162 protein-coding genes, 1 tRNA gene and 1 pseudogene (2 of these 164 cut by a window edge) are annotated in these 230,686 nt (G+C 71.3%); 90 read left to right on the plus strand and 74 right to left on the minus strand.

The genetic code is table 11. The features are described 5' to 3' along the window. From WMF45_RS02385 to WMF45_RS02405, 5 genes are all read left to right on the plus strand, one after another. A protein-coding gene (locus tag WMF45_RS02385) for a DUF1015 domain-containing protein (protein ID WP_437715347.1) crosses the window boundary here: on the plus strand, positions 1-527 show its end. 697 nt of this gene lie to the left of the window's left edge; only the last 527 of its 1,224 coding nucleotides appear in the window; the start codon falls outside the window, past its left edge; it ends in the stop codon at positions 525-527. A gap of 33 nt (positions 528-560) precedes the next feature. Next, a complete protein-coding gene (locus WMF45_RS02390; protein WP_437715348.1) occupies positions 561-998 on the plus strand; it encodes a rhodanese-like domain-containing protein in 438 nt (145 codons plus the stop codon). 95 nt (positions 999-1,093) lie between these two features. Then, positions 1,094-1,804: a glycosyltransferase family 2 protein gene (locus tag WMF45_RS02395; protein ID WP_437715349.1), complete on the plus strand. Its 711-nt coding sequence runs from the start codon at positions 1,094-1,096 to the stop codon at positions 1,802-1,804. 286 nt (positions 1,805-2,090) lie between these two features. Beyond that, positions 2,091-4,235, plus strand: a complete 2,145-nt coding sequence (locus WMF45_RS02400; RefSeq protein WP_437715350.1) for a HAMP domain-containing sensor histidine kinase — start codon at positions 2,091-2,093, stop codon at positions 4,233-4,235. Next, a complete protein-coding gene (locus WMF45_RS02405) occupies positions 4,232-4,600 on the plus strand; it encodes a response regulator (RefSeq protein ID WP_437549138.1) in 369 nt (122 codons plus the stop codon). The genes WMF45_RS02400 and WMF45_RS02405 overlap by 4 nt, the downstream gene beginning before the upstream one ends. Here WMF45_RS02405 and WMF45_RS02410 read toward each other — a convergent pair. Next, entirely contained in the window at positions 4,588-5,589 is a 1,002-nt protein-coding gene (locus WMF45_RS02410) for a squalene/phytoene synthase family protein (protein WP_437715351.1), read from the minus strand. The two genes, WMF45_RS02405 and WMF45_RS02410, sit on opposite strands and share 13 nt — an antisense overlap. A gap of 1,233 nt (positions 5,590-6,822) precedes the next feature. Continuing rightward, the gene (locus WMF45_RS02415) at positions 6,823-10,794 is read right to left on the minus strand and encodes a serine/threonine-protein kinase (RefSeq protein WP_437715352.1); all 3,972 of its coding nucleotides are present in this window, start codon (positions 10,792-10,794) and stop codon (positions 6,823-6,825) included. A 719-nt stretch (positions 10,795-11,513) separates the two neighbouring features. Between WMF45_RS02415 and WMF45_RS02420 the strand changes: the two genes are divergently transcribed. The 4 genes from WMF45_RS02420 to WMF45_RS02435 all read left to right on the plus strand — a co-directional run bounded on the left by WMF45_RS02420 (position 11,514) and on the right by WMF45_RS02435 (position 15,045). After that, positions 11,514-12,038, plus strand: coding sequence for a hypothetical protein (locus tag WMF45_RS02420; RefSeq protein ID WP_437715353.1), 525 nt, complete (start codon positions 11,514-11,516; stop codon positions 12,036-12,038). Between the two features lie 327 nt (positions 12,039-12,365). Next, positions 12,366-13,538, plus strand: a complete 1,173-nt coding sequence (locus WMF45_RS02425; protein WP_437715354.1) for a hypothetical protein — start codon at positions 12,366-12,368, stop codon at positions 13,536-13,538. 475 nt (positions 13,539-14,013) lie between these two features. After that, entirely contained in the window at positions 14,014-14,214 is a 201-nt protein-coding gene (locus WMF45_RS02430; protein ID WP_437715355.1) for a hypothetical protein, read from the plus strand. A gap of 30 nt (positions 14,215-14,244) precedes the next feature. Continuing rightward, positions 14,245-15,045 (plus strand): ADYC domain-containing protein, encoded by an 801-nt coding sequence (locus WMF45_RS02435; protein WP_437715356.1) that lies wholly within the window; start codon positions 14,245-14,247, stop codon positions 15,043-15,045. A 70-nt stretch (positions 15,046-15,115) separates the two neighbouring features. Here the strand turns inward: WMF45_RS02435 and WMF45_RS02440 are convergent, their stop codons facing one another. The 3 genes from WMF45_RS02440 to WMF45_RS02450 are packed head-to-tail and all read right to left on the minus strand — an operon-like array spanning position 15,116 to position 18,330. Then, positions 15,116-16,630 (minus strand): AMP-binding protein, encoded by a 1,515-nt coding sequence (locus tag WMF45_RS02440; protein WP_437715357.1) that lies wholly within the window; start codon positions 16,628-16,630, stop codon positions 15,116-15,118. Between the two features lie 10 nt (positions 16,631-16,640). Next, positions 16,641-16,910: an acyl carrier protein gene (locus WMF45_RS02445; protein ID WP_012233072.1), complete on the minus strand. Its 270-nt coding sequence runs from the start codon at positions 16,908-16,910 to the stop codon at positions 16,641-16,643. 34 nt (positions 16,911-16,944) lie between these two features. Then, a complete protein-coding gene (locus WMF45_RS02450; RefSeq protein ID WP_437715358.1) occupies positions 16,945-18,330 on the minus strand; it encodes a cystathionine beta-synthase in 1,386 nt (461 codons plus the stop codon). Positions 18,331-18,717: 387 nt separating this feature from the next. Here WMF45_RS02450 and WMF45_RS02455 point away from each other — a divergent pair, with 387 nt between their 5' ends. Continuing rightward, positions 18,718-20,085, plus strand: coding sequence for a sigma 54-interacting transcriptional regulator (locus WMF45_RS02455; protein WP_437715359.1), 1,368 nt, complete (start codon positions 18,718-18,720; stop codon positions 20,083-20,085). Between the two features lie 130 nt (positions 20,086-20,215). Here WMF45_RS02455 and WMF45_RS02460 read toward each other — a convergent pair whose 3' ends face one another. Continuing rightward, a complete protein-coding gene (locus tag WMF45_RS02460) occupies positions 20,216-20,515 on the minus strand; it encodes a CsbD family protein (RefSeq protein WP_437549159.1) in 300 nt (99 codons plus the stop codon). Positions 20,516-20,948: 433 nt separating this feature from the next. Here WMF45_RS02460 and WMF45_RS02465 point away from each other — a divergent pair, with 433 nt between their 5' ends. Next, complete coding sequence (locus tag WMF45_RS02465; RefSeq protein ID WP_437549160.1) at positions 20,949-21,206, plus strand: GlsB/YeaQ/YmgE family stress response membrane protein; 258 nt, start codon at positions 20,949-20,951, stop codon at positions 21,204-21,206. A gap of 394 nt (positions 21,207-21,600) precedes the next feature. Next, the gene (locus WMF45_RS02470; RefSeq protein ID WP_437715360.1) at positions 21,601-22,815 is read left to right on the plus strand and encodes a pyridoxal-phosphate-dependent aminotransferase family protein; all 1,215 of its coding nucleotides are present in this window, start codon (positions 21,601-21,603) and stop codon (positions 22,813-22,815) included. On the opposite strand, the gene WMF45_RS02475 is transcribed toward WMF45_RS02470, so the two are convergent. Together WMF45_RS02475 and WMF45_RS02480 are read right to left on the minus strand one after the other, a co-directional pair. Beyond that, positions 22,812-24,641, minus strand: coding sequence for a chloride channel protein (locus WMF45_RS02475; RefSeq protein WP_437719481.1), 1,830 nt, complete (start codon positions 24,639-24,641; stop codon positions 22,812-22,814). The two genes, WMF45_RS02470 and WMF45_RS02475, sit on opposite strands and share 4 nt — an antisense overlap. Positions 24,642-24,702: 61 nt before the next feature. After that, positions 24,703-25,269 (minus strand): MarR family winged helix-turn-helix transcriptional regulator, encoded by a 567-nt coding sequence (locus WMF45_RS02480; protein ID WP_437715361.1) that lies wholly within the window; start codon positions 25,267-25,269, stop codon positions 24,703-24,705. A gap of 268 nt (positions 25,270-25,537) precedes the next feature. Here WMF45_RS02480 and glyQ point away from each other — a divergent pair, with 268 nt between their 5' ends. Next, positions 25,538-26,485 carry a glycine--tRNA ligase subunit alpha gene (gene glyQ, locus WMF45_RS02485; protein ID WP_012233080.1) on the plus strand — a complete coding sequence of 316 codons (948 nt, stop codon included), beginning with the start codon at positions 25,538-25,540 and terminating at the stop codon, positions 26,483-26,485. Between the two features lie 87 nt (positions 26,486-26,572). Here the strand turns inward: glyQ and pyrE are convergent, their stop codons facing one another. Genes pyrE through WMF45_RS02505 form a run of 4 tightly spaced genes read right to left on the minus strand, consistent with a single transcriptional unit; the run spans position 26,573 to position 28,638 of the window. Next, the gene (gene pyrE, locus WMF45_RS02490; protein WP_437715362.1) at positions 26,573-27,151 is read right to left on the minus strand and encodes an orotate phosphoribosyltransferase; all 579 of its coding nucleotides are present in this window, start codon (positions 27,149-27,151) and stop codon (positions 26,573-26,575) included. Beyond that, positions 27,148-27,837, minus strand: a complete 690-nt coding sequence (locus WMF45_RS02495; protein ID WP_437715363.1) for a bactofilin family protein — start codon at positions 27,835-27,837, stop codon at positions 27,148-27,150. Before WMF45_RS02495 ends, pyrE begins: the two co-directional genes overlap by 4 nt. A 3-nt stretch (positions 27,838-27,840) precedes the next feature. After that, positions 27,841-28,155, minus strand: a complete 315-nt coding sequence (locus tag WMF45_RS02500) for a bactofilin family protein (RefSeq protein ID WP_012233083.1) — start codon at positions 28,153-28,155, stop codon at positions 27,841-27,843. 54 nt (positions 28,156-28,209) lie between these two features. Next, the gene (locus WMF45_RS02505) at positions 28,210-28,638 is read right to left on the minus strand and encodes a bactofilin family protein (RefSeq protein ID WP_437715364.1); all 429 of its coding nucleotides are present in this window, start codon (positions 28,636-28,638) and stop codon (positions 28,210-28,212) included. A gap of 411 nt (positions 28,639-29,049) precedes the next feature. On the opposite strand from WMF45_RS02505, the gene WMF45_RS02510 reads away from it, so the two are divergent. The 4 genes and pseudogenes from WMF45_RS02510 (at position 29,050) to WMF45_RS02525 (ending at position 31,407) form a co-directional block, all read left to right on the plus strand. Next, positions 29,050-30,444, plus strand: a complete 1,395-nt coding sequence (locus WMF45_RS02510) for a styrene monooxygenase/indole monooxygenase family protein (RefSeq protein WP_437715365.1) — start codon at positions 29,050-29,052, stop codon at positions 30,442-30,444. Between the two features lie 222 nt (positions 30,445-30,666). Then, positions 30,667-30,861: pseudogene (locus tag WMF45_RS02515) on the plus strand (element excision factor XisH family protein); the annotation flags it as partial. Positions 30,862-30,910: 49 nt separating this feature from the next. Beyond that, positions 30,911-31,102 (plus strand): element excision factor XisH family protein, encoded by a 192-nt coding sequence (locus tag WMF45_RS02520; protein WP_437715366.1) that lies wholly within the window; start codon positions 30,911-30,913, stop codon positions 31,100-31,102. After that, complete coding sequence (locus tag WMF45_RS02525) at positions 31,072-31,407, plus strand: XisI protein (protein WP_437715367.1); 336 nt, start codon at positions 31,072-31,074, stop codon at positions 31,405-31,407. The genes WMF45_RS02520 and WMF45_RS02525 overlap by 31 nt, the downstream gene beginning before the upstream one ends. A 200-nt stretch (positions 31,408-31,607) precedes the next feature. Here the strand turns inward: WMF45_RS02525 and WMF45_RS02530 are convergent, their stop codons facing one another. Beyond that, positions 31,608-32,234 carry a JAB domain-containing protein gene (locus WMF45_RS02530; protein ID WP_437715368.1) on the minus strand — a complete coding sequence of 209 codons (627 nt, stop codon included), beginning with the start codon at positions 32,232-32,234 and terminating at the stop codon, positions 31,608-31,610. Further along, on the minus strand, positions 32,231-32,884 hold the full coding sequence (locus WMF45_RS02535; RefSeq protein WP_437715369.1) for a sigma-70 family RNA polymerase sigma factor: 654 nt from the start codon (positions 32,882-32,884) through the stop codon (positions 32,231-32,233). Before WMF45_RS02535 ends, WMF45_RS02530 begins: the two co-directional genes overlap by 4 nt. 168 nt (positions 32,885-33,052) lie before the next feature. Here WMF45_RS02535 and WMF45_RS02540 point away from each other — a divergent pair, with 168 nt between their 5' ends. Further along, positions 33,053-33,331 (plus strand): helix-turn-helix domain-containing protein, encoded by a 279-nt coding sequence (locus WMF45_RS02540; RefSeq protein ID WP_012233090.1) that lies wholly within the window; start codon positions 33,053-33,055, stop codon positions 33,329-33,331. 372 nt (positions 33,332-33,703) lie between these two features. Here WMF45_RS02540 and WMF45_RS02545 read toward each other — a convergent pair whose 3' ends face one another. Beyond that, on the minus strand, positions 33,704-34,654 hold the full coding sequence (locus WMF45_RS02545) for an integron integrase (protein ID WP_437719482.1): 951 nt from the start codon (positions 34,652-34,654) through the stop codon (positions 33,704-33,706). A gap of 1,035 nt (positions 34,655-35,689) precedes the next feature. Here WMF45_RS02545 and WMF45_RS02550 point away from each other — a divergent pair. The 4 genes from WMF45_RS02550 to WMF45_RS02565 all read left to right on the plus strand — a co-directional run bounded on the left by WMF45_RS02550 (position 35,690) and on the right by WMF45_RS02565 (position 40,223). Continuing rightward, positions 35,690-36,817, plus strand: a complete 1,128-nt coding sequence (locus tag WMF45_RS02550; RefSeq protein WP_437715370.1) for an RNA-directed DNA polymerase — start codon at positions 35,690-35,692, stop codon at positions 36,815-36,817. Positions 36,818-36,917: 100 nt separating this feature from the next. Then, complete coding sequence (locus tag WMF45_RS02555; protein WP_437715371.1) at positions 36,918-38,066, plus strand: helix-turn-helix domain-containing protein; 1,149 nt, start codon at positions 36,918-36,920, stop codon at positions 38,064-38,066. Between the two features lie 272 nt (positions 38,067-38,338). After that, positions 38,339-38,653: a hypothetical protein gene (locus tag WMF45_RS02560; protein WP_437715372.1), complete on the plus strand. Its 315-nt coding sequence runs from the start codon at positions 38,339-38,341 to the stop codon at positions 38,651-38,653. A gap of 202 nt (positions 38,654-38,855) precedes the next feature. Continuing rightward, the gene (locus tag WMF45_RS02565; protein WP_437715373.1) at positions 38,856-40,223 is read left to right on the plus strand and encodes a phosphorylase family protein; all 1,368 of its coding nucleotides are present in this window, start codon (positions 38,856-38,858) and stop codon (positions 40,221-40,223) included. Positions 40,224-40,315: 92 nt separating this feature from the next. On the opposite strand, the gene WMF45_RS02570 is transcribed toward WMF45_RS02565, so the two are convergent. Both WMF45_RS02570 and WMF45_RS02575 read right to left on the minus strand, forming a co-directional pair. Continuing rightward, complete coding sequence (locus tag WMF45_RS02570) at positions 40,316-40,594, minus strand: hypothetical protein (protein ID WP_437715374.1); 279 nt, start codon at positions 40,592-40,594, stop codon at positions 40,316-40,318. Between the two features lie 117 nt (positions 40,595-40,711). Then, positions 40,712-40,855 (minus strand): hypothetical protein, encoded by a 144-nt coding sequence (locus tag WMF45_RS02575; RefSeq protein ID WP_437715375.1) that lies wholly within the window; start codon positions 40,853-40,855, stop codon positions 40,712-40,714. Between the two features lie 291 nt (positions 40,856-41,146). Between WMF45_RS02575 and WMF45_RS02580 the strand changes: the two genes are divergently transcribed. The 3 genes from WMF45_RS02580 (at position 41,147) to WMF45_RS02590 (ending at position 45,012) form a co-directional block, all read left to right on the plus strand. After that, complete coding sequence (locus tag WMF45_RS02580) at positions 41,147-42,241, plus strand: hypothetical protein (protein ID WP_437715376.1); 1,095 nt, start codon at positions 41,147-41,149, stop codon at positions 42,239-42,241. A 1,392-nt stretch (positions 42,242-43,633) separates the two neighbouring features. After that, the gene (locus WMF45_RS02585) at positions 43,634-44,131 is read left to right on the plus strand and encodes a hypothetical protein (RefSeq protein WP_437715377.1); all 498 of its coding nucleotides are present in this window, start codon (positions 43,634-43,636) and stop codon (positions 44,129-44,131) included. Positions 44,132-44,139: 8 nt separating this feature from the next. After that, a complete protein-coding gene (locus WMF45_RS02590; RefSeq protein ID WP_437715378.1) occupies positions 44,140-45,012 on the plus strand; it encodes a hypothetical protein in 873 nt (290 codons plus the stop codon). A gap of 10 nt (positions 45,013-45,022) precedes the next feature. On the opposite strand, the gene WMF45_RS02595 is transcribed toward WMF45_RS02590, so the two are convergent. The 4 genes from WMF45_RS02595 to WMF45_RS02610 all read right to left on the minus strand — a co-directional run bounded on the left by WMF45_RS02595 (position 45,023) and on the right by WMF45_RS02610 (position 49,475). Beyond that, positions 45,023-45,670, minus strand: coding sequence for a hypothetical protein (locus WMF45_RS02595; RefSeq protein WP_437715379.1), 648 nt, complete (start codon positions 45,668-45,670; stop codon positions 45,023-45,025). Positions 45,671-45,681: 11 nt separating this feature from the next. Then, a complete protein-coding gene (locus WMF45_RS02600; protein ID WP_437715380.1) occupies positions 45,682-46,047 on the minus strand; it encodes a hypothetical protein in 366 nt (121 codons plus the stop codon). Then, positions 46,038-46,184, minus strand: a complete 147-nt coding sequence (locus WMF45_RS02605; protein WP_437715381.1) for a hypothetical protein — start codon at positions 46,182-46,184, stop codon at positions 46,038-46,040. The genes WMF45_RS02600 and WMF45_RS02605 overlap by 10 nt, the downstream gene beginning before the upstream one ends. Positions 46,185-46,367: 183 nt before the next feature. Continuing rightward, positions 46,368-49,475 (minus strand): VWA domain-containing protein, encoded by a 3,108-nt coding sequence (locus tag WMF45_RS02610; protein WP_437715382.1) that lies wholly within the window; start codon positions 49,473-49,475, stop codon positions 46,368-46,370. Positions 49,476-49,860: 385 nt separating this feature from the next. Here WMF45_RS02610 and WMF45_RS02615 point away from each other — a divergent pair, with 385 nt between their 5' ends. The 4 genes from WMF45_RS02615 to WMF45_RS02630 all read left to right on the plus strand — a co-directional run bounded on the left by WMF45_RS02615 (position 49,861) and on the right by WMF45_RS02630 (position 53,784). Further along, a complete protein-coding gene (locus tag WMF45_RS02615) occupies positions 49,861-51,009 on the plus strand; it encodes a serine/threonine-protein kinase (RefSeq protein WP_437715383.1) in 1,149 nt (382 codons plus the stop codon). A gap of 128 nt (positions 51,010-51,137) precedes the next feature. Further along, complete coding sequence (locus WMF45_RS02620) at positions 51,138-52,511, plus strand: AAA family ATPase (RefSeq protein WP_437715384.1); 1,374 nt, start codon at positions 51,138-51,140, stop codon at positions 52,509-52,511. Position 52,512: 1 nt separating this feature from the next. Next, positions 52,513-53,052, plus strand: a complete 540-nt coding sequence (locus tag WMF45_RS02625) for a hypothetical protein (RefSeq protein WP_437715385.1) — start codon at positions 52,513-52,515, stop codon at positions 53,050-53,052. Between the two features lie 132 nt (positions 53,053-53,184). Next, entirely contained in the window at positions 53,185-53,784 is a 600-nt protein-coding gene (locus WMF45_RS02630) for a Uma2 family endonuclease (protein ID WP_437715386.1), read from the plus strand. 125 nt (positions 53,785-53,909) lie between these two features. Here WMF45_RS02630 and WMF45_RS02635 read toward each other — a convergent pair whose 3' ends face one another. Genes WMF45_RS02635 through WMF45_RS02645 form a run of 3 tightly spaced genes read right to left on the minus strand, consistent with a single transcriptional unit; the run spans position 53,910 to position 59,166 of the window. Further along, positions 53,910-56,501, minus strand: a complete 2,592-nt coding sequence (locus WMF45_RS02635; RefSeq protein ID WP_437715387.1) for a P-loop NTPase fold protein — start codon at positions 56,499-56,501, stop codon at positions 53,910-53,912. Beyond that, positions 56,489-57,805, minus strand: coding sequence for a trypsin-like peptidase domain-containing protein (locus WMF45_RS02640; RefSeq protein ID WP_437715388.1), 1,317 nt, complete (start codon positions 57,803-57,805; stop codon positions 56,489-56,491). The genes WMF45_RS02635 and WMF45_RS02640 overlap by 13 nt, the downstream gene beginning before the upstream one ends. Then, on the minus strand, positions 57,802-59,166 hold the full coding sequence (locus WMF45_RS02645) for a metallophosphoesterase (RefSeq protein WP_437715389.1): 1,365 nt from the start codon (positions 59,164-59,166) through the stop codon (positions 57,802-57,804). Before WMF45_RS02645 ends, WMF45_RS02640 begins: the two co-directional genes overlap by 4 nt. A 420-nt stretch (positions 59,167-59,586) precedes the next feature. Here WMF45_RS02645 and WMF45_RS02650 point away from each other — a divergent pair, with 420 nt between their 5' ends. Then, entirely contained in the window at positions 59,587-60,102 is a 516-nt protein-coding gene (locus tag WMF45_RS02650) for a hypothetical protein (RefSeq protein WP_437715390.1), read from the plus strand. Between the two features lie 84 nt (positions 60,103-60,186). After that, the gene (locus WMF45_RS02655; RefSeq protein WP_437715391.1) at positions 60,187-60,831 is read left to right on the plus strand and encodes a hypothetical protein; all 645 of its coding nucleotides are present in this window, start codon (positions 60,187-60,189) and stop codon (positions 60,829-60,831) included. A gap of 51 nt (positions 60,832-60,882) precedes the next feature. Here the strand turns inward: WMF45_RS02655 and WMF45_RS02660 are convergent, their stop codons facing one another. Continuing rightward, positions 60,883-62,151, minus strand: coding sequence for a glycosyltransferase (locus WMF45_RS02660; protein WP_437719483.1), 1,269 nt, complete (start codon positions 62,149-62,151; stop codon positions 60,883-60,885). Positions 62,152-62,481: 330 nt separating this feature from the next. Here WMF45_RS02660 and WMF45_RS02665 point away from each other — a divergent pair, with 330 nt between their 5' ends. Next, complete coding sequence (locus WMF45_RS02665) at positions 62,482-63,282, plus strand: GNAT family N-acetyltransferase (RefSeq protein WP_437715392.1); 801 nt, start codon at positions 62,482-62,484, stop codon at positions 63,280-63,282. Between the two features lie 128 nt (positions 63,283-63,410). On the opposite strand, the gene WMF45_RS02670 is transcribed toward WMF45_RS02665, so the two are convergent. The 13 genes from WMF45_RS02670 to WMF45_RS02730 all read right to left on the minus strand — a co-directional run bounded on the left by WMF45_RS02670 (position 63,411) and on the right by WMF45_RS02730 (position 97,804). Then, the gene (locus tag WMF45_RS02670) at positions 63,411-64,250 is read right to left on the minus strand and encodes an aspartyl/asparaginyl beta-hydroxylase domain-containing protein (RefSeq protein WP_437715393.1); all 840 of its coding nucleotides are present in this window, start codon (positions 64,248-64,250) and stop codon (positions 63,411-63,413) included. Positions 64,251-64,326: 76 nt separating this feature from the next. Beyond that, complete coding sequence (locus WMF45_RS02675; RefSeq protein ID WP_437715394.1) at positions 64,327-65,916, minus strand: MBL fold metallo-hydrolase; 1,590 nt, start codon at positions 65,914-65,916, stop codon at positions 64,327-64,329. A 72-nt stretch (positions 65,917-65,988) separates the two neighbouring features. After that, positions 65,989-67,386, minus strand: a complete 1,398-nt coding sequence (locus tag WMF45_RS02680; protein WP_437715395.1) for a hypothetical protein — start codon at positions 67,384-67,386, stop codon at positions 65,989-65,991. A gap of 45 nt (positions 67,387-67,431) precedes the next feature. After that, positions 67,432-68,676: a 50S ribosomal protein L11 methyltransferase gene (locus WMF45_RS02685; protein WP_437715396.1), complete on the minus strand. Its 1,245-nt coding sequence runs from the start codon at positions 68,674-68,676 to the stop codon at positions 67,432-67,434. Positions 68,677-68,779: 103 nt separating this feature from the next. Next, entirely contained in the window at positions 68,780-70,006 is a 1,227-nt protein-coding gene (locus tag WMF45_RS02690; RefSeq protein ID WP_437715397.1) for an MFS transporter, read from the minus strand. Between the two features lie 13 nt (positions 70,007-70,019). After that, the gene (locus tag WMF45_RS02695; RefSeq protein ID WP_437715398.1) at positions 70,020-70,229 is read right to left on the minus strand and encodes an MbtH family protein; all 210 of its coding nucleotides are present in this window, start codon (positions 70,227-70,229) and stop codon (positions 70,020-70,022) included. Positions 70,230-70,310: 81 nt separating this feature from the next. Continuing rightward, positions 70,311-71,726: an MBL fold metallo-hydrolase gene (locus WMF45_RS02700; protein WP_437715399.1), complete on the minus strand. Its 1,416-nt coding sequence runs from the start codon at positions 71,724-71,726 to the stop codon at positions 70,311-70,313. 53 nt (positions 71,727-71,779) lie between these two features. Then, on the minus strand, positions 71,780-72,700 hold the full coding sequence (locus tag WMF45_RS02705) for a cupin-like domain-containing protein (protein ID WP_437715400.1): 921 nt from the start codon (positions 72,698-72,700) through the stop codon (positions 71,780-71,782). 141 nt (positions 72,701-72,841) lie between these two features. Next, positions 72,842-80,404: an amino acid adenylation domain-containing protein gene (locus tag WMF45_RS02710; RefSeq protein WP_437715401.1), complete on the minus strand. Its 7,563-nt coding sequence runs from the start codon at positions 80,402-80,404 to the stop codon at positions 72,842-72,844. Continuing rightward, on the minus strand, positions 80,404-92,184 hold the full coding sequence (locus WMF45_RS02715; protein ID WP_437715402.1) for an amino acid adenylation domain-containing protein: 11,781 nt from the start codon (positions 92,182-92,184) through the stop codon (positions 80,404-80,406). Before WMF45_RS02715 ends, WMF45_RS02710 begins: the two co-directional genes overlap by 1 nt. A gap of 398 nt (positions 92,185-92,582) precedes the next feature. Continuing rightward, a complete protein-coding gene (locus WMF45_RS02720; RefSeq protein ID WP_437715403.1) occupies positions 92,583-94,421 on the minus strand; it encodes an FG-GAP repeat domain-containing protein in 1,839 nt (612 codons plus the stop codon). A 268-nt stretch (positions 94,422-94,689) separates the two neighbouring features. Beyond that, positions 94,690-96,732, minus strand: coding sequence for a vWA domain-containing protein (locus WMF45_RS02725; protein WP_437715404.1), 2,043 nt, complete (start codon positions 96,730-96,732; stop codon positions 94,690-94,692). A gap of 1 nt (position 96,733) precedes the next feature. Then, positions 96,734-97,804 carry a DUF58 domain-containing protein gene (locus WMF45_RS02730; RefSeq protein WP_437715405.1) on the minus strand — a complete coding sequence of 357 codons (1,071 nt, stop codon included), beginning with the start codon at positions 97,802-97,804 and terminating at the stop codon, positions 96,734-96,736. Between the two features lie 180 nt (positions 97,805-97,984). Between WMF45_RS02730 and WMF45_RS02735 the strand changes: the two genes are divergently transcribed. The 5 genes from WMF45_RS02735 (at position 97,985) to WMF45_RS02755 (ending at position 104,683) form a co-directional block, all read left to right on the plus strand. After that, a complete protein-coding gene (locus WMF45_RS02735; RefSeq protein ID WP_437715406.1) occupies positions 97,985-99,142 on the plus strand; it encodes a zinc-dependent alcohol dehydrogenase in 1,158 nt (385 codons plus the stop codon). A gap of 397 nt (positions 99,143-99,539) precedes the next feature. Beyond that, positions 99,540-101,060, plus strand: coding sequence for a hypothetical protein (locus WMF45_RS02740; RefSeq protein ID WP_437715407.1), 1,521 nt, complete (start codon positions 99,540-99,542; stop codon positions 101,058-101,060). An 11-nt stretch (positions 101,061-101,071) separates the two neighbouring features. Beyond that, entirely contained in the window at positions 101,072-102,637 is a 1,566-nt protein-coding gene (locus tag WMF45_RS02745) for a vWA domain-containing protein (RefSeq protein WP_437715408.1), read from the plus strand. Between the two features lie 274 nt (positions 102,638-102,911). After that, positions 102,912-103,769, plus strand: a complete 858-nt coding sequence (locus WMF45_RS02750) for a hypothetical protein (protein WP_437715409.1) — start codon at positions 102,912-102,914, stop codon at positions 103,767-103,769. A 14-nt stretch (positions 103,770-103,783) separates the two neighbouring features. Further along, positions 103,784-104,683: a hypothetical protein gene (locus tag WMF45_RS02755; protein WP_437715410.1), complete on the plus strand. Its 900-nt coding sequence runs from the start codon at positions 103,784-103,786 to the stop codon at positions 104,681-104,683. A 95-nt stretch (positions 104,684-104,778) separates the two neighbouring features. Here the strand turns inward: WMF45_RS02755 and WMF45_RS02760 are convergent, their stop codons facing one another. Next, the gene (locus tag WMF45_RS02760) at positions 104,779-106,332 is read right to left on the minus strand and encodes a WD40/YVTN/BNR-like repeat-containing protein (RefSeq protein WP_437715411.1); all 1,554 of its coding nucleotides are present in this window, start codon (positions 106,330-106,332) and stop codon (positions 104,779-104,781) included. Positions 106,333-106,406: 74 nt separating this feature from the next. On the opposite strand from WMF45_RS02760, the gene WMF45_RS02765 reads away from it, so the two are divergent. Together WMF45_RS02765 and WMF45_RS02770 are read left to right on the plus strand one after the other, a co-directional pair. Continuing rightward, positions 106,407-109,037, plus strand: a complete 2,631-nt coding sequence (locus WMF45_RS02765) for a hypothetical protein (protein WP_437715412.1) — start codon at positions 106,407-106,409, stop codon at positions 109,035-109,037. A 43-nt stretch (positions 109,038-109,080) separates the two neighbouring features. Next, positions 109,081-109,911, plus strand: a complete 831-nt coding sequence (locus WMF45_RS02770; protein ID WP_437715413.1) for a hypothetical protein — start codon at positions 109,081-109,083, stop codon at positions 109,909-109,911. 46 nt (positions 109,912-109,957) lie between these two features. Here WMF45_RS02770 and WMF45_RS02775 read toward each other — a convergent pair whose 3' ends face one another. Next, the gene (locus WMF45_RS02775; RefSeq protein ID WP_437715414.1) at positions 109,958-110,926 is read right to left on the minus strand and encodes a hypothetical protein; all 969 of its coding nucleotides are present in this window, start codon (positions 110,924-110,926) and stop codon (positions 109,958-109,960) included. Between the two features lie 386 nt (positions 110,927-111,312). Between WMF45_RS02775 and WMF45_RS02780 the strand changes: the two genes are divergently transcribed. Next, on the plus strand, positions 111,313-112,686 hold the full coding sequence (locus WMF45_RS02780) for a hypothetical protein (RefSeq protein ID WP_437715415.1): 1,374 nt from the start codon (positions 111,313-111,315) through the stop codon (positions 112,684-112,686). An 18-nt stretch (positions 112,687-112,704) separates the two neighbouring features. Here WMF45_RS02780 and WMF45_RS02785 read toward each other — a convergent pair whose 3' ends face one another. After that, entirely contained in the window at positions 112,705-113,679 is a 975-nt protein-coding gene (locus WMF45_RS02785; RefSeq protein WP_437715416.1) for a tetratricopeptide repeat protein, read from the minus strand. A 467-nt stretch (positions 113,680-114,146) separates the two neighbouring features. Here WMF45_RS02785 and WMF45_RS02790 point away from each other — a divergent pair, with 467 nt between their 5' ends. Together WMF45_RS02790 and WMF45_RS02795 are read left to right on the plus strand one after the other, a co-directional pair. Then, entirely contained in the window at positions 114,147-115,856 is a 1,710-nt protein-coding gene (locus tag WMF45_RS02790) for a serine/threonine protein kinase (protein ID WP_437715417.1), read from the plus strand. 99 nt (positions 115,857-115,955) lie between these two features. Beyond that, entirely contained in the window at positions 115,956-118,145 is a 2,190-nt protein-coding gene (locus tag WMF45_RS02795) for a bifunctional alpha,alpha-trehalose-phosphate synthase (UDP-forming)/trehalose-phosphatase (protein WP_437715418.1), read from the plus strand. 16 nt (positions 118,146-118,161) lie between these two features. Here the strand turns inward: WMF45_RS02795 and WMF45_RS02800 are convergent, their stop codons facing one another. After that, complete coding sequence (locus WMF45_RS02800; RefSeq protein WP_437715419.1) at positions 118,162-119,874, minus strand: right-handed parallel beta-helix repeat-containing protein; 1,713 nt, start codon at positions 119,872-119,874, stop codon at positions 118,162-118,164. Positions 119,875-120,214: 340 nt separating this feature from the next. Between WMF45_RS02800 and WMF45_RS02805 the strand changes: the two genes are divergently transcribed. After that, positions 120,215-120,832, plus strand: a complete 618-nt coding sequence (locus WMF45_RS02805) for a Maf family protein (RefSeq protein WP_437715420.1) — start codon at positions 120,215-120,217, stop codon at positions 120,830-120,832. A gap of 372 nt (positions 120,833-121,204) precedes the next feature. Further along, complete coding sequence (gene mgtE, locus WMF45_RS02810; RefSeq protein WP_437715421.1) at positions 121,205-122,539, plus strand: magnesium transporter; 1,335 nt, start codon at positions 121,205-121,207, stop codon at positions 122,537-122,539. 78 nt (positions 122,540-122,617) lie between these two features. On the opposite strand, the gene WMF45_RS02815 is transcribed toward mgtE, so the two are convergent. Then, positions 122,618-123,223: a hypothetical protein gene (locus WMF45_RS02815; protein WP_437715422.1), complete on the minus strand. Its 606-nt coding sequence runs from the start codon at positions 123,221-123,223 to the stop codon at positions 122,618-122,620. 350 nt (positions 123,224-123,573) lie between these two features. Between WMF45_RS02815 and WMF45_RS02820 the strand changes: the two genes are divergently transcribed. The 3 genes from WMF45_RS02820 (at position 123,574) to purU (ending at position 125,738) form a co-directional block, all read left to right on the plus strand. Beyond that, positions 123,574-123,879 carry a hypothetical protein gene (locus WMF45_RS02820; RefSeq protein ID WP_437715423.1) on the plus strand — a complete coding sequence of 102 codons (306 nt, stop codon included), beginning with the start codon at positions 123,574-123,576 and terminating at the stop codon, positions 123,877-123,879. Positions 123,880-124,001: 122 nt separating this feature from the next. Further along, entirely contained in the window at positions 124,002-124,739 is a 738-nt protein-coding gene (locus WMF45_RS02825) for a histidine phosphatase family protein (RefSeq protein WP_012233128.1), read from the plus strand. Positions 124,740-124,844: 105 nt separating this feature from the next. Continuing rightward, positions 124,845-125,738: a formyltetrahydrofolate deformylase gene (gene purU, locus WMF45_RS02830; protein ID WP_437719484.1), complete on the plus strand. Its 894-nt coding sequence runs from the start codon at positions 124,845-124,847 to the stop codon at positions 125,736-125,738. Positions 125,739-126,048: 310 nt separating this feature from the next. On the opposite strand, the gene WMF45_RS02835 is transcribed toward purU, so the two are convergent. From WMF45_RS02835 to WMF45_RS02845, 3 genes are all read right to left on the minus strand, one after another. After that, the gene (locus WMF45_RS02835; RefSeq protein ID WP_437715424.1) at positions 126,049-126,723 is read right to left on the minus strand and encodes a hypothetical protein; all 675 of its coding nucleotides are present in this window, start codon (positions 126,721-126,723) and stop codon (positions 126,049-126,051) included. Between the two features lie 491 nt (positions 126,724-127,214). Beyond that, positions 127,215-127,907 carry a glutathione S-transferase N-terminal domain-containing protein gene (locus tag WMF45_RS02840; RefSeq protein WP_437715425.1) on the minus strand — a complete coding sequence of 231 codons (693 nt, stop codon included), beginning with the start codon at positions 127,905-127,907 and terminating at the stop codon, positions 127,215-127,217. Between the two features lie 163 nt (positions 127,908-128,070). Next, positions 128,071-129,000, minus strand: a complete 930-nt coding sequence (locus WMF45_RS02845; protein WP_437715426.1) for a homocysteine S-methyltransferase family protein — start codon at positions 128,998-129,000, stop codon at positions 128,071-128,073. Positions 129,001-129,359: 359 nt separating this feature from the next. Between WMF45_RS02845 and WMF45_RS02850 the strand changes: the two genes are divergently transcribed. The 8 genes from WMF45_RS02850 to WMF45_RS02885 all read left to right on the plus strand — a co-directional run bounded on the left by WMF45_RS02850 (position 129,360) and on the right by WMF45_RS02885 (position 138,481). Further along, the gene (locus WMF45_RS02850) at positions 129,360-129,980 is read left to right on the plus strand and encodes a hypothetical protein (RefSeq protein WP_437715427.1); all 621 of its coding nucleotides are present in this window, start codon (positions 129,360-129,362) and stop codon (positions 129,978-129,980) included. 119 nt (positions 129,981-130,099) lie between these two features. After that, positions 130,100-131,632, plus strand: coding sequence for a S53 family peptidase (locus WMF45_RS02855; RefSeq protein ID WP_437715428.1), 1,533 nt, complete (start codon positions 130,100-130,102; stop codon positions 131,630-131,632). A 23-nt stretch (positions 131,633-131,655) separates the two neighbouring features. Next, the gene (locus tag WMF45_RS02860) at positions 131,656-132,558 is read left to right on the plus strand and encodes a hypothetical protein (protein WP_437715429.1); all 903 of its coding nucleotides are present in this window, start codon (positions 131,656-131,658) and stop codon (positions 132,556-132,558) included. Positions 132,559-132,701: 143 nt separating this feature from the next. After that, positions 132,702-134,267 (plus strand): L,D-transpeptidase, encoded by a 1,566-nt coding sequence (locus WMF45_RS02865; RefSeq protein WP_437715430.1) that lies wholly within the window; start codon positions 132,702-132,704, stop codon positions 134,265-134,267. Between the two features lie 207 nt (positions 134,268-134,474). Further along, positions 134,475-134,822, plus strand: a complete 348-nt coding sequence (locus tag WMF45_RS02870) for a hypothetical protein (RefSeq protein ID WP_437715431.1) — start codon at positions 134,475-134,477, stop codon at positions 134,820-134,822. Continuing rightward, positions 134,812-136,293, plus strand: a complete 1,482-nt coding sequence (locus tag WMF45_RS02875) for a TolC family protein (RefSeq protein WP_437715432.1) — start codon at positions 134,812-134,814, stop codon at positions 136,291-136,293. Before WMF45_RS02870 ends, WMF45_RS02875 begins: the two co-directional genes overlap by 11 nt. A 1-nt stretch (position 136,294) precedes the next feature. Then, positions 136,295-137,629: a multicopper oxidase family protein gene (locus tag WMF45_RS02880; RefSeq protein WP_437715433.1), complete on the plus strand. Its 1,335-nt coding sequence runs from the start codon at positions 136,295-136,297 to the stop codon at positions 137,627-137,629. 240 nt (positions 137,630-137,869) lie between these two features. Further along, positions 137,870-138,481 (plus strand): DUF2914 domain-containing protein, encoded by a 612-nt coding sequence (locus tag WMF45_RS02885; RefSeq protein ID WP_437715434.1) that lies wholly within the window; start codon positions 137,870-137,872, stop codon positions 138,479-138,481. A 2-nt stretch (positions 138,482-138,483) separates the two neighbouring features. Here WMF45_RS02885 and WMF45_RS02890 read toward each other — a convergent pair whose 3' ends face one another. From WMF45_RS02890 to WMF45_RS02925, 8 genes are all read right to left on the minus strand, one after another. Further along, positions 138,484-139,089: a Uma2 family endonuclease gene (locus WMF45_RS02890; RefSeq protein ID WP_437715435.1), complete on the minus strand. Its 606-nt coding sequence runs from the start codon at positions 139,087-139,089 to the stop codon at positions 138,484-138,486. Between the two features lie 83 nt (positions 139,090-139,172). Next, positions 139,173-140,516, minus strand: coding sequence for a metallophosphoesterase (locus WMF45_RS02895; protein ID WP_437715436.1), 1,344 nt, complete (start codon positions 140,514-140,516; stop codon positions 139,173-139,175). Between the two features lie 58 nt (positions 140,517-140,574). Beyond that, entirely contained in the window at positions 140,575-142,719 is a 2,145-nt protein-coding gene (locus WMF45_RS02900; RefSeq protein ID WP_437715437.1) for an alpha/beta hydrolase, read from the minus strand. A gap of 42 nt (positions 142,720-142,761) precedes the next feature. Next, positions 142,762-143,808, minus strand: coding sequence for a hypothetical protein (locus tag WMF45_RS02905; protein ID WP_437715438.1), 1,047 nt, complete (start codon positions 143,806-143,808; stop codon positions 142,762-142,764). Next, a complete protein-coding gene (tyrS, locus tag WMF45_RS02910) occupies positions 143,801-145,030 on the minus strand; it encodes a tyrosine--tRNA ligase (protein ID WP_437715439.1) in 1,230 nt (409 codons plus the stop codon). Before tyrS ends, WMF45_RS02905 begins: the two co-directional genes overlap by 8 nt. Before the next feature lie 157 nt (positions 145,031-145,187). Next, entirely contained in the window at positions 145,188-145,532 is a 345-nt protein-coding gene (locus WMF45_RS02915) for an HU family DNA-binding protein (protein WP_437297590.1), read from the minus strand. Positions 145,533-145,666: 134 nt separating this feature from the next. Beyond that, complete coding sequence (locus WMF45_RS02920) at positions 145,667-148,039, minus strand: hypothetical protein (RefSeq protein ID WP_437715440.1); 2,373 nt, start codon at positions 148,037-148,039, stop codon at positions 145,667-145,669. 1 nt (position 148,040) lies between these two features. After that, positions 148,041-150,377 carry a hypothetical protein gene (locus WMF45_RS02925; protein WP_437715441.1) on the minus strand — a complete coding sequence of 779 codons (2,337 nt, stop codon included), beginning with the start codon at positions 150,375-150,377 and terminating at the stop codon, positions 148,041-148,043. 522 nt (positions 150,378-150,899) lie between these two features. Here WMF45_RS02925 and WMF45_RS02930 point away from each other — a divergent pair. From WMF45_RS02930 to WMF45_RS03015, 18 genes are all read left to right on the plus strand, one after another. Continuing rightward, positions 150,900-153,320: a thioredoxin domain-containing protein gene (locus tag WMF45_RS02930; protein ID WP_437715442.1), complete on the plus strand. Its 2,421-nt coding sequence runs from the start codon at positions 150,900-150,902 to the stop codon at positions 153,318-153,320. 482 nt (positions 153,321-153,802) lie between these two features. Next, positions 153,803-155,755, plus strand: coding sequence for a GAF domain-containing protein (locus WMF45_RS02935; protein ID WP_437715443.1), 1,953 nt, complete (start codon positions 153,803-153,805; stop codon positions 155,753-155,755). Between the two features lie 12 nt (positions 155,756-155,767). Then, positions 155,768-157,459 carry a sensor histidine kinase gene (locus WMF45_RS02940; protein WP_437715444.1) on the plus strand — a complete coding sequence of 564 codons (1,692 nt, stop codon included), beginning with the start codon at positions 155,768-155,770 and terminating at the stop codon, positions 157,457-157,459. After that, positions 157,456-158,418, plus strand: a complete 963-nt coding sequence (locus WMF45_RS02945) for a TIGR02757 family protein (protein WP_437715445.1) — start codon at positions 157,456-157,458, stop codon at positions 158,416-158,418. Before WMF45_RS02940 ends, WMF45_RS02945 begins: the two co-directional genes overlap by 4 nt. Before the next feature lie 818 nt (positions 158,419-159,236). Beyond that, entirely contained in the window at positions 159,237-160,436 is a 1,200-nt protein-coding gene (locus WMF45_RS02950) for an alpha/beta fold hydrolase (protein ID WP_437715446.1), read from the plus strand. 134 nt (positions 160,437-160,570) lie between these two features. After that, positions 160,571-163,456, plus strand: a complete 2,886-nt coding sequence (locus WMF45_RS02955; RefSeq protein ID WP_437715447.1) for an MXAN_6577-like cysteine-rich protein — start codon at positions 160,571-160,573, stop codon at positions 163,454-163,456. A gap of 252 nt (positions 163,457-163,708) precedes the next feature. After that, complete coding sequence (locus tag WMF45_RS02960; protein WP_437715448.1) at positions 163,709-166,246, plus strand: MXAN_6577-like cysteine-rich protein; 2,538 nt, start codon at positions 163,709-163,711, stop codon at positions 166,244-166,246. 338 nt (positions 166,247-166,584) lie between these two features. Further along, positions 166,585-167,706, plus strand: coding sequence for a hypothetical protein (locus WMF45_RS02965; protein WP_012233156.1), 1,122 nt, complete (start codon positions 166,585-166,587; stop codon positions 167,704-167,706). 249 nt (positions 167,707-167,955) lie between these two features. Then, positions 167,956-168,312 carry an NADH-quinone oxidoreductase subunit A gene (locus WMF45_RS02970; protein ID WP_437715449.1) on the plus strand — a complete coding sequence of 119 codons (357 nt, stop codon included), beginning with the start codon at positions 167,956-167,958 and terminating at the stop codon, positions 168,310-168,312. 26 nt (positions 168,313-168,338) lie between these two features. Further along, the gene (locus WMF45_RS02975; protein WP_437301525.1) at positions 168,339-168,884 is read left to right on the plus strand and encodes an NADH-quinone oxidoreductase subunit B; all 546 of its coding nucleotides are present in this window, start codon (positions 168,339-168,341) and stop codon (positions 168,882-168,884) included. Continuing rightward, positions 168,881-169,534, plus strand: a complete 654-nt coding sequence (locus WMF45_RS02980; RefSeq protein ID WP_012233159.1) for an NADH-quinone oxidoreductase subunit C — start codon at positions 168,881-168,883, stop codon at positions 169,532-169,534. The genes WMF45_RS02975 and WMF45_RS02980 overlap by 4 nt, the downstream gene beginning before the upstream one ends. A gap of 3 nt (positions 169,535-169,537) precedes the next feature. After that, entirely contained in the window at positions 169,538-170,752 is a 1,215-nt protein-coding gene (locus WMF45_RS02985) for an NADH-quinone oxidoreductase subunit D (protein ID WP_437715450.1), read from the plus strand. A 79-nt stretch (positions 170,753-170,831) separates the two neighbouring features. After that, positions 170,832-172,520 (plus strand): 2Fe-2S iron-sulfur cluster-binding protein, encoded by a 1,689-nt coding sequence (locus WMF45_RS02990; protein WP_437715451.1) that lies wholly within the window; start codon positions 170,832-170,834, stop codon positions 172,518-172,520. Continuing rightward, positions 172,517-174,283, plus strand: coding sequence for a complex I subunit 1/NuoH family protein (locus WMF45_RS02995; protein WP_437715452.1), 1,767 nt, complete (start codon positions 172,517-172,519; stop codon positions 174,281-174,283). Before WMF45_RS02990 ends, WMF45_RS02995 begins: the two co-directional genes overlap by 4 nt. 11 nt (positions 174,284-174,294) lie before the next feature. After that, positions 174,295-174,969 (plus strand): NuoI/complex I 23 kDa subunit family protein, encoded by a 675-nt coding sequence (locus WMF45_RS03000; protein WP_437715453.1) that lies wholly within the window; start codon positions 174,295-174,297, stop codon positions 174,967-174,969. Positions 174,970-175,074: 105 nt separating this feature from the next. After that, entirely contained in the window at positions 175,075-176,532 is a 1,458-nt protein-coding gene (gene gatB, locus WMF45_RS03005; RefSeq protein ID WP_437715454.1) for an Asp-tRNA(Asn)/Glu-tRNA(Gln) amidotransferase subunit GatB, read from the plus strand. A gap of 141 nt (positions 176,533-176,673) precedes the next feature. After that, on the plus strand, positions 176,674-177,519 hold the full coding sequence (locus tag WMF45_RS03010) for a lysophospholipid acyltransferase family protein (RefSeq protein ID WP_437715455.1): 846 nt from the start codon (positions 176,674-176,676) through the stop codon (positions 177,517-177,519). Between the two features lie 105 nt (positions 177,520-177,624). After that, positions 177,625-181,026, plus strand: a complete 3,402-nt coding sequence (locus WMF45_RS03015; protein WP_437715456.1) for a GAF domain-containing protein — start codon at positions 177,625-177,627, stop codon at positions 181,024-181,026. 436 nt (positions 181,027-181,462) lie between these two features. Here the strand turns inward: WMF45_RS03015 and WMF45_RS03020 are convergent, their stop codons facing one another. From WMF45_RS03020 to WMF45_RS03050, 7 genes are all read right to left on the minus strand, one after another. Then, the gene (locus WMF45_RS03020; protein ID WP_437715457.1) at positions 181,463-182,191 is read right to left on the minus strand and encodes a DUF5131 family protein; all 729 of its coding nucleotides are present in this window, start codon (positions 182,189-182,191) and stop codon (positions 181,463-181,465) included. A gap of 1 nt (position 182,192) precedes the next feature. Next, on the minus strand, positions 182,193-183,158 hold the full coding sequence (locus tag WMF45_RS03025) for a three-Cys-motif partner protein TcmP (protein ID WP_437715458.1): 966 nt from the start codon (positions 183,156-183,158) through the stop codon (positions 182,193-182,195). A 670-nt stretch (positions 183,159-183,828) separates the two neighbouring features. Further along, positions 183,829-184,923 (minus strand): hypothetical protein, encoded by a 1,095-nt coding sequence (locus WMF45_RS03030; RefSeq protein ID WP_437715459.1) that lies wholly within the window; start codon positions 184,921-184,923, stop codon positions 183,829-183,831. Further along, entirely contained in the window at positions 184,920-187,316 is a 2,397-nt protein-coding gene (locus WMF45_RS03035) for a DEAD/DEAH box helicase (RefSeq protein WP_437715460.1), read from the minus strand. The genes WMF45_RS03030 and WMF45_RS03035 overlap by 4 nt, the downstream gene beginning before the upstream one ends. A 114-nt stretch (positions 187,317-187,430) precedes the next feature. After that, positions 187,431-188,612: a hypothetical protein gene (locus tag WMF45_RS03040; protein ID WP_437715461.1), complete on the minus strand. Its 1,182-nt coding sequence runs from the start codon at positions 188,610-188,612 to the stop codon at positions 187,431-187,433. A gap of 201 nt (positions 188,613-188,813) precedes the next feature. Next, positions 188,814-189,410: an RNA polymerase sigma factor gene (locus tag WMF45_RS03045; RefSeq protein WP_437715462.1), complete on the minus strand. Its 597-nt coding sequence runs from the start codon at positions 189,408-189,410 to the stop codon at positions 188,814-188,816. 237 nt (positions 189,411-189,647) lie between these two features. Next, the gene (locus tag WMF45_RS03050; protein ID WP_437715463.1) at positions 189,648-190,817 is read right to left on the minus strand and encodes an RNA polymerase sigma factor; all 1,170 of its coding nucleotides are present in this window, start codon (positions 190,815-190,817) and stop codon (positions 189,648-189,650) included. Positions 190,818-191,416: 599 nt separating this feature from the next. Here WMF45_RS03050 and WMF45_RS03055 point away from each other — a divergent pair. From WMF45_RS03055 to WMF45_RS03065, 3 genes are read left to right on the plus strand one after another with little or no spacing between them, the layout of a single operon-like run. Further along, the gene (locus tag WMF45_RS03055; protein WP_437715464.1) at positions 191,417-192,394 is read left to right on the plus strand and encodes a hypothetical protein; all 978 of its coding nucleotides are present in this window, start codon (positions 191,417-191,419) and stop codon (positions 192,392-192,394) included. 35 nt (positions 192,395-192,429) lie between these two features. Further along, positions 192,430-193,533, plus strand: coding sequence for a hypothetical protein (locus WMF45_RS03060; protein WP_437715465.1), 1,104 nt, complete (start codon positions 192,430-192,432; stop codon positions 193,531-193,533). Continuing rightward, positions 193,533-194,582: a hypothetical protein gene (locus tag WMF45_RS03065; RefSeq protein ID WP_437715466.1), complete on the plus strand. Its 1,050-nt coding sequence runs from the start codon at positions 193,533-193,535 to the stop codon at positions 194,580-194,582. The genes WMF45_RS03060 and WMF45_RS03065 overlap by 1 nt, the downstream gene beginning before the upstream one ends. 120 nt (positions 194,583-194,702) lie before the next feature. On the opposite strand, the gene WMF45_RS03070 is transcribed toward WMF45_RS03065, so the two are convergent. Both WMF45_RS03070 and WMF45_RS03075 read right to left on the minus strand, forming a co-directional pair. Further along, a complete protein-coding gene (locus WMF45_RS03070) occupies positions 194,703-195,725 on the minus strand; it encodes a hypothetical protein (RefSeq protein ID WP_437715467.1) in 1,023 nt (340 codons plus the stop codon). Between the two features lie 549 nt (positions 195,726-196,274). Then, on the minus strand, positions 196,275-196,844 hold the full coding sequence (locus WMF45_RS03075; protein ID WP_437715468.1) for a hypothetical protein: 570 nt from the start codon (positions 196,842-196,844) through the stop codon (positions 196,275-196,277). Positions 196,845-197,284: 440 nt separating this feature from the next. On the opposite strand from WMF45_RS03075, the gene WMF45_RS03080 reads away from it, so the two are divergent. The 5 genes from WMF45_RS03080 to WMF45_RS03100 are packed head-to-tail and all read left to right on the plus strand — an operon-like array spanning position 197,285 to position 199,578. Further along, positions 197,285-197,473 carry a hypothetical protein gene (locus WMF45_RS03080; RefSeq protein ID WP_437715469.1) on the plus strand — a complete coding sequence of 63 codons (189 nt, stop codon included), beginning with the start codon at positions 197,285-197,287 and terminating at the stop codon, positions 197,471-197,473. After that, positions 197,474-197,686 (plus strand): phage tail protein, encoded by a 213-nt coding sequence (locus WMF45_RS03085; RefSeq protein WP_437715470.1) that lies wholly within the window; start codon positions 197,474-197,476, stop codon positions 197,684-197,686. It abuts the gene before it with no gap. 31 nt (positions 197,687-197,717) lie between these two features. Continuing rightward, the gene (locus WMF45_RS03090; protein ID WP_437297622.1) at positions 197,718-197,990 is read left to right on the plus strand and encodes a metal/formaldehyde-sensitive transcriptional repressor; all 273 of its coding nucleotides are present in this window, start codon (positions 197,718-197,720) and stop codon (positions 197,988-197,990) included. Between the two features lie 11 nt (positions 197,991-198,001). Further along, positions 198,002-199,012 carry a CDF family Co(II)/Ni(II) efflux transporter DmeF gene (dmeF, locus tag WMF45_RS03095; RefSeq protein ID WP_437715471.1) on the plus strand — a complete coding sequence of 337 codons (1,011 nt, stop codon included), beginning with the start codon at positions 198,002-198,004 and terminating at the stop codon, positions 199,010-199,012. After that, the gene (locus WMF45_RS03100; protein WP_437715472.1) at positions 199,009-199,578 is read left to right on the plus strand and encodes a manganese efflux pump MntP; all 570 of its coding nucleotides are present in this window, start codon (positions 199,009-199,011) and stop codon (positions 199,576-199,578) included. The genes dmeF and WMF45_RS03100 overlap by 4 nt, the downstream gene beginning before the upstream one ends. 79 nt (positions 199,579-199,657) lie before the next feature. On the opposite strand, the gene WMF45_RS03105 is transcribed toward WMF45_RS03100, so the two are convergent. Both WMF45_RS03105 and WMF45_RS03110 read right to left on the minus strand, forming a co-directional pair. Beyond that, the gene (locus WMF45_RS03105) at positions 199,658-201,010 is read right to left on the minus strand and encodes a glycosyltransferase (RefSeq protein WP_437715473.1); all 1,353 of its coding nucleotides are present in this window, start codon (positions 201,008-201,010) and stop codon (positions 199,658-199,660) included. A gap of 604 nt (positions 201,011-201,614) precedes the next feature. After that, positions 201,615-204,080: a membrane dipeptidase gene (locus tag WMF45_RS03110; RefSeq protein WP_437715474.1), complete on the minus strand. Its 2,466-nt coding sequence runs from the start codon at positions 204,078-204,080 to the stop codon at positions 201,615-201,617. Between the two features lie 297 nt (positions 204,081-204,377). On the opposite strand from WMF45_RS03110, the gene WMF45_RS03115 reads away from it, so the two are divergent. Both WMF45_RS03115 and WMF45_RS03120 read left to right on the plus strand, forming a co-directional pair. Further along, a complete protein-coding gene (locus WMF45_RS03115; RefSeq protein ID WP_437715475.1) occupies positions 204,378-210,035 on the plus strand; it encodes a DNRLRE domain-containing protein in 5,658 nt (1,885 codons plus the stop codon). A 91-nt stretch (positions 210,036-210,126) separates the two neighbouring features. Beyond that, a complete protein-coding gene (locus WMF45_RS03120; protein ID WP_437715476.1) occupies positions 210,127-211,791 on the plus strand; it encodes a VWA domain-containing protein in 1,665 nt (554 codons plus the stop codon). A gap of 73 nt (positions 211,792-211,864) precedes the next feature. On the opposite strand, the gene WMF45_RS03125 is transcribed toward WMF45_RS03120, so the two are convergent. The 6 genes from WMF45_RS03125 to WMF45_RS03150 all read right to left on the minus strand — a co-directional run bounded on the left by WMF45_RS03125 (position 211,865) and on the right by WMF45_RS03150 (position 218,301). Continuing rightward, positions 211,865-212,863, minus strand: coding sequence for an AraC family transcriptional regulator ligand-binding domain-containing protein (locus tag WMF45_RS03125; protein WP_437715477.1), 999 nt, complete (start codon positions 212,861-212,863; stop codon positions 211,865-211,867). Between the two features lie 141 nt (positions 212,864-213,004). Continuing rightward, positions 213,005-214,396 carry a DUF1552 domain-containing protein gene (locus WMF45_RS03130; protein ID WP_437715478.1) on the minus strand — a complete coding sequence of 464 codons (1,392 nt, stop codon included), beginning with the start codon at positions 214,394-214,396 and terminating at the stop codon, positions 213,005-213,007. Then, positions 214,393-216,144, minus strand: a complete 1,752-nt coding sequence (locus WMF45_RS03135; RefSeq protein WP_437715479.1) for a DUF1592 domain-containing protein — start codon at positions 216,142-216,144, stop codon at positions 214,393-214,395. The genes WMF45_RS03130 and WMF45_RS03135 overlap by 4 nt, the downstream gene beginning before the upstream one ends. 161 nt (positions 216,145-216,305) lie before the next feature. Beyond that, positions 216,306-217,013 carry a hypothetical protein gene (locus WMF45_RS03140; RefSeq protein WP_437715480.1) on the minus strand — a complete coding sequence of 236 codons (708 nt, stop codon included), beginning with the start codon at positions 217,011-217,013 and terminating at the stop codon, positions 216,306-216,308. After that, complete coding sequence (locus WMF45_RS03145; RefSeq protein ID WP_437715481.1) at positions 217,010-217,759, minus strand: tetratricopeptide repeat protein; 750 nt, start codon at positions 217,757-217,759, stop codon at positions 217,010-217,012. The genes WMF45_RS03140 and WMF45_RS03145 overlap by 4 nt, the downstream gene beginning before the upstream one ends. Continuing rightward, complete coding sequence (locus tag WMF45_RS03150; RefSeq protein WP_437715482.1) at positions 217,756-218,301, minus strand: RNA polymerase sigma factor; 546 nt, start codon at positions 218,299-218,301, stop codon at positions 217,756-217,758. The genes WMF45_RS03145 and WMF45_RS03150 overlap by 4 nt, the downstream gene beginning before the upstream one ends. 216 nt (positions 218,302-218,517) lie before the next feature. Here WMF45_RS03150 and WMF45_RS03155 point away from each other — a divergent pair, with 216 nt between their 5' ends. After that, complete coding sequence (locus WMF45_RS03155) at positions 218,518-219,642, plus strand: hypothetical protein (RefSeq protein ID WP_437715483.1); 1,125 nt, start codon at positions 218,518-218,520, stop codon at positions 219,640-219,642. 6 nt (positions 219,643-219,648) lie between these two features. Here the strand turns inward: WMF45_RS03155 and WMF45_RS03160 are convergent, their stop codons facing one another. Further along, positions 219,649-219,912 (minus strand): hypothetical protein, encoded by a 264-nt coding sequence (locus WMF45_RS03160; RefSeq protein WP_437715484.1) that lies wholly within the window; start codon positions 219,910-219,912, stop codon positions 219,649-219,651. Positions 219,913-220,061: 149 nt separating this feature from the next. On the opposite strand from WMF45_RS03160, the gene WMF45_RS03165 reads away from it, so the two are divergent. Next, on the plus strand, positions 220,062-220,526 hold the full coding sequence (locus WMF45_RS03165; RefSeq protein WP_437715485.1) for a hypothetical protein: 465 nt from the start codon (positions 220,062-220,064) through the stop codon (positions 220,524-220,526). A 57-nt stretch (positions 220,527-220,583) separates the two neighbouring features. Then, positions 220,584-221,723 (plus strand): D-alanine--D-alanine ligase family protein, encoded by a 1,140-nt coding sequence (locus WMF45_RS03170; RefSeq protein ID WP_437715486.1) that lies wholly within the window; start codon positions 220,584-220,586, stop codon positions 221,721-221,723. A 36-nt stretch (positions 221,724-221,759) separates the two neighbouring features. Here WMF45_RS03170 and WMF45_RS03175 read toward each other — a convergent pair whose 3' ends face one another. Together WMF45_RS03175 and WMF45_RS03180 are read right to left on the minus strand one after the other, a co-directional pair. Continuing rightward, positions 221,760-222,773, minus strand: a complete 1,014-nt coding sequence (locus WMF45_RS03175; protein WP_437715487.1) for a GHMP family kinase ATP-binding protein — start codon at positions 222,771-222,773, stop codon at positions 221,760-221,762. A gap of 231 nt (positions 222,774-223,004) precedes the next feature. After that, the gene (locus tag WMF45_RS03180) at positions 223,005-223,508 is read right to left on the minus strand and encodes a hypothetical protein (RefSeq protein WP_437715488.1); all 504 of its coding nucleotides are present in this window, start codon (positions 223,506-223,508) and stop codon (positions 223,005-223,007) included. 348 nt (positions 223,509-223,856) lie between these two features. On the opposite strand from WMF45_RS03180, the gene WMF45_RS03185 reads away from it, so the two are divergent. The 4 genes from WMF45_RS03185 to WMF45_RS03200 all read left to right on the plus strand — a co-directional run. Beyond that, positions 223,857-226,199, plus strand: a complete 2,343-nt coding sequence (locus WMF45_RS03185; RefSeq protein ID WP_437715489.1) for an ATP-binding domain-containing protein — start codon at positions 223,857-223,859, stop codon at positions 226,197-226,199. A gap of 160 nt (positions 226,200-226,359) precedes the next feature. After that, positions 226,360-226,436: transfer RNA gene (locus WMF45_RS03190), tRNA-Met, on the plus strand. Positions 226,437-227,209: 773 nt separating this feature from the next. After that, positions 227,210-229,186, plus strand: a complete 1,977-nt coding sequence (locus WMF45_RS03195; protein ID WP_437715490.1) for a globin family protein — start codon at positions 227,210-227,212, stop codon at positions 229,184-229,186. Positions 229,187-229,283: 97 nt separating this feature from the next. Next, positions 229,284-230,686: the 5' portion of a protein kinase domain-containing protein gene (locus WMF45_RS03200; protein WP_437715491.1), read on the plus strand. Its footprint extends 478 nt past the window's final position; 1,403 of the gene's 1,881 nt are visible here — the first part of the coding sequence; the start codon lies at positions 229,284-229,286; its stop codon lies beyond the right edge, outside the window.

Here is a 230,686-nt window from a genome sequence, read left to right on the forward strand (position 1 = left end):
TCCTGGCCGTGGTCTTCCCGCACGACCAGATGAACATCATGCCGTACAACCGCGTCGTGCGGGACCTCGCCGGCCGCAGCGCGGAGGCGCTGCTCGCGGCCCTCGGCGAGCGGCTCGACGTCGCGCCGGCGACGGACGGCGCGGCCGCCACCCCGGCCGAGCCGCGGACCTTCGGGCTCTACCTCGGCGGCCGCTGGTACACCGCCAGGGTCCGCCCGGGGTCGTTCGACGCGAAGGACCCGGTGGCCTCGCTCGACTGCTCCATCTGCCAGGACCAGATCCTCGGCCCGATCTTCGGCGTCAGCGATCCTCGCCGCGACAAGCACGTCGATTTCGTCGGCGGCATCCGCGGCGTCGCCGAGCTCGAGCGACGCGTCGACTCGGGCGCGTTCACGATGGCGATCCACCTCCATCCCACGCAGATCGACGAGCTCTTCGCGGTGAGCGACGCAGGGCTGCTCATGCCGCCCAAGAGCACGTGGTTCGAGCCGAAGCTCCGCAGCGGGCTCTTCATTCATACGTTCTGACGAGCGCGCCGCGCCGGGGGTAGACTGCGCCCCATGGCGGACATCAAGCGTGTATCCCCCCAGCAGGCCAAGAAGCTCATCGACGAGGAGGGGTATCTCTACCTCGACGTCCGGAGCGAGCCCGAATATGCGGCCGGGCACCCGAGCGGCGCGCACAACGTGCCGCTCATGCACGCCGGCGCCGGCGGCATGAAGCAGAACCCCGACTTCCTCGATGTGGTCCGCGCCCTGTATCCCACGGACGCGAAGATCATCGTGGGCTGCAAGTCCGGACAGCGCTCGATGCGCGCGGCCGAGGCCATGGTGTCGGCCGGCTACACGGCCGTCATCGAGCAACGCGCCGGCTTCGAGGGGCCGCGCGACGCGTTCGGAGCGATCACCGAGCCGGGGTGGGGGCCGGCCGGACTGCCCGTCGAGACGGCCACGTCAGGCGGCTCCTACGCCGAGCTCCGCAAGAGCGCTGGCAGGTAATACGTCCGGCGCGCACGGCTCGCGGCGCGGCGCCGAGCGTGCCGTCGCGGCCTCGATCGCGTTGCCGGAGGCCGCTCGCTCCGCTAGGAATCCGCGTGCTCCACGGTGCGCGCGTCGCAGTGGTCATCCCCGCGCGGGACGAGGCGCGATGGATCTCCGAGGCGGCGGCGTCGGTCCCCGCCTTTGTCGACCACGTGATCGTCGTGGACGATGCCAGTCGAGACGGCACGGCCGAGATGGCGCGCGCGGTCGGGGACGAGCGCCTCGAGGTGCTCGTCCACCCGGAGTGCCGCGGCGTCGGCGCGGCGATCGTCGCTGGCTACCGGCGCGCTCGCGCGCTCGGCGCCTCCGCCGTCGCGGTCATGGCCGGCGACGGGCAGATGGATCCGCGCGATCTCCCGCGCGTCGTCGCCCCGATCGCCTCGGGCGAAGCCGATTACGTGAAGGGCGATCGGCTGCGCCACCCCGACGTGTGGCGCGTCATGCCTCTCCAGCGGCTCGCCGCGACGGCGGCGCTCGCCGCGCTCACCCGCCGTGCGGCGGGGCTCGACGCCCTCTCCGACAGCCAGTGCGGGTACACCGCCATCTCGGCCCGCGCGATCGACGCGCTCGACCTCGACGGCCTCTGGCCCCGTTACGGCTATCCGAACGACTTGCTCGCCGCCCTCGCGGCTCGCCGGCTCCGCGTCCGCGAGGTCAGCGTGCGTCCCGTCTACCGCGGTGAGGCGAGCGGCCTGCGCGCGCGCCACGTGTTCACCATCCTTTTCCTGATCGCCAGGAACGCCATAAGGCAGTCCCTGAGCTGATCAGGAAAATCGCAGAACTCCCGCGCGCGGACGGAACGTGTGAGTGGGAGTCGATCGAATCGACACGAGCCGCTGCGCAAAACGGTCGACAACTCGCTCATTGGTTTTCATAGCAAAGCTGCCTGGCGACCTGACTCATCAACTTGGCGCGTAGGGGCTCCAGAGGCGCGAACCCCGCAGCCATGCTTCAACAAGGGGGGTGACGGACGTGGCCATCAGCCGAGCCGCCTGGGCTAGAATATGGAATCCGGGGAGGTCGCGGACTCTGTCGTTCACGCCTCGGGTCGTGGCCTATGCGTTCGGCATCGAGCTGCCGTACAGCCTGCTTGTCCCGGTCGCTCACCTGCGCCTCCTCGGCGTCGTGGACTCGGCGGTCCAGGCGCGGCTGCTCGGGCTGATCGGGCTCATGTACCTCGTCAAGACGGGGGGGCTTGTCGCGCTGCTCGTCCACATGCTGCGCCCGATCGAGCGCCTGCGGCAGTACGCCGTGGCCCATCGCCTCCAGAGCGGCGCGGGCGTCGAGGACACGAGCAGCGGCGGCGCGGCGCCCCCGGAGGAGGTCGTGCTCGCCGCGGCGAACGCCGCCTACGACACCCCGCTCGCGTTCGCGACGGTCTGGGCCGTGTCGTGGGGGCTCCTGTACCTGCCGGTCACGATGGCGCTCTACTTCATCGCGCCGGACCAGAGCCCGCTCGGCGTCCAGCGCGGCGTCGCGCTGGCCCTGTTCGCGCTGGCCCTGTTCGCGGCCGCGCTGCCGCTCGCCTACAGCATCCTCGGCCGCCTGCTCGCCCCCGCCGCCGGCGTGATCTCGCTCATCGCGCGCGAGCGCGGCCTCTCCATGCCCGGCAAGGGGTACTCGCTCGCCGTCCGCCTCGTGATCCTCGGCGCCTGCCTCGCCATCGCGCCGACGAGCTGGATGGCGGCGATGGTGCTCGGCGAGACGGCGGGGCCGGCCAAGCCCGGCCTGAAGCTCACCCTGGCGATCTTCTCGATGGTCGCGGTCACCTGGGCGCCCGTCTGCGCGGGCTTCCTCGCCGGCGCCCTCGCGGGCCCGCTCCAGCAGGTCGCCGCGGTCATCCAGAAGATCGTCCAGCGCGGCGAGGTCGACCGGCTGGAGCGGATCCCGGTCTATTTCAAGGACGAGATCGGCGCGCTGGCGGGCGGCGTCAACGCGATGGTCGATCGCCTGGAGGAGTCGTCCCGGCGCACGCGGAGCTACCTGGCGGAGCGCGAGCGCCTGCTGCAGGACGCGGCGCAGCGCGCGGCGCAGCTCGGGGCCGTGCTGGACAACCTCGTCGAGGGGGTGTTCGCGTGCGACCGCCAGGGCCGGCTGACGATGATCAACGCCTCGGGGCTCAGGCTGCTCGGCCTCTCGGGCCGCTCGGAGCAGGCCGGCCGGATGATCGAGGAGGTGATGGACCTCGGCCGGGTGCGCCACAGCGACGGCCGCGCCTTCACGCGCGACGAGCTGCCCATGGTGCGGGCGCTCGCCGGCGAGACCATCGTGCAGGAAGAGCAGGTGCTCGCGGACGGCCGCGCGGGGCGCGACGTCTTCCTGCGGACCAGCGCGGCGCCGATCCGCAGCGAGGGCGGGGCGGTCCTCGGCGCGGTCGCGGTCGCCCGCGACGTGACGGAGCTCATGGAGCTCGATCTCGTCAAAGATCAGTTCATCCGGGTCGGCGCGCACGAGCTCAAGACGCCGGTCGCGATCATGAAGGGATACGCGCTCGCGCTCCTGCGCAACACGAACGATCTGCCGGCGCCGCGCCGCAAGATGCTGGAGGCCATCGACCGCGGCGCGGACAGGATCAACCGCATCGTCGACGATCTCCTGGCCATCTCGCAGGTCACGCTCGACGTGCTCCAGGTCTCCGAGGAGGACGTCGACCTGAAGGAGCTCGTGCAGGAGTCGGTCGATCGCGTCGCGAAGTCGGCGAGCCGCCACCGGGTGCGGCTGTCGCTCGACGCCGAGCGGCCGCCCGTCGTGCGCGCCGATCCGGAGCGGCTGCGCCAGGTGCTCGCGAGCCTCCTCGACAACGCGGTGAAGTACTCGCCCGACGGCGGCGACGTCGACGTGCGCGTCGCCGTCGCCGAGCGCGCGCCGGCGTCGTCGCCGCCGTCCTCCTGCGACGCAGCGCTCTTCTCGCAGCGGCACGGCGCGGCGCCGCGCTTCGAGGCGGTCGTGTCCGTGCGCGACCAGGGCGTCGGCATCCCCGCCCACAGGCAGGAGCGCATCTTCGAGCGCTTCTTCCGCGCGCACACGGACACCCGACACGACTACGGAGGCATGGGGATAGGGCTGTTCCTTGCGAAGGACATGATCACCCGTCATGGCGGCCGTATCTGGTTCGAGAGCGAGGAGGACAGCGGCAGCACGTTTTATTTCACCCTTCCACTCAGCAGCGAGGCCCCCGCGGCCGATCGACGATGAGCGACAGACACGCAAAGACGGTGCTCCTCGTGGAGGACGACGCGGATCTCGTGGCGCTCGTCTCCCTCGTGCTCCAGGAGGACGGCTACCGGGTCAAGATCGCGTGCAACGGTCGCGAGGCGCTGGCCAAGCTGGAGCACGACCTGCCGGATCTCATCCTGCTCGACATGAAGATGCCGGTGATGAACGGCCCGGAGTTCGCGCGCGAGCTCGAGGTCCGGCACGGGCGTCAGGCGCCCATCGTCGTGCTCACCGCCGCGGCGGACGCGCACCGGCGGGCGGCCGAGGTCGGCGCGGACGCGTGGCTCGGCAAGCCGTTCGATCCGGACGCGCTCCTCTCGACGGTGAGGCGTTACACGGGGTGAGCGCGGAGGAGCTGCCGCCGCTCGGCGAGGTCGCGCCGCACCTCGGCCCAGTACCGCGCGGGGAACCGGCGGTGATCGAAGCCGGTCGCGCGGAACACGCGTGTGATGCGGGCATAACGGCGCAGGCTCCACTCCCTCATGATCTGGAGCGAGGGGTGGAGGCCGCGCGCCTCGATGAACGGCGCCGCCCGCGCGTAGAGCGATGGCATGACCTCGTCGAGCCAGTACCGCATCAGCGCCTGGTATCCGGGCGTGTCGACGCACCGTCCGGAGATCACCTGAGCGCGCGTGACCCCGTGGCGCGCGAGCTCCTCCTCGGGCAGGTAGCAGATGCCGCGATCGACGTCCTCCTGCATGTCCCTGAGGTTGTTGAAGAACTGATCGAGCCGGCCGAACTCCCCGGCGGCGTCCCAGTGCTCCTTCGTCAGGAACGGAACCAGCTGAAAGATATGGCCTGACAGCCGCACCAGCATCGTGTCGTGCTCCTTCAGGGTGCGGATGAGCAGGCTGGGAGCGTGGTAGTCGGCGAGGGCGAGCAAGTAGGCGTCCCAGGCGGCGAGCGAGCGCGGTTGCATCTCGTCCAGGTCGGGACGATCGAGCGCGGGGCGGCGGAGCCACAGCGCGTGGATGGCGGTGAGCTCGCGCGCGAAGGGGCAGCACGGATCGACGAAGCCGCAGGAACGGACGCGCCTCCACGCCACCATGAAGCGGCGGAACCGCCGCGCGTGGGGCTCGATGCGCTCGTTCTCGGCGAGGCGATCGACGATCCGGATCCAGCGGATGCGATCGAGCCACGCCCGCTTCACGTCGGGCGCGAGGCCGAGCACCCACGCGGCGTTGTCCTCGTCTTTCAGCGCGTCGTCCGACAGGGCGCGGTAGTGCGATGAGCCGACGATCGCCGAGATCGGCTGGTAGGGAGTCCGCTCCGGTGCCGGCGCGGCAGCGGGCAGATAGGGCGGTCGAGAGGAGATGTTTTGAGTAGGTTTCACGATGTCGAGTGCCGCACGTTGAACGTGCTTGTCGCCGGTGTGTCGCCCTGGCTTCGCGCGGTCACTGGCGATTATGGACGTTGCCCACCCTGTTTGCTTGGGGCGCCTGCGTCGGTGATGGATGGTGGCTCTCTACCGTGTAGAACTTTCCGATCCTCCGAGAGATGCGCGGTGACGCCTGTTCGCCTTCCTTTATGAGGCCTTATCGTCCCCCAGTCGACGCGGAAATTCGTCGTCCAGGGCACGGGCGCCGGAGATAATGCATGGATTCCCTGTGTGTTTTGCCGGTGTGTTGGGAACATGCCGTCAATGATCGTCGGTGTATACCCTGGGTAGGTACATTGTCCAACGGATAACGTCAGTGATGGCCTGACGTCTCGGCCCTCTCTCGCTCCGTCTCGGCGGTAGAACACGTGTTCTAGGCACATGGATTATTCCGGAGTTCCTGGCGGATGGCCTCTGCGCCCCACGTGAGGGCGGGTGAGCGCCGGGGGCGAGCCCCTCTCTGCTGCTCGGTCTGCCTCGGTGAGCGGCGCGACGGGAACGCTCCGATTCGCGATCGGACGCGATGCTAGACGCGCTCGTGGGAGGGGGGATTCAGCGGTTGTCATCGCGCCGTGCGTGCTGCGGTGAATGGCCCAGATCTGTGGTTGTGACCACGGTCCAAAGCCGTCATCCGCGCACGGCGCGCCCGAGCGGCGTCCGCTCCAGACAGAGGAGATGGACCCCAGGAGAGGCCCTGGGGAGCCGCGCCGTCGCAGGAGGACGTGGACGATCGAGCGGCGCTCCCCGAAGCGGGCCCCTCACGCGGTGATGCGGCTCACCGCCGCCGTTGCGCCGCCGGCGCACGGGTGAGGTGCTCCGGGCGGATCTCACCCGCCGCCACGGTGACCCGAGCGCTCCCTGTAGCGCGGACCTCACCGATCATGCGACGGGCGCTCACACCGGAGGACGCGTGAGGTCTATCCGCACCCGGACATCGCATCTCTCCTCTCCGAGCTTCGCCAGCTCGAGCCGCGTGCCCGCGCATTCGCGGTGTTCAGACCTGCAATCGAGAATCTCAGGTTCGAAAGACGTCAGGAGCATCCTTAGGGTCAACTCCATGAATCGAGCAAGGTCGGGCCCTGGCCCGTGTCCTGCTAAGGCTGAAGGGCAGAGCGCCCGTGACGGCTTCCCCCCCCGCCGTCGAATGGGCGCTCTTTTTTTTGTGTTCTTCGTCCGGGGCGCGAGGTCCTAGCGCTCGCGCAGCCGGACCACCCGGTCGCGCCAGTGCTGGAGATCGAGCGCGGAGAAGACCGCTGCGGCGCGCGCGATCTGGCGATCGCGCTCCGGATCGCGGCGCGGGAGGTGCCGCGCGAGCTCGAAGCGGGCGCGCGCCTCCTCGACGGGCAGGCCGCGCTGCAGGGCGTCGTCGATCGCAGCGGCCCAGAGCCGCCTCGCGCGCGCGTGGCCGCCGGCGAGCCACGCGGCGAGGCCGCGCAGGCGGAGCGAGGTCGAGCGGCCGAGGGGGAAGATGCGCGCGTACCGGCCGAGCGCGCGGCACGCCTCCGCAGAGAGGTGTGAGAGCTCGCGCCGCTCCGCCGGGCCAGGGGCGTCCTCGAGCAGCGCGAGCAGCACCTCGCACGTCGCGGCGTACCCGTACAGGCAGTGGTAGCCCGCCGGCTGTCCCTCGCGGAGCATGGGGAGCGTCCGCTCGGCGGCCGCGCGAGCCTCGCCTTGCGCGCCGCGGAGCAGGTGCCCCAGCGCGACCTGGCCGTGCGTGATCTGCTGCGTGCGGTCGCCGAGCCGCTGCACCTCGGCCGACAGCGCGTCGAAGATGGCGATCGCGCCCTCGCCGTCGCCGAGCAGCAGCCGGCACTGCGCGCGGCCGCTCTCCGCCCAGATGTGGCCCTGCGCGTTGTCGCTCTCGCGCGACGCGACCACCAGCGCGCCGTACAGGTCGAGCGCCTCCCTCCAGCGGCCCTCGGAGTACGCCGCGCCGGCGAGCAGCGTGATGCACTCCTCCTTGCGGCGGCGGTCGTGCAGCGCCTCGGCCAGCCGCTCGGCCTGGGTGAGCAGCGCCCGCGCGTCGCGGCACCGGCCCTCGCCGAGCGCCGTCAGCCCGCGCAGGCACGAGACGAACGCGACGCCTTGCGGGTCGTCGAGCGCCGCGGCGACCGCCGTCGCGCGCGCGGCGTACGCGTCGACGACGGCCTTCCACGGGACGTACCCGAACGCGACGCTCAGGGTCGCGTACCCGCGCGCGAGCGCGAGCGACGGGCCGAGCCGCGCCGCGGCGTTGGTCGCCGCCAGCGCGGCCAGGAAGGCGAGCGTCGGCTCGTTGCGGAACAGGTAGGTCTCCGACAGCTTCTCCGCCGCGAGCGACGCCTCGGCGAGGCGCTCGCGCTCGGCCGCGTCGCGCGCGACCGGGGCCGGCAGGCCAGCGACGTGCGCGAGCTGCAGGCCGAGCTGCTTCAGCGAGGCCATCGCCCGGCGCAGGCGCTCCCCGAGGCCCGCGCGGCCGCTCGCCGCGCGCTCCCCCGCGCGGAGCCACGCGGCCTCGTCCCGGGAGAGCAGCTCCAGCGCCGCCGCGCAGTGCCGCTCCGCGCCGAGCAGATCGCCGAGGTTGTAGTGGGCCTGGCCGAGCCGCCGCTCCCAGCGCGCGCGCCGGATCGGCGGCGCGCGCTCCTCCGGCGGGTGTGCGCCGTCGAGGTCGAGCGCCCTCTTGTAGAAATCCACCGCGTCGCCGGAGGCGCCCGTCGCGAGGGCCTGGGCGCCCGCCTTGTCGAGGTACTCCAGCGTCTCCTGGACGGCGCCGGCGATTCCATAGTGGTGGGCGAGGAGCGGGTACGACAGCGCGAGGCCCGGCGCGTCGCGGTGGCGCTGCTCGATCGCGCGCGCGGCGGCGGCGTGCAGGGCCCGCCGCTCCAGCTCGGGGATGCCCGCGTAGACGATCTCCCGCAGCTTGTCGTGCACGAAGCCGAGCCGCCCCGGCTCCGTCTCCTCGAGCACGTGGCGGCGGGCGAGCTCCGCGAGCGCGTCCATGGCGTCGACCTCGGCGAGGCCCGCGGCGCCGAGCAGCAGGCGCTCCTCGAGCTCGCGGCCCAGCACCGAGGCGAGCCGCGCGAGCGCGAGCGCCTCGCGGCTCAGCCCCGACAGCCGGCGCGCCACGAGCTCGCGCAGCGAGCCCGGCAGCGGCAGCGGCGCGGGCGGCTGGCTCCCGCGCGCGGCGCGGGCGAGCCGCTCTGCGGCGGCGCCCTCGGCGCCCGCGCGGATCCGCCACGCGTAGGCCTCGTCCCGGTAGATCACCCGCTCCTGGATCGCGGCCCGGAGGTACTCGGCGATGAAGAACGGGTTCCCCTCCGACTGCTCGAAGAGGTACTGCACGAACGCCTCCGGCGGCTCGTCCAGGGCGAGCATGTCGCGCACCATCCGCCCGACCGAGCCGCGGTCGAGCCGCCCGAGCTCGAGCCGCGAGGCCCACGGGGCGCCGAGGAGCGAGGAGAGCGCGGGCGACGTCTCCTCGGTCCGGTACGCGCACAGGAGGACGACGGGGTGGGCCGCGAAGTAGTCGGCGTCGAGGTGCTCGAGGACGGCGCGCGAGTTCTCGTCGGCCCACTGGAGGTCGTCGAGCACGAGCAGGACGGGCCGCGCCGCGGCGAACGTGGCGAGCGTGTCGGCGAGCGCGGTCCGCAGCCGGTAGCGGGCCGCGTCCGGCGGCAGCTCGGGCGGCTCGGGGTAGCGGTCGTGGCCGTGGAGCTGCGCGAGCGACGGCTCGTGCGGCGCGAGGACCCTGCCGCGCGGACCGAGCAGCGCGTCGTAGCCCGCGGGGCCGAGCTCGTTGCACCTGTCGGCCACCGCGAGCAGCAGCGGGCGGAACGGGTGCAGCGGCGCGGCCTTGACCGCGCCCTCGCGCTCGACCTCGGCGGACACGGCCGCGCACGCGCCCGTGACCACGGCCATGCGGTTGAGCGCCGCCTGGTGCGCCGCCTCGACGGCGAGGCGCGTCTTGCCCACGCCGCTCTCGCCGCCGACGACGACGAGGCTGCCCTGGCGCCGCTCGTGGGCGCGCTCGAGCGCCGCGGTGATCTGCTGCAGCGCCTCCTCGCGCCCGGCGAGGCGCGGCCGGTACAGGTATGGCTGCGCGTTCGGCACGCGCACGCGCACGCGCCCGCGCGCGCCCGCCGCGCCGCTCCAGTCGTGCGGCGGCGTGTCGGCCGCGCCGAGCTCGGCGAGGGCGGTCGCGACCTCGTCGGCGTAGCCGAGCCGGTCCTCGGGGCGCTTCTTCAGGAGCCGCGCGATGAGGGCGTCGAGCGCGGGAGGCACGTCGGCGACGAGCTCGGAGGCCGGGAGCGGCTCGGCGTAGAGGTGCATGGACAGCACGACGGAGCTCGAGTCGCCGAGGAACGGGACGCCCCCGGTCACGGCCTCGTAGATCATGCAGCCGAGCGCGTAGAGGTCCGCGCGCGCGTCGACGAGGTCGCCGCGGATCTGCTCGGGGGACATGTAGTCGGGGCTGCCCATCAGCCTGCCGCCCGCCTGGAGCACGTCGCGCCCGGTGTGCCCCTCGAACTGGAAAGCGAGGCCGAAGTCGAAGAGCACCGGCGTGCCGTCCGGGCGGATGAACACGTTGTCCGGCTTGAGATCGCGGTGGACGAGGCCCCGGCCGTGGACGTACGCGAGCGGCCGGCAGATCGCGCGGAGGAGCGTCAGCGCCTGGCGGAGCGCGCCGCCCGCCGCGCGGTGGAACGGGCGCGGCGCGAAGGGCTGGCACGAGCGCGGGAGGATCGACGCGGGCGCGATCTCCGCCGTCGCGGTGCTGGCCTGCGCGTTCATGGCCGTGGAGACGCTCACGGTCGGCTCGGTGCTCACGCTCCCGCGGGCGCGCCAGCGCTCCTGGTTGTGATCGCGGAGCGTGCGCCCCTCGATCAGCTCCATCGCGTACCACGGGATCCCGCCCTGGACCCCCTCGTCGAGCACCCGCACGACGCCCGGGTGCTCGACGCCGCGGAGCGCGTGGATCTCGCGACGGATGCTGGAGACGAGGCTCTCGTCGCCCACGCTGACGGTCTTCAGCGCGGCGAGCGCGCCCGTGACGCTGTGCTGAGCGCGGTAGACGACCCCCATCCCGCCGCGGCCGAGCGGCGCGAGCACCCGCCACGGCCCGATGGACACCGGGACATCCGGAGGGTGCCTGGCCTGTTGCGAGCTCGGCGTCGTGATCATCGAGGGACCGACGCAGCCTTGGCCCGGGCCTGGATTCGCCCCAGGTGGTAGGTCAAAAGCGGTTTCCCGACATCCACGCTGGAGCTGAGTACATCCACCCGACGGCGCGCGATGATGTCACGGCGCGGCCGACCGTACAACAGGTCTGTGTGCCGGCCAGCTCATCGCACGAACGCCGCGCGGCGGGGCTGCCGCACCGACAGGCGACTACACATGAGGCAGCGGAGCGTGGCTATCGAGGCTCGCGCCGGGGCGGAGGCGCGGCGCGTCTCGAGTCGTTGCGCCGCCGTCGCGCCGCCGTCGCGCTGCGCCGTGCCGTCGCCGCGCCCCGCGGCCGCGCGGCGCGTGCACGGAGGGAGCGCCGGCGCGCGGGCCCTCTGGACGCCAGCGCCGCGCGAGACACGGTGAACCCGGGACTCTGCGGAGGCGCGCTCTGCCGCCGCGGTCGTCGCCGCACGTCGAGAGGCGATGTCGAGGCGCGCCCCGCCGCGCGGCGCTCGCGCGGGGACGTCTCGGTCTCTCGCGGCGAGCGGACCGCCGGGGATCGCCTGCTTTCCCCGCTTGGTGGATTCGACATCTCCGATGTCGTTGTCCTGTTTCATCGAGCTTCGATCGCGCCGTGCGATCCCATCGTGCACAGCTGAGCTCGCGGTACACGGTTTGCTCCCGGTGCGCTCACGGCCCGCGCAGGCGGCCGCACTTAGAAAGGGAACCAACGAATGAAGCATTCGACTCATCTCGGGGCCTTGTTGACCGTCCTGTTCCTCGCCGCGTGCGGCGGCGAAGGTGCAGATTCCGCCCCGACGGACAGCGCCGTGAGCTCCAAGCAGCTCAGGGATCTGACGGCCGATGACGTCCAATCCGCCTGCGATTCGCTCGCGGCGAGGGTGAAGCTCTCCAAGGAAGATGCCTGTGAGTACCTGGGCCTCGTCGCGTCTCCCGCCGTCGGGCAGCCGTGCGGCACGGTGAAGGACGAGTGCCTCTCCACGGCCGACGAGGCGGCCGCGGAGCAGGACGACCACGCAGCGGATTGCATGCCTCCGACCGAGCACCGCGCAGGCTGCTCCGCCACGGTGGCCGAGTACGAGGTCTGCTTGCTCGCCCAGACGCAGCGGGTCCGGGCGCTCACGTGCGACTCGGCGCTGAGCTCGCTCGAGACGGCTCCTCCGGAGTGTGATGCGGTGGCGCGCAAGTGCCCGCAGATCCTGGACGCGGGCGGAGACCAGGGCGCCGAGAGCCCCTGAACACGGCGTCGGGGCGCGGGCGGCCACCGATCATGGGCGATCGATCATCGATGATCGCGCTCGACGTGGACGCACGGCTCGCTGCCTGAACGAATCGACGGTAGGCACGACACGGCCGCTTGGCGGCCGTGAGTGCCATTGTCCTACCTCTGTTTCCCTGGATCTTTTGATTCCTACCGATATTCGTGCTCGTCCGCGCCTTCCACGGCATCTCGGCGTATGATGGGCTCCGCAGCCGGCGCGCCCGGGGAGGTTCAAGCCTCGGCGTCTCGGCTCAAGCGAAGTCGCGGCTCGCGCCGAGGGTTCGCTGGCACAGAGGAGGATTTCATGAAGATCACCAAGGTTTCCGGAGTGCTCGCCCTGCTGCTGATCGCCGCCGCGGCTGCTTGCGGCAAGAGCGAGCAGCCGGCTGAGGCGAACGCGACGGTCGAGGTGACCGCCACCGCCACCACCGAGTCGGCGATCGGCGAAGGCGCTTACGTCGAGGAGCACGAGAGCGGCAAGGCCGCCTTCAACGTCGCTGCCGACGGGAACGTCAAGGCCGCGGTCACGGGTCCGGACGGCAAGCCGATCCGCGAGGACGTCAGCGGTACGCTGGTGTGGAAGGACGCTTCCGGGGAGAAGACCGTGCCGCTCACGCTCGACGCGAAGACCGGCCTCCTGGTCGCCGCCGGCCCCAAGCTGGAGGCGGATCTCACCGAGATCGGCTACACGCTCAGCGTCGCCGGCAAGCCGTGGAACGGGACGCTGCACGTGCCCGCAGGCGGCACCGCCGAGCTCTTCGCCAACGCCAAGGCGTCGGCGGCGCTCGGGCTGCCGGAGGGCAAGCTCGGCCCGCATGGCGGGCGCATCGAGATCGTGGGCGACGACCGCCTCGAGCTCCTGGTCGACGAGGTGACCGGCGAGGTCCGCGTCTATGTGCTCGACGCCGACCTGAAGCCCATCGACATCGGCGAGCGCAAGATCACGCTCGGCGTGGTGGCCGAGGCGCCGCAGGTGGTCGTCCTCGCTCCGGCGGTCGCGACCGCGGACGTGGCCGCGACCGCGGCGGCGGGGGTGGCCGCGGGGGCGTACCTGACCGGCAAGCTCGCGCTCGCCGCCGATCCGCTGAAGCTGACCATCGCGGTGCGGAACGCGGGTCGCTCGGCGGTGGCCCTGTGCGGCTACCGTGCCGGGGCGGCGTTCGCCGTCCACGCGCGCGCCCCGCGGGTGAAGGTGCGTGTGAAGACCGACTGGGATGCACACGTGCACGCGCTCGCGAACGCCGACCTGAAGGCGAAGGCCGACATCGACCCGAAGGTCCACGTCCACGCGGGGGCCGGCGCCGCTGCCAAGGCCAACGCGAAGGCCAACGTCCACGTCAAGGCGCCGAGCATCCGCGTGACGCCGCCCAGCGTGAACGTGCAGATCAAGGCGCCGAAGATCTCGATCCCCAAGCCGAGCTTCAAGGCGTCGGCGTCGGCCCGCGCGAGCGCGGGCGCCAAGATCGGGGCGCATTGATGCGACGCGCGGCGGTGACGGGCGCGCCTGTCACCGCCGCCATCCCAGCGACGCGGCGTGCTCCGCGGCGCGATGGGGGCGAGGGGGGCCAAGGCGGGCCGTGCCAGGTTTCCGCGGTGAGACCCCCTGAGCTCAGGTGCGCGGCGCCGTTCGAGGGAACCGCAAAGGGATGCGGGACAGCGCCTCGCGCCGAGCCTGGTATTGACCAATGATCGCTGGAGCGTGCACGATGGTCGACCGCGGCTGGCGTGCACCCGGGTCCGCACGAGAGGCGCTCGTGGGGTACCGGGATGCGTGGCCCGGAGGACCCTTGGCGTGTCAGGCAGGCTCGTCGCCTGCCGTCAATGGCACCGCCACGGAGAGCGATCTCGAAGGAAATGGCCCTCGGGGAGAACGTCCACGACGGCATGGCGATTGCTCACTCCTCCGCGGCCGCGCATCAGCGCGGCCAGACCGTGAACGGTCGGAGGTTATCATGAAGAAGCTCGTGTCTTTCGGTCTCGTTGGCGTGGCCCTCGTCCTCGGCGCCGGGGCGGCGTCCGCGGGCGTGAAGCTCAATGGCGTGAGGCTCAACGGCGCTGCGTGGAACGGCGGCGAGTGGAACGGCACCTCGGTGACCACCGGAATGAAGGTCGCCGGCGTGAAGCTGGTCGACGGTCGTCTCATCCGCCGCTGACCCGCCGCTCACCGGAGAGGTAGGACGACCATGGTCTCCACGCTCGAGCCGCGCAACGCGCGCAAAACCAACGTGCTCGCTGCCGTCGCGCTGGCCGCTGCGGCGCTCATGGCAGGGTGCGAAGGCTCGTCCTCCGGATCGCCGATCGGCGCCGGGGATGTGCTCGAAGCGCGCGACGAGCGTGGAGCCCCGGTCACGCTGCGGATCGACGCTGTCGAGAACGACGCGAAGGACGCGGACGGCGATCTCTTCCTCTATACCGTCTCGTACCGCGATCCTCAGGGAGGCGACTGGAAGCCCTATTGTCGGCCAGATCGCGACGGGAGGATGGTCGCCATACCGCTGCAAGGCTACTGGAAGGCCTCCGGCGATTACGTGGCAGCGGAGGACGTGATCACGTTCGGATGCACGAGCGGCGTCGTCGGAAAGTGCGCGCGCTGGGGCTACAAGCCATGGAAGACGGTGGGCGGCGTGTCCCTTCGGAATCACCACCTCGCGTGCGTGCGGATGGCGCGCGCCGACTACTGCGGCGATGGACGGTCCCATACGCGCGAGGGCACGCGCATCCAGATCTACGATCGGCTGGGGATCCAGAAGCGCGAGGAGGAGGCGGGCATGGTCTTCGAGGCCGCCTGGGGGCCCGAAGGGGCCGTGTACGTCGGGAAGGCCCGCTACGCCGAGCCGCTCGAATCGCTCGTGGGTCAGTGCGAAGGCCGTCTCCGCGGGCGTACGCGCCTCGATACCGAGAGCCTCGACGCGCGCTCCGTCGCGGAGCGCTACCCAGAGGCCCTCCTGTTCAACGAATCGCAGGTCGTCGCCGAGTCACCCTGAGCAGGCGCCGCCTCGACCATCGATGAGGCGGCGCGACATGCGTCGTGGGATCGCGGTTCGTCGAGCGCGCTCAGCCGGACAGCGCGCGATAATCGATCTTCCCCGTCGAGGTCCGCGGCAGCTCGTCCATCGCGACGATCGTGTCCGGGACCATGTACGGGGGCAGCCGCTCCGCAAGATACAGCCTGAGCGAGCGATCGTCCGCGTCGCCCGCGAGGGCGACGAAGCCGCGCAGCGTCTTGCCGAGGCGCGCGTCCTCCACGGCGATCACCGCGGCCTGGCGCACGGCGGGGTGCGACGCCAGCGCTGCCTCGACCTCGCCCGGCTCGACCCGGTAACCCCGGATCTTCACCATCCGGTCGATGCGGCCCCGGAAGTAGAAGAGCCCGTCGGCCTTGCGCTCCACCCGGTCGCGGGTCCGGTACGGGCCGCCGTTCACGGTCGTCGGCCCCGAGACCACGAGCTCGCCCGTCCCGGGGCCCTCGATGACCTGGCCGCTCTCGCCGCCCGCGTCCAGCGCGAGCAGCGCGCAGTCGGCGTAGGGGCACGCGACGCCGATCGGGACCTCGTTCGCCCCGTCGAGCGCCGCGCGATCGACCCGGTGGAACGTGCACACGTTCGTCTCGGTCGGGCCGTAGAGGTTGTAGAGCGCCGCGCCGGGCGCCCGTGCCGCCAGGGCCGCGAGCTCGCGCGGCGGGAAGACCTCGCCGGCGAAGAGGATGGCGCGCACGGGCGAGAGCGCGAAAGCCGGCGCCGGCGCGCCCGCGTCCGCCGCGGGGAGCGCCGCGACGAGCTTCATGAACATCGACGGCACGCCGTAAATGACCGTCGGCGCGAGCGCGCTCACCGCGTCGCGGAGCGCGCGGCCCGAGGCGAGGTCGCGCCGCGCCATCGTGGCGAGCGTCGCGCCCGCGCGGAACGTCGCGAGGTGGTCGAACCAGGCGAGATCGAAGACGAGCTCGGCCACGCGGAGGACCCGATCCGCCGGCGTGAGCCCGACGAGGTCGATGCAGAACGCCGTGAACGCGTCGAGCCCCGCCCACGTGATGGGGACCGGCTTCGGCTCGCCCGTGCTGCCCGACGTGTGCAGGATGCACGCGACGTCCACCGCGACCGCGCCGCCGTCGCCGCTCGCCCCGCCGCCGACGCCCGCGTCAGCGCGCGCGGCCCCGCGCAGCGCGCGCCCCTCGGCGTCGAGCTCCACGCGCGGCAGGCCGCCGCCGAGCTCGGCGTCGATGCCGTCCGCGAGGCCCGCGGCCGCGGCGTCGAGCACGAGCGCCCGGCACCCCCGGGCCCGCGCGATCCGCCCTAGCCGCGCCGGCGGCGCTGTCGCGTCGAGCGGGACCGCCACGGCGCCGGCCGTGAGCACCCCGGCGAGCGCCACCGGCTCGTCGTGCGCCCGGCCCAGCGAGAGCAGCGCCACCCGGTCGCCCGGGCGCACGCCCGCCCCGGCGAGCGCCGCGCCCACGGCCGCCGCGCGCGCCGCGAGCTCGGCGTAGGTCACCGCGGCGCCGCGCGACGCGAGCGCGACGGCGTCGCCGCGCGAGGCCAGGTCCTCGGCGCGCAGGCGGAACGTGCCGGCCACTCGCTCCCCGCTAGCCCTGCGCGGCCGCGATGCGGCCGGCAACGAAGCGCGCCATGCTGTCCACGGTCGACACCGCGTCGAGGTCCACCTCCTCGTCCGGGATCTTCACGCCGAAGCGCTGCTCGATGAACACGAGCACCCGCGTCAGCGACATCGAGTCGAAGCCGGACCCGCCCGCGAAGAGATCCTCGTCCAGGGCGAGCGGCGCCTTGCGCAGCAGGATCTCCTTCGCGATATGGTCGTGCAGCGCGCGCCGCACCGTGTCGAGATCGTAGGTCACCGCGATCGTCCCTTTCCAGCCGAAGCCCGGGCGCTCAGCCGATGGCCGGCGTCGCCTTGCGGGCAAGATAGTCGATGAGGTCGATCTTGGACACGACGCCGAGCACCGTCTCCTTGTCGACGACGAGCGCGATCTTCGCGTCGCTCAGGACGCCCTTCAGGAGCTCGACCTTCGTCGCGGGCGTCACGGTCGCATAGTCGCTCTCGACGAGCCCGCCGATGCTCGAGTCGAGCGTGCCGCTCCCCGTCACGAGGTGCCGGAGCAGGTCGATCTCGTGGACCATCCCGCGCAGCTTGCCGTCCTGGGTCACCGGGAGCTGGCTTATCCCGTGCGATTTCATCATGTCGATGACCTCGCGGACCCGGGCGTTCGCGTCGGCGGTGACCACCGCGCCGCTGGGCTTGACGGCGAGCAGGTCGCGCACCGTCCCGAGGCCCTTGTCCTCCTCGAGGAAGCCGTTCTCTCGCATCCAGTCGTCATTGAAGATCTTCGAGATGTACTTGGACGCGCCGTCGGGCAAAAGGACGAGGATGTTCTCCTTCTTCCCGCTCTGCCGCGCGTACTTGATCGCGCCGGCCACCGCCGCGCCCCCGGAGCCGCCCACGAAGAGGCCCTCGAGCCGCACGAGGTCCCGCGTCATGAGGAAGCACTCCTTGTCGTCGACCCGGATGATCTCGTCGATGATCTTGAGGTTCATCGTGCTCGGGAAGAAATCCTCGCCGATCCCCTCGACCTTGTAGGCAAACGGCTTCGTGATCCGCTGGGTCTTCACGTAATCGTAATAGAGCGAGCCGACCGGGTCGACGCCGACCATCTTGATCTCCGGCTTCCTCTCCTTGAGGAACTTGCCAATGCCGCTCAGGGTGCCCCCTGTCCCCATGCCGGCGACGAAGACGTCGAGCTCGTCGCCGCACTGCGCCCAGATCTCGGGGCCGGTGGACTGGACGTGGGCCTCGGGGTTCGACGGGTTGTGGTACTGGTTCGCGTAGAAGCAGTTCGGCGTCTCGTCGGCGATGCGCTTCGCCACCTGGTAGTAGCTGCGCGGGTCGTCGGGCTCGACGGCGGTGGGACAGACCACGACGCGGGCGCCATAGGCGCGCAGCGTCGCGATCTTCTCCTGCGACATCTTGTCCGGCATGACGAAGACGCACTTGTATCCCCGGATGGCCGCGACCATGGCGAGCGCGGCGCCCGTGTTGCCGCTGGTCGCCTCGACGATCGTCCCGCCGGGCTTGAGCCCGTTCGCCTCGGCGTCGCGGATCATGTTCAGCGCGACCCGATCCTTGTGGCTGCCGCCCGGGTTCAGGTACTCGCACTTCACATAGATGTCGCTCTCGAGCCCCTCCGTGACCCGGTTCAGCTTGACGATCGGCGTGTCGCCGACGGCCTTCGTGATATCGCTGCGCGCGCCTCGCATCATGGGGAGACCTCTTAGCCGCCGCCCGCCGCAGCGACAAGGGGAGTCCGCGAGCGCGGCGGCGCCGCGAGAGGCGGGCTCGCCACAGCGCTGGCGAGCGCGCGCCCGCCGTGACTGCCGGGCCCGGCCGTCGGCCATCCTTCCTATCCTCCCTAGAAGAGACAGTAAAAGAAGTTGTGTTTACGATGGGGGCCACTCTGCCCCTATCCGGCACGTCATCGTCATGGGTTCAAAGGCCCTGACGGTGGCGAGCAAGCGCTCTTCCGGCGCGAGCCGCCGGGGCGCGGCGCTGACGCGCTGACGTCAACGCCACGCGGCGCTGCTGCGCGCGCCGGGGCCAGCGGACCGGCGGGCGATCTCGCGCCGCGCTCCCTGTGGTAGACTGGCGAAATGGCGTCCGAGCCGAAGATCCACCCGAGCGCCGAGACGGCGCTCCTCAAGGTCCGCTCCAAGGAGATCGCGTTCAGCCGCTTCCGCGTGCAGGTGACCGCCGGCCCGGACGCCGGGGCGTCCCAGACGTCGGACGCGACGGAGTTCGTGATCGGCACGGCGCCCGGCAACCAGCTCATCCTGAGCGACCGGGCGGTGTCCCGGCACCATTGCGTGATCTCGGTCACCCCCCGCGGGTTCTTGCTCCGCGATCTCGGCAGCAAGAACGGCACGACCCTCTCCGGCTTCCGCGTCGAGGCGGCCTATCTCCTGCCGGGCGCCTTGCTCGGGGTCGGGCAGTCCACGCTCCGCTTCGAGCCGCTGGCCGAGGAGATCCGCGAGCCGCTCGGCGACGAGGAGCGGTACGGCCGGGTGCTCGGGCAGAGCGCCGCGATGCGCCGCATCTTCGGGGCGCTGCCGCGGATCGCCGCGTCGGACTCGACGGTGCTGATCGAGGGCGAGACGGGCACGGGCAAGGGCCTGCTCGCCGAGGCGATCCACGAGAGCAGCCCGCGCGCTGGGGGGCCGTTCGTCGTGATCGACTGCGGATCCATCCCGCCGACGCTCATCGAGGCCGAGCTCTTCGGGCACGCCAAGGGGGCGTTCACGGGCGCGCAGGCGGCGCGCGCAGGCGCCTTCGAGGCGGCGCGGGGCGGCACCGTGCTGCTCGACGAGATGGGCGAGCTCCCGCTCGACATGCAGCCGAAGCTCCTGCGCGTGCTCGAGGAGCGGCAGATCCGGCGCATCGGCACGATCGAGCCGACCAAGCTCGATATCCGGGTCATCGCGACGACCAACCGCGATCTCCGCCAGGAGGTGAACCGCGGAAACTTCCGGTCGGATCTCTACTACCGGCTCAACATCGTCCGCCTCCGCGTCCCCGCGCTGCGCGAGCGCCCCGACGACATCGCGCTGCTCACCGCGCATTTCTACCGGCAGCTCGCCCAGGGGCAGGACCAGAGCCCCCCCGGCGAGCTGCTGGAGGCCTTCATGCGGCAGGACTGGCCGGGCAACGTCCGCGAGCTCCGCGGCGCGGTGGAGCGCGCGGTGCTGATGATCGATCCCGCGCTGTTCCGCGAGGCCGTGATGGGCTCCGAGGGGGCGGACAGCGGCGCTCCGGCGCTCCCGGCGCCCCGGGACGACGAGCTCAGCCTGTCGTTCCGCGAGGCGAAGGAGCGCGCCGTGGCGCGCTGGGAGCGCACGTTCCTCACGGCGCTCGTGCGCACGAACGGCGGCAATCTCTCGCGCGCGGCCCGCGCGGCGCGGATGGACCGCAGCCACCTGCGCGAGCTCCTCCAGCGGCACGGCGTCTCCGCGACGGAGGCGTGACGGCCGGGCCCGCGGGCCAGCGCCGGAGACGGCCGCGCGCGGCTGGTGAGTGGTGAGCGGCGAGGGCGGCGCCGGGGCGGCCCGCCCCGCCGGACCTCCGGCGGGCGGCGCCAGGGCGCCCTCTCGCTGGTTACTGATTGGCCTTCTGCCGGTTCTCTCCCTTGAGCTCCTTGGCCTTCCCTTCGGCGGCCATCTGCTCGTCGTCGACGAGCTTGCCGACTCGGTTCTTGATCGCGCCGGCGGCCTCCTCGAGCGCGCCCTTCGCGCGCTCCTCCGCCTTGGCGTCCTCCTTCTGTACCTTTCCCCGGAGCTCCTTGGCGCGGCCCTCCGCTTCCATCTGCTCGTCGCCCAGCAGCTGGCCGAGGCCCTTCTTGATCTTGCCTCCCAGCTCCTCGGCGGCCCCTTCATTGCGATCGCTTGCGTTGCTCATTGCATCCTCCTTGTGGCGTGGCCGCCGCAGAGCCTCTCTGCGGTGCGCCGCCGCCGTTGACCTCGCATTGGCAACCTCCGGATGTAGCAACCGGTGCGCCATCCCATCGCAATCGGTCTTTTCGAGGACGCGGAAGGGCGAATGGGGCAGGCTACCTCGCCTGCGCTCTGCCTCTGGGCTCGCCTGAGGCAATACGCCACGCGGCGGCCAAGCAAGCAGTCCCACGATCCGACCGGACGGCCCCCGCTCTCCTGGAGGCGCACCGCGCTGCGGTCGGATTTCGCGGTGAATCCGGCGATGCGGGGGCTCTGTCCGCGGCGTTCAGCTCGGCTGGGCGTCTGTGGAGAGCCGGGACTCCAGGGCATGGCGCGGCGTTTGCTGAACAGCCTGCATAGCAACGAGGAGCACTTCGCTCCTTTCTGGGAGGTTCACCATGTCGTTCATTCTCTTTCTCCTGTTTGGCCTCGTCGTCGGTGCTCTGGCGCGCCTCATCGTCCCCGGACGTGAGCCGGGCGGGTGGGTCGTCTCGATGATCATCGGCGTTGTCGGCTCGTTCATAGGCGGGCTGCTCGGCCGCATGCTGTTCATGTACCGTGAGGGTGAGCCGGCCGGCTTCTTCATGTCGCTCATCGGCGCCATCGTCCTGACCGCCGGCTATCAGGCGATCGCGCGGCGCCGTACGGTGGTATGAGCGGGCGGAGCGATCCTCTCTTGAGGCGCCACGCCCCCTACCGGGCGACGGCGCTGCATGAAGGAGCTCTCGATCCGCCGCCCCGATCTGTAACGTCCGGGAGCACCTCGGGCCGAGAGCAGGAGGCGCGGAGGAGGCGCCGCGGTCCGTGAGCGCCGCTCAGGCGGCGCGGCGCGCTCTCCTCCTGCTCGGCAGGCCGGAGGGGCCCTGCTCGTCGCACGGCCCATCCCCCAGGGTCGTACGACGAGCAGGGCCTTCGGCGGCCTGTGACACGCGGTCCAGCGCTGGCTCCGCATTTCCGCCGGCGCCGCGTCCGCTCGCCGGGTAACGCTTGACGCCGCAGGACGCTTTGGGCTTGCTAGCGGGCTCCGCGCTTTTGCCGAAGGTCCTGGCCATGTCGTTCTCGATCCTGCCCCCGCCGATCACGCCCCTCGCCGCGATCCTGCCGTCCGAGCCGCTGCTGCTCATGGGCGCCGGCCCGGTGCCCATCCCGCAGGCGGTGGCCCAGGCGAACGGGGTCATCATCAATCACCTCGGCCCCACCATGGACCGCGTCATCCAGAACGTGAAGTACATGGCGGCCTATGCGTTCCAGACGCGCAGCGACAAGATCCTCGGCATCGCCGGGCCCGCGTCCGCGGCGATGGAGATGGCCGTGGCGAACCTGTGCTGGCCCGGGCGCAAGGTCCTTTGCCTGAAGGTGGGGACGTTCAGCGGGCGCCTCGGCGAGATGGCGCTCGGCGTGGGCGCCGATGTCACCTTCCTCGAGGGGCCGCCCGGGCGGCCCGTGTCGCTCGCCGACGTGCGGGAGGCGATGAAGAAGCAGCGCTACGACGTCGTCACGATGGCGCACGGCGAGACGTCCTGCGGCGTCCGCATGGTCGAGATGCCGGAGATCTGCAAGCTCGCGAAGACGCAGGGCGCCCTCACGATCGTCGACGCGGTGGTCACGCTCACGGCCATGCCGGTGCACATGGACGAGTGGGGCATCGACGTCGGCATCGTCGGCGGGCAGAAGGCGCTGTCGTCGATCCCGGGCGTCTCGGCCTGCGCGTTCTCGCAGGACGCGTGGAAGGTCGTCGAGGAGCGCCCGCTGCCGCGCCCGCACTGGTGCTACGACGCGACGCGCGCGCAGCGGTTCTGGGGCTACCAGCAGTACCACTACACGGCGCCGGTGCCCGGCGTGCTCGCGCTGCACGAGGCGCTGCGCCTCGTCTGCGAGGAGACGCTCGAGCGGCGGTTCCGTCGCCACGAGATGAGCTCTCTGGCCATGCAGGCGGGCCTCGAGGCCATGGGGCTCGAGCTGTTCGCGTCGAAGGACGTGCGCCTCAACAGCGTGCTCGCCATCAAGCTGCCGTCCGGCGTCGATAGCGCGAGGATCCGCGAGTACATGACCAAGGCCTTCCGGGTCGAGATCTCGGGCGCCTTCGGCCTCAACGTCGTGCGCGTGGGCCAGATGGGCGAGCAGTGCCGCTCGCACAACCTGTTCAAGACGCTCTACGCGATGGGCATGAGCTTCCAGCGAGAGGGCGTGAAGCTCGACGTCGCCAAGGGAATGGCCGCGCTAGAGCAGGGTCTGGCGGGCGATCGCGATTACTTCGTGGACTAGCTCTGCCCCACGGTGGCCCGGTCCGGGATGGCCGGACCTCCGCGCCGCCTCGCGGCGGCAAGGGCTTGCTCGCGGCGCTTGCCGGCGTCGATCCGGCTCCGATGCGCGTCGAGCAGGTCGCTGCGCGTCAGGATCCCGAGGACCTTGCGGGGGGCCTGCCTGGACACGACAGGGAGCCTCCCCACCCCCTCGGTGACCATGTGATCGGCGGCTTCGCGCAAGGAGCTGTCCTCGAACACCACGGCGGGCGGCCGCCGGACCAGGTGGCGGATCGAGATGGTACCGGCCTGCTCGGTGAGCACATCGCGCTGGGTGACCACGCCGACGAGCTCCCCCCGATCGTCCACGACCGGGAAGCCCTGATGGCGAGAGCCCGCCGCCTGCGACAGCAGGAAGGCGCGGGCCGCCTCGACCGTATCGTCCGCGGCGAGCGTCACGACGGGGCGCGAGGCGGCCTCGCCGGCGGTGATCTGCGCCAGGTGATCGGCCGCGTATTCGCCCGGCACGCGCGCGCCGCGGCGGGCGATCTTCTCCGTCATGATGGAGTGCCGCATCAGCAGGCTGGAGACGAGGAAGGCCGCGCTGCAGCCGCCGAGCAGCGGCAAGAGCCCCATCGGCTGCCGCGTCGTCTCGAAGGCGAAGACGACGGACGCGAGGAGCGCCCGGGACGCGCCCGCGAAGATCGCCGCCATCCCGACGAGCCCGGCGACGCGAGGGTCCACGCCGAGCCCGGGGAGGAGCGCGGTCGCGGCCAGGCCGAGGATCGCGCCGAGACCGCCGCCGACGGTGAAGAGCGGCGCGAGCGTCCCGCCCGAGGTGCCGCTGCCGAGCGCGATCGACCAGGAGATGAACTTGAACAGCGAGAGCGACACGAGCGCGGCGAGCGCCAGGCGGCCGCTCAGGATGTCATCGATGTTGCTGTACCCGACCCCCAGCGTCCGCGGCGCGAAGTAACCGACGACGCCGATCGCGACGGCGCCGATCGCGGGCCACCACATCCAGTGGAGCGGCAGCCGCTCGAACGCCTCCTCGATCGCGTAGATCGCGCGGGTGGCGCCCATCGCCGCGAGGCCGAGGACCGCGCCGAGCACGATGTAGAACGCGAGCGCGGGGCCGGTCGAGGGCGCCACGGCCGCCATCTCGAACGCGGGCCCGGTGTGACCAGCGCAGAGGCGCGCCGCCGTCGCCGTGGTCGCGGCGAGGGCGACGGGGATCACGGAGCGCGGGCGGTACTCGAAGAGGAGGAGCTCGATCGCGAGCAGCACGGCTGCCACCGGGCTGCCGAAGGTCGCCGACATGCCCGCCGCCGCGCCCGCGGCGAGCAGCGTCTTGCGCTCGTCCGCGGTGATCCGGAGCAGCTGCCCGAGCAGCGATCCGAGCGCACCGCCGGTCGCGATGATGGGGCCCTCCGCGCCGAACGGACCGCCGGTGCCGATGGCGATCGCCGCGGAGAGCGGCTTGAGCAGCGTCATCCGCGGCGGGATGCGGCTCTGGTTGAACAGCACCTGCTCCATCGCCTCCGGGATGCCGTGGCCGCGGATCGCCTGGGAGCCGTAGCGCGCCATCACGCCGACGACGAGCGCGCCGAGGATCGGCACCACGAGCACGAAGAGGCCCAGGTGGTGCTCGGCGGGCGACGCGGGGGCGGCGGACAGCCGGCCGAAGAACGCGAGGTTCGTGATGACGGCGATGAGCGTTGTGAGCAGCTCCGCCGCGAGGAAGGCCACGCCGCCGAGCGCGATCGCGAGGCCGCTGACGAGGACGACCCGCCGGTCGACGGCGGCGCTGGGCGCGGGGACGCGGAGGTCCTCGAGGGTCGGGCCCATCGAGGGCGCGACCGGGATGCTCTCGGTGACTGTTGGAGGGGGGGCGTTCGATCTGGACAATTCAGCTCTCCTCGCGCTCTGTCGCTTCGGGTCCGGCTCCGGCGGGGGTCTCCTCGCCTTCGAAGAACAGCGGGGGGGCCTCGTCGCCGGCGCCGAGCGCCCGGGCGAGGGTGGCGAGGCTCTGCGCGAGCGCGCCGCGCTCGTCGGCGGGCAGGCGGTCGACGGCGGCGACGAGCTCGGCCTGCGCGGTGCGGGGCGCGCGGCGGAGCAGCGCGCGGCCGGCCGTGGTGAGCGAGATCTCGGTCCGGCGCGCGTCCTCGAGCGAGGCGCGCCGCGTGACCATCCCTCGCTCGGCCAGGCGCGTCACGACGACCGACACCGAGCTCTGGTGCGTCAGCGTGCGCTGCGCGAGCTCGGCGATCGAGGACGCGGCGGCCTGATCGAGCTGCTGCAGCACGAACAGCTGCGCGCTGCTCAGGCCGAGCTGCCGCTCGCACGCGCGCGACGAGACGCGCAGGCGCTGTACGATCGCGCGGATCGCATCCATGACCCGCTGCGCGTCGGGTCCGCCGGGGGCCTGCCGCGCGGGGCTCTTCCGGCGCGCCGTCGAGGAACCATGGGCTCCCATATAATTGCGCGGGAACCTACGCCGCTCGCCGGTCAACCGCAAGCAGTCTGCGGACCTCCGAGGGGCACGGGCGGATCGAGGCGGGCCGTCCTCGACGGGGTTGGTCGCGGGCGGCGGTGGATGGCGGCGGGCGCCGGTGCGGCGTGCGGCGTGCGGCGTCAGAAGCGCGGCGCGCGGGCCCGGAGGCAGCGCGCCGGGCGGACCGTGCGGGCGACGCTACGCGGGGCGTCGCCTGCGCGGGCGATCCAGGCTAAGAACCGGCCCTCCCATGACCTTCCAAGACCTCATTCTCACCCTGCAGAAGTTCTGGGCCGATCGCGGCTGCCTCATCGTGCAGCCGTACAACTCGGAGGTCGGCGCCGGCACCTTCAACCCGGCGACGTTCCTGCGCGCGCTCGGCCCCGAGCCCTGGAATGTGGCCTTCGTCGAGCCTTCCCGGCGGCCCGCGGACGGTCGTTACGGGGAGAACCCGAACCGTATGCAGCAGTTTCACCAGTTCCAGGTGATCCTCAAGCCGAGCCCGATCGACATCCAGGACCTCTACCTGGAGTCGCTGCGGGCGATCGGCACGAACCCGCTCGATCACGACGTCCGGTTCCTCGAGGACGACTGGGAGTCGCCGACGCTCGGGGCGTGGGGGCTCGGCTGGCAGGTGTGGATCGACGGGCTCGAGATCTCGCAGTTCACCTACTTCCAGCAGATCGGCGGGATCGACTGCCGCCCCGTGTCCGGCGAGCTCACCTACGGGCTCGAGCGGATCGCGATGTACCTGCAGGACAAGGACAGCATCTACGACGTGGTCTACTCGGACCGCGGCGGGAAGATCGTGCGCTACGGGGACATCTACCAGCGCGCCGAGTGGGAGTGGTCGACCTACAACTTCGAGGAGGCCGACATCGCCGAGCACTTCGCGGCGTTCGACGTCTGCGAGGCCGAGGTGAAGCGGCTCCTGTACCGGGGCGCGGATCCGGCGGCGAAGGGGGCGGCGATCGATCCGAAGAAGGCGCTGGTGCTCCCGGCCTACGATTTCGTCGTGAAGGCGGCCCACCGCTTCAACGTCCTCGACGCGCGGGGCGCGATCAGCGTCACCGAGCGGCAGCGCTTCATCGGCCGTGTCCGCGCGCTCGCGCGGGCGGTCGCCGAGACGTACGTCGCGCAGCGCGAGGCGCTCGGCTACCCGCTCCTCGGCGAGCAGCAGGCGAAGGCGGCGGAGTAGCGCGCAGCCGAGGCGGCGGGCAGCGCGCCGTCGCCTCGGCCGGGCCGCGCGTCGCGCAGCCTCAGCCGGGCCGCGCGTCGCGCAGCCTCAGCCGGGCGGGGTGTCCGGGATGAAGTCGCGGCGGGTGCAGATCGCGACGACGGGCAGCCCCGCGGCGCGGATCGCCTCCGCGCCGCCCTCGAGGCGGTCGACCAGGGCGATCACGCCGACCACGGAGGCGCCCGCGGTGCGGAGCTTTTCGACCGCCTTCAGCGTCGAGCCGCCCGTCGTGATCACGTCCTCGAGGATCGCGACGGGCATCCCGGGCACGAGGCCGCGATCGCCCTCCACGAGGCGCCGCGAGCCGTGGTCCTTGACCTCCTTGCGCACGTAGAGGGCGGGGAGGGGGCGGCCGCGCAGGAAGCTCGTGAGCGACACAGCGCTCGCGAGGGGGCAGCCCCCGAGCTCGACGCCGGCGACGGCCTCGCACGGCGGGAGCGCGCCGAGCGCCTCGAACATGAGTGAGCCGACGAGGGCGTGGCCCTCTGCGGTCAGCACCGACTGCTTGCAGTCGATGAAGAAGTCGCTCTCCCGGCCGGACGCGAGGACGACGCGCTTCTGCTCGAACGAGCGCTCGCGCAGCAGCGCGACGAGCCGCTCCCGCTCCGAGGCGCCGACGGCGCTCACCGGCCGCCCCGCTTGCGCAGCGAGGCCTTCGCGGCCCCCTTCCTGAGCGCGGGGACGACAGGCGGCGGCGGCCCGCCGGCGCTCTCGGCCGCCTCGGACTCTTCACCCTCGCCGGCGCCCGAGGCCGATAGATCGGCCTCCTCGTCGTCGTGAACGGCCGCGAGGCGCGGCTCCGGCGCAGGGGCGGGCCTCGCCTCGACGACCGGGGCGGGGCGCGCCGCCGGCGCGGGGCGCGCGGGGGCAGGCGCGGCGCGCGGCGCAGGCCGGGCGGGCGGCGCAGGCGCGCGCGCCGGCCGCGCGGCCGCGGCGCGCGGCGCAGGTACAGCGGCGGCGGCCCGCGCCGGGGCGGGGGCGGCCGCCGCGGCGAGCGGCGCGCCGGTGGTGACGTTGCCGCGCACCAGGGCGCCCGCGTGGATGCCGATCTGCGGCGCGCCGAGGTCGCCGACCACGCGCGCGCCGGGCTCGAGGATCACGGCCTCGTCGCCGGAGATGTTCCCGGCGACGGCGCCGCGGACGACGACGCGCCGCCCGCGGACGTCGCTCTGGATGAGCGCGCCCTCGCCGATGGTGACGTCGCCGGTCATGACGACGCTCCCCTCGACGCGGCCGAGGATCTCGAGATCCCCGTCGCCCTGCACGTTGCCGCGGATGGCCGTCGTCGGCCCGATCGAGGACTGGGCGGTCATCGGCTACACGTCCATGTCGACGTTGCCCTTGAACGAGGCTCCGTCCGCGATGGTCAGCCGCGACGCCTTCACGTCGCCGACGAGGCGACCGCCGGCGAGGAGATCGACGCGATCGGCCGCCGTGACGTTGCCGGTGACGTTGCCGCCCACCTGGAGCGACGCCGCCCCGATGTCCGCTTCGATCAGCGCCCCTGCGTCGATGGTGAGAGGCCCCTCGACGGTGAGCTTTCCGCGCACCGTCCCGGCGACGATCACCTCCTCGTCGGAGGTGATCTCGCCCTCGATCGTGAGCCCGTTTCCGATGATCGTACCCGCCACGTTCGTGCTCCTCGCCGCGCCCTCGCGGCGCGATTCTTCGTCCGTCAACGCGCGCTACCGCCCTGCCGGTTCACGCCGGGGGGCGTGCCCGCGCCCGGCGGTCGCCCGCTCCGAGAGCTCGGCCGGGAGGTCGAACTCCGCCTCGATGCGGCCGGCGAACGCCGCGCCTTCCTCGAGGATCACCTCGCTGCCGCCCACGTTTCCGGCGTACTGCGCGGTCGCCCGGATCGTGACGGGGCCGCGCGAGACAACGTCCCCCGTGAGCTGGCCGGAGACGACGAGCGAGCTCGCCTCGACGTCCCCGGTGACCGTCGCTCCGTCCTCGATCTCGAGGTCGCCAGCCAGCTGGATGTTCCCCTCGACGCTCCCCTCGACCCGGAGCGAGCCGTCGCCATGGACGCGCCCGCGGATGCGGGCGCCCCGTCCGATGAGCGATTCGGCAGCGTCCGATTCGCTGCGCGTCGTTGTCGAGCCTCGGGCCATTCTCGTCTCCTGTGCGCGGAGGGAGCCGCGCGAGCCGGGGCGCGCACCAGACGCCCGGCTCGTCCGCTGGAGCTGGGCGAACTGGATCGCTCCGCCCCGCGGCGGCGCGGACGCTACTCCAAGCGGCTGCGCCTCGCAACCGGCGGGCGGCCTCGGTGGCGGGCGCTCGATGGACTGACTGCAGGGGAGCCCTCGGGGGGAGGGGGACGGGTATCGAGGCGCGGGACCGGAGCACGCGGGCGCGCGTGGTGGGCGCTTCCTGCGGGGCTGGCTCGGGTGATACGGTCTCTCTTGACTGGGCTTTCCTTGCTCGCGACGCCTGCTGTGGTCCTGACGGCGAACCGACTCGGATGGCTCGGCGCGCGTCGCCCGTGTGGCGAGCGCATACCAACCCAACCCGGGGGGTTTCTCATGCGGAAGATAGCTATCGTGGGGTCTGGACAGGCCGGCTTGCTCGCGGCGCACGCCCTGGTGAAGGCCGGCTACCAGGTGACCCTCTACTCGGATCGCACGCCCGAGCAGTGGCTCAACGAGTCGAAGCCGACCGGCACCGCCGCGCGGTTCGATGTGGCGCTCGCGTTCGAGCGCGAGCTCGGCCTGGCCTTCTGGGAGGACGCCGCGCCCCGGGGCCACGGCGCCCAGCTGACCGCGTGCGCCGCCCCGGGCAACCGCCTCCTGACGCTGGCGGGCCGCCTGGAGCAGCACTTCTTCGCGATCGATCTCCGGCTCCAGAGCCACCGGTGGATGCTCGAGCTCGAGCGGCGGGGCGGCAAGATCGTGATCGAGCCCGTCACGATCGCGCGGCTCGACGCGATCGCCGCCGAGAACGATCTCACCGTCGTCGCTGCTGGACGGGGCGATCTGTGCAACCTGTTCGAGCGAGACGCCGCGCGCAGCGTCCACTCGGAGGCGCAGCGCAACGTCGTCATGATGTGCGTGACCGGCCCGAAGCTCGGGTTCGACGGCATCCCGATGCTCCCGGTCAAGTTCAACCTGTTCGCGGGCATCGGGGAGGCGTTCTGGGTGCCCTACCACCACAAGGACGTGGGACCGAGCTGGAACTGCCTCGTCGAGGCGGTGCCCGGAGGGCCGCTCGACAGGTTCCAGGGCGCGAAGTCAGGCGAGGAGATCATCGCGATCGCGAAGGGGCTGGTGAAGGAGCTCATCCCCTGGGACTACGAGTGGTTCAGGAGCGCCGAGCTGTCGGACAAACACGGGTGGCAGAACGGGCGGGTCGTCCCCGCGGTGCGCAAGCCCGTCGGACGGCTGCCCTCCGGCCGGATCGTGACGGCGCTGGGCGACACGGCGATGTCGATCGATCCGATCGGCGGCCAGGGCGCCAACAGCGGCAACAAGATGGCGCGCAACCTGGTCGAGTGCATCGTGCAGCACGGCGAGCGCCCGTTCGACGCCGAATGGATGACGCGCACCTTCGATCGCTTCTATGCGCGGCACGGCGGGCCCACCGACCGGTTCAACAACATCCTGCTCGCCGGGGTGACGCCATCGATGGCTCACCTCCTCATGGCGCAGTACGGCAGCGACGGGCGGGCGGACAACACGAGCGGGCAGCAGGCGCTCGCCAACGCCTTCGTGAACAACTTCAACGATCCGGCGCGGCTGACGGCGGTCCTCGAGGACGTCGGGCGGGTGCGCGCCTTCATCCGGCAGACGACCGGGAGGCCCTGGCCCCTCGCGCTCGCCGCAGGGGGCGTCGGCGTCGGCATCGCGCAGGTGCGGCAGCGCATCGGGCTCCCGCCGGGACACCCGGGCGCGCAGGTGCAGGCCGGGGGAGCGATCGCTTAGCCCCGCGCTGGGCGCCCGGTCTCGCCTCGTCGTCAGGCCCGGGGAGCCGTACCGGCCGGTGCCAGCAGGCGTCCAGGAGCCGCTGGTACCGCACCGGGGGCGACATTTCCTACCGTCGAGGGCGACGAGGCTGGCACCGCGCCCTGTCGCCGGGATCGGACGCTCGCGGACACAGGCCGGACAGGGCCGGCGGCGCGGGCTCATGGTAGCCTCCGGCGCGAGATGCCGGCCCGCGATCCCCTGCGTGAGCACGTCCGCAAGGCGCTGGCCAGCGACGGCTGGACGATCACGCATGATCCGCTCCGCCTGCGCTGGCCAAGGAAGGACGTTTACGTCGACCTCGGCGCGGAGCGCTTCATCGGGGCGGAGAAGGGGCGGACGCGCATCGCGGTCGAGGTCACGAGCTTCACCGGCCCATCACCGATCGACGCGCTCGAGAAGGCCCTCGGGCAGTTCACGCTGTACCATGACATCCTCAGAGCGCGTGGAGCCCGATCGCGAGCTCTACCTCGCCGTGAGCGACACGGCATACGGCGACATCTTCGAGGACGCGCTGGGGGAGATCCTCCTCGACAACAGAAGGATGAAGCTGCTCGTGTTCAACGCCGAGACGGAGGCCATTGAACGATGGACACCCGAACCGCCGACCGCGAAGTGATCGAGAAGGCGCTCTCCGAGTACGCCGCCATCCCGTACGCCCACGGGGACGTGGCGACACAAACGGTGTTCGATCGGGAGTCGGACCACTACCTGCTCATGATCGTCGGCCGCGAGAAGCGCCGCCGCGTCCATGGCTGCCTCGTCCACATCGATCGGATCGGCGACGAGATCTGGATTCAGGCGGACGGCACCGAGCGCGGAATGGCGCCGGCGCTGGTCCGCGGCGGCATCCCGGCGGAGCGGATCCTGCTCGCGTTCTCCTCGGACGGACCCTATCGGTATTCCGACATCCTCGCTGCGTGAGCGCGGCAAGCGCTGCCTGGGAGACGCCGCGAGGACGAACTGTTGATGCCGCATCCATTTCGCGACAGCCGAGTCGCCATGTCACAGACGATCGCGGCGGCGCGCCAGGATCTTCTCCACGGCGGTGAGCGGCGGTCCCTCCGGCATCGCTCCTTGGGTCCCGGCTTGGTGCGCTCCCCCCGCGGTACGGTAGCGGACGGCTACTCCAGGACGGCGGCGTAGCGCCCGCTGGGCGTGACGATGACGTGGGCCTGGAGCGGGACGTTCAGCGCGTAGGAGAGATCGCGCAGCTCCTCGGTCATCGCGTGGTCCTCCGCGGTCGGCGTCGGATCGCCGCTCGGGTGGTTGTGGGCCAGGACGAAGCCGACGGCCGCCATGTCCAGCGCCGCGCGCAGGATGGTCGAGCGGCCTGCGTGGAGGGCGTCGTCGACGCCGCGGGCGAGCATGCGCGTCTCGCGCACGCGGCCGTGGCTGTCGAGCGCCGCGATCCACAGCTCCTCGTGGACGAGGGGCGCGAGCCTCGGCCCGAAGTACCGCGCCACGCGCGCGGCGTCGGTGAGGCGCGCACCTCGGCGAGCCCGCGCGGCGTGGGCGCGGCGGCCGAGCTCGAAGGCCGCCGCGAGCCGCGTCGCGTCGAGCAGCGCGATCTGGGTTCGTTCGGCGATGGCCGCCGGAGAGAGGCGACCGAGGGACGGCAGGGCGGCCGCGCCAAGGATGCGCGCCCCTACGGCCGGGATGCCGAGCACCATCTCGATCAGGCCGGCCTCGGTCGCGGTCGGGATCTCGGGCGCCGTCTCGGCGGGGGCGTCGACGGGTGCGCCGCTCATCGGGGCCACCTCCGAGCGCGGGTGAGCGAGCGGGCGAAGAGGCGGCGAGCGAGGCGGAGCCGCGTGGCCACCGTCGGCCGCGGGATCGCGAGCGCCGCCGCGATCTCGCGCGTCGTCAGGCCGGCGGCGGTGAGCGCCAGGACCTCGCGGAGCTCTGCGCGGAGACGGAGGAAGGCACGGAGCAGCCCGCGCGCGACGATGCGCTCCTCCGGCGAGGGAGCTGCGAGGGGAGCGAGCCGATCGGGATCGACCGCGGGCACCTCGTGCCGGCGGTACGCCTTGTCGCGGTGGTGCGACGCCTGCGGCAGGGCGACCGCGGCCAGCCAGGCGCGCAACGCGTCGCCCGGCGGCTGATCAGGGGACGGCCGGAAGCGCCCAGTGCGCATGCTGCGAAAGGCGCCGAGCACGGTCTCCTGCGTGACGTCGTCGAGATCCGCGGCGCGGACGCCGCGGGCGCGCAGCGCGCTGCGGATGAGCGGGCGCTGTTCGAGGAGCGCGGTGGGGTCGAGGTAGACGGCGGGGTGAGGGGGCTGGTGACGGAGGGGTTTGGTCGGGCGGGCGAGCCGGCTGAGAGCAGCGGGACGGGGACGGCGACGGGAGGACGGATCGATCTCTTGGCCCTGGTCAGAGCGTAGACGTACGGTTTCCATGTCGGACCTCGTGGAAGCGGGGTTCGGCCACGCCGCCCGGGGTGTTAGCAGCACCCGCGGGCGGCACTTTTGTGGTCTCGCCACGTTACGAACTGACAGCCGGCAGGTCAATAAAATCCGATCTGCTGGATCGTTATTCTGAAGCCGGCGCGGGAGTACGCGAAGGGCGTGCGAACGCTCACGCTCGATACCCTCCTGCTCTACATCGCGGCGAACCTGCGGCGGCTACGCCAGCAGCGCGGCATCACGCAGGAGCAGCTCGCGGAAGCGGCCGGGATCGAGCTGCGGACGATGCAGGCGATCGAGGTTGGGCGGCAGAGCATGAGCCTCGGCACGCTCGTCAGGCTCGCGAACGCGCTCGATGTGTCCCCTGGGGTTCTTCTCCGCAGCGCCGCGATGCCCGAGATCAAGCGAGGTCGGCCGCGCAAACGTCCCGCCGGCACCTGACAGTCAATCCCCAGTGTCCGCACCTCGACAGCCCGCGGCCATCCGCGCCCTTCTCCACCTGGCGCATCGCCGGCGCGTGCGTTGTTGCGGCTTCGGACGCCGTCCCGCGTGGTGGAGAACTCGGCGAACTGCGGCAACCTGAACAGCCCCGTCGCTGACCGGCCGGGAGGTTGCAGGGGCACTCCTTCGCTTCGGAGGGGTGGGGCAGTAAGGACCCGCTCGCGCCTTCGTCCGGTGTAGAGACCGCACGGTCCTGCGCTGGCCTCCTTGACAGGATGGGGCAGCCGTCGGCTACGCTACCTTTCCACGATGCGTGGGGACGGCACGTGGGGGTGGGATCGGAGTTCAAGGCGCTCCACGCGGAAGCGGCGGTCAGCGGTCGAGAGGACTGATCACGCCGAGAGGACCGCAGTCGACGATGTGGGTGTAGATCATCGTGGTCCGTACATCCTTGTAGCCGAGCAATGTTTGGATCGTCCGGATGTCGGTGCCCGCCTCGAGCAGGTGGGTCGCGAAGCTGTGGCGGAGGATGTGGCATGTCGCGCGCTTGGTGAGCCCCGCCGCCCGTCCGGCATCGTGCACGGCCCTTTGCACCGCCGATTCGTGCAGGTGGTAGAGGACCTGTCGACCCGTCGCAGGATCGGTGCAAGGGCGAGAGGCGGGGAAGAGGTACTGCCAGGCGAGGCTCGTGGCTGCTCCTGGCATCTTCGCCCGCAGCGCGTGGGGCAGGTCGACCTCGCCGCGGCCAACCGCGAGCTCCTTCTTGTGCCGTTGCGCCACGGCGTCGAGCTGGGCCTGCAGCTCGTCGCGCGCCCGAGCGGGGAGCAAGGCCGGCCGGTCGTGCTGTCCTTTCCCGCGGCGCACCATGATTTGCCGTCGATCGAGGTCGACGTCTTTGACGCGACTCGAAAGCGCTTCGAGGAGGCGGAGGCCGCTTTCGTAGAGGAGCTCGCCGATGAGTCGAAAAGGTGGGATCGGGTGCTCGAGCAAGGTGAGCGCGTCCTGTCGCGAGAGGACCGTGGGCAGGTGCGCCGGCCGGCGGGCACGCTCGAGCGCTTCGAGCCGGGGTATCTGCAGGTCGAGGAAACGTCTGTAAAGGAAGAGCAGCGCGCACAGCGCTTGGTTCTGCGTGGACGCCGCGGTGCGGCGCGCGACCGCAAGATCGTTGAGGAAGGCCGTGACCTCTTCCGCGCCCATCTGCCGTGGGTGCTTGCCGTGATGGAAGCGGATGAACTGCCGGATCCAGTGGACATACGCCTCTTCGGTACGCGGAGAGTAATGCAGGCGTCGTATGGTGGCGCGTACGGCTTCGACGAGGGTCATGGGGATGGTTCCGAGTGGTCGGGGCCGGTTCGTCGGACCCGCATTGACCCTTATCGGCGCAGGGCGGGCGCGAGTTGTGGCGGCCAGCAGACATTTGGGATGCACATCAGTCGCCCGAGGCAATCAATCACGGGCACGTATCTTGCTCCGCGACACACCGTCGCCGTCCGAAGCCCCTCAACGGCAATATGTAGTTGTGCTGCGGCGGCCTATCTCCGGAGATGCGCAGATAGCCCGCGGAAGATCGCGACCTATCCGCGGGAATATCTAGATATGCTGCGGGGTGCCGCGACTCATCCGCGAGAACACGGTGATCGGGCACCAGGGTTCGCAGCCTACATGCAAAAACGCGAAGATGTGTCGCGCGGCACAGATGATTGCGACGTTGGGCGGGCGGTCACTGGCGCCAAGGCGGAGCAGAGACGGCGCCTACGGCCACGGGCAGCGGCGCCTGCAGGCCGCGGCCGCGACCGGCGGACGCCAAGCTGGACCGTCAGCTTCGAGGACGCGGAGGCCATTCAACGTGGCTCTTCCATCTGGGGACCGGGCGCGCTATCGTAAGGCGATCGGTATTGCTGTGCCAGTGATGCGAACGCAGGAGCGCGCACCCTATTTCGAGCCTTTACGATGACAACCACGACCGATCTTCTCGCCCGCGGGTACCTGCCGAAAGAGTTGCCTCCCCCGTTCACCTCAGCCTCCTTGGCGGCGCACTTCCGGACACTTCCCGCAAGTTTGGCTCGGGACTCGTACGCCCTTCGCTACTCGTACTCAAAATACGCGTCAGTGCGCCGCGCACTCTCCATCCCCAATCCCGTCCACTTTGTCGCCCTGGCAGATGCCATTAGCTCCAACTGGGCTGCGCTTTATGGACATTGTCAGACGTCGCCCCTTTCTTGGACGAAGCCTAAAGCGGACTCGGTTCGCGCGATCACGTGGGAGACGCCGCTAGAACATATCCCCCAACTCCGCGCGGAGTATCGTGTCGGAGCCCGATACGTTCTTCAGGGAGATGTGTCGGCCTGCTACGCTAGTATGTATACACACGCTATTCCGTGGGCACTTCACACAAAGGCGATCGCTAAGTCAGATCGTAGCACGAAGAAATCCGCAACCGGTGGGCCTCCTCTCCTCGGGAACGTACTCGACGAGGCGAGCCGAAACATTCAATCAGGACAAACCGTCGGCATCCCGATCGGCCCCGACACGTCACTCCCGCTTGGTGAGGCGATTCTCACCGAAGTAGACAAGATCGTGGTCGGAAGGCTCGGCTCGTCCGTGCTCGGGTTTCGATTCGTCGATGACTATGAGTTTGTCTTCGATACATTCGCCGAGGCTGAGCAGGCGCGGAATGTTCTACAAGATTCTCTGGCCGAGTATGAGCTGCAACTCAACCCACGAAAAACTCGGATCATTGAGCTACCCGGCACGCTTGACACTCCGTGGGCTCAAGATTTGGCTGCCTTTTCACTCGGCTCAAAGAGTCAGAGCGTACTCCAGTCTCAGCTCATCAGGTATTTTAGCAGGACGTTTGACCTTGCCAACGCATTCCCTGGGGATCCGGTGCTGAAGTATGCGGTAAGGCGCCTCTCCGATGTCGACACAAAATCCGCATCGTCGGTTCTTCAGCAACTGCTTTTCCAAGCAGCTGTGGCGGATCCGGGCACGCTTCAGACGGCTCTCTACATCGCCTACCAGCATAAGCGCGCGGGGCTTCCTGTTGCTACGTCATCGCTGACTCGTGCTCTCAGCGCGATCCTTGGCAGGCATTCCGCGCTGCAGCATGGCGGTGACATTGCCTGGGCACTCTGGGGCGCAATTGTCTTTGGGGTCCGACTCGGGGAGCCAGTTGTTGCGGCGTTGGAGAAGGTCACCGACCCCATCGGCGTACTCATGACGCTATTTGCCGAGAGCAAATCTGTGTTCTCGCGCCCACTTCAGAAGGCTCTATGGGCTCCTATGGCCCATGCGAGCGAGCTCTTTGAACCTCGTTGGCTCGTGGCGTACGAAGCTTTCGGACATGGGTGGCTTCCCGCTGTGACAGTCGATCCGGCCGCATCAGATCCGTTCTTCGCAAGTGCCCGGAGCAAGGGAGTACGCTTCGTCGATCCAGCAACCCCACTCGAGATTCCTGAACCTTCGCCCGGAGGGAAGTATGACTAGCGGCCGCTCGTTCGCTATTGTGCACCACGAGCCGCCCAACGGAACATGCCGTCGAGGTAAGATCCGAACGCACCATTTTGCGAGCCTGTGAGCGTTCCTTATGCCGCTAGATCTCCCCTCCTTCGCTGACAAGCTTCGTCGGCTTCGCGACATGTTTGGCGAGACGAGCGCCGAGTTGGCACGCACAACTGGAGTCTCTGAGGCACGAATCGGCGCCCTTGAAGCTGCAGCGGCGATGCCAACGGGGGATGAGATCCTCATTCTTGCCGATCATTATAAACTTGAGGATTACCGATTTCTGATTTCGAACGAACAGCAGACGGCCCTGGAGCGAACTGAGAAGCTCTTTCGCGCATATGCCTCAGAGCTGTCGACAAGTGATCGTTGGGCGATTCAAGAATTCCTGTTTCTTTGCGAGAATGAGTCGTTCTTGCTCCACGAACTCGGACGGCCACCGCGAGTTCGGTTTGCCTTCGTACCCAAAGGAACCTATTTCAAGGCGCATGGCGATGAGGCAGCTGAACGCCTGCGGCGCGCGCTGGGCCATAACGCAAACGAAGTCCCCGACGTGTTTCACGACTTGCGGGCGCTCGGGTTCCACGTCTTCCGACGGCGCTTGGACAACGAGAATATCTCGGGGATATTTATTGATCATCCAACAGCGGGCCCCAGCGTCCTCGTAAACTACTCCGAGGATGTATACCGACAGCGGTTTACGGCAGCGCACGAAGCGGCTCATGCGATTTTTGATCGCGACCAAGAATATGTCGTTTCCTTCGTGCCGTCATCGTCACGCTGGTCACACGACCGTCTTCGCGAAGTGCGCGCTGACACCTTTGCTGCGGCGTTTCTCGTGTCGCCGACACTCCTCCGACGAGTTGACGGCGAGACCCTGACGGAGGATATATTTTTGGATCTTGCTGACCGATTGAAGGTCAACGTCGAGCCACTTCGCCGTGCCCTGGTGCGGGACGGGCGTCTGACCGACGCTGCAGCCATGAAATTTAAAGGCCTTCGTATCCCGCGAAATGCGAAGAATGACCCCGAGTTGCCGTCGTCGCTTACGCCGAAGCAGCGAACTCGCAAAGTGCGATTGCTACAGCAAGGGCTTTCCTCATATTATGTCGATCTTTGCTTCGAGGCATGTCAGCGGGGAGTCGTTACCAGATCCCGTGCGGCCGAAATGATGATGCTTAACGAGGCTGAGATGAGTGATCTGCAGCAGCTATTTCAAGGTGTCGGCCAATGATTGAGCGCCGACCTGACCAAGTTGTCGCGCACGTAGTTGTAGATACGTGCGCAGTCTGGAACCTGCTGTCCTCGCAGAGGCTTTACGGTGTGTGCAAGGCGGTTGGGTTTCACTTCGCTCTGGCGGGATACTGTGTCTACGAGTGCCTTCACAAGCCGCGCAAGAACCCGACGATTGGTGATGCGGAACTTTGTGCACGTTTGGCGGATGCGCGTGGACGCGGTCAGTTCGGGGATCACCCCCTTGCCGTCGAAGATCTACAAGAGATTGACGTGCTTCGCGAGCGGAAGCGACTCGGAAAGGGCGAGCTTGCTACCATCGCCCTCGCAAAGCGGCTTAACATTGGCGCGCAAACGGATGACGACCGCGGCGAGAAGTTGGCGGTGGAGGTACTCTCGCTCGCGCGCGTTCAGACGACCCCTCACGTACTCGGGTGGCTCTTTTTTCATGGGCATCTGCGGGACCATGAGCTGAACACAATTGTCGAAGAGCACGAGAACGTCGGTAGGAACATGGGCAGAAGGTTTCGAAGCGCTTACGAGCGCGCTCTTTACGCCCGGTTGCTAGCGGCGGGGAGGTCGACCTGATCGCGCCCAGCCGCCCAACTCAGCGATGGATCCGACGCCGTCCAAGGTGGGCCGCAGGCCCACCTTGGACGGCGCGGCTCATCGCCAGTCGTTGGGCAGAGAAGCAGCCATCAAGATCCGGAGCGCTGGTACTCGACGGCGATCGATACGCAAGCGAACACCTGATCCCTGGTCGATGCAGAATATTTGTGATGGAGCGAACATGAACAGCGAAGCGCGTGCTGACGTCCTGCTTGTGACTGCGACCAAAGTGGAGACCAGAGCGGTTCTGGACGCCTTCGGGGTGACCGGCCAGGAGGCCAATCCTCAAAGCATCAACGGTCGCGTCTACTTCGACCTTGGGACCATCAACGGGGCCAGCATCCGGCTGACGCAATGCGAGATGGGTCCCAGCGGTCTGGGCGGCGCACAGCAGACTATCGGGAAGGGCATTGATGCGCTCTTGCCTGCGGCCGTGATCATGGTCGGAATTGCATTTGGCGTCGACGAGCGTAAACAGGCTTACGGAGATATCCTGATCACCGAGCAGTTGCGCCCATACGACCTCCAGCGCGTGGGCACGGATGGCGACGGGTCGATCAAGATCATCCTCCGCGACGACAAGCCCCACGCTTCGCCGTGGCTGCTGAATCTGTTCAGAAGTGCAGAGGTCACTTGGGAGGGCGCTCGCCTGCGCTTCGGCACCGTTCTCACGGGCGCCAAGCTGATCGACAACATCGACTTCCGCGATCAATTGGCCAAATTTGAGCCTGAGGCGATCGGCGGAGAAATGGAAGGGGGCGGGCTGTATGTTGCTTGTCATGATAAGAAGATTGATTGGATTTTGGTGAAGTCGATTTGCGATTTTGCCGATGGGCAGAAAGCGAAAGACAAGGACGAACGCCAAGCGATGGCCGCGAAGAATGCGGCATCCTTCGTTCGCCACGCCCTCGCATTTGCCAAGGTTGACTGGCAATCTCACGCGCCGCGCGCGCCGCTTCCGGCCGGGTTCGTGATGAAGCCTGCGGAGGCGCGACCCGATGCCTCGGCCATCATTGCGCGCATTCACTCTGGCCAGGTGCCCCTGTCTGCGTGCATCGCCGATGTTCTTGTCTTCGCGATCGCTGCTGGCGACACGGAGTTGAAGACTCTCTGCGAGCGCGAATTGATCGGCTACCGAGGTGCGGGAACCCCACCTGACCGAGGCAGGGTCAGCATCGTGCCCCGCTCTGAGGATGTGGAGCACCGGGCTATCGAGTTCTTCGTGTCGCTCGGGGCTGAGGTCAACATCGACTTCTTCGGCTCCGGGCAGCGCGCCATCGCTTGGATGAGGAGTCAGCCGGAGGACTTCCCGGTCTGCAAGTTCGTCTATCCTGAGCCGATCGCAACCATCGAACAGAGCGCGAAGGAGGCCTCCGCTAAGGCTCTGATCTCCCTCCGGATGCTCGCGTCTACGCTTTTCCCCAAGGCGAAGCTTCCTGATGCTGTTCTGATGTGCTATGCGCAGGGCGACGCGTACGAGCAGGTTCTTTCGCGAACTCGCACGTTGATCACCAAGAAACTCCTTCGCCATGTTCAAACGAAGGCTTGACTTGCGAGTACCGCCCAACAAGGCAATGCGGGCGACGGTGCGCGGAGCCTCGCTCCGCTCGGCACCGCGCCCCGCGGCTGATTGCCAAGCCGTTAGGCGCCCCTCTGTCGCAACCGACGAGCCCCATGCGCCAGAAGCAGAACTGACATCCCAAGAAACCCCCAGCCAAGCACAGGGGCCAGGCGATTGTCTCTCCGCCAAGCCTGGTCCACATCCTGATGGCTGCGCACGAGTTCGTCGCCGACGCGGATCTCGTATACCGGAAAGAACTTCTCCTTCGAGAAGACCGGTCCGACGGTATTTGACGCGTCGTACAGAATCGTGACCACCCTTTGATGGGCTTCGCCGATGGCCTTCTCGACGGCGCCCACCGCTTTCGCTTTGCCGAGGTACGTGAACCGTCTTCCATCCTGCAACGTGAAATGGACGTCGTGGTGGACCGTCTCGTGGGAAGTAACCAGTCCGCTCGCAGAGGTGAGGCGGTCGCGTTACGGAATGCCCTTTTCCGGATCGATCTTGGTAAGCATGAAGAACGACAGCGCCAGCCCCATGATGGCCGTCAGGAACACACTCGCCAGGCCCGGTTGTCGTCGCACCGCGCCAATGTACTCATGAACGTTCGAGCCGGCCACCTAACGAGCCGCTGAACCTGACACCGGGCCGCGCCGGGGTTGTTTCGACCGACGTGCCTTCGGCACATCAGTCTGCTGGCGTCAGTCCTCCGCAAGCGGGTCGTGGCATCCTTGGGACCCGGTGCAGGTTAGCGCCGGTGTTCGGCGCCAGAGCGTGTAGCCGACGGTTGTTGTCGCCCAACACCTGATGCGGGGCGGGAACGCCGCGGGGCAAAGCGACGTCGTCGCCGATGTCACCGCGCCGCGCCACGGAGTCGCCGGCCGGCGACGGTCGTGGTAGCGCTGCTCCTGATGGCGAAGGGCAACCGCACGGCGACGACGCGCGAGGTTCGATCCTCGCAGCGACAGCGGCGCGTTCGCGTCTACACCGCCTGGCACCCGGTGCTCGTCGCGCTCCTGGAGCACGTGCTCCCCGAGGGCTGGTACCAGTGCATCTCGGAGTTCCAGCTCGCCCGCGAGCCGCTCCGCGTCGACATCGTCATCCTCCGTCGCAGCCGTCGCGGAGCCCCACCCAGGCCGCACCTGCTCACGAGCGTGGTGGGCGAGCTGGCCGAGCACACGCTCGTGCACTTCAAGGGGCCGACCGACGAGCTCGAGCGCGACGACGCGCGCATGCTCCTCGCGTACGCGCTCCAGTACCTCGTGGTCGCCGAGATCGAAGCTCCCGCCGCGGTCGCCCTCCGCGTGCTCGCGCCCCGCCTGACCCCGCGCTTCACCGAGGCGCTGATGTCGCTCGGCTGCACGCTCACACCGACCGGGCCGGGCACGCACGAGGGGCGGCTCGGTGTCTTCCCGCTGCGGGTGGTGGAGACGGTGCCCGCCAACGCTCGCGAGGGCGAGCATCTGCTGTACACTGTGACCCCTGGGATGGTCGCTGACCCCGGCGGCATCCCGGCGCTCTCCCCGGCGGAGGTCGCGGTGTTCTGGGCGCTCCTGGAGCATGTCGAGCAAGTTCGACACCCCCTCCCGGGGCAGAGGAAGCGGCACATGAAGGACGAAAAGCGGGTCGTCGAGAGCTTCGAGCAGGCGCTGGCACGCCTCGTTGCGCGGCTGCCGCCCGAGCAGCGCCTCGCGGGGCTCGCCCCGGAGCAGGTGCTGCAGGCGTACGCGCCCGAGCAGCGCCTCGCGGGGCTCGCCCCGGAGCAGGTGCTGCAGGCGTACGCGCCCGAGCAGCGCCTCGCGGGGCTCGCCCCCGAGCAGCGCCTCGCCGGGCTCACCGAGGCGCAGGCGGTGCTCGCGTTGCCGGACGCGATGCTCCGTGCGTTGTCGGAGGAGTACCTCGCGACGCTGCCCCGCCAAACGCAAGCGGCGATTCAGAAGCGCCTCGGGGCGGCATCGGGGCGGCAGCCCGCGCGCCGACGAAAGACGCGCAGCCCTTCGAGATGACGACGGGAGAACGCAAGCCGCGGTGGTGGTCGCGTGATTCGTTCTTCCTGACCGGGCGCCGAACAAGCCAATACGGCTGCCGGTTCGGGCAACCGCGCTTCGCGCGGCAGCCCGCCCCGCAGCAGATTGGCGAGGCGTTCGGCCCGCGCTTGACCTCGGGCATGTCCCAGCAGGCGTTGATGCCAGCGGCGCGCGCCTCGTTCCCGAGCTGCGTGGCGTAGGTCACGATGGAGTTGCGGAGCACCATCGCCATCTCCCGGTTGCGCAACCCGCGGATGCCGAGCAGGTGGCGCCCGCTCACCTCGTCGAGCAGCGCGCTGCCTTCGCGCAGGATGTCCTCGGTGAGGCCGACGAGCGAAAGACGGGTCTGGTGCTGCTGGGCGAGCCGGAGCAGCATGGCGAGATCGCTGGTCTCCTCGGTGAGCGTGCCGCTCGTGTTCACGTCGGCGAACTGCTCGGCGACGTCCGGCTCGAACGCGAACGCCTGGTCGGCGAACGCCTTGAGGCGCGCGCGCCAGGGCCGGCTCGCCTTGATCACCTGGCCGATGGGCCGCACCTGATAGGCGCCGGTGCGCTTGCCCTCGCCGAACCGGAGGTTCGCCGTGTCGAGGAGCTGGATGGCGCCGCGGAGCAGCGCGCGACGCTCGGGGCCATAGGCGTTGCTCGCGAGGTGCGCCTCGTGCTGGACGACGGCCAGATAGCGGTCCCGGAGCTCCGTGAGGGGGGTCGAGACGGGTTGGCTCGGCTCCATGACCTCGCGGACGATGCGGTCCATCTCGGGACGCGCGGTGTCGAGGAGGGCCTGGAACTCAACGGGGGTACCGACCGCGCGGGTCCCCTTCTCGTTGCCGCGGGCGACGGCGACGGGGCGCGGCTCGAAGTGGTAATGCGCCGGCAGAGCCTGCAGCGTGGGGGGGAACCGGATCGCGTCGCCGTGACGCTCGACGACGGCGCTCTTGAAGCTGTCCGGGCGGGGGCGGCGAAGAGTCCCCATCGGGTGCAGCAAAGCGAACAATGCAGGATTCTGTCTGGACGAAATCCTTGGGCGAGCGGCTGTGGTGCCCGGCCTCCGTCGGCGCTCCACAGACCGCAAGGGGTAGGCCGTCACTGCCGAGCGCATGGCGGCTGACACGGCGGCGCGCGACGACGCGAGCTCGTCCCGAAATGTGCCTCGGCCTCGGCCGCGACGGCGATGTCGTTGAGGAGCGCGACGACACCCGCCGCAAACGTTGCGGCGACGGCGCCAGTCGTTTATGTCTGGAAGGGGGCCTTCCTCGGGTGGCCGGTGCTTGTCGGACGCGTTGAGAGGCCCTTCGCGACGCACGCCAAGGTCCGGAGTGTCGTCCCCCGCGAGGAGATTTTCTCATGAGGCGCCATGAATTGGGGAACTGGATGGCTGCCTGGATCACCCGGACGGCGGTTCGAACGGCACCCATGGTCATCGCCGCTGCTGGCGCGGCGCTCGCTCTCGCGGGCTGCACGTTCGGCGATGACCCGCAGAAAGCTCAGCCCGTCGTCGGGAACTGGTTCGATCAGAACTGCATCCCCGTGGAGTGCTTGTTCGAATGTTGTCAGGGGTGGAATTATGATAAAGATCCGATCCTCCACGGAGGAAATTGGTATGGCCCTCGGTGCGAGGAAATCCGGATAAAAAATGCTGCCTATTCGGAATACGCTTATCTAATGTTGCTGGAGCAGAATTGGTGCACTGAGGATTTTACCTTCTTCGAGTCGGGGTACTGCGCGGTCGTTAATCCCCCCGACGTCATCAAAGAGTTCGGGCCCGATGGACAGCCCGTGTATGCGGGGTTGAGCTTCTTGGTCTGCCCGCCGCGGGGACAGCCAGCGGCGCAGCCCATGGAGGACGTGGAGCTCATCCCCGAGGAGTGAGGGGGGTCGTGGTGGTCCTGCCTGCGCGCATCCTCGCGATCGCCATCATCGTCGCCTCCGCCTTTATCCGACCCTCGAAGGTGTTCGCTCACGCGGGCCCCTGCGCGGCCCCCGAGCCCTTCAACGGGTTCTGGGGCGTTGGGCAGCTCCAAGTGAGACAACGCGTGGCGGGAGTTCCGATCCTCGCCACGACGCGCTTTTCGTACAGGCAGATACGATACTCTCCCTGCGCCGGCGGGGTGCCCGTGTTCCCTCTCGGGATCGGCGAAGCGAGCATGAGCGTGGGGGTACCTCTCTTCGACAACCGGCGCGGCGGGTGGCTGCTGCAAATGGCCGCCAAGGGGCAGGGCTCGCAGAGGCCGAGCGAACCCCTGAGCGGTGTCATCACCGGCGCACCCGCCACCGCGGGTCACATCAACCTTTGGGGGACCGCGCTGCCGTTGATCCAGCTCACGGGGGCGGCGTCGGCGGCCATCATGCCGCAGTCCTCAGACGTTCCCCTGTCGATTGCGTATCTCGGCGGTGTGCGGTTCTATGCTATTCATGGCAAGCACGCGCAAGCGAATCTGGGGATCATGGTCGGCGGCAAGAATGCTGTCGCCAACGCCGTCCCCTCGCTCGCGGTCCGGGGCAGCGACCTGGCGATATGGGGTCATAAAGTCGCGATCGGATTGGAGCTCCGCTCACCCATCGAGTTCTCCGGGGGCCCGATACCCGTTCGGTGGCGCCTCTGGGGCGCCTTGACCTTCGCGCTCGACAAGCTGGACGATGGGAGGAGCGACCACGCGCGCGACACGCAAACGCCCTGGTCTTCCTTCGACCTGGTCCGTTCGCCCATCGAAGCCCCACCCACCCAGACGGTCTGGGAGATGACGTTATGAACGCGTTCGTTCATTCGGAAGACAGTCCGAATCTTTTGCGGCACCTGCGGAGTGTCTCTTGTGCATTGCGTGTCAAGTCGTCCTTTGTCCTTAATGCGCGGTTTTGCTGTGACTGCGAGATGATGAATTTGTCTTCTTGTGTCAGCTCGTCTTCGCCCAAGTGCGCTGGAAAGTCATCGAAGCTTGTGCATTTTTCGAGGCTGTTGACGAGAAACTCTCCAACCCTCGCCTCGTCCACGCACGGTGCGCTGTATGCCAGGACGAACAGCAGGTTGCTGTGATCTCTGATTCTGCCGCAAACGTAGGCATTGGCCAAGGTCTCTCGTGCTATGCATTCTTCCACCTCTTTTTGCAGTGCCTCGACCTTGGCGGCGGCTTTCTCCACCCCGGCGTCGTCCGTTTCTCCCGGAGGAGACGTCGCCGGGGCTGGCGGGATGGCTGTGGCTTTCGCGCGCGCGTTCACTGCGCGTCGGCACGCAGCGAGCTCCCGCTCCACTTCCGCATCAGGGATGGACGCCGCGCTCTTTCCCATGGCCGGAGGTCTTCGCTCCCGCGTCGCCCAGCCGACCAGCACGCCACCACCAAAGACGAGGCCGAGCACGGCCACCGCGATGAGGAGATGAACCATGAGGCCGGCGCTCTCGGGGCGTTTGCTCATGTGTCAACCTCCTACGGCTTCGGTGCCTGCTTCATCATCGGTGGGAGTTTCGGGGGCGTCTCCGTGCACGTCCAGACGAACTCCTTCAGGCTGCGGAGCAGCTCTTCTTCCGTGAGCGTCTCACGCACCCGGATCGCTTCCGCGACCAGGCTCGACTCTTCCTTCGTGAGGTCGCCCGAGCGAAAATCCGCGGGAATGTCCGAGAGCGCCGCGCAGCTGTCGAAGTTCTGCTCGATGAGATCGGCAGCCCTGGACTTCGGCCCGCAGTTCAACCCATCCTTCGGCAAAGCCATCAGCGCGCTGAACTGACGAGCCGCGGCGCTGCAAACCTCGGCGTTGACCAGGATTTCGCTCTTCCTGCACCGCTTCAGCTCCACCTCGAGCTCATCGACGGTGGCTGCTCTTTCGGGAGCGTCTTGTCGCCCATCCCCCGGAGGAGCCTCGGCTGCCGGAGCCGTCGCTCGCGGCTCCGGCCGAGCTGCCAGCTGTTCTCGACATGCAGCCAGCTCTCCACGCTCAATCCGAATCCACGGATCCGAAGCCGGCTCCGCGCTCTTCTCCTTCGACGGCGACCTTCGGTCCAGGAGCGATCTGCCGACGAGCACGCCAGAGCCAAAGGCAGGGACGAGCAAGACCATCGCTGCCAGAACACGAACGGCGTGCCCGGTCTTCGTGGCGTTCTCCGTCATGAGTCGCGTCACCTCCGCCCGCGACGCCGCGCTAAGATCTTCTCCGCCGCCGTGAGCGGTCGTCCCTCCGGCGCCGCGCCGCCCGCGCCCGTTGCGTGTCCGCCCCTCGGGGACGCGGGTTGAGGCCCCACAGCCGACCCAGGTTGAGGCCCCGCCGCCGACCCAGGTCGAGGCCACGAACCAGGTTGAGGCCACGACGTCGCCGACCCAGGTTGAGGTCCCGGCGTCCCCGCCGGCGGCGCTGTCCTCTCTGGCATCGTCCCCGCCTGCGCGCCCTCGCCGCGCTCACCGGCGCGCGGCGCCGGGCTTGCCTCCGCGCCCTCGCGCCGCTCGCGCCCCCGCTCCCTGGCCGACAGCAGCGCCCCCACGGTCGCACCCGCGGCGGCCGGCTCCGCGGTGGCTCCCCACCGCGCCGCGCGGAGCCGCTCTCCCGCCCGCGCGAGCCACGCCGCCGCAGCTTCCGGCAGCGCGAGCCGCCGCGCCGCCACCGCGAGCAGCAGCGCGAGCGCGGCGAAGAACACCAGGCTCGGCGTCGCGTCCCGGTACGCGAACCGCTTCGAGGCCCGATCCTCGAAGATGCCCGCGAGCGTGTCGCGCCGCTTGCCCCCTGTGAACTCCGCGATCCGCCCCAGCAGCGACAGATCGCTGCCCGTCGGGCGCAGCTCCTCGCCGGCGGTCATCGCCGCCCCCGTCGTCCCGACCGCCTCCCCCGTGAGCTCGTCCCGGGCCACCGCCACGTACGTCCCCGGTCGCGACAGCGGGAGCTTCGCCGTGTACGCGCCCGCGCCCGTCGCCTCGAGCGGGAGCTCGCGCGAGAAGCCGTCGGGCCCCGCGACGTGCACGACAAGCCGGCGAAACGACTGCGCCCGCCCGTCGTCGCCGATCACGCTCGCCCGCACCGACAGCTCGCCGCCCGACGCGTCCGCCTCCAGGCGCACGCGCGGATCCTCCTCCTTGCGCGTCACGTCGCGCGCGGCCTGCGCGATCATCCGCGCGGCGCCGGGCCAGCGCGTCCACGCGGCGCCCCAGCGGCCCTTGAGATCGCTCGTGAACGCGGCGGCCCGGCCGAGCCCCGCCGACCACACGGCGAGCACCGGATCGCCCTCCGGACCGGACAGCAGCACCGTGGACCGGCTCTTCGGGACCGTCACCACGTAGCCCCCGAGCGAGGGCGCCTCGCCGAACGGCACGCCGGCGGTGATCGACGACGGCGCGCCCAGCGCGACGTGGAAAGGCTCCTCCACGATGGCGCTCTTCGCCGCCATGATGGTCTCCTGCGTGAACACCGCGGGCAGCCGCGTGGCGTCCTCGACGAGGTAGAAGCGGCCGCCCCCGAGGCGCGACAGCGCCTCGAGCTCCGGCACGTCGCTGCCCTGGCCCAGCGCCACGACGCTCGTCGTCGTCCCGCGGCGCATCGCCGCCTCCACCATCGCGCGACACGGCCCCATGTTCTCCGCGTCCGACCCGTCGGCGAAGAGCAGCACGTGCTTCAGGCTCGAGGTGTCCCGGTCGAGCGCCTGGTAGGCCGCCTCGAGGGTGATGTCGACGTAGATGCCGCCGCCGCCCGGGCCCACCGCGCGGATCGCCTTCTCGATCGCGGCGCCGTCCGCGACCGGCCCGAGCGGCACGCTCCACCGCACCGCCGTGTCGACGTGCGCGACGCCGAGCCGATCTCCCGGGCCGAGCAGCGAGGCCGACCGGGCCGCGGCCTCGTTGGCGAGCTCGAGCTTCGTGTGGGCGCCGGCGGTCGCCGCCATCGACCCGGAGATGTCGATGCCGATCACCTCGGCCAGGCTCGCCCGCCGCCGCTCCTGCTTCAGGTCGAACGCGACGGGCGAGATCTCCTCGAGCGGCGTCCGCGCGTAGCCGCCCGGCCCCATGCTCCGATCGCCGCCCATCAGGATGAGCCCGCCGCCGAGATCGCGGACGTAGCTCGCGAGCGCGTCGATCTGGCCCGGCGAGAGATCCGACGCGCGGATGTCGCTGAGCACCACGACGTCGTAGCCGGCGAGCTCGCCGAGATCGGCGGGGACGCGGCTCAGGCCGCCCTCGTCCACGCGGAACGCGCCGTCCGCGAGCGCCCGCGCGATGAACGCGCCCTGCCCGGCGTCGCCCTCCAGCACGAGGGCCGCCGCGGCCCCGCGGACGCGCAGGAACGCGCTCGCCGCGTTGTCCTCGGCGGCCTCGTCGAGCCTCGGATCCTTCGCGGTGATCTCGACGTCGTAGCGGTGCAGCCCGGGCCCCGGCGCCTTCTCCCGGATGCGCAGCACGTCTTCCCCCGCGGCGATCGAGGCCTCGGTGCGGGCGATGAGCTCGCCGTCGCGGCGGAGGCGGATCTCGATCTCGGCCGGCGACGGCGACGAGGTGACGAGCCGCAGATCGAGCGCCTCACCCTCGTCGGCCCGCGCGGGCGCGCGGAGGGCGACCACGCGGACGTCGGGGACGAGCCGCTGCTCGAGCGGGATCACGTCGACAGGGAGGCCGGCGGCGACGGCGGCGGCAGCCGCGGCCATCGTGTCGCCGCGGGTCGCGACGCCGTCGCTGAGCAGCACGACGCGCGCCGCGGAGTCCGGCGGCACCTCGGCGAGCGCGCGCCGGAGGCCGGCGGCGAGGTCCGTCCCGTCGCGACCGAGCGCGACCCGCTGCGGGGCCGCGAGCTGCGAGCGCGGGCGCGGCGGATCCTCGGTCGCCGCGCCCGCGGCGAACGCGATGGTGGCGATCCGATCGTCCTCGCGCATGCCGAGCTCGGCGACGGAGAGCTCCTGCGCGACGCGCCGGTCGGCGCTCGGCACGAGGTCGATCGAGCGGCTGCGATCGATTGCGACAAGGACGGTGAGCCGGTCGAGTGGCCGGCCAAGCTCTGGCCCGGCCACGGCCATGGCCGCGGCGAACGCGGCGAAGGGGGCGAGGAAGTCGCCGAGCCGCGAGCGCCACGCCCCCTGCCGGCGGGCGTGCGCCGAGGCGAGCGCGAGCGCGAGGTACCGGAGCGCGATGAACGACGTGGCGCCCAGCACGAGCAGCGCGCCCCAGGGCCGCGTGAGCCGGAGATAGGCGTCCGGGAGCAGGCCGCACCAGACGAGGCCCACGTAGAGCGCCGGCAGCGCGCCTGCCACCATCCAGCCGAGCAGGATCGGGCGGCGGAGCGCGCCGCGCCGGAGGGCGAGGCGCAGCAGCGCCGCGAAGACGAGCGCGCCGGCGAGCGTGGCGGCGTAGGGGAGGGCGCGCAGCGCGGCCGCCGGGATCAGGGGGGCCTCCGTTCGGTCCGCATGCGGGGGAGCCGCAGTAAATCATCTTTGCGGGGGCCCGGGGATGCCGCTTCGGCGGGTGTGGCCGAGTGCCCCATAGGCGACGCCGTGAGGCGTCTCTGTCGGTGTCGAGCGGGTTTCATGGGGCGCTCCGGCGCATCGGAGCACCTTTCCATGTTTGTCAGGGATGGCACGCAGTCTGCTTGAGCGCGGGTCATGGGCGCGGCGAGGCCGCGCAGCCGGGGCAGGAGAGATCATGTCGCGCATCGAGACCACGGACACCTGGAACGGTATGGGCGGCAGCGCGTGGGATCTCGACGACAGCCTCGGCGAGCCCGCGGGCAGCGTGCACTACCAGGAGGGGGATCTCATCGCGGGCAAGTACCGCCTGGGCCGCAGGATCGGCGAGGGGGCGATGGGCACGGTCTGGATCGCGACGCACGTGGCGCTCGGGTCGGAGGTCGCGATCAAGCTGATGCGGCCGGAGCTCCGGTCGCCGGAGCTCGCGGAGTACTTCGTCCGTGAGGCGCGCGCCGCCGGCCGGCTGAATCACGCGGAGGTCGTGCGGGTCTTCGACCTCGGCGAGACCGCGGCGGGGGACCCCTACCTGGTGATGGAGCTCATCGAGGGCGAGTCGCTGAGGAGCGCGCTCTCGCGCGAGGCGGCGATGACGCCGGAGCGGGCGATCGCGCTGCTCCTCCCGGTCGCGGGCGCGATGCACGCGGTGCACGAGAAGGGGGTCGTCCACCGCGACCTCAAGCCGGACAACGTGATGCTTGTGCGCCGCGGCGGCGGCCGGCTCCAGCCGAAGATCGTCGATTTCGGCGTCGCGAAGATCGTCTCCGAGCGCGAGGCGAGCCAGGCGTCGGCGGCGTTCGAGGTCTTTGGAACCCCCGACTACATGCCGCCGGAGCAGGTGCTCGCCGTCCCTGACATCGATCGCCGCGCCGATATCTGGTCGCTCTGCGCGATGCTGTACGAGCTCCTGTCGGGCCGGCCCCCGTTCTCGTCAAGGAACGCGCTGGACGGCCTGCGGGCGGTGCTGCAGGACGCGGTGCCGTCGCTCGTCGACACGTGCGGCCTCGACGCGGATCTCTGGGCGATCGTGGAGCGCGGGCTGCGGAAGGAGCCGTCCTCGCGCTGGTCGAGCATGCGCGAGCTCGGCGAGGCGCTCGCCGCGTGGCTGAGGGCGCGGGGCGTCCTGGAGGACGCGCGCGGCGTGTCGCTCCAGGGGGAATGGCTTCCTCGCGAGGAGCCCTGTGTGCCTGCGGGCGATGGCGCGACGCCGCGCGCATCCTGGTGGGTGGAGGAGCGGAGCCGGCCGAGCCGCCGGTGGTCGTCGCGCCGCCGGGTGCACCGGGGCTACCGGGGCCGGCCTCACGGCGAGCAGACGGCCTGCCCTTGAGCGTGGGGACGAGCCGCTGAGCGGTCCGCGCTCAGCGGTGGGGTGAGCGAGCGCCGGACTGGCTGGAGCAGGGCCCGGCGGAATGCATGGCTTGACCTCGCGGCCCGCGTGTTGCTCTGCTCTGGCGGGTGAACGCTCGCGCTACACCGTCGCTGCGCATCGCGCGGCTCGTGATCGAAAATTTCCGGACGTTTCGGAGGCCCACGGAGATCGTCTTCACGTCCGACGGCGTGGCGGACGAGATGCCTGTGTTTCACGGGGCCAACGGGGCCGGCAAATCCAATGCGCTCGTGGCGATCGACCTGTTTTTTCGGGTCGCCTCGTACTGCTTGCGCGCGGTCGCTGGCGCTGGCGGGATGAGCCCGGACGCCGCGTGCAAGCTGCCGTGGGGGTTTCGTGACGAACACTTCGGCTTGTGGATGAACCACCGGAGCTGGCCTCCCGGTGTTCGCGATCCGCAGCGGGTGGAGGTTCACTTCGATGATGCGCGCCTCGGCGCGCTCCGCGTCATGTTGACCCCGTCGGGCAACGACGTCCTTCTCCGGCTGGAGAAGGCAACATCCGGCTCGGCGAGCCGCTGGGAGGTGCCGCGGGTCCTGAAGAACGCGGGCGGCGTTATACGGAAGGATGGCGCGGGAAACACTCTGCAAGATGACGAGATCTCGCCGCTGCTGAACGCCCTCGAGGCGCCGCTTGGCCCCGGGAGCAAACCGTTCTTCCTGCTAGACGCCCGCCGTCGAGATTTCCGGGCCATTGGCGAGGGGGTGCCGCGCGATGAGGGCGCCAGCACGCTGTCCGTCACCACGGCCGAACGCCTCCTCGCGCTGGCGACCTCCCTCGATCCGGAGGAGACGGAGCGCTGGCGTGTCTTCGTGGAGCTCATCCATCGATTCAAGACGCTGTCGGATCGAGAGATCTCCGTGCTCCGCGCCCCCGTGGCGAAGGCGGAGGTCACCGACCTGCGCTTCGAGGTCCGGGGCAAGCAGATCCTACGGCTCTCCGAGCTCAGCTCGGGCGAGCAGCAGGTGGTCGCTCTCGTCGCGGCCGTGCTGACGTCCCGCGCCGGCCTTGTTGCCATCGAGGAGCCGGAGATGAGCTTGCATCCCGAGAACCAGGAGCTCGTCCGCGACATCCTGCGCGAGCAGGTGCAACGCGGGATCGTCGACCAGATCTTCCTTGAGAGCCACGTCCAGGTCTTCGACGGCCCCGCGGTGCTCCGGTTCAGCCGCTCTCCCGAGGGGGAGACGCTCGTTACGCGGCAGCCTTCGCGCTCGGACCGCGAACTTCAAGATCGCGCGAGCAAGAGCGGCGCCAAGCAGCACTGGGTGACACCCGAGGGCTACACGCAGATCCCCGCGGAGATGCGCGGCGATCTCGGGCTGCAGAGCGGCGGATACCTGTGGTTCCTGCGTTCCCGACCGGAGGGCCGCTGGGAGGCATGGACCGCGTCAGAGCTCGACGAGCAGTTCGGTCTTGGCGATGAGTCCTCCAAGGATGCCTGACGTGCGGCTCTGGATTGACACTAACGCGGCGCGTAGCGTCATCGACATCGAAAAGCTCTGCCTTCTCGCTGGGAGCAAAAGGGTCGAGGTTGTAATCCATGCGCAGGTCTACCTTGAAAGGCGTCGCCAGATGCGTGTGAGCAAGGGCGCCAGATTCTCGGAGGTCCGCTTCGATGGCCTCCTCCGCCAGTTTGGCATCCAGATCATCGACATCCACCTTGATCATCCGACCGCCGCCCGATGGGCCGACAGCTTGTGTCAGCGGTATCCGACGGACCGCGATTGGGAGCTGGCGAAGAAGCGTACCCTCGGCGGCGAGCTGATCGCCGATTTCAAAGTCATCCCTGGAAAGATGCCGATGACCACGGACTGGCTCATCGCCCTCGCCGTCGAGGACGACCCCGCATCGCGCATCATCACCCACGACGAGGGCGAGGAATGGCAGCGGCTCCGCGAAGCCGAGCCGAGGCGCGCCTTCCGCTGGGACGAGGCGGTCATCTGGCTTCAGAGCCTGCCCGCGGACGAGCCGTCGCCCGGTTGAAGCGTATAGGGCGCCGCGGGGGGTGCGGCATCGATCCGTGGGAGGTCCGCTGGCGTTCGCTCGGCGGCGCCGAGCCTGCTCGGGCGCCTCAGCCCCGGAGGGCGCGGTGGTGTATGCTCGCGCAGGTCGCGCATGAACCTCGCTGAGAAGCTCGTCCGGTCCGCCACGCTCGCCGATCTCGACGAGCTGCCGCCCGGCTGGCGGGGCGAGATCATCGACGGCACGATGTACGCTTTTCCGCGTCCCGGCTTCGCTCACGCGAACATCGAGGACCTGATCACGGCCGACCTCAAGAACCCGTACCAGCGGGGCAGGTGCGGTCCGGGAGGGTGGTGGATCCTTTCCGAGCCGGGCATCCAGAGCGAGCGCGCGCCGGAGATATCGCCCGACGTCGCAGGCTGGCGCCGCGCGCGTATGCCCGCGCCGCTGCGGCCCGCGGAACCCATCTCCCTCGTTCCCGACTGGTGCTGCGAGATCCTCTCGCTGCGCACCGCGGGCTACGACAACCTCGTGAAGCGCCGCTTCTACGCCGAGATCGGCGTGCCTCACCTCTGGTACGTGGATCCCGTCCGGCGAACGTTGCTGGTCAGCCAGCTCGAGAACGGGCGGTGGGTCGAGCTGGAGCTGCACGGACGAGACGAGAAGGTGCGCGCGGCGCCGTTCGAGGATGTCGAGATCGACCTGGCCGAGTGGTGGGAAGGGCTAGAGCAGGACCTGGACGACGAGGCCTGAGCCGCAGGGGAGGTGCCCCCGCAGCGGCCGAAGCGGATCCTGCTCGATCACGCTCCGAGGACGGCGCCACCGCAGCAGGAAGCGGCGGCACTGGCGCGCCGGTGGTCGGAGGGAGCTCGCCAGGGTCAGGAGTGGCTGCTCTGCGGGAGGTCGTCCTCCAGGTCAGCCTCGAGCTCATACCCCTCCGCGTGCTTCTTTTCCCACCACCGATCCACGTCGGATCCGACGAACGAAGCAGGCAGCTCCTTCCGCTTGGCCAGAGTGACCATCCGGTCGATGGGCTCGCCGTTCGAGACCTTGCGCGCGAGATCGGGCGCGTTTGCGCGCATCAGGTAGGCACTGTACTCGTGCCGGAGGTCCTCATTTCTGGGATTCTGCTGATAAGCCCGAAACCATATCTCTCCTGCCGCATGCTCATACTCATGCTTGAACAGAAGGGCTGCATACTCGTGAAGAACGCGCCCGGGCCGGATACGTATCCTGAGGAGATCCGCTCGATGCGCCTCAATCGCGTGCCGATACAGCTCCAGGGCTTCGCGTTCATCGTTCACGTCGGGCGACGCGGCGTCGAATTTTGCCATCCTACAAAGCGCAACGGCCGCATCACGCGGACCCACCGCGTGGTAGTGAGCTTTTGTGACCTCCCGCGCCACTTCCCTGTCGCCGATCTGAGCGAGCGCCCGCATGAGCCACGAGTACCGAGACCTGCTCCCAGCCCGCCGCTTGAACTCGTTGACCGTACTTCGCAGCCGTTCTTCATCGACCCCGGCCAGTCTCCCCTGTGCCTTGCCGAGCATTAGCTCGTAATAAAGCGTACGCTCGGGCCAGGGATCCGGGCCGCTGGATCGCAATCGCTGAACGAGCTCGCCTGCCCTTGGATACAAGTCCGCAACCTGCAGGCGCACGATCAAGTCGAGGTAATATCGCGCTGTATCCATGTTCTCGGGGTCCAGGTCGAGTGCAAGTTCGCAGAGCTTGCTCGCGATGCTGTGAAATTCGATTAATGTTATCGTGTTTACGATGTCGATGAGTCTGTCGACATGCCGTTTGTCGAACCGTGCTCGATTCGATTGTACGAGGTCGTAAGCGCGCTGCGCGTTCTGCAGGGCCCGCTGTGGATCGCGATCAAACGTCTTGCCGATAGACAAATAGATGCCCTGGAACTGCCGCAACGGGTTCGGCGGCGCCACACCGTCATCCGCCGAGTCCTCCTCCTTGACAGGCGGCGCTGCAAATTCCAGTGCAAACGCTCGCGCGCCGCGTGTGGCCAACGTCTCGGTCCCCTCCGGTTCGAGCGACTTTGCCTCGTCCTCCCCGTCCGTGAGAGCCGACTCGGGGTCGACCTCCCGCAGGGGTCGTGGCTTCTCGAGGGATACCGGCTTCAGGTGGTCGATCCCGGGCAACCACGCATACGGCAACGGCGGCGCGATCGCCAGATACCGCACGAGCTTCACCGGCACATCGCCGAGCCCCATGTGCGGATACTCCTCGCAAACGTACTTCAGATCGTGCAGCACCTTCGTGTCAGGCGCATTCCTGTCCCGCGCGTCCCTCCCGATCCCTTCGAGCTCCGCCACGAGGTTCACCGCCTTCGGATCCCCCTTCGACGAAGCCTCCCCCACCGCCTTCGCGAGCACGTTCCAGTGGAAATCCGGCCACGTCGTCTCGATCATCTTCTCCTTGAAGATCGCCCGCTTCCCGAGCACGTCGCTCGGATGCACCGCCCTCGCCTCCAGCGCCCCATCGATCTTCGGCGCGAGCAGGTTCAGGTACCGCTTCACCGACCGCGGCGTCATCTCGTGCAGCCCCTCGAGCAGCAGATCGAACGCCTCCCTCGTGTCGTCCTGCGGCCAGAGCGGGTCCACCAGCTTCTTGACCCGCGGCGCCCTCTCCGCGAGGCCCTTCACGAACTCCTTCGCCCGCGCACCGTCGAGCGGCGGCACCCAGACCGCGTGCTGCAGGTACTTCTCCAGCTCGCGGTCCGTCTCCATCACCGACCTCCCGCCGCCTTGCGACCGCACCGCGCCGCGCAGGACTTCCTCGTCCACCGCCATCACGAAGAACAGGTTGTCGATGTCGCTGAGGTACTGGATCTCCTGCAAGAGCGAGAGCACGAAATCGGAGCCACAACGATCCAAATCGTCGAGCAGCACCACGAGCAGGCACTGGCCCTTCTCGCTCGAAGCGAGCTCCTGCCGGATGATGATCCCGCAGAGATCCGGGATGCTCGTGAGCACCGCCGAGATCCGGTCGAACATCGCCGCGTCCCACACCGTCTCGGCGGTCGCGTCCCCCGTGCTCTGCAGGCCCTCGGTCCGATCCCGATCGATGATCCGCGCGTAATCCTCGAGCCGCTGCGAGATCTTCCGCGCGTCGCCCGCCATCGCGATCGATTGCAGGATCCGCATCGCCAGGGTCGTCCGGGCGTCCCGCCGCGCGGCCTGGAGCGCGGGCGCCTGGTACTCGCAGAACACCGGGCGCTTGCCCGCCTCCACGGACCTCTCCCGCACGAAAGAGCGCAGCATCTTGAGCGCGCTGCTCTTGCCCGTCCCCCATTTCCCGTGCACCGCGAACGTCATCGACGGCGACGGGGGATCCTCCTTCGACCGGACGATCGTCTCTGCGATCCGCTCAAGCTCCCCCCGGATCGGCAGGCTCTTCCACAGGAGATCCCCGCCCGCGTCGACCGGACGATCGTCGAGAATCACGATGGCCATAATCCCATTCCCACGAGGAAGCGGCTGCCCCGATCGGCCGTCTCCAGGAGCTGCTCGCCCTCATTCGTTCCGCGAACAGCGCCTCCAGGCTGCCGCTCCACCCACCCGACCAGGATGGCGCACTCGAGAGCGCGCCCGAACGCGAGAGGCGATATCCGCGGCAAACGCCCTGCGAGCTCCTCGCGCGAGAGCCTCGCCCCGCCCCGGAGCTTCCGCAGCACGGCCAGGACATGCTCCCGCCTTGCCGCGCGCCTCGCCCCGTCCGGCTTCAGCGTGAGCGTCCCATCCCGCCGCCGCTCCACCCACCCGCGCTCGATCATCCGCGCGACGGCGTTCGTCACGATGGGCGAGGGGACCACGCCGCCCAGTCGATCCACGATGGCCGCCTCCTCCTCTGGTTTGTCGGGCATGAATGTGTGGAGCACCTGGAGGACCTCCGCCTCCGAGGCGCCGTCGCGCGACGCATCGCGGATCTCACGGCGGACGTCCTCCGCGCCCGGGAGCGCCGCACGGCGTTGCTCTTCGGCCTTCGCGAGCAGGTCGAGCCAGCCATCGCCGCCTTCCATCGCCGCCCGACGCACGAGCCCGTCGAGGGAATGGCCCAGGACGCTCCAGCCCATCGCGTCCGCGAGGTCCGCCGCGAGCGCGTCCTCGTCCCCGGCCCCGCGGAAGAGCTCCCGGACGCGGCTGGCGAGCGCGCGGCCGTCGTGGAGGCGCAGCAATCGCTCGACGGCCTCCACGGGCGCCGCATGGGCGGTCGACACGTCCTTCGACGTCTGGGTGATGATCCCGAGCACCTCGTCGTTGTGGTTGCGCACCGCCGAACCCGACATCCCCTCCCAGGTCGCCGCCGTGCCCTGACGAACGTGGAGCTGGAATGCATTGCTGTCGAGATCGGCGGAGGCCCGCTGGACCACGCCCCCGAGCCCCACGCCCCGCTCTCGTCGCAGGCCCGGCAGATCGGGGTATCCCTCGGCGAACCATGGATCCCCCGGCGACGGCGGGATCGGCGACGGGACGAGGAAACACGGCTCGCCGAGCCTCGAAGGCTCCGGCATGCGCAGGATCGCGACGTCCGCCCGCGGATCGTACAGGAGGGGCTCGAGCGACGCTGAGGAGACGCCTTCGAGGAGGTACTCGCAGCCAGGCCAGAGCGGATCCTCGTGTTTCCAGAGGCGCGCGCTCGTGCTCCCGACCACGTGAAATGCCGTCACGATGAGATCCGGGTACAGCGCCCAGGCCGTCCCGTGATCCCGCTGCCCCGACCTCGCGTCCGCCGCGACGATCCGCAGGCTCGGCCTCATATGTAGTCTCGCAGCCGCGCCTCGCGAACGCGCCCGTCCTCGCCGAGCGTGATGTCCGCGAACGTGAACACCTGGGTCCTCGCCTCGTCCTTGCAGAGCTTCTTCAGGAAATCGGCGAGCTCCGTGTCCTTGCCCTCGGCGAGCGCATCGTCCGGCACGCGCACGAGATCGGCCCACGTGCCCGTGTTGATGTACGTCCGCCCCGCCCCCACGTGAATCTCACGGGCGAGGTGCGTATGTCCCATGACGACGATCTCCACGTCGCCCGTGAGCATCCGCTTTGCCGCGCCGAGTAAGGCGTCCTTCGGATCATCCCAGTCTCGCTTGAACGTGCTGTCATTCGCGAGCATCCGCCGCATTATCGTGCGAATGCGCTGCAGCCGTACATTCGGGATGCGCCGACCTTGGCCAACGAGCTCCATGATGCTGTCGGTGACGGGCCAGTCGAGCGCGAGCGGGACCCAGTCCGCCATGCCGACCTGTGTCGGTGGGTTGCGCAGCAGTGGATATGCATCGCCAAACACTGCAGCGAGCTCCACGTCCTCGTCGTCGTCGTGCGCTCCGACGTTCGTCGTGGTGCCGGGGGGCCGGCCGTCGACGTTCCTCCGGGCGCGCCGCTGTGCGGCGAGCACGCGGCCAATCTGGGGCAGCACCGAGCGGATGACGGTAGGCTCGAGCACGGACAAGAGGAGCACGAGGAGCTCGCCCTCGGGCTTCAGGAGATCGATGAACGGGTAGTTCTTCTTCAGCGGATTGACGACGCGATGGACCAGGAGGCTTCCGGCAGAGATCTCGAGCTCGTCCTTCGGCTCCTCGCCCCGCGAGAGCGCTGACGCGATCGCGCGGAGGTGCGCGAGGTCGTTCTGGTTGGCGTCGTCGTAGCGGTTGCCGTGCTCGATGAGCGCGCCGCCGACCCGGTAGGCGCGGCCATCGAGGACGAAGAGGACGTCGTGGGGTGTGGCCCCGAGGCGCCGGAGGAGCGCCTCTTGCACCTGCGGCAAGGCGAGCTCCACATCGTGGTTGCCGAGCAAGATCGTCAGCCGGTGCCGCTGCGCCACGTGCGCTGCAAGCGCGTCGAACACGTCGCCGAACGAGCGGTCCTTCATCACCACGTCGAGCTTCGCGACGGCCTCGGCGGGACGCGGCGTCCACGGCGAAGCCGCGCCTCCGGGCACAGCCAGCGCGAGGTAATCGACGAAATCACCGGCGATGACGAGCTCCACGGCCTCGTCCGCGCCGGGCTCGGCGATGGAGCGGATGAACGCCGCGAGGCGGTGCGGGTGAGACATCATGCACGGCGGCTCGCCGCCGAGGTGCAGGTCCGAGATGACGAACAGGCGGCGTGTGCGAGGGCGGCGCATGGTGACTCCGGAGCGCGCGACTGCGACGTGCAAGCGTTCGAGCGCGCTCTTCCGGGCACAGCCTACAGCTCCCATCCGCGCGATGGCAATCGATCCCTCCTTGCTGCTGCCGGATGCCGGGCCCCGCGTGGCCGTCCATCGGTCTGTGGGCGAGGACAGAGCTCGCCCGCATGCAGGCCGCCAGCGGCGGCGGCGCAGGTGTGCGCGAGACCATTGGCGACCTCCTGGTCTTCAGATTACCATCGCCACGATGGGCGACCGATAGGATCTCCGTCGATGCAGACGGGCTGCCCATGAGAGACGCGACATCGACGGGCGGGACCTCTGCTGGCCGACCGACGAGAGCCGCGTGCGCCGGTGGTGCGCTTCTATCACGCAGATCTCGGAGATCGACAACGCGTTCACCCCTGGAGGTGCCGCATGCCCAGGATAGAGGCGTTCATTCCGACGGTGGTGCTCTTCGAGACGATCACCGACGTCGCTCGTTCTCACAAGGCGCACCTCGTGCTCCAGCGCTTCGAGGGCGCGCACGGCGGCGCGGCGCTCTCCGTCGTCGAAGCGAGCCCTCTCGCGGCTCACGAGTATCTGAGAGGCGGCTATCAGCTGGTGTACCTGGCGTCGGGGAGGGCGCCCACCGGCGAGCAGGACTGGGGGTTCGTCGACCGTGAGGCCGCAAATCTGCTCGAGCTCGCCGGTGCGCGCCAGCGCGGTCAGGATCTCGAGCAGGTCACGATCCGCCCGGTGGCGAAGAAGACCAGCGTGGCAAGGTTGTTCGCCGCGACCAGGGCGGCGATCGTGGCGAGCTGCAAACGAGGAATGAGGCTCAACGGTCGGCTTTACCCGAAGATCTTCTACGCGAAGGAGCTGGAGGCCGGGGGGTTCCAGCTGTGGGTCGATATCGAGACGAGGACAATATCCGCCGAGATCGCCGGGTAGGGCCTCTGGCCCCTCGCGGTGCGGCCTTGGCGCCCTGGCGGTCGTTCAGCTGATCCGCAGCAGCGCTCAGGCTGCGGGCCTGTCGTGGCCTCGCAGCGGCTGGGGCACGCGCGTGAAATACCAGACGTCGAAGAGCACGAAGCCGAGCGCCGCGAGCGCGAGCAGCCAGGTCCACTCGACGTGGGCGTCCGGCTGTCCCGCCGCGCTGGAGACGGCGACCTCGCCGCCGCCCTCCGCGAGGAGCGGCCTCGGCGTGAGGTCGCTCTCGGCGACGCTCGTGAGATCTGGTCGCTCTGCGCGATGCTGTACGAGCTCCTGTCGGGCCGGCCCCCGTTCTCGTCAAGGAACGCGCTGGACGGCCTGCGGGCGGTGCTGCAGGACGCGGTGCCGTCGCTCGTCGACACGTGCGGCCTCGACGCGGATCTCTGGGCGATCGTGGAGCGCGGGCTGCGGAAGGAGCCGTCGTCGCGCTGGTCGAGCATGCGCGAGCTCGGCGAGGCGCTCGCGGCGTGGCTCCGGGCGCGGGGCGTCCGGGAGGACGCGCGCGGCGTGTCGCTCGAGGGGGAGTGGCTCTCGGCCGAGGAACCCCGCGCGCCCGCGAGCCGTGGCATGGCACCACGCCTTTCATGGATGGACGAGCGGGGGCGGCCGAGCCGCCGGTGGTCGTCGCGCCGCCGGGTGCACCGGCTGCACCGGGGGCGGCCTCACGCGGAGCAAGCGGCCTGCTGAGAGATGCCAGCTGAAATGGCCGATGTGGAGGCCGTCCTCGGGCCCGCTCGCTCAGCGCGTCGGATCGCCGGTCCGGAGGTACGCTTCAATCCGCGCGACGGCCGCGCCGATCCCGTCCTCCTCGCGGATCTTCGCGGCGATCTGCGCGGACCGCCGGCGCATTTCCGGGTCGGATGTGGCCCGCCGGATCGCGCTCGCCAGCGCCGAAGCGCTGAGCTTGAGCTTCGGAATGGCCCGGGGGCCCACGCCGAGCGCATGGACCCGCCGCCCCCAGAGCGATTGATCGCCGCTGTGCGGCACCACGACGGCGGGCACGCCCGCCCGCAGCCCGGCCGCCGTCGTGCCCGCGCCGCCGTGATGGACGACGGCCGCCGTGCGCTGGAAGAGCCACTCGTGAGGGGCGGCGTCGATCGCGAAGACGCTCGCCGGGAGCTCCGCGCCGCCGGTCCCTGCCCAGCCGGAGAGCAAGACCGCGCGCCGCCCGCTCTGCACGACCGCATCGACGAGGAGCCGCGTCGAGGCCCGCGCGTCTCGGCCCGTCATGCTCCCGAAGCCGATGGCGACCGGCGGCTCACCGGCGTCGAGGAAGCGGAGGAGAGGCGCCGGCGGCTCCCAGCCGCGCTCGTCCAGGAACCAGTAGCCGGTCGTGTGGAGGTTGGCCGGCCAATCCGGCGGATGCGGCACGACGTGACCGCTGTAGCCATGAAGGACCAGCGCCCTCCCGAACGCCTCCCTCCATGCATTGAACGACTGCGGCCTCATCCCGAGCACGTCGCGGCGAAAGCGAGCGACGAGCGCGCCCCGCAAACCCCAGCCGACGCGCTCCAGGAACACCTTGCTGAACAGGAAATTCAGGGCGCTCGTGCGCTCCGGCAGCGGCGCGTGAAAGACCGCCCACCCGCTGCGGGTCGGGATCATGGCGGGCTGAAGGAGCGCACACACATGCGCGAGCCCGAACTTCTCGGCGATGGACGTCGCCTCGATGGATGAGGCATAACCGCTCACGATCACGTGGGCGTCCCGGCAAGCGTCGCGCGCATCCATCATGAGGTCCCAGCCGAGCTCCTCGATGAGCCGCACCATCGCGACCTTCTGGGCGCGCGGGCTGTGCCCGCGCTCCACCCAGTCCCTGCCTTGCTCGCTCTCCATCACGGCCTGCATATCGACCTTCGTCGGCGCGGCCTCGAGCCCGTGGCGCTCTACCCAAGGCACGAAGTTGGCGCCGGCGAGGACGCGGACCCGGTGGCCGCGCGCCTTGAGCCCTTTTCCGAGCGCGAGCGCCGGCTGGATGTCGCCGCGCGTTCCAATGGCCAAGAGCACGATCGTGCGCGCGCTCCGTTCGGCAGCTGCAGTTACCATTTTCGAGCTATGTCCCAATAGTACGATGTTCGCAACGTCATCACAAGGAATCACAAGGAATCACAAGGAATCACAAGGAATCACAAGGAATCACAAGGAATCACAAGGAATCACAAGGATAGAATGTGTGCTTTGGTGCCGGCTCAGGATCACCGTGGCATCGAGGCGAGGCGCGCGCCTCCCTGAGGAGGAAATGACGCCGGCAGCGCGGAGCACGACGCGAGCGCGGCGTCGCCCGTCGACGATGCAATTCCCGCGACCCGCAACTGCCGGTATGCCAACATGGCCGCCATGAATACCGCCGAGACGCTCGCACGATTCGACGCCCAGATGCGTCGTGACCTCTCGCCGCCCCACGCGGGATGGCGCGTCGAGCGGGTCGGACCTGTGGTGAGGTGGGTGTCGCCTCCGGATCTGACATGGGGATGCGGGGTACAATGGACCGACCTCGACGAGGACACGGCCGATGGGGTCATCGCCGAGCAGGTCTCGTACTTCGCCGGGCTCGGGCGACCCTTCGAGTGGAAGACCTTTGGCCACGACCGCCCCGCGGACCTCGGCGCGCGGCTGCGCGCCGCCGGGCTCGAGGCCCAGGACGAGGAGGCGCTGGTCCTCGGGGACGTCGCGGAGGTCGCCGCCGCGACGGCACGCGCGGCGCCGCCGCCGGGGGTCACCCTCCGCTGCTTGGACAGCGGCGAGCCGCTCGACGGGATCGCCGCCCTGCAGTTCGCGGTGACGGGCGGGGACTCGGCGTGGCTCATCGCCGATCTGCGGCAGGAGCAGCGAGCCGACCCGTCGGCGCTGTCCATCCACGTCGCGGAGGCGGAGGGGCAGGTCGTCTGCGCGGCGTGGGTGCGCTTCCACCGGGGCACCGAGTTCGCGAGCCTGTGGGGCGGCAGCACGCTGCCCGCGTGGCGCAGGCGCGGGATCTACCGCAGCCTCGTCGCACGCCGCGCCGCCCAGGCCCGCGAGCGCGGGCTGCGCTACCTGCAGGTGGACGCCTCGCCGGACAGCCGCCCGATCCTCGTGCGGCTGGGGATGCACGTCGTCTCCACCACCACGCCGTACCTGTGGAGCTCGCCGTCGTCGTGAGGACCCGCGCCCGGTCCCCACGCTCGCTCGGCCGTCCATGGAGCTCGCCGTCGTCGTGGAGCTCGCCGTCGTCGTGAGGACCCGCGCCCGGTGCCCACGCTCGTTCGGCCGTCTGGCGGGGCGGGCGCTCACGCCGGCGTGGCGTCCGCGCGCGGCGACGTGACGACCGGCGGCGGCGCGCCCAGCACACCGGCGCTCACCAGGAGGTCCTCAATCGCGAGGATGGCCTCGCGCTCTCGCGCGCTCAGGTCGGGGTGCCAGATATCGAAGAAGAGCACGACGCGCGGCGCGGCCCCGTGGTTCCAGACCTCGTGTGCAAAGGTGGTGTCGAAGACGACGCACTTGCCCTCCGTCCACCTCCCCTCGACGCCCCCGACGCGGATCCCGCATTCCGCGGGGATCTTCAGCGCGAGCTGGCACGTCAGCTTGGTATTGACGTACGCGTCGTGGTGCGCGGGCACGTGGACGCCCGGCGCGATGACGGAGAACAGGGCCTCGGCCTTGGGGTGGATGCCTGCCTCCCGGAGCACGCGTGACGTGTGCGGAAAGAGATCGGCGCGCATCCGATCGAGGCCTTCGGCCTTGCGGAGCACGAAGATGGACTTCCAGTCCTTCGCCTTCACCTCGGCGAACCGGCCGGGCTCGTAGGGCTCGAAGGCGTCGCCGGTTGCGCGCTCGTACTCCGCGAGGATCTCCTTCCAGCTCGCCTCGAGCTTGCCCGTCAACGCGGCCAGCGCGGGGCTGTCCTCCGGGGCGTGCCACGGCTTCGAGGAGAGGCCGGGATAGAAGAACTTCGCGGGCTTCTGCCCGGGCGGCAGCTCGGGGACCGGCAGGCGGCCAAGCGCGGTCGCGATGCACCGCTCGAGCCGCAGCAAGGACGTGGGGTCACCGCCGCGGAGGCGGTCGAGCAGCGCCTCGACGTGCGGGACAAGGGCGTGGAGTCCGTCGTTGGATATCTGCGATGGCATAGGTTTCTCCTGGGTTGTCAGCGACGCACCGATCTCGGTGCGGCCTGGGGTTCGCTCCGTCGCCAACGGGTCTTTCTCAATCGAGGAAGAGCTCGCCCTTGCCGTAGGGCAGGCTCGCGTCGATGCCGCGCTCGCGGCAGTGCGCGATGAACTTGCGCGCCTCGACGAGCTGGGGCGAGTCGTCGTGATACCCCATCGCCATGACGTGCCCCAGCCAGGGCTCGCGCCCCATCGCGTACACGAACACCCGCGCCGGATGGATCCGCGCGACGAGCTCGGCGGCTTGCTGGCTGTTCGACCCGTTGAGCCGCCGGGACTGATCCATCTTGCGCGCCAGCGGGGCCGGCAGCAGCGGGCCGTACATCCAGCTCAGCGGCCCTCCCTCCGACTCCATGCCGATGAACAGCGCATCGACATCGCCCAGCGCGCTGCGGACGTGATCGTAGACGCGCGGCTCAATGACCTTCGAGTCGGCCGCGAAGAAGAGCGCGCGGTCCTGGAACCTCACGTGGTACGCGAGCTTGGCCTGGATGTTCAGGTCGGCGTGCTCGCCGAGGAAGGGCAGACCGGTGATGGCGCCGCCAGGGATATCGAGCGAATCGAGCTCTCCGAGCGCGATGACGCTCTGGAAGCCGACACTCTGGAGCAAGCGCTTGAGCGACGGGTCGGCCAGGCCGCCGCCCCCCTCGGGGACGACGATCGTGCCGATCCGGTCGCGCAGCGCGAGCAGCGTCTCCAGCATCAGGTGGTCGGCGTGACCGTGCGTGATCAGCGCGTAATCGATCCTCTCCGGCAGGTCGAGCGCCGTGTACCGCGCGAGCTCCGAGGGGACATCGTAGCTGACGACCGGGTCGACAAGGACGCTCACCGCGCGCGTCTCGGCGAGCACGCACGCGTGGCCGAAGTAGCGGATCCGGACGCCGGGCCCGTCGAACCTCGACGCGGGGCGCGGCGGCGCCTCCGTGAAGAGCGCGGCGAACGCGCGGGCGTCGCGCGGGGCGACCCCGAGCGCCTCGGCGGCAGCCCCGACGGACCCGGGCGTGCGCACCATCGCGAGCAGCGCGCCGAGCGCCCCGCCGCGGAAGGGCCGCTGGATATGGACGGTCTCGGCGTCGGTGTCGAGCCGCGGCGTGCTGAAGACGTACGGCCGCACGTCGCCCTGCAGCAGGCGGAGCGAGAGGCTCTGCGACGACTCCGAGCAATGCGGGCTGCGGTAGAGCAGCGACTCCAAGAAGCGCGGCGAGGCCCGGTTGTTCAGATCGTAGGTCAGCTCGACGTAGCCCCGCAGCACATCCGGGACGCGGGCGTAGAGCTCCTCGAGAGAATGGCCATCGGCGCCGTTGAGCAGCCGGTGGAGCTCCGCGACCGCCTCGGCGAAGCGGAGCGAGGGCGCGTGCTCGGCGAGCGTGCGGTCGAGCAGCGCCTTCACCTCGCCCGCCCGCTCGGGTCCGTAATTGATGTACGGCCCGCCCGCGAGCGCCGGGTTCTTGAGCGCCGCCACGTGCAGCGCGGGGTTGGCCACGAAGGACCGCATGATCTTCACGTGGTGGTTGGCGACGAAGAGCGGCGCCGTCGCGGGCGCGACGAGGTACCACCACGCGTACCACTGGTTGTAGAGCGGCTCGACGGCGACGTTCGGTTTCAAGTAGAGCGCGGGTTGCGGCATGGTCATCCAGCCTCGATCAAAGGGTGTTGCGCGGGCCGCGACGCGGGCGCGCGGCCCTCGGCCTCGGAGACGTCAGAGGCGTAGCTCTCGTCCACCCTGGTGGAAGGTCGTGCTCGTGGCGCTATTGACGATCCGGAGGCCGAAGTGCTCGGCGGCGAAATCGCGGAGCTTCGGGCCGAACGCCTTCGTGATGTCGTCGCCCCCGAGCACGAGCGGCGGCGAGGGGCGCCCCAGGGCTCGATCGAGGCGCCTCTGGAGCAGCTCGAAGGCGGCGATGTGGCCGCGCTCGAGGCGGAGATAGTCGACGAGGGCGCTGACGAAAGCGACGGTGTCGGCGTCCGGCGCGTCCACCCCGCCGAGGAGCTCCAGCACGCGGCCGGCGCCCGGCTCCCCCGCGGCTGCGCGCTCGACGCGGACGATCTCGTCGAGCAGCCCCTCGTCGCCGCTCGTCGCGCGGTAGTCGTCGTGGAGCTCGGCCCGGAAGCCCTCGATGCGCGCGAGCATCACGTCTCGAATCGCCTCGCCCGCGAAAGCGACCTCCTGCGCCAGCGAGCTGACCTGACCCGCGATGCGCTCCTGAAACGCCTTGAGCGCGGCGCCGAGGAGCGAGGGCGCCGCGCCGCCCGGGCGCGTCGTCTTCCACACGAGGTCTTGAAGGGCCGAGGCCGCCCTGGCGCCGAAGATGTACTTCTGGACCTCGAGGAGGTGGAGCAGCCCCGCGTAGACGAGGAAGGGCCTGTCGACCAGCGCGCGCATCGGCGCCCGATCGGCGCTCGGGCCGGGATCGCCGCCGAGGAGCACGCGGAACGTCTCTTCGATCATCGGGCGGGAGCCGGCGCAAACCGAGTTCAGGCCGATGAAGAGGTCGTTCCCATCCGTGTAGTCGTAGAGCGCCGCCGGCTGCTGCGCCCATTCGGGGCTCTCGACCCCGGTCGCGCTGATCATGAGCAGCTGCAGGTGCGCGACGCGATTCACCCCCAGCATCATGCGGTAGATGATCGACGATACCGGCGGGATCCCGCCGTCGGCGAGCGGCGCGTGCGCGCGCCGCAGGAGCCACGCAGGCAGCGCGATGCCGGTGCGGCTGAACTTCCAGAGGTCGATGAGCGTGATGCGCCCATCGCCCTCGCGCTTCGCGTGCCGCAGGTACTCCTCGCGGAGCACCGCGAGCCCCCCCACGACCGCCGGCCAGTAGGCGCTGAACTGCCGGAGCGACGAGACGTTCATCTGGTTCCGGTGCTTCTGGCGGCTGCCTGCATAGGGGCACTCGCGCATCTCCATGGGCACGCCGCGCTGGACCTCGGACGGCGCCATCTCCTCACCGAGCGGCCGCCCTTCTCCGTCCCTGTAGCCGAGCAGCGAGCCCATCAGGGATATCCAGTAAAACTCGGGCTCCGCGAGCGCGGGCGGGCCGAAATACCCGGACGTGTAGAGTGCGTCTACGTTGCTGAGATCAAGCGAATGCGTCATGGTGCTATCCTGATCAGGTTGCGAGGGGGGAGGGCCAGGACCCGCCTAGCGGAGGTGGACCTGCATGAGCTGGCGTCCGGCGAAGGTCGAGATGGCCGCGCGGAGATCGAGGTCGTCGCCGGCTTTCACGTTGAAGGCCTTGGGCAGATCGCGGATCGCCCAGCCCCAGTGGGTGCGCGGCGCGTAGGGCGACGTCGTGAGCTGGAGGCGCTCGTCGAGGTGCGCGCGGAAGAACAGGAGCAGCGAGCCGATCCGCCCGTCCGTGCGTATCCTCATGGTCGCCCGGGTTTCACCGGTCGACTGCGCGACCAGATCTCCATTGAGGTCGATCGTGCGGAGCAGGCACTCCTCCGAGAGGATGCCGAGCGGGAAGAACGACTCGCGGAAGTCGCTGCCGCGCCGCGGAAAATCCGTGTCTTGCGAGATCTCCTGGGCGTGCTCGAGGACGTGGAGGTACGGCGAGAAGTCGAGGCCGTACATCGGGCCGAACTCGCGCGCCTCCAGCACCGCGCGCTCGCGGATCGAGGGGACGAACTCGGACTCGACACCCACGCAGCACAGGTCGATCCGGTGCGGGATGAGCCGCCCCTCGCCGCCGCGCAGGAAGCGCCTGCGCGCGTCGTCGATGTACGGAATGACATTCTCGAAGAAGGGGTCGATCCCCAGGATCTCGTGGATGATGACGTCGGCGGGCTCGGGCAGCTCGATGTCCTTGCTGTTCCCCGTCAGCAGCGACACGCGGTCCTCCGCGCCGTTGGCCCTAATCATCTCGCGCGCCAGGGTCGCGATCGCGCTCTCCTCGATCGCGTAGACCTTGCGGGCGCCCATCTGCGCGGCGAAGAGACCGAGGATCCCCGTCCCGCAGCCGACGTCGACAACGACCTTGTCGCGCACGTGCGTCTGGATGGCTGAACGGTAGGCCGTGACGCGCGTCGCGTCGCGGAGCATCCAGTGCTGGAGCGCGAACGAGGCGAAGCCCGCGCTCGCCGGCACGTAGGCGGCGTCGTCCGCGCGGAAGTCGGCCCGCACCGGCGTGAGGATGTTGTCGCGGGCGAGCCGCTCGCAGGTCCGGAAGAACTGCTCCGGGGCCATGCCCGTCTCGCGGCACACCGCCCCGCGCGCCCGCGCGAGCGGCGCCGGGCGCGCGAACGCGCGCAGCACCGCGAGCTCGGCGTCGCCGACGGGGCAGGGCGCGCGTGAGACCGAGTTCGACGCGATGAACTGCCCGTCGCCGTCAAGCTGGATCAGGACCGACCGAGATACTACCAGGGTGATGTCTTCGTGAATCAATTGGGCACCTTGTTCGTCGCGTGGACGAGAGAGTGTGTGGATGACGTCGCGAATCCTTCTGCTGCCTTGCCGCAGGCGAGTCGACCGCCCTGGTCTCCACCGCTCAGCGCGAGCGGCGCATTTTCAGCAAGAGCAAGAACACGGTCACCGGGAGCAGGCAGCACAGCCCAGCCAGGCGCATCGTTTCCCGCAGGCCGAGCGCGTCGATGCCCGCGCCGACCGTGATGGACGCGAGCGGCGCGATCGCCAAGAGGGTGACCTCGCTGAACCCCATCACCCGCCCGCGCATCTCGTCCGACACGGCGAGCTGGAGGAGCGTCGAGAGGGCGCCGAGCATCAGCCCGATACCGAACGCCATGAGCGCCGCGAGCCCCGCGGCGACCGTGCGGCTCGACGTGAGCGATAGGCCCCAGAGGGCGCACGCGATGAGCGCGCCTGAGCCCAGCGCGACGCCGAGGCGCCCCCTCTCCCCCACCCACGAGAACGCGAGGAAGCCGAGCAGCGCCCCGAGCCCTGAGCCCGAGGTGAGCAGCGCGAGATCGAGCTCTGACCCCGCGAGCGCCTGCTCCACGAAGATGGGCCAGAAGACATGGGAGAAGGGGAGGATGCACACCGAGACCAGGCCCATGACGCCGAGCAAGGCACGGACTTGGCGGCTCCGCCACGCGTAGCGCAGGCCGGCGGCCACCGAGACGCCCATCCCGGCGTTCTTCTGCGCGTGCGTCGCCCGGGGGCGGATCACGAGGAGGCAGTAGATGAGCGGCAGGAACGTGAGCGCGTTGACGATGAAGATCCAGTAGAGCGGCGCGACCGCGAGCAGCGCCGCCGCGAGCGCGGAGCCCACGAGCTGTGATGCGTGGAACGCCGCGCCGCGCAGGCTCACCGCGGAGGCGAGGTGTTCCGGCGGCACGAGGTCGGCGAGCAGCGCGTGACGGGCCGGCGCGTTGAGCGACAGGATCGCGCCGAGGAGCAGGTACCACACGCACATCAAGCCGACCGTGACCCGCTCGGCGGCCACCAGCGCCGCCCCGAGCAGCGAGAGCGCGACGAAGAGCACCTGGGCGACGAGCATCACCTTGCGGCGCTCGTAGCGATCGGCGACTACGCCGGCCGAGAGCATGAGCAGGATCATCGGCAGGGTGGCGATGCTGTCGACCATCGCCATCGTCGTCGCCGAGCTCGTCACCTGCGCGGTGAGCCAGCCGCCGCCCACGACCAGCATCCAGTCCCCGATATGGCACGTGAACTGCCCTATCCAGAAGATGCGAAAGTCGCGGTGGGTCAGGGCCGACAGCGCCGGGGCGTCAGCCGCTCTGCTCGCTTTGCTCATGCTCCACGTTCTCTCAGCGGCTTCGCAGGCTCAGCGGGCGCATATCGGTCCAGACCAGATGGATGTGGTCGAGGCACTCCTGCTTCGGCCCCACCTTGGCGCCGTCCCGCCAGCCCGCCGGCAGCTCCCGGTCTGCAGGCCAGATGGAGTATTGCTCCTCGTGGTTGACGACAACCCGATAGATGGCTTCGTCGCTGCTGTTCTCTCGATCCGTCGTGCTCATGGTGTACCTGCGGTTCCTAGGGTTCTCTCTGCTCGCCCGGCGCTCACGCGCGCCGGCTGGGTTTTCCGAGGGGGATCGCGCTCAGGGCCTCCGCACGCGCAGCTCGCGGTCGGCGAAAGAGGCGAAGTCTCCAGGCGTCCACGCGACCACCTCGGCGCGCGCCGCGTCGGCCTCGAACGCGGCGCGCATGAACGCGAGGCGGTCGGCTTCCGACGGCTCGCCGCTGCCCCAGCCGATGTCCGGTATCTCGCGGCCCACGCCGGCGAAGCCGTTCGCATAGGGGAGGAAGTAGCGCGCGCCCGCGGCCTTGCAGATCTCGATGGCGCCCTCGGCGCCGGCGGACGCGCTGGGGAGCCGTCCGGCCTCGCGCTCATCATAGAGCGCCTGGAGCTGGCCGAAGGGCAGCGTCGCCCAGTAGTGCGGCAGGCCCTCCTTGACGAAAGGGCAGTCGAGGCGCCGCAGGCAGCTGAGCACGACGTCGACCGGCCCGCGCCGCGCCACCGAGGCCCGGACCACGTCGAGCATGCACCCGTCGGCGTCTTCGCCGGAGTCGGCAAGCACGATAACCGAGAATTCGGGCGTGTCGAGGCGATAGCAGTTGCCCCAGTTGCGCAGATCCGGCTCGACGCCTGGCGCCCGCGGGCTGGGCTGCTCGCCATAGAATGGCAGGACCTCGATCTCGATGTCGCCGATGGTCACGCGATCGCCCCAGCGGGATGAACGCCCCGAAAGGCCCGTGAGCGACAGCGCGGTCGCGAAATCGACCTGCGTGAGCAAGCTCGTGCGGGGCACGCGCGGCACGAGGATCGGCGCTTGCGCACGGCCGGCGCTACAGAGCAGCGAAGGCAGGTGCCAGTGATCGAGGTGGCCGTGCGAGATGAGGATGGCGTCCCACGCGCGGTCGTCGTCGAGGGGGGCCTCGGGCATACAGGGCATCGAGGCGTTCGTGTAGATCGGGTCGATGAGCACGCGCGTGGTCGACGATTGAATGACGAGGCTAGCGTGCTCGCGCCGGTGGATGCCCGGCCCCGCGAAGCGTCGCCAGCCGGGGACCCGAGCGCCGGGCCGAGGCTCGATCATCGCCCGTAGCGGCGCGTCGAGGAAGCCGCAGGCGCCCGTGAAGTCGCGCGCGTCGCCGCTCTCGGCGGCGCGCCGCACGCCGTCGGCGAAGCTCGTCAGCGCGCCGTCGTCGATGTCGATGAGCCGTACGCTGCCGTCGGGGAGGTTCGCGAAAATGAGCTTCCAGCCCTTGTTCTTCGGGTAGAGGAGGCCCTCGGTCGCGGGGCGCTCGCCGCGCTCGATGGCCTCCGGCCGGAAATGCCGCTCGTCGAGGCCATGACGCTGCATGGCGTCGACGAGCGCCTGCTGGCACCGGGGAGCGTCGAACTTCGCCTCCAGCCAGTCGCCGAGGATCGTCTGCAGGATCAGCTCGATAGGCATGCTGCTGCTCGCCGCAGAGGGGATCACCTCGACGTAAACATCGCGCGTCCAGATCATCTCGTTCTCCTGTAGTCGTCGCGTCGTCGCGTCGTCGCCCGAGCGGGGCGAGATCACTTCATGGGCATCCTGGCGGCGGTCGCGATCTCGTTCCGTTCGAACAGCTTGCGCGCTTGCTGCAGCACGAAATAGGCCTCGACGCGCGCCGTGGTCCGCAACGCGGCGAGCGTCCACCACCAGAAGTTGAGGGATATCGACGTCTCGAGGGTGCGGACGTGATGCCACCAGCCAGCGGGGATGAAGAGGACCTCGCCGGGCTCGAGCGTGGCCTCATGGCGCTGCGCCCCCGCGAAGCGCGGATAGCGCTGCGCGTCGGGCTGCTCGACGTCGATGGGGCTGAAGATGACCGAGGGCATCTCCAGCGCCGGGTAGTTGAGCCGCCGCGACTCCTCGGGTGAGAACAGCGTCCATACCTTGCGGCCGGTGACCTGGACGTTGAAGTTCTCGTGACGATCGAAGTGCACAGGCGAGACGGTTCCGGCGGGTCCGAGCCAGAACCCGGGGCGGAGCGACAGCCGCGCCTTCAAGGACGTGGGGAGATAGGCGGGCATGGCGAGCGTCTGGTGGAGCGGCTCGATGTCGGCGTGGAGCTCGGGGATCCTCTCGAAGATGTTGGAATAGGTGATGTAGTACGCGCCGGGCGGCTGCGACCCCGAGAGCATCACGTCGATCAGCGCGCCGAGCTCCTCCTCGGCGTAGTAGCGGTTGCGCAGGTACGTGAGCGGGTCGTTCGAGGGCGTCGCCAGGCGGCTGCGCTCGACCACCACGCGGTGGTGCCCATGGCGGTCCCGGAAGTGCTCCGGGGACCACCGCGTCACCGCGGGCCAGCGGCCGGCGATGCCGGTCAGGATGACAGGGCGGCTCCTGCCCACGTACTCTCTCTGGAAATGGTCTTGGGAAGGCCGCTCGATCCGCTCGATGGGGAGGGCACGCTGGTGACTGGTGAACTGCGATTCCCGAGCTGTTGCGTTCATGCGAATACCTACGTGCGGTTACACGACGTGACGAATGCAAACGACGTTGCCCGCGCGGGGAGCTGCGCACCCGGCGCCTCCGTCGGCTGGTGCTTCGTGATGGTCTGGTGAGCGAGCGCTCCGCCCGGCCGGGCGCGCTGCTCACCGGTGCTCGGTGCGGCCTCCCCGCGCCGCTCCGCGCGGCGCCCCCTCCAGGAGGGCGCGCAGGTCGTGCGCGCAGCTCGCCAGGAGCCGCTCGACCGTGGCGCGGCCGTGCAGCTGCTCGCTGTACCTCCACTCGACGCGCAGCGAGGCGTCGACGACACTGCATACGACCTGGAACACGTGGCTGCGGGGCGACCGCGGGTCGCGCTCGGCGCCGGTCGACTCGTCGGCCTGCTTGAAGAGCGCGCTCTCCAAGAGCGCGCGCCCGCTGAGGTAGTCGAAGCTCACCTCGGGCCTCGGCGTGGCGCGCAGGCGCTGCGTCAGGGCGTCATCCGGGCCCAGGCAGCGCAGCGCGCCGTGCCCTAGGCCCCGCCCCGGCACCCGCGAGAGCGTGGCGTCGACCGCGGCCACGGCCGAACGCGCGTCGCCCGCGGTCCGCAGGTCGAGCCGCACCGGGCAGTCCGTGACGAGGCACCCCACCGTCCGCGTCAGGTCGAGCCCCCCGATCGGGTCCTCGCGGCCGAGCCTCCCGACGTCGACGAGCACCGGCCCGCGCGCGTACACGTTGAGCGCGCGGACGACCGGGGCGAGCAGCACGGACTCGGCGCTGGTCCCGAGCGACGGGACAACGTCGTGGAGCAGGCGCTGCGTGTCGGCTCGATCGAGGGTGAAGGCCGCCCGCTGGGTCGAGCCCTCGTCGTTCTGGCCGCCCTGGCGATCGAACGGCAGCCGCGCGGCGTCGCCCTCGAGGAGCGCGAGCCACACGTCGCGCTCGGAGAGCAGCGCGTCGGAGCGGGCGTACCGCGCGAGCGCCTCGACCCAGTCGCGGAACGAGGTCGGCACGCCCGGGAGGCGGATCGACTCGCCCCGGCGCAGCTGCAGGTACGCGGTCTGGAGCTCGTCGAGGAGGATCGCCCAGGAGAGCCCGTCGGCCACGAGCGCGTGGAGGAGGATGAGCAGCCGGCCCGCGCGCTTCGGGCCGAGATCCAGCCAGGCGAGGCGGAGCAACGGGCCGCGGGACAGGTCGAGGCTCGTCTGGAGCCGCGCGACGGCGGCCTCGATCGCGGCGCGCTGCTCGGGCTCGCGCACCGCCGACAGGTCGACCCGGGCCACCAGCGCGTCGTCGTGAGCGCTGCCGGCGTCGAGCGCCTGAAAGCCGTGCTCGCCAGGGCTGAACCGCGCGCGGAGCGCGTCATGGCGCACGAGCAGGTAGCGGAGCGCTCGCCCGAGCAGGTCGGGATCGAGGCGCTCGGGGGTCTCCACGAGCAGCGAGCGGTTCCAGTGGTGGGGCGCCGGCAACGGCAGCTCGAGGAGCCGCTGCTGGGTCGGCAGCAAGGGGAGCCGCCCGCCAGCAGCGGGCGGCGGCGGCGCGTCGGGGGCGGCGGTGGGCTCGGCGTCAGCACGCGCGGCCGACGTCGCGATTTGGGCGATCGTCTGGTGCTGGAACACGTCGCGGACGCTGAGCTCCAGGCCGGCCTGCTTCGCGCGGGAGACGAGGCGGACGGCGAGCATCGAGTCGCCGCCGCTGTCGAAGAAGCTGTCGTGGATGCTCGTCGGCGCTCGACCCAGGACCTCGGACCACACGTCGACGAGCGCGCGCTCGGCGGGCGTGCGCGGCGCGACCACGACGCCGGCGCTCCCGGGCCCGATGGGCGCGAGCGCGCGGCGGTCGACCTTCCCGCTCGGCAGCCGGGGCAGAGACTCGAGCAACGCGAAGCGCGAGGGGATCATGTACGCGGGCAGCTTTAGGCCGAGCCGCGCCCGCAGCTCGTCGACGCCCGGCGCGTGGCCCGGCGCGAGCACGACGTGGGCCTCGAGCTGGGCGCCCTCCGCGGCGCTGGCGCGGTACACGACGGCCGCCTCGCGTACGCCCTCGAGCTGCGCGATCACCGCCTCGATCTCGACGAGCTCGACGCGATGGCCCCGCAGCTTGATCTGGTCGTCGCGCCGGCCGAGGAACTCGAGGTTGCCGTCGGCGAGGAAGCGCGCCCTGTCGCCCGTGCGGTACATGCGCGCGCCGGGCTCGCCGACGAAGGGGTCCGGGAGGAAGGCGGCGGCGGTGGTCGAGGGCTGCGCGAGGTAGCCGCGCGAGAGGCCCGCCCCGCCGATGTAGAGCTCCCCTGCGGCCCCAGGCGGCACCGGCCGCAGCGCCGCGTCGAGGACGTACATCCGCACGTTGGTCAGCGGCCGCCCGATGGGGACGCGATCGACCGGCTCGTGGCCGGACGTCGTCGGGTCGAAGACGGACGCGGTGATCGTCGCCTCGGTCGGCCCGTATGCGTTCAGCCACCGCACGCGCGCGCCGATGCGCTCGCGCCAGCGCGCGAGCCGCGACGCGGAGACGGCCTCGCTGCCGGCGATCACGAGGCGCACCGACGGCGGCAGCGGGCGGGAGAGCGTCGGCAGCTCGTCGACCCACTCGTGCCAGTAGGACGCGGGCAGGTTGACGACGCTGACCTGGTTGCGCTCGACGAACGCGAGCAGGTCGGCCACGGCCTCGGCGGGCGCGTCGGGCCGCAGCACGAGCGTCGCGCCGCTCGCGAGCGTGGGGAAGATCTCCTCGGCCGCGACGTCGAACGCCAGCGAGGCGAAGTGCAGCACGCCATCGCCGGGGCCCACGCCGTAACGATCGAGGATTGCGTGCACGTGGTTCGCGAGCGCGCGGTGCGGCACCTCGACGCACTTCGGTCGGCCCGTCGAGCCGGACGTGAAGAGGGCGTAGGCGACGTTGTCCGGGCGCACCTTGCTCGCCGGCGGCGGGCTTACGGCGGGCGCCGCGTCCGGCTCGGGGGCATCGACGCAGACAAGGGGGGCGCCAGCGGGGAGGTCCGCCGCGAGGGCCGCCCGCGTCACCACCACCTGGGGCGCGACCTCGTCGAGCATCGCGTGGAGCCGCTGGCACGCCGCCGAAGGGGGGACCGGGACGTAGGCGCCGCCCGCCATGAGCACGCCGAGGAGCGCGACGATCGCCTCGACGGAGCGCTCGATGTACACGACGGCCCGGGCCTCCGTCCCGAACCCGAGCGCGCGCAGCCTTCGGGCGAGGCGCGACGCGCGCTGCTCCAGCTGCGCGTACGTGAGCGACTCGCGCTCTCCGACGAGCGCGACCGCGCTGGGGTGCCGCCGCGCGCTCCGCAGGAAGAGCTCATGGACCGGCAGCGGCTCGAACGGCTTGCGCTCGCCCGCGCTCCACGCCGCGAGCTTTCGCCCGTCGTCGGCGTCAGCGGGCAGCAGCTGGTCGAGCGGGCAGGAGGGGCCGTGCACGAGCCGCTCGAGCGCCTGCGCGAAGTCGCGCGCGAGCCGCGCCGCGGTCCGGGCGTCGAACAGCTCGGCGGCGTACACGAGCGCCCCGGCGAAGCCCTCGGCGCCGCGTTCGAGCCAGAGCGTCACGTCGAACTGCGTCATCTGGGCGCTGAGCTCCTGGAAGCTGACCTCGACCCCCTCGAACGCGCGCAGCGCGACGGGCTTGCCCTGGAGCGAGAACATCGCCTGGAAGAGCGGCGCGCGGCCGAGGTCGCGCGCCGGTTGGAGCGCATCGACGAGGACCTCGAAGGGGAGCTCCTGGTGCGCGTACGCGCCGAGGACCTCCTGGCGCACCCGCTCGAGGAGCTGGCGCGCGGTCGCGACGCCATCGAGCCGCGTGCGCAGCACGATCGTGTTCACGAAGCACCCGATGAGCCCCTCGACCTCCTTGTGGCCGCGGTTCGCGACGGGGGAGCCGACGGCGACGTCGGACTGGCCGGCGTGGCGCCCGAGCACGAGGCTGAAGGCGGCGAGCAGCACCATGAACGGCGTCATGTTCTCGCGCTGGCACATCGCCTCGAGCGCCTCGCTGAGCTCACGCGAGAGGGCGACGCGGTGCTCGGCGGAGCGGAGGCTGGGCGCCGCGGGGCGAGGTTTGTCGAGCGGCAGATCGAGCGGCTCGATCCCGTCGAGCTGCGCCTTCCACCAGTCGAGGTGCGGCTTCAGCGCCGGCCCCTCGACGCGTTCGCGCTGCCAGAGGGCGTAGTCGGCGTACTGGATCGGCAGCGGGGGCAGGCCCGCGGGCGCGCCGCGGCGGTGCGACGCATAGAGCGCCTCCATCTCGCTCGCGAGGATGCGCATCGACCAGCCGTCGGAGGCGATGTGGTGCATCACCATGACGAGCAGGTGCTCGTCGTCGGCGAGCCGGAGGAGCGTCACGCGCACGAGCGGTCCTTTCGCCAGATCGAACGGCCGTTCGACCTCCTCGGCGGCGAGCCGCGCCGCGGCCTCCTCGCGCGCGGCCTCCGGCAGCGCCCGCAGATCGACCTTCCGTACGGGCAGCGGCGCGGGGGGCGCGACGACCTGGTGGGGGCGGTTGCCGGTGGCGTGGAAGGTCGTCCGCAGCGACTCGTGCCGGCGCATGAGGTCGGCGAAGGTCGCCTCGAGCGCCTCGACGTCGAGCTCGCCCTTCAGCCGCGCGCACTGCGGCAGGTTGTAGGCGCTGCCGGGGGTGATCTGCTCGAGCGTCCACAGCCGCTGCTGCGAGGACGACAGCGGCAGCTCGCCGTCGCGGGGCGCCGGCCGGATGCCGGTCGTGGCGCCCACCTCGGCGCGCGGCTGCGCCTCGATGTAGGCGGCGAGCTTGGCCACGGTGTCGTGCTCGAAGACCGCCCGCAGCGGGGCCTCGACGCCAAGCTCGCTGCGCAGGCGCGAGAAGACCTGCGTCGCGAGCAACGAGTCGCCGCCCAGGTCGAAGAAGCCATCATTTATCCCCACGCGGGCGAACCCCAGGCACTCCTGCCAGATGGCGCTCACGCGGCGCTCGATCTCGGAGCGGGGCGCGACGAAGGCGACGCCGAGGTCCGGGCGGTCGTGCCGCGGGGCCGGGCTCGGGGCCGCGGTCGGCGGCGCAGCGCCGGCGGGCGAGGAGGGCCGCGGCGCAGCCGGCGCCGCGTCGTCGAGCCAGTACGGCTTGCGTTCGAAGGGGTAGGTCGGCAACGGGACGCGCCGTCGAGGGCCGCGGTGGATGCGTTGCCAGTCGACGTTCACGCCGCGTTGCCAGAGCTGGCCCAGCCCGCGCAGCGCGAGCACCTCGTCGTCGATCTGCTCGCGCGCCTGGCGCAGCGACGCGACGACGGCGCGACCCGGGTCGCACGCGGGGTGCTGGCGCGCCAGCGTGCTCAGCACGCGCCCGGGGCCGACCTCGAGGAGCGCGGCGCCGCGGAGCTCTAGCGCCCTGCGCAGGTTCTCGTCGAAGCGCACGGTCCCCAGCAGGTGCCGGGCCCAGTAGCGCGGATCGACCGCGTCGTCGGCCGAGAGATAGTCGCCGGTCACGTTCGAGAGGAACGGCAGCTCCGGCGCCGCGAGCCTCGCGCGCGACAGCACCTCGAGAAAGGGCGCGATCGCGGGCTCCATCATCGGCGAGTGGAAGGCGTGGGACGTGTGCAGCGGCCTGCCCTCGACGCCGCGCTCCGCGAGGCGCGCCTTCAGGGCGTCGATGGCGTCCGGCGGGCCCGACGCCACGCAGCGGGACGGGCCGTTGACGGCCGCGAGCGACAGGCGCGGGCCGAGCAAGGGGGCGAGATCGCGCTCGGCGAGCGGCACCGCGAGCATCGAGCCGCGGGGCATCGCTTCCATGAGCGCGCCGCGCGCGCTCACGATGGCGACGGCGTCTTCGAGCGAGAACACGCCCGCGATGCAGGCGGCCACGTACTCGCCGAGGCTGTGGCCGGCCATCGCGCGCGGGCGCACGCCGAAGGACTGCCACATGCGCGCGAGCGCGTACTCGACGGCGAACAGCGCCGGCTGCGCCATCGCCGTCCGCGCGAGCCGCGCCTCGGCCTGCTCGCGATCGCGCTCGGGCGGGTAGAGCGCGCCGAGCAGGTCGCCCTTGAGGTGCCGCCGGAACAGCTGCGCGCACCGCTCGAGCTCGGCGCGGAACGTCGGCTCCCGCTCGAAGAGCGCGCGGCCCATGCCCACGTACTGCGTGCCCTGGCCGGAGAACAGGAGCACGACGCCGTGGTCGCCGGGCTCGGCCACCGCGCCCGCGGGCTCGCCCGCGAGCGCGGCGATCGCCTCTTCGCGGCTCTCGCACACGAGCCCGAAGCGGTGCGGCATCTGCCGGCGGCCCACCTGCAGCGTGAACGCCACGTCCGCGAGCGACTGCTCGGGGCGGCGCTCGAGGTGCGCGGCGAGGTTGTTCGCGGCCGCGCGCAGCGCCGAGGCCGTCCGGGCGGACAGCGTGAGGAGCGCCGGACCGGCCGCGTCGCCCGCGGGCGTTCGCGGGGGAGCCTCCTCCAGCACGGCGTGCGCGTTGGTGCCGCCGATGCCGAACGAGCTCACGCCGGCGCGCCGTGGGGCGCCGTTCGCCGGCCACGGCGCGAGGCGCGCGTTCACGTAGACCGGCGCGTCGTCGAAATCGATCTGCGGGTTCGGCTGCTCGAAATGAAGGCTGGGGGGGATCTCCTTGTGCTCGAGCGCGAGGACCGATTTGATGAGCCCCGCCACGCCCGCCGCCGTATCGAGGTGGCCGATCGACGTCTTCACCGACCCGATCGCGCAGAAGCGCTTTCGCGAGGTCGTCCGTGCGAAGGCCTCGCGGAGCGCCGCGATCTCGATCGGGTCGCCGAGCGGCGTGCCCGTCCCGTGCGCCTCGACGTAGCCGATGGTGTCGGCGCTCACGCCTGCGAGGGCGTGCGCCAGCGCGATGACCGTGGCCTGGCCGCCGACGCTGGGCGCGGTGAACCCCACCTTGCGCGAGCCGTCGTTGTTGATCGCCGTGGCGCGGAGGACCGCGCGGATGTGGTCGCCGTCCTCGAGCGCGTCTTCGAGCCGCTTCAGCGCGACCAGGCCGACGCCGCTGCCCTCGACGGTGCCACGCGCGCGCGCGTCGAAGGCGCGGCACTTGCCGTCGGGGGCGAAGATGCCGCCCTCTTGATAGAGGTAGCCGGCGGCCTCCTGCGCGCGGATCGAGACGCCGCCCGCGAGCGCCAGGTCGCACTGGCCGGCGAGCAGGTGCAGGCAGGCCATGTGCACCGCGACGAGCGACGTCGAGCAGGCCGTCTGTACGCTGACGCTCGGCCCGCGCAGGTCGAGCTTGTAGGCGAGGCGGGTCGTGAGGAAGTCGCTCAGGCCGCCGATCGCGAGCTTGAGCAGGCCCTCGGGCGCGCCGCCGCTACGCGCGAGCGCACCCAAGAGGTACGTGCTCATGCTCGCGCCGGCGAAGACGCCGATGCTCCCGGGGTAGCGCTGCGCGTCGTACCCCGCGTCCTCGAGCGCCTCCCACGCGCACTCCAGGAAGAGCCGATGTTGCGGGTCGGTCAGCTCCGCCTCGCGCGGCGTGAAGTCGAAGAACTCCGCGTCGAAGTCGGCGGTGCCCTCGAGCGCGCCGCGCGCGCGGACGTAGCCGGGCTGGGCGAGCGTCGACGGCGCCACGCCGGCGGCGAGCAGCTCGTCGTCGGTGAACGTCGACACGGCGTCGATGCCGCGCCGCAGGTTCTCCCAGAACTCGTCGGCGTTCCGGCTCTTCGGGAAGCGGCACCCGATGCCGATGACGGCGACGCCCTCGGTCGCGAATCCGTCGCTCGGGCTGCTCATCAGAGCTTCACCTTTCTGGCCATGCGGCGCAGCCGGTCAGCGCCCTGCCGCTGGCGTTCCACGGCGCTCGCCGCGAGCTCCGGGCGCTCGGGGGCCTCCGCTCCCGCGGGCGTCGCCACGTACGCGGCGAGCGCCGCGACCGTGGGGTGGGCGAACAGCGCGACGATCGGCACCTCGCGCCCGAGCGTCTCGAGCAGCTTGCCCTGCACGCGCGCGATGAGCAGCGAGTTACCGCCGAGGTCGAAGAAGTTGTCGTCGCGCCCCACCCGGTCGAGGCCGAGCTCGCGCTGCATCACCTCGGCGATGCGCGCCTCGACGTCGCCCTGCGGCGCCGCGAACGCCGCGCGCTGCTCCTGCCGCTGGCTCGGCGGCGCCGGCAGCGAGCGCCGGTCGATCTTGCCGCTGACGGTCAAGGGCAGCGCGTCGAGCGTGACGAACGCCGAGGGCATCATGTATTCGGGCAGCCTCTGGCGCAGGGACGCCCGGACGTCCTCGAGGAGCCTCGCCTGCGCCTCGACCTCGCGCGCAGCGTGATCGCGCGGCGTGATGTACGCGATCAGGCGCTGGTCGCTCGCCTCCTCGCGCCGCGCCACGACGGCCGCCTCGCGCACCCCCGGGCACGCGCGCAGCGCGGCCTCGATTTCGCCCAGCTCCACGCGGTAGCCGCGGATCTTCACCTGGTCGTCGACGCGCCCGATGTACTCGAGCAGCCCGTCGGGCCGGTACCTGCACAGGTCGCCCGTGCGGTACACGCGGGCGCCGTGCCGCCCGCTGAACACGTCGGGCAGGAAGCGCTCGGCGGTGATGTCGGGCCGGCGAAGGTAACCGCGCGTGACCCCCTCGCCGCCGATCCACAGCTCGCCGGGGAAGCCAGGCGGCACGGGCACGCCGTTGCCGTCGACGAGGTAGAGCTCCGTGTTGATGAGCGGTCCGCCGATGGGCACGGAGTCCCCGACGACCTCCACGAGGTGAGTTGTCGAGTAGATCGTCGTCTCGGTCGGGCCGTAGCAGTTCACGAGCGCGCCGGGCAGGAGCGCGCGCAGCCGCGCGGCGAGCCCAGGCAGGAACGCCTCGCCGCAGAGCAAGAACGAGCGCACCCGCCCGAGCGCGCGCTCGGCGCCCGGCTGGTCGACGAGCAGCGCCGCGCGCGACGGCGTGCACTGCATGTGCGTGACCTCGTATCGCTCGATCTGCTCGGCTATGGACGCGCTCGCGTAGCGATCCTCGGACCGCACGACCACGTGGTACCCGCGCGTCAGCGGCCACAGGAGCTCGGTCACGGAGATGTCGAACGTGTAGTTCGTGACCGCGAGCCAGGTGCCCGGCTCGCCTGCGCCGATGCGCTCAGCGAGCTCGGCGAAGTGGTTCACCAGGTTGCGGTGCTCGATCATCACCCCCTTCGGCCGGCCCGTCGATCCCGAGGTGTACAGCACGTAGGCCAGGTTCCGCGGCGTCGCGCGGCGAGCGCGCGGCGGCAGATCGCTCGACGGTTCGAGCTCGTCGACGAAGAGCTGGTGCGCCGCGCCGAGCGGCAGCCGCGCGCCGAGGGCCCGCGTGGTCAAGGCAGCCGCGGGCCGGGCCTCGTCGAGCACCAGCGCGATCCGATCCGCCGGGTGATCGGGCTCGATCGGCAGGTACGCTGCCCCGGCCTTCAGCACCCCGAGCAGCGCGACGAGCATGTCCGCGGAGCGCTTGAGGCAGACCGCGACGAGGTCGTCTGGGCCGACGCCAGCCGCCTGCAGGGCGCGGCCGACGCGCTCGGCCCGCCGATCGAGCTCGCGGTAGGTGAGGCGCGTGTCCTCGAAGGACAGGGCGGGCGCGTCCGGCGTGCGCTCCACCTGCGCCTCGATGAGCTCGTGCACGCAGACGCCCGCGGGCACATCGGCGCGCGTCGCGTTGCGCTCGACGAGCAGCAGCCGGCGCTCGTCGTAGCCCATCAGCGACGCGAGCTCGTACCGCTCGTCGGGGCGCGCGGCCATCGCCGCGAGCGCCGTCGCGTACGCCGCGCCGAGCGCCGCGACCGCGTCGCCGTCGAGCCGGTCCGCGTCGTAGTTGAGCGTGAGCTCCAGCCCGCCCTTCACCGGGTCGACGTTGAACGTGCTCGTCAGCGGCAGGTCGAGCAGCTCGACCGCGCGCACGGGCCCGGCGAGGCGCACGTCGCTGATGCCGATCACGGCCTCGTACACGTGGAAATGCACGTAGTTGAAGAGCGCCTCGAAGGGCGGCCGGCCCCCGAGGTCCTGCTGCAGGCGGGCCATGGGGTAGCGGCGGAAGGGGTGCGCCTCGCGCTCGGCGGCGAAGGTCTGCCGGACGAGGTCGCGCCACGTACCGCCGGCCAGCCGCTGCCGCAGCGGCGCGCTGTTGAGGAAGAGCCCCAGCGTGCGCTCGCTGTCGCTCGCCTCGGGGCGCCCGTTCCAGACGATGCCTGTGGTCACGTCGGCGCTGCCGGAGGCCAGGCTCAGCACCCTCAGGTGCGCCGCGAGCAGCACGCTCTTGAGCGGCACGGCCGCCGCGCGCGCGAGCTCACGCAGGCCCTCGGCGAGCGAGGGATCGAGCGAGACGGGGTGGCGCGCGACGCCGCGCTGCCCGTCCTTCGCCGCGCGCGCCGGGAGGTTGCGCGTGAGCGATTCGGGCTCGATCCCCTCGAGCTTGCCCCTCCAGAACAGGCGGGCTTGCTCCGAGCGGAGCGTCTGCCGCTCGAGCATCACGAACTCGCGGTACGGACGCGGCGGCGGCGGAAGGGGCAGCGGCGCGCCTCGGCGCGCCGCCACGTAGCGCTCGAGCAGCTCGGTGACCATCGAAGCGACGCTCCAGCCGTCCAGGATCGCGTGGTGGAAGACCAGGCTGAGCTGCACCGTCTCGTCGGTTCGACGGTGCAACGTTACGCGCAGCAAGGGCGGGCTCGCCCAGGGGAAGGGTCGGCGCCGTTCGCCTTCGAGCCAGTCGTCGAGCCACGCCTCCTGCTCGGAGGCCGGCACATGCCGCAGGTCGTCGACGGTGAGCGGCGTCGCGGCCGCGCGGTGGACGATCTGCAGAGGCTCGTCGTAACGGACGAAGTCGAACGAGGTGCGCAGCAGGGAGTGCCGCTCGATGACCGCGCAGAGCGCCTGCTCGAAGCGCGCGACGTCGAGCTCCATCTCGAGGTGGAAGCTGAACGCGTCGTGGTACAGCGCCGAACCCGCGTCACGTTGGCTGTGGAAGAGCATCCCCGCCTGGAGCATCACGATCGGGTAGGCGTCCTCCGCGTCTTCGGGCATCCGCGCGCGATCGCGCTCGGAGATCATCGAGAACGGCGCGACGTCGCCCTCCTCCTTCGCGAGGCCGGCCCCGTCGTGCGTCGCCCCGGCGAGGGCGCGGATGGTCTGGTGCTGCAGCAGCGCGTCGACGGTGACGCCGAGCCCGTGCTCCTGCGCGCGCGCCACCACCTGGATGGCGCGGATCGAGTCGCCTCCAGCGTCGAAGAAGTTGTCGTCGACGCCGACCTCATCGACGCGCAGCACCTCGGCCCAGACCGCCGCCAGCACCTCCTCGTTGGCGGTGCGCGGCGCCGTCCGCGCGCGGCGCGCGCCGAGCGCCGCGGTCGCCGGCGCAGGCAGCGCGCGGTGATCCACCTTGCCGTTGCGCGTCAGCGGGAACTCCGAGAGCGTCACGAAGGCCGACGGCGTCATGTACGCCGGCAGGCGCTGCTGCAGGTGACGCCGCAGCTCGTCGGCCGCGAGGTCGCCCGCGCCCTCCTGCGCGATCAGGTAGGCGACGAGCATCTTCTGGCCTGGCTCGTCGTCGCGCGCGGCGACGAGCGCCTCACGCACGCCCGGGTGCGCGCGCAGCGCCGCCTCGACCTCGCCCGGCTCGATGCGGAAGCCGCGCACCTTGACCTGCCGATCGATGCGGCCCAGGTACTCGATCGTGCCGTCCGGCAGCAGCCGCGCGCGGTCGCCCGTGCGGTAGAGCCGCGCGCCCGGCTCGCCGCTCACGGCGTCCGGCACGAAGCGCTCGGCGGTGAGCGCAGGGTGGTTGATGTACCCGCGCGCCAGCCCGGCGCCTCCGACGCAGAGCTCGCCCGGCATGCCGGGCGGCAGCGGCCGCAGGCGCTCGTCGAGCACGTAGACGCGCGTGCCCGAGATCGGCGTGCCGATGGGCACCGAGAAGCCCGGAGCGAGCGACTCGGCCGAGAGGGTGTGGCAGCACGAGAACGTCGTGTTCTCGGTCGGCCCGTACCCGTTGATGAGCCGGCAGCGCGGGAAGCGCTCGACGAACCTGCGCACGCTCGCGGGCGAGAGCACGTCGCCGCCCGCAAGGAGCTGGCGCAGGGGCGCGAGCCCCTCGATGTGACCGTCCACCATCTGGTGGAAGAGCCCCGCGGTCAGCCAGAGCGTGGTGACGCCCGCGCGCTCGATGAGGTCGCCGAGCTCGCGCAGCGACGGCACGCGCGGCGGGAAGATCACGAGCCGCGCGCCGTTGAGGAGCGCGCCCCAGATCTCCAGCGTCGACGCGTCGAACGCGAGCGGCGCCATCTGCAGCAGCGTCTCGTCGGGCCCGAGGTGCATGAAGCTCGGCTCGCGCACGAGCCGCACGATCGCGCGGTGCGGCACCGAGACGCCCTTCGGGCGACCCGTGGATCCCGAGGTGTAGAGCACGTACGCCTCGGCGTCGGCGCCGAGCGCGACGTCGGGGGCGTGCTCGGGTTGGGCGTCGAAAAGCGGCGCGTCGGTGTCGACGCACACGACGTGGATCCACTGCGCGGGCAGGTCGTCGGCCAGCGTCGAGGTCGCGACCACGACCTGCACTCGGGCGTCCTCGATCTGGTACGCGAGGTGCTCGGCGGGGTGGGACGGGTCCAGCGGGACGTAGGCGCCGCCGGCCTTGAGGATGCCGAGGAGGCCCACCGCCATCTCCAGCGAGCGCTCGAGCAACAGGCCCACCCGGACCTCGGGACCGACGCCGAGCGCGCGCAGGTGGTGCGCCAGCCGGTTCGCGCGGCGCTCGAGCTCCCCGTACGTCACGCGCGCGTCCTCGAACTCGAGCGCCGCCGCGCCGGGCGCCGCCGCGGCCGCGGCGGCGAACAGCTCGTGGACGAGGGCGTCGCTGCGGGGCCGCGCGGCGGCCGCGTTGACGGCCTCGACGCGCCGGAGATCGTCCTCCGTCGTGAGCTCGAGGTCCGACAGTCGCCGGAGGGGGTCGGCCGCAGTCTGCTCGGCGACGCGCAGGAAGTGCGACCAGAGCCGCTCGATCGTCGCCTCGTCGAACAGGTCGGTGCTGTACTCGGCGCGCACCGTGAGCCCCTCGGGACCGGGGCGCATGTCGAGCAGCACGTCCCAGCGCGCGACCGCGTCGGCGTCCCGCTCGATCGGCTCGGCGCGCAGCCCTGGCAGATCGAGCGCCGGCAGAGGCGCGTTCTGCAGCACGAGCTTGTACTGGAACAGCGGCTGACCGCTCGCGTCGCGCTCGGCGCGGAGCGCCCGCACGACGTGCGCGAAGGGCGCGTTCTGGTGTGCGTAGGCGTCGAGCACCGTCGCGCGCACCCTCGCGAGCAGCTCGCGGAACGAGGGGGAACCCGAGAGATCGGAGCGCAGCACGAGCTGGTTCGTGAAGAATCCGATGAGCCCCTCGGTCTCGGTCTGGTTGCGGCTCGCGATGTCGGTGCCGACCGCGATGTCGTCCTGCCCGCTGTGGCGCTGCAGGACGACGTTGAAGACGGCGAGCAGGGCCATGAAGAGCGTGCACCCCTCGCGCCGGCTCATCGCCTCGAGCGCGTCGGTCAGCGGCTTCGGCAGCGTGAGGTAGCGGTTGCGACCGCGGAACGACTGGACGGGCGGCCGCGGCCGGTCGGCGCGGATCTGCAGGCGAGGCAGCCCTTCGAGCTGCCGGCGGAAGTAGTCGATCTGCCGTTCGAGCTCGCCGGCCTCGAGCCAGCGCCGCTGCCAGACCGCGTAGTCGCTGTACTGCACGGTCAAGGCGGGCAGCGCCGGCGGCCTTCCATCGAGCGACGCGGCGTAGAGCGCGCCGAGCTCTCGCACGAATACGCCGAGCGACCAGCCGTCGGCGACGACGTGGTGCATCGTCACGAGCAAGACGTGCTCGCGGTCCCCGAGGGCGAGGAGCGTCGTCCGCAGGAGCGGCCCCTCGACGAGATCGAAGGGCTGCTCGGCCTCGCGCCGCTCGAGCTCGCGCGCTCGCGCCTCGCGGTCGGCCTCCGGGAGCGCGCGGAGGTCTTCGCGCCGCAGCGCGACGGGCGCAGGCGGCAGCACGATCTGCACGCCACCCGGACCGTCGGCGCGGAGGACGGTGCGCAGCGCCTCGTGCCGCGCCACGAGCTCGGTCATGGCACGCTCGAGCGCCGCGGCGTCGAGCGCGCCGTGCAGCCGCACGGCGATCGGCATGTTGTAGACAGCTGTGCCCGGCGCGAGCTGCTCGAAGAGCCAGAGGCGCTCCTGCGCGAACGACAGGGGTGCCGGCCCCTGCGCCTCGCGCCTCACGAGCGGCGGCGCGCCCTTCGCCCCGGCGGCGCGCGCCGCCTCGATCCGCGCCGCGAAGGCGCGCACCGTCGGCGCCTCGAAGAGCGCCTGCAAGGGCACGTCGACCCCGAAGGCGCCGCGCACGCGCGACATGAGCTGCGTCGCGAGGAGCGAGTGGCCGCCCATCGCGAAGAAGTCGTCGCTCGCTCCGACGCGCTCACGCCCCAGCACCGTCGTCCAGAGCTGCACGAGCACCTCCTCGACGGGCGTGCGCGCACGCCCGTCGTCGCTCTCGGCAACGCTCGGCGAGAGCTCGGCGAGAGCGCGCCGATCGAGCTTGCCGCTCGGGCCGAGGGGCAGCGCTTCGACGACGACGAACCACGCGGGGACCATGTACGCCGGCAGCCGCGCGGCGAGGTGCTCCCGCAGCTCGCGGGCGCTCGGGTTTCCGCCTTCGCGGGGCGCGACGTAGGCGACAAGGGCCGGATCGCCCGGCGGTTGCGCCTGCAGGAGGACGGCGGCGTCGCGTACGGCGGCGTGCTGCGAGAGCGCGAGCTCGATCTCCGACAGCTCGATCCGGAAGCCGCGCAGCTTGACCTGGTGGTCGGTCCGGCCGAGGAACTCGATCGCCCCATCAGGGCGGTAGCGCGCGAGGTCGCCCGTGCGGTAGAGCCGCGCGCCCGGCTCGTCGCCGAAGGGGTCCGGCACGAAGCGCTCCGCCGTCAGCGCGGGCCGGCCGAGGTAGCCGCGCGCCACCCCGACGCCGCCGATGTACAGCTCTCCCGGCACGCCGATCGGCACCGGTTGACCGGAGGCGTCGAGCAGGCGGATGTGGTTGCCGGCGATCGGATACCCGATCGGAACGAGCGCCTCGTCGCGGCCACGCTCGCACTCCCACGCGGTGACGTCGACGGCGGCCTCGGTCGGCCCGTACAGGTTGTGGAGCCTGGCGCTGCCGGCGCGCGCGAGGAAGCGAGACGCGAGATCGGCGTCGAGCGCCTCGCCGCTGCAGATCACGTGGCGGAGGCTCGGAGGGAGCGCTCGCCCGCCCTGCTCGTCGAGGAACGTGCGCAGCATGGAGGGCACGAAGTGCGCGACCGAGATCCGGCGCTCGTCGATGGTGCGCGCGAGGTAGGCGCTGTCGCGGTGCCCCCCGGGCCGGGCCACCACGAGGCAGGCCCCAGCGACCAGGGTGCCGAAGAGCTCCCATACCGACACGTCGAAGCTGAAGGGGGTCTTCTGCAGGACGCGATCGCTCGCCTCGAGCAGCCCCGCGGTCTGCATCCACATCAGGCGGTTGACGACCGCGCCGTGCGCGTTGACGGCGCCCTTGGGCCGCCCGGTCGAGCCCGAGGTGAAGATGACGTACGCGGCGTTGTCGGGGCCGGCCGAGGGGGGCAGGGCGCGGTCGCTCTGCGCGGCGATCACGTCCCGCTGGGCGTCGAGGCACACGACGGTGGAGCCAGCGGGCGGCAGCGTGTCGACGAGCCGCCGCTCGGTGAGCAGCACCGGAGCCGCAGCGTCCTCGAGCATGACGCGGAGGCGCTCGGGCGGGTACGAGGGGTCGAAGGGCACGTACGCCCCGCCGGCCTTCAGGATGGCCAGCAGGCCGACGACCAGCTCGATCGAGCGCTCGAGGCAGACGCCCACGGGCACCTCGGGGCCGACCCCCAGCTCACGCAGGTACCAGGCGAGCTGGTTGGCGCGGCGGTCGAGCTCTGCGTAAGTGAGCGCCTCTCCCTCGAACTCGAGCGCGGTGGCCGTCGGCGCGCGCGCGACCTGCATCGCGAAGTGGTCGTGGAGGGTGGGCGCTGGGCGCAAGGGCGCACCGGCGCGGGCGTTCCACGCGACGATCGCGCGCTGCTCTGCCTCCGTGAGCAGCGGCAGCGCGCCGATCGCGCGCTCGGGCGCCGCCGTCACGCCCGCAAGGAGCACCCGGAGGTGGCCGAGCATCCTGTCGACGGTGCCCTCGTCGAACAGGTCGGCGTTGAACTCGATCGAGGCGACGAGCTCGTCGCCGACCCTGGCCATCGCGAGCGTGAGATCGAACTGGGCGCCGCGGCGCGCGAGCGGCGTGGGTTCGAGGCGCAGGCCGCCCACGCGCAGGGGCTCGCCCTCGACGTCGAGCGCCAGGGCCGCGAGCGCCTGCGCGCCCGCCGTTTGTGGCTGCTGCAGCACGAACATCACCTGGAAGATCGGTGAGCGCGACGCGTCGCGCTCCGGCGCGAGCCGCTCGACCAGGGCGGCGAAGGGCACGTCCTCATGCTCGAGCCCGCGCAGCACGGTCTGCCGCGTCGCGCCGAGGAGCTCCACGAACGTCAGCGTCGGCGCGAGGCGCGCGCGCAGCGCGATCGGGTTGGCGACGTAGCCGACCAGGCTCGCGAGGCCGGGCCGCGCCCGGCCCGTCGTCGGCGAGCCGATGAGGATGTCGCGCTGGCCGGTGTAGCGGTGCAGCAGGGCCGAGAACGCCGCCAGCAGCGTCATGTAGGGCGTCGCGCCCTGGTCGCGCGCGAGCGCGTAAACCGCGTCGGTGAGCGCGCGGCCGAGCCGCGCGTGACGCACGCCGCCCCGGAAGGTCTGCACGGCGGGGCGAGGTCGGTCGGTCGCCAGCTCGAGGACGGGCAGCGGCCCGGCGAGCTGCTCTTGCCAGTACGCCCACGCGGCGGCGGCCTCCGCGGAGGCGAGCGCGCGGCGTTGCCAGTCCACGAAGTCGGGCAGCTGCACCGCGGGGGCGAGCGCCGGGGGCGGAGCGCCCGCGCTCGCTGCCTCGTAGAAGGCCGCGAGCTCGTTGACCATCACCGACAGCGACCAGAAGTCGGTGATCATGTGGTGCATCGCGAGCAGGAGCACGTGCTCGTCGCGAGCGCGCGTCCAGACGCGCGCGCGCATCAACGGACCCCGGCGCAGGTCGAACGGCCGGTCCGCCTCCTGCTCGATCCGTCGCCGCAGCTCCGCCTCGTCGAGGCCGGCGGCGTCCTCGTGATCGAGGCTCACGACGGCGCTCGGCGCGACCCGCTGCCACGGCTCGCCGCCTTCGGCGTCGAAGGTCGTGCGGAGCGCCGCGTGCCTGTCGACGAGCGCTTGGAACGCGCGCCGCAGGGCCTCGACGTCGAGCTGCGACCGGACGCGGACGGCGCGCGCGACGTGGTATGCCGTGCTCGCGGGCGCGAGCTCGTGGAGGAACCACAGCGCGCGCTGGCCGTGCGAGAGCGGCCTCGCGCCGCCCGTCTCCGCGACCGCCGCGGGCGCCTCTGCGCTGGGCGCCGCGGAGCGGTCGGCCTGCACCAGCGCGGCGAGCTCGTCGAGGCTCACGCCCTGGAGGAGCGCCGGGAGGGGGACGACGACGCCGACCGCCCGCGCGATCTCGTCGCGCAGCTCGAGGCTCTGCAGCGAGTCGAGCCCGTAACGCGTGAGCGACGCGCGCGGATCGACGGCGTCGGCGCGCAACCCGAGCAGCGACGCGACCCGATCGCGGAGCCACGCCGACGTGTCGGCGCCGGGTCCTCCGGCCGCCGTGCCGGCGCCCGGAGCGGGCGCTTTTGTGGGCGCGACCGCCGCCCCGCCGCCGCTCTGCGTCTCGCTCCGCCACGCGGCGAGCACCGAGAGCGAGCCGTCGAGGAAGCCCGCGCGGCTGGCGTAGCGTTGGATCTTGCCGCTGGAGGTCTTGGGGATCGACCCGGGCTCGACGAGCACGACCTCATGAACGGAGATCTGGTGCTCCTCGGCGATCGCTTGCGCGACGCCGTGGGCCACGTCGCCGGACGGCGCGCCGGACCGCGGGTTCACCTCGGCCACGACGACGACGCGCTCTTCGCCGTCGACGACGATCGAAAACGCTGCGCTGCACCCGGGCCGAACGGCCGGGTGGCTCTCTTCGGCCGTCTTTTCGATGTCCTGGGGGTAATAGTTACGGCCGCGCAGGATGATGATGTCCTTGAGCCGGCCGGCGATGTAGAGCTCACCGTCGCGCAGCAGGCCGAGGTCGCCGGTGCGCAGGTACGGCCCCTCGCCCGAGGCGAGGCGGGCCCCGAAGGTGCGCGCCGTCTCTTCCTCGCGCCCCCAGTAGCCCATCGCCACGCTCGGGCCCGACATCCAGATCTCCCCGATCCTCCCCGGGCTGCAGGGCGTCGCCGTCTCCGGGTCGACGATGAGCATCGACTGGCCGGCGAGCGTCGTACCGCAGCTCACGAGCGCGACATCGCCCTCGCTTGGCTGCTCGCTCGCGACGCCGCGCCGCTCGCGCAGCGCCGCCCCGTCGAAGCGCTGCACGCGCGCCGGCTCGGCCTTCAGGCCGCCCGCCGAAAGGAGCGTCGCCTCGGCTAGGCCATAGCAGGGGTAGGACGCCTCTCTCCGGAAGCCGGCGGGCGCGAACGCGCGCGCGAAGCGATCGAGCGTCTCCGGGCGAATGGGCTCGGCGCCGCAGAAGGCCACGTCCCACGTGCTCAGATCGAGCCCCGCGAGCTCCTCGGACTTCACCTTGCGCGCGCAGAGGTCGAAAGCGAAGTTCGGCCCTCCGGCGCAGGTGCCGCGGTGGCGCGTGATGGCCTGTAACCAGCGCAGCGGCCGCTGCAGGAAGGTGATGGGCGAGAGCAGGACTCCGTGGAAGTTGTTGTACAGCGGCTGGAGGATGCCGCCGATAAGCCCCATGTCGTGGTACGGCGGCAGCCAGTTCACCGCCACCGACCGCTCGTCCAGCTCGAACCACTCGCCGATGAGCTGCGAGTTGTGCATGAGGTTCGAGTGCGTCACCATCACGCCCTTCGGCGTCCCGGTCGAGCCCGACGTGTATTGGAGGAACGCCAGCGTCTCGCCCGCCACGTCGGGCTCGCGCCAGGCATTTTCGCAGCCTGGAGCGAGCTCGTCAGTCGCCAGCCAGGGGTGCGCGGCGAGCTCTGGCGCCTGCGCGCCGAGGACATCCACCATGGACTTGATCATCGCGGTCGTGAGGAACACCTGCGCGCGCGCGTTCGCGACGATGGCCTGCAGGCGCGGCAACGACCTGTTGAGTCGCCCGGGGTCCGGCGGATACGCGGGCACAGCGACGAGCTTCGCGTACGCGCACCCGAGGAACGCCGCGATGTAGTCGAGCCCCGGCGGATAAAGGAGGACGGCGCGCTCGCCCTCCGGGAAGCGCTGCTGCAAGGTCGCGGCGATGGCGCGCGCGCGGCGGTCGAGCTCCGCGTACGTGATCTGCTGCTCATCGGCGTCGCTGGCCTCTACGAAGGTGAAGGCCACGGCGTTCGGCTGTTCGTGAGCCCACTGCCTCAGGCAGTGCAAGAGCGTTGAAAAACGGGGCTTCGCCGTCGTGCGTTGAGGGTGTCGCATCTGATCCTGTTTTTCGCGCTGCCCCAGATAGAAGGGCTCTGCCATTCAAAGGCATCACTCGATGAAGGGGGCCAAGGTTAGGCGGCGGCCTCGAGGTTGACCACGTCGTAATCTTGCTTAGTCTATAACCTTACATGTTGTCGTGAGAGTACCAATTTGCATGTCGTGAAACTAGATGATTACATAAATATTGTAATTCATGAGCAGCGAGGCTGCTCGCGCTGGACGGCCACGCGAGCGAGGCTCCCCGCAGCGCGTTCATGCGGTGGAGCAGCCGAATTCAATGCATCGTTACGCGCTTGACGACAGGGAGTCTCGCGGCGCACCGGGGTGCTCGCGGAATCGCAATGTCACAACCATGTGATGTCGCGGCCTCCCGTCCGCCATGCGAGCGAGGGTCACCGCGAGGGTTGACCCGTGCGCAGCGGCCCACCTCGCGAGGTGGGCCAGAGCATGCAATTCGCCGCCGATCCCGGGATCGTGAAGACATCCATCCCATGCTCGAAGGTCTGCACGAAGACCTCGAGCTGGCCGTCTCCGTCGAGATCACCTACCGCCGGCGGGGCAGGCGCGCCGTTGCCGTTGCCGTTGCTGCCGGGGTTCGGCAAGGGCACGTCGTGCAGGACCGCGCCGTTCGCGCCGAGGATCACGAGGTTGCCGGAGTCGAGCACCTCGGGAGCGCCGTAGGTCGCCAGCAAGACCTCGGGCGATCCATCCTGGTTCAGGTCGGCCACGGTGGCCTCGGTCGCGAACATGATCGATTTGCCGTGCATGTAGTTGTATCGCCACAGGAGCGATGCATCGGGGCCGAACGCATAGAGGTAGCCGTCGTTCATCGGTACGATGATCTCGGGCCGCGCGTCCCCCTGGATGTTGACCGTCGTCGGCGAGGGCACGCCGTTCGGCGGGTAATAACCGTCGATGGCGAGCGGCCTCTCGCCGCGCGGGAGCGTCTCCCATCCGGGCTTGCGCATCGCCGATCGGCTGCCGTCGCCGTGCGCGCCCTCGAGCGCCATCACCGCATACGCCTGCGTCTCGTACGGCTCGTGCATCTCGACGTTCGGCACGCCGACGACCTCGTTCCTCCCGTCCCCGTCGAGATCGACAACGTTCGGCGGCGATGCGGTCCACTGCAGCCACTCGGCGGAGCTCGGGTGCGGCCATGTCCCGGTATGGAGATGGTAATGGTCGCCCTCCACCTTCGGATCCGCCCAGCGGATGAACTGGCCCCAGGTCAGCGGCTGATCGGCGAAGGCCTCCTCGCGATTCTTGAAATACGGCGCGGCGTCGATCGCCACGCCGTCGTGGTTGAACGCCTGGATGTGGTGGTTGTCGTAGGTGGCCAGGATCTCGAGCTCCGGGTCGTCGTCGATATTGCCGATGCCGACGTTGAGCCCATAACACCCGAACCCCGAGTGCCCCATACCGTTGCGATCGGCGTCGTTCCCCGGGCCGCTCTGGTTGTTGTACCGAGGCCAGGCCGCGAAGGCGGTGCCTCCGGGGGCGGGTTGATAGAGCGACCCATCCGCGCTGAAGACGAAGACCTGCGCGCCGCCGTCCTCGGTGGTCGCGGTCTGGGTCGTCGTCGCCACCACCTCGATGGTGCCGTCGCCGTCGAGATCCGCCGCGGCGAGCCCGCGCACCTCGGGGGCGCTGCCGGCCGTGGTGGTGTCCGCCGGCCACCCGGCTTTCAGCGCGAGCCCGTCATTCCATTCGAATGCGAACACCTGATGACCGTTGCCATACACGATGTCGATCGCGCCGTCGCCCTCGAGGTCGGCGACCACGTGCGGCGCATAGATCCGGTCCTCCCCGACCTCGGCGCGATCGATCTCCTTCCCGTGCGAGTCGAAGACGAAGAGCGAATAGTAAGCGGCGATGAGCTCGTTCTGGCCGTCGCCGTCGAGGTCCATCACCACCGGAGACGCGTACCAGCTCGTCTGCCCGGGCAGGACCATCCGGTGCTCGGGCGCCTGCACCTCGCCGACGCTCGTGCCCACCTCGCAGATCGGGTTGCGCGTGCCGCCGGTGCTGCCCCTGCCGCCGCCGGCGCCGCTCGCGCCATCCCCGATCTCGCCCCCGGCGCAGGCTGCCGCGAGCAGCGCGAGGAGCAACGCCGCGCTGCCGAGAGGCCACGCACCCAGGCCGGTGCGCGCAGCCCATGGTGAAGGGGGCGGGTCCTGAGGTCCGGCGGGGAACCCGCGACCGGAACGGCACGGGTGGTCCTGGGTAATCATGGGTCCTCCGGGGAGTGCGCCCGCGGGCGACGCCCGCCGGTGGAAAAGGACAGGAGCCAAGCTCATCGAGATTACCAGGAACCTTCGGAGCCGGGGATACGAGAGTCCACCCGAGGGGAGATTCACTGGATCGCTGTGAGGGTGGTTGTCCAGAGCAGGGTGTGGTTCGTCGTCCGGGGGGGGCGCCCCGCCCGTCGAGCAGGGATTCGCGTGCATCGGCGAGCTCGTCGAGCTCGTCGAGCACATTGCGCCCCTGCAACCGCAGTGTTCACGACCGTAGTGGCACGCGCGTGAAATACCAGACGTCGAAGAGCACGAAGCCGAGCGCCGCCAGCGCGAGCAGCCAGGTCCATTCGACGTGGGCGTCCGGCTGTCCCGCCGCGCTGGAGACGGCGACCTCGCCGCCTCCCTCGGCGACGAGCGGCCTCGGCGTGAGGTCGCTCTCGGCGACGCTCGTGAGGTTCGCCGGCACCACGACGGACCCGGCCTGCGGTCCCTGCCAGGCGAGGCGGTAGAAGCCGGCGCGGGGCGTCTCCGCGATCACCGCGACGCCGGCGCGCTGCGCGACCTCGAGCCGCTCGCCTGCAGGGCCGGTGGCCTGGAGGTCCCGCGCGGTCGCGGGGACGCTCACGCGCAGCGGCTCGCCGGTGCGCGCGGGGCCTGTGATGCCGTGGGCGCGGTGGGCTCGCGCCTGCTCGAGCAGGTTGCGCACGAAGAGCACGAAGGACGCCTTGAGCGGCCAGTCGCTCTCGCCGACGTCGAAGCCGAGCAGCGTGCCTGTCCGCGAGGCGGTGGAGATGTCGGTCGCGATCGTGCCCTCCTGGGCGCGGATCAGCTCCTGCGTCGCCGCTTCCGGCTTGAGGGACGAGGCCGCGCGGAGGTTCACGCCGTCCAGCGTCAGGAAGCGCAGCCGCGGATCCGCCGTGTCCCACGACGTGAGCGTGGGGCGCTCGAGCGTCTGCCCGACGAGCGTGCCGGCGCAGCGCCCGGGCGGCGGGTTCACGATCAGCAGATCGCCCCCCGGAGGATCGGGCGGGCAGGCGCCGTCGATCACGACGAACGTGTCGGGATCGAGCCCGGGCTTCCCGAGCAGATCCCCGAGCGCGCCCGAGGTCACCGAGGTCATCGGGTCGGACGCGAGCGCCCGCTCGAGCCAGACGGAGCCGCCGGAGGGCGCTCCCGGCTGCGCGCCCGGGGGCTCGCCGCCCTGGCCCCTGCCGGCCGACGCGAGGAACACCGGGAGCTTGTCGCCGGCCGGCACCCTCCCGTAGGCGACGTCGTCGAGCGGCATCGCGTCGCGCGGCGAGAGCTCGAAGACGAGCCCCTTGCGGTAGTCGCCGGGCGACGGGCGGAACGTGACGACGACCGGGAGGCGCTCGCCCGGCTTGACCAGCACCCGCCGCGAGCCGAGCACGTCCGACGCGTTGTCCTGCCGCATCGTCACGTACACGTCGCGCGGCTGCGCCCCGAAGTTCGCGACAACGAGGAAGGCCTGCACCTCCTCGCGATGCTCCGACCGCTCGCCGTCCGCGCCGCTCGCGCCGCTCGCGTCACCCGCTGCGCTCCCGGAGCGCACGTCGACGCGGACGATGGCGGCGTTGTCGACCGGATCACCCACGGTGATGACCTCCACCGGCAGCGACGCGCCGCGCAGCGAGGCGGGGCGGGCGAGGTTGCCGTCGGTGATCGCGACGACCCGTCGGGCGCCGCCGAGCTGGCGGAGCCGGTCGATCCCGAGCGCCACCGCGGCCCCGAGATCGCCCTCGACGTCGCGCGCCGCGATGGGATCGATCGCCGCCTTGAGCCGGACGAGATCGCGATCGAGCGCCGCGACGAGGCGCGCGTCGCGCCCCGCCTCGACGATCAGCGCGTCGCTGCCCGGGGCGAGGCCGGAGAGGAGGTCCCTGGCGAGCTGCTTCGCGAGCTCGATGCGCGTTGTCGCCTCGCCGGCCGGCCCTCGAGCGGCCGCGGACATCGAGGCGCTCGTGTCGAGGACGATCGCCACGTGATCGCCGGTGAGCTCGCGCCCGCGCGAGGCGGGGCGGGCGAGGGCGAGCGCGAGGAGCGCGAGCGCGAGCGCCTGCAGGACGAGCGGCAGCTGGGCGATGAGCTTCCTGAACGGCGCGCGCGCCATGAGGTCGCGCTGCGCGGCGGCCCAGAGCCACGTCGAGGGGACGCGCCGGCGGCTCCGCTTGATCTTGAGGATGTAGAGCAGGACGAGCGGGCCGAGCAGCGCGAGCAGCCACAGGCCGCCGGGCGAGAGCAGCGCGAGCGGAGCGCCCGCGGAGGCCTGTGCGAGCGGGGCGGCCACGTCAGTCGACGCCCCTCGCGACGAAGCGGCGGACGGCGCCCTCGAGCGGCTCGTCGCTCCGCGCGCGCACATACGTCGCGCCGTGGCGGCGGGCGAAGGCGCGCAGCGCCTCGCACAGGCCGGCGAAGCGGGCCGCGTAGGCGGCGAGGGCCGCGGCGTCCAGGGTCACGTCGACGAGCGCCCCGGTCTCGGCGTCCTCGAGCGTCAGGTCGCCCTCGAAGCTCGGCTCGAGCTCGTCGGCGGCGACGACCTGGAGGGCCGCGACGTCGTGGCCGGCCTGCGCCGCGCGCCCGAGCGCGGCGGTGACGGGGCCGGGATCGAAGAAGTCGGAGACGACGCAGAGGAGGCCTGGCCGGGCGCTCTGCCGCACGACGGCGTCGATGGCCCGCGCGAGGTGCGTCCCGCCGGAGGCCCTCACGCCGTCGAGGGCGCGGAGGAGCGCGGCGAGCCCCGCGCGCCCGCGCACCGGCGCGTGCTCGCGGGCGATGCCGTCGCCCGCCACGAAGAGCTGCGCGCGCTCGGAGCGCGCGAGCGACATGTACCCGATCGCCGCCGCGAGCCGGCGGGCCGCGTCGAGCTTCGTGGGCTCCCCGAAATCGAGGGACGCCGACGCGTCGCACACGATGCGGGCGATGACGTCCTCCTCGGCGCGGAACAGCTTGAGCACCGGCTCCCCGGTGCGGGCGTAGGCGGCCCAGTCGATCCGCCGCATGTCGTCGCCGGGCGCGTACGCCCGGTGCTCCTTGAACTCGGCCGAGCCGCCGCGGCGCCGCGCGAGGTGCTCGCCGGCGCCGCCGGAGCGGGCGCGGATCTCGAGCCGCCGCTGGAGCACCTCGAGCTCGCGGACGAAGCTCGCGCCGAGGAGCGGCTCGGGGGACGAGGGGAGCATCGGAGAGGAGTAGACATCGGCGCGGGCGGCGGTGCCAGCGGGGTCGCGGACGAGCGGCGGCCCGCGCTCGGCGGGGGCGCCGGTCCGCGCTCGGCGGGGGCGCCGGCCGCGCTCGGCAGGAGCGCCGGCTGCGCCCGGCCCGCGGTCGCCGTGGTCGCTCCGCGCGCCGAGACAGACCGCCACGGTGGGGCAGGACACCCCGTTTGCGCTCGGCGTGGCCGACAGACCCTCGTCCGCAGGCGCGCCGCTGCGCCGTGGCTCGCTTTATGCGAGCCAGCGCGGTGGTTCAGCTGTCTGTGCGCCGGCCCGGCCGGCAGAGCCGCCGAGCGCCCCGTACCGATGTGTCACCCGAAAGGAGGCACCGTGAAGGCCCTGGTTTTCCACAAACCTTCGGACGTCCGGGTCGAGGACGTCCCGGATCCCCGGATCGAGGAGCCCACCGACGTCATCGTGCGCGTCACCGCGACCGCGATCTGCGGCTCGGATCTGCACATCTACAACGGCTTCTTCCCCCAGGCGAAGCCCATGGTGCTCGGCCATGAGTTCATGGGCGTCGTCGAGGAGATCGGCCCGCAGGTCACGAAGCTGCGGAAGGGCGACAGGGTCGTTGTCCCGTTCCCTATCGCGTGCGGGCGCTGTTTCTTCTGTCAGGCGGAGCTCCCCGTCCATTGCGAGAGCTCCAATCCCAAGCACTACGGCCCCGAGGGCGGCACGGTCGAGGGCAAGGGCGGCGCCCTCTTCGGGTACACGGACCTCTACGGCGGTTACAACGGGGGTCAGGCCGAGTACGTGCGCGTCCCTTACGCCGACTTCGGGCCACGGAGGGTGCCTGAGCGCCTCACCGACGAGCAGGTCCTCTTCACGACGGACATCCTCCCCACCGGCTGGACGGCGATCGAGTGGGCCGAGCTCGAGGGTGGAGAGACGGTCGCCGTGTTCGGATGCGGGCCTGTCGGCCTCGCGACCATGAAATGCGCATGGCTCCGCGGCGCGGCGCGCGTCATCGGCGTCGATCGGGAAGAGTACCGCCTGACGAAGGCCCGCGAGGTCGCCAAGGCCGAGACCGTCAACGTCGACAAGGTCGACGCCGTCGAGGCGATCCGCGCGATGACGGGCGGGCGCGGCGCGGACGTGTGCGTCGACGCGGTCGGGATGGAGGCGCACCGCGGCGTGCTCGAGAAGGCCTCCAGCGCCCTTCACGGCCAGGTCGGGACGATATCGGCCCTCCGGCTCGCCTTCAGCGCCGTGCGCCGGGGCGGGGTCGTGCCGATCGTTGGGGTCTACGGCGTGTCCTATGACAACTTCCCGCTGGGCCAGCTCTTCGACAAGGGCCTGAAGCTCCGCGCCGGCCAGGCGCTGGCGCACAACTACATCGACCGGATCCTCAAGCACATCGAGGACGGCCACCTCCGGGCGGACGACATCATCACGCACCGCCTGCCGCTCTCGCGCGCCCCGCACGGCTACGAGATCTTCAACAAGAAGCGCGACGACTGCGTCAAGGTCGTCCTCAGGCCCTGACGTAGCGCGCAGATCGCCCCCTCCGGCGCTCGTCCGGCGCGCCGTCATGCGCCCTCTGCCCCTCGAACACCGCCATCATGCCTGCTCGTCGGCGGTCGATGCTCCGCCGGTCGATCCGGCGCTCGGGAGCGGCCCACGCGCTCGGGCGGCGCGAACGCGCGAACCATGGCCCGCCGCAGCCCTGACGCCTGACACCGGCGTCAGGGGCGCGCGGCCGCAGTGCTGTGTAATTTGTTGAATTCATGTTGGTTTGTTCAGGGTATGGCGCTTGCTTGGGGCCGAACCTCGGCGAGCGCCCCGCTCGCTTGCTTGGCCACCCGCGATGGCCTCTGTTCGCACGGAAGGACAGCTCCCGATGGCTCGAGATCTGCGCTCAACTCGAACGCTCCTTCACCCCTTGTGGTTGGGAGCCCTGGCGCTCCTCGTCCTCAACGATCACGCCCTCAAGGGCTCCGGCCTGCTCCCTGGGTGGTTGACCGGGAAGCTCAGCGACTTCGCTGGGCTCCTGGTCGCGCCCGCGGTCCTCGCCTCGCTGCTCCGCGTGACCTCGCGCCGCGGATTCCTCGGCGCGCACGTCGTCACCGGCGTGGTCTTCTCGGCCATCAAGCTCGCTCCGGAGGCCGCCCGCGCGGTCGAGGGGCTCATGGCGCTCACGCCGCTCCCGTGGCGGATCACCGTCGACCCGACGGACCTCATCGCGCTGCCGGTCCTCCTCGCCTCGTACCGGGTGCTCGGCGAGGCGATGGCGCGGCCGGAGCCCGCGCGCCCGGTCGCCCACCGCCTGGCGCTGATGGCAGGCGGCCTGTCCTGCGTGGCCACGAGCTACGATCCGCCTCCGTGCGGCGAGGACGAGGGGTGCGCGCCGCCGCAGCCGCAGGAGCTCGCATCGCTCGTGATCGGCAACACGACCGGGACCGAGCAGCTCATCCGCGTGCGGCGCCTCCGGGAGTCGGTGCGGGTCGACTGCGGCGTCGTGCTCGACGACCCGACGGGCGCCCTCTCGCGCGATCTGTTCGAGAACGCCGAGACCTGGCTCATCGCGCCCGGCCGCGCGCTCCCGCTGGGCAACGCCGGGTGCGACAGCTACCTGATCGACGCCGACGGGCTGCCGCTCACGCTCCTCGCCTGGTCCGCGACGGACTTTCCGGAGCAGCTGCTCGTCACGTCGACGGAGAACCCGCAGCCGGATCGGATGATCGTCCTGCAGCGCGCCGGGGCCAGGCTCGCGCTCGCCGAGCACCCGGCGGTGTTCCCGGCGCCTCCCCTCGAGACGCCGTCGCCCGCGAGCGCGTGCGGCGTCCACGCCACGGGGAGCGGGCTCGACTGGACCATGCCCGTCCCCGGGGCGGGGGTCCTCACCGGCGTGACGTCGTCTCCGGACGGCTGTCATGCCCTCACGCTCGAGCGCGGCGAGACGTTCTTCCTCTGCGCTCCTGCCGAGGCCATCCCGTTCAGCGAAGGCGACGTCCTCCGCGTGAGCTCCGTCGCGATCGACCGCGGCAGCTACCCGGAGCTGCCGCGGGACCAGCTCGCCTTCGCGCGCGGCATCCACATCGAGAGCGCGACGCACGCTGTGCTCGCGCTGCGGGGCAACGTGCTCGCCCGCTGGTCGATGGTCGGCCGGCAGCCGGCCGCCGATTTCTCGGCCGATCTCTCGCCGCTCGCGGGCTGCGACGCGTTCCACGACGCGTGCGGAAGCCTCGTCGAGCCGCTCGAGGCGTCGCTCCTCGGCGAGGGCGTCTCCGGCGTCGTCTCGCTGCGGCCCGGCGAGAGCGCGGAGCTCGCCGAGGGCGCCGGCGCGCTCTTCCTCGTGCGCGCCGACGACATGCCCGTGCGTGACGCGGCGTGCTTCACCGTTCCCATCGATCAACCCCGCCTGCTCGAGTCGGTCTTGGTCGCCACCGCCGCGGCGCCGTAGGAGGTCACGCCATGAAGCTCCGCATCCATGATGTCCTCGCGCTCGGCGCCGCCGCCGCGCTCGGCGCGGCCGGCTGCGCCGATTCCGGCGACGCAGAACGCGGCTTCGCCGCACCCACGGACCCCCCGGGCAGCGTGGGCGTCTCCCAGGGCGGCGCGCAGGACTTCGGCCTGTTCCGGCAGATCCTGGAGGACGGCGAGATCCCGGGGCCGGACACGCTCGACGACGTCGGCTTCTTCGCCGAGCACAAGCTCGATTACCCGGCCGCGACGTGCGGCGAGGACGTGTGCATGCACGGGCTGCTCGGGATCATGGGCAACATGATCAGCGGCTCGCCCTGCACGCTCATCCAGATCGGGATGAACTCGCCCGTGGACCTCGGCGCGCTCGAGCGGCCGCCGCTGCACCTCGTCATCGCCGTCGACACGAGCGGCTCGATGCAAGGCGACCCGATCGCCTACGTCAGGGCGGGGCTCGTCGAGATGATCGACGCCCTCCAGCCGACCGACCGGATCTCGCTCGTCCGCTACGCGGACGCGGCCGAGGTCGTCCTCGAGCAGGCGGAGGGCTCGGACAGGGAGGCGCTCACGGAGGCGTTCGAGGGCCTGACCGCGCGGGGGTCGACCAACCTGTACGAGGGGCTCTTCACCGCATATGCGCTCGCCGAGCAGCACCTCGATCCGGCCTGGCAGAACCGCGTGATCTTCCTGTCCGACGGCGTGGCCACGGCCGGGCTCACCTCGCCTCAGCGGCTCGTGTCGCTCGCGGCGGGGTACGCGGAGAAGGGGATCGGCCTCACGGCCATCGGCGTCGGGGCCGAGTTCGACGTCGACGCGATGCGCGGGATCAGCGAGGTCGGCGCGGGCAACTTCTACTTCCTCGAGGACCCGAAGGCGGTGGAGGAGGTCTTCGCCGAGGAGGTGAAGACGTTCCTCGTGCCGCTGGCGCTCGACGTGGAGCTCGACGTCGCCGTGGGCGACGGTTACGTCGTGCGCGGCGCGTACGGCACGAACGGCTGGCAGGGCGGCGAGCGCGGCGGCGCCGTGCACATCCCGAGCCTCTTCCTCGCCGGCCGGACGAGCGCCGCGGAGCCCGTCGGCTCCGGCCGGCGCGGCGGCGGAGGCGCCATCCTGCTCGAGCTCGTGCCGAAGCCCGACCAGCAAGGCGTCGAGGACCCGCGCGCCGTGGGCAGCCTCGCGCTGTCGTGGCGGCACCCGCTGACGGGCGAGGCGCACGCGCAGGAGGTCGACATCGAGGCGCCGAGCGCGCCCGACGCGCCGCCCGAGGCCGGCTATTTCTCCGGCGACACCGTCGAGAAGGGCTTCGTGATGTTGAACCTCTTCGCCGGGTTCAAGCTCGCCGCCCAGCTCGCCGCGGACGCCGACCCCCGCACCGCGCGGCGCACGCTCGAGGCGCTGCGGCCGAACGTCGAGGCGTGGCTCGCGGATCATCCGGACCCCGACGTCGAGGACGACCTGCGCTACGTCGATCTGTTCATCGAGAACCTCATCACGGCGGAGGCGAACGTGCAGCCCTACACGCCGGCGGATCCGCCGAACCCCTGGCCCGCCGATTGAGCGCCGCGCGCCGCGCGCCAGGTGACGGTGACGCGCCCCAGGTGACTCCAGCGCGCCTCGCTCGTGACCCCCATTCCCGTCGATCCCCCTCAACACGCGTCTCGACGTCTCCGCGTCTCCACATGCGCTCCGCGTGTACGCGTGTACGCGTGCACGCGTACACAACAACGCGTCCTGTGCGCCGCGAACGTGCGCCGCGGCGATGTCGCTTCCTCGCGGCGATCGCCTTGTGTAGGATCGAATTTTCCCGGCCGTCGAGGAGGAGAGTGCACCTATGCGAAGATCCATGTGGTTCGGGCTGGCGAGCATCACCGTCTGTCTCACGGCCGCTCTCCCGGCGAGCGCGGGTGTCCCGGAGTGCGGCAACATTCGCTTCGAGGGCCTGTCGAACTGCGAGGTGCGCGTCACGGGCGAGTGCACCGCGGGCTGCAGCGAGCTCGGGATCTACAAGACCGCGTGCGCCACGAAGCTCGTGCAAGTCTGCAAGACGGAGTGCACCCTCTCGGCGGAGGCGGGCTGCACGGACAGCTGCACCGAGCAGTGCAGCGCGGACTGCGACAGGGGCATCAATGTCATCTGCTCCCACAACTGCTTCGTCGAGTGCACCACCACGCGGGACGTCGAGTGTCGTGGCGCCGTCGACGCCGCCCAGTGCGCCGCGACGTGGGACGCGAACTGCGACAGCGAGTGCGGCGCCAAGTGCGTGACGGTGGATGGCGGCTGCTACCAGCACTGCATCGAGTGCTGCGGAGGCTCGTGCACGGCCGACGCGAACATGGACTGCCAGACCACGTGTCAGAACGAGGAATTCGAGGACTGCGAGCACGAGTTCCGCGCGAACTGCGACGCTTCCTGCAGCGGCGACGGCGCGCTCTTCTGCAATGGGAAGTACATCATCTCCGGATCGCAGATCCCGGCGTGCGTGAACGCGCTGCTCGCGCAGGGCGTCAGCGTGAAGGCCGAGGCGGAGGTCACCATCGGTCCAGACGGCATCGACGGGAACCTCGCAGCCGGCATGTGCGCCGCCAGGCCTGCGAGCAAGGCCTCCCTCACCGCGCCGCTCGCGGTGCTCGCCGCGGCGGCAGGCTGGCTTGCGCGGCGCCGCAAGCGCTCATCGCGTACGTCGGGCTGAGCGTCCAGGTGAGCGTGCGGCCGACCCACGAGGCGCTGCTCGCGCTGCTCCTCCTGTGCTCCGCGGGCTGTGCGAGCGAGGCGGCTGACGCGCTCGTGGTGATCGGCATCACCACGGATATGGCGGTTGGCTTCCAGTTCGATCACATCGAGACGACCACGAAGGTGGATGGCGTCGTCACGGGCACCGAGCGTCTCTCGTATGGCGGGGGAGAGCTGTCGCTCCCGGCCGAGCTCGTGGTCGGGCCAGCGCCCGACGGCGCGGAGATCGAGCTGTCCATCGCGGCGTTCCGCGACGGCGAGGCCTCTCCGATCGTGACGCGGAGGGGCGCGACCCGCGCGGCTGGCGGGCGGAGCCTGCTCCTGCCCGTCTCGCTCGACGAGGCGTGCTGCGCGACCCCCTGCGCGGCGAGCGCGACCTGCGCGGCGGGGGCGTGCGTCGAGCCCTTCATCGCCCCCTCCGCCCTCACCGACTACGACCCGCTGTGGATCGCGTCGGCGAGCGATGCGTGCAAGACGCCAAGCTCCGGCGACCCCGCGGTCGTGATCGGGCAGGGGGAAAGCGCGTTCGCTTCGCTGGAGCCTGGCGAGGTGGTGCCGATCGAGGCGGGCCCTCAAGGGGGCCATCACGTGTGGCTCGCGCTGCGCGTGACCGGCCTCCGGCAGATGGGCTCGCGCCTGACCGTGGAGGGGCACTTCCCCGAGCTGGAGTTCGAGCTCCTTCCCTTCACCGCGCAGGTCACGATGCACAAGGCCGGGGAGGACCGCTGCGAGATCGATGGCGTGCGCTTTCAGGTGGACCGGGGGCTCCCGGTCGAATCCGTCCGGGGACAACCGCTCGATATCGAGGTTGCCCTGGAGGACCCGAACGGTGACGTCGCGATGGCCGCGCAGCGGGTCGTCATCTCTCCCTGACTCGTCACCTGTCGGAGCGGGCTCATGAGGGGGCCGACTCCGGTTCCGGATCGACATGCCCCCTTCGCGAGGGGGCGCCCGCACGTCGCGACCTCTCAGAGGCGGCCCTCGCGGCTGTCCGTCTTGGTCCTGGCTCGGCCGAGCGCCCCTCGTACGACGCTAGCGCGTCGCGACCTCCGTCGCGCCGCCGCGGCCGCCGCGAGGCACGCGGCGGCAACGGCGCCGGCCCGGCTCCCCTCCGCGCCGGTACGACAGCCGCAGCCCGCCTCGCCCGGCCGCGCCCGGCCAGAAGGCGGCGCCCTGCCTCCTGGTCCGTCGGGCGCTCCGCCTACACCCGCGGCGCTCGCCTGGTCGCCGCCGCTCGCCGGCGCCGCGCCGGCGCCGGTCGCGCCCGTCGCGACGGCGCTCGTGCCGCTGCCGGCCGCGGCTGAACCGGCGTCCGGCGTGCAGTCCCGGTGGCCCGTCATCAGCGCGATCCTCGGCCAGTCCGTCGGGCAGACCGCTCCGACCGCGGTGCTCGCCGCGCACTCCAGAGGACCACGAATGCACCCCTGCTGGAGCAGCGGCTCGAACGTCGCGCCGCCGTCGAGCGAGCGGCCGATCGTGAAGCCGTCCAGGAACTCGCTCGCGCACGCGTAGAGGCCCGAATCCGTCCAGGCGAAGCAGCGCGGCGCGACGCTCGAGACCCGCTCGAAGGCCAGCGTCGACGAGGGCGCGCGGAAGACGCCGTCGATGTCGCTGCCCACCGCCACCGTCGCGCCGTCCGGCGAGATCGCGAACGCGCGCACGAAGCCCTCGGTCGTGAACACCGGCGCGAACGCCGCCCCGCCGTCCGTCGAGACGAACAGGCGCCCGGGCGCGCTCGCGATCCGCACGTACAGCACGTCGGCGTCGCGCGGATCGACCCCCGCGATGTAAGGCTCGCGCGACGTCGTGCTCCCCGGCACCGCCGCGGTTTGCCACGTCTCCCCGCCGTCGGCCGAGCGCGCGAGCACCCCCGTGACGGAGCCGCCCTCGCTCGCGAGGCCGCTCACGTAGACCCGCCGCGGATCCGACGGCGCGACGTCGACCGTCCGGGCCATAAAGCCCGCCGGGAGCGGCGCCCCTGCGCCGGTCCAGCTCGCGCCGCCGTCGCGCGACGTCCAGAGGCCGTGCCTGGTCCCCGCGGCCACCGCGACGACGTGCGACGGATCGCCCTGCCGGACCGAGAGATCGATCACCTCCCGCCCCGCGAGCTCGGCGGCGCGCGCCCAGGCGCAGCCGCCCTCGGCGCCGACCGCGATCCCGTCGGTCAGCGCGGCGAGCACCCGGCCGCTCGCCGCCGCCGCGATGGGCGGGGATTGGCCGGCCGTGTCGTCGTACCCGACCGCGCCCTCGCAGATCCAGCGCCAGCTCGCGCCCCCGTCGCGCGTGGCCAGCAGGCCGTACGTCATCCGGGCGACGGCACGCGCTGGATCCGCCGGGTCGAACACGATCTGGTCCGCCGAGGGAAAGACGCCGTTCGCAGCGGCAGGGGAGGGGAGCGCCATGGCGACGAGCGCGGCGGTGACGAGCGCGACAGCGCGCGGCACGGCGACGAGCGCGGCGAGCGCGACAGCGCGCGCCGGGCGAGAGCCCGGCCTCACGGCGCGCGGGGGAGACGATCGCATCAAGGGATCCATCGTACCGCGGCGCGCGCCGAGAACCGCCCACGCGCCCTCCGCGCCCCGCTACACTCGCCGCAATGCCGGAGCGCATCGTCGTGTCTTTTCGAGGTACTGCGGCCCTCTCGCAGCCAGACAGCACGGACGCGGTCGCGCCGTGGCCCGGCCGCCGCGGCGCGCCGCGGGCGCCCGCGCCGCCGTCGCGCGCGGCGCCGGCGCGCGCCGCGCGCTCGACCGGCGGCGCCGCGCGCGGCGAGGAGAGCTACCTCGCCAGGGCGCTCGCGCTGAAGAAGCGCGCCGAGGCGCTCGGCGCCACCCTGTGCGCCTGGAGCGCGCAGACCTTCTCGTTCGAGTTCACCCCCGACGACGTCGAGGAGGCCGTGCTGCTCGCCGCGCTCGCAGCGGAGGACGCGTCGGTGCACCCCGACGCGCGCTTCGCGGTCGGCATCGCGCAGGGCGAGATGACCTACGTCGGCGAGGCGGGGCGCTTCACCGCGCTGTCCTGGGGGCAGCCGCTGCTCGTCGCCGTCATGCTCGCCCGCGTCGCGCTCCCCGGCGACGTGCTCCTCGATCCGGCGCTCCCCGCCGTGATCTCGGGCGAGCTCATGACCCTCGGCGCCCACCGCGGCATCGACGGCGCGCGCCGGGTGCGCGGCCTCCGCCTCGACGCGCAGCAGCCGCTGCGCAGGCAGGTCGCCGAGAGCGTGGCGCGCCTCTGCAAGCCGCCGCTCATCGGCCGCGAGGCCGAGCTCGCCGAGCTCGCCGTGCCCCCCGGCTCGCTCGCGATCGTCCGGGCCGAGCCCGGCGCCGGCGGCACGCGGCTGCTCCTCGAGCTGGAGCGGCTGCTCGCGCCGTCGCGGAGCCTCTTCGTCGCGCCGATCGGGGCCTCGCGCGAGCCGTTCGGCGCGCTCCGGCGCGCCCTCGCGCGCGCGGCGCTCCGCGCCGAGAAGAGCCGCGCCCGCGCGCCGGTGCTCCCGGATCGGCTGAAGCCCGCGCTCGCGCGGCTCCTCGCCGGCGAGGGCGTCGAGCCGAGGATCGCCGCCGAGGTGCTCGCCGTGTGGCTCGCCCCGTCGGACGTCCGCGTCGGCCTGCTCGCCGTCGACGACGCCTCCGAGGTCGACGCCGCGAGCCTCGACGCGATCGCCCTCGCCCTCTCGCCGGGCGGCGGCCCGCGCGCCGTCGCCCGGCTCGGGCGCTCGGATCCGCTCCCCGCGCCGCTCACCGCGCTCACCCCCGCCGCGACGGTCACGCTGGGGCCGCTCTCCGGGCCGGGCGCGCAGGATCTCGTCCGCCGCCTCCTCGACGGCTGCATCGACGAGGCGGGCGCGCGCCGCTGGGCCGCGCGCGCGCCCGCGTACCCGCTGGCCGTGCGCGAGCTCCTCTGCGAGGCGCTGGAGAGCGGCGCGCTGCGCTGGATCGGCAGGAGCGTCGGGCCGCGCCGGCGCAGCGCCGGGCGCGGCAGGCCCCCGCGCACGATGACCGGCGCCGAGCTCGCCGCGCCCCCCGCGCTCCGCTCGATCGAGGGCCGGCTGCGCCTGCTCGCGATCGGCCAGCGCACGGTGCTCACCGCGCTCGCGACCCTCGGCGGGGACGCGTCGGACGCGGCGATCGACGCGCTGTGCGACGGCACCGGCGCCCCGAAGATCGCCGCGGTCCAGGCGGCGCTGCTCGGCGCCGGCTGGGTCTTCCGGCCGGAGCCTGGCTGGCTGCGGCTCTCCTCGCGCACGCTGCGCGACGCCCTGCTCGCTGGCGTCCCGCCGGGCGAGCGCGCCGCGTGGCACCTGGCCGCGGCGCGGGTCGTCGAGGATCACGCCAGCGTGCTCGGCCTCGCCGACGCCGCGTGGCACGCCGCGAAGGCGGGCGATCGGCGCTCCGCGGCCGATCTCGCCGGGCGCGCCGGGCGCGCGGCCGGCGACGCGCTGCTCGAGGGCTCGGCCGCGGAGCTGCTCGCGTTCGCCGACGAGCAGGAGACCGCCAGAGATCACCGGGACGGGGCGCCGGACAGCTCGTCGAGCCAGCCGCCTACCTACCGCACGCCGATCGAGGTGGTCGGCGACGCGCCGGAGCCGCAGCGCGCGGCGCGCTCCGCGCTCGCCTTGGAGGGCGAGCGCGGCGACGTCGCCGGCGCGCCTACGGCGCAACCGGACGACGCGCCCAGGGACTTTCCCGACGAGACCTCCCCGGACGTCGGCCTTCCATGCGCCGACGCCTCCGGAGATCCGCTCGCGAAGACAACGGAGTCGCCCGTCCTGTCGATGAACGACATCGCGGTCCGCCTCGCCGAGCTGGCCAAGCAGGCGCTCGTCCAGGGCGACCTCCGCACGCTCGAGCGGCTCGTGGGCGAGCTCCGCCGCACCGGCGAGCACCTCGATCTGGCGGAGCGCATGACCGGCCTGATCTCGCTCGGGCGCGGCGCGAAGGAGGAGGCGCTCCGGCGCTTCCGGATCGCCGCGGAGGCCGACGCGTCGCCTTCGCAGCGGGCCCGGGCGCTGCTCGCGTACGGCGTCGCGCTGGCCGCCTCGGGCCGCACGGAGGGCGCGCTCCTCGAGGCGCTGAGCGCCCTCGCGCGCGCCCGCGAGGCCGAGGATCCCCACGGCGAGCAGGCGTGCGCGCAGTTCCTGGCGCAGCTCGCGGCCGCGACCGGGCACGAGGGGGCGGCCCGCGCGTGGGCGCAGGTGGCGCGCCTCGCCGGCGCGGCGCCCCCCTCGTGACGGCGCATTGACAGCGTCGTCGCGGCTGTCCATACCGCCGGCCATGTCGTCCCGAGAGCCCTCCGGCGAGCCGGCTCCCGCGCCGGAGACCGGCGAGGAGCGCGCCGCGCCGCCAGCGCGCGCCAGCGCCGGAGAGCGCGCCGGCGCCGGAGAGCGCGCCGGCGCCGGAGAGCGCGCCGGCGCCGGAGAGCGCGCCGGCGCCGGAGAGCGCGCCGGCGCCGGAACGCGCGCCGGCGCGCGCCGGGTCGCCGCGCTCCTCGCGCTGGCGCTCTCGTTCGGCGCGATCGCCGGCGTCGCGTACCAGCGCCACGCCGCGGTGCACCTGCGCGCCCTCCCGAGGGTCCCGAGCTGCGTCCGCGGGGCGCGGGTCGCGCTGCGCAAGCCGGTCGCGGCGTCCGGCACGGAGCCGCGCCAGACGGCGTCGGGCGAGACGGTCTACCTCACGCCAGGGGAAGATCGCGCCGTCGCCTGCGCCTTGCAGCTCGACGAGGCGCTCGCGCGGCACCTCGCCGGAGCGCTGGCCGAGCAGGCGCCGGCGCAGCGCGCCGCCCGGCTGAGCGAGCTCGTGCGCGACCGCGTGCCGGCCGACCCGGCGCACGATCGCGCCGCCTCCGCGGCGTACATGATGGCCTCCGCGGCCCTGCGGGGCCTGCCAGACGACGTCCCCGAGGTCCGCGCGGCCGCGGAGGAGCTCGATCGGCATCACGCCTGCCGCTTCGACACGCGCCGCCCCTGTCCGACGCGCCCGCCGCTGCCAGCGCTCGTCTGGCTCACCGGCGTCCCGGCGGGGCTGAGCCTGCTCGGGCTGCTCTGGCTCGGCCTCGCCGCGAGCGCCGCGCGCACCAGGCGCTGGACGGCGCGCCGGGGCCGCTGATCGCCCGGGCTCGCGCGCGTCGCGCGCCTCCGCCGCTGCGATCGCCTCAGTCGATCGCCTCGACGCGAAAGCTCGACTGGACGAGGCGGCGGGGCCGGGCCCCGATGTCGGCGACGTCGAACCCGAAGCCCGCGCCCTGCTGGTGGATCCCGCCCGACGTGGCGCCGCTCGGCATCTGCACCGACGAGCTCACCGTGACGTAGACCTTCGCCCCCTTGCCGAATGCGGCGGTCATCGCGAGCACGCGCCCGGCGAGCTGCGCCGCCGCCTCGCGCGCCACCCGCGCCCAGAGCGCCGCCGCTCCGGCCGTCGACGACAGCGCGCGCACCCCGAGCACCGCGCCGGCGCCGCTCAGGTGCACCTCGAACACCGCGCGCGCCGTCGAGGGCGTCTCGGCGCTGCGCACCACGTCCGCCACCACGGACGCGACCGTGCCGGCGGCGGGCAGATCCAGCCCCAGCGTCTTGTCCCGATCGCGCATCGCCTCGCGCAGCAGCTCGCCCGCCTTGTCCGCCGAGACCTCGCGCGGCGCGGCCGGCGCGGTCGGCGCCGGCGCCGGCCGCGCGCGCTCCGGCAGAACGCCGGGCAGCTGCCACACCGGCGCCCCCCCGAGGCCGGCGACCCCGCGCGGCGCCTCGGCGGTCGGCGGCCCGTCGTACTCGCTCGAGGGCGCCGGGGCCGGAGGTGCCACGGGACCCTCCCGCGGCTCGACCGGCGCCTCCGTCGGCGCTTGTGGATCGAGCGGCCGCCGCTCGCGGCGCGCCGTCCGGCCGAGGACCGGCTCCGCCTCGCGCGGCCGTGCCTCGTCCGGCGTGCGCGGCGGGGGCGTGCGCGCCTCGTCCTGCTCCGGCCCGCGCGGCGCGACGGGCTCTATCTCGATCTCCACCTCGCGGCGCGCGCCGCTCGAGCGGGCCTCGAGCAGCGGCCCCGGGGCGCCCGCGATCCGCGCGAGCAGCGGGATGGCGGCATGGAGCAGCGTCGCTGCGAGCAGGAAGCGGACCTCGCGGGAGAGCAAGCGCCGAGCACCTTGGTGGGTGCCGGACAGGGGCGCAAGTGCGCGTTTCGTCGCCGGCGTGCTCACGCCCCCGCTCGCGCGCACCTGCGCAGCCCCGGGCACACCCCACCCGCTCCCTCGCTTTGCGGCCCGACAGGCTCACCCATGCGTGTTCCAGCAGGGGCCAGGGTATTACGGCCACGCTTAAATATGCGGCTACGGCACGGTTGCCGCTTGAGCTCGAGACCGTACTGGTCGATGCTCCGCCTGCCGCGACGCCTTCCGGGCTCACGGCAGGAGCAGAAACGCAGCGTGCTGCCGCCGTGCGGCGCGCTCACGGAACAGACGCAGCGTCTGGCGAGCCAGGGCTGGGCGCTACATCCCCGTTGTAAGGGAGGGGTATCGAAATGAAGGGAAACGTGCGCGCTGACGGGTCGCCTGCGGACCTGTCGCCGACGCCCACGCCGCCGCCCGTCACCGTGGTCCAGGGCTGCCCGGATCGCGGTCTTCCCCTCGACCTGCCCCCCCTCGGCATGGCCCCGGCACCTGAGGAGCAAGCGTTCCTTCCCGGTTTCGCCCCGCCCGCGCTGCAGGGGACGCCGCCCTTCCCCATGGCCGGGGCCGGGCCGTACGGGTCCTGGTCTGCGCCCTCGCCCGGCGAGCGCCGCGCGCGCGTGTGGAGTGCACTCGGGGCGTTCGTCCTGGCCGCGGCCACCGTGATCGTCGTCGTCGCCGCCGCCGCGCGCGGGATCGCCGCGCGGATGCCGATCGCCTCCGCCGAGGCCTTCCGCGCCATGACCCCCGTCAACCGCGCGTCGCTGCTCGCGCTGCGCTCCTCGCGCGAGGACGCCGGGGCGATCGCGGCCGTCGCGCCGGAGGGGCTCGCGCGCTTGCTGCCGCCGGAGCCGCCGTCCGCGCCGGTGACGCCGCCGCCCGCGATCCGGCACGACGGGTACGCGTCGATCCGCGGCGGCGTGCTCTTCACGCCCGACACGTTCAGGCCCGCCGGGTCGAGCTACGATCTCCTGCTGCACTTCCACGGCAACACCCAGCTCGTCCGCGAGAGCGCCGAGGTCGCCGGGCTGAACGCCGCGGTCGCCGTCATCAACCTCGGCATCGGCTCGGGCGCGTACGAGGACTTCTACGCGACGCCGGGCGTCTACGAGAGCCTGCTCGCGGACATCGACAGGGCGCTCGCGCAGCGCGGGCTGCCGACCCCGCGGCTCCGGCGGGTCGCCCTCTCCTCGTGGAGCGCGGGCTACGGCGCGGTCGCCAAGATCCTGGAGCTCCGCCGCGGCACCGAGACCCTCGACGCGATCCTCGTCACCGACGGCATCCACTGCGGCTTCGTCCCGGAGCAGCCGAGCGGCCTCAACCCGCTGCAGCTCGCCTCGTTCGCGCGCGCCGCGCAGCTCGCCGCCTCGGACAAGCTGCTGTTCACCATCACGCACTCGGAGATCGACCCGATCGCGTACGCCAGCTCCACCGCCACGGCCAGCTACCTGCTCGACGCCGCGGCGGGGCACCACGTCGAGCGATCGCCCGCGTCGGACGCGCCCCCGCACCTGCGGCTGCGCGCGGCCGAGGGCGCCGTCTCGAAGAAGCTCGAGAAGCAGATGATCCCGACCACCGAGGCGAGCGTCGGCGAGCTCCATGTCCGTGGGTTCCGGGGCAACACGCCCGAACACCACATGGCGCACCTGCTCCAGATGGCCTCGACCGTCCTCCCGGAGCTCGTCGAGCGCTGGCGCGAAGGCGGCGATCCGTCGTCCGAGCGCTGATCGACGGGAGCGGCAGGGTCAGCTCCGGCTCCGCGCCTCGGCCATCCAGGCCCCGATCGCCGTGGCCACCGGGTGGTCCGCCCCGAGCTCCGCCTCGGCGAGCGCGAGCGCCCGCTCGTACAGCGGCAGCGCCGTGGACGGCCGCCCCGCGGCGTGGTGGACCTGCGCGAGCCGGACGAGCGTCGGCCGGAGCGACGGGTGGGCGGCCCCGACCAGCGCCTCCCGCGCGGAGAGCGCGCGCTCGTACAGCGCCGCCGCCTCGGCCGCGTCCCCGAGCGCCTCCCGGGCGGCCGCCAGGTTGTGCAGGATCGACGCAAGGAGGGCCCCGTCCACGCCCGCCCCCGCCTCGGCGATCTCGAGCGCCCTCCGGAGCATCCTCTCCCGCTCGGCGGTCGGGAGGTCCTCTTCCAGCTCCAGGAACGTGGCGGCGTTGTAGAGCGCCTCCGCGACGAGCGCGTGACGGGCGCCGAGCGCCCCCTCCCGCAGCGCGATCGCCCGCCGGAAGAGCGGCGCCGCCTCGGCGCGGGCCCCCCGCCTGCCGAGCAGCAGGCCGAGCCGGTTCAGCAGCGCCGACAGCTCGATGGGGTCGGGGTCGCGCATCCGCTCGTAGCCCGCGAGCATCCGGCGGAACAGCGCCTCGACGTCGTCGAGCTCGCCCTGCCGCTCGAGGATGGCGGCCAGCTGCTCGAGCAGCCTCGGCAGCGGCGGATCGGCGCTCGCCGCCGCCTCGGCGATGGCGATCGCCCTCGCGGAGCTCGCGCGCGCCTCGTCCAGCCGCCCCTGCGCGAGCCGCGCCGAGCTCAGCGCGTAGAGCGGCGCCGTCAGCTCGGCGTCCCCGTCACCGTAGATCTCCTCGGCGATCCGGAGCGCCCGCGCGCATGTCGCCTCCGCGTCGGCGTGGCGCGAGCCGGCAAGCTCGGACGCGGCCACGTCGAGTAGGCGCCGGTACTCTCTTCCCCTCCACCAGCGCAGCACGGCGCGATCCGGTCGCATCCTCCTCTACTACCTCGTCCCCACCCGGGAGGGCGAGAAGGCCGGCAGGGACGTCCGGCGCGCACCGGCCGGCGTCCGGCGGCGGCACCCGACAAGGATGATCGGAAGAGCATCGCGCGGGCGCGGAGCAGTGTACTCTGCTCGCAGGATCTCGTGGCGCGAAGGTGCGATGCAGACGCTCGATGCCAGCAACTGGCGGCTCCCGTCGATCGGGGCTATGGCGCACGGCGCATGGTGCAGCGCCTCACGCTCGGCCTCTCGCGCGGGGGCCCCGGCCTCACGAGCGGGGCGATCGTGGAGGCGATCGAGGAAAGGTCGCCAAGGACATTTCTTCCGTTTAGACTGCCCCGACGGCCCCACGCGCCGACGCTCCCCACGATCATGAGGTCCAGGCTCACGCATCGCGAGGCATCGTCACCGAGGGGAGGGCTCGCCCGCGCCCGCACGGGGAAGGCGACGGAGTTCATATGAGTGGTGCCAACGAAAACGTCGTCGATGAAGTAGCGCGCAGCGAGCCGATCGATCCGTTGCTCGGAAAGGTGCTCAACGGAAAGTTCAAGATCCTTTCCCAGCTCGCGACCGGCGGCATGGGCACGATCTATCGCGGCGAGCAGCTCCCGCTCGGGCGCCAGGTGGCGATCAAGGTCTTGATCCCCAACCAGGCCTCGCGGCAGCTCGACCCGAACTTCCACAAGCGCTTCTTCCTCGAAGCGAGCATCCTCGCGCGCCTCCAGCACCCGAACATCGTCACCGTCTTCGACTACGGCCGCATCGAGGCCGACGATCAGGAGCGGTTCTTCATGGCGATGGAGTTCCTCGAGGGCGAGACGCTCTTCCGGCGCGTGCGCCGGCAGGGGCGCCTGCCGCCGCCCGAGGCGATGCGCATCGCGCGGCAGATCGCGCGCGGGCTGCGCGAGGCGCACAAGCACGGCGTCGTCCACCGCGACCTCAAGCCGTCGAACGTCATGCTCGTCTCCAACGAGGACGCGGAGGAGGCGGTCAAGATCCTCGACTTCGGCCTCGTGAAGCAGCTCGGCGACGACTCGGAGGAGCTCACGCAGCAGGGCGCGTTCCTGGGCTCGCCCCGCTTCATGTCGCCGGAGCAGATCTCGCACGGCAAGGTCGATCTCAGGACCGACATCTACTCGCTCGGCGTCATCCTCTACCAGATGCTCTGCGGGAAGGTCCCGTTCGAGTCCGAGAAGTCGATCCAGATCCTGATGGCGCACCTCCAGCAGCCGGTGCCGCGCATGAAGGAGCGGAACCCGGACGTCGACATCCCGGAGCCGCTCGAGGCGCTCGTGATGCGCTGTCTCGCGAAGGATCCGGACGGCCGGCCCGCGACGATGGACGCCCTCATCCAGGGCCTCGGCGAGTGCGCCCGCGGCATGGGCGTGACGACCGCGTTCGGCGGCACGCAGATCACCTCGTTCGAGTCGCTGCCCGGCGTACAGATCTCGTCGCGTTCGTCCACGGTGCAAGCGCTCAAGGACGCGGTGACGCTCCCGGCGCCGTCGAGTGATGACGATCCGAGCGGCCGCACCTCCGGCGTCGGCTCGGGTCCGGGCGCCGCCGCGACCGCGGCGGGCGCGTCCAAGGGCGCGACCGGCGCGCACGAGGCCCCCTCCGGCGGCGGGCGCAAGGCGGTGATCCTCGCCGCCATCGGCGCGGTCGTCGTGGCGGCGGGCGCGTTCATGCTGACCCGCAAGCCCGCGCAGACCGAGGCCGCCACGCCCGAGGTCGCGACCGCTCCAACGACGACGCCCGCGGCGACCGGCACGCCCGGCGAGCACAAGGGCGCGCCATCGTTCATGCTGATCATCGAGTCGATCCCGCCGGGCGCCGACGTCCTGGAGGACGGGAAATCGCTCGGGCAGACGCCGCTCCAGCTCTCGATCACGAACGACGAGGTGCGCGCGTCGCCTCGCCGGCTGACCCTGCAGAAGGAAGGCTTCCAGCCCTACTCCATCGTGCAGGGGCCGTCGGAGATGTCCGTGCAGACCGTCGCGCGGCTCGCGCAGGTGGCCGCGCCTGCGAAGACCGAGGACGCGCCGTCGAACACGAGCTCGGGCGGCCGGCGAAACTGGGGCCGGCCCACCCGCCCCGTAGCGCCCACGGCCACGTCGAAGCCCAACCCTCCGGAGAACACGGCGCCGTCGATCCGGATCGACCGGTAGCGATCAGGGCGCGCCCGACGAGCACCATCGGTTAGCCCCTGATTTCACCGCGCCCCAAGGGCGTGGTGCAGGGGCCATGCGCTAGCTTCCAGGCCGCGCATGTCCCGCCTGCTCATCGTCTCGAACCGCCTTCCGGTGACCGTCCACGCCGATCAGGGGGACGTCTCCGTCGTCCCCTCGGCGGGCGGCCTCGTGACCGCGCTCCGGGGCCCTCACGAGCGCCACGGCGGCCTCTGGCTCGGATGGCCGGGCGACCTCGCGCGCCTCACCGAGGAGCAGCGCCGAGAGGTCGAGGATCGGCTCGAGCAGCTCGGCGCGGCCCCGGTGCACCTCACCTCGGCCGAGGTGAGCCGTTACTACGACGGCTTCTCCAACGGCGTCCTGTGGCCGCTGTTCCACTACCTCGTCGAGAAGCTGCACCTCGACGCCCGGCACGACTGGGAGAGCTACCGCGAGGTGAACGAGCGCTTCGCCGAGGCCATCGTCGCCCGGTACAGGCCGGGCGACAGGGTGTGGATCCACGACTACCAGCTCACGCTGGTGCCGGCGATGCTGCGGCGGCGCATCCCCGACGCGCGGATCGGCTTCTTCCTGCACATCCCTTTCCCGGCGGCCGAGGTCTTCCGGATCCTGCCCTGGCGGGAGCAGGTGCTGCGCGGCATGCTCGGCGCCGACGTCGTCGGGTTTCACACGACGGCCTATCGGTACCACTTCGTCTACTCCGCCGCGCGCGTGCTCGGGCTCGATCCCGACCTGGAGACGCTCGCGTACGAGGGGCGGCGGGTGCGGCTCGGCGCCTATCCGGTCAGCATCGACGTCGACGAGTTCGTGCGGCTCGCGCGGGACGAGGAGGTCCGCGCCGAGGCGCGGCGCATCCGCGAGAGCGCCCAGGGCCGGAAGATCGTGCTCGGGGTCGATCGGCTCGACTACACGAAGGGCATCCCGAGGCGCATGCTCGCCATCGAGCGCTTCCTGGAGCGCGAGCCCGAGCTCCGGAGCAAGGTCCGGTTCATCCAGCTCGCGGTGCCGACGCGCGAGAGCGTCGACGCCTACGCCGAGTTCCGGCGCGTCGTGAACGAGCTCGTCGGCCGCATCAACGGCAGCTACGGGACGCTCGACGATGTCCCGATCCACTTCCTGCACCGGTCGATGCCCATGGCCGGGGTCGTCGCGCTCTACCTCGCGGCCGACGTGATGATGGTGACGCCGCTGCGCGACGGGATGAACCTCGTCTGCAAGGAGTACGTGGCCTCGCGGATCGACGACACCGGCGCGCTCGTGCTGAGCGAGTTCGCGGGCGCGGCCGCCGAGCTGATCGAGGCGCTCCTGGTGAACCCGCACGACATCGACGCGGTGGCGTCGACGATCCAGCGGGCGCTCGTCATGTCGCCGTCCGAGCAGCGCGTCCGGATGCAGGCGCTCCGGCGCCGCGTCGTGACGCACGACGCGCACCGCTGGTCGCACCGCTTCCTGAACGATCTCGAGCGCGCGGGCGGCGTCCCGCCCGCGGTGGGGGCCGCCCGGCGGCCGGAAGGCGCGCCCCGGGGGAGCACGATCGCGAGCGCGCGCAGCGCGCCGTCGCTGATCGTGATGCTCGACTACGACGGCACGCTGGTCCCCCTCGAGGCCATGCCCGAGCTCGCTCAGCCGGACGAGGCGCTCGTCACCGAGCTGCGCGAGCTCGCGGCGCGCCCGCGGACGCAGGTGCACGTGGTGAGCGGCCGGCCGCGCGAGGACCTCGAGCGGTGGCTGGGCGAGCTGCCCATCAGCCTCCACGCGGAGCACGGGTTCTTCTCGCGCGCCGCGCCCGGAGAGCGCTGGGTCGCGCTCCGCGAGGCCGCGCTCGACTGGAAGCCGAGGGTCCGCGACGTCCTCCAGGGCTTCGTCGACCGCACGGCGGGCAGCTTCATCGAGGAGAAGATGGTCTCGATCGCGTGGCACTACCGGGCCGCCGACCCGGAGCTCGCCAGCCAGACGGCCCGCGAGGTGCCCCTGGAGCTCGCCGAGGCGCTGCGCGAGCACGATCTCGAGCTCATCCCGGGCCGGAAGGTGCTGGAGGTGCGGCTCCGCGGGGTCAACAAGGGGGTGATCGTGCCGCGGGTGCTCGCCATGATGGGGCCCGACGCGGTGGTGATCGCGCTCGGCGACGACAGGACCGACGAGGACCTGTTCGCGGCGCTCCCCCCGACCGCGCTCACGATCCACGTGGGCGGCGGGGAGAGCTCCGCGGCGTTTCAGCTGCCCGACCCGGCCTCGGCGCGTCGCTTGCTGCGCGCGCTCGTCGCCTGAGGGCTCGCGCTGCGGCTCACGCCCTGGCGCGGCGGCCGCGCCGCCGGAGGGCGGCGCCGAGGAGCGCCGCCGCCCCGGCGAGGAACGCCCCCGAGCCGGCGACCGGGCCGCCCGCGAGCGCCCCGCCGACGCTGCACGCGCTGGCGTGGGCGCCGTGCGGAGCGTCCGCGCTGCCCTGCGCGGCCTCGGAGCACGCAGCGGCGCGCGCCGCGGTGTCGTCGCCGTCCGCAGCGCAGTCGCCGGCGGACGCGTCGTTTTCCGCGTCGGCGTCGCTTGCATCGCCGTCGTCGATGCCGCTGGCGTCCGCCTCGCCGTCGCTCGGGGCGGCATCGCCGTCGACGTTCCACCCCTCCTCCGCGGCGCTGCTGTCGCCGTCGTCGAGGTCCCGAGCGGTGTCCGCGGTTCTCATGGCGAGCGCCGCGAGGCCGGAGCCGGACTCGTAGGCTCCGATGTCGATCGCGCCAGCGACCGGCCGCTGCAGCGGTCCGCTGGTCGTGCGCACGCCCCTCCTGGGCGAGGACTGCGGCGCGGCGAGCGGCTTCGGGAACGGGTGCCCTGCCGGGCTCGGCGTCGCGCTGGAGCCGGCGTTGACGAGCGGGCTGTTCGACGCCGGGCGGAGGTCCAGCGAGCTGAGGTTGGTGAAGCCGGGGTCGGCGCCCTGCACCGTGCCTGTCCACGCCGCCGGGATGGCCGAGGAGCCGGTGGGAACCCAGTTGTTGGCGCCCGAGATCAACGCCGCTCCGGTCTTCCAGGTCGCGCTCCTGTCGACATAGACCTCCACGCCGCCGCCGCCGCGCCGGTAGAACACGTTGTTGCTCATCTCGACGCTCTCGATCCCGTCAAACACCCTGATCGCCGGCCGCGACCCGGGGGCGAGCAGGAAGGTGTTGTTGACGAACCGGAAGCGACCCCACGTCTGCCCCGTGCCGTCGCCCCCGACGCGCACGGCGAAGTGCTGGCCGGTCTTGACGATGACATTGCCGACGACGTCGGAGTCCTCGCGCGCGAGCCCCTCGTCCTGGCCGTCCGGCCCGATCAGCTCGAGCTCGTGGTATTTCGCGCCCTCGATCCAGTTGTAATAGATCTCGTTCCGCTCCGCGCGGCTCTTCACGCTGTTGCCGCCATTGCCGTCGTGCACATAGCAGTGCCGCATGCGGAACACCGAGCCGAGGCGCGTCTCCTCGTCGGTCGCGATGTAGATGGGGTGCCTGGTGTCGCCCGAGCCGCAGGCATAGACCTCGACGTACTCCAGCGTGAGGGAGCCCGACTCGGAGTCGGCGCCGAGGATCCCGTGCCCGGCGCAGTCGTGCACCACCGAGTCGCGGATCGTGATGTCGTGCGCTTTGTGGAACACGCAGCGGCCCGAGCCGCCGGTGATGTCGAAGCCTTCGAAGGTATAGTGATTGCCAGCGAAGATCACGGTGTTCGTCCCCCCCGATAGGACAGGGCGGCGGCCGTTCACGCGAACGCCGCGGATCGTGATCTTCTGCGCCTCGGTGCCCGACTTCTTGAAGAACAGATCCCCCGGATAGGTCGCGTCGCCCTCGACCAGAACCACATCCCCGGCAGCGAGGCGAGGGGCGACCTCCGCGAGGCTCGCATAAGGCTTGCCCCGCCCCACCTCGTACGTCGCTGCGCTCGCCGGCGAGGCGGCGAGCAGCACGGAGAGCCCGATGCCCGGCGCGACGAGAGAGAGTGTGACGAGGTGCCTTGTGTTGAGTTGCTGCATTGGCGTACTGTCGCGTGCTGTAGAGTCCGAGTGCAAGCTGCTTTTTAATGAAATGCATGATGGGTAATTCAGGCGACACCTGACGGCAGGAATTCCTGCCGCTATTTCCGTGTACCCAGCTGCTTTCGCCATTGCTTAGAATCCGTGCCGTCTGCCATTTCTCGATAAATTTTGGTAAATAAAAGCGAATCGGTGCGAACGCCGCGAAGAGCGTGAAGAGCAGGGCTACACGGGTGAAGCGCGGGAGGAGCGGGAGGAGCGCGAGGGGCTGGAGCAGCGCGATGGGCGAGGCGGGCGGTTCCCCTCGGCGCGCGCGTCGTTCCGTGCCATGGAGCCGACCATGTTCCCGGTTGTCCTCGCCTCCACGTCGCCCTTCCGGAGGGCGCTCCTCGATCGCCTCGGGCTCGCGTACGAGGCCGTCGCGCCGGCGTTCGAGGAGATCGCGCCCGAGGGGATGTCGCCCCTCGCGTGCGCCCGCCTCTTCGCGGAGGGGAAGGCGATGAGCCTGGCGCCCGCGCGGGGAGGCGCCCTGATCATCGGCGCCGATCAGGCGCTCGAGCTCGATGGGGAGCTCCTCCGCAAGCCGGCCTCGCTCGACGAGGCGGCAGACCAGCTCGGGCGGCTCGCGGGGCGCGTCCACGCGCTCCACACCGCCGTCGCGGTGCACGCGCCGCCGGGGGTGCCGCTCGCGGCCGGCGAGCCGCGGACGCTGGCCGAGATCGTCACGGTGGAGCTCCGCGTCCGCCCGCTCGGCCGCGCGCAGATCCGCCGCTATGTCGAGCTGGATCGGCCCATCGGCAGCGCGGGAGGATACCTCTTCGAGAAGCACGGACCGTGGCTGTTCGACGACGTGCGCCACGCCGACGAGGCGGCCATCGTGGGGCTGCCGCTCGTCCCGCTCTGCCGCCTCCTGCGCCGCTTCGGGGTCGATCGGCTTGACCCGCCCGCGCGCGCCTGAGCGCAGGCGTGCGCGCAGAACGTCGGAGAGAGCGCCGGCAGGCTCCCCGCAGGCCCGAGAAAGAGCCTGCATCCCGGGAGATACGGTAGGTTCCCGCCAAGACGCGCCATTGCGCGTCGCCGCGATCCGAGCGCCAAGAAGAAGCCCGAGGGAACCAGGAAGTTGCCGGCTGCCCCAGGCGCTTCGCTGTCCGACGGCGCAGGCGGGGGGCCGCGGCGCTGTGCGCGCCGGGGCTCCCAGGGAGGGGCGGCCGTGGCGCGCCCGTTGCTAATCGTGGTTCCAGGGTCGAGCCTGCCGCTGGGCCCTCGCGAATGAGCATCTTCTGCCGGGCGACGCCGACGGGGCGGGCCAGGCGCTCGACGAGGTGAGGCGATGATGGAACGCCCGCCCTTCAACGCGGCCGAGGCGCTCACGGCGGCGGATCTGACGCTGTCCTGGTCGGCCCTGCAGAACGAGGAGCGGGTGCAGGCCTATCGCCGCCTGCGGCGCGAGGACGCGGAGGATTTCTTCGAGGGTCTCCCCACGGCCGACCAGGCCGCGCTCCTCGCGGGCCTCACGAAGGGCGAACGCAGGCTGTGGCTCCGCCTGCTCGCGCCCGACGACGTGGCGGACCTCCTCCTCGAGGTGTCGCCGGCCGACCAGGCGGAGCTCCTCTCCTTGCTGGACGAGCCGACGCGGCGCGAGGTGATCGCGCTCCTCGCGTACGCCGAGGACGAGGCTGGCGGGCTCATGAGCCCATGGTTCGCGCGCGTGCGGCCGGAGGCGACGGTCGACCAGGCGATCAGCTACCTCAAGCGGCAGGCCAGGGATCACCTCGAGACCATCTACTACGGTTATGTGCTCGACGCCGAGCAGCGGCTGCGGGGCGTGGTGTCGCTCCGGCAGCTCATGATCGCCCCCGGCGACCAGCGCGTCAGCGACGTGATGAAGACCGACGTCGTGTCGGTCAACGAGGACGCCGATCAGGAGGCGGTGGCGCGGACCTTCGCGGAGCACGATCTCGTGGCGATACCCGTCGTCGACAGCGAGGGTCGGATGAAGGGGATCGTCACCGCGGACGACATCGTGGACGTCGTGGAAGAGGAGGCGACCGAGGACATCCAGAAGCTCGGCGGCATGCAGGCGCTCGACGCGCCCTACCTCCGGACCCCCCTCTCCGGGATGCTCGGCAAGCGCGCGGGCTGGCTGTCTGCCCTGTTCGTGGGCGAGCTCCTCACCGCCACGGCGATGGGGCACTACGAGAGCGAGATCGCCCGCGCCGTCGTGCTCGCCCTCTTCGTGCCGCTCATCATCTCGAGCGGGGGCAACTCCGGCTCTCAGGCGACGACGCTGGTCATCCGGGCGATGGCGCTCGGCGAGATCCGGCTCACCGACTTCTGGCGCGTCAGCCGCCGGGAGCTCGCGTCGGGCCTCGCGCTCGGCGGGATCCTCGGCGCCATCGGCTTCGCGCGCGTCATCGCCTGGGAGAAGCTCTTCGGGGCCTATGGCCCGCACTACGGGCTCCTCGCCCTGACCGTCGCGATCAGCCTGGTCGGCGTCGTGACCTGGGGCACGCTGGCGGGGGCGCTCCTGCCGTTCGTGCTCCGGGCGCTCCGCTTCGACCCGGCGAGCGCCTCGGCCCCGTTCGTCGCGACCCTCGTGGACGTCTCCGGCCTCGTGATCTACTTCAGCGTGGCCGAGCTCCTGCTCCGCGGGGTGCTGCTGTGAAGCGGGCGAGCGCCCCCCGCGCACTTCCCTGGGGCTTCCCCGAAGCGCGCGGCCGGGGAGAGCCCGGGCGGCGGGGGCCTAGGGGCTGACGCGCGACGCGAGGTAGCGCGCCACATACGCGCCGAGCACGCGCGCGTCCTCGCGCCAGCGGCCGCCCGGCTTCAGCTTGTCCGCGTCCGCGGAGCTCAGGTTCGTGTTCGGGATGGGCGACGCCGTGCGGCTCGAGAACTGGACCTCATCGAGCACCCGGCCGTCCGGCGTCGTGAGCCGGAGCGTCAGCCGGATCTGGCTCGGGGCCGAGGAGACGACCGCGTAGAAGCCTGGATTCATGTAGCCGACATAGGGCTTGATCACGAACGGCGCCGACGTGTGGCCGTCGGACGGCGCGACCTCGATGCCCTCCTCCTGGGCGGCGGCGACCAGGGCCTTCGTGAACTCCTCGTTGATGGTCTCCTTGTCCTCCACGAAGCGCTGGTGATCGTCGGCGTCCTTGCCGGCGAGGTACTGGTCCTCGCGCTGGTCGAGGATGAAGAGGCCCACGTAGTCGATGGGCATCAGGGCGAAATACCGCTGGCCGACGAACGTGTCGGGGCTCGCCTGGGTCACGACGCGCCAGCGCGGCCCGCACCCGGCGAGGGCCGCGAAGCCGAGCAGCGCGGCCGCGATGAAGCTGCGACGGTGCATGAGGGTCTCCTTCAGAGGGCCCGCCTTGTAGGCCATGTCCGAGCGAGCTGGCAAGGGCGGCGCAGCGCGCCGCGCCCGGGCGGGCCGGTCCGGCGGGCCGCGCCCAGGCGGGCCGGTCCGGCCCGCCGCGATCACGCGGCGGCGGCCCGTGCGCCCCCTCCGACCCGGACGGGGCAGGCGGCCGCGCATTCGATCCCAACGATGGCGCGCGCGCGGGCTCGCCCCGCGCACGCGCGCTGTGCAATGGGCGGACATGACCCGAGCTGGCCTGTCGAATGCATGTTGGATTCGACGGTTGCAATGGCTACCTCGTACGAGGGTGCCTTTCTATCGACGTTGGAGGTAAACCCATGATCCCGAATTTCATGGCCGGTCTCTTCAGCATTTTTCCCATCTTGGTGCTCCCGTTGCTCGGCGTCGATCCGCCGGAGGACGCGGGTGGCAGCGGCTCGCAGGTGGGCGAAGGCTCCGAGCTGGAGATCCCAGGCTTGCCCGGGGAGGGCGCCTCGCGGTTCGTCTATTCGATCTCCTGCATCGAGGGCAGCACCGGAAAGAAGACCTTCCTGACGGAGGACGACTTCTGCAGCGCCCTGCGCGACGAGCAGGTCTGCTCCGAGAGCGCGGCCATCTTCGCGCTCTTCCACGGCTGTCCCTGAGCGCCCGCGCGGCGGCGGTACAAACCCTTGACATTCGAGGGGGGCCTTGCTCTTCCTAGCGAGCGCGGACCGCCCCGCGCGGCCCTCCCCCCACAAGGTCGCGCGCCTCGGAGGCTCAGATCGTGACGAACCTCTATCTCATCCGGCATGGAGAAGCGCTGGTCAACGTGAACCATATCGTGGGCGGGATGCGCGGGGACACCGGGCTGACGCAGCTCGGCGTCCTCCAGGCGGAGCGCCTGCGCGATCGCCTGGCCGCGACGCGCGAGATCCCCGCCGACGTGCTGATCGCCAGCACCTATCGCCGGGCGCAGCAGACGGCCGAGATCGTCGCTCCCGCCCTGGGGCTGCCCGTCACGCTCGACGACGAGGTCCAGGAGCTCCGCCCCGGCGAGGCGGACGGGATGCCGGTCGGCGAGGCGATGGTGCGCTACGCGATCGATTTCGAGCGCGAGCCGTACCGGCCGGCGAGCCCCGGTGGAGAGAGCTGGGCTCAGTTCATGCTGCGGGTCTCCGTCGCCCTCGATCGCGTGACGCGCGAGCACGAGGGGCGGACGATCGTCGTCGTCACCCACGGCGGCTTCATCGACGTCGCGTTCCTCCACTTCTTCAGGATGAACGCGCTCGCCTTCCCGAGCGCGCACTTCGCCACCCGTCACACCTCGCTCACCCACTGGCAGCGAAGGCGGCGCTGGGGTCGGGCCGAGGCCTGGCACCTCATCTATTACAACGACAGCGCGCACCTGCGCGACGTCGAGCGGACCGTGCGCATCCCCTGGGCGGAGCTCTCCACGCTGGCGCCGAGGCTCGTGGATGATCCGTCTGGGCCGCCGTCCTCCGAGAGCGGCGAGGGGCGCTAGCGCGCGCGGCCAGGCAGCCTGGCAGACAGGCGGCCGCCCGCCCGCGGTCTCTCCCGGCCCTCGCGCTTGCGCCTCCGCCTCGGGGCGAGCTACATGACCCGTATGATGGGTCCCGTTCACGCAACCTTCCTCATCGCCGCTCCCGACCAGCCCGGTCTCGTCGCGCGACTCGCGGGGTTCTTCTACGACATCGGCCTGAACATCATCGACGCGAGCAATCACACCGATGCGTTCATGGACGAGGGCCCGCGCTTCTTCATGCGTCTCGTCGTCGATCTGTCCGGCCTCGCCTCGCCGGCCGCCGTCGCCGCCCTGGGCGGCTCGGCCACCCGCGGCGCGATCGAGGCCGCCTTTCGCGAGCTCGCCGCGTCGCTCTCGGCGCGATGGTCGGTGGAATACAGCGATCACGTCCCGAAGATGGCCATCCTCGTCACCAGGGATCCTGCGTGCCTCTACGATCTGGTGCTCCGGCAGCGCGCGGGCGAGCTTCGCTGCGAGATCCCGCTCGTGATCTCCAACCACCCCACGCTCGAGGCGGTGGCCGAGAGCTTTCGAATCCCTTTCTTCTGCATCCCGATCACCCCGGAGACCAAGCGCGAGCAGGAGCGCCAGGTGCTTCACCTGCTGAAGAGGCACCATGTCGATCTCGTCGTGCTGGCGCGGTACATGCAAATCCTCTCCGAGCAGATGCTCGATGAGGCGCCGCCCGTCATCAACATCCACCACGGCTTCCTGCCCGCGTTCCAGGGCGCGAAGCCTTACCACCAGGCGCACGCGCGCGGCGTGAAGCTCATCGGCGCGACGGCGCATTACGCGACGCGGGACCTGGATCAGGGGCCGATCATCGAGCAGGACGTGGCGCGCGTGAATCACCAGATGGGCCCCGAGGAGATGACCCGGATGGGGCGTGACGTGGAGCGGCTCGTCCTCTCTCGCGCCGTCCGGGCGCACCTGGAGCGGCGGGTCATCGTAGAAGGCCGCCGCACCGTCGTTTTTTGAGCGGCGGTCACCCGCTTCGGATACGGGCCCACCTCGGCGTTTTCGGTGCTCAGCGCACCGGAGTGCGCTTCCGCGCCGAAAACGCCGATCTGGGCCCGTCTCCTGTGCGGGTGACCGCCGCTCTGCTGTCGCTCTGCTGCCGGTGTGCTCTGGATGGTGCTGAGGGGGCGGAGACCGCTGTGGATCTCCAGACAATGCCCCGACCGACCCGGGCCGTGGGGCAGTCGGGGCAATCTGGGCGATCGAGCGCGGGGGAGGCGCGCGCGGCCGGGCGCGCTCCCCTGGGAGCCCGATCAGCGCGCGCGAGGCGTTACGGCCGCTGCTGGCCGGGCGCGGTGATCTGGCCTTGCTGGCCGGGGGCGAGCTGCCCGAGGACGGGCGACTGGCCATAAGCACCCGACTGGGAGATGGCGGCCTGGCCGAGGCCGGCCTGCTGGCCAGCATAGCCCTGCATACCCTGGCTGGATTGCTGGCCGGCATATCCGCCGAACCCGGCCTTGGACGGCATCTGAGCCTGTCCAGGGAACATCCCGGCCTGGCTCGGCACGAGCGCGCCCTTTCCAGGGAACATCTCACCCTTGCTCGGTCCGAACACGCCCTTGCTCGGTCCGAGCGCGCCCTTGCTGGGGAACATCCCGGCCTGGCTCGGCACGAGCGCGCCCTTGCTGGGGAGCATCTGGCCCTTGCTCGGCACGAGCACACCCTTGCTGGGGAACATCTGGCCCTTGCTGGGTCCGAGCGCGCCCTTGCCGGGGAACATCTGGCCCTTGCTCGGGCCCATCTGGGCCTGTCCGGGCGCGAGCTGCGCGGCGCCCATCCCGATGAATCCGCCTCTCTCCTCCTCCAACGCCTGGTCGACGGCCCCGATCTCGTCGTCACCGAGATCGGTTTGATCGAAGTCCGCGTCGTCCGTATTCACCGCACAACCGGCGGCCAGAGCAGCCAAAAGAAATGCAGGCACCAGCATCTTGCTATGCATCGACATGATCGCTTCCCCCCGATGTCCGCGAGGGCCCACCAGGCCCAGACATCTCGGCTCACCGCAGAGCAGAGTGTGTGCCCGGCGGAGCTGTGCAGACGTTTCCGCTCCCGGCGTGCTTGACGTCCGCGAGGGCGTCAATGCAGCGCGCTCGGGCGATCGGCGCCCCGCAGCGGAGCCCGCGCGATCCGGGCTGAGCGGATCGTCGAGGAGCGCTCGCTGCGCTTTTCTCCGGCGAAAGGACGTGTCGGGTCCAGCCAGGGCGCACCAGCGGCCCGGCGCGCCCGGTGAAGCCCTGACGGCAGGGCGCGCTGCGCTGGTGGCCCCTCCCTGCTCAGGACGCTCCGGGGTGCGGCGGGCGTGGCGCGCTGGCGCGCTGGACGGCCCGCCGGAGCTTGGTTTGTCCGCCCCGGTCGCAGTCCGTCAGCGAGGCGCCGCGCGCCCGGGGCGCACCACCGCCCAATCGCGGGGGGCGCGGCCCGTGCGGGACGGGCGGCTCACGCGTCGGGCTTCTTCCCGAACAGCCACTTCTTCGCCTCGTCGTCGATGGGCTGGCTCGGGTTCCGCAGCTCATTTCCGACCGCGAGCCCGCGCTCGACGGCGGGCCTCGCGCGCACCGCATCGAGCCACCGCTTGAAGTTCGGGAGCTCCTCGGCCGACACCCCGTACCGATCGTGCGCCATCGCCCAGGGATAGCTCGCCATGTCGGCAATCGAGTACTCGCCCGCCAGGAAAGGCCGGTCCGCGAGCCGCTTGTCCATCACGCCATAGAGCCGGCGTACCTCCTTGGTATAGCGCTCGATCGCATACGGGATCTTCTCCGGCGCATAGTGATTGAAGTGGCCCGCCTGGCCGCTCATGGGGCCGAGACCACCCATCTGCCACATGAGCCACTGGGTCACCTCGTGACGACCACGGACGTCCGCGGGGATGAACTGGCCCGTCTTCTCCGCGAGGTAGAGCAGGATCGCGCCCGACTCGAACACGGAGATCGGCGCCCCGCCGCCCGGAGGGTCGTGATCGACGATGGCGGGCATCCGGTTGTTGGGGCTGATCGCGAGGAAATCCGGCTTGAACTGCTCGCCCCGCCCGATGTTGACCGGGATGAGCTTGTACGGGAGGCCCGTCTCCTCGAGCATTATGCTGATCTTCCAGCCGTTCGGGGTGGGCCAGTAATAGAGATCGATCATCTTGCGCTCCGTGTCCGTGGGCCGTCGCCGATCGCGACGGCGTGCTGTCTCAGGCGATGGATCGTGTCTGCCGGGCGCCGCTCCGCGCTGGCGCCGCCCGGCCCGTCGGACAATCGGTGGCACGTCGCCCCGTGGGGAGCAACCGGCGTTTGGGCGCGTCGCCTCACCGCGGCGAGCCCGCCGGTTCGCGCGCGGGCCTCGCCCCGTCGACGAGCGCGCGCAGCGCCGCGATGTGCCCGGGCCCCGTCCCGCAGCACCCGCCCACGATCGTGGCGCCCGCCTCGAGCCAGCGGCGCGCGAGCTCCGCATAACGCGCGGCCGCCGAGCCGCGCTGGTCGACGCCAGTACCCCAGCCGAGCCCCTCGGCCTCCGCGCCCGCGTTCGCGTAGGCGCCGAACGGGACGCCGCACGCCGCGAGCCGCTCGATGTGCGCGAGCGTGCGAGTCGCAGGGGTGCAGTTGACGAGCACGGCCCTCGCGCCGCGGGAGGCCGCCTCCCGCGCGGCGAGCCCGATGTCCTCGGGCGAGAGCAGATCCGACCCCGGACCCGCCGTGAACGAAACCCATGCATCGACGCCCGTGGCGACCGCCTCCTCCAGCGCCACGAGCGCCTCGCCGACGTGCGGGAACGTCTCGCAGAGGAGGAGGTCGACGCCCGCACTCGCGAGCGCCTGCGCGAGCTCGCGGTGCTCCTGCCGCGCGTCGGCCGGGCTCAGGTCGGGCCGGTAGCAATCCTCGATCGGCGCGATGCTGCCGGCGACCCGGTGCGGTGGGCCCTCGCCGCGCACGGCCTCGCGCGCCAGCGAGACCGCGCGCGCGGTCAGCTCGGCCCAGGCGGCGCCCGCCTGCCTCCGCCTGGTGCGGAACGTGTTCGCCGTGTGCACCGTCGCGCCCGCGCGCGCATAATCCCGATGGATCGCGCGGATCACGTCGCGGCCGCGCGCATCGAGCAGGGCCGCGGCGCTCCAGAGCGGCGCCGGCGTCTCGACCCCGCGCGCGGCGAGCTCGGTCCCGAGCGGGCCGTCGAGGACCACGATGGCAGCCTCGGCGGACACAGCAGCTGAACCGAACGGCGATCTGGCCACGTCCTCCATGTAGGCTCCGGTATGTCCGCGGCCGGCTTCCACGGCAACCCCTGAGTCGGGTCATGGCCCGTCTGCGGCTCGGGGTAAGCGAGGCCCCGCACGGTGCACCGTCCCGACCACTGTGCGGTAGAAAGAACGATGGAATTGTCTTTCGCGCCGGGAAATTACTTGCCAGGTATGGGGTGCCTGCGGCACCGTTGAAATGAATTCATCTTCCCCTCATTCCACTCGACTCGCCGGAGTCGTGGCGTCCGACAAGCAAGCGATCGTTTGCAGGACCGACGCAGGACCGACATGGGGGAGCTCCCGCTGGCCCGCGCGAGGCCAGGCGAGCGCCATCAGTGAGCCCATAAGAAAGGAACGCCATCATGATTCGACAGTCCATCCGTTCTTCCAAATCGCTCGCTCTCAGTGTTGCGCTCGGCGTCATCGCAGCGGCCGGTTTCACCGGATGCAGCGCGTCGGAGGAGGCGCCCGTCGATGACGCGGTGGCGCACGAGCGGATCACCCAGGCGGAGGTCTCGAAGGCCCTCGAGACGAGCGAGTTCCTGAGCCTCGACATGAGCCGAGACACGGTCTACGCCCTCGATTACTCGGGGGGGGCCATCGACTACGCCCGCATCAAGCTCTCCACCGGCAACGGCAAGGAGATCTTGCTCTCCGAGCAGATGGCCGCCGTCGAGCAGGCGGACCACGGCGACTACCCGGCGCCCGTCCTGACCGGGGCGTCGGACGAGCGGTTCAGCATCTCCTCGAACGAGGCCGCCTTCGGGAAGCTGTCGGAGAGCGAGCTCGACCAGCTGAGGATCGACGGGTTCTTCTACACCGAGGAGCCCCCGTCGGGCCCCGGGGCGAAGCCGCAGAGCACCGACCCCGACTGCATCCACGCCTACTGCGAGGACTGTATCGACAACGTGACCGGCGGACGCCCCGAGACATGGCTGCCGGGCACCTACACCTGCTACCTCATCGAGCACGTGTGGTGCTGAGACGCGCCTGACGGACTCGTTCCCCCCTCGCTCGCAGGGCCTCGTTGATGCGTTCGCTCTCGGTTTGGTGCGTTGCGCTGCTCGCCCTCGGGGGCACAGCGTGCGGAAAAGACGGGCCCGTGCTCCCGAGCGGCCTTCCCCGGCCGCTCGCGGGGATCTACGTGGACTTCGGCGCGGCGCCGGAGGAGGACCGCTTCCGCGCGCTGATGGGGTTCCCGACCCGGGATGTCCCGGGGCTCGAGAGCGCGATCGAGGACATGTACGATCCCGGGAAGCCGGACACGTTCCGGAAGTACATGTCCGTCGAGACCTGGATGGAGCGCCACGCCCCGTCCGAGAGCGACGTCGCGGCCGTCGAAGACTGGCTCGTCCAGCAGGGGATGGAGATCCGGCGGCGGTCCAAGAACCGGCTGCTGCTCGAGTTCGCGGGCACGGTCGAGCAGTTCAATACAGCGTTTGACACCGAGCTCCGCGACTTCGAGCGCGAGAACCCCGCGGCCGGCGGCAGGCCGCTCCGGACGTTCGGCGCGCTCGATCCGCTCAGGCCGCCGCAGCGGATCATCGACCTCGCGTCGGGCGTCATCTCGGTCGAGATCCCCGCGGACACCGAGCCGCTTCCTGGCGAGGGGGGCTCGATCGAGGAGGAGCCGCCGCCGGAGCTGGAGCAGGGGTACACGCCCGCGCAGATCGCGCGGGCCTATGGGGTCGAAGGGCTCCACACCGGAGGCCACAGCGGGCAGGGCGTGAAGCTCGGCGTCGTTGTCGGGGCGACGTTCAAGACCCTGGATCTCCAGTCGTTCTGGCGGTCGTTCGGCGTCTCGCGCGATAACCCCGAGAGAGTGGTCACCGCGGATCCGATCTCCACGCGTTATATCGAGACCACGCTGGACATGCAGTGGTCGGGCGTGATGGCGCCCATGGCGGAGCTCATCGCGTACCAGGGGCCGGACGCGCGCACCCACTCCATCCTCTATGCGTGGAACGAGGCGATCGCTGCCGGCGAGGTGTCGGTGCTCTCGACGTCGTTCGCGCACCGCGAGGAGACGGAGGCGCAGGCGATCCGCGAGCAATACAACGAGGCGGCGCGCATGGGCGCGGCGCTCGGGATGACGATCGTCGTCGCGAGCGGCGACTCGAGCAGGCCCGACGTGCCGTCGTCGAGCCCGTATGTGACGTGCGTCGGCGGGACGGTGCTCGAGCTCAGCGGCGGCGGCGACGTCGTGCGCGAGGTGGCGTGGAGCGGCTCGGGGTCGGGCCGATCGCGCGCGTTCGATACGCCGTGGTGGCAGGAGAGCGTCGTGACGGACGCGCAGGGCACGCGCGCGGTCTCCGACGTCGCGCTGGGCGCGTCGTCGGACTTCCCGTACTGGCTCTACTTCCTGGGCGAGTGGGATCAGCGCGGCGGCACCTCGTTTGCGGCGCCTGTGTTCGCCGGGCTGATGGCGTCGGTGAACAGCCACCGGATCGCGCAGGGCAAGCCCGTCGCCGGGTGGCTGAACCGGGCGCTCTACACCGATGCGGGTGTGCAGGCCGCGTTCCGCGACATCACCGAGGGCAAGACCGCCGAGGGGTTCAGCGCGGGGCCCGGCTGGGACTATCCGACCGGCTGGGGCGCTCCTCTCGCGGACAAGCTCGCGGAGGCGCTCCCGTAGGAAAGCGTCATCCTCCGGGTCGGATGGCGTTCCCTGTCACGTTCCTCTTCCTCTCGCTCGTGTCGCTGCCGCTCCTTGCGGCGGCGGCGCTTGGCTGTGACCGCTCAGGCCGCTCCGCCGGTCCGGCGCCCGCGCCGCCCAGCGTCGCACCCGCCCCGGCGCGGGAAGAGGCAGCGCAGGCCGCGGACGGCGGCGCGACGCCGGCGGCCACCGCCGGGGACGCGGCGGCCGCAGCTGCGGAGGCTGCGCCGCTCCGCGCGGACGCGCCGTTCGTCGAGCTCCCTGTCGAGGGGTTTCCGAGCGCCGTGGTGTCGGTGCCGATCGGCGCCACCGCGCGGCGTCCCGTGCTCATCGCGTCGCACGGCAACTACGATCGGCCCGAGTGGCAGTGCCAGGTGTGGCGCGACATCGTGGGAGACGGCGTCTTCGTCCTGTGTCCGAGGGGCGTCGCGCGCCCCGATTCGCCGTCGGCGAGCGACGTCCGCTTCACGTACGAGAGCAACGCCCGCCTGGAGCAGGAGATCGACGCGGGGCTCGCGGCGCTGCGGGCGCGCTTTCCCGAGCACGTGGATCCCGGCGCGGTGCTCTACACGGGCTTCTCGCTGGGCGCGATCATGGGCTCTGCGATCGCCGCGCGCCGGGCGGCGCTCTTCCCGCGCCTCGTGCTGGTCGAGGGCGGACACGACAAGTGGACCCCGGCGACGGCCAAGGCGTTCGCGGACGGCGGCGGGCAGCGGGTCCTCTTCGTCTGCGCGCAGGCCGGGTGCGGCGGCGCCGCTGCGGCGGCGGCGGCGCGCCTCGACAAGGCAGGGGTGCTGACTCGCGTGGCGCGCAGCAAGGAGGCGGGCCACCGGTACGACGGGCCTGTCGCCGAGGAGACCCGAAGGGTGCTCGATTGGCTGATCGAGGGCGACCCGCGCTGGTGAACTCGAGCGCCGCTCGGCGACGCGAGAGGTGGGGGAGCGCGCGCGATGAACTGCCGTGTCTGCTCGGCGGGTCGAGACGTCGCGCCGCGCGGGCGGTCTGGTCGGCGGGCGGCCGCTGAGCTAGACGAGGCCCGTTGCTCGTCATGGCTTGCTCTTTCCCGGATGCGCGCGCGCGCCGCGGCGGTGGTCTGGATCGGCTGCGGCGCGCGTCGGCGCTCGCTGCGTCGGCGCTCGTGGCGGCCTGCGGCCCGGGCGAGGAGCCGCCGGGGCGCTCGGCCGCCGCGCAGCCGGCGGCCCCGGAGCCGGCGCTCGCCGCCGCGGGCGTCGTGGAGCCGCTGGACGGCGGCGCGGATGTCGAGGCCGAACCCGCGGCGTCCAGAGAGGCGCTGCGGCCCGGGCGCGGCGACAAGCTCGCGAGCATCGCCATGCGCACGTTCGTGTACGCCGCGCCCGAGCGCGGCGCGCTCAAGCTCGGTTACCTCCGGGCCGGCGCGCTCGTCGAGCGCGCCGCGGCGCCGTCGGGCGACGCGGGGTGCGCCGGCGGGTGGTACGCCATCCATCCCCGCGGCTTCGTGTGCGTCGGGAAGGGCGCCTCGCTCGACCTGGACCACGAGATCGTCGCCGCGACGCCGGCCGGCCCGCGCCGGGGCGAGCCGTATCCGTACCGTTACGTCGTGTCGCGGAAGCCGCCGCCGCACCTCTATGTCCACCTGCCCAGCGAGGCCGAGCAGCGGCGCGTCGAGGGGCGCTCGCGCGCCCAGGGCACGCCGGAGTGGTCCCGCCGCGACGAGGCGCTCCTGGGCGAGCCGGAGCCGCTCACGCCCTTCTTCGCGAGCCGCCGCGACCTGCCCAAGCCGGTAGGCGCTGCCGAGAAGGTCCGCTTCCCCGCGCACCGCGGGCGCGCGCGGGCCGACTCGGCCTTCGGCTTGATCTCCACGTTCGCGTGGACCGGGCGGCGCTTCGGCCTGACGACCGAGCTCGACCTCATCCCGATCGATCGCACCTCGGCCGTCGCCCCGACCGCGATGCGCGGCGTGGAGGTGAAGAGCGAGGGGACCCCCGCGTTCGTCATGCACCACGGGGTGCGCACGCTGAAGCCGGACGCGTCGGGCGAGCTCAGGCCGGACGGCTGGGCGGCGCACCGCTCCGGCTGGGTGCTCACCGGCAAGACGGCCGCCGCCGGCGCCTATGCGGAGACCGACGCGGGCGTGTGGATCCCCGCGTCCGCGCTGCGGGTCGCGCGGCTGGGCCGCGACTTCTGGGGGCACGCGGCGCGCGGAAGGAAGTGGATCGACATCTCCATCGAGCTCCAGACGCTTGTCGCCTACGAGGGCGAGCGCCCCGTCTTCGCGACCCTCGTCTCGACGGGCAGGGGCGAGCTCGGCGATCCCGCGACCACCAGCGCCACCGTGCAGGGCACGTTCTTCATCCGCGAGAAGCACGTCACGGCGACGATGGACGGCGACGAGCTCAGCGAGTCGTCCGTCGACCTGCGGGACGTGCCCTATGTCCAGTACTTCCACAACAGCTATGCGCTGCACGGCGTCTACTGGCACGACGCGTTCGGCAAGGTGCGGAGCAGCGGCTGCGTGAACCTCGCGCCTGCCGACGCGGCGTGGCTGTTCGCGTGGACCGATCCCCCCGTCCCCGAGGGCTGGCACGCCGCGTTCAACGACAAGGGCGGGACGCTCGTGTACATCCACGCCTGACCGCGCGCGGTCAGGAGCGGCGACGTGTAATACCGCCGGGCCGTGCGCGTCGGCCATGCATGCAACCCGGGACGACGCTGTTCGCGATCCAACTTCCTGCGCTGAGCTCTGGAGCGATCGAGCTCAAATGCGGCATGAAGCCGCCGCGGGGCGGGGTCGCCCTCGGGCCCCGCACGTGATCGCACTCGCCACGCTGGAGCGGCTTCCATGAAATCACCTCACCTCGCCGGCCCGAACGCCCTGCTGATGCTCGTCGCTGCGCTCGCCGGCTGCGCGCCGCGCAGCCTTCCCGCGAGCTTCCCCGCATCGTCTGCTGCCTCACCGCAGGCCGCGGAAGCTCCCTCGCCGCGGATCGGCGTCGCCCTCTCGGAGGAGCCTCCGCTGCCCGGCGAGCCCGCCGCGGGCTGGGTCGGGCTCGAGCCGGCGGGGGCCGCGGGCGCCGGCGCCGACCCTCACCAGCACCACCACCACCATCATCACGGCCCGGCGCCGGCGAGGCCGCCGGAGGGCGGCCCGGCGGCTGCCACGCCCGAGGAGCCTGTCCATGCGCACTGAACGTCGGCGAGCCCGCGCGCGCGCCTCGCGCCTCCTGCCGCTCGTGGCGGGCCTCGCGCTCTCCTCGGCGGCCGCGGCCGGCTGCGCCGCCCCGTCGTCGACCGCCGACATGGCGCGGATCCGCGAGCTCTCCCGCCTCGATCTCCCGCCGAGCGCGGCGTCGGAGGAGGTCGATCCGGCGCCGGCCGACGGCGCGCGCGCCCTCGGCCAGGCGCCGCGGCAGCCGCTCACCGCGGACGCCGCGGTGCGGATCGCGCTGCTCAACAACCGCGAGCTGCGCGCCGTGCTGAAGGAGGTCGGCGTCGCGCGGGGCAACCTCGAGCAGGCGGGCAAGCTCCCGAACCCGGAGATCGCGATCGGGGTCACGCCGCTGCAGGAGGGGGTCGAGCACGCGCACCTCGAGCTCGAGGTCGAGATCGACCTCACGTCGGCGCTCCTCTCGCCGCTCCACGCGGGGGCGGCGCGCTCGGAGCACGAGGCCGCGCGCTACCGCGCCGCGGGCGCGGTCGTCGATCTCGGCTACCAGGTGCGCGCCGCGTTCTACGCCGCGCAGGCGGCGGAGCAGCGCCTCGGCATCGCGAACCGCGCGCTCGACGCGTTCGCCGCGGCCCGCGACGCCGCCCGCGCGCTCTTCGAGGCGGGCAACGTCCCGGAGCTCGACGTGGCGACGCAGGAGGCGGGTTACGAGGAGGCCCGCGTCACGGCCGCGCAGATGGAGCTGGAGCTCCTCTCGCAGCGGGAGCGGCTCACCCGGCTGCTCGGCCTCTCCGGCGCGGCGACCTCCTGGACGATCGCCGGCGCGGTCCCCGCGGCGCCCGAGGCGCTCGCGACGCCGCCGCGCGCGGAGTCGCTGGCCTTGCGGGCGAGCCTCGAGCTCGCGGAGCTGCGCAGCCGGCTCGAGGCGGCGGCGGGGCGCGCCGGGGCCTTGCGCGCCGAGGGCTGGGTGCCGGACGTGGCGATCGGCGTGCACGGCGAGCGGGAGCTCGGCGCGAGCGGCGAGGCGCACGAGCACCCGTGGGTCCTCGGCGCCGGGGTCCGCCTCTCGCTCCCGATCTTCGATCGGCGGCAGGGCGCCGAGGCCGCGCAGGCGGCGGAGTTCGACGGCCTGCTCGAGCGCTACCACGGCCGCGCCGTCGACGTCCGCTCGGCGGTCCGCGAGGCGCAGAGCCGGCTCTCGTTCGCGCACGCGCGCGCGCGGCACTACGCGCGCGTGATCCTCCCGGCGCGCAAGCGGGTGCTGGAGCAGACGTTGCTCCAGTACAACGCGATGCAGGTCGGGGTCTTCCAGCTGCTCTCGGCGCGCCGGGAGCAGCTCGACGCCGAGCTCGCGGCGGTCGAGGCGCTGCGCGAGCACTGGACGGCGAAGGCTGCGTTCGACGCGCTCCTGGCAGGGCGCCGCGTCGAGGCCGCGGGGGCCGGAGCTCCCGCGGCGATGCCGAGGGCCTCGGCCACCGGCGAAGGAGGGCATTGACATGGACCGACGTGCTTTCATCCACGCGGGCGGTCTCGCCGCCGGCGCCGCCATCCTCACGCAAGGGCTCGCCCATGCGCAGCAGCGCCCTGGCGCGCCGCCCGCCGGGGGCGCCGCGACGTCCCCGCCTCGCCGGACCGCGGCGCCCGGGGGGCAGCCCGCCGTGGTGACGCCGAACGGCAGCACGCTCCCGCTGCGCGTGGTGGACGGCGTGAAGGTCGGCCACCTCGTCGCCGGCCCCCTCGAGCACGAGATCGCCCCCGGCCTGAAGAGCGAGGTGTGGGGCTACAACGGGAGCACGCCCGGCCCGACCATCGAGGCGGTCGAGGGCGATCGCCTGCGCATCTACGTGACGAACTCCCTGCCGGAGGCCACCACGGTCCACTGGCACGGCCTCGTGCTGCCGAACGGCATGGATGGAGTCGCCGGGCTCACCCAGCGCCCGATCGAGCCCGGCGAGACGTATGTTTACGAGTTCGTCGTGCGGTATCCGGGGACGTACATGTACCACTCGCATTTCGACGAGATGACCCAGATCGCGCTGGGCGCGGTGGGGATGTTCGTCGTGCACCCGAGGAGGCCGAGGGGGCCGCGCGTGGACCGGGATTTCGTGCTGATGACGCACGAGTGGAAGATCAACGCGGGGGCGCGCCGGCCCGACCCGAACGCGATGAGCGACTTCAATGTCCTCACGTTCAATGGCAAGGCGTTCCCCGCGACGGCGCCGCTCGTCGTCGGCCGCGGCGAGCGCGTGCGCGTGCGCCTCGGGAACCTCGGCCCGATGGATCACCACCCGATCCACCTGCACGGCCTGTCGTTCCAGGTCACGGCGACGGACGGCGGGTTTGTCCCCGAGTCGGCCCAGTACCCGGAGACGACGGTCCTGGTCCCGGTCGGCAGCACGCGGGTCATCGAGTTCGTCCCCGAGGAGCCGGGCGACTGGGCGATGCATTGCCACATGACGCATCACACGATGATGCAGATGGGCCATGGCCTGCCGAACATGGTCGGCGCCGAGACCCGCGCGCTCGATCGGCGGATGAGCCGCGTGATGCCCGGCTACATGACGATGGGGACCACGGGGATGGGCGGCATGGGCGAGATGCCGATGCCGATCCCCGCGAACAGCCTGCCGATGCGCGGCGGGGCCGGGCCGTTCTCGTACATCGACATGGGGGGAATGTTCACCGTCCTCAAGGTCCGCGACGATCCGGACAAGGCGGACCCGGCCGGGTGGTATGTGCACCCGGCCGGCACCGTGGCCGGGCCGGCGAGCGCCGACCGGATGCGGGCGGACGGGATTGACCCCGCTTCTGGAGGGAAGCCGGGCGGGTGATCTCTCGACGTGAGCGAAGGCTCGCGGTCGTCATCTCGTCCGCGCGTCGACTCGAGGAGGCCGGGGGCTCGGGTCGATCGCGGCGGCGCGGGTCGGCCGTCTCGATGGACACACGGGGCGCGGCCCCGCGACCACAGGTCAGCCAAAATCTTCAGCGATTTCAATGAGCCAGAAGCGGTCCACGCCTTGCCATATCCGGTGGCGAGGCCGGGACGCCCCGGATCGCGGAGGAGTGCTTCGATGGCAATGAAGATGGCTCGACGGATGACGTTTCTGGCGCTTTGCACGGTCTCGCTCGCCGGCTGCGGCGAGCGTCACGACGCGCGGCCTCCGGCGCCGGCCGCCGCCGCGAGCCCCGCGGCGACGCAGTGCCCCGAGCCTGCAGCCGCCACGGCGGCGGCGCCCGCAGGCCTGCCGGCCGCGACGGTGACGGCGCCCGCGCCGGACGCGAACGTCGTGGCGGACAAGGGGAGCAAGGGGAGCCGTGAGGCCAAGGAGAAGGGGAGGGGGGCGGCGGAGCTGAAGGTGAAGCGGCTGGTGATCGCGGAGGGGGTGAAGGACCGCGAGCCTGTGGCGCCGGGGACGACGTTCCACGCGCCGGAGACTCCGCGGCTCTATGCGTACCTGGAGGTCGAGAACCGGAGCGACGTGGAGGGCGAGGTGACGGTGGCGTTCGTCCCGCCGGGCGGCGGGGAGCCGGTCGGGAACGTGACGCTCGGGGTCGGGCCGTCGCCGCGGTGGCGGACGTGGGCGTTCACGCGCGGGGCGCGGAAGGCGGGGGAGTGGACGGCGGTCGTGCGGTCGGAGACGGGCGAGGAGCTCGCGCGCGCGCCGTTCGAGGTGACGTTGTAGCGTCAGGACACGTCCTGCGGCGCTTCTGCCGTTGCATCCTGTTCGAAGACGTCCAGGTACACCCGGTCGACGTCGAGCGCGCCGCCGAGGGACGACAGATCTGCGTGCTCGCCGGGGCCGTGGATCCGGAGCAGCCAGCTCCCGTCTGGCTGCCGCGTGAACACCTCGATTCGCGGCGCCTTCTGCGACGCGAGCACATACTCCTCGAGCGACTGTAGCGTCCTGTACTGGGCGAACTTGTCCCCGCGATCATAGGCCTCGCTGGAGTCGGAGAGCACCTCGACGATGACGCGTGGGTTCAGGAGCGTGTCGCGCTGCTCGTCTTCGAACTCGGGACGCGCGCAAACGACGGCGCCGTCCGGGTACACATAGCGGCGCGTGGCGGCGATCTTGATGCGCATGTCGGAGGTGAGCACCCGGCACCCCCGACCGCGGAGCGCGTTGCGCAGCTCACCGAGGATGTTCGCGGCGATCGCGCTGTGCTCCAGCGTGCCGCCCGCCATGGCGAAGAGCTCACCGTCCGCGTATTCGTGGCGAAGCGGCGACGAACGCTCGAAGTCCAGGTACTCCTGCGGCGAAAGGCCGGTGCGGACCGCGGCTTGTGCCATGTCCCGCAGTTTCACCCGGGAGATGGAACGCGTCCACCGGTCGAGAGCTTCACGCGCGAAAGGGGGGGACCCTTCCTGCGGCGTCAAGCGGGCACGAGCTCGACGAGCGTGATCTCCGGTGGACAGTTGATGCGGACCGGCAGCCAGCCCCCGGCGCCGGCGTTGACGTGGAGGTGGCGGCCCCGGTGCTCGTAGTGACCGTTGTGGTAGAGCCCGGCGGGCAACATCGGCGTGAGCGCGTAATCGCCGATTCGACCGAGCGAGATCTGCCCGCCATGCGTGTGGCCGGACAGCATCAGATCGAACGGCAGCTCGCGCGCGGTTCGGAACGTGCCCGGGTGGTGGCTGAGGAGGACGCGCGGCGCGCCGTCGTCCCGCATCTGGCCGAGCGCTCGATCGAGCCCGTCGCGCGTCGGGCGCCGGGCGGGCTCTCCTGGGCGCGCGAGGCTCGGGTAGTCGATGGCGCCCATCCACAGGCGATCGCCGCCCACGCGGACCTCCCGCGCCTCGTCGACGAGCACCTGGGCGCCCGCTTCCTCGAGGCCCTTCACGATCGTCGCCACGCTGGCCGACCGGGCGGCGATGTACTCGTGGTTGCCCATGCAGAAGAAGAGCTGCCCCCGGGCGGGGCGCAGGCCCCGGAGCAGCCGCGCGGACAGCTCGAGCTGCGAGACGTGGTGATCGAGCAGATCGCCGGTGACGACGTGGATGTCCGCGCGGATCGCGTTCATGGCGTCGCGGAGCTCGTCGAGCCGCTCCGCGTCCATGAAGCTGCCGACGTGCACGTCGCTGAGCTGCGCGATGGTGACGCCGTGCAGGCTCGTCAGCTCGCGGCGCACCGGCAGCGCGAGCCTCATGACGACCGGACGCTGTCGCGACGCGAGCACGCCGCCCATCGACACCGCGACCGCCGCCGCGGGCAGCGCCCATGTCGCGCCGACGACGAGGCGGCGACGGCGCTCGTCGACGGCCTCCGGCCGGGCCTCGACCTCCGCAGGCACGCGGAGGTCCTGAGCGGCTGGATCGGCCTGAGCGTCCGAGCTGACCTGCGTGTTCTTGCTCGTGACGGTCTGGGTATCGAGTGTAGCCGGGGCGTTCGGGGTTGGCCGGAGCCGGCGGAGCGCCCTGTGGGCCGCGCTCGCGAGCGTCACGAGCCCGAGGAGCAATCCGTAGAAGAGCAGGCTCACCTGCGCGCCCATGGCGATCAGCGCCAGCGGCTCCGGCGCGTGGCGCTGGAGCGCGCGCAGCCCCGAGAAGCTCGCCGCGGCCATGAGCAGCGCCGGGAGCGCGGTCAGCAGCAGGCCCGCAGCGCAGAGGCCGCTGATCAGCGCCCCATGCCGAGGGAACGCCGCGCGCAGCCGCCGCCAGAGGATCAGGCCGAGGAGGCCGTTGACGAGCGTGACGACGAGTCCGCCGAGCTGGTACACGCCACGGAAAGTAGCATCGCGTGGATCGCGCGTCCGGCCGCGGCCCTGCCGGCTGCGCCTAGGAGCCAGTTGCTCCGTCAGGCACCTCGGCGCTGACCGGGATCTCACGTGCTTCGAGCCCCTCGAGCGGCGCCTTGCCCGAGAGCGCGTCGAGGTCGCCGCGCCCGTCCCGGAGGTAACCATTGAAGAACGCGGCGAGGTAGCCCATCGCGATCGCCTGCTGCTCGCGCCGCGAGAGCCCTGCGTGGCCGTCGAGCGGCTCGACGAGGCCGAGCGACGTCGTGTAGCCGAAGTGGTTCGCGCCGGGCAGGGTCACGAGGTGCTTCGGAGCGCGCGCGCGGTCGTAGAGCGCCGCCGGGACCGCGGCGGCGATGGGATCCGCGGTGCCGCGGACGACCAGCACCGGCCGAGGCGCGAGCGCGTCGATGGACAGCGCGCGCTCTGGGGCGCCCGCCGGCGCGAGGAGCGCGAGGGCGCAGACATCGAACGGGCAAGCGGCGTCGAGCGCGAGCGCGAGCGCCGCCTGCGCGCCGAGCCCGTGGCCGAGCAGGCCCACCCGAGCGAAGTCGGCAAGGACGGGGCCCCGTGAGCCGGCCCGGAGGTACGTGAGCGCGTCCCGGAGCACCGCGGCGCGGCGCAGCGGCGCGTCGTCGGGCGTGAGCCACGAGAGATCGGGCGCGACGACGACGAAGCCCCAGCGTGCGAGGTGCGCCATCACGCCGGCGAGCTGGCGGTAGTCCTGGGCAAGACCCGCGGGTGATCCGGCGGTCGCCACGCTCGTGGCGAGGCGCCGCTCGTGGGCGATCGCGATGACCGGGAACGGGCCTCCCGGCGAGAGCGGTGCCTCCTCGCCGTCCGCGGACGCGGGGTAGTAGAGCAGCGCGGCGCTCCGCGCGGGGCATCGGTAAATCGCGCCCTGGAACGGCCACGTGTCGGGGTAGCAGGCGTCCGCCGACAGCGAGAGCGCGCCGATGCGCCGGAACCCCGCCCGGTGCGGCCCGGCGCGCAGCCGCGGCGAAGCACCGGTGGGGAGCGGCGCAGGCGGAGGCGAGCTCGTGGAGGGGGGCGGGCGAGAGGGCGTCACTGCAGGCGGGCGATTCGTCGTGGCGGCGGGTGGGCGAGAGGTCGTCGCTGCAGGCGGGCGGTTCGTCGTGGCGGCGGGTGGGCGAGAGGGCGTCGCTGCAGGCGGGCGATTCGTCGTGGTGGCAGGCGGGGGGAGCGTCGCCGGAGAGGGCACGTCCGCCGGGGAAGGGGACGCGTTGCCGACGATCGCCCGCTGTGACCAGACCGCGCCGTCGCGCGCCGCGTGGACGATCCGCCCTTCGGCGCGCACGGCGAGCTCGATTCGCCCGAGCGGCCAGCTCTCGATCACCGATACCGCGTCGCACCGGCCCAGATCGGTGGCGAACACCGTCGGACCGCGGAAGCGCGCCCCGCGGGCGCCGTCGTCACGGCACCACCGCGCGAGCCCCACGCGCGCGAGCGGCGAGAACAGCTCGAGCGTCCCAGGTCCGCCGATCGTGCTCCGGACGAGCGCCGGTGCCCCGCGGACCCCGGAGACCACCTCCTCCGGGCCGTGCCACGCGGCCCCGGACCCGGGAGAGCGCCAGAACATCACCAGGCGATCGCCGACGCGCGCGACGACCTCGAGGTCGCCGGGCGCGTGGGGTCCGTGCGGCGCGCGCGGCTCGTCCACCACGCGCTGGATCATCGCGACCGCCTCGAATCGACCGAGCCCCTCGCCGAAGATCACCGGGCCGCGCCAGCCGAGCTCCGCGGTGTCGTTGTCGCGGTGGTAGTGCGCGATCCCGCCGCGCGCGTGGGGCACCACGAGCTCGAAGTTGCCTTTGCCCCCGAAGCCGCCCTGGATCAGGGCGGGGTCGCCGGCCGCGCCCTCCGCGAAGAAGCGCGGCTCGCTCCACGACGGCTCGCTCGAGGGCGCGCACCAGAACGCGGCCAGCCGATCCCCGATGCGCGCCACCGCCTCGAGGTGGCCTGGATCGCCGAAGTTGCTCTGGATGAGCGACACCGCGTCGACCGGGCCGAGGCCGCTGGCGAACGTCGCCACGTGACGCCACGGCCCGGAGGCCTCCTCGCGGCGGTGGTGCTCGACGCCGAACGGCGTGTCGGCGGCGGGCAAGACGAGCTCGAGCGTGCCGCGGGAGGCGCATTGCAGGAAGAAGCCGCTGGTCGTGGTGGGCATGGCGCTGACGGCACCCAATTTAGCGGCGAGGCGCCGCCGCGCCTACCGCAGCATCTCGGCGAGCCGCTCGCCGGTCGCCGCCGCGAGCCCCCGGGCGAGCGCCCGCGGGTTCAGCTCGACCGCGACGGCCACCGCGTCCGGCGCGTGGGTGGCGAGCGGCGGCTCGACCGGCGCGTCCAGCCCGAGCAGGTGGCCGAACGAGCCGCCCGCCAGCTCGTTCCAGGCCGCGAGCAGCTCCTCCGAGGCGGCCTCCCCGCTCGTCGAGAAGTCGCCCGCCACCGCGATCGCGAGCGCGATCCCCTCGCGGGCGCTCGGCCTCGCGGCCGCGCCCACGGCGGTCGCCGCCGCGAGCAGCCCCCGCGCGCCGCGGGCGAGCTCCCCGTCGAACGGCCCCGGCGCGAACGCGCGCACGGGCGCGGGGCCGAGGCGGGCCTCGAGCGCGCGCAGCGGGCCGCCCGAGAGCGCCGCGGGCGAGCGCTTGAGGCGCCCGAGCGCGTACAGCGACGCGACGCGCGCCGGCCCGCGCAGCGGGCTGCCGCCGTCCTGCACGCAGGCCACGTCCTCGCCGAGCAGCACCAGCGCATGCGGCTTCGTGCCGATGTCGCCCGTCACGCGCACGACGTCCGGGCGATCGAGCGCGCGCCGCTCCTTGCCCGTGAGCCGCCGCCGGAAGAGGCGCTCGATGGCGCGCGGATCGCCGCTGTGGCGCGCCACGTAGAGCGTGGCGCCGCCCGCCTGCCCCGCGCCTGCGTACGACGCGATCGCGGCCTCGCGCACCTGCCGCAGATCGACGCCGGTCGCGCGGGCGTGCCGGGCCAGGTTCTCCTCGGGCGCCACGAGCGCGATCGACGGGATGAGCCACGGCACCGCCGCGACCTCGCGGGGCCGGACGAGGAGCAGCCACCTGAGCCCCGCCTGCGGCAGCAGGCGCGTCAGCTCCGCCGTGGCGAGCGGCGGCAGCGGCGGGCTCGGCCGGGCGGGCGGCCGCGGCGCGCCGCCGCACGAGGGCAGCGCGAGGCCGAGGGCGCAGCCCAGGACACCGCCGAGCACGGCGCGCCGGCGAGGCGCTCGCCCGGGCGCGTCAGCCAACGACGAGGTAGGCGAAGCGGCGGTTCTTCGAGCCGACGCGGACCAGGTAGCGCTTCCCACGCTCGAGCTTGAGCTGCTCGTCCTTGACCACCTCGCCCTCGAGGTGCACCGCGCCGCCCTTCACGAGGCGCCGCGCCGCGGAGGTCGACTCGGCGAGCCCCGCGAGCGCCAGCGCGTTGCCGATCGGGATCGTGTCGCGGTCGCTCGCCACCTGGAGCTCCTCGATGTTCTCCGGCAGGCCGCCGGCCGCGACGCTGCGGCGCCGCTCGAGGGCCGCGCTCGCGTCCTCCGCCGAGTGGAAGCGGGTGACGATCTCCTGCGCGAAGAGCTCCTTCACCGCGATGACGCCCTGCTCGCCGCGGAGGACCGACCCCCGCAGGGCGGCGATGTCCTCGGGCGGCCGCGACGAAAGGAGCTCCATGTACCGCCAGATCACGCCGTCATCGACGAGCATCAGCTTCTGCAGCATGTCGAACGGCGGCTCGGTGATGCCCACGTAGTTGTCCGCGCTCTTCGACATCTTGGCGCCGACGACCTTCCCGTCCTCGACGCGCGCGTTCGTGCCCTCGAGGAGCGGCATCGTCATCACCATCTGGGCGCGCTTGCCGTAGCGGGGCATCAGGTCGCGCGCCACGAGCAGGTTGAAGAGCTGATCGGTGCCGCCGAGCTCGATGTCGGCCTCGAGCTCGACCGAGTCGTAGGCCTGGAGGAGCGGGTACATGAACTCGTGCACGTAGATGGGCCGCGCCTCCTCGTAGCGCTTCTTGAAATCGTCGCGCTCCAGCATGCGGGCGACCGTGTACTTCGCGCAGAGCTCGATCATCTGCGTCGGATCGAGCTTGTTCAGCCACTCGGAGTTGTAGCGGACCTCGGTCCTGTTCCTGTCGAGGACCTTGAAGGCCTGCGCCTGGTAGGTCTCCGCCGCGGCGACGACCTCCTCGCGCGAGAGCCGCGGGCGCAGCTCGTTCTTGCCGGTCGGATCGCCGACCATCGCCGTGAAGTCGCCGACCACGAAGACCACGTGGTGCCCGAGCTCCTGGAACTCCCGCATCTTCTGCATCACCACCGTGTGGCCGAGGTGGAGATCGGGCCGGGTCGGGTCGAAGCCGGCCTTCACGCGCAGCGGCTTGCCCTCGCGGATCCGCTCCTCGAGCTCGGCTCGGACGTGGAGGTCGACGACACCCTTGCAGAGGATCTGGAGCTGACGTTCGGCGGGGACCATGGGGGCCCGCTTCTACCGCGCAGCGGAACCGCCCGCCAGGGGGCGACGCGCCTCGGCGCGCGCGGAGAGGGCGCAGGGAGCGACCAGGGCGCCGAGAGCGACGTCGTCACGCCGACGCCGTGGGGCGCTTCACGTCACGGACGCGCCGCGCGCCGCCTCATTCGTCGTCGGTCTCCTCGTCGTCCTCGTCCTCGTCGTCGTCGTCACCCGAGATCGCGTACGCGCGGCTCGCGTTGACGAGCTCCTTGAGCTCCTTGCCGACCTTGAAGAACGGAAGGCGCTTGGCGGGCACGGGCACCGGCTGGCCCGTGCGCGGGTTCCTGCCGCTGTAGGGCTTGTACGGCCTGACCGTGAAGCTGCCGAAACCGCGGATCTCGATGCCTTCGTTGCGCTGGAGCGCCTGCGTCATGGCGTCGAAGACGCAGTTCACCACGAGCTCCGCTCGAGCCTTGGTGAGCTCCCCCCGTCCCGCGATCGCGTCGATGAGCTCGCTTTTCGTCATGGTCGACCTCCCCCACCCGAGCGGACCGCCGCCGGCGCTCGACGTGCCGCTTTCCACCGCAGAGCTCCAGGGGATGCGCCGCTCCAGGAGCCGCACGACAACAGAATCCTATGAAAAGCTCGCATGTTACGGGACTAGCGGTCAACCGAATTCCCGCCCACAACGGAGAGCGCATCGAGCGCGAAGAGGGCTCCGGTTTCTCCCTGCCCTGTCTCCCCGGACGCCGCCGCGCCCTCGCGGGCGAGGGAGAGCTCGATTCCGACGGCACCCTCGGGGATCGGATACGGCGGGAGCTCGGCGCAGGCGAGCGGCGCGCCCGGGGGGCTCGGTGCGGCGGGCTCGACCCGCCAGACGTGGAGCAGGGCGCCGTCGACGACGAGGCGCACCTCGCCGGCGCCGTCGCCGGAGAGCGCCACGCGCGGGCTGATCCGGGCGCCGCGGAGCCAGGGGGCGGGCAGGCCGACCCGGACGACGGCCTCGCCGCGCCCCGCCGCGTGCACCGCGAGCAGGCGCCCGGCTGACGCGCACGTGCCGCCGGCGTGCTCGGGCAGCGCGAAGGCGCCGCGCTGCTCGCGGGGCGGCCACAGCGACTCGCCCTCGATGCGGGCCTCGCCGGGCGGCTCGGCGTCGAAGACGAGCGGCGTGATCGAGACCGAGGCGAGGCCGCCTCCGTCCGGGATCGCGAAGCGGTAGCGGTACGCGGGGGGTCGACCGCGGGCCTCCCACGCCATGCGGTCGATCGCGTCGCCCCGGTAGCGCAGCACCGCGACGTCCTCCGGGGCGGGATCGAAGCCGAGGTTGAAGCCGTGATCGGTGTCGACGAACACGAGGCCGCGCGAGACGCCCGCGCGTGCGACGGCGGCGGGGTCGAACATCGGCAGGCCGCCCTCGCGATCGCGGAGCGCGGCGTGGTCGAAGCCCGCGCGGAAGGCGAAGCCGGCGAGCGGGAGCGCCGCCGCGAGGAGCGCCGCCGCGAGGGGCGCGCCACGCCGGCGCGCGGGGCCGCGCTCCGCGTGCGCCGCCGTCGCAGCGCGCTCGGCGAGCGCGAGGGCGGCCATCGCCGCGAGGACGTGCTCCACCGGCAGCACGTCGGCGAAGAAGCGCGCGCCGCCTCCCGGGTAGTTGCCGTCGAAATAGAAGGGGGCATAAGCGGCGATCTGGAGGAGCGGGGCGATCGCGAGGGCGCGCGAGCGCGGCCGCCGCCAGGCGATCACGGCGCCGGCGAGCACGAGCAGCGCGAGCGGCTCGGCGTTGAGCGCGTCGACGAGGTGGAGCTTCAGGCGGCGCAGCGTCGTGCCGGCAGCAGCCAGAAAGCCGTATCCTTCCGAGAGGTTGTGACGGACGAAGTCGCCGTGCTCGCCGAGGCAGCCGACGCCGGCGCCGAAGCCGTAGCGGAAGCAGCCGGGCGGGCCGTCCGAGACCGCGTAGTACGCGGCCTGCGACGAGGCGAAGGCGCCCGTCGCGGCGCGCTGGTGGGCCGCGAGCAGCGCGAGGCCGGGGAGGGCGCCGAGCGCCATCGCCGCGGCGAGCCGCGCGAGCCGCAGCGAGGGGCGCGGCGGCGGATCGCCCTCGCCTGGACCGGCCGCCGGGCATCCCGTCGCGATCGCCGGCAGGATCACGAAGGGCAGCGTCGCGGCGAGGGCGAGCGCGCTCGGCGGGCGCGTCGCCGCGAGCCAGCCGGCGGCGAGCCCGGCGAGCGCGGCGGCGCGGACCGCCGGACCGAGGGGCTCCGTCGCGGCGCCCGCCGATGCGGCGGCGCGGGCCTCGTCGAGCGCGCGCCGCGCCGACGCGAGCGCGACCGTGAAGCAGAGGGCCGCGAGCCCGTGCGACATCGTGTCGGCCGTGTGGTAGCGGAGCGCGGCGCAGAGCGCCGAGAAGAGGGCGGCGACGAGCGGGACGAAGCGGATCGGCGCGGCGCTCCCGGCCGGGCCCTCCGGCGCGAACCGCGCGGCCAGGTCGTAGGTGGCGATCGCGAGCGCCGCGGCGAGCGCCGGGCCGACCGCGAGCGGCGCGCCCGCGAGGAAGCCCAGCGCGAGCAGGGCGGGGTAGCCCGGGGGGAAGAGGACCGCGACCTCGGCCGCGCCGCGCCCGGCCATCGTGTCGCCCATCGCGTCGCTGCGGACGAGGAAGCGACCGAGCACGGAGGCCGCGGGCTCATCGACATCGAGCGGCCACGCGAGGTAGCCGGCCGCCATCGCGCGCGCCTCGAGCCAGTAGCTGGTCGCGTCGATGATGCGGGGGCCGCCCCGCAGGTAGACCGCGACGTACGCGGCCGAGAGCAGCGCCGCGACGACCGAGAGGGCCGCGGCGATCGCGGCGCCCAGGGCCGCGCCGGAGCGGGGCGCGGGGTCGCGGCCCGAGCGCGCGGGGCCGGGGCCTGGAGGCGCGGGGCCGGCCCGCGCGGTGGCGGGCGAGCGGCGGAGGAGCCAGGCGCCGGCGAGCAGCGCGGCGAGGGCGAGCGCGAGCGCGATCCATTGCGCGGGGTCGCGGGGCAGGCCGGCGCGCACGTCACTGTCCGGCGAGCGGGCGCGCGAAGGCGCCGCGCGCGGGGCGATCGAGGATCCAGACGTGGTGATCGACCCACTCCCCGTCGACCGGCGTGAGCGTGAGCGTGAACGTCTCGGGCAAGCCCTCGGGGAGGTCGAGCGAGGCCTCGGTCCAGCCGTCGCGCCTCTTGAGCGCGAGGTGGCCGATCTCCCGGCCGTCCGCCGTCGCGCGGATCGTGGCGGCGCGGGGCGCGGCGGTGCGGACCACGAGCCTGCCCTGGCCCTCGCGGGGGGCGTGAAGGCGGGCCGCCTCGCTCCTGCCGCCCGGGATGACGCGCCCCGCGTCGAAGCGATCGTGCCCTGATCCGCGCGGATCCGGGAGGACGCTGAAGCCGACGAAGCCGGCCTGAGGCCGCGGGAAGGCGTAGCCGTGCTCCCGCTCGCTCACGAGATCGGCGACGTCGAGCTCGTCGACGATCCGCTCGTCCTCGCGCATCGACGCGGGCGCCTCGCCGAACGCGAGCGGGCTCCAGTCGGCCTGGTAGATGACCTTCTCCGCGCCGCCGCAGATCACGTTGCCGACGACGGGGATCGCGGCGATCCGCCTGCCGAAGATGGCCGGGAGGTCGCCCCACCAGCCCGGGTAGATGGCCAGCGTGTCGGGGCGGTCGCCTTCGGGGATGCGCTCGATGAGCTCCAGCGAGGCGCCCAGGCCGTGGACGCCCGCGCGCGCGAACGGGAGATCGTGGTAGCCGCCGAGCCCGATGATGTCGAGGCCGGGCCGGTCCGACGCGTAGAGGAGCGCGCCCGCGTCGCCGACGAGGACGCGGCGCACGTCGAGCTGGGCGAGGAGCTTGCCGGCGACGAGGTGCTGATCGCGGATGTTGCGGCTGGCGCGGCCGAAGAACCAGATCTGGTCGCGCATCCTGGGCAGCTGGTGCGCCCAGAAGAGCGCGGCCACGGCGAGTGCGAGCGCGACGCGCGCGCACCAGAGGCCGCGCATGAGGGCGCCGCCGCGGGCCGCGGCCGCGATGCCGCCGAGGGCCCCGAGCCGCGCTTTGAGCCCGGCCGGGGCGCTCTCTGGCCGCTCCAGGCGGCGCTCGTCGCCGCTGGCCCATGCGGCGCGCGCGACGAGCAGCGCGAGCCCCATCGCCGCGAGCACCAGCAGCCAGGCGACCGCGGGCATTGTGTAGCGCTCGTTCTGCCAGCGGACCTGACCGTTCAGGGACACGAGCGCGAGCCAGCCGACGACCTGGACCCAGAGCAGCGCCGCGGCCCCGCGGGTCCTGCGCGAGGCGAGGGGGATGAGCGCGAGGGCGGGCACGAGCCAGCCCCAGGGGAGGGCGTCCGAGAAGTGGTGGTTGGTGTTGCGGGCGACGACGTACGTCGCGAGGAACTCGTACGTGTCCCACTTCTCGGAGGACGTCATGTACGGGTTGTTCAGCGCCAGCTTGGCGATGGCGCCGCTCGCCGCCCATTCGCCGGTGAACACGCGGTTCGCGACCGCCTGGGCGAGGCACGCGAGCGCGCCGGGCACCGACGTCCGGAGCAGGGTCGCGATCGCCGCGCGCGCGCCGTGGGCCCGCTTCACAGCAATGGCCGCGTACACGCTGAGCGCCGCCACGCAGACGACCGACTCCGGCCGGGTGGCGTAAAGGAGCGCGCCGGCGAGGCCGGCGGCCCAGCCGAGGTGGGCGAGGCGCTTCGGCGGCGCCGCGGCGCGCGCGTCATCGGCTGTCCGCGTCGTCCGCGTCGCCGGCTCGCGCGGCGCGTCGGCCGCGCGGGCGACCGCGAGCGCGGCGAGGGTGGCGAGCGCCCAGACGCCGAGGTGGAAGGCGTTCTCCATCCCGCTGAACAGCGACCAGTCGAGCGCGCCGATGGAGAGCGCCACGGGCGGCAGGAGGTACTTCGCCCAGCGCCCGACGGGCTCGAGGAGCCGCGCGCCGACGAGCAGGAAGCCGAGCGTCGAGGTGCACGCGACGATCGCCGCCCACTGCATCAGCAGGACGCCGCGGAACCCGACGAGATAGCCGAGCGCGAGGACGAACGGGTAGCTCAGGCTCGTGTTCCCGCTCGAGAAGCCGTTGCCCTCGGACCACTCGAACGGGTACCCGCGCGCTGTGGCGCGGGCGTAATCGAAGTGGATGAAGACGTCGTCGAGCGGCGCCGACCACATGCCGCCCGTCTGCTGGTGCATCGCGCTGTAGAACGCGACGGCGGCGTAGAGGACACATGCGCCGGCGTAGGCGGCGAACAGGACCGGATCGACGCGCGGCCAGGCCGCGACCAGGCGATCGAGCCAGCCGGGGCGCGCCGCCGGGCCGGCGCGCCGGGAGGCCGCGGTCTCGGTTCCGTCCATTCCGTCGGGGGAGGCGCTGCTCGGCCGGGGCGCCGCGCTTCCGGGCGGCGAGGAGGAACCAGGGTCGGCGCTGGACGGTGACACGCGGCTCTTTTACACGACTTTCACGCAGCCTGACCCGAGGAGCCCGCCCGCGAAGGCTGAGGCCGCCAGCTCTGCCCAGCACGTTTGCAAGCGGCGGCTTCAGGATTGAAATGGGAAAGGCATTTTACTATCGAAAGTCCCCGAAATCGTAAGGGAAGCTCCTGGCCTGCATCCTGCTCATTGAGTGGTTCAGAGCGCCCGTGACGGTCTCCCCCCCCCACCGTCGAGCGGGCGCTCTTTTTTTTCTCCGTTGCCTTGCTGCTCGGATGGCTGGCGGACGTACCTGCGGGTGTTCCTTGGCAGGTGCTCGCCGTCTGTGCTCGCCGGGGCTCCCGTTGTCCGCCTGTTTGCTGCGATGGCGCGCCGCGGCCCGGGCGACCTGAGCTGGGGCCGTCCGTGTAGGATCCCGTCCACGGACCGCGACACTCGAGGGGGCTCATGCCTGCGCTACCGCCGTTTTCCCGTCTGTTCTCGCTGCTGTTCCTCTGGAGCTTTCTCGCTGCCTGCGCCTCGGGCGCGGTGACCCCGTCTGCGGTCGAGCCGCCGAAGACGGTGGTCGTCCCGCCGATGGCCGTGCCGACCGCTGTCGTGGCGGCCGAGCCCGAGCCGGAGCCGGGCACCGCGGTACCCGTCACCCGCTCGGATCCGTGGTGGGGCGAGCCGCTCGCGCCGGTCACCCTCGTTGTGTGGGGCGACTACGAGTGCCCCTTCACCTCCAGGCACATGGCGACGCTGGAGCAGCTGAAGGAGGCTTATGGGCCCGATCGGCTGCGCATCGTCTGGAAGCACTTCCCGCTCGCATTCCACAAGAATGCGCGGCCGGCGCACCTGGCGGCCGAGACGGTGTTCCGGCTCGGCGGGGCCGAGGCGTTCTGGAGATTCCATCAGCTCGCCTTCGCCAACCAGCGCGCGCTCGCGCCGGAGTCGTTCGAGGCGTGGGCCGCCGAGGCGGGCGTCGATCAGGCGGCGTTCCGCGCGTCCTTCGAGGAGCAGCAGCACGCGCCGAAGATCGATCGGGACGTCGAGGCCGGCAAGGCCGCGGGCGTCGGGGGCACCCCGGCGACCTTCGTGAACGGGGTGTCCGTCAGCGGGGCGCGGCCCGTCGACGATTTCCGGCCCATCATCGACGAGCAGCTCCGGGCGGCCGAGGAGCTCCGGCGATCCGGCGTCCCGCAGGAGCGCGTCTACGCGGCCCTGTCCGAGAAGAACAAGGCGCGCGCTCCGGCCCCGAAGCCGCCCACGCCACCGGCCCCCGAGGACACGACCGTGTGGAAGGTGCCTGTCGACGGGTCGCCCATCCGGGGCAACCCGGGCGCTCCGGTCACGCTTGTCATGTTCTCCGACTTCGAGTGTCCGTTCTGTCGCAGGGTCGTCCCGACCGTCGACGGCCTCGAAAAGAAGTACGGCGCTCAGCTGCGCGTCGTCTTCAAGCACAACCCGCTCCCCTTCCACAAGCGGGCCGAGCCCGCCGCGGAGCTCGCGCTGGAGGCCAAGGCGCAGAAGGGCGACGCGGCGTTCTGGAAGGCGTACGAGCTCTTGAAGACCGGGGGCCTCGAGGACGCGGACCTCGCGGCGCACGCGAAGTCCCTGGGCCTCGACGTGGCCCGCGCGCAGAGGGCCATCGCCGCGCGGCGCCACGCGGCGCGCATCGAGCGCGATCAGCGCCTGGCCGACGACCTCCAGGCGAGGGGGACGCCCCATTTCTTCATCAACGGCAGGCGCCTCGCCGGCGCCCAGCCGGCGGAGAAGTTCGAGGCCCTCATCGATGAGCAGATCGCGCGCACAGCGAAGCTCGTGGCCGCGGGCACGCCGCCCGCGAAGGTCTACGACGCGCTTCAGAAGGAAGCGAGGGCCGGCAACGCGCCCGAGCGGATCCTCGCCCCGGCGCCGACCAAGGACAACCCCGGCAAGGGAGCGAAGCCCGGCGCGAGGGTGACGATCCAGATGTTCGCCGACTTCCAGTGCCCGTTCTGCAAGCGCGTCCAGCCCACGATCGACGAGGTCATCGCCGCCTACCCGGGCAAGGTCCGCGTCGTCTTCAGGCACCTGCCGCTCCCCTTTCACACGCGGGCGCCCCTCGCCGCCGAGGCGTCGATCGAGGCGTTCCGGCAGAAGGGCGAGGCCGGCTTCTGGGCGATGGCGCAGCGCCTGTGGGAGGACCAGTCCGAGAGCGGGCTCGGCCGGGAGGCGCTCGAGAACCACGCGGCCGCGATCGGCCTCGACGTGGCGAAGTTCCGCGCCGCGCTCGACTCGGGAGCGCACCGCGCCGCGGTCGAGGCGGACCTGAAGCTCGCCGAGCGCCTGCACATCACCGGCACGCCGTCCTTCGCCATCAACGACTACTTTCTCGCCGGGGCGCAGCCGACCACACACTTCAAGCGGCTCGTCGACAGGGCGCTCGGCCCGCACGATCCCCCCACGAAGGAGTCGCTTCACGGCGCGGGCAAGCCCGCGGCCCAGCCGGGAGCAGCGCAACCGGCGCCGGCCCAGCCGGGGGCAGCGCAACCGGCGCCGACCCAGCCCCCTGCGACGGTCGGCCAGATGGGGGCGAAGCACCTCCTCATCATGTATGCCGGGTCACAGCGGGCCCCGGTGCGCGTCGTTCGCACGCGGGACGAGGCGCGCGCGCTCGCCGAGCAGGTGCTCAAGAGAGCGCAGCAGGGGGCGAGGTTCGAGGACCTCGCGGCCCAGTACAGCGACGAGCCGGGGGCCGCAGCGCGCGGCGGCGATCTCGGCACCTTCTCGAAGGGAATGATGGTGCCCGAGTTCGAGCAGGCGGTGGAGAAGGTCGCTGTCGGCGCGCTGAGCGGGGTCGTGGAGACGCCGTTCGGCTTCCACATCATCCTGCGGACGCGATAGCGAGCGTGCGGGACCCCTCGCAGGGGTCGAGCTGCGCACGAAGCGAACTGCAGAGTTGAGCATCATGGATCGTCGCCCGGGCTGGATGTACGCCGGGTATCCCGCTTGTGCGCAGGACGGCGGATCGCCTGGAGACGAGCGGCGCGGGGTGGCGCCATTCACCGCGCGCTCCATGGCGCGCGCGGCTCGACATCGGGGGACCTCCTGCCACGGGGGACACCCCGCGGCCGTTCAGTGGACGAACGGGTTCGTCCGCGGCGCCCCGCCTCGCCGTGCGGGCGGCGTGATTTCAGGACAGGCCCGATTCTTCTTGCCGGTCCCGGTCGAGAAGATTTCGCGCCATCCTCCAAAGGCGTCCGCGCGCTCTCTGCGCGGTCCCGTGCGGCCTGCGCGTTGACCCCTCTCGCGCGCGTCGAGTAGAACGATCTTCGCGCCCGAGCGCGCCACCCAGTCAGCGCCAGCGCGGATTGGAACCGCAAACGATGCGTTGGTTCGTCGAGATCTCGTCGTTAGGCCAGAACGCTCCGCCGAGCAGGAAGGTGTGCGTCGAGGCCCCGCAGTGGCAGCCCGCTCTGCAGAAGGCCCGGGCGCTCCGCGGCGATGGGGGCCCGCTCAACAATTTCTCGGTGGATCTGCTGGAGAGCGGCTACCGAGCGATCGATCCGGCGACGCGCGTGCGGTACGTCGTGCAGCGCGCCCCGGACGACGCGGCGCTGACGGACGGGACCGACACGCCGGCGGGCGCCTCCCCGGCCGGGGCGGCTTCTCCAAAGCCGGCCGAGCCAGCGGGGCATGGCGCACGGAAGCGCCCGATCGCGCCCACGGTCCCGTTCATCTCGATGGGGACCGCGCTCCTCGTCTCGGAGCCAGCGGGCGCCCAGGCGCAACCGGCGAAAGGCGGGCAGGCCGCGCCCGGGCGGGATGCGCCGCCGGAGCGAGGCGCCGAGCCGGAGCGAGCGCCCGCGGAGCTGCCGCCGTATCAGCTCATCTCGCAGCGCGAGGAGAACCCGTCCGAGCGCTCGCCGCTCACGTACCGAGAGCTCGTCTATGCGGTCGCCACCGGCACCCCGCGCGATCTCGTCAGCGCGCTGCTGGTCGATCGGCTCGAGCGCGCACGGCAGCGCATCGACGACGCGCGACCGGGGAAGTTCATCCATATCGCCGTGTTCGATCACGTCTTCGACGGCCGGCCTCAGCGCAGCCCGCTCGCGACCCTCGCCTGGAAAGACTGGCGCTCGGCCGAACCCGAGATCCAGTTCCGCCCGCGCACCGGCGGCACCGCACCGCCGCCGGCCATGCCGCCCGCGGACGTGGCGCCGCCGGTTGCCGTGCCGCCGGCCGTTGCGCCGCCTGCGGACGTAGCGCCGCCGGTTGCCACGCCGCTGGCAGACGCTGCCGCGTCGCCTGTGGACGTGGCGCCGCCGGCAGGCGCCGCGCCGCCTGTGGACGTGGCGCCGCCGGTTGCCGCGCCGCCGGCCGACGTGGCGCCGCCTGTGGATGTGGCGCCGCCGGTTGCCGCGCCGCCGGCCGACGTGGCGCCGCCTGTGGATGTGGCGCCGCCGGTTGCCGCGCCGCTGGCAGACGCCGCGCCGCCGGCCGCCGCGCTGCCCGCGGACGTGGCGCCGCCAGCAGACCCCGCGCCGCCTGCGGACGCGGCGCCGCCGGCAGACGCCGCGCCGCCTGCGGACGGGCCACCGCCGGCCGCCGCCTATTCTGCGAACCTGCCGCGGCCAGCCCTCACGCCGCCGGCCGACGTGGTGCTGCTCGCCGTGCCGGCCGACCAGCAGGGGGCGCCGCCACGTCTCCAGATCGTCCCGGAGCCGCCCGATGTCGCTACCCCCACGCCGGCTCCCCCGCGGCGGCGCTCCTCCTTCCCTCCGAAGAACGGGCGCCTCTCCGGCGACGACCTCATCGCCGAGCTGTTCGAGGCGTGCAGCGACCTGCACTTCCTCCAGGACACCCTCGCGGGCGCCGACTTCATCCTCGCGCTCACGCTCGACAAGATCCCGTGCGCCCTCGGCCTCGTGTCGCTGTTCGACATCAACCGGCGCGAGTTCGTGGTCGTCCGGCAGTACGGCGGCAAGAGCGCGCTCCTCGCCAGGCTGTCCGAGCGGGCGCCGCTCCCGCTGGCCGCGATGCGGTCGAGGCGCGCCGTCGTGGTGCCCGACGCGGCCAGGGACGAGCGCGTCATGGACGAGCGGTGGAAGGCGATCGGCGTCGAGCTCCGGAGCGTGATCTGCGCGCCCGTCGAGCTCGCGGGCCGCTACCTCGGCCTCCTCGAGATCGGAAACCCGCTCGACGGCAAGCCGTTCTCCGAGAGCGACGGCAACGCGCTCACCTACATCGGCCAGCAGTTCGCCGAGTTCGTCGGCGCGCGCGGCGTGGTCCTCGATCCCGGCCTCGTGACCGCGGGGGCGAAGAAGGCCGCCCGCTAGCGGAGCCGAGCGATGGACCTCCTCCCCTCCGCTGGGAAGCGCCATCGCGTCCCGTACTTCGCCCTCGTCCCCGCGATCGTCGTCGCCGTGCTCGTGCTCGGCGGGATCGCCCTGCGCACGACGCTGCAGATCGAGAAGGCGCGGCAGCAGACCGTCTTCGACGCGACGCTCACCCTCGCCGACGAGCGCGTCGACCGGCTCGACAAGCTGATCATCGCCCAGGACAACGTCGTCGCCGCGCACGTCGACGTGGCGAACCTCTCGGTCATCGCGCGGCGGTGGCTCCCCACGGCGGCCCGCGAGACGCCGACGGTGCGCGCCATCCTGGTCCTCGACATGGACAACGAGGCGCACGACGTGCTCGCGTTCGCCTCGCGCGGCGCGTCCGGGCGGGAGGACGACGCCTTCCGCAAGCTCCTGCTCGCCCGCCTCCTGCCGCAGATGAACTTCACCGGCGACACGACCGAGCTGCGCCACCTCCACCACGTCATCGATCAGCAGAGCCTGCTCGTGAGCTACTGGCAGCGCGAGCACGCGGGGCGCAAGTGCCTCATCGTCGCCTGGCACGAGGTGCCGCGCCTGGTCCACGAGGTGATGCCCCGGCTCTTCCGCGATCTCGATCGCGAGAAGAGCCGGATGAACGTCATCGACGAGGAGGGCCGCATCGTGTTCGGCCCGCCCATCATCGGCGGCGAGTTCACCGTCGGGCGCCCCTTCCCGACCACGCTCTACAACTGGCGCCTCCAGATGGCGCTCACCACGGCCGAGGAGCTCGGCGAGAAGGTCGAGCGGCAGCGCCTGATCGAGATCCTGATGGTCGGCTTCTCGGCCCTGGTCGCGCTGGCCGGGCTCGCGATCGTCGTGCTCGCCTCCGTGAACGAGCGGCGGCTCGCGGCGCTGAAGAGCGACTTCGTCGCGAACGTGTCCCACGAGCTCAAGACGCCGCTCTCGCTCGTCCGCATGTTCGGCGAGCTCCTCCTCGGCGGCCGCGTCCCCAACGACGAGAAGCGCCGCCAGTACCTGCAGATCATCGTGAGCGAGAGCGAGCGGCTCACCGCGCTCATCGAGAACGTCCTCGATTTCGCCCGCGTCGAGCGGGGCAAGGCCGCCTACGAGTTCGCGCGCGGCAGCGTCGCCGAGGTGGCGACGCGCGCCGTCGACATGTACCGCTACCGCGCCGAGCGCGAGGAGATGACCGTCGAGCTCACGATCGCCGAGGGGCTGCCCGAGGCGCTCATCGACGCGCGCGCGCTCGAGCTCGCCCTCGTGAACCTGCTCGACAACGCGCTCAAGTACGCGAAGGACGGCGGCCGCGTCGCCGTCGCGGTGGAGGCCGAGGGCGGGGGCGGCGGGCGCCTCGCCGCGCTGACGCGCCAGGCGAGGCAGGTCACCATCCGGGTGAGCGACCGCGGGCCGGGCATCGATCCCGACGAGCAGAAGCACATCTTCGAGCGCTTCGCGCGCGGGCGGCGGGCGAGCGAGCGGCAGGTGCGCGGCAGCGGGATCGGGCTCGCGCTCGTGAAGCACATCGCCGAGAGCCATGGCGGCGCCGTGCGGGTCGAGAGCCCGCTCACCGACGACGGACGCGGCAGCGCGTTCGTCGTGTCGCTCCCCGCGCTGGAGCACGACCGGGAGGCGCAAGAGGGCGCCGCGAACGCCGAGCCGGTCACGGCCGATCCGGCGCCGGACGCGGGGTCGCCGTGAGGGCGCGCGGGAGCGGCGAGGCGGCGCCCCGGCGGAGGGACACCGCGGTCAAGGCGGCGCCTCAGCAGCGGAAGGACGCCACGGTCAAGGCGGCGCCCCGGCCGGGCGACGCCGCGCGGAGCGCCACGGTCAAGGCGGCGCTCGACGGGGTGCGCGCGCGGTGCGCCGTCGAGGAGCGCCGCGCGCGAGACCCGGTCTCCTTCGTCCATCGCTACACGGACCCGGCCGATCAGGAGCTCGTGGCGCTCATCGCCGCGTCGCTCGCCTTCGGCAACGTGAAGGCGCTGCACGCCAAGATCGGCGAGGCGCTCGATCGCCTCGGGCCGGAGATCGCCCTCACCGCCGACGACGCCAGGGCCGTCTCGGCGCGGCTGCGCGGCTTCCGGCACCGGATCTACCGCGATCGCGATCTCGTCGGGCTGATCGTCGGCGCGCGGCGGGTGCAGCGGGCCTCGGGCTCGCTCGGCGCCGCCTTTGCGGCCGAGCTCTCGCGCACCGGCGATCTGCGCCAGGCCCTCGGGGCCTGGGTGCGGGCGATCCGACGCGCCGGCGGCCTCGACCGGCGTCCGGACGACCGCGGAGCCGCGCACATCCTCCCCGATCCCGAGAAGGGCAGCGCCGCCAAGCGGCTCATGCTCCTGCTGCGGTGGATGATCCGCCCTGCGGACGGCGTGGACCTCGGCCTGTGGCCCGTGCCCCCGTCGGCCCTCCTCATCCCGGTCGACACGCACATCGAGAAGCTCGGCTACAACATCGGGCTCACCGATCGCAGGGGCGCCACCTGGAAGACGGCAGAGGAGATCACCGCGACCCTCCGCGGCTTCGATCCAGCCGACCCGGTCAAGTACGACTTCGCCCTCTGCCACCTCGGCATGCTCCAGCAATGCCCGTCGCGGCGCGATCCGGTTCGCTGCCAAGGGTGCGGCGTGAAGCCGGTTTGCCGCCACTGGGACGAGTGAGCACGCCCCGCTCGGCAGATTTCCGTCCGGAACAGCTACAACCCCGATCCGATCGAGAACGCGAAGGCCTTCGAATTTGAATCGGATTGCAATTTTGATTTGCAATCATGCAATGGTGGCTGGTCGCGTTTGGTGTAAGTATTTGAAATTCTATCCTGCGTGGGGCGGCACGGAGCCTGCAAAATGACATGCGAGCGCCGTCGCGGAGACCTTCCCCCCCCAGGTCCGCGAGGCGCTTTTTTCATTTTGTCTCCGGCAAGCGCATGAGCGCGGCCGTCCGGCAGACGGCACGGCAAGAAGAGCGCCGCAACCGAGCCCCCCCGAGCTCTGCTGCGGCGTTCTTCTTGCCGTGCCCCCTTCCCGGGTGCTTACGGGACCCTTGCCAGCTCTCTCCTCGCCCTGGTGTGTTGCGATCCGCATGCCACGTTCCGGGTTGGTAGATCTGGAACCTTTGTGCACGCCTGTGCTGGAGCTCTCGATCTCGCGCCGCGGTAGGCCTGGGCACATGGTCATGTCCCAGCGAGACGCGAATCCCAGGGAAAACGCGCCGTTGCCAACGTGCGTTTCCACCACGGGCAGTCGCCGCACGCGCTGTCCGGCGCGATGGGGTGGAGTGGCTTGCGGAACGCTGTGTGACTTTTTCACGCGCTGCAGGGGATGATCGCGAAACGTGCTGTTCCCATGGATTCATGATCATCCAGACGAGCGAACTGGGTTGCGGCCTCGAGGAGCGACGGGCCTCTGTTCCGTCCATCCTGGTGAAAAGAATGTCGAGGTTGCCTGCATGCGGAAACAGCGCCAGCAGGTAGATTGACCGTATGGTCTGGACATTCGGGGCAACCCTCCTGGTGGCGCTGGCGCTCGCGGTGCTGGCGGCGATCGGGCTGTGGGCGCACCTCCTTTACTGGGTCAAGCGGCTGACGCTGCCGCTCGAGTACAGCGTGGAAGAGGTCCTGCGGACCGCGGATGGCGCGCCGATCGAGATCCGCCGCGTCCCGCGCCCGGACGGCGCGGAGGCGCAGCCGGACCTGCCGCCGATCCTGCTGGTCCACGGGATCGCCGCGAACCACAGGAACCAGGACATCCACCCCGATTACTCGCTCGCTCGCCACCTCGCCACGCTCGGACGCGACGTGTGGTTGCTGACGTTGCGCAGCGGCCGCCTGCTCACCCGCGCCGAGCGCCGCAGCGTCCGGTTCTCCGCCATGGTCCGGTACGATCTTCCCTGCGCCATCGAGGCGATCCTGGAGCGCACCGGCGCCCGTTCGCTGGATTATGTCGGCTTCTCCATGGGGGGCATGCTCCTCTATGCGGCGCTCGGCCGGAGCGTCGCCGGCGATCGGGTCCGCCGCGTCGTCATCGTCGGCTCGCCTGGCCGGCTCACCACGCCGGTGCGCCTCATGCGCTTCCTGTCAGGCCGGCTGCTGCCGGGCGTCCCGCTCCGCCTCATGGCACGCAGCGTCGCGTTCGCGTCGGAGTGGCTTCCGACGCCGATCCATCACGCCGTGGCCAACCCGCGCAACGTGCCTCCCGGCGTCACGCGGCTCGCGCTCGTCAACTGCATCGAAGACATCCCTGCAGCGCTGAACGCCGACTTCGCCGCGTGGATGGCGAGCGACGGGGAGATCCGCGTGGACGGCGAGAGGGTCCTGGACGGCCTCGCCTCGGTCGCGGCGCCGGCCCTGTTCATCGCGGGCAGCGCCGACAGGATAGCCCCCGCCCCGGCGGTGCGCGCGGCGTTCGACGCATGGGGGCGCGATCGCCCGGAGACGCCGAAGCGCTTTCTCGTGCTCGGACGCGACTTCGGAGCGCGGGAAGATTACGGCCACGGCGATCTGGCCGTCGGCGCCTATACCGGCGTCGAGCTCTTCGAGCCGATCGCTCGTTTCCTCGGCCCCGATCTGCAGGCCGAAGAGGCGCCGGGGCCCGAGACGGGCGCTGTGGCCCTGGAGGCCATCCAGGCGCGTCAGCCGACATCCGACGAGGCCGCTCCGATGCCGGATCTCCCGGCCGCCTGACGCCCGCGGAGGTCGATCGCACGCGTGTGGAAGCGCGGTGATCGACGATTGCAGAGCGAAAGCGAAGAGGCGTATCCTCGGCGCCGGATCTCTCGGAGCCACGCGGTGGCCGGCCTGTCCGCCGAAGGATGTTCATGAGTCACCCCGGATCGCGCGCGAGGTTCGAGCCGTCGTGGATGGCGCTCTGGCTGGCGGTCGCGGCGCTTATCGCCCTTGCCGCGTCCTGCGCGGAGGACTCGGTCGCCCCACCGTGTGATGACGGCCTCACGCCGTGCGGGGGAGCGTGCTTCGACACGCAGGCCGATCCGGAGCACTGCGGCGGCTGCGAGGGCGTCTGCGCGAGCGGGACGCGGTGCGAGGCGGGCGTGTGCGTCGGCGGGGGCGGGGGCGGGGCGGGCGGCGAGCCGTGCGCCTCCGGCCTCGCGGCGTGCAGCGGCGGCTGCGTCGATCTCGCCACCGACGCCGCCCATTGCGGGCGCTGCGGCCAGGAATGCGCGGCCGAACAGCGGTGCGAGGGCGGCGCCTGCCGCTGCGCCTCCGGCCTGACCGAGTGCGGCGGCGGCTGCGTGGACGTGGAGAGCGATCCGCTGCATTGCGGGACCTGCGAGGCCCGCTGCCCCCTCCACGAGACGTGCGTGGAGGGGGCGTGCGTCTGCGACGAGGGCTTCGCGGTCTGCGGCGGCAGGTGCGTCGATCTGGCCGTCGATCCGGCGCATTGCGGCGCGTGCGGCGCGGCGTGCGCCCCGGGGCTGTTCTGCCGGGAGGGCGCGTGCGCCTGCGCCGCCGGCGACTACGAGGACATCGGCTCGACGGTCCCTCGGCGTCTGATGGGCACCACGGTGGGCGGGGAGACCTATTTCCCGCTCGCCTGCATGGGAGTCGGCTCGACCCAGTTCGTCTACAGGTTCACGGCGGAGGAGGCCGGCAGGTACAAGTTCGACACCGCCGGATCGAGCTACGACACCGCCATCGGCGTCCTGGACTTCGACGCCTGCGAGGAGCTCGCGTGCAACGACGATCGCGGGGGAGCCGTGACGGGCAGCACCTCGGCGGCCCTCGAGGAAGGACAGAGCGTCCTCCTCGTCGTCTCGGGCTACGACGGCGCGCAAGGTGACTTCGCCCTTCACCTCGACCGGATGGCGCCGCCGGCGTGCCCGCTCGACACCCTCGCGACGGCGCTCCCGCTGAGCATCACCGGGGACACCTGGGGGCTCGGCGACGCCGTCTCGACGGGCTGTGGCTCAATCGACACCTCCGACGCGAGCTATAGCTTCACCGCGCCGCGCGCTGGCAGGTACATCTTCGACACGTCCGGCTCCACGTTCGATACCGTCCTCGAGCTGCGCAAGGGGTCCTGCTCCGGGGCGGTGATCTCGTGCAACGACAACGAAAGCGCCATGGGAGCCAAGACGTCGCGCCTCGTCGCGAACCTCGCCGAGGGCCAGACGGTGGTCGCGGTCGTCGACGGCATCGACGGCGGATCCGGGCCATTCAGGCTCAACGTCTCCGAGTACGTGCCGCCTCCATGTCCGGAGTTCACGCTCGGCACCACGTTTCCGCAGAGGGTGACGGGCACCACGGCTATCCTGGATCGCGTGAGCGCGCTCCGGGCGCCCTGCACCAGCGACAGCGGCCCCGAGGCCACCTATGCCTTCACCGCGCCGGCGACCGCGCTCTACACCTTCGATACCTTCGGCTCCTCCTTCAACACGGTCCTGCACGTCCACAAGGGGACATGCAGCGGCGAGAGCGTCGCGTGCAACGACGACACCTCTGGCCGGCAATCGCAGGTGAAGGTGATGCTCCGCGAGGGAGAGACCGTCTCCGTCGTCGTGGACAGCTACGCAGCCGTCGCCTCCGGCCCCTTCACGCTCAACGTGAACCAGACCTTCGTCCTCCCGTGCCCGCTGCTCGAGCTCGGCTCGACGGCGCCTCAGACAGTGACGGGGACCACCGCGGATGCGGCCGACGTCCTGCGCCCGAGCTGCGGCAGCGGCGCCGGCGAGGTGACCTACCGCTTCACCGCGCCCGCGGCCGGCACCTACATCGTCGATACGCTCGGATCGAGCTTCGACACGGCGCTCTCCGTCCTCGACGGCAGCTGCTCCGGGGCCGAGCTCGCGTGCAACGACGACGCGCCGGGAAGCGAGCAGTCGCGGCTGACGCTGGAGCTCGCCGAGGGGCAAACGATCGTCCTCCTCGTGGACGGCAGCGCCGCGGGCGCGTCGGGCGATTTCACGCTCAACATCGCGCGGTTCTCCGGCGGCGGCACCTGCTCGACGGCGATCGATCTCGGCCCCGTCGTCCCGCAGCTCGTGACAGGGAGCACCGCGGAGCAGCCCGAGTCCTTTCGCCCGTCCTGCGGCTTCTCGTCGAATGCTCCAGACATGATCTACCGCTTCACCGCGCCGGAGGACGGGCTCTACATCTTCGATACGTTCGGATCGAGCTTCGACACGATACTCCAGGTCTTGAAGGAGAGCTGTACGGGGACGTCGCTCGGGTGCAACGACGACACGGACGGTCTGCAGTCGCGCGTCGCCCTCGGCCTGGACGCCGATCAAAGCGTCCTCGTCGTCGTCGACGGCCTCGGCTCGAGCTCCGGCGACTACGTGCTCCAGGTGGACCGGTTCACCGGCCCGGGGACCTGCGAGACGGCGATCCACCTCGGATCGCCGCTGTCGCTCACAAGGACCGGCACCACGCGCGGCCAGCCCGACGCTGTGAGGCCGAAATGCGTGTCCGCGGCGTCCGTGTCCTCTCCGGAGACGGTGTTCACCTACACCGCCCCGATCCGCGGCACCTATATCATCGATACGATCGGTTCGTCGTTCAACACCGTCCTTCACGTCCACACGGGGGGCTGCGGCGGCACCGAGAAACAATGCAACGACGATCTGACCAGCTCGCAAGCGTCGAAGGTGCAGATCGAGCTGCTCCCCAACCAGACCATCACCGTGGTCGTCGACGGGTATAATGGAGCGTCCGGCGACTTCACGCTGAAGATCACCAAGCTCTGAGTCCGCGCTGGATGTGCCCTGGCCGGCGCGACGACGCTGACGACGGTGTCTGTCGCGTCGAGCCCGCGAGGGCGCCTCTCCGCGGCGCGGCGAGCGCGGTCCGGGCCGCGGCTCGACCTGCGCGCCGCCAGCCGAGCACCCCCGCCGGTTGCGGATGCGCCGGCCGTAGGCGTATCCTGGCGCGCGCCTCGTTAGCCGCGCGCCTCGTTGTTCGCTCGCCTCGATCGGCCACGCACCCCCTCAAGGATGGCTATGAACAGATCCGGATTGCGCCCCAGGCCCGCCCTGTCGTCCGCCGCGCTGCTCCTGGCCGCGGGGGTCGTCCTCGCGGCGTCCTGCGCGGAGAGCCCCAGCGGGTCGAGCGAGTGCGCCGACGGGCTGTCGCGGTGCAATGCAGAGTGCGTCGAGCTCCAGGCGAACGCCGAGCACTGCGGCGCGTGCGGCGACGCCTGCGAAGCGGGGCAGCTCTGCGTGAAGGGCCGCTGCTCCGAGGGCGGCGGCGGCGAGGGCGGCGGCGGCGGTATAGGGACCGGCGTCGGGGGCGGGGAGGGGTGCAGAGAAGGCCAGACCGACTGCTCAGGCGAATGTGTGAACCTCGAGACCGACCTGCGGAACTGCGGCGATTGCGACGTCGCGTGCGGGGAGGGGCGCGTCTGCGCGGACGGCTCCTGCGCCTGCGCGGGCGACCTCACGGAGTGCGAGGGCGCCTGCGTGGATGTGCTGAGCGACAGGCGCAACTGCGGCGAGTGTGAGTCCAGCTGCGCGCCTGCCCAGCTGTGCGTCGACGGCGTCTGCACCTGCCCCGCCGGTCTCGCGGCGTGTGATGGCGCGTGCGCCGATCTGCAGACGAGCCAGCTCCACTGCGGCGCCTGCGGCGTCGCGTGCGAGCGAGGGGCGTTATGCCAGGCAGGCGCCTGCACCTGCGTCCTCGGGACGTATGACGAGCTCAGCAACACGTTCCCGCAGACGATCACGGGGACGACCATCAGCGGCGAGACGAACTACGATCTCGCGTGCGTGGCCGCCGGCTCGTCGGAGCGGGTCTATCGCTTCACGCCGTCCGTGGCGGGGACATACACGCTGGACACCGTCGGGTCCACCTTCGATACGGCCATCGGGGTGCTGGGAGTGACCACCTGCGCTCAGCTCGCCTGCAACGATGACATCGCCACCGGGGTCGCCCAATCGAGGGTCCGCGCGGTCCTCGAGGCGGGCCAGCAGGTCCTCATCGTCGTGACCGGCTTCGACGGAGAGGAAGGCGATTTCACGCTCAACATGACGAAGGCCGATCCGCCGAAGTGCCCTGAGGGGGCGATCGACGCCGCGCTCCCGGCGACCGTCACCGGCAACACCGAGCACTCCGGCGACGCGGTCAGGCCGACGTGCGGAGGTGCAGACAGCCCCGACGCGAGCTACATCTTCACGGCGCCGGCGGCCGGGAAGTATGTATTCGATACCTTCGGCTCCGGGTTCAATACGATCCTGGAGCTGCACGACGGCGCGTGTGATGGCGACGTGCTCGCCTGCTCCGACGACTCGGGAGAAGGGTCGCAGTCGCGCGCCACGGTGGAGCTCGACGCCGGCCAGAAGGTCGTGGCGGTCATCGACGGCTTCGAGGGCGCGCGTGGGCCCTACAAGCTGAACGTCCGCGCGTGGGCTCCGCCGAAGTGCGCCATGGTGGATCTCGGCTCCACCTACCCGCAGACGGTCACGGGCCACACGTCAGGCCTCGACGGCGTCCTCCAGCCCCCGCCGGACTGCGCCATGGGCGATTCCCCCGAGGTCAGCTACAGCTTCACGGCGCCCATCGCCGGCCGGTACACATTCGATACGATCGGCTCGACCTTCGACACGGCGCTCCACGTTCACGACGGCAGCTGCACGGGCGCCTTGCTGGGGTGCAGCGATGACGCGGAGGGCTTGTCGTCCCAATCGCGGGTGACCACGCCCCTCGCAGAGGGGCAGACGGCGTATGTGGTCGTGGACGGCGCGTCCGCGACGCACGGCGCGTACACGCTCAACGTGAGCGGCACCCGGGCGCCCCCGTGCCCGGAGAAGGCGCTGGAGTCGGTCGTCCCGCAGACCGTGCCGGGGACGACCGTCGGTGCCGGCGACTACGTGAGCGCGCCGTGTGGCATGCCCGGCGGCGAAGACAGGGCGTACAGCTTCACGGCGCCGGTCGACGGATTGTATGTCTTCGATACGTTCGGATCGAGCTTCGACACGGTCGTCCACGTGCACGCCGGCACGTGCGGCGGCGCGGTGCTCGGCTGCAACGACAACGCCACGGGCGTCCAGTCGCGGGTCGTCGTGCCCCTCGCCGCGGGGCAGGAGACCGTCGTCGTGGTCGATGGCGCCAGCGCCAAACCTCAGGCCGCGGGCCTGTTCGAGCTCAACATCAGCCTGTTCCAGGGGGACGGCATCTGCGGGAACCCCGTCGATCTCGGCTCGACCGTCCCGCAGACGACGACCGGCTCCACGCTGCACCAGCCGGACTCGGCCACACCGAGCTGCGTCCCGTCGAGCGGCAACGACAGGGTCTACCGCTTCACCGCGCCGGAGAACGGGACCTACGTCATCGACACGCTGTCGTCGAATTTCGACACCGTCCTTCACGTGCACGACGGCGACGGCTGCTCCGGCCCCGAGCTCGCGTGCAACGACAACACGGACAGGGTCAGCTCGCGCGTGACCGTGACCCTCACCGAAGGGCAGGTGATCACGATCATCGGCGACAGCCGGCGCTCCGCCTCCGGCAGCCTCACCCTCAACATCGCAAAGATCCCTTGAGCGGGGCGCGCCCGCTCGGCGACCCAGCGGGGAGCGGGCGCGGGGCGGTACGGCCGTCGGGCGGGCCCGGCCGGGGGCTCGGGGGCCTCGGGCCGGGGAGGGAGGCGCGGATCGGCGCGCGTGGGGGCAGGTGGAGCGGCATGGAACGATAGGGAGCCATGGAAGGCGGCCAGCGCTCTCGTCGGTGAGCGACGCGGGCGCCATGTCGACGCTGTCGACGCTGTCGACGCGCCCGCCCTAGGAGTTTTCTTGAGAGCGGCGCCCGCCCGTGCGAGTCTCGGCCCCCTTGGGACTTGCGCCCGTCGTCCGGGACGCGCCCCTGTGATCCGGGTCGAACCATGCCAAAGGAACGCGTGTTCTCCCTCGATGCCGTTCGGACTGACGGCTGGTTCGAGCGCATAGGCGACGGCATCGGGAGCTTCCAGGCGCTCTGCGAGATCGTGGGCGAGGCGTTCTTTGCCTTCTCGATGATTACGGGCGCCCGCATCACGGCGCTCACCGTCGACCGCCGCAACCCGGACAACACCCTGGTCGACTTCGTTATCGCGCCGCCGGGCGAGGAAGACATCGACGGCGACGTCCAGCGGCTCACGCTCGCGGACTTCCGCCACCGCCTCGTCGGCGCCCTCCTCACGGAGGACACGACGCCGCCCGCGCCCGAGCGGGACACCGACCTCGAGGGCATCCAGCTCCACATCGGCGTCCGCTACCTGCTGCTCGCCCCCCTCTACGGCTACAGCCTCCGCAAGCTCGCCGTCGAGGGGAAGACCTCGCGCCTCCTCCTCCTGCGCGACGGCATCGAGGAGACCCACGAGCTCAACGAGTTCCGCGCCCGCATCCGCTCGCACGTGCGCGACGAGCTCGAGCGCGCCTCGGCCGGCGCGCGCTCCGCCATCGATCTCACGAAGGTCGCCGAGGCCGAGGTCGCCTCGCAGCGCGGCGACTTCCCGAAGGTGATCCAGCTGCTCGGCACCTGGCCGGCCCCGCTCGCGATCTTCCTGCGCACGCCCGAGGGGCAGATGCTCACGCCGGACGCCCGCAGCCTGATCGCCAAGGGCCTCGGCCTCCTCGGCACCGCGTGCGTCAAGCTCGGCGAGGAGCACCAGGGCGAGGAGGTCATGCGCCTCGCCGTCCAGTATGCGCACGACGGGGCCGCGGCCGGCGACATCTTCCGCCGGCTGGGCGAGGCCATGCTCGAAGACGGGCGGGCCGGCGAGGCCATCGGCCCCCTCCGGCGCGCCGCCAACCTCGGGGCCCCGCCGAAGCAGATCTGGCCGCTGCTCGCGCGGGCGTTCGTGCAGCGCAAGAAGTTCGTCGCCGCCCTCGCCTGCGTCCGCGAAGCGCGGAGCGTGGGCGTCGCGGACGCCGATATGGTCGAGGAGATCCGGGAGATCGAGGCCAGCCTGGGGACGGCGCTCACCGCGTGGCGAGGGCTGGTCCTGGCCGCGAACCGCTCCTAGGATCGCGGCCCGCGCGTTGGTTGACCGACCGCCTCCATTGACACCCCCGCGGCGGCCGACTAGATCCGGCGCGGATTAAGCCGGGATCGCTCGGATTTTTGCTGCTTCAGGCAGCATCGCCGCGTCGCTCTCACCTTTTTGGACTGCATGGTTCGGGGCCGCGGGCCCCGAGGTCTCGCCCCGAGACGCCGCGCGCCTCGGCGAGATGGTCGACCCCTCCGTGGGTCGACACGTAGGAGTGCTCTCTCGATGGCCACCTACATCCCCCTGTTCCTGCTGTTTCTCGTCGCCGCGATCATCGCGCTCGCGATGTTCACGCTGACGTCGCTGCTCGGCCCGAGGAACCCGACGCCCGAGAAGATGATCCCGTACGAGTGCGGCAGCGACTCGACGGGCGGGCGGTTCGTCAAGCCGAGCGTGAAGTTCTACCTGACGGCGATCCTCTTTGTCGTGTTCGACATCGAGGCGGTGCTCATCTACCCGTGGTCGGTCCAGTTCCGGGCCCTCGGGTGGACGGGCCTCGCGACGATGAGTTCGTTCGTCGCGCTGCTCGTCGTGGCGCTCGTGTACGTGTGGAAGAAGGGAGCTCTGGAATGGGAGAAGTGAAGGCCGGTGGGCCCTCGACGCGGGTGATGGAGGGCTCCGAGCACGGCTTCGCGACCACGCGCGTGGACGCGCTGCTGAACTGGGCGAAGAAGTACTCGCTGTTCCAGTACCCGTTCGTGACGGCCTGCTGCGGCATGGAGTACATGGCGATGGCGAGCCCGCGCTTCGACATGGCGCGGTTCGGCGCCGAGGTGCCGCGCTTCTCGCCGCGCCAGGCCGACCTGCTCTGGGTGGTGGGGACCATCAGCCAGCGCCAGGCGCCGGCGCTCCGCCGCATCTACGAGCAGATGGCGGACCCGAAGTGGGTGCTCGCCTTCGGCACGTGCGCCTCGTGCGGCGGCTTCTACGACAACTACACGACCGTCGCCGGCATCGACAAGGTCATCCCCTGCGACGTCTACGTGCCCGGCTGTCCGCCGCGCCCCGAGGCGGTGCTCGACGGCCTCATGCTGCTCCAGGACAAGATCGCGCGCGGCGATCGCACGCCGGCGATCGTCAAGCCGCGCGAGGACCCGGCGCAGACGACGGAGCACCTCGTCACCCTCCAGCGCAAGGAGCGGAGCCTGCCATGAGCAAGAAGGTCCTAGAGCTCCTCACGGCGCAGTTCCCCGGCGCCGTCCTGGAGACGCACTCGCAGTTCGGCGACGACACGGCGGTGCTCGATCCCGCCGTGTGGCGCGACGCCGCCCTGTTCCTCCGCAACGACCCGCGGACCCTGATGAACATGTTCGTCGACCTGACCGCGGTCGACTACCTCTGGCGCGGCGACGTGCCCCGCTTCGAGGTGGTCTGCCACCTGCGGTCGCTCGAGCGCAACCACCGCATCCGGATCAAGGCGCGCGTCGGCGACGAGGAGGGCAACGGCGCCGAGATCGACTCGATCGTCCCGGTGTGGAAGGGCGCGAACTGGTTCGAGCGCGAGTGCTACGACCTGCTCGGCATCGTCTTCAAGGGGCACCCGGATCTCCGGCGCATCCTGATGTACCCGGAGTTCGAGGGGCACCCCCTGCGCAAGGACTACCCGGCCAACCGCATCCAGCCGCTCATCCCGTTCCGGGACGTGCCGAACACCGGCAAGCTGCCGCCGTTCGGCCCCGACGAGGGCATGAGCTTCGGCCGCCAGTCGCACGACTTCGCGCTGCGGGGCCCCGGGGCGTCGATCGACGGAGACGAGGCCGTGAGCAACGGCAAGCGCGCGGGCGCGCTGGAGGAGCGGAGCTGACCCATGGAACCCCTGGATCGCGAGCTGGACGAGGCGGAGCTCGACCTACCGAGCGAGCCGATGCTCCTCAACATGGGGCCGTCCCACCCGGCGATGCACGGCACGGTGCGCATCGTGCTCGAGCTGTCCGGTGAGACGATCAACAAGGCCGACGTGCAGATCGGCTACCTGCACCGCGGCTTCGAGAAGATGTGCGAGCGCGGCACGTGGTCGCAGGTCTTCCCGTACGTCGACCGGCTCAACTACGTCTCGCCGATGCTCAACAACGTCGGCTTCGCGCTGGCGGTCGAGAAGATGCTCGGCGTCACGGTCCCCGAGCGCTGCCAGTACTACCGCGTGATCCTCGGCGAGATGGCGCGCATCTGCGATCACATGATCTGCAGCGGCGCCATGGCCATGGAGCTCGGCGCCTTCACGCCGTTCCTCTACCTGTGCCGCGCGCGCGAGATCTTCTGGGAGATCTTCGAGGAGGAGACGGGGGCGCGCCTGACGCACAGCTTCGGCCGCGTCGGCGGCATGGCGCGGCCGCCGACGGCCGACTTCAAGGCGATGGTCCGCGTGGGCCTCGCGCGCGTGCTCGCGCTCATCAACGACGCCGAGAAGCTCATCCTCAAGAACCGCATCTTCCTCGATCGCCTCGACGGCGTCGGGCAGATCTCGCAGGAGGACGCGCTCGCGCTCGGCTGGACGGGCATCGTGCTCCGGGCGACCGGCGTGCCCTACGACGTGCGCCGGGCGAACCCGTACATGGTCTACGACCGCTTCGACTTCGACGTGCCCGTCGGCACGCGGGGCGACAACTACGACCGGTTCATGTGCCGCCAGGAGGAGATCCGCCAGGCGGGGAGGATCATCGAGCAAGCGCTCGAGCAGATGCCCGACGAGGGGCCCATCAACATCGACGATCCGCGCATCGTGCTGCCGCCGAAGGAGGAGGTCTACACGACCATCGAGGCGACCATCCAGCACTTCAAGATCGTCATGGAGGGCATCAAGGTGCCCGCGGGCGAGTGCTACTCGTACACCGAGGCCGGCAACGGCGAGCTCGGCTTCTACCTGGTGTCCGACGGCAGCGGCACGCCGTACCGCGTGCGCATCCGTCCGCCGTGCTTCGCCACGACGCAGGGGCTCTCCCAGCTCATCACCGGGCTGATGATCCCCGACGTCGTGCCGACCTTCGGCTCCCTCAACATGATCGGCGGGGAGTGCGACCACTAGCGACGGCGCGAGGAGCGCTCCCGTCATCGACTTAGGAAAGCAAGGGCCCTCCGCGGCCCCGCCGGGAATCGAGAGCACGATGCCTACGATCAAGATCGACGGAAGGGAGATCCCCTTCGAGAGCGGTGACACGATCATCCGCGCGGCGCACCGCGCCGGGATCGACATCCCCCATTACTGCTGGCACCCGGGCCTCAGCGTCGCCGCCAACTGCCGGATGTGCCTTGTCGAGGTGCTGCCGCCGCCGGGGCGGCCGGCGATGAGCCTCGACATCCTCCGCTGGGACGCGGCGAAGCAGGACTACGTGCCGGCGGCGAAGCCGAAGCTCCAGCCGTCCTGCCAGATGGCCTGCGCGAACGGCATGGAGGTGCTGTCCGACAACAGCGACCACGTGGCCGAGGCGCGCTCGGCGGTGCAGGAGCTCCTGCTGCTGAACCACCCGGTCGACTGCCCGATCTGCGACCAGGCCGGCGAGTGCCGCCTCCAGGACTACTGGCTGGAGCACCAGCGCAAGGGCAAGCGGATGCGGCAGGAGCCCGTGCACAAGCCGAAGGCGGTCACGTTCGGGCCGACCATCGTGTACGACGCCGAGCGCTGCATCGTCTGCACGCGGTGCATCCGCGTCTGCAACGAGCTCGCCCGGGATCCGGTGCTCTCCGTCCGCGAGCGCGGCAACCTCGGGGAGATCACGGTCTCGCCGGGGCGCGAGCTCGACCACAACTACACGCTCATGACCGAGCACGTGTGCCCGGTCGGCGCGCTCACGTCGCGCGATTTCCGGTTCAAGGCGCGCGTCTGGTTCCTCCGCAGCGCCCGGACCGTCTGCCAGGGCTGCGCGACGGGCTGCAACGCCTACCTCGACTACGATCCGCGCAACAACACGCCGTACCGGCACCGCCCCCGCGAGAACATGGCGGTCAACACGTACTGGATGTGCGACGAGGGCATGCTCTCGTACCGGCACGCGGTCGATGGGCGGCTGCTCACGGCGCTCGTCGGCAACGACGACGCGAGCGTGGACGACGCGCTCGCCGCGGCCAAGGAGCAGCTCACCGGCCACGGCGACGACCCGCAGAAGGTCGCGATCGTCCTGTCGGCGCAGCACTCGAACGAGGACAACTTCGCGCTCTACCACCTCGCCACGACGTACCTCGGCGCGACCGACTTCTTCGTGTCGGGCAAGCCGCTCGGCCAGGGCGACGACATCCTCATCAGCGAGGACAAGAACCCGAACACCCGCGGCGCCGTGCAGATCGCGGCGGCGACCCCGCCGCGCCCCGTCGCGGAGCTGATCCAGGGGATCGCGTCCGGGCAGTACGCGTACGTGCTCGCCCTCGGGTCGGACCTCGAGGTCGACGCGGGCGAGGCGCAGCGGGCGTTCTCGCGGCTGAAGGGGGTGGTGACGATCGCCGCCCACGAGGGGCCGCTCGCGAAGGCCGCGCGCGTCGCGCTGCCGGCGTGCTCCTGGGCCGAGGCCGAGGGGACGTACGTGAACGGCAAGGGCCTGGCGCAGCGGAGCGAGCGGGCGCTGCTCCCGCACGGCGACGCGCGCCCGGCCTGGGAGCTCATCGGCCGGCTCGGGCGCGCGCTCGGGTACGACACCGGGTGGAAGACCCTGGCCGAGCTCCGCCGCGCGATGCCGCCCGGCGCCGCGCTTGGTGGAGCACCCGGGGCAGCCGCCCCCACCGCGGCGCCCTCTGCGCACGCCGCGCCCGCCATCGCCGACGGCGCGCGGGTCGAGCCGAAGAAGACGGAGGCCACGGCATGACCAGCGTCGAGCTCGTTCTCGCGATCGTCAAGATCCTCATCGTCGTCATGTTCCTGCTGAACATGGCGGCGATCGCCACCTGGGCCGACCGGCGCCAGGGCGCGATGGTGCAGGACCGCGTCGGCCCGAACCGGGCGGTCGTCTACCTGCCGTCCCTGGTCGTGCGGGGCATCGTGTTCTTCCCCCCGGCGCTGCTCGCGGCGCTGTCCGTGTTCACGGCGACGCGCGCTGCGTCCGCGCCGGCCGCGGCCGAGACGATGGTGGCCGCCGCGCAGTTCGCGGTGGCCGTTGCCTGGCTCGGGCTGATCGTGTTCTGCGCGTCGGCCCGCAGCGGCGGCCCGATCAACCCGGCGGAAGAGGCGCTCGCCCGCGTCGAGCCCCGCAACATCTTCTACGGGGGCGTGATGGCCCACGTCGCGGTCTTCTTCCTGACGCAGGCGGTTCCGCTCTCGGCGGCGCCCGTCGTCGCGCGGATCGCGTGCGTGCTGCTCGGCGCGCTGCTGCTCGTGACGGGCGCCTACGCGGCGCTGCGCGTGCCCGAGGGCAAGATCCCGCTGCGGCTCCTCGGCACGCTCCACGCCGCTGCCGACGCGATCAAGATGATCTGGAAGGAGGACTTCATCCCGAAGAACGCCGACCGGCTCCTCCACTCGCTCGCGCCGCTGCTCGCGATGTTCCCGGCGCTCGTGACGTTCGCGGTCATCCCGTTCGGCGACAAGCTCTGCTTCGAGGACAACGGCGACGGCGTCTTCGGCTTCGGGGACCTCCCGCTGCTCAAGCGGACGGTCGACCAGGCGTTCACGTGCGGCGGCCACGTCGTGAACCTCCAGGTCGCGGACCTCAACGTCGGCATCCTCTACATCTTCGCGATGGCGGGCACCGGCATCATCGGCGCCGCGCTCGCCGGCTGGGCGAGCGACAACAAGTTCTCGCTGCTCGGCGGCCTGCGCGCCGCGAGCCAGATGGTCAGCTACGAGGTCGCGATGGGCCTCAGCATCGTCGGGCTGTTCATCATCTACGGCAGCGTCCGGCTCGGCGACATGGTGCAGTGGCAGGCCGAGCACACGTGGGGGATCTTCGTCCAGCCGCTCGCGTTCATCCTGTTCCTGGCGGCCCTCGCGGCCGAGACGAAGCGCATCCCGTTCGATCAGCCCGAGGGCGAGAGCGAGATCGTCGCCGGCTACTTCGTCGAGTACTCCGGGATGAAGTTCGGCATGTTCATGACGGGCGAGTACGTGGAGCTCATCACGTCGAGCGCGCTCCTCGTCACGCTCTTCTTCGGCGGCTACCACCTGCCGTTCCTGGATCGCGACGGCATCAACATCGCCTTCGGCGACGCGACGCTCTTCCAGTACAAGATGACCCACTTCGCCGTGAGCCTGACCTACGTGCTGGCGTTCTTCGGCAAGACGATCCTCATGGCGTGGGTGCAGGTCTTCTTCCGCTGGACGCTGCCGCGCTTCCGTTACGACCAGGTGATGCGGCTCGGCTGGACGAAGCTCCTGCCGCTCACGATCGTCAACATGATGGTCACGGGCATCGTCGTGCTGGCCGTCGACTCGGCGCCCGCGGGGCTCGTCGGCGGTCTCCAGGTCGCGGCCGACGTCACCCACGCGGTCGTCGCCCTGGGCGGGTTCGCGGCGGTCGTGGCGCTGATCGCCGGCCTGCTCGAGCCGGTCGAGCGCCAGCGCACCGTCAACTCCACCTCGTCCCGGTTCGCGGCCGCGGCGGGGGGCACCAAGGCGTCGCCGCAGCAGGCGTAGAGGAGGATCTCATGGCGAGAGCTACCCCCAGCACCACGTGGACGAAGCCGGCCGGAAGGCCGGTCGCCGGCAAGCCGATCCCGCGCCCGACCCGGAGCGCCGACGTCCAGGCCTACATCCCCGAGATGGTCAAGGGCCTGGGGATCACGATGAAGCACTTCTTCAAGAACACGAAGGAGATGGTGCTCGGCCAGAAGCCCGACCCGGTGCTGAACGCGCTCGAGCCGGGCGTCACGACGATCAGCTACCCCGAGGAGAAGCGCCCCTATCCGGAGCGCTTCCGGGGCATCCACCGGCTCACGCTGCGCGAGGACAACTCGCCCCGCTGCGTCGCGTGCCTCTGCTGCTCGACGGCGTGCCCGGCGCAGTGCATCGCGATCGAGCCGGCCGAGTACCCCGACGGCGATCGGCGGAAAGGCTACGAGCGGTACCCGAGCAGCTTCGTCATCGACGAGCTCCGCTGCGTCTTCTGCGGCTTCTGCGTCGAGGCGTGCCCCGTCGACGCCATCCGGATGGACACCGGCCTCCACGCGGTGCCCTACGACTCGCGCGAGCAGTTCATCTACCGGCGCGATCTCCTCATGAGCCTCTCCGATCGCTCGGGCTCGCGGCTGACGGCGAACACGCGCCACGAGCCGGGCGACCCGACGCACCCTGGCCTCTCCCGCGACCACTCGGATCACTGAGCCGGTCATCCCCCCGGCAGGCCGCGCCGTTGCGCCGCCTGGCGCGCGGTGGAGCCCGGGCATCTCGCCTCTCGTCCGGCCGAGGTTCTGCTAGAAGGGCGGGCCATGGCGACGACGTACGGCTCCTTCGAGGCGGTCATCGGGCTCGAGGTCCACGCGCAGCTCCTCACCCGGACCAAGGCGTTCTGTGGCTGCGCGACAAGCTTCGGCGATCCGCCGAACACGCACACATGCCCGGTCTGCCTCGGCCTGCCGGGGGCGCTCCCGGTCCTGAACCGCGAGGCGGTCCGGATGGCGGTCAGCGCGGCGCTCGCGCTCGGCTGCGCCGTCCAGGAGGGCAGCGTCTTCGCGAGGAAGAACTACTTCTACCCCGACCTGCCGAAGGGCTTCCAGATCAGCCAGTTCGATCGGCCGCTCGCGCTGCGCGGCCAGCTCGAGATCGAGACCGAGGCGGGCAAGACGCGCGCGGGGATCACGCGCGTCCACATGGAGGAGGACGCCGGCAAGAACGTCCACGGCATCGGCGGCCTGTCGGTCGTCGATCTCAACCGCGCTGGCACGCCGCTCATCGAGATCGTCGGCGAGCCCGATCTCCGCTCGGGCGCGGAGGCGGCCGAGTACCTGAAGCGGCTGCGCGAGATCCTGATGTTCATCGGCGTGAACGACGGCAACCTCGAGCAGGGCAGCTTCCGCTGCGACGCCAACGTCTCGGTCCGCAAGGTGGGGGAGACGAAGCTCGGCACGCGGACGGAGCTCAAGAACATCAACTCGTTCCGCTTCGTCGCCGAGGCGATCGACCTCGAGATCCGGCGGCAGATCGCGCTCATCGAGCAGGGCGGCCGCGTCCGGCAGCAGACCCGCGGGTACAACGCCGAGAAGAAGGAGACGTACCTCCTCCGCGACAAGGAGAACGAGTCGGGCTACCGCTACTTCCCCGAGCCGGATCTGCCGCCGCTCGTCGTGGACGAGGCGTTCCTCGCCGACGTGCGCGGCGCGCTCCCGGAGCCGCCGGCCGAGAAGCGGCGCCGCTTCACCGAGTCGCTCGGCCTGACCCCGTACGCGGCGTCGGTCCTGACCGGCCACCCGCAGATCGCGGCGTTCTTCGAGGAGGCCGCGCGCCTCCACGGCGACGCCGTGAAGGTCGCGAACTTCGTCCAGGGCGAGGTGCTGCGCGACACCCGGACGACGGGGCTCTCCGCGACGTTCCCGGTCGCTCCCGCGCAGGTGGCCGCGCTGCTCCGCCTCGTGGATGAGGGCGCGATCAGCGGCAAGCAGGCCAAGGAGGTGTACACGGAGATGGCCGGCACGGACCGGGCGCCCGGCGACATCGTCCGCGACAAGGGCATGGCCGTGATGAGCGACGCGGGCGCGATCGAGGCGGTCGCCGCGTCGGTCATCGCCGCGAACGAGAAGCAGGCGGCGGCGTACCGCGCCGGCAAGACCGCGCTGTTCGGCTTCTTCGTGGGCCAGATCATGAAGAAGACGGGGGGCAGCGCGAACCCGGCCGTCGTGAACGACGTGCTGAAGCGACTGCTCGACGGAGCCCCCGCCACGGGCGGGTGACGGGGCTTTCTCCGAGCGCAAGCGTGAAATAGGGTGCCGCCGGCAGGCGCTCTCGCCGCGCGAGCCGGGGCGCGCCCGGCGCCTCCGCCTCGCTGAAGCCCCGGTTCCACGATCGCCCCGAGCGGGCAGGACATCCGACGCATGGTCAGCGCTCGTCCCCTCGACGCCCTCCGCTTCCCTCTCCGCACGGCCGGCTTCGTCGGCCTCACCTTCGGCATGTACGGCCTGCTCGAGGTCGACACCGCGATCTCGCCCGCGGCCGACCGCGAAGTGGTCCTCCACACATGGATGCGACGGTATGGGCGCGCACTCCTGAAGCTCTACGGACTCGACGTGCGTGCGGGCGGTCTCGTCCGCGAGGAGCTCGCGGCAGGGCGCGCCGCCGGCGCGGCCGATCCGGCGGGCGCCGGGTACTGCCCTGGGCGCGACGCCGCCGGGCTCGGCCGGCTGTTCGTGATGAACCACCGCTCCGCGCTCGACATCATGATCACGCTCGCCTTCTTCGAGGCCACGGTCGTGAGCCGGGCCGACCTCGCCGGATGGCCGGTCATCGGCATGGCGGCGCGCCGCGTCGGAACGCTCTTCGTGGACCGTTCCAGCAAGCGCAGCGGCTCTGCGGTCGTCCAGGCGATGTCCTCCGCGCTCAAGGGCGGCCGTGGTGTGATGGTCTACCCCGAAGGGACCACGTTCTCCGGAGATGAGGTGCGGCCGTTCCGCGCGGGCGGCTTCACCGCGGCGTGCCGCGTCGGCGCGGAGATCGTCCCTGTGGGGCTTGTGTACGGCGGCGCCGAGTCCTCCTACGTCGACGAGTCGTTCACGGCGCACATGGCCCGGGTGAGCCGTGCGCGACGTATCCCGGTGGCGCTCGAGGTCGGCGCGCCCATCGCCACGGTAGGCCAGGACGTCGGCGAGGTGCGCGACGAGTCGCACCGCGCCGTCCAGGCGCTCGTCCGCTGCGCCCGCGCGCGGCTCGCCGCAGACGGTTAGGCGCCGCGCTCTTTCCTGCGCCGCTGGCTTCTGCGATCGGCCCTCGCTACGATGCGGGCCGCCGGCGACCCCATGGAGCGTGAAGGCAACCCCAGCGAGACCGCCATGATGTGGCAGGTCCTGAAGCCGCCCCGCGGAGGGGCGATCCATAATGAGCTGATGTTCCTGGCGGACGCGAGCGAGCAGCTCACCGGATCGCTTGACCCTCATACGATCCTCGAGCGGCTCGCGCGTCTGTCGGTGCCCTACCTGGCGGACTGGTGCACGGTCGATCTCATCGAGCGTGGCGCCGCGGACGCCATGGGCCTGGTCGGCTCCGTGCCGCCGCCGCCGCCGTCGGACGGCGGTCCCACGTTCATGGCCGGGCCGGACGGGATCGACCCGGCGCCCGTGGCGGGCATCTACGCGGCCCGGCGTCAGCGCGCCGCCGCGGACTCCGACCCGGCGGGCTCCGATCGCGCGGGCCAGGCGGGCGCGACGCGGCGGCGGTTCTGCCGCGTCGCCGCGAAGCACGTGAACCCCGAGCGCGAGGGGCTCCTGCGCGCGATCTCGCCCGACGCCGAGGAGCGCCTCGGCATCGCCAAGGTGCTGCACAGCGGCGAGTCCGAGCTCTTGCACGAGCTCGATCGCGACAAGAGCGACGAGGCCGCCGAGCGCGCCGCCGCGCTGGAGCAGCTCGGCACGCGGTCGGCGATGGCGGTGCCGCTCATCGCGCGCGGCCGCAAGCTCGGCGTGCTGTCGTTCGGCGTCTCGGAGTCGAACCGCATCTACTCCGCGGACGATCTCGTGCTCGCGGCCGAGCTCGCGCACCGCGTGGCGCTGGCGCTCGACAACGCCTACCTCTACCGGAAGGCGGAGGAGGCGCGCCACGCCGCGGAGCGGAGCGCGGACCGGGCCGCGTGGCTCTTCGCGGTGACGGCCGCGCTGTCCGACGCGATCACGCCGCCCGCGGTGCTCCGCGTGCTCGCGAGCGACGTCGTCGCGGCCGCCGGGGCGATGACGGGCGTGGTGGCGCTGCGCGCCGGGCTCGGCGGCGAGCTCGAGACGGTGCGCTCGACGGGCTACCTCGAGGCGCAGATCGCGCGCTTCAAGAGCTTCGACCTCGGCGCGGAGCTGCCGCTCGCGCGCGCGGTCCGGGAGCGCCAGCCGATCTTCCTCGAGTCGGAGGAGCGCTTCGGCGAGTTCGAGCCGGGCTTCGCGTCGTGCTGCGTCGCGACGGGCGAGCGCGCGTACGCCGCGATCCCGCTCTTCCTCGAGGGGCGCGTGCTCGGCGCCGTGGGGTTCGGCTTCTCGGCGCCGCAGTCGTTCACCGAGGACGACCGGGCGTTCATGCTGGCGCTGGTCCAGCAGAGCGCGCAGGCGCTCGAGCGGGCGCGCCTCTCCGCGCTGCAGACGGAGGAGGCCATGCACCTCTCGCACGAGGTGCTGAAGCAGATGCCCGAGGCCATCCTCGTCACGGACGTCGAGGGCAACATCCGGTACTGGATGGGCGAGGCCGAGTCGATCTTCGGCTACCTGTCCGAGGAGATCGTCGGCAAGAGCATGGCGCTCCTCCACCGCGAGGACGTCCGCGAGGAGAGCACGGCCCGGATCCTCCAGCAGATCGAGGACGCGCGCACCTTCGTCGGCGAGGTCCCGTGCGTGCGGCGCGACGGCTCCGAGGTGCCGATCGAGATCACGGCGTACGCGGTCCACGACCAGGAGGGGCGCCCGCTGTTCCTCGTCGGCATCCACCGCGACATCACCGATCGCAAGCGGGCCGAGGAGGAGCGCGCCCGGCTGATCCGGGTGCAGGCGGCGCGGGCCGAGGCCGAGGAGGCGGCGCGGCGGTTCGCGTTCCTGGCCGAGCTCAGCACGGCGCTCGCCGCGTCGCTGGACTTCACGGCCACGCTCCAGTCGCTCGCGCGGCTCGTCCTGCCGGTGCTCGCCGATTTCTGCCTCGTCGACATCGACGACGGCCTCGGCCTGCGCCACGTCGCGGCCGCGCACGTGAGCCCGCTGAAGGAGCCGCTGCTCCGGTACTTCCACCCGAGCCGGGTCGACGGCGAGCCGGGCCCGGTGGCGCGCGTGCTGCGCACGGGCCGGTCGGAGCTCTACGCGGACGTCCGCGGGGACGTGCTGCTGCACGAGGCGATGACGAGCGAGGAGGCCACGGCCAACCGGACGCTCGCGCCGCTCTCGTACCTCGTGGTGGCGCTCCGGGCGCGCGGGCGGATCCTCGGCGCGATCTCGCTCGTGTCGGCGGAGTCGGGCCGTTTCTTCGAGCGGTCCGACGTCGCCTTCGCGGAGGAGGTGGCGCACCGGGCCGCGCTCGCGCTCGACAACGCGCGCCTGTACCGCGAGGTGCAGGACGCGAACCGGCTGAAGGACGAGTTCCTAGGGACGGTGTCGCACGAGCTGCGGACGCCGCTCAACGCGATCCTCGGCTGGGCGAGGATGATGCAGGCGGGCTCGCTCGACCGGGTCGCGGAGACGCGGGCGCTGTCGGCGGTCGAGCGCAACGCCGAGCACCAGGTGACGCTGATCGACGAGCTGCTCGACGCGTCGCAGGTCGTGACGGGCACGCTGAAGATCGAGCGGCTCGCGGTGGAGCTGACGCTGCCGGTGCAGACGGCGGTCGAGTCGATCCTCCCGTCGGCCGCGGGCAAGGGCGTGGCCATCGAGACGAGGCTCGATCCGGAGGGGGTGTTCGTCGAGGGCGACCCTGCGCGGCTGCAGCAGGTCGTGTGGCACCTGCTCTCGAACGCGGTGAAGTTCGCGCGCCCTGGGGGGCTCGTGCAGGTGCAGCTCTCGCAGGACGAGCGCTTCGCCGAGGTGAAGGTGATCGACGACGGCGAGGGCATCTCCGCGGACTCGCTGCCGCACGTCTTCGAGCGCTTCCGGCAGGAGGACAACAGCGGCGCGCGCCGGCACGGGGGGCTCGGGCTGGGGCTGTCGATCGTGCGGCACATCGTCGGGCTGCACGGCGGCATGGTGCGCGTGACGAGCGCCGGCCCCGGGCGCGGGACGACGTGCACGGTGCAGCTGCCGCTCTCGACGGGCGCGACCGCGACGGCGCTCACGAACGCGGGCATCGCGCCGGACCCGCGCAACCCGTTCCCGCGGCTCACCGGGGTGCGGGTGCTCATCGCGGACGATGATCCGGACACGCTGGCGATGCTCTCGGCGGTGCTGCGGCGCTGCGGGGCCGAGGTCAGCACGGCGACGTCGAGCAACGAGGCGCTGAAGCTGCTGGAGACGTCAGAGCCGGCGCTGCTCGTCGTCGACATCGGGATGCCGGGGGAGGACGGCTACTCGCTGATCCGGCGGGTGCGGGATCTGCTGCCGCGCAAGGTGGGGCGCACGCCGGCGCTGGCGCTGACGCCGTACGCGCGGACCGAGGACCGGGTGCGGGCGCTCGCGGCCGGGTACCAGATGCACGTGCCCAAGCCGATCGAGCCGATCGAGCTGGCGGCTGCGGTGAAGTGCCTGGCGACCGGGTTGATGCCCTGGTCCCGGGACGAGTGAGTGACGGGGGATCCGGGGAGCACGCGCCGGGGTGGGGGTGTGCGCGGCAGCGCGCGGGGGGCGCTGGCCATCCGCCAAGACGGGGGCGGGGGAGCTTGCGCATGAAACACCGCCCGGCATGTCTCACTTCGGGTCTTGCCTTCTGAGACGTTTCGTCGCGCGCCACACAAGGCGCGCCTGGGACGTGGAGCTGGCTGGGACCTTATGGCACCTCGTTCGGTGCTCCAGCGCGCCCCCCGCGCGCTGCCGCGCACACCCCCACCCCGGCGCTCACCGTCTGGACGCGTGGAAGAAGAAGGGGGCGTTTCGAGCCGCCGCGGCCACGGAAGAGCCGCTGCATCCATAGAAGGGGACCGAGCCCGCAGCGCGCACTCGCATCGCTGAGGGCTGCCCGATGGCGGGATACGCCAACCTGGATCGGGGCATTGCCCCCCAGCTACGCAACGACGCGCAAGTGCCTCCTCGGCATTTCATCCCACGTCCTTCCCTCGAGGTCGCGTCCTGCTCTTTTCTTGTTCTTCCCCCCCCACTGTTTGAAGAAGAACGGCACGCCAGCCTGACCACACTGGTTCCGGATGTCGACGACCCAGGCGGGATCCATCGCCCGCGACCTGGGCCCCGACTCACCCCCGACGATCACCCAATCCATCTGCGATAGATCCAGGTTCGCCAGCGGCCCCAGCAGCGGCTCGAGCGACAGGAACTTCACCTTCGCACCCGTCGCCCGCAGGTGGTCGATGCGGAGGACGTATTTTTCGCTCTCGACGCTTACGCCCATCCACACGTTCTCAGGCCATGAGAGCTTGCCCGAAAGCTCAGCGAGCCTCTCTGAGCGCTTCGTCAGCACCTGGAAGCAGTGCCAGTGGGCACGCTGCATCACGTCGAAGACGCGACGGATATACTCGAATGGTACGTCCCCGTGAAAGAGATCGCTCATCGAGTTGACGAAGATGGTTTGCGGCCTCTTCCATCGGACGGGAAGCTCGAGCATCTGCGGCTGTAGCGTGAGCTCGAAACCGTGCTTGTAATTCGGTTGCCCCATGGCCTGAAGCCGTTCGGCCATGCGCTCGGCGTAGCAGTGTTTGCAGCCAGGGCTGATCTTGTCGCAGCCAGTTACCGGGTTCCATGTGGATTCGGTCCACTCGATTCCAGAGCTGAGAGCCATGTCACATCGTCCGCAGCAGATGGTTCGCAATCTTCAGGGCAATGGGTGCGCCCTTCGGGTTTCCTGCAGCAAAACAGAAAAGGTATAGTGGGCAGTTTGCCGAGTTCTTCAGTACGAGCGGATTCTTGGAGACGCCGGCAAATACTGTCTCCAGTCGATTCACGAAGTAGCGACCAATTGCCTCGTGCGTCGCTTTGACGACGAACTCTTTGTCGCCGAACAGCGTCGGCTCACGTTCTACGTGGTAAAACGCGTCATACCAGTCCGAGGTGCCGAGGAGGAGATCGAGGCGCCGGCGCCAGCCCTCCGGAATCTTGCCGCTCCGGGGGAGCAACCGGTTGACGCCTATACCTAAGGGGAACAGCAGCCACATGTCGATGGCCTGGGTCTCAGCTATTGCCTTGACCGTATCCCACTCCACTTGCATTCCGTACGGATCCAGAAACAGCACGGCTCGGTGCTTGCTCCAGTTCATATTACAGAGAGCGTGAATGACGTCGTTTGCGTCACCTTCTTTGATGCGGATGTCTTTCCCAGGGTTCTGGGTCCGAACCGTTTCGAGCGAGCTGGCCCTGTCCGCAGTCTTTTCGATGAATATGTATGCGTGAAATGGTGGTGCGACACGCAGGGCGCGCGCCACCGAGCCATCAAGAAGCTGCTGCGGCTCTTCAGCGACAAGATCGCCGAACAACATCGGGCTCCCTGCCACGCCCTCTTCTCGCTCGGTGCGATAGCCGGTCCCTGCGAACGCGTCGATGTAGGCCGTTTTGAACGGGCTGTTCTTCAGAGCCGTTGTGTACGCGGCGAGGTACTTCTCGAGAACGTTCAGCTTCTGCTCCGTCCAGTCGCCGCCGAATCGGTGCTCTCCCGGCTTCGACGCACGAGTCGATCGCTTGCCCGACGCCATGTCGATATCCTGAACAAATTTTCCGTTGTTGTCCACGAGAAGCCGCTCGACCGAGCGCAAGGGTTCACGTAGCGGAACGTCTGGCACTACGCGCGGAGCTCTGCCGACGCCGTGATCAGGGCCCAGGGAGGGCCGCGCCGATCTCCTTTGTCCCTCAGCTCGTTCGCCCCAACCCGAGCCGAGCGAGCTCCTTACCGGGCCTGTAGGCGACTTGGGCTTGCTTCCCGGGGCGCCCGCAGTTTCGTCATGGCGCTGTCAGGCATGATCGCGGCGAAAGGTTCTTCGCCCGCGCACGCCGTCCGCTTGTGTTCCTGACATGAGCCTGCCGCTTACGGTTAGCGCTTTCCCGGAAGCACCCAGCCGCTTCGGCATGCCATGCACCGTGCGTGAGCTACCTCGGTAGAGCCTGCTGGCGCTGCCGAGCGGCAAGGCTCCGACGGCGACTCGACGCGAGCGGCAGCTCGACCATCGGTCCAGGCGTGCTCGCCCCTTCGGTGCCACCGGCAGTCCGAGTTGCCGATCGATGTCCTTGTGAGCGACCCTGGTCGCCCTCTCATCCCTCCAGGGCGACGGCGCGGCACCGAGGCTGTCTATCTGACCGACCACCCGGAGTCCGAGGCGAAAAGGGCACCGGACCCGGGGGGACCGGGGGTTCGAGGCGAAATGGGCAACTGTGAAGCGGTTCGGGGCAACCGTGGAGCGGTTCGGGGCATGGCGGCCGCGTAGGCTCTCAGCGCCGCTTGGCGCACGCCGGGCACGCGATGCGGCCCTGCGCGTTCGGCGCGCACGCCTCGCAGAGCAGGTGCATCCGATCGTCGCACGCCGCCGGCCGCGCCGTCGCCGCGCCGCACGCCTCGCACGTGAGCCTGTCCAGGCTCGAGGCGCCCGCGGGGAGCCGCAAAACGATGTCCCGCGACTCCTTGCGCCGCCGGAGACGCATGTCGACGAGCGCCGCCGGGACCTCGGCGCTCACCAGCGCTGCGATCGAGCACGTCACCTTCGCCGCGAACCGCGCGGGCAAGGCCTCGAGCTTGGCGTTCCGCTCGGCGACGAGGTGCGCGACCTTGGCCTCGACCGCCTTTGGATCCGCGCGCCGCCGCGGCGCCCGCGCCTCCGCTATCAGGTCCGAGAAATACGACACGATCCGATCGTGATCCCGCGCGTGCCTGCGCTCGACCTCGCCGAGCAGCGGCTGAACCGCCGCGCGCACCGCCTGCTCCGCGCGGAGCGCGATCCAGTCCGCCGCGCGATCGTCCGTTGAGAGGGGCACGGCGCTCGGCTGCACGAGAGCGCTCGGCCAGGCGAGATCCAGGTGCGCGCCCACCGCAGCGTCCGGCTCGCCGCCGTCGTGTGCGTTCACCACGACCCGAACGAGCCCTTCGCGCCGGTCGTCGGCCTCGACGCCATAAGCGACGATGGCCGCGACGTAGGCCGCCGTGCCCGTGGAGACCTGCCCGGGCTCGCAGAGCCCGTTGCGCAGCACGAAGCGGTCCGCGGCGGCCCGCACGTGGGCAGGCCGCGGCGGATCCGCGGCGAGCCGCACCGAGGTGGACACCGGCCGCCCGCGCGCTCTCGCGATGAGCCGCTCGAGCAGCGTGGAGCCGAGGCCACACGCGACGTCCCCGTCCCGATCGGGGTAGAGCGCGAGGGCGCACTCCTCCGGGATCTCGATCTCGGCCGCGAGGTGCGCCGGCAGGAGCGCCACCGCCCGCGCGTCCTCCCGCTCTGCGAGCGCTCCGGCCTCCGCGAGCGCCTCGACAACGAAATCGAGCGGAGAGGGCAGCGCGCCCTCCGTGGGCGAGGACATCCCCAGCGCCGCGGTCACGCCTCGTAGTCCTTTCCAAAGAGCTTGGCGTCGAGGCGCTTCACCTGCTCGTAACGCCCGCGCGCCGCGGCGAGCTCCTCGGCGATGGCGTCGAAGCCGCTCGCGATCTCCTCCTCCGAGAGCGATGTCGCGTAGAGGGAGACAATGCGCTCCTCCAGGTCGCGCTCGTCCGCCATGTTGCCAAGGACCATATCCATCTCGCCCACGACCAGCTCGAACAGGTGCAGGCGGCGGTCGAGCAGATCGAGGACACGCTCCTCGGCGGTGCCCCGCGCGCAGAGGTTGTAGACGCGGACCTCCTCTCGCTGGCCCATCCGGTGCAGCCGCCCGATCCGCTGCTCGATGAGCATGGGGTTGTAGGGAAGATCGAAGTTCACGAGGACATGGCAGTGATGGAGGTTGTGCCCCTCGCCGCCGGCGTCGGTGGAGACGAGCACGCGCGCGCGGCCGTCGCGGAACGCCGAGAGCGCCGCGCGCTTGTCCGCGGCGGAGAGGCCGCCGTGGAACGCCACGGGCTCGACGCCGGCCTCGCGGAGCACGGCCTCGATGTACGAAAGCGTGTCGCGGAACCGGGTGAAAACGAGGACTTGCTCATTGTGAGCGCGCACGAGATCGACGAGGGCGCCGCCCTTCCGGGACGCGCGGACCGAGGCCGCGAGCTTCGCCAGCGCGGCGAGCGCGGCGCGCAGCCCGGGCACGCGCCGCTCGCTCGCGCTCATGCGCTCGAGGCTCCCGCGCACCGCCGCAGGGCTCGATCCGGCGCCGAGCAGGAGCGTCGAGGCCAGCATCCGGGAGCCGGCGTCGGCCCCGTGCGCGCGCACGAGCGAGAGGACGCGGTCATAGAGCTCGCGCTCCTCCGGGAGCGGATCCACCATCGCCGTGCTCACATAGCGGGGCGGCAGCGCGAGGCCGCTGTCGGCGCGGGTGTTGCGCACCATCACCTCGGCGAGCAGGGCGCGCAGCCGCTCCCGGTTCTTCGGCGACAGCGGGTCCTTCGGGTCGACGAACTGCGCGCGGAAGGCCGCCGGGGTCGCGAACTGCCCGGGCTTGAGCAGCGTCACGAGGTTGTAGAGCTCCTCGAGATCGGTCTCGATCGGCGTCGCCGTGAGCATCAGGAGGAACCGGCTATGCAGGCCGTCGACCAGCTTGAAGCCGGCGGTCGTGCGGCTCTTGACGTGATGGGCCTCGTCGACGATCACGAGGTCCCACGAGGCGGCCTGGACGAGCGGCGCGTGCTTCGCGCTCCTCGCGAGGGCGAGCGACGCGACGACCACGCCCTCATCGCGCCAGAAGGCCTCGGGGTCCGCCGTGCGCGCGGCGTCGTCGGTCGTGCGCGCGGCGATCCCGGCCTTCTCCGCGAGCTCGCCCGTCCACTGGCCGACGAGCGCAGGAGGGACGAGGACGAGCGCCCGCCGGACCATCCCGCGCAGCTGGTACTCGCGCAGGATCGTCAGCGCCTCGACCGTCTTGCCTAGACCGACCTCGTCCGCGAGCAACGCGCGCCCGCGGAACACGCGGAGGACGCGGCGCGCGGTCTCGATCTGGTAGCGGTGCGGCTCGACGCCGGTGAGCGCGGCGAGCGCGAGCAGCTCCTCGAACTGCTCGGCCGAGGCGAGCAGGTGGGCACGCAGCGCGTGGCTCACCGCCGCGAGCGACGACGGCGGGTCCGCGAGCCGCTGGAGCAGCTCGGACCGGTCGAGGCCGGACATCAGGAGCGGCGCCGGCTTCCTGGGCGGCGGAGCCGGCAGAGGAGCCGGCTCGGGCGAGGGCGCCGGCTCCGCCACGCCGGAGGCGGCGGGCGGCCGGGAGGCTGTGGACGGCCGGGAGACGGCGGGCGGCCGGGAGGCGGCGGGCGTGCCGCGCGGGCCGGCAGCACGGGCGCGCGGCGGGCGTTCCGGGGTCGTCGGGGTGGCGGGCGGACTTCGTGGCGGCGCCGCGGGCGCTTCGGTCCGCCGGGCCTGCGCGGGTGAGCGGGCCCGAGCGCGGGTGACAGGGCGCTCCGGGGGCGGCGGCCTCTCCGCGCGATGAGCCAGGAGGAGTCGCTGGACGTCGTGACGAAAGACGAGCTGGCCCAGGCGGCGCGGGATACCGACGTTGCGGTCGACGCAGAACGTGCTCGCGTTGTAGACAAGGAACGCCGGATCCGCGCTCGTCGATTCGCGCATCCGCTCGACGAGCGCGCTGCCCGCGAGCGCCTTTGGAAGGCCGTGCGCGAGGAGCAGGTCATGCGCCTCGTCGAGCGTCAGCGGCTCCTGGAGCGACCGGCCCGAGAGCGCGAACGCCAAGGTGAAGAGATCCGCGCCGGAGAGCAGCCGGCTGCCCGCTTCCGTGGCGAGCAGCCAGCTCACGTCGCTCGCGGAGATCGACGTGATGGGCGTCGTCGAGACCTGCATGCCTCGGCCGCGTGTATCCCTCCAGCTCCGGGATGTCGAGGCGCCATGGGCGCGAGAACGGCCGAAATTTGACGATTATTTTTGGAAATTTGACGCCCCTGATCGGAATGCGTCCTAGATCTTCTGGCGAAGCCAGCGCGTGAAGGGGTCGAGGAAGGTCCGCTTCCAGTGGACGTTGAAGTACACGTCCGCTTCGCCGAGCTCGGGGTTGTGATCGATGGTGACGGACGCGGCGCGATCGAAGAGGCCTGCGGTATCGAACATGGCGGGGCCGAAGCCGGTGCCCTCGACGTAGATGAGCACGTCGCCGCGGAAGGCGGAGAGGTTCGACGTGTGGCTCGCGTCGCGCCCCGAGAGCCCGCACGCGAGATCGCGGACGGCGGCGAGGGAGCCGTAATTGTCGAAGAGGGGGCCCACGAGCTCGAGCCGGGACTGGTCGCTATAAACGAGGCTCTGGGTCTCGAAATCGGCGACGGTGCGGACGAACGAGGGAGTCGGGGCGAGCGCGCCCGGAGGGGGCGGGGCGCCGAAGACGAGCAGCATGGCGAGCTGGTTTGTCGTGCCCGGGGGGAAGATGGGCAGAGGAAACGCGCCCTGAGGATCGGCGGCGGCGCCGCGCAACGCGAGCCCGAGGACGGCGATGCTGGGATCGTAGGTCGAGCCCGCGGCGAGCGCCCCCTCGAGGTTGGTGCAGATCGCGTCGTTGTGCGCGGCGATCTCCGGATCTTCGGTGTAGAAGGTGCCCTCGTAGAGAAACACGCCCGAGAAGGCGCGGGGCGCGCGATTGACGAGCGCCATGGCCGTGTTGGCGCCCGCGGAGAATCCTCCGATGACGGGCCGCGCGCCGGGGTTCTGCGAGCGCACGAGGGCGAGCGCGAAGAGCCCGTCGTTCGAGAGGGTGTCGAAGTCCCAGTCGGCCATCACGCTGCAATCGGCGGCGCCGGACTCGCACGCGCCGGGCGGGAGCTCCGTCCTCCGCTGGTCGACGAGCCAGACGTCGTGGCCGGCCATGGCGAGCTCGCCGGCCGCGGACTTCGCGTACCTCCCAGTCTCGCTGATCTCGTAGAATTCGCCCGGAAATGTGAAGGGGCTGAAGAGGATCACGGGCTCGCCGCAGCCGCGGCCGGCCCCGCGCTTGCTCACGTGGATGATCGAGAATCGATCGAGGGGGCTGTCCCCGGCGTCCACTTCGTAGACCACCCTCTCGAGCGATGGATGCGGTCGTGTGACCTCGACCGAGGCGATGTCGTACGCGCCGAAGGCGCTGCCCGCGAGAAATCCCAACCATCCAAGCATAGGCGCTTCCCTCCATGGGAACGGGGTGAACACCACGATGTTCACCGTGGTGCTTCGAGCAGCGCTCGCTGCTCGAAGCACCCATCTTCCACTCGCGCACGCCCGGACGCTTCTATGAAATGGACGGAAGCGTGCGGCGTCGCTGGGTGGTGATGCTGGCGGCGTGTAGTGCCGTGTGTGCTGCTCGCCAGTCGTCGGGCGCTACCGTTCAAGGAGACCCCGCAGCCTCCTTCGCGCTCCGCCTAGCTGCTGCACCGCCATCGAGGCCGGCATGCGGAGCCTGTGCGCGATGTCGCGGGTGCCATGGCCGACCGCGGCGAGGGCGAGCGCCGCACGGTCGCGCCGCGGCAGCTTGGATATCGCGAGGCGCACGGCGAGGAGGCGCTCGCGCGCGTCGACGAGGAGCTCGTCGTCCCGCGGCTCCGGCCAAGCGCTCCATGGATCGGCCACCGGAACCTCCTGGCGCACGCAGGCGCGCTCGCGGTAATGGCTCACTTTTCGCCAGGTGATGCCCTGCAGCCAGGCGCGGAGCGCTCGTGTCGGGTTCACCGACGGGTCCGGGCGGTACCTGCCCGCCTCGACAGCCATCCAGGCGGCCATGAGCACGGCCTGGACCAGGTCGTCACGATCGCGGCGCGGCACGCCGCTGCCCGTGACGAGCGCGGCGACCCAGCCACGCTCGGCGACGATGCGCTCGACAGGGAGGCGGACGGCGGGGTTCTTCGCGAACGAGGGGAGGCGGCGTCCGGGCGCGCTGCGCTTGTGCACATCGGAGCTCGTGCGGCGTCGGGTCTGCATACCAGGATCTCAGCAAGACACGTCGAGGAGCTATCGAAGCCATCGCGCACCCGCGCGGTTACCGCGCCGATGGGCTGCAGGCCGACATCGCTGCTGCCGGTCGAGTCAGCCCGTGTGGGCGCCGTCTGCCACCGATGCCGGTGATGACGCGTGGCGATGTGGAGAGGCGCTCTTTGCGCCGATTGAACGGTTCATCGACCCATCGATCCGGCGATTCGCCGATTCACCGAACGCGTGTCACGGGCGCGGGGGAAGCGGCGGCCACGTCGTGGTCAGGCGCGGGAGCGACGCGGCAGAGGTCGTGATGGCGCCCGCCAGCAGCGCGTGCGCCAGCGCGTCGTCCCCGATGGCGCGCGCGGCGGCCGCCATCCTCCGGTGCTCCTGCTCATCGCCCTGCGCGCCGGGCCAGCGCCGCGGCGACCGGGAGGTGTGCCGAGGGCGCGCGGGTACGGTGTCGCCGCCGTTCGATGCCCCTTTCTCTCCTGATGAAGGTGTCTTGTCGTCGGCGGGTGAATACGAGAGCTCGCCGGCGTGCGCTGCAGGCTCCACCGTGGAAGACGCGTGTGCTCCGGCGGTGGAAGAGGCGTCCTGTGTCGCTGCGCCGCCGGGGTGGATCCCGCCGTGCCGGAGGTCGTGTCCGGCCATGAGGAGCCCTGCGGTCAGGAGAACGCTCCAGGCGCTTGCCGCGAGCGACGCAAAGGCGTGAGCGACCGCTCGCGCCCGCGGCGTCCTCGCGCCGGACACTGCGCGACGGAGCCCGCGCCGCACGGGTTGGAGCAGGAGCCGCCACGACGCGGCGCGGCCGGCACGCTTCACCGGGCCGGCCCCATGGATCGCCAGCAGGACGGCGAGGCGGCGCTGGCGTCGCGCCTGCCAGCGGCGCGCCGCCGCCTTGAGGTCCGCGAGTCCGTGGCGAACACGGCTCTTCGCGGTCGTGGCGGGTATCGAGAGCAGCGCTGCGACGTGCCCGATTCCGGCCTCGTCGAGCTCGTGGGCAATCACGGCCTGGCGGCGCTCGGGCGGCAGATCGAGGAGCAGCGTCGACAGGATCTGCCGCCGCTCGGCCTCCATCCGGCGCTCCTCGGAGCTCGGCGCCTCGTCGGCGATCTCCGGCGGCTCGTCCGGCCACGGCTGCTCGCGCCGCCGGCTGGCGCGGCGCCGGTAGTTGGAGGCGTGGTTGTGGACGATGGCCTTCAGCCAGGCGCGCAGCTCGCCGCGGGCCGGATCGAAGGTGGGCAGGGCCCGCGAGATGCTGTACAGCACCTCCTGGAGCACATCCTCCCTGTCGGCCTCCGGGATCCGCTCCGATAGGACGCGATTCCGCAGGTAGCCGAGGTGCTCGCGGACGAGGGCGTCCCAGGCGGGCGGCGTCGCTCCGGGCACAGCGGGCGGGTCCTTTGTCTCCATGCCCGATCCATTAACCGCAGGTTACCTGATGGTGCCCGAAATCGTTCCTGCGGCCTCGATCTGCCGGCGGAGCCTCGTGGGTGAGCCTTGCGCTCCGGCGAGCTTCCCCGGGCGCTGAGCCGATGGGGAAGGCGTGAGCAATTGGCCGTGCCGCCGCTGCATTACGGGGAGCCGTCTCGTTGGCCATCAGAATTTTTTCATCGTTCAGCGCCGGAGGGCGCGCTTGTCGGCGAATGGCGGGCTGACTAGCACTACTGCGGGAGGTTGCCCCGGATCGGCAGAAAAACCGCCAAGACGCGGAGGCCGCCAAGAGGAGAGGGCAACGTCCGCCGCGACATCTTTCCCTCCTATTTCACCGGTTTCTTGGCGTCCTTGGCGTCTTGGCGGTTCGTTCCCCAGCCCGACTTCCCGCAGTAGTGCTAGGGTCGGCGCGCATGCGCGGGACCAGGTGCTGGGGGATTGCGCTCTTGTTGTGCGTCTCGGGCTGGAGCCGCGGCGCAATCGCCGACGTGCCGCGGTCGCCCGGGACGGGGGCGCAGGGCGCTCCGTCGGCGGCTGCGCCCCCGGGGGTCTCGCCCTCTGCGGCTTCGCCGTCGGCCGTGTATCCTGCTGCGACGTCCGCCGCGTCCCTCGCGGAGACGCTCCGCCGTGCGGAGCAGGCGCGGCGCGCCGGGCGATGGGACGACGCGGCGGCGGCCTATCGGACGGCGTGGGAGTCGACAGGCGACCCGCGCTGGGCCGGGGAGCTGGGGCTCCTGGAGCTCTCGCTGCGCCGGTACCGGGACGCCGCGGAGCACCTGCGCCGGGCGCTCGAGGCGGGGGGCGCGCTCGCGCCTGGCGCGAGGGCGCGGCTCCGGGGAGCGCTCCAGCAGGCGGCGCAGGAGGTCGTCGAGGTCGCGATCGTGGTCGGCAAGCCCGAGGCCGAGCTGTTCATGGACGGTCGGCGCGTGGGCCAGGGGTTCGTCACGTACGTCGTTTATGTCGAGCCCGGCAGCCACGAGGCGCGGGCGACGCTGCAAGGCCATGAGGACGGCGTGGGTCGCTTCGAGGCGCAGCGCGGGGACAAGCTGCCGCTCGGCCTGGCCCTCAAGGAGAAGCCGCCGGCGCCGCGGCCGGCGCAGCCGGCGGTTGCGCCCCGCGCCGCGGCGGCCGCGCCGGGGCCGGCGGCCGGGGGGACGGCGGCTGGGGGGACGGCGATCGGGCCGGTGATCCGGGTCGGGGGACTCGCGCTCGCGTCGGCGGGTGTCGTGGTCGGCGCAGGGTTCGCGATCGCGTCGGCAGTCAAGGACGGCGAGGCCGAGTCGCTGCGCGAGGACCTGCTCGCCACGCTCGGGGAGCATGCGTGCCACGAGAAGGCTTCGATCGTCGATACACGGTGCCCTCAGCTCCAGGACGCAATCCGCTCCCGCGACGCTCTGGGGCTGGTGGCGCTCGCGAGCTTCGTTGCGAGCGGCGTGATCGGCGCGGCGGCGCTCTCGTCGTTCTGGTGGGCGCCCTCGCCGGACCACGGCGGCGTCCGCGTGGTCCCGCAGGCGACGGCGCGCGGCGGCTGTGTCCGCATCGAGGGCGCATGGTGAGGGTGAGGCGCGGAGGGCGCGGAGGAGGAGCGGCGATGTCGCAGTGGGGTGCGGGGCGGATCCTGGCGGCGCTCGTCGGCGTGAGCGGCGCGGTGGTCGCGATGGCGAGCGGCTGCGGGGCGGTTGACGGCTACGACTGCGCCGAGCTCCTGGCGTGCGAGTTCATCACCGAGGACGGCATCAACAACGGGGCTTGCGACGGGGTCTGCGTCGATGCCACGTTCGGCGGCTTCGTGCAGCAGCCGTTCCTCGTGTGGATCGGGTCCATTGGACCCATTGAACAGCCGCCGGAGTGCGGCGAGGCGCTGCAGGGCACGCGGTCCGACGACCCCGCGTCGCCGGCCACGCACGACCTCCTCCATGCGGAGCCGCCGCCTCATCCTGGCTGCGACCCGTGCGCGTGCACGGCGCCTGCGTGCGCCTTGCCGGCCGGCCTCTCGGTCACCTCGGGCTACATGTGCGACGAGGGCCCTGGCGAGACGGTGACCCCGTTCGAGCCGCAGGCCGCCTGGGATGGGACGTGTGTCGCGCCCGGCACGGTGCCCGCCGCCGCGTTCGGCTCCTTCGCGATCGCGCCGGTGACGGAGCGCGCCTGCGAGGTCGTGGCGGCCCCGGTGCCGCGCGACGGCGCGCTGCCGGGGAGCGCGGAGGTCGCTGTCGTGTGCGAGGGTGACGACAGCCGTTGCCCGAACGACGGCGATCACTGCATCGGCGCCGAGGAGAGGCTCACCGCAGGCTGGCGCCGCTGCATCATGTCGGAGATCGATGATGACTACGTCGAGTGCCCCTCCGGCGAGGACATCCGGGGCCCCAGGTACTCGGAGAAGTTCACGTTCTGGGTGGTGGTAGACGACACGCGCGAGTGTACGCCGTGCTCGTGCCACGAGACCGCTCCGAGCGTGTGTGTGGCGATCGTGTCGACGTTCGAGGACGCCGCGTGCGGCGAGATGATCGACTCTGCCATAGTCCGTGAGAACGGCGTCTGTCACGACGCCGAGCCCGGCTCGACGCTGGGGAGCATGAACGCGGCGTGGCGGGTCAACGCGCCGGGGAGCTGTGTGCCGAGCGGCGGGGAGCTCATGGGTGAGCACACCGTGCAAGGAAGAAGGACGCTCTGCTGTCTGCCGGAGGGAACGTGATGCCGACGAGGACGAGCGCGGCGCGGATGGGGTTCAAGGCGGCGGTGCTGCTGGCGCTCGGCGCGGGCGTGGCGCTGCTCGAAGTGTCGTGCTTCGACAAGACCCCCCTTCCCGACCCGTACTATCATAGCTGTCTCGCCGAGTGTGTTCGCTACCCCAGCGATTCCATGGGCTACCGGCTGCACCCCGTTTACGCGTGGTTCGGGAAGGCGAGTGAAGCGCCCGACTGCGCGTCGGTCGGCCTGTACACTGCTGAATTCGACGGTACCTACGGCGATCTGAAGGAGACGGACCGTTGCCCGCGGTGCCTGTGCGAGGCCCGCCCGTGCCCACCTCCCGCGAGGATCGCTGTGACATGGAAGTCGAAACCCGAGAACGACGCGTGCGAAGAGGTAGCCACTACATTTGCGGACACGCCGCCGGGATGGGACGGTGGCTGCTTCGCGCCTCAAGAGCGCTTCGCCGAGAAGGCAGGGCGCGTGGTCGACGTATACTCCTTCGATCGTTTGCCGGATAACGAGCCTTGCGGCGCATACCTCGCCCCGGAGGACGTGGACGCGATCTGGGGGACGTTCGCCGTCATGTGCGATGGGACAGCCTACGGCCCTCAATGCGATGATCTGGAAAAGTCATGTGTCCAGCCCAAGCCCGAGGGGTTTCGCGCCTGCATGCGGCTCTATCAGCTGTTCGACGACTTGTCGGCGTCGTGCCCGCCGGAGTTCCCCGAGCGACACGAGCTCTATCGGGAGCTCGGTGGCTGCTCCGACTGCTTCTGCCATGAGATGAAGCCCCGAGAGTGCGAGATGACGGTGTCGCTGTACGAGGACAAGGACTGCACGCAGCACATCAGCACGAGGCCGCTGCCGGCGGAGCTCGGGGAATGCGTGGACACACCCGGCGAGGTGGTGATGAAGAGCCTGAGCGTGGCCGTGGTCAAGGAGGAGCGCGGCACGTGCGCGCCGGTCGGAGGGGGACGGGTGAGCCCCAGTATCCCAATACAAGGCGAGGGTAGCAATGTCTATTGCTGCGAGCCCGCGCCAGGCGGTTGACCCTCGCGCCGCCGGACCAGCCTGTCACGACGCCCGAGATGAAGGACCTGGATCACGCGCCTGACCGGCGCGGTCCGTGGCATCGAGGAGGTGGCTCAGGAAGGCGCGCGCCTCGACGCGTCATCCCGCGTCCTGCGCGGCGGGCTCTCCGAGGCGCTGGAGGCGCTTTTGCCCTGCGCCGTCATCCACCACGACCCAAGGAGCCCCTGGGTCGTACGCCGTGACGCCCCACACCGGCAGCGGTGGCCCTTGGGCGATTTCAGCAAGACCGTGTCGCTTTATTTCATCGCCGACAGCCGTCAACCTGTAGCGAGCCTCCAGCATAGGTGCTCTGTCCGTCCTGTAGGGCACACTCTCCAGCGCGGCCTCAGCCCCACGGTGCTCGGCCCACTGGCGCAGCCGCATGGCGAGAAAGATATCGCCGATGCGCGTCCCCCAACCATTACGCAGCTCTTCGCCAGCCGATGAATTGTGCACAAATACGTCCACGGGCGTCATCCAGTCTTTGTCGAGACAGGCGAACAAGAGCTCGTCAACCCAAGATAGGGTGAGCGCGCTGCCGTCCAACCGAGGAAAGAATGCCGCTTGGTGGGTGCCCAGCTCTACGAGATCCTTCCGCACTCGATCTGCGCGCCCACCCTCGGTGGCCAGAACAGGAGACCGACCGCATAGCTTTCGCCAGGAGCGCGCCATGTGCCGGACGCGCGTCAGAGATTGCGCGCGCGCCTCGTCCAGACCGCGGCGCGCGTCAGCCGGCTTCACGTGGACGAATCCACGGCCAAACCCATCCTCCGGCGCATCTCCCAGGACGACGATGTCGATATCCGGGTGCTCGGGCCGATTGCGGAGCCTCCACGCGCAGAGCGCCCACAGCATCAGCCTATCCCTCCACAAGCCGGACGTCCATACGACGATTCGTTGGCGCGATTTCACTGCGCTGATAAGATCGTCAAACGACGAACGGAGCTGTGCCCTTTCCCGCCCTCGAAGGTTCCAATAATCGCACCGCCGCTCACAATGGTCTTCGGGATCGGACGCGCACGGCCCCTCCAGCACGTTGTCGCGTACGAAACGCACGGGAAGGCGAAGCTTGCGCCGGATCGCTTTCCGAATGTCCTCATTTGTGGTGATGTGAATAGTCATTGGAATCTCAGAATAGACACTTTTTGCAGTCCGGCGATGGTGGATCTCCGGACTTGCATCGTCTATAGCAGGTTCGACACTTCGTCTCGCCTGCGTCTCCAGATTTTGGACTTGCACAAAACTGCCACGGAGCGCGGTCCATGCAATCCTGATATTTCTCATCGCAGCTGTGATTGCTTGTCCGCTCGCAAGCTTCTCGGCAGCTCTTATATTTTGCGTATGCGCTGTCCCGACATTCTGTCCGCTGCGCTTCGTTCTCTATCTTTCCACACTGAATAGTGTCAGACTCGGAGTCCGCCTCGCATTCTTCCTCACATGGCGTCTGGGCCGCGATGTTGCAGACGGGAGGAGGCGGATCCATGTCTTGCGGCTCCAGCGGCACGGGCCCGATGCCACCGACCCCTGTCGCGCCGAACCCGAAGCCGCCGGCGCCCGTCGCGGTGATGATGATACCGCCGGCGCCGCTCTCCCCTTCGCTCCGGAGGTAGCAGTCTCCAGCATCGAAGTTGCATCCCGCGAGGCCGAGGCATAAAACAGCGAACGGCTTGTTCATTTTGACTCTCCCCCAAATCTCCACACAGGTCCGGTGGTGACCATCGTAACCACGCTTCCTGGGAGGACGCGGCTGCTCCCGCCGGCCCAGTCTACGTTGGCGCTCACCGACACACCCAGACGTCCGGCAAAGTACCAGTCGGACTGGGCGCGACCTCCTGGAGCGACGCCCGTCACGCGGTCACAGAACTCGACGCCGCACACCGGCATCGAGTAAATCGACAGGGATGGCCCGAGGCTGACGTTGCCTGTCTTCGTGTCGTACCCAAGCGTGACCGCCGTTCGGTCGTAGAGCCCTACGCGCGAGCCAGGGACGATGCTGAACATGTTATGAACTTCGAGGCGGAACTCGCTCTTCTTTCGCCAGAGCATCTTGGCGAACGGGCTCACCGCGAGCCTGGACTCGGTCCCAACCTGGATCCCGCCCACGCTCACGCCAGCGCTGAACTCGCGTGCATGTACCGGCGTGGGCGCGACGACGAAGAGCTCACAGGCACAGAGAAGGCAGAGAAGCCGAAGTGGACGAATCACGCAGATGTCCCCCCTTCTGCGATCATCTTGGATCACCGGATAGCGCGTGATCCGAGGAGCGTGGGGGATTGTTCCATGTGTGACCTGGCTTTCCAAGAAAAATTGGGAAAGATTCCGTAAGCGTCATGTGGCTGGTGGAGCACGGGCCGTGCCGGACGGATAGGGGAGCGTACGCGATTACGCGGTGCGGGTGTCAGCCATGTGTTTCGTGTGGTCGCTGCGTAGAAACCTGCGGAATCGCGGCGATTCTAGCGCTTGGTTCACCTTCGCGTGCGCGGAGAGGATGGGTTTCAGCTCGTGATTTCTTCGGGTATCGACAGAATTATCGTGAGAGAACGACGCCTGCGTGCTCTGGGACAGCCAGACCTACCAGCTGTTCCACTGGACTACTGGCTGGCATCTTGGTTGATAAGCTGAGGAAGAATTCCAGCTGTAGGAAACTGGAGAGCTAGCGATGTGGCAGAGAGCGCACCCGCATGCGCGATGGTGGGGCCGGCCATTTCGGTTTCGTCACGACCATCCGCGAGTCCTTGCTTCGACAGGCGCCGCTGAAGCGATCATGCCGTTCAAACGCGGGCGCGTTCACCCTCGGCGGCTCGGAGCTCAGCATCGACCGGGGTCTCGCACCGTTCGACCGCTTTGTCCGCTACGCCTTCAACGTCTAGGTGGCGCGCATCCTTGCCGACCGCGAGCGCCGGCATCTGCGGGCCATCGTCGAGCACCTCAAGCAGGCGCACACCCGGTTCGTGAACCTGATCGACCCCCTGCCGCCCATCCTGCCGAACCCCTGGGAGCTCGGCCTCAGCGACCTCGGCGAGGGCGACGGACCTGCACCGACCCTCGCCGGCCTTCGAGAGGAGCCAGCGCGCGGCGCTTGACCAACATAGTATACCCCCCTATACTATATGGGTGCACACGGTCGAGAACAAGAAGAAGCTCATCGCTCGCGTCCGGCGGATCCGCGGGCAGCTCGAAGCGGTCGAGCGGGCCCTCGAGGGCGAAGCGGGTTGCTCGGAGGTCCTGCAGACGGTGACCTCGGCGCGTGGCGCGCTGAACGGCCTCGTGGGCGAGCTCATCGAAGGTCACATCCGCACGCACGTCATCGACGGGGAGCGTGCAACGGCACCCCAGCGGGAGGCCGCGGAGGAGCTGGTTCAGATCGTCCGCGCCTATGTGAAGTGAAGGAAGCAACGATGAGCGACTCCATGGGATCCGATCGGCTCGCCCAGCTTCGACACGCCCACGACCACGGCGCCGCCGCGCCTTCGCACGAAGCCAGGACCCGGTGGGTCGTTGCGCTGACCTTCGCCATGATGGTGGCGGAGCTCGTGGTCGGCTACGCGACGAACTCGCTCGCGCTCACCGCCGACGGCTGGCACATGGCCACGCATGCGGGCGCGCTCGGCATGGCGGCCTTCGCGTACTGGTTCGCGCGCAAGCAGTCCGGGTCGAGCGCGTTCTCCTTCGGCACGGGCAAGGTGCACGCCCTCGCCGGGTACACGAGCGCGGTCGTGCTCGCGCTCATCGCGCTGCTCATGGTCGTCGAGTCGCTGCGCCGCTTTCTCCATCCCGAGTCGATCGCCTTCTCCGAGGCGCTTCCCGTCGCCGTCGTTGGCCTCGCGGTCAACCTCGTCAGCGTGAGGCTCCTCCACGCCGACGAGCACCATCACGAGGCGCACGACGACCCTCCCGACCACGATCACGACCATGGCGATCACGACGACGAGCACGCCCATGGCCGCGACCACCACGGGCACGACCACAACTTGCGTGCGGCGTACTTCCACGTCCTCGCGGACGCGCTGACCAGCGTGCTCGCGATCCTCGCCCTCCTCGGCGGGCGCACCTTTGGCTGGACGTTCCTCGACGCCGCGATGGGCATCGTCGGCGGGCTCGTCATCGCGAAGTGGAGCTACGGACTCTGCCGACAGGCGGCCAGGCAGCTGCTCGACGTCGTCCCTTCCGAGTCCCTTGCTCGGCGCATCCGCGATCGCATCGAGTCCACCTTCGCAGGAGCCAGCGTCGTCGATCTCCACCTGTGGGACATCGGGCCCGGCGCGCGCGCGTGCATCGTTTCGGTCGCGGTGCCGAGCCCACTGGCGCCTTCCGCCTACCGTGACGCGCTCGTCCCGATCGCGAGCCTCCAGCACGTCACGGTCGAGGTTCACCCGCTCTCTGCCGGTGACGCGCGGAGGGGCTCGTGAGCTTCAGCGCGATCTTGCTCCTCGCGCTCGGGCTCGCGATGGACGCGACCGCTGTCGCGGCGGCACGAGGGCTGTCTGTCCCGGCGATTCGGGCGCGCCACGTCCTGCTCGTCGCCGGGTTCTTCGGCGGCTCTCAGGCCCTGATGCCCGTCATCGGCTGGCTGCTCGGAGAGCGGATCGGTCCGCGCGTGCAAGCGTGGGACCACTGGATAGCGTTCGTGCTGCTCGCGTTCATCGGCGGAAAGATGCTCTGGGAAGCCCGCGGCGACGACAGCGGCGAGGGCGAGATCACGGTCGATCCCTTCGCGTTGAGCTCGATGTTCGTGCTGGCGATCGCCACCAGCATCGACGCCCTCGCCGTGGGCATCACGCTGCCGATGCTGAACGCCCCGTTCGCGATCTCCGTCGTGACGATCGGCGTCGTCACGGCGCTGCTCAGCGCAGCGGGGCTCTTCGCGGGACGGCGGTTCGGGGCGATGCTCGGCAAGCGTCTCGACCTGGCTGGAGGGGTCGTGCTCATCGGCCTCGGGTTCAAGATCCTCCTCGAACACCTTGTGCTGTCGTAGGCGTGTCCCCGCGGACCGCGCCCGCCGGCTTCCGGGTGCGCAGGGTCGAGGCGCGTTCGAGGTGCGCCGCGGCGCTCGCTCAGATCGACAGCGCGATCGGCGAGCGCGGCCGCGCGCTGGGAGCCGCGTCGGTGCGCGGCGCGCCCCAGCCGCCGCCCGGCGCCTCGGCGGCCTCGCTGACGCCGAACGCGCGCTGCACGAAGGACGAACTCCGCGCATAGGCGAGCAGGTCGCTCGGCCGGACGGCGGGCATGCCGCGGTGCAGCCGCCGTACGAGCAGCAGCGTGTAGAGGTCCATGTAACGCTCGGCCATGCGGGCAGCGGAGTAGCGCTGGAGCGTGACCTTCCGGCCGTATCGCCCCATGCGCGCGGCGAGCGCGGGGTCGTCGCGGAGCTCCGTCAGCCTGGCGGCGAGCGTCTCGGCGTCCCCGGAAGGCACGAGGAAGCCCGTGTACCCGTCGGTGAGGGCCGTTGGCACGCCGCCCACCGCGGTCGCGACGACGGGGAGCCCGGCGGCCATCGCCTCGAGGACGGCGAGCGGCAGGCCCTCGGCGACGGAGGTGAGGGCGAACGCGTCGAGCGCGGCCAGGATCTGGGGCACGCCGTGCCGCCCGCCGACGAAGAGCGCGCGGTCGGACAGGCCGAGCTCGCGCGCGAGCGCGACGAGCCGCGCCCGCTCCGGGCCATCTCCGACGAGGAGCAGCCGCCCGTGCTCCGGCAGCGCCTGGGCGGCCGCGCGCAGGAGCAATGCATGGTTCTTCACGGCAGAGAGGCACCCCACGCTCCCGAGCACCCAGGCCCGCTGCGAGATGCCGAGCTCGGCCCTGACACGGGCCCTGGCCACGGGATCGGGCGCGAACCGCGAGAGGTCGAGGCCGCTGGCGACGACGTGCAGCTTCTCGGCGCTGACCTGGCCCTGGCTGACCAGGGCCTCGGCGGCCGGCCGCGATAGCGCGACGTGGGCGTCGACGAACGCTGCGGCGGCGCTGCGCAGCCATCGCCGGCCTTGCAGGTCGTTCGAGACGCCGTGCTTCGTGTGGACGACCGGGACGCGGTGCAGCCAGCCTGCGGGCGCGGCATAGATGAGCGGCTGCAGGTTGTGCGCATGGACGAGCGAGATACCTCTCGCCCTGAAGAGCGCGACGAGCCGGGCGGTCATGCTCAGGTCGAGGCCGCGGCGCTTCGGCAGGAGCTGCACGTCGATGCCGCGCCGCCGCAGCTGCTCTGCCCGCGGACCGTCCGGATCATCGGCGATGGCGATCACGGTCACGTCATGGCCCGCAGCGCGCTGGAGCGCCGTCAGATCGACGACCACCTGCTCGGCGTCGCCGGCCTTCAAGCTGCTCACCACGTGCGCGATCCCGAGCTTCCATGGAAGCCCCGCCCGGTCCCAATCGCGGCCTCCCGCGCCGTAAATGTCACGAACATCCATGTCTCCCCCCTCGAACGAAACGAATGGAACAGTGTCGACGCGCGCTGCTCGTCCAGCGTGCCTGCGCTGCCTGGCTCATCGAGGCGTGATCTGGCTCCTCCCATCGGCGGAGCGGCGCTCCGCTCCCTGGCCGACGCAGCGAAGCGATGATGGACGAGCGTCCTGGGCTTGAGAAGCGTAAGCGCCGCAGCACGCCGAGGCCGATGCGCGGCGGATGGTTGGAAAATTGATTGGTGTGGAATATAGGCCGAACCCGGAATGTGGCAATACAAAACTGTGATGAATGGTAAGACGGGAGTGCGCGAGGAGGGTTGTCCGGTCGTCCAGCTGTCCAGGCCGGGCCGTGCGCTCGCTCCGGCTAGACGGGATCCGTCCGCGACTTCCAGCCTCGGCGCGAATGTCGGGTTTCTTCCGGGGCCGCGTACGGTTTTGTCCCGCGGAACCGGTGTCTCAGCGACGGAGAGGCATTGAAGAAGGTGTGAGAGCGCTCGTCGACGACGGGAGGTCCACGCGTCATCGCTCCCGTCGCGGTCAGTCGGGCGCCGGCGATCGAGCTGGTTCCAGGCATGTGAGATGGGCGACGTGGGGCGTATCGCGTGACGCGTCAGCGGCAGAAGAGGAACCTGCAGTTCCCGGATGCGCACTGGTTGTCCTTCGTGCACGCCGCCCCCCGGCCGCGCTTGTCGACGCACTCGCCCTCGTTGGTGCCCCACCCGCAGAACTGGCTGGCCGCGCAGTGCGCGTCGGAGCGGCAGAGGCACGTCTGGGTGAGATCGCCGCAGCGGTTGCTGGGGCACTCCTCGTTCACACGGCACCCCTGGCCGATGCGCTTCGAGCCGGGCGTGTAACAGAAGCCCGCGCCGGCGATCAGCCCGCCACAGCGGCCGGAGGCGCACTCGCTGTCGCGCGTACACAGCTGATGCTCGGCCTTCTTCGGCTCGCAGGCGTTGTCGCCGCCGACCCCTGGCGTCTTGCGCGCGCAGCGGAGGCCGCTGCCGCAGTCGGCGTCGTCGTTGCAGACGCAGCGCCCCGGGATGGCGTTGCAGGCGACGGCGGTGCACTGGCCGCTCTCGCACTCCTCATCGAACCGACAGCTCCCGCCCAGCACCTGAAATCCAGGGCAGTAGGCCGCGCCGCACTTCGTGGGATAGGCAGATTCCCGCTCCTCCGCGGTCGCGAACGGCGCGATGCCGCTCTCGTCGAGATCGGCGGCGGGATCGGCCATCCCCGCCCGGGGTCCCTGGGCGCGCTCCCACATGCGGAGGAAGGACTCCGTCGAGGATCTCAGGCCGGTCGTGTCCACGCCCAGGCGATCCAGGTCGGCCACGAGGTCGGGCAGCATCCCCTCGTGGGCCAGGCCCTTCTCGTCGAACTCCGTCCCCAGGGGGTCGGGCCCCTGCTCGCGCTGCTCCCAGGCCTGGCAATCGGCCTCTGCCTGGAACGCCGCCGAGCACGCGCCGTCCTCGCCGAAGCGCGGCCGGGTCTGCTGGATGAAGCCGTTGAGATCTGCCCCGAAGGCCATGGGGACCTTCAGGCCGAGCCGCCCGTACTCGTAAGCCTGCGCGAAGGAGCGCGACGAGCCCTGACAGCTGTTCTCGACGGAGCTGCGGCTGTACTGCCGGGTCTCGTCGTGCGCGGTGCGCAGGCCGAAGATGCCGCCGCTCTGCCGGAGCATCCGGATCACCCGCGCCGGCGTGGACTTCTCCTTTTCCGCCACCGTGGGGGCCATGATTTCCCGGAAGTGACCGTGGGAGATGTAGATTGGATAATAGTCGCGCGCCCGCGCCAGCTCGAACACCCGATCCACGCCGCGCTCCGAGAGGTGCGCTACGTCGAGCAGCATTCCCCGGTCCATCATCTCGCCGACGAGCGCTTCGCCGAGGGGCGTCAGCCCGCGCACGTTGCGGCAGCTCGCGTCGACATCCATGCCCAGCGTGATCCCCGCGAGGGTGGCGCCGCAGTCGGTGTCGATGGAGCAGTTCTCCGTGTACTGCGCGAGCTGGAAGATCGGGTTGTGCAGCGCCGCCCCGCCAAAGGCGTTGTCGACCTGGTGCACCGGCTGGAGCGTCCGGACCCCCAGCGCGTGGTACCTGGCGAGCTGCGCGCGCATCTTCGCCGCGTCGACGTCGCGGCCGAACAGGTGGCTGGCCTCGATGGACAGCACCACCGCCAGCTTGCCCGCGCCGATGATCTGCCGGGCGTGCGCCGGTGAGAGCGCGACCTCCATCCAGCCGGCGTTGCGAGCGGCCAGCGCGTGGGTCATCTGGATCTGGAGATCGACATCCACCATCTCGTCGCAGGCCCGCTGCCGGTTCTGCTCCGGCACGATCGAGCAGAGCCAGTCGTAGCTCACCGCCGACATGACGATGAGGCTCAGCCCGCGATCGTGCGCCGCGCGCAGCCAGCTCACGTGACCCTGCTGGTGAGCGATGGTGTCCCAGCGCGGCCACCCCTCGGAGAAGCGCTTTCGCTCGAGGTGGAGCCCTGTGTCGCCGCTCGTCCCCTCCGCCTGGCCGATCACCTCCGAGCCGAGGACGCCGCCTCCCAGGCCGAGCAGCGCCGACAGCGCGCCGTTGCTGGCGAAATCGAGCATCGTCGACTGGGGGCACCGGTCCAGGAGCCTGCTGAGATCCTGTCGAACGCGGCCGTGATCGCTCCCTGGACTGCCACCGTCGCAATCGTCCAGGGCGCCGGCGCCGTCGTGTTTGCCGTGGAGCCATCCACCCCCGAACGCCTCCTCCGACATCATGTGGAAGTGCAGGTCCGCGAACCCGCTCACCGGGGCTCCGCCGAGCGCCGCCGGGGAGGGGACCGGGAGCGCCGCCGCGGCGCCGTCTGCCGTCGCGGCGCCGGCGGAGAGGCCGAGCGAAGCAGAGAGCGCGAGATCGTCTGTCGTGCCCTGTTCGCCGGGAAGCGACGGCGCTCGCGGGTCGCACGCGGACGCCACGAGCGCGAGGGCGGCCAGGGCGGCGGTCGCGAAGGGGCGCGGCCAGCGCCGGCGGCGCGCTCGGGGCGCCGGACCGGGTCGAGTCGATAGGGCACGTGTCAGGCGATCGTCGGGGCAGGTCATGGGTGTCGCGGTCCGGGGGTTCGGTCGTGGGTGTTCTAGGCACCGAGGACGCCTGGTTCCTGGGGTAGCTCCCACCGCATTTTCAAGCGGTGAACCGGGCCCGCGCGGCGCGTGGCGGGTTTTGTCAGCGCCTGGCGCGGTTTGTCGCCTTCGCCGCCGGTCCAGGGACAGCTAATTCACGCAACGATGGGAGACCGCGAGCCGCTCCGCGAGCGGGCACGGCGGCCGACCGCGTCACGTCCGCTCATCTCGGCCGACCAGGCCGTCGGGGTTGATTCAATGACAGTTCTCAGGTCCATGCTGATACGTCAGCTCATCCAATCACGAGACGCCCTCGCGGATCCCAGGCGCGCGGGGCGCCTCCCGCTCCTCCTGTGCCTGGGCATCGTCACCTCCGCCTGCGCGGGCGGCGCCGACGAGCCGATCGAACGGAACGAGCTCATCGGAAGCGTGCAGCAAGCGCTCTGCTCCGCGGACGACGTGGGCTGCCAGAGCGGCGCCCCGAGCTGGCCGAGGTGGTCTCAGCAGCCCGATCGGCCCGACGCCGTCTTCGAGGAGTTCGAGACCGGCTCGGGCGCCGGGAGCGCGTCGAGCAGCGCCAGCGCCGGCAGCGCGTCGAGCAGCGCCAGCGCCAGCAGCGCGTCGAGCAGCGCCAGCAGCGCGAGCGGGGCCGGCGGAGGCTCCGGCGTCGAGTTCAAGGTCAAGGCGTGCGACCCGAACCAGCTCGGCAAGATGCCGGAGAGCCCCAACCCGAAGGGCGCCGACCTGCAGAACATCACGACGAACTTCCACGTCCTGCAGTCGATGCAGCTCCTCTCGTCGATCATCAACAAGACCTCCGAGGCGATCAACGCCTCCGACACGGAGACGGTCGAGGACGCGGACAAGGGAAAGTGCATCTGCACACAGCGCGTGGCCGCTGAGTGCCTCGACGTCATCCAGAAGAGCAAGACGACCTACGAGGAGTGCTCCGACTTCTGCGACCCGGTCACGACGCCGACGAACGACTGCAGCACCGGGGTGCTCGTCTGGCTCGCCAACGACTTCCAGCAGACCGAAGCGGGCAAGTTCAAATGGGCCTTCGCCACGGTCAAGTGGCTCGACAAGATCGCGGGTGAGATCTCCGACGGGCGCTTCGCCGACTTCCTGGAGCAGGCCGGCGGCGAGCTCGAGAACGCCACGGAGCTGCTCGCGAAGATCCAGTGTTACATCGACCTGTACACCGAGGGCTACCACCTCGGCAGCTACTCCGAGCAGCGGCCCGATCTGCACATGTGCATCCCCTGGGCCGGACACGGCGCGTACGCCACGCTGGTCGAGAGCGGCGACGGCCGCTGGGGCATCGGCGGCCGCTACACGTCGCACAACCTGAGCGAGGAGCGACGCGCCCAGATGCGCACCGGCGGCTTCGCCGTGACGGCGTTCGGCAAGACGCTGAGCATCCTCCCGGGGATGGAGTTCGACATGCAGCTCGACGGGTACAAGTGGTTCAACCGCGAAGCCCCTCTCGGCATCGAGGCCTTCGGCCACTCGGGCGGCGGGGGCCTCAGCCTCTCCGCCGCCAAGAAGAAAGGGGTCTTCTACCTCGCGGACGAGGATCAGACCGAGTCGCTCGACACCGACGGCGACGGCCGTGTGGCTCCGCAGGAGTTCCTCATCGGGACCTATATGCCGTTCTCCTACACGGCGGACTACACGCCGAGCGGCGCTCCGAGCCCGGCCACCTGGCCCAGGGACGCGGCGGAGCCCGTCGAGGGCTGGGAGGGGCGCTCCGCCGCCGTCATGGCCGCGGCGCTCAACCTGGATCTGCAGATGAAGCCGATCGAGAAGGAGCTGACCAAGATCCCCCTCCCTCCGGTCCCCGGCGCGTTCCTCATCCCGTACTTCCGGCTCGGCGCCGGGGTCAAGTGGTACGACGAGGCCTATTTCATGCGCAAGCGCCTGCAGGAGGCGCTCAACAAACACACGAACCACAAGATCGAGAACGTCGATTTCGATCGCAACATGCATCCGTTCCAGGCGCCGGACGTGACGGCCGAGGCGGGGACGGAGGTCTCGGTGAAGCCGGAGGTGGGCGCGAAGCTCTTCCTCGGCGTGCCGCTCGGCAAGCGGCTGAAGGTCGGCGTGGAGGCGAGCATCGGCTTCTCCGTGGATCTCAGGCCGAGCGGCTCCGGCGGCGTCGTCGACCTCAACACATCGCTCGAGCGGGCGCTCGTGAACAGCAACCCTGACGAGTCCCTCGAGTGCAAGCCTGTCTTCAACTACAAAGATCAGACGTACTGCTCGAACCGCCTCGTCGAGGAGTCCGAGATGAACCTCGGCTGCTCCCCGCTCGACACCAACAACTCCTGCTGCCTCACCTTCGTCACCGGCGGCCGCGCCTGCATCGACGACTGGACGGGGATCACCGAGGAGCTGTGCGACTCAGGCAAGCTCTCCTACGAGCTGTTCTCCACCTTCATGAAGGAGAAGACGGCAAAGCAGCTCAAGAGCGTCTTCCAGCAAGGCTTCAGCGCCACGTGGAACGCGAACAAGACCTGTGACGAGTGCGACAGCGACGGCACCTGCGTGACCGACGTGCGGAGCGACGATCTCCGCGACATCTCGGGCTGCCAGAAGCACGGCGTCTGCTGCCTCCCCGTGGCGTCGTCGCCCTTCGGCCTGGCGGGGTCGCGCGGCCTCGTGAACGGCACATACGGGCAAGCCCGGTTCCTCCAGGCCGGCGACCTGGCCTACGACGCGGCCGCTCGGCTGCTCTACGTCGCGGACCGGACCGCCGTTCGCCGCATCGACCTGACGAGCGGCGCTGTGGCGACGATCGCGGGGTCGACCGCCTCGGGCACCACCGACGGCGTGGGCACCGCCGCGCGGTTCAATACCCTCTCGGGCATCACGCTCCATGGCGGCGCCCTCTACCTCGCGGATCGCGGCGCCCGCACGATCCGCAAGCTCACGCTGAGCAGCGGGCAGGTCACGACGGTCGCCGACCGCACCGTGCTCGGCACGCCCCGTGACGTGGCCGTGGACGGAGGCAACCTGTACGTCACCGACAGCGGGAGCCGTACGCTGATCCGTATCGACCTCGCGACGGGCGCGAACATCGCGGTCGCCGGCCAGGCCTCCTCGTCCGGGAACGTCGACGGCGTGGGGACGACCGCGCGGTTCGCGGAGCCGTCCGGCGTCGTCGCCGACGGGCGCGGCAACCTCTATATTGCCGACGCGTTCAATCACTCGCTGCGCCGGTTCGAGATCGCGACCTCGGCGGTCACCACCGTGGCAGGCAACGGCACCGCGGGCTCCGCGGACGGCGTCGGGACGGCGGCTCGGCTCACCTCCCCGCAGGCGCTCGCGATCGACGGCGCTGGCGGCGTGTTCATCGGCGAAGGCAACAGGCCCGGTCGCATCCGGCGCTTCGACCCGGCGCTCGGCGCCACGGCCACGGTCGCCGGCGCGCCTGGCACCGTGTGGCAAGACGGCCTGGCCACGACCGCCGTCTTCGAGCTGCCCGGCGGCATCGCCGTGCTGCCCTCCGGCGACCTCTACGTGAGCGACACGCTGCCGTCGACGGTCCGCAAGATCGGGAGCAACTGCGACGCATCGGTCGCGGGGGCCGTCGTGTACGACGTCACGGAGGCCGAGTGCCCTGGCACCTTCGGCGCGTACCGTTGCGTGACCGAGACCAAGAGCGATGTCGTCGAGTGGAGGGGCCCCGGGTGCCACCCGCTCCACTCGGGCTTCCAGTCCGCGTGCGGCTGCACGTCGAACGCCGACTGCGCGAGCGGCGAGACCTGCGATCCGGTGAAGAAGCTGTGCACCATCGGCGGCACGCCCGTCGAGTGCCTGTGCAGCGCGGACCCGAACCCGACCTGCGCGAGCGAGCCGGGCCGCACGTGCGTCGAGGGCGCGTGCACCCGCCGCTGCAACTACAACGCTGCCACGGCGGACACCGTCTGCGGCTACGGTCAGGTCTGCACGCCCGACGGCGCGTGCGCGCCCCAGGGCGGCGCCCAGTACGCCGAGCAGGTGATCTGGGGGCTCAAGAACCAGGAGGCGCCCGCCCACGCGATCGCCACCTACGGCATGAGCGAGATCGAGCTGATAGCGGCGCTCAACGCGGGCATTCACATCGGCCTCGAGGTCAAGCTGTTCAAGAAGCCGAAGAAGTTCACGCTCTGGGACTGGCGCCGATCCTGGGATATCGGCTCTGTCGAGAAGGCCAAGTTCCAGCCCGGGCTCGAGGCGACGTACCAGTGGGACAGCACGTCGCTCGGCCAGGTGACGAACTACCAGCCGGACGAGGTGACCCGCTACGCGACGGTCATGTCGGAGACCGCCGACTTCCTGGCGTGGTGCAAGGACGAGCTGCCGCTCTATGCGGAGGACCCGCTGCCCCCCACCACGGACGATGTCACGGGCGGCGTGCAGGAGGTCATCAACTTTGGCTTCGACCTGGGAGAGCAGGTGTCCAGGATGGAGAACCTCTGCATCGAAGGTCGGCCCATGATGGAGTGGCTGCAGGACAAGGACGCGCTCGCCGAGACGTTCGTGACCGGGACCTGCACGTATGTCGGATCGCAGAGCGGCTCGCGCGGCAGCCTCGATTTCCCGTGCCAGGACGCGCACCTCCACCTGCTCAAGCACTGGGGCTGCCTGGACACGCAGCGCTCCTTCGTCTCCAACCAGCTGCGGGTGGGCGCCTTCAGCGGCGCCGTCATCAACACCCCGACGCCCACGTTCGACCTGACCGAGCTGCTGTTCGATACGAGCAACGGACTCGAGGCGTTCAACCTGGTGCACCGCGTCCCGCTGGCCGAGATGTGGCTCGCCGAGGTGGAGGCGTGCTTCGACGACCACTCCGAGGACACCGTCCCGTGCGCGTGCGACGACGACGCGGATTGCACGACCGGGCCCGGGCAGACCTGCGTGAGCGGCACGTGCCATGGCCCCGAGGACGACGTCATCCAGTGCTCCGTCGTGAAGAACGCTGGCGTGACCGTCGAGCGCTGCTGCGGTGACGGCGTGCAGCAGGCCTCCGAGCAGTGCGACGACGGCAACGTGCAGGGCGGCGACGGGTGCTCGTCGAGCTGCATGCACGAGACGAAAGGCGCGTGCTGCCGATCCCTCGGCTGCACCGACCTCGGCACGGGCGGCGTCAGCTCCAGCGCGACTTGCCGCGAAGCCGGCGGCTACTTCGTGAGCGGATACAGCTGCGCCGAGATCGACGCCTGCGGGGCCGAGCCCATCGGCTCCTGCACAGAGCCCGACGGGACCTGCCACACGCCGACCTATCAGGCGCAGTGCGACGCGGTGAGCGGCGTGTTCACCGTCAACGGCCAGTGCGAGAACGAGGCGGAGCGGCTGACGCTGCAGCCCGGCAGCGCCGGGATCGACGCGACCATCACCAGCCTGAGCGCGGGCGTCGGGACGAACAACGGGCGCTCCCCGAACATGACCGCAGGGGAGTGGACCGCCAGCGGCGTCGATTACGTGAACCGGAGCCTGTTCAGCTTCGATCTGTCGCCCATCCCGGCGGGCTCAACGATCGAGCGGGCGCGCCTCACGCTCTACGGCGATCCCGACGCGCGCATCTACGGTCAGGGCACCTGGAACGGCCTGCCCCCGGGGCACTCGACGCACGGCGGCTCCAATGCCTTCCTGCTCCAGCGCGTCACCTCGCCGTGGCAGGAGAGCACCGTCACCTGGTCGAACCAGCCCACGACAACGACGCTGCACCAGGTGCTCCTGCCGCAGAGCACGTCGCTCGGCCAGGACTATGAGCGCGTGGACGTCACCGAGCTCGTGCGGGACATGCTGAGCGCGCCCGCGAGCAACAACGGCTTCCTGATGCGGCTCGAGGACGAGGTGACGCGGTACCGAGAGGTCTCGTTCATGTCGAGCGACAACGCGAACGCCGCGCGGCGCCCCAGGCTCGACGTGGTGTTCCGGAGGCCCTGAACGCCGGCGCGATGGAGCGGGGCGCAGATACGAAGATGCGCCCCGCTCTCACTCTTTGGTTTTGATCGACACTCAAGAAGGATTGGAGAACATGAGAAGCTCATTCAGAAGGTTCGCAGGCGTCGCCGGCGGTCTCCTCGCCAGCGTGGCGGGGCTGTCCACGGCGCTGGCCCAGGTCGCCCCGCTGGACACGAACCATGTGGTGATCATCGACCGGTCCGGCAGCATGGCCGGCGACCGCATCGCGCTCGCGAAGAAGGCGGCCAAGATCTACTGGAACACGCTCGTATCGAGCAACGTGCCCGCGTCACAGTCGTTCACGGAGCTGCTCGGCGTGGCGAGCTACTCCGACACCTCGTCGATCACGTACCCCATGACGGCGCTGCCGGCGTCCGGCCTGGATGCGGCGGTCGACGCGCTCGTCGCGGACGGGGGGACATCGATCGGGTCTGGCCTCCAGGAGGCGCTCGACATGTTGATCGCCGAGAGCCCGATCAAGAGCGCGCGCGAGTGCGTCATCCTGCTGTCGGACGGGCAGCACAACACGCCGCCGGCCCCGAGCGACTTCTATGCGGACTATTTCAGCCGCGTGGACGAGGTCCACTCGATCGCGCTTGGAGCGGGGGCGGACGAGGCGATGATGAGCGACATCGCGGCGAATTACGGGTTCTCGCCCGGGCTCTACCTGCGCGCCGACAGCGACACCGCGATTGACCAGCTCGAGCTGATCGGCGCGTTCAACCGCATGGCGAACGACTGTCGCGACGGCGGCATGATCGATCAGGTGCTGACGCAGATCCCGCCGCATTCGACGTCGTGCGCGGACACGCTGGTCTCGGCGGCGCAGATCGTGGATTTCACGATGATCTTCGTCGGAGCGGTCGCACCGGAGGTGTCCTTGCAACCCCCGTCGGGGCCCACGATCACCGAGCTGAACTACGCCGCGTCGGGCTCCGACCTGACCTTCTTCTCGGCCGAGAGCTTCAAGCGCTTCTCCCTGAACCTGACGCAGCCGTCCGAGGAGGGGTTCTGGCAGTTCTGCGCGACCAACAGCTCGGATCAGCCCATCTACCTCTATTCCGCGGTGTCGACGCTGGCCGACACGATCTCGCTCCGGGTCACGCCGAGCACGCTGAACGTCGGGACGGCGCCGCTCATCGTGGAGGCCGAGGTGAGCCACCTGGGCAGCCCGGTCCTGGGCGCCACGGTCAGCGCGGAGATGACCGGCCCGAGCGGCGCGGCCACGCCCCTGTCGTTCCACGACGACGGCGCCGCCGCGCACGGCGACACGACCGCCAACGACGGCGTCTACTCGCTGAAGGTCGGCCAGTTCGCCGAGGCGGGGAGCCACGACATCACGGTGTTCGCGGACTACGCCGGCAGCGCCACCGTCCCGATGTTCACGCGGCAGCACACGTTCGGGTTCTACAAGAACCCCGCGCCCCCCTGCCAGAGCCTCGGGCCCATGAGCACGGCGATCGTCGCTTCGGTCAACGGGACCTCTTGCTTCCAGATCGATCGGTCGAGCCTCCCGACCGTCTGGACGCCGGCGACCCTGACGCTGCAGATGAGCCCGACGGACGGCGTCCCGCTGAACGGCGTCAGCGTGTCGGTCAACGGCGGGACGCCCCAGAACGCCCCGGCGAACAGCTGGTCCGCGACGACCACGATCCCCTTCCCGGGCACCGCGAACGACGTTGTCTATCAGGTGAGCACGACGAGCAACAGGCAGCTTCGGATTCAATGGTATCCGTGACGCTGCGCGACGGTCTCGGCGCGATGCGCCGCTGACCCGTCATGGACCGCGCGGACCGCCGGTGAGCTCCGGTTCACCGGCGGCGCAGCGCGCGGGACACCGAGCGCGTGCTCGCATAGCCGAGCCCGGCGGCGAGCGCGCGCCTCGTCGGGTTGGACGAGGCGAGATAGCGATTCGCCAGCTCGGTTCGCGCTTCCATCAAGAGGGCGCGGTGGGACGTGCCCTGCTCTCGCAGCAGCCGCTGGAGCGTCCGCGAGCTCACGCCGAGGTGCTCGGCGACGCGATCGATGTTCGGATTGCCCTGAGCGATGCAGAGCTGAAGGGCCTGTCGGACGTCATCGACGAAGCTCGACGGGACGCCGGCGGCGGTCGCAGGCGCCCCGCCGACCTTGCCGAGCGCCTGAAGCCGCGCCGCCGCGCAGTCCTCGAGGATCTCACCGAGGCGCGGCTCGGCGGAATGGAAGGGCAGCTCCAGGAGATCCCGATCGAAGACCAGCTCGTCGTGGGGGGCATCGAACTCGACCCGCGCGTCGAAGACGCGCTCGTACTCGCCTGCGACGCGCTCGCGGCGGTGCCGGAAGCGCACCGCCAGCGGGCGGATGTGCTCGCCCGAGAACGCCCGCGTCCGGAGCACCATCAAACTGACGATGAGATCCGCGACGGCGGGCACGCCGTCCGGCGAGAGGTGGCGGAAATGCGCGCGGCGACCGGTCACCTCGAGGCTCAGGACGCCCCCATCGGCGACCAGCGGAGCGAAGCGGATGACGCGTTCCAACGCTATGCCAAAGCTGCTGCTGCTGCGTGTCAGGTAGTCCAGGAGATCGAGCGAGCCGACCTCGAGCCCCTCCGCGGCGTGCAACCCGAGCAGCGGATTGCCGCTCATCTTCTCGGCAGAGGACCATATCTGCCGCGCCACGCTCAGAGAGATCGGCAACCCGCGCCGGCGGAGCGCCTCCGGCGGGAGCGCTGCGTCGCGCAGGACCGCGTCGATCGGCAGCCCGAGCTTGGGCGCTGCGGAGAGAAGGAGCAGGACGAAGTCAGAGAACGCGGACTGGGCTGGCGCATGGACCACGGTTCCTCACAAGCCAAATGTGTCGGAGCGTAGTGGCCGAAGCCGTCCGGGGCAACCCGGATCCTGGCGCTGGGCAAGCTACCCGTCCGGCGTCCCGCGCGGCGTGCGCGGGCGCGCGGGCGGGCGAGGCGAAAACGGGGCTCAGGCCAGGAGGCCCGGGAGCGGCCCGGTGCACACGCCGGGAATGCCGAAGGTGGTCACGTCGTCGAGGCCCATCGCGTTGCATACCGACACGAGCAGGTTGTTGTGCGGCAGGTCGGCGTACTTCATGTAGCGGCCCATCTTGAAGTAGCCGCCCGCGCCGCCCGCGAGCACCCAGGGGATATCCTTGTACGTGTGCGTGTTGCCGACGCCGAGCTCGTTGCCCCAGAGCAGCAGGGTGTTGTCCAGCACCGAGCTGCCGTCCACTTCCTTCGCGAGCGCCAGCTGATCCAGCACGTATTTCACCTGCTCGCTGTGCCAGGCGTTGATCTTCACGAGCTTCTCGTTCGCCACTGCATCGTTGTCGCCGGCGTGGGAGAGCTCGTGGTGCTCCTCGTTCACACCGATCCAGGGATAGTACTGCCAGCTATCGGCGTTGGCCCACATGAACGTGGAGACGCGGGTCATGCCGCAGATGTGCGCGAGCAGCATCAGGTCGGTCTGCAGCCGGCCGACCTTCGGATAGTTCTCCATCGCTCGCGTGTCGAACCTCTCCGGCATCGTGAGCGGCGTACACGACACCGTCGCGCTCTGCAGCCGCTGCTCGATGTTGCGGATGCCGCCGAGGTGCGCCTCGAGCCGCGCCTTGTCCTCGGAGCTGACGCGCGACTTCAGGCGGCCGATATCGTCCTTGAGGAAGTCAAGCACGCTCTGGCGCTCGGCGATCAGCCGCTGCAGCTCCGTTTCGGAGAGATCCGCGTTGGCGAAGATGCGCGAGTACATCTGGAATGGATCGTCGACGGCCGTGTTCGGCTGGTTCGGACCGCGGTACGAGATCACGCGGAGCGGCTCCTGCCCCTCGATGCGCACGCCGAACTCGAGCGACGGGAACTGGCTGCTCCCGCCGATGCGACTCGCGATGTGCTGGTCGACGGAGATGCGATCCGCCCAGCCGGCGGGGCCGCCCGCGCCCGTGAAGCTGCCGGCGAGCAGCGAGCCGCCCGTCAGCATCGCGCCGGGGCCCTTCATGTGCGGTCCGCCGGGCTTGTTCTCGCTCGTGACGCCGAGCTCGTCCTCGACCGTCGAGTTCATGTGCACGCCCTTGAGCACAAGCATCCTCTGCTTGTGCTCCTCGAGCGGCGCCAGGATCGGGCCGAGCGAGAGCGGCGCCTCGTGCGCGTCCCCTGCCGGAAAGAACGCCGACGGCACGGTGCCGTTCGCCGAGAAGATGCCGATGAAGCGCTTGGCGCCCGGCTGCTTGGCGTCCTGTCCAAATACGGTGGCGCTCCGCCAGACGGGGCTCGTGAGCGCGACGGTCAGGGCGCCGAGCCCGCCCAGCAGCTTGCGGCGGCTGATCTGGGTGCGGAGGTCGATAGGGCCTCTTCGGTTCATGGCATCTCCTTCGTGTTCGCGTCGATCGGACGGCGGAAGAGGAAGGCGTCCGTCTCCACGACGGCGCGGGGAAGCGCGTTCAGATCCTGGCCGGCGGCCTTGAAGGTCTCGAGCAAGCGCTCCATCGAGCAACCATCCATGTCCTGCTCGAAGCGGGCGATCGCGAAGCGGAACCACTGGCGCGCCACGCACTCTTCCACCTCGGCGCTGCCCGCGAGCCTCTGGCCGAGCTCCGCCACGCCGTCGAACTTGCCGTCCATGTCGCGGGTGGCGATGACCTTGCCGCTCGCGTCGACCGGCTCGCCGCCGTCGAGCTCGCGGTAACGGCCGATCGCGTCGTAGTGCTCGAAGCCGAAGCCGATCGGATCGAGCAGCTGGTGGCAGCCGACGCAGCTCGGGTCCACCTCGTGCTGCGACAGCCGCTCTCGGGTCGAGCTGCTCGGGTCGACCTCGGGCGGCTTGGGGATGTTGGCCGGCGGGGCCGGGAGCTGCTGGCAGAGCAGCGCCTCGCGCACGAACTTCCCTCGGTAGATCGGCGAGCTCTCTGCTGGCTTCGCCTGGATGGCGAGCAGCGCCGGGAGCGTCAGGATACCCGAGGTGGCGCCGTCCGTGCGCTTCAGCGGCTGGAAGGAGTCGTCGCCGGTGACGCCGTAGTACCCGTCGAGATCCTTGTTGTAGAAGACCGTCGTCGAGGTGAGGAGGGCGCTCAGCTTGCCTCCCTCGTCGTTGAGCACGTGGTCGAAGAAGGCGTCGGCCTGCCCGCGCAGCGACTCACGGAACGACCGCGGTTTCCACTCGGGGAAGGCGTCCGCGTCCTTCACCACGGTGCTCAGGCCGTTCAGGTGCGTCCAGCTGCCGAGGAAGCGATGGACCAGCTTCCGGCCGCGCTCGTCCTCGAGCATCCAGCCGAGCTGTGCCGCGACGCCCTCCTTCGTGGTCAGGCTGCCGTCTTCGATGGCCTCGTTCAGCCGGGCGTCCGGCAGGGTGCCCCACAGCATGTACGAGAGGCGGGCGGCCACCTCGTACGGGGAGAGCTTCACGGCGCGATCGCTCACCTTCTCCGAGGTGCCGATCTCGACCCGGTACAGGAAGCGCGGCGACTGCAGCATGCCGCGGAGCAGGAGCTCGACCCCGTGCTCGTAGCTCGTCTCCGCGCCCACGTCGAAGAGCTGCAGGTGTCGCTCGATGTCCGCCGCGTCCGTGATCGGGACGCGGTAGGCGCGGGCGCCGAAGCCCACGATCATCTGGCGCGCGCACTCGCGCGGCTCGGCGTCGGCCTCGCAAGGCGCGATCTCGTCGAGCGCCGCCGGATTGCCGACGATGGCCGCGGCGATGACGTCTGCCGCGGCCTGGAAATGCTCGAGCTCGACCTGCGTCACGTCCGGCTGCAAGAGGCCGAACGCCGACGCCTCGATGGCGGGGCCGAGCGCTGCATCCAGGTCGGGCACGTCGCCGACGAGGTCGCGCACGGTGTTCACGTACTGCTCCCGCGAGAGCAGCCGCATCGGCGAAGGCCCAGGATCGATGGTGCTCGCGTCGCACCTCCATGGCTCCCCGGGGCCCGCCGGCCCCGCGCCCGAGCCCGAACCTCCGCTGCTCGAGCTGCCGCTCGTCCCGCTCGTGCCCTCCGCCGGCGATGTGCCGTCTTCGCCGCCCAGGTTGCCGATGCACGCCGACAGCGCGAGCGCCACGGCGAGCAGGCCCACGTTTATGTGGGAATTGAATTGTTCAATCGATGATGTAGTCATTCAGGGCTCCGCTCGAGGCTGTTGGCTACTCCGGCTCGGTGGGAGACCCGCTCGGGCGCGATCATCTTTTTCGTCATCGAAGCGTGGAGACGTTTCGATTGGTACGAAGAGGTGGGTCTATGGTCGCCGAGCTCCGACCCGATGGCGGGAGCGCCGCCGGCTCACGGTCCTTGGATGCTGCAGCACACGGAGCAATCGTAGGCCTCGAGCAATTCACGCCCGGCGCACGGGAGGTCACCGCACGCGGTTCCCTTCAAGGCGCCGCAGCTCGGGAGGCATTCCCCTTTGACCTCGATCGAATGCGGAGGATCACAGGGCGTGTCGTTGCCTGGAGGCGCGTCGCCGTCCGGCGTGAAGTACAGCCGATCCAGCTGGACGCCCTCGACGGCGTTCGCGAGGACGAGCTCGTGAGCTCCGGCCGAGAGTGGAAATCGGAGCGGCTCGCCATAGCGCGTGTTGTCGTGGAAATCGTCCCAGAACCAGATGTCGCCGACGCTGATGCGCCAGAGGTACCAAGGCCCGCTGTCCACCTGGAACCAGAAGCGGTTGTTGAGGGCGCCCGGCGCGTGGATCCGCCCCCAGATCAGGTACTCTGCCCCGGTCGGCACCTCGAAGCGGTAGCGCGCTCGCGCGAGCCCCGGCGCGTCGTCCGAGGGCATCCCGGCAGGGGGGGCGATGAAGCGACCCTCGGAAGCACGGCTGTCTTCACCCACGGTGAAGCCCTCGCTCAGCTCTCCGAGCTCCGCCTCGATATAAGAAGATCCGGATACGACAGGAGCCCAGGCTCCGACCGAGGTGATCTCCGCATCACACCCGGAGGCCGCGAGGCAGCCGAGCGCCATGATGCGAGCGGCCGAACAGCGCTTCACGGCTGATCCAGAAACCGCCTTAGCTTCGCGCTGTGGGGGCTCTTGGGATACTGCTTGACGAATGCCTGAGCGCGCCGCCTCGCCTCCTGCGTGTTGCCGCGCGCGGCCAGCACGTCGATGGCCAGCACCTCGCGCTCCTGCCGGAGCACGCCGTTCGGGAACTGCGCGCGCAGGCGCTCGAGGAGCGCCGTGGCTCCCGCCACGTCTCCGGAGCGCAGCTTGGCGCGCGCTTCCGTGAGCAGCGCGCTCTCCGCGCGCAAAAGATCGGTCTCCGTCGGCTTCGGTCCGCTCGGCCTCCGGGTCGGCTCCACCTCGGTGGGTGCGTCGAGCGGCGGCTCCGGAAGCGCCTTGGGCTCCGCCACAGGCGCCACCGCGGCTTGCGACACATCCTCCGGCGCGCGCTCCGGGGCCGCCGCGCGGGGCGGCGCAGGCGCCTCGTCCGGGGAGGAGAGGGCCCAGTAACCTCCGCCGAGCGCCAGCCCGCCGCCCACGAGCAGCGCCGCTGCCTTGATCGAGAGCGACGACAGCAGCAGCGAACCGACTCCAGCCTTCGTGGCAGCGGCGGCGCTGGATCCGGCCTTGGCGCCGACGGCCGTCCCCGCCGCCAGCTGGCCCGCGATGCCGCGCCATGCGCGCTCCTTGGCGCCCTCGGGCGGACCCACGTTGCGCACGCTTCCCAGGAGCTCCCGCTCGAGCGAGTCCGCTCCGCTCTTGGCGCTCAGCAGCCGTTCTGGATCCCGCGTCACACGGCCTCCTCTCGGCTCGTGTCTTGTGCCAGCGCGAGGCGCTTGACCTCGCGCGAGAAGGTCTCGCGCGCCAGGCGGAGTCGCGAGCGCACGGTGCCCACGGAGATACCCAGCAGGTCCGCGATCTCCTGGCCCGACTTCTCCTCGAGCTCGAACAGGACGAACACGAGGCGCTGCGGCTCCGGCAGCTTGTTCAAGATGGCCTCCGCCGCCTGCGCGCGCTGCCGCGACTCCGCGCTCAGCGTGAGCTCTTCGGACGCGCCGCCGTAGAGGTCCATCTCCGTGGCGTCGGTCGTGACCTCGTGCCGGAACCGCGCGGAGCGCCGGTAGTCGCTCGCAACACGCTGGCAGATGCCGAAGAGCCATGTCGTGAGGAGCGAGCGACCCTCGAACTCGGGGAGCTTGAAATGCGCGGTCAAGAACACCTTCTGCGCCAGATCGAGCACGTCCGCCTCGCGCACCCCGAGGCGCCTGAGCGAGCACCAGACGAAGTTGAAGTGCGCGTCGTAGAGGGCTCGAAACTCGGGGTCCGGTGTGCTCATGCCGTAACGTCCCGGTGACCTTGACCTGTCAGCGAACGAGACGAGCAGACAGCGCAAGCTCGAGCGCGGAATTGTGCAGGGACGATACCACTCGACCACCTGAATAGGTGAACACGATTCGGCAACGGACGGGCGGGCTCAGGTTTTTGGGGAGGCCGGTCCTGGGCCTTCTGGCTGCTGTTCTCCTCGCTGGCATAGCTGGCAAGGTTCTACCCGTTGCCGAATCAGGCTCGGCTGTTTAGTGGGGCTGCCGACCCGAGAAGATCACAAAAAAATGCGCGTGCTCCGCGCGGCGGTTACTCTCGCGTCGTCCCGATGCGGAGGCGTCGCGCTTTTCCCGTGGTTTTTGGTGCGATGCTGGCGGCTTCGGGGAGCGCCGCGGCACAGACCGAGCCCTTCCTGAGCGTGACGCGCGGCGCTGGCGCTGAGAGCTGCCCGGATGCGGCGCGCCTCATCGAGCGCGTCGAGCAGCTGCGCGGCCGGCCGGAGACGGGTGCGAGCGGCTCCTACGTCGTCGAGTTCACCCGGGAGGCGGACGGCTTCCGCGCGTCGATCCGCAGCGGGAGCGGCGCGCGCGAGCTGCGCGATCGCAGCCGCAGCTGCGCCGGGATCGAGCAGGCGACCGCGGTGACGCTCGCGCTGCTGCTCGACTCCGACGCGCGAGAGCCGTCGGCGCAAGCTCCCGAGGCCGACGCGGGCGCCGGGGCGTCGCCTGCCCCCGAAGGGACGGCGCCTGCCTCCGAAGCGGTGGCGATGGCGGCCACCTCGCGGTCCAAGCCCGCGGGACCAGGCGGCGGCGAGCGGGCGGGCGAGGCCCCGAGCGCGGGGCGCACTCCCACGCGGCTCACGCTGGCGGTCGGCGCGATTGGCCTGTTCGGCGTGGTGCGCCCCTTTGCGCCCGCGCTCTCCGCGGAGGTCGGTATCGGCGGCGCGCGACTTCGGGCGACGATGGGCGCGTTCTGGCTCGTTCCTCAGGCGCTGAAGCACGGTCCGGGCGAGCTCCGCGAAACGATGCTCGGTGGAGTCGTCCGCGCCTGCGTGGCTGCCGCGGGCTCAGAGGCGCTGCGCTTCGATGTGTGCTCTGGCCTTCACGCCGGCTGGCTGAAGGCGGCGGCGAGCGGCTACACGCGGAACGACGTTGCCGAGAAGATGTGGCTGGCGGTGCCGCTCGAGCTGTCGCTGGCGAGGCTGTCAGGTCCGCTCGGCTTCGACGTCAGCGCCGCCGCGCTGCTGCCGCTCCGGCGCAGCGATTTCTCGGTGGATGGCGTGGGCGTCGCGTACAGCTCGCCGCCGGTCGGCGCGCTGGTGTCGCTCCGCGGCGTGGGGGTCTGGGTGCTTTAGATCGATTCACATCGTCTCGACCGACTTGAGCATCTCCGGGACGAAGTGGAGTCTCGGCCGGAGCAGCCTGTCGCGACGCCCGGGCTGACGCACCTGGAGCATGGCGCCGGTCGCGGAGCTGTTCGAGGCATCCAGAAGATCGTCGGTGAACGTGTAGCTGTAATTCTCTTGCCTGGTCGGTGTCTTGTCCTCGGCAGCGGCCTCGGGGATCGAGACGCCGAGAAACAGCAGCGCGGCTGTGACTGAAATAAGCGATCGCGACTTCATCATGCCTCCTCGCCTCTATCGGACACGAGCGAGGTCCGCAGATTGGGACCCTTTTTGCCGAGCTCGATGTCGCGTCGCGGAGCTCGCCGGGGCGGTCGCGTCCAGAGCGCGCGGAGCCCCCCGCCCAGGCCCACCCGAGCAGGCAGCCCCCGGTGGACGATGCACCCCTGCGTTCCGCGCCGACAGGCGCGCTCGATGTCGTCGCGGAGGGCTCCCCGGACGGACCACCCGATCCGGTGACAACGCAGGTGACATCGCTCTCCTTCCGCGTAGAATCGAGCCCGATGCTCACCTGCAGTCGAAGGAGCACGACGGGCGGCCTCATCGTTGCGGTCGTCGCGGCGCTGGCCGTGGTCGTCCCCGCCGGAGCGGCGGGCGCGAGCGAGGAGACGCCGGCAAAGGTGGCGAACGGCATCGCCGTCGGCGCTCAGCTGGAGGCGCTCGCGGACGTCAAGGTCGCGCGCGCCGAGGTCGCCCGGGGCTCCAGGGTGAGCGTGGCCAGGCTGATCGAGCGCCAGGGCCAGCTCACCGCCGTCGACGTCGAGCTCGCCGACGGCCACGTCGCGCGCGTGGCGATGGCGACGGTCCGCACGTCGTTCCGCGTCCTCTCGGAGTAGCCTCTCCGAGTAGCCGGCTTCTTCGCCCCGGCGCGCGATCGCGGCTAGGGTGCCGCCATGCGGAACCCCGCCAAGGTGCGCGTCGCCGTCCTCTTCGGCGGCCGTTCGGCCGAGCACGAGATCTCCCTCCTGTCCGCCCGCTTCGTCGTGGAGGCGCTCGACCGCGACCGCTTCGAACCGGTCCTCATCGGCATCGACAAGTCCGGCCGCTGGCTGCTCCAGGAAGAGGCGCTGCTCCTCAGCGCCGCGCGCGATCCCCGCCTCGCCCGGCTGAACGAGGCGATGCCGGAGATCGCCCTCGACGCCCACCCGGGGCCCTCCGGCGAGGCCACGCTGACCGTGCCGGGCGGCGCGCGCTCCCCGATCGACGTCGTCTTCCCCGTCCTGCACGGGCCTACCGGGGAGGACGGCTGCGTCCAGGGCCTCCTCGAGCTCGCCGGGGTCCCGTACGTCGGCTCCGGCGTGCTCGGCTCCGCCGTGGGGATGGACAAGGACGTGATGAAGCGCCTGCTCCGCGAGGCGGAGATCCCGATCGTCCCCCACGTCACGCTCCGCCGGGCCGCGTGGGACCGCGATCGCGGCGCGTGCATCGAGCAGATCGCCGCCCTCTCCGCCGGCGGCGCCGGCTTCGGGCCGATCTTCGTCAAGCCCGCGAACCTCGGGTCGTCCGTCGGGGTCCGGCGCGTCAAGGCGCGCTCCGAGATCGAGGCGGCCGTCGAGCACGCCTTCGAGTTCGATCTGAAGATCGTCTGCGAGCAGGGCATCGAGGGCGTGCGCGAGATCGAGTGCTCCGTGCTCGGCGACGACGACCCCATCGCCTCCGTGCCCGGCGAGATCGTGGTCGGGCACGCCGACGGCTTCTACTCCTACGCCGCGAAGTACATCGACGCCGGCGGCGCCACGATCCGGATCCCGGCCGACCTCTCCCCGGCCGAGGCGAACGCCGTGCAGCTGGTCGCGCTCCGCGCGTTCCACGCGCTGGAGGCGTCGGGGATGGCCCGCGTCGACCTCTTCCTCTCGCCCGAGCGCGCGCTCTACGTGAACGAGATCAACACCATCCCCGGCTTCACGGCGATCTCGATGTACCCGAAGCTCTGGGAGGCGAGCGGCATCCCCGCGCGCGAGCTGATCGAGCGCCTCATCGGGCTCGCGCTCGAGCGCGGCGCGCGCAAGGCCCGCCTCAGGACGAGCGCCTAGCGCCGCGCGGCCCGCGTCAGTCCGCGTCAGTCCGCGTCAGTCCCCGTCGAGCCGCACGCCGGGGGCGCCGAGCGCGGGCCGCCGCACGAGGCAGGGGCCGAGCGCCTCGAGGATGCGCGCGTGGCGCTCGGCGGGCGCCCACACGAGGATGTGCCCGCCGCCGCCTGCGCCGCACACCCGGAGGACCTCGACCCCGAGGCCGTCGAGCCGGCGCTCCAGCGAGAGCGCGATCGCGCTCGCCGCCCTCGAGAGGCGCACCTTCGCGGCCGCGCCCCGGCGCATGCCCGAGAGCACCAGCGAGAGCGAGCCGATCTCGAAGCCGCGCGCGACCTCGCCGGCCGCCGCCACCAGCTCACCCTTCGCGTCGCACGCCGAGCCGGGGTCCATCCGGTCCAGCACCTCGCCCGACACGCGCCGCACCTCCGTGTCCACGAGCAGCAGCCCCGCCGAGAGCGCGGGCACGAGGTCCGGGCAGCCGATCGCGAGCGGCCGCACCCCGGAGCAGCCGCCGGCGTCGAAGGCGAGATCGAGCAGCCCCCCGAACGCCGCGAACACCTGATCCTGCGCGCCGCACGCGTTGCGCAGGCGCTCGCGCTCGATCGCGACCGCCTCGCGCGCCAGATCCTCCGGCGCGACGGGCTCTCCGAGCGAGGCGCGCAGCGCGAACAGCGCCGCCACCGCCACCGACGCGCTGCCGCCCAGGCCGGCCCCGGGCGACGTCTCGCTCTCGACCCGCAGGGCGACCCCGTCGCCCACGCCCGCCGCGGAGAGCGTCGCCTCGATCAGGCGGAAGGCGAGATCGTCGCGCGGAGGATCCGCGCGGCGCCGCAGGAGGACGCGCGCCTCTCCGGCGCTGCCCGCGCCCTCGGTCGGGCGCGGCTCCGCCCGTCCCTCGCCGCGCGAGGCGAGCTCGAGCCGTACCCAGCCTCGATCGAACGGCTCCACGATCACGCGCGCGCGCAGATCGATCGCGGCGCCCACGACGCGCCCGCCGTCCTGTCGGGCGACGCCGGGCAGGTCGCTGCCGCCCCCGGCGAAAGAGACACGCATCGGCGCGCTCGAGGCCGCGCGCCACAGCGGGCTTCGCAGCGTTCGCGGCGCGGAGAGGGAGCCGGCGCAGGGGGTGCTCATGCTGTCCTTCGGCGCGAGCGCGACCCGCCGGGACGCGAGCCCGCCCCAGGGACCGAGGCGGAACGCCCCGCGGCGGCACCGGGTGCAGGGAGCAGGCCATCGATGGAGCGCCCGGCGTGCACGCTCCCGCTCGGTCCCGCTCGGTTCTGCTCAGTTCAGGTCCTTGCTCGCGGGCTCGCTCCGCGGCGAGGGCTGCGCGCGGGCCGCGTCGAGGATCCGGTCGATCACCCTGAGCCCGGCCGCGAACATGTCCCGCTCAGCGCGCTCGCCGCCGGCGTGCACCTCGGCCGCCTTCTCCCGGAGGGAGAGCGCGTCGCGGCGGACGACCGGGAGGCGGGCCGCGCCCGCCGCCTCGGCGATGCACCCGGCGAGATCGTAGATGAGGAACGCGTCCTCCTCGCTGATCCGGGCCTCCGTACGGCGCCCCTCGGCGCGGGCGCGCGCCGGGGATCCGCCAGCGCGATCCCCCCGGACGTTCGGCGCGACCTCCCGATCGTCGTCGTCCCCGATCGAGCCCGAGGAGACGCGGTCGAGCAGGCTGGTCAGCTCGACCCGGTAGGCGGCGAGGACCAGCGCGCAGAGCGCCCCGCGATCGCGCAGCGAGAAGAGGATCAGCTCGAGGAGCCGGTCGGACCGGGTCGCGCAGTTTTGCATCGCTGCCTTGTACGGCGTCCGCCCACGCGACCTCAATCCAGAACGCCACCGCCCGCGGCGGATCCGCCCTCGGACGCGGGGCACGTTACGCATCGAGGGCGCTCGCGTGGCGCGCGCCGGCCCGTCGAGGCGCACGCCGAGGCGCGAACCGCCCCGTCGAGGCGCGCGCCGGCCGTGAAAACGCGCCGAAACGCGGATAGCGTGGGGGGCCCCACGCGGCGGTTGCGGAGCTGTGCCGGATCGGTCAATAGGTCCGACCCTTCTGCGTCAACGGGCCGCGACGGATGTCTGGCGTGCTGACGCTCCGGCTCAGCCTGTCACCTCATCCACCATCGCATCGGCATCCCCGTGACCGCGAATCGTTCTACGAGCACCACGCCCACCCGAGAGCAGTCCACCGCGCCGTCCTCGGCCACCGTCACGACGTCCGCCCGGCCCGCGCCGCACACGCAGCATACGCCCACGGACGGCGCGCCCGGCGCCGGGCTGAGCGAGCACGGCGCGGCGATCGTCCGCGAGGAGGAGGCGCTGCTCGCCCGCGTCACCGCGCACCTCGCCGCCGCCGCGACCAAGCCGTCGCGCCCGCCGCCTGTCGAGAACTACGAGGAGCAGCTCCTCTCGCTGCGCGATCAGATCGCGGCGGCGCGGCTGGAGGACGTGCCGGCGCTGGTGCAGCAGATGGAGCGCCTGCAAGGGATCGCCGCGCGGCGGAACGAGAACGTCGTCGAGCCGGTCGATCCGAAGTCGCCCTACTTCGGCCACCTGCGCCTCCGGGAGAAGGGCCGCCCCGAGCGCGATGTCCTCATCGGGCGCACGACGCTCGTCGACGCGAGCGCGGGCGTGCGGATCGTCGACTGGCGCCACGCCCCGGTCAGCCAGATCTACTACCGCTACGAGGAGGGCGCGGAGTACGAGGAGACCTTCGGCGAGCGCGACGTCGAGGGCACCGTGCTCGTGCGGCGCACCGTGACCATCGACGACGGCGAGCTCTATCGCATCTCGGCGCCGCAGGGGACGCTCGTGCGCGGGCCCTCGGGCGGCTTCCGCGAGATCGCGACGCGGGCGACCGAGCTCTCCGGCGGGCAGGGCAGCGCGGTGCGCCCCGAGGACATGCGCGACATCGCGCGCGCGGCGGCGGGCGGCGCGCGCGGCGGGCTCGGGACGGGGGCCGCGTTCCACGCCCGCGAGGACCGGCACCTCCCGGAGATCGCGGCGCTCCTCGACCCGCGGCAGTTCGAGCTCATCTCGAAGCCGGACGCCGGCATCGTGGTCATCCAGGGCGGCGCCGGCAGCGGCAAGACGACGATCGGCGTCCACCGGCTCGCCTTCCTCTCCTACAACGGAGGCCGCCGCTTCACCGCCGACAAGATGCTCGTCATCGTCGGCAGCCCCGCGCTCCGCGCGTACATCAGCGAGGCGCTCCCCGCGCTCGGCCTGGGCGGCATCGCGGTCGAGACGTTCTCCGAGTGGGCGCGCGCGGCCCGGAAGCGCGCGTTCCCGTGGCTCGAGGCGCCGATCGAGGAGAACACCCCCTCGGTCGTGACCCGCTACAAGACCCACCCGGCGATGCTCCACCTCCTCGAGCAGCGCGCGGCGGAGCTCAAGGACGACGCGCGGGCGCGGCGCGACTCGCGCGGCACCCTCGCGTTCTGGGCGGACGTGCTCACCGATCTCGACCGGGTGCTGGCGGCCTTCGAGGCGGCGGGCGACCCCGAGTTCGGCCCGGAGCAGGTGAAGCGCGCGTGGCGCTGGTGCGCGGACCGCTGCCCCGCCGTGCTCGACCTCGACCCCGGCGACCGCGCCGAGCGCAAGGCGGCGATGGCCGACGAGCCCGCGGACGACGACGACGACCGGGGCGGGGACGGGCGCGAGGTCTCGAGCGACGACCGCGCGGTGCTCGACCCCGAGGACGACGCGCTCCTCCTGCGGGCGTACCAGCTGCTCCGGGGCGAGCTCCGCAAGGGGAAGAACGTGCTCGTCTACGAGCACCTCTTCGTGGACGAGGCGCAGGATCTCGCGCCGATCGACCTCGCCGTGCTGCTCGGCGTCGTGGCCGAGCCGCGCAGCGTGACGCTGGCGGGCGACACGGCGCAGCGGCTCTTCATGGACTCCGGCTTCCGCGACTGGCGGGCGACGCTCGACGACCTCGGCCTGTCGCGGGTCGACGTCGAGCCGCTGCGCATCGCGTACCGCTCGACGCGCGAGGTGCTCGCGTTCGCCCGCGCGGTGCTGGGCCCGCTGGCGGATCCGACGCCGCCCCTCGCCCCGCGGAGCGGGGCGCCGGTCGAGCACCACCATTTCCCGAGCGCCGGCGCGGCCGTCGCCTTCCTGGCCGACGCGATCCGCCCGCTGTTCGCGCGCGAGCCCCGCGCGACGCTGGCGATCCTGGCGCGCCACCCCGAGCAGGCGGACGTCTACTACGACGCCCTCAGGATGGCGGAGATCCCGAACCTCCGGCGCGTGCGCGCCTACGAGTTCGCGTTCCGCCCCGGCGTCGAGGTGACCGAGGTCCGGCAGGTGAAGGGCCTCGAGTACGACTACGTGGTGCTTGTCGACGTGAACGCGTCGACCTACTCGGCGGACGACGAGTCGCGGCACCTGCTCCACATCGGGGCGACGCGCGCGGCGCACCAGCTCTGGGTGATCTCGACGGCGGCGCCGTCGCCGCTCGTGCCGGACTGGCTGGGCTGAGGGCAGGGGGACGAAGGGGCCGCTCGAGCGCAGCCGAGCTGCGCCTCCCTCGGCAGGCCCTGGAAGGCATCGGAAAGCCTCCGAGGGGGAGATGGACACAATCGACACCGGGCCCTGAGAGAATCCTTGACCAAAGCGAGGCCGTGAGTAGATTCCCTCTCGCGCGGTGGAGCAGCCTGGTAGCTCGTCGGGCTCATAACCCGAAGGTCGTGGGTTCAAATCCCGCCCGCGCAACCACGACCCAAGTAGCAAGAGGACGCGAGGATTGGCCGAAAGGCCACCTCGCGTTTTTCGTTTTCAGGGCTTGTCCGCTTGTGCCGAGCGTGAGACCGGAGAGGCGGTCTGAGCGAGCCCGCCGTCCGGCCGCTTCAGGCGAGCGCTGCTCGTCGCGCGCTTTGCCTGCTCGCTTGGTGTGCCTCTCGGGAGAGGTCCTGGTCGCCCCGGCGGCCTCGCGCGCCCTGGGTCCGAGTCGTTCCATCGGAGCGCGGCGGCACGGAGCGGCTCGAGCGCAAGGGCGATAAGACGCTCACCCCTTCTGGAACATCGAGCGTCGACGAGCGTCGACGAGCGTCGACGAGCGTCGATGGCGCGAACTCCATCGCTCTCTGCGGCTCCGGCGCGCCGCCGCTCCGATGCCCTGTCCGTCGGCGGTGTCGCTCGGGAAGTGCGCCGCGCTACGGGGCCGGTACACGTGCGGTTCGCCAGCGCCCCATCCGCGGCCTCGGTCCGCTCGTCGCGCGGCCGCGCCCCCGGCGAGGTCGCCGCGATCTGCGCGCGTTCGTCGTGCGTTCGTTGCGCCTTGGTCGGGCGTTGGTGGGGCGCGTTGGTGGACATGGCGCGCGCTTCCACGGGCGTCTCGCGCCGGCGGCGCAGCCCTCTCGCCGCGCCGTAGGCAGGCGCCGGCCCCCTGATGTAGGATGGCGGTAGAGGCGGCTCCTGTGCTCTGAACACGCGCGCCGCGGCGCGCACCTCACCGGCGCATTCCCGGTAACCTCCAGCGGACAACCACGATGGCCAAACCGAACGATCCCTTCGCACCCTCGACCAACACGCGCGGCGCCGCGACGCCGGGGGATGCCGCCAAGCCGCAACGCAGCGCCAGCGCGCCCGCGCCCGCGGCGCGTGCGTTGCCCTCCACGGGGCCTGCAACCCAGCGAGGGCCGGGGGCCTACGGCGCGCCCGAGTTCCTCAACAAGGCGCGCAGCGCGCAGCCGCCGGAGCTCCTGAGCCAGCGCACCATCGAGCTCGTGCAGTGGTCCTGGGCGAAGGTGATGCCCATCTCGGACGCCGCGGCGGCGCTCTTCTATGAGCGGCTGTTCACGCTCGAACCGTCGGTGCGGCCGCTGTTCAAGAACGATATCGCCGAGCAGAAGAAGAAGCTCATGCAGACGCTCGCCGTGGCCGTCGATGGGCTGAACAACCTGCCCAAGCTCGTGCCGGTGCTCCAGGCCCTCGGCGTCCGGCACCAGGGCTATATGGTCGTCGATCGCCATTACGACGTGGTGGGCGAGGCGCTGCTCTGGACGCTGCGCGAGGGGCTCGGCGACTCCTTCTCGGCCGACGTCGAGTCCGCGTGGAAAGAGGTCTACGGCGTGGTCTCCGACGTCATGAAGAAGGCCGCCGCGGCGCACTCGGCCGTGGGCGGCGCGCAGGCCCACCCCTCGCAGGCGCCGGCCGGGAGGGAGGCCCCGCGGCTCGGCTCCTCGCAGCCGGCGCAGCGCTCGGCGCCCGTGGAGCAGGCGGTGCAGCTGCCGAAGTCGGTGCCGCCGCCCTCGTCGACCAAGGCCTCGCGGACGCTCGTGGGGGTCGTGCCGCCCTGGCAGGGCGACCCGCCGCCGCCCGCGCCCGCGCCCCCGGCGGCGCCGGCGGGCGCGCCGATCAGCCTGCGCACGATCGAGCTCGTGCAGCGATCATGGGCGAAGGTGATGCCCATCTCGGACGCCGCGGCCGCGCTCTTCTACGACCGCCTCTTCGAGCTCGATCCGTCGGTGCGCCCGATGTTCAAGAACGACATGGCCGAGCAGAAGAAGAAGCTCATGCAGACGCTCGCCGTGGCCGTCGATGGGCTGAACAACCTGGGCAGGCTCGTGCCGGTGCTCCAGGCGCTCGGCGTGCGGCACCACGGCTACATGGTCGTCGATCGCCATTACGACGTGGTGGGCGATGCGCTGCTCTGGACGCTGCGCGAAGGGCTGGGCGACGGCTTCACGCGCGACGTCGAGTCTGCATGGACCGAGGTCTACGGCGTGATCGCGGACGTCATGAAGAAGGCGGCCGCCGATCACGTCGCGAGCGGGGGCGGTCGCAAGGCCGACGCCGCGCCCGCGCGGGAGCGGGCGCCCGCGCAGCGGCCGCCCCTCTCGGAGCAGCGCGCGCCGGCGCCGTCGAGCGTCACGGAGGTGATGCCGGCGAAGCGGCGCCCGGGCCCGCTCGACGAGGACGCAGACACGCTGCACTACCAGACCAACCCTGCCCATGAGGCCATGATGACCAGCGGTATCCACCACGAGGAGTCCCGGGCGGCGGCGCGCCCGGCATCCGCAACGCCCCCTGCCGTCGCGAGCGCGAGCCCGCAGGGGCTCGTCATCCCGTGGGCGGGCCAGGACATGGTCGTCAACGTCCACGTCAAGCTGGACGGTCCGCTGGTGACGGTCCCGGTCGCCTCGCCGGGGATCGCGTCGCCGGTGGCCGCTGCGCCCGTGGTGCTGGAGCCGACAGGCCCGAGCGGCCTCGCCGCGGGGCTCGCGATCGCCCTGCTCTCGATCGCCGCCTCGATGGCCACGGCCATCCTGATGACGGTGGGCGGCGCCGACAAGGCGGCGGCCGGCGCGGGCGCCGCGGGCGCCGTGCCCAACATCGCGTCCCTCGCGACCTACGCCGTGCCGATCATCGTCACGGTCCTCGTCCTGTCCGCGTTCACGATGGGACACATCCTGGGGCGGGGTCGGGCGCGGAGCGACGCGGGGCCCGGCGCGGGGCAGCTGTGAGCCCCTCGTGCGGGTCGTGAGCGGGTCGTGGACTGGAAGCCGACGCATTCGCCCGGCGAGCGCACGGGTTTGATGGCAAGATGGGAATGAGAGTCCGATGATCGCGGAGCCTGCGAGTACGCTGACCCACCTGGCGGGACAGTGGCTGGGACCGTTCCAGCTGATCCAGCTGCTCGGCATCGGCGCGATGGGCGCCGTGTACCTGGCCAGGGACAGCGTGCTCCAGCGCGACGTCGCGGTGAAGCTCATCGCGAAGGGGAGCGCGGACACCGATCCCGAGCGGCGCGACCGCTTCCTGCGCGAGGCGCGCGCGGCGGCGCGCCTCCTCCACCCGAACGTGGTGCAGATCTTCCAGGTCGGCGAGGACGAGGACGTCCGTTACATCGCCATGGAGTACGTCCACGGCCTCACCATGGCGCAGGCGGCCAAGCAGCACGGCGGCCGCCTGCCGGAGCAGTTCGGGATCGAGAAGATGCGCGAGGCCGCGGCGGCGCTCGAGCTCGCGGCGTCGTTCGGCATCTCCCACCGCGACGTCAAGCCCGCCAACCTCCTCCTCAATGCGTCGGGGACGCTCAAGATCGCCGACTTCGGCCTGGCGTCCCATCCGGAGAGCGGTCCGCTGGGGAGCAGCTCCGCCCGCACGCTGGAGGGCACGCCGTTCTACATGAGCCCGGAGCAATGGACAGGGCAGGACATCGCGCCTCCGTCGGACATCTACAGCCTCGGCTGCACGTTCTACCACCTGCTCGTGGGCAGGACGCCCTTCTCGGCGCGGGATCTCGCTGGCTGCTTCCAGGCGCACTGCCACGCGCCCGTCCCGGATCCGAAGCTGGCGATGCCGGACATCGACCCGCTCCTCGCGGAGCTCCTGCGCCGCTGCATGGCGAAGAGGCCGCAGGAGCGGCCGTCGGCCGGGCACATCGTGGCGTTCCTCGAGGACATGCTGATGCTCCGGCGCAGCAGCGTCAGGCCGCGAGAGATGGCGGAGCCGAAGAGCGCGCTGCTCGGCGCGCCCATGGATCTCTCCGATACGAGGATAAGCGAGCTCCCGGCGCCGCCGAGGGGCCCGCTCGCGACGCCGACGGGCACGATCCTGGTGAACAGCTCGACCGCCGTCGGGCACTTCACCGGCCAGTACAGCTACCGTGACCATTTCGGGCTGACAGGCTATCCGTTCAGCGACATCCGGCAGCCGAGCTACTTCTGGGACGCAGGGCCTTATGCCTGGATCCTGAGGACGCTGGCGTCGCAGATCGTCGCCGGGCAGCGCCCGGCGATCCTCGTGGGCGAGCCGGGGAGCGGCCGGACCTTCGTCTGTGAGATGATCAAGAACAAGGTCCCGCGGATCCATGTCTTCTCGGTCGAGCCGCAGCTGCTCTTCGGGACGCGGCCGCTCGTGTCGCTGTGCAGGCAGGTGGGGGCGACGGCCATCACACCGACGCTGAGCCAGCAGTTCCTCGTCGACGCGTTCCTCGGGCAAGCGCTCCTCCGCGCCGGGTC

The organism is Sorangium sp. So ce448 (assembly GCF_051520915.1).
Taxonomy (GTDB): domain Bacteria; phylum Myxococcota_A; class Polyangia; order Polyangiales; family Polyangiaceae; genus Sorangium; species Sorangium cellulosum_B.

Excerpts from the sequence above, each read along its gene's own strand:
- WMF45_RS02990 (WP_437715451.1), top strand. The coding sequence starts at position 170,832 with ATGCCTACGATCAAGATCGACGGAAGGGAGATCCCCTTCGAGAGCGGT.
- WMF45_RS02695 (WP_437715398.1), bottom strand. The coding sequence starts at position 70,229 with ATGAGCACGACGGATCGAGAGAACAGCAGCGACGAAGCCATCTATCGG.
- WMF45_RS02420 (WP_437715353.1), top strand. The coding sequence starts at position 11,514 with ATGAAGCATTCGACTCATCTCGGGGCCTTGTTGACCGTCCTGTTCCTC.
- WMF45_RS02885 (WP_437715434.1), top strand. The coding sequence starts at position 137,870 with ATGGCAATGAAGATGGCTCGACGGATGACGTTTCTGGCGCTTTGCACG.
- WMF45_RS02430 (WP_437715355.1), top strand. The coding sequence starts at position 14,014 with ATGAAGAAGCTCGTGTCTTTCGGTCTCGTTGGCGTGGCCCTCGTCCTC.
- purU (WP_437719484.1), top strand. The coding sequence starts at position 124,845 with ATGGGTCCCGTTCACGCAACCTTCCTCATCGCCGCTCCCGACCAGCCC.
- WMF45_RS02495 (WP_437715363.1), bottom strand. The coding sequence starts at position 27,837 with ATGACCGCCCAGTCCTCGATCGGGCCGACGACGGCCATCCGCGGCAAC.
- WMF45_RS03040 (WP_437715461.1), bottom strand. The coding sequence starts at position 188,612 with ATGCTTGGATGGTTGGGATTTCTCGCGGGCAGCGCCTTCGGCGCGTAC.
- WMF45_RS02710 (WP_437715401.1), bottom strand. The coding sequence starts at position 80,404 with ATGAGCAGCCCGAGCGACGGATTCGCGACCGAGGGCGTCGCCGTCATC.
- WMF45_RS03015 (WP_437715456.1), top strand. The coding sequence starts at position 177,625 with ATGATGTGGCAGGTCCTGAAGCCGCCCCGCGGAGGGGCGATCCATAAT.
- WMF45_RS02640 (WP_437715388.1), bottom strand. The coding sequence starts at position 57,805 with ATGAGGCCGAGCCTGCGGATCGTCGCGGCGGACGCGAGGTCGGGGCAG.
- WMF45_RS02955 (WP_437715447.1), top strand. The coding sequence starts at position 160,571 with ATGAGTCACCCCGGATCGCGCGCGAGGTTCGAGCCGTCGTGGATGGCG.
- WMF45_RS02925 (WP_437715441.1), bottom strand. The coding sequence starts at position 150,377 with ATGGACGGAACCGAGACCGCGGCCTCCCGGCGCGCCGGCCCGGCGGCG.
- WMF45_RS02545 (WP_437719482.1), bottom strand. The coding sequence starts at position 34,654 with ATGACCCTCGTCGAAGCCGTACGCGCCACCATACGACGCCTGCATTAC.
- WMF45_RS02985 (WP_437715450.1), top strand. The coding sequence starts at position 169,538 with ATGGAACCCCTGGATCGCGAGCTGGACGAGGCGGAGCTCGACCTACCG.
- WMF45_RS03050 (WP_437715463.1), bottom strand. The coding sequence starts at position 190,817 with ATGGAGACAAAGGACCCGCCCGCTGTGCCCGGAGCGACGCCGCCCGCC.
- WMF45_RS02900 (WP_437715437.1), bottom strand. The coding sequence starts at position 142,719 with ATGCCCACCACGACCAGCGGCTTCTTCCTGCAATGCGCCTCCCGCGGC.
- WMF45_RS02745 (WP_437715408.1), top strand. The coding sequence starts at position 101,072 with ATGAAGCTCCGCATCCATGATGTCCTCGCGCTCGGCGCCGCCGCCGCG.
- WMF45_RS02680 (WP_437715395.1), bottom strand. The coding sequence starts at position 67,386 with ATGACGCATTCGCTTGATCTCAGCAACGTAGACGCACTCTACACGTCC.
- WMF45_RS02765 (WP_437715412.1), top strand. The coding sequence starts at position 106,407 with ATGCCGGAGCGCATCGTCGTGTCTTTTCGAGGTACTGCGGCCCTCTCG.
- WMF45_RS02670 (WP_437715393.1), bottom strand. The coding sequence starts at position 64,250 with ATGCCATCGCAGATATCCAACGACGGACTCCACGCCCTTGTCCCGCAC.
- WMF45_RS02965 (WP_012233156.1), top strand. The coding sequence starts at position 166,585 with ATGCCAAAGGAACGCGTGTTCTCCCTCGATGCCGTTCGGACTGACGGC.
- WMF45_RS02800 (WP_437715419.1), bottom strand. The coding sequence starts at position 119,874 with ATGCAGCAACTCAACACAAGGCACCTCGTCACACTCTCTCTCGTCGCG.
- WMF45_RS02535 (WP_437715369.1), bottom strand. The coding sequence starts at position 32,884 with ATGGAAACCGTACGTCTACGCTCTGACCAGGGCCAAGAGATCGATCCG.
- WMF45_RS02930 (WP_437715442.1), top strand. The coding sequence starts at position 150,900 with ATGCCTGCGCTACCGCCGTTTTCCCGTCTGTTCTCGCTGCTGTTCCTC.
- WMF45_RS02580 (WP_437715376.1), top strand. The coding sequence starts at position 41,147 with ATGGCGAAGGGCAACCGCACGGCGACGACGCGCGAGGTTCGATCCTCG.
- WMF45_RS02480 (WP_437715361.1), bottom strand. The coding sequence starts at position 25,269 with ATGGGAGCCCATGGTTCCTCGACGGCGCGCCGGAAGAGCCCCGCGCGG.
- WMF45_RS02860 (WP_437715429.1), top strand. The coding sequence starts at position 131,656 with ATGGCGTTCCCTGTCACGTTCCTCTTCCTCTCGCTCGTGTCGCTGCCG.
- WMF45_RS03020 (WP_437715457.1), bottom strand. The coding sequence starts at position 182,191 with ATGGCTCTCAGCTCTGGAATCGAGTGGACCGAATCCACATGGAACCCG.
- WMF45_RS02840 (WP_437715425.1), bottom strand. The coding sequence starts at position 127,907 with ATGATCGATCTCTATTACTGGCCCACCCCGAACGGCTGGAAGATCAGC.
- tyrS (WP_437715439.1), bottom strand. The coding sequence starts at position 145,030 with ATGGTCCCCGCCGAACGTCAGCTCCAGATCCTCTGCAAGGGTGTCGTC.
- WMF45_RS02845 (WP_437715426.1), bottom strand. The coding sequence starts at position 129,000 with ATGGAGGACGTGGCCAGATCGCCGTTCGGTTCAGCTGCTGTGTCCGCC.
- WMF45_RS02630 (WP_437715386.1), top strand. The coding sequence starts at position 53,185 with ATGAACCTCGCTGAGAAGCTCGTCCGGTCCGCCACGCTCGCCGATCTC.
- WMF45_RS02415 (WP_437715352.1), bottom strand. The coding sequence starts at position 10,794 with ATGATCACGACGCCGAGCTCGCAACAGGCCAGGCACCCTCCGGATGTC.
- WMF45_RS02665 (WP_437715392.1), top strand. The coding sequence starts at position 62,482 with ATGAATACCGCCGAGACGCTCGCACGATTCGACGCCCAGATGCGTCGT.
- WMF45_RS02715 (WP_437715402.1), bottom strand. The coding sequence starts at position 92,184 with ATGCGACACCCTCAACGCACGACGGCGAAGCCCCGTTTTTCAACGCTC.
- WMF45_RS02615 (WP_437715383.1), top strand. The coding sequence starts at position 49,861 with ATGTCGCGCATCGAGACCACGGACACCTGGAACGGTATGGGCGGCAGC.
- WMF45_RS02390 (WP_437715348.1), top strand. The coding sequence starts at position 561 with ATGGCGGACATCAAGCGTGTATCCCCCCAGCAGGCCAAGAAGCTCATC.
- WMF45_RS02505 (WP_437715364.1), bottom strand. The coding sequence starts at position 28,638 with ATGGCCCGAGGCTCGACAACGACGCGCAGCGAATCGGACGCTGCCGAA.
- WMF45_RS03000 (WP_437715453.1), top strand. The coding sequence starts at position 174,295 with ATGGCGAGAGCTACCCCCAGCACCACGTGGACGAAGCCGGCCGGAAGG.
- WMF45_RS03065 (WP_437715466.1), top strand. The coding sequence starts at position 193,533 with ATGCCGACGAGGACGAGCGCGGCGCGGATGGGGTTCAAGGCGGCGGTG.
- WMF45_RS02770 (WP_437715413.1), top strand. The coding sequence starts at position 109,081 with ATGTCGTCCCGAGAGCCCTCCGGCGAGCCGGCTCCCGCGCCGGAGACC.
- WMF45_RS02820 (WP_437715423.1), top strand. The coding sequence starts at position 123,574 with ATGATCCCGAATTTCATGGCCGGTCTCTTCAGCATTTTTCCCATCTTG.
- WMF45_RS02850 (WP_437715427.1), top strand. The coding sequence starts at position 129,360 with ATGATTCGACAGTCCATCCGTTCTTCCAAATCGCTCGCTCTCAGTGTT.
- WMF45_RS03170 (WP_437715486.1), top strand. The coding sequence starts at position 220,584 with ATGCGGAACCCCGCCAAGGTGCGCGTCGCCGTCCTCTTCGGCGGCCGT.
- WMF45_RS03080 (WP_437715469.1), top strand. The coding sequence starts at position 197,285 with ATGCGCGATGGTGGGGCCGGCCATTTCGGTTTCGTCACGACCATCCGC.
- WMF45_RS02785 (WP_437715416.1), bottom strand. The coding sequence starts at position 113,679 with ATGCGACCGGATCGCGCCGTGCTGCGCTGGTGGAGGGGAAGAGAGTAC.
- WMF45_RS03105 (WP_437715473.1), bottom strand. The coding sequence starts at position 201,010 with ATGGATGTTCGTGACATTTACGGCGCGGGAGGCCGCGATTGGGACCGG.
- WMF45_RS03180 (WP_437715488.1), bottom strand. The coding sequence starts at position 223,508 with ATGCAAAACTGCGCGACCCGGTCCGACCGGCTCCTCGAGCTGATCCTC.
- mgtE (WP_437715421.1), top strand. The coding sequence starts at position 121,205 with ATGATGGAACGCCCGCCCTTCAACGCGGCCGAGGCGCTCACGGCGGCG.
- WMF45_RS02950 (WP_437715446.1), top strand. The coding sequence starts at position 159,237 with ATGGTCTGGACATTCGGGGCAACCCTCCTGGTGGCGCTGGCGCTCGCG.
- WMF45_RS02525 (WP_437715367.1), top strand. The coding sequence starts at position 31,072 with ATGGACACCCGAACCGCCGACCGCGAAGTGATCGAGAAGGCGCTCTCC.
- WMF45_RS02470 (WP_437715360.1), top strand. The coding sequence starts at position 21,601 with ATGTCGTTCTCGATCCTGCCCCCGCCGATCACGCCCCTCGCCGCGATC.
- WMF45_RS02805 (WP_437715420.1), top strand. The coding sequence starts at position 120,215 with ATGTTCCCGGTTGTCCTCGCCTCCACGTCGCCCTTCCGGAGGGCGCTC.
- WMF45_RS02675 (WP_437715394.1), bottom strand. The coding sequence starts at position 65,916 with ATGCCGCAACCCGCGCTCTACTTGAAACCGAACGTCGCCGTCGAGCCG.
- WMF45_RS02610 (WP_437715382.1), bottom strand. The coding sequence starts at position 49,475 with ATGGTGGCAGGCGCGCTGCCGGCGCTCTACGTGGGCCTCGTCTGGTGC.
- WMF45_RS02455 (WP_437715359.1), top strand. The coding sequence starts at position 18,718 with ATGGCGTCCGAGCCGAAGATCCACCCGAGCGCCGAGACGGCGCTCCTC.
- WMF45_RS02815 (WP_437715422.1), bottom strand. The coding sequence starts at position 123,223 with ATGCACCGTCGCAGCTTCATCGCGGCCGCGCTGCTCGGCTTCGCGGCC.
- WMF45_RS03035 (WP_437715460.1), bottom strand. The coding sequence starts at position 187,316 with ATGCAGGTCTCGACGACGCCCATCACGTCGATCTCCGCGAGCGACGTG.
- WMF45_RS03135 (WP_437715479.1), bottom strand. The coding sequence starts at position 216,144 with ATGACTACATCATCGATTGAACAATTCAATTCCCACATAAACGTGGGC.
- WMF45_RS02970 (WP_437715449.1), top strand. The coding sequence starts at position 167,956 with ATGGCCACCTACATCCCCCTGTTCCTGCTGTTTCTCGTCGCCGCGATC.
- WMF45_RS02995 (WP_437715452.1), top strand. The coding sequence starts at position 172,517 with ATGACCAGCGTCGAGCTCGTTCTCGCGATCGTCAAGATCCTCATCGTC.
- WMF45_RS03160 (WP_437715484.1), bottom strand. The coding sequence starts at position 219,912 with ATGATGAAGTCGCGATCGCTTATTTCAGTCACAGCCGCGCTGCTGTTT.
- WMF45_RS02555 (WP_437715371.1), top strand. The coding sequence starts at position 36,918 with ATGCCGCTAGATCTCCCCTCCTTCGCTGACAAGCTTCGTCGGCTTCGC.
- WMF45_RS03150 (WP_437715482.1), bottom strand. The coding sequence starts at position 218,301 with ATGAGCACACCGGACCCCGAGTTTCGAGCCCTCTACGACGCGCACTTC.
- WMF45_RS02405 (WP_437549138.1), top strand. The coding sequence starts at position 4,232 with ATGAGCGACAGACACGCAAAGACGGTGCTCCTCGTGGAGGACGACGCG.
- WMF45_RS02465 (WP_437549160.1), top strand. The coding sequence starts at position 20,949 with ATGTCGTTCATTCTCTTTCTCCTGTTTGGCCTCGTCGTCGGTGCTCTG.
- WMF45_RS03120 (WP_437715476.1), top strand. The coding sequence starts at position 210,127 with ATGAGAAGCTCATTCAGAAGGTTCGCAGGCGTCGCCGGCGGTCTCCTC.
- WMF45_RS03175 (WP_437715487.1), bottom strand. The coding sequence starts at position 222,773 with ATGCGTGTCTCTTTCGCCGGGGGCGGCAGCGACCTGCCCGGCGTCGCC.
- WMF45_RS02425 (WP_437715354.1), top strand. The coding sequence starts at position 12,366 with ATGAAGATCACCAAGGTTTCCGGAGTGCTCGCCCTGCTGCTGATCGCC.
- WMF45_RS03070 (WP_437715467.1), bottom strand. The coding sequence starts at position 195,725 with ATGACTATTCACATCACCACAAATGAGGACATTCGGAAAGCGATCCGG.
- WMF45_RS02645 (WP_437715389.1), bottom strand. The coding sequence starts at position 59,166 with ATGCGCCGCCCTCGCACACGCCGCCTGTTCGTCATCTCGGACCTGCAC.
- WMF45_RS02585 (WP_437715377.1), top strand. The coding sequence starts at position 43,634 with ATGGCTGCCTGGATCACCCGGACGGCGGTTCGAACGGCACCCATGGTC.
- WMF45_RS02435 (WP_437715356.1), top strand. The coding sequence starts at position 14,245 with ATGGTCTCCACGCTCGAGCCGCGCAACGCGCGCAAAACCAACGTGCTC.
- WMF45_RS02595 (WP_437715379.1), bottom strand. The coding sequence starts at position 45,670 with ATGAGCAAACGCCCCGAGAGCGCCGGCCTCATGGTTCATCTCCTCATC.
- WMF45_RS02750 (WP_437715409.1), top strand. The coding sequence starts at position 102,912 with ATGCGAAGATCCATGTGGTTCGGGCTGGCGAGCATCACCGTCTGTCTC.
- WMF45_RS02475 (WP_437719481.1), bottom strand. The coding sequence starts at position 24,641 with ATGGGCCCGACCCTCGAGGACCTCCGCGTCCCCGCGCCCAGCGCCGCC.
- WMF45_RS02960 (WP_437715448.1), top strand. The coding sequence starts at position 163,709 with ATGAACAGATCCGGATTGCGCCCCAGGCCCGCCCTGTCGTCCGCCGCG.
- WMF45_RS03045 (WP_437715462.1), bottom strand. The coding sequence starts at position 189,410 with ATGCAGACCCGACGCCGCACGAGCTCCGATGTGCACAAGCGCAGCGCG.
- WMF45_RS02935 (WP_437715443.1), top strand. The coding sequence starts at position 153,803 with ATGCGTTGGTTCGTCGAGATCTCGTCGTTAGGCCAGAACGCTCCGCCG.
- WMF45_RS02795 (WP_437715418.1), top strand. The coding sequence starts at position 115,956 with ATGTCCCGCCTGCTCATCGTCTCGAACCGCCTTCCGGTGACCGTCCAC.
- WMF45_RS02690 (WP_437715397.1), bottom strand. The coding sequence starts at position 70,006 with ATGAGCAAAGCGAGCAGAGCGGCTGACGCCCCGGCGCTGTCGGCCCTG.
- WMF45_RS02915 (WP_437297590.1), bottom strand. The coding sequence starts at position 145,532 with ATGACGAAAAGCGAGCTCATCGACGCGATCGCGGGACGGGGGGAGCTC.
- WMF45_RS02835 (WP_437715424.1), bottom strand. The coding sequence starts at position 126,723 with ATGTCGATGCATAGCAAGATGCTGGTGCCTGCATTTCTTTTGGCTGCT.
- WMF45_RS03130 (WP_437715478.1), bottom strand. The coding sequence starts at position 214,396 with ATGAACCGAAGAGGCCCTATCGACCTCCGCACCCAGATCAGCCGCCGC.
- WMF45_RS02650 (WP_437715390.1), top strand. The coding sequence starts at position 59,587 with ATGCCCAGGATAGAGGCGTTCATTCCGACGGTGGTGCTCTTCGAGACG.
- dmeF (WP_437715471.1), top strand. The coding sequence starts at position 198,002 with ATGAGCGACTCCATGGGATCCGATCGGCTCGCCCAGCTTCGACACGCC.
- WMF45_RS02980 (WP_012233159.1), top strand. The coding sequence starts at position 168,881 with ATGAGCAAGAAGGTCCTAGAGCTCCTCACGGCGCAGTTCCCCGGCGCC.
- gatB (WP_437715454.1), top strand. The coding sequence starts at position 175,075 with ATGGCGACGACGTACGGCTCCTTCGAGGCGGTCATCGGGCTCGAGGTC.
- WMF45_RS02510 (WP_437715365.1), top strand. The coding sequence starts at position 29,050 with ATGCGGAAGATAGCTATCGTGGGGTCTGGACAGGCCGGCTTGCTCGCG.
- WMF45_RS02700 (WP_437715399.1), bottom strand. The coding sequence starts at position 71,726 with ATGATCTGGACGCGCGATGTTTACGTCGAGGTGATCCCCTCTGCGGCG.
- WMF45_RS02635 (WP_437715387.1), bottom strand. The coding sequence starts at position 56,501 with ATGGCCATCGTGATTCTCGACGATCGTCCGGTCGACGCGGGCGGGGAT.
- WMF45_RS02760 (WP_437715411.1), bottom strand. The coding sequence starts at position 106,332 with ATGCGATCGTCTCCCCCGCGCGCCGTGAGGCCGGGCTCTCGCCCGGCG.
- WMF45_RS03110 (WP_437715474.1), bottom strand. The coding sequence starts at position 204,080 with ATGACCTGCCCCGACGATCGCCTGACACGTGCCCTATCGACTCGACCC.
- WMF45_RS02880 (WP_437715433.1), top strand. The coding sequence starts at position 136,295 with ATGGACCGACGTGCTTTCATCCACGCGGGCGGTCTCGCCGCCGGCGCC.
- WMF45_RS02520 (WP_437715366.1), top strand. The coding sequence starts at position 30,911 with ATGACATCCTCAGAGCGCGTGGAGCCCGATCGCGAGCTCTACCTCGCC.
- WMF45_RS02550 (WP_437715370.1), top strand. The coding sequence starts at position 35,690 with ATGTATACACACGCTATTCCGTGGGCACTTCACACAAAGGCGATCGCT.
- WMF45_RS02790 (WP_437715417.1), top strand. The coding sequence starts at position 114,147 with ATGAGTGGTGCCAACGAAAACGTCGTCGATGAAGTAGCGCGCAGCGAG.
- WMF45_RS02875 (WP_437715432.1), top strand. The coding sequence starts at position 134,812 with ATGCGCACTGAACGTCGGCGAGCCCGCGCGCGCGCCTCGCGCCTCCTG.
- WMF45_RS02565 (WP_437715373.1), top strand. The coding sequence starts at position 38,856 with ATGAACAGCGAAGCGCGTGCTGACGTCCTGCTTGTGACTGCGACCAAA.
- WMF45_RS02460 (WP_437549159.1), bottom strand. The coding sequence starts at position 20,515 with ATGAGCAACGCAAGCGATCGCAATGAAGGGGCCGCCGAGGAGCTGGGA.
- WMF45_RS03060 (WP_437715465.1), top strand. The coding sequence starts at position 192,430 with ATGTCGCAGTGGGGTGCGGGGCGGATCCTGGCGGCGCTCGTCGGCGTG.
- WMF45_RS02870 (WP_437715431.1), top strand. The coding sequence starts at position 134,475 with ATGAAATCACCTCACCTCGCCGGCCCGAACGCCCTGCTGATGCTCGTC.
- WMF45_RS02720 (WP_437715403.1), bottom strand. The coding sequence starts at position 94,421 with ATGATTACCCAGGACCACCCGTGCCGTTCCGGTCGCGGGTTCCCCGCC.
- WMF45_RS02890 (WP_437715435.1), bottom strand. The coding sequence starts at position 139,089 with ATGGCACAAGCCGCGGTCCGCACCGGCCTTTCGCCGCAGGAGTACCTG.
- WMF45_RS02780 (WP_437715415.1), top strand. The coding sequence starts at position 111,313 with ATGAAGGGAAACGTGCGCGCTGACGGGTCGCCTGCGGACCTGTCGCCG.
- WMF45_RS03195 (WP_437715490.1), top strand. The coding sequence starts at position 227,210 with ATGGCCAAACCGAACGATCCCTTCGCACCCTCGACCAACACGCGCGGC.
- glyQ (WP_012233080.1), top strand. The coding sequence starts at position 25,538 with ATGACCTTCCAAGACCTCATTCTCACCCTGCAGAAGTTCTGGGCCGAT.
- WMF45_RS02975 (WP_437301525.1), top strand. The coding sequence starts at position 168,339 with ATGGAGGGCTCCGAGCACGGCTTCGCGACCACGCGCGTGGACGCGCTG.
- WMF45_RS02450 (WP_437715358.1), bottom strand. The coding sequence starts at position 18,330 with ATGATGCGAGGCGCGCGCAGCGATATCACGAAGGCCGTCGGCGACACG.
- WMF45_RS02865 (WP_437715430.1), top strand. The coding sequence starts at position 132,702 with ATGGCTTGCTCTTTCCCGGATGCGCGCGCGCGCCGCGGCGGTGGTCTG.
- WMF45_RS02530 (WP_437715368.1), bottom strand. The coding sequence starts at position 32,234 with ATGAGCGGCGCACCCGTCGACGCCCCCGCCGAGACGGCGCCCGAGATC.
- WMF45_RS03115 (WP_437715475.1), top strand. The coding sequence starts at position 204,378 with ATGCTGATACGTCAGCTCATCCAATCACGAGACGCCCTCGCGGATCCC.
- WMF45_RS02940 (WP_437715444.1), top strand. The coding sequence starts at position 155,768 with ATGGACCTCCTCCCCTCCGCTGGGAAGCGCCATCGCGTCCCGTACTTC.
- WMF45_RS02705 (WP_437715400.1), bottom strand. The coding sequence starts at position 72,700 with ATGAACGCAACAGCTCGGGAATCGCAGTTCACCAGTCACCAGCGTGCC.
- WMF45_RS03010 (WP_437715455.1), top strand. The coding sequence starts at position 176,674 with ATGGTCAGCGCTCGTCCCCTCGACGCCCTCCGCTTCCCTCTCCGCACG.